A 229,793-nucleotide genomic window follows, 5' to 3' on the forward strand; every position below is an offset into this window, starting at 1 on the left:
GACTGGTACGGCTACTCCGACTCCCGTGGCCGCCGACCGGTCCGCGAGGCCGTGGCCGGATACGAGAACGCCCGCATGGAGGCCGCCGCCTACCGCGCCGAGAACGTGGCGATCACCATGGGCGGCACGTTCGCGGTCAGCTCGCTGGCGGACTTCATCCTGCACGGCGCACCGGCGACCGGCTCCCCCGCGCTGTGCGCGATCCCCAACTACCCGCCCCTGGTCGAGACCGTGGCCCGCCGCTCGCAGGTGCGCCTCGTCCCGCTGCCCTCGCGCGACGGGCAGACCTCGCTCCGGCCGCTCATCGACGCGCTGTCGCCGGACACCCCGATGGTCCTGCTGCAGACGGTGGGCAACCCGACCGGCGCGGCCGTGGTCGAGGCCGAGCTGGCCAAGCTCGTCCGGGCCGCCTCGCCCTCAACGATGATCGTGCTGGACGAGTGCCACGAATGGCTCGGCCCGCCGGCGCCCTGCTCGGCCGACCGGGCCGCACCGAACGTCATCCGCGTCTCCAGCCTGTCCAAGACCTGGTCGGCACCGGGCATGAAGGTCGGCTGGCTGCTGGCGGAGGAGCAGTTCGTCGCCGACTACTACGAATACGCCTCCACGACCTTCGGCGGGCCGCCGTCGTTCTTCTACACCCTGGTCGAGGTGCTGGCCCGGATGGAGCGCTGGCTGCTCACCGGGCTGGACGAGCCGACCGCCGCCGAGCTGGCCGAGTTCGAGCCGGCCTACGGACTGCGGCTGGACACGCTGAGCGCGGCCTACCGCTCGTACCGGGCCGAGCGGCTGGCGCGCGACACCGGGCTGCGGACTCTGCGCAGCACGGCCAGCCACGGGCTCGCCCAGGTTCCCGTGCGCGTGCTGGAGCCGCACTACTCCATCAACACCATGGTGGAGTTCACCGGCTGGGACGACTCCTATCGCTGCTTCCGCGACCTGTTGCACCATTGCGGTGTGTCGGTCTTCCCGGGGATCCTCACGTTCTGCTTCGCCGGAGGGATCGCCCGCATCACCAGTTCACGTCGCGAGCAGGATCTCCTGGCCGCCCTGGACCGGCTGGAGTCCGCGTTCGCGCTGACCCCGGACGGCTGAAGCCATGTCCAAGCAGATCATCGGTATGGTCCACCTCCAGCCTCTCCCCGGCACGCCCTACTACGAGGAGGGCAGCCTGGAGCGCATCCGCCGGACCGCGGTGGAGTCCGCCCTGGCCCTGTTCGAGGGCGGCGCCGACGGCTGCCTGGTGCAGACGGTCGAGCGCGTCTACCGGGTGGACGACGAGTCCGACGCCGCCCGGACCGCCGCCATGACCCTCATCGTGCACGAGATCGTCCGGGCCACCGGGCCGCGCTTCCAGGTCGGCGTGCAGCTGATGCGCAACGCGATCAGGGCCTCGCTCGCCGTCGCCACCGTCACCGGGGCCGCGTTCGTCAGGGCGGGGGCGCTGGTCGGCATGACGCTCACCGAGCACGGCATGGTGACGGCCGACCCGATGGGCGTCATGGAATACCGCCGCCGCATCGGGGCCGGGCACGTACGCATCCTCGCCGACATCGACTCCTCCCACTTCACCTGGTACGGCGGCGGCAAGCCGACGGCGGAGGTGGCCAGGGCGGCCAGGAAGGTGGGCGCCGACGCCGTGGTGCTGGGCCACGCCGACGAGGACCGGACCCGGCGCCTGATCGCCTCGGTACGCGCGAACGTGCCCGACGTGCCGATCATCCTGGCCGGTCACACCCACCACGGCAACGCGGCCCGGCTGCTGGCCCTGGCCGACGGCGCTTTCGTGGGCACCTGCCTGGAACGCGACGGCTGGGGCGGCAGCATCGACGTGGGCCTGGTCAGGGACTACGTGGCGATCGTCCGGGGGATCAAGTGAATCCCGAGGTCCTGATCCGGCAGGCGGCCCGGCTCGCCGACGACCTGCGGGAGTTCACCGGCGTCTTCGCCCGGCGGGCCGGCGACCTGCTGAGCGAGCCGGAGCGAACCTCGATCGGAAACGTCTACCTGGTGGGCGACGGCGACTCCTACCACGCCGGGTGCGCCACCGAGCCGGCCTTCGCGTCGATCGGCGAGGTGCCGTGCCGGGCGGCCGGCGCCTTCCGGTTCGCGGCCTACGACTCCCGCTGGGCTCTGCGGCCCGGGGCTAGGCGGGCGCTGGTGGTCGCGGTCACCGCGTCGGGCAGCACACCGGCCGTGCTGACCGCGCTCGAACGGGCCCGGGAGGCGGGGGCTCTCACCGTGGCCGTCACCGGCACGCCGGGCTCGCCCGTGACCGGGGCGGCCGAGCGGGTGCTGGCCGTGGACCTGCCCGATCCGGAGCCGTCGCCGGGCGTGCGTACGTACCAGGCGAGCCTGCTCGGCCTGCTGCTGATCGCGCTCCGGCTGGGCGGGGCCGAGGCCCTGCACGCCGAGCTCGCCTCGCTCGCCGATCCGGTGGCGGCCACGCACGAGGCCGCCGGCCCGCGCGCCCGCGCGGAGGCCGAGCACGTGGCGGCGTTTCCCGGCACGATCGTGCTGGGCAGCGGGCCGAACCATGGGACGGCCATGTTCGCGGCGGCGAAGCTGGCCGAGTCGGCGGGGCTGCTGGCCCTGGGTCAGGACCTGGAGGAGTGGGCGCACGTCGAGCGCTGGGCCCAGCCCGCCGACCTGCCGGTGTATGTGCTCGCCCCGCCCGGCCACGCGCACGGGCACGCCGGGGCGATCGCCGCCCGCGCCCGCGAGCTGGGGAGACGTGTCGTCGTGGTGGCCGAGCACGGCGACGCGGCGGCCACCCGGGCGGCGCACGCGACCTTCGAGGTGGCCGGCCGGGCGCGGGAGGAGTTCTCCCCGTTCCTCTACCACCTCTTCGCCGTCCACCTGGCTGCACGGGTGGCGCAGCGGCTGGGCAGGCACCCGTTCCAGTCGATCCTTCAGGAGAACCCTTGAGCCCGACACTTTCCGCCCTCTTCGGGGAGCAGGCCGCGCGAACTCCGACGCTCCCGCGATCCACCACCCGGACGCGGGCGTGGAGCTCAGCTACCGCGAGCTGTCCCGCGAGGCCGACCAAGCGCGTGATCGCCTAGAGGTCGGGGGGTCTGAGCCGGTCGGCGATGTCCAGCCAGGTGGTGACGTCGGACGCGGTGAAGTGCCGGATGGCCCAGTCCACCATGCGCAGGCTCATGTGCGCCCACGAGACCAGCAGCACCGGGCTCGGGACGATGGCGTGCAGGTCAGGAGCCAGGTGGGGAGCGCGGTGAGCCAGGTCGAACCCGAGCGTGAAGAGGTCGAAGCCGGCGTCGCCACGGGTGGCGCCGTCCCAGTCGATCACGCCGGTGACCGTTCCCTCGGCGTCGATCAGCACGTTCTCCGGATGGAAGTCGGTGTGTACGAGGTCGTCGCCCTCCAGCGTGTCCGGGAACGCCCGGCCGACCTCCTCCACCTGGTCGAGCAGCCGCCGGGTGCGGCCGTCGTAGGCGCGCAGCGGGCCGTGCAGGCAGAAGCCGGGGCCGTCCGCGCGCAGGTGGAGCCGGAGCCCCGGCAGGTCCGGGCGGCCAGCGAGCACCCCGCGGCAGCGTCGGTTGACCTCGACCATGGACCGGATGGTGGCGGCCGTGGGCGTGCGCGGGGTGGTGCCGGGGAGCAGCTCCTGGACCACGACCGGCGGATGCACCAGCTCGTATCTCGGCGCCGGGACGCCCGCCGCCCGTGCCGGCGCCAGCAACTCGCTCACGTCGGGACCAAGAGTGAGCACCGATCGGTGGCCGTCGGGCCAGCGTACGTACGCGGCGCCGACCTGGCCGCCCGGGCAGGGGCCTTCGTATTCGAGGGGCACGGGCAGCTCGCCCAGGTAGCGGTGGACGTCGAGCCGGGGCACTCGCGGGAACGTCATGGCGGCGGCCTCAGCGCGGCAGGCGGGTCAGGGCGGCGGCGGTGCCGTCGATGAGCGTTCGCAGGCCGTGCTCGAAGGCGGCCTCGCCCATCGAGCCACCGGCGCGCAGAGCCACGAGCAGCGGGGCCGAAGTGCCGCCGTCGAGCAGGTCGGCCATGTTGTCCACGGGCCTGTCGGGCAGGCGTTCGTTCTGCTCCTGGAGGACGAACCCGATCACGTAGCGGCTGATGGCGGCGATCGTGTCCAGCGCGAGAAGCGGGGTGAACCCGCGCTCCACCATGGCGGCCAGCTCCTGGTCGAGCGCCTTGATCGTGGCCGCGCCCAGCGACTGGCCGGTGGCGACCAGGCGGGCGCCGTCGCGGTGCGCGAGCACGGCCCGCCGGTAGGAACGGGCCCGCCGGGCGAGCCAGTCCTGCCAGGACTCGCCCTCGTGGGGCGGGCCCATCCCGGCGGCCCGGATGATCGTGTCGGCCATGCCGTCGAGCAGATCCTGCTTGGTACGGATGTGCCAGTAAAGCGAGGGCGACTTGACGCCCAGCTCGGCGGCGAGCCTGCGCACCGTCAGCCCGTCCAGCCCGACCTCGTCGAGCAGTCTCAGGGCCGTCTCGATCATGGTCTGGCGGGTCAGCCCGGCCCGTGTGTCATCGCGCACGTTGACAGCCTAGCGTTGCTAGGGATACCGTTCCCCCTAGCAACGCTAGGGAGGGTCTCATGCTCAATGTGATCTCCGCCGACGGCACCGACGTCCGCGCCCACGACGAGGGCCGCGGCCCGGTCATCGTCCTGCTCCATCCCGGGCTGGACGACGGCACCGGGCTCAAGGAGGTGGCCGCGATCCTGGCCGGGCGGTTCAGGGTCATCCGCCCGCATCGCCGCCAATACCGGCTCGACCTCAAGGCCGATCCCCGGCTCGGCGGCTCACCGTGCTCGGTGGCCGAGGAGGTCGACGACGTGCTCGCGGTCGTACGAGCCGTCGAGGTGCCGGTCGTGCTCTACGGCCATTCGGACGGCGCGGTGACGGCGCTGGAGACGCTGGCGGCGGCGCCGGACCTGTTCGCGGGCGCGGTGATCTACGAGCCGCCGGCGGTGATCGGGCCACCGCTGGGCGGAGCGGACGGGGAGGTGCTCGCCCGGGCCCGGGCGGCGCTCGCGGCCGGCAAGACCGGCAAGGCCATGGAGATCTTCCTGCGTGACACCGTACGGATCGCCGCCTGGCAGGCCTGGCCGGCGGGGAAGGCCACCGCGCTCGTCCCGAGGTTCCGCAGGCTCGCGCCGTGCCAGCTCGACTCCGTCGAGGCGCTGGACCGGCTCGGCGTCCGCCTGGACACCTACGCCCGGATCACCGTGCCGACCGTCCTCCTCAGCGGCGACCGCAGCCCGGCGCACCTCTCCGAGCGCCTGGACGCCATCGGGTGGGTCATGCCGAACGCCGAGCGCGTGAGGTGGCCCGGCCGCGACCACAACGCCCACCTGAAGCACCCGAAGCAGGTGGCCCAGCTCATCCAGTCCCAGGCCCGCAAGGTGCTGCACCTGCCCGGCTAGGAGAGTGCCCGGTCAGGGGATCAGGCCGCGCAGGGCCTCCAGGTGCTCGGGGACGAGGGCGTACCATGCCCACTTGCCGCGCTTCTCGCGGGTCAGCAGCCCGGCCTCCACGAGGATCTTGAGGTGGTGGCTGACGGTGGGCTGGGTCAGGCCCAGCGGGGCGGTGAGGTCGCAGACGCAGGCCTCACCGGACGCACTCCGGCTGATCATGGTGAGCAGCTGGAGCCGGGTGGGGTCCGCGACCGTCTTCAGCGCACAGGCGAGCCGCTCGGCCTCCGACCGGGAAAGAGGTTCGGTGGCGCTGCGGCTGGGCTCGTCGGGATCGGTGCGCTGGGCTGCGGCGTGCTGCACCAGGCCAGTCTAGGGACCGGCCGACGATCATGACCTCCCGCCCGTCGCCGTCCCGCGACTACACCGGGTAAGGCTGCTCCGACCGGCGTCTTATGCCGGACAGCAGGTGCCGGAGCAGGACCACATGACCGCCCGTGCCGATGACGAGGAGCCGGTAGAGGCCGCCGGACCAGCCGGGGAAGGCCGCCCGGCTCTCCGCGATCAGGCGGGACCGCCCAGGGGCGAGGCGTTCGAGGCGGAAGATCAGGGCGTAGGAGGAGAAGCGGTGGCGGCCTTCGAGCGCCAGCTCCGCCCCCGGTACGGCGGCGGCCACCCGGAATCCGGCCAGTGTCGACCCTTCGGCCAGCGGCCGGGGTCCGGACTCGGCGTGGTCGGCGCATCCGATGGCACGGGCGTAGAGGGTCGTGGCGGCCCCGGAGAAGGCCCGGCCGACGGCCTCGACCAGGACCGGCCAGACGTCGTGGACGTCGGCCGCGATCGTCGTCGCGTGCTCGTCCAGATACGGTAACTGGGAAATCTGCACCGAAACCTCCGTGAGGTACGTCGCCCGGCCCGCTCACCGCCCGGTCCCCGGATCGACCGGCGAGACGTCGCCCCGTGCCCGCCGGTCGAGCAGTGACAAGGTATAAACAGCATAAGATCGTGACGAATCACGTCGCGGTCAGACCCCCCGGAGGCCGACTGACGTGAGATCGCCCGAGTCCCCCGACCGCCCGGCCACCGTACGAGCCCTCGGCACCGCCGTACCGTCCGCCCAGGATGCGGCCGCGTCGCCACCGGGTGGTTCCGAGCCCGTCGTGCTCAAGACCACCCAGGAGACCGCGATCTGGGGACACTTCCCCACCGATCGCGCGCCGGTGCTGACCGTGGACTCCGGCACGGTCGTCAGGATCGACGCCGTGAACCAGTGCGGCGCGGCGGCCCCCGAAGGGCCGGTCGCGTACTTCGAGGCCCTGGGGGTGCCCGCCGACCAGGTGCTGCCGGAGCTGGCGGAGGTCGCGAAGAACCCGCGCCCGGCCGGCGCCACCGGCCACGTCCTCACCGGCCCGATCCACGTCAGGGGCGCCGAGCCCGGGGACGTCCTGGAGATCCGCGTCCTGGGCGTCACGCCGCGCGTCCCGTACGGCGTGAACAGCACCGGCCCCGGCGCGGGAGTCTGCGGCGACCTGCTGGACACGGCCTCGAACCGGCTGCTGTGGCTGGACGACTCGGGCAGCCACTACTCGTTCGGGCACGGCATCAAGGTCCCGTTCAAGCCGTTCGCGGGGATCATGGGGGTCGCGCCGCCCACGTCGGCCGGTTTCGTCTCCGCCAACCCGCCGGACCGGTGGGGCGGCAACCTGGACTTCCGCGACCTCGTCGCCGGTACGACGCTGTACCTGCCGGTGTTCCAGCCGGGGGCCATGTTCTACACCGGCGACACGCACGGGGCCCAGGGCCACGGCGAGGTCGACCAGACCGCCGTCGAGCACTCGATGGCGCTCACCGCCCAGTTCATCGTCCGCAAGGGCGCGAACCTGGAATGGCCGCGCGCCGAGAGCGACGAGTATTTCTGGTGCATGGGGATCGACGCCGACCTCGATGTCGCGCTGGAGATCGCCGTGAAGGAGGCGGTCGGCCATCTCGTCGAGGTCAGCCAGGGAGCGTTGACGACCGCCGACGCGTACGCGCTGTGCAGCATCGCGATCGACTTCGTCGTCGCCGAGGCGGTGGACGGCAACAAGGTCATCGTGGCCTACATCCCCAAGTCCCTGCTGCCCTGGCACTGACCGGCCCGTCCGCCCTCCGGGGACCCCTCACCCGCCGCCGTGCGGGAGGGGGTGTCCGGACATCGGGTTGAGACGCCACAATGCGGTCACCCCCTCGCGCCGCACGGTACGTGACGCCGGCAGCCGATCGCACGATCCCCGACGGCCAGGTTTGTGACTCCTGACACGCCGGGTGCATGCCCGGCTTCCGGCGTTCGACCGGGCCAGGGGCTAGGGCAGTTCGCGCACGAGACGCGAGGTCCACGGGCACCAGTGGTAGCCGGGCAGGAACGCCCCGCCGGCCTCGTCCAGGTGATCCTCGACGTACGGGATGGTCGCGTCACAGACCTCGATCGCGACGTTGAAGAAGCCGATCGTGTCGGGGTTCAGGTGGTAGCTCCAGCGGGGGTTGTAGGGGGCCGGGCGCGGGGTGATCCGCCCGATGATGTGGGGTCTGTCCGTGGTGACGCCGCTGAGCAGGTCGCGGGCATGCTGGATGCTGGCGGGATCGGTGAGCTGGACGACGAATCGCTCTCCGGTGATGTCGGTGAACTCGAAGCGGACCGGGGCCGCCGCCTGGACGGGCGCCGGGGTGGTCAGGGTGAGCAGCGCGAACGCCGAAAGGGCGGCTGCGACCTTGGCGGGGATCATGCGCATGGGGGATGCACCTCCGGTGACGATGGGCCGTGCTCCACGGCCGACTGGTCACACACTGTAATACTTGATTACTTAGAGTGACAGTCCCAAACGTCAGGGCTCGGCCACCACCGCGACGGGGCAGGGCGCGTGCTGGAGGAGGAAGCCGGCCGCGCCGAACCGGGTGCCCTGCCGGCGCCCGGTGACCATGAGGGTCGCGGGTTCGTCCCCCGGCCCGATCCGTACGCCCGGATAGAGCTCCGCCCACCCGGCCAGGTCGGCGGACGTGGTGAGCCGGACCTGGCGCAGCGCCGCCTCACCGAAGGCGAACTCCAGCACGGCAGGGCCGGGCGCCCTGTCGGCCACGACGATCGGCCCGGTCCGCGCCGGGCCCGGCCCCGGGCCGCGGACCACGATGACCGGGCAGTCGGCGTGGGCGGCGACGTACCCGGCCACCGAGCCGACGACGGCCCTGGGCAGCGCGCTCAGGCCGCGGGAGCCGACCACGACGAGCGCCGCGCCGCCGGAGAGTCCGACCAGTCGCCGGGCGGCGGAGCCCTCGTACAGGTCGGTGTCGACGCGTACGCCTGAGCTGCTCGCACGGGCGCACTCGGCCCCGTGCGACAGCACGTGCTCGGCCGCCTTGCGCAGGTGGCCCTTGGCCTCCTCTATGGCCTGGCCGTAGGGCCACTGCCAGGCGTGGGCCAGGAGCAGCGGCAGCCTCCTCAGCTCGGCCTCCTCGATCGCCCACTCCAGGGCCCGCACCGAGAAGTCCGAGCCGTCGTAGCCGAGCACGATGTGGCTCATATCCCCGGGCTCCTCCAGGCGCTGACCGCTTCACCGGGCAGCGGACCGGCCACCACGAACACCGGGCTCCCTCAGGTACGGACCACCGCGACCGGACAGTGGGCGTGGTGCAGAACACCCCGGCTGACCGAGCCGAGCAGCAGCGAGCCCACGGCGCCGCGGCCGTGCGAGCCCACGACCACCAGGTCCGCCTTGTCGCAGGTGGCGGTGAGCGCGTCCACCGGGTGCCCGGACTGTACGTCCTCCACCACGTTCACCTGCGGATACTTCTCGGCGAAGGCCGCCAGCCGGTCGTGGACGACCCGGTGCTGCGCCTCGCGTACCTCGTCCATGTCGTACACGACCTCCGGCGCGAAGGCGTGCACCGGGAGCTGCCAGGCGTACAGCACGCGCAACGTGCTGCCGCGCAGGCTCGCCTGCTCGAAGGCGTAGGCCAGTGCGGGCTCGCACTCCGGCGAGTCGTCCACGCCGACCACGATCTCGCCCTGTACCGGTCGCCGCTCGCCCCGCACCACCACGACCGGGCAGTGGGCGTGACCGGCCACGTGCGTGCTGACCGACCCCAGCAACGCGCCGGTGAACCCGCCCAGCCCGCGGCTGCCGAGCACGATCTCGTTGGCGTCCTTCGCCTGCTCGCGCAGGACCGCCGCGGTCGCGCCCTCCTCGATCTGCGTCGAGATCTCGACCTCGGGCTGGCGCTCCCGAGCCAGCTCCTCCGCCTCGCGCAGGACCTTCGTACCCTCGTCGAGCAGCGTGTCGGGCAGGTCGACGCTGGGATACCGACCGATCTGGTACGGCGAGCGGTCCACGACGTGCACGATCCGCAGCGGCACCCGCATCCGGAGGGCGTCGTTGGCCGCCCATTCCACAGCGGCCCGCGAAGCCACGGAGCCGTCCACTCCTACGATGATCATGATGGGCCTCCTTCCCCACAGTTCCAGGAGACCTCGCCGGCGCCGGGCCAGGGCAGGGCCGGAGGTCTGTCATGCCAGGGCCGAAGGACTCTGTCCGGAGGTCAGAGCCGGGCGAGGATCTTCTGCAGTCGCGCCACCTCGGCCTGCTGCGTGCTCTCGATCGACTTGGCCAGCTCCCTGGCCTGCGGGTTCGAGCCGTCGGCCTGCTCGTGGCGGGCCATCTCGATCGCTCCCTTGTGGTGGGCGATCATCCGCTGGGTGAACAGCTTGTCGAAGCGCGGCCCCTTGGCGGCGGCGAGCTGCTTCATGTCCTTCTCCGAAACCATGCCCGGCATCTCGTGTCCCATCCCGCCCGAGGGCACGGGCTTGCCCCACTGGGCCAGCCAGCCCTTCATGGTCTGGATCTCCTGCCCCTGAGACGCCTTGATCTTCGCGGCGAGCTCCTTGATCTCCGGATCGTGCGCGCGGGAGGGCGCCAGGTCGGCCATCTGGGCCGCCTGCTCGTGGTGCGGGATCATCATCTGCGCGAACCTGACGTCCGCGTCGTTGAAGGCCGGGGTCGCCGGGGCGCTGGTGGTGGCGGTCGCGTTGCCGCCGCTCATCCCCTGCTGCTCGGTCGTGGCGCCGCCGCACGCGGTGAGCAGGGCGAGCGCGCCCGCGGCGACGGTGGTGGACATCTTGCGGTTGGTAGGCATGGTGCTGGGTCCCTCGATCGTGGTGGAACCGCCGGCCTGGTCACGGACGGCCTCGGAGCCCGTCCGCCGTGATCACCGGTTGCGCACTGTCGAGAGACTTGCCGGCATGTGAGCTGCCCGCCTGTCGAGCCTCTAACCCCCTCGGCCCGGGACCCCCGTCTCCGACGGCTGAACACCCTGCCGCCGTCCCGCGTATCTCCCCATGAACGGTACGTACGACCCAGGACGAGGAGGCTTCGTGGTGCCGACGAGGCTTGGGCGGGCAACCTTGACCGTGGCGCTGGCGTTGACGGCGTCGCTCGCCGACTCCGGCCCTGCCCTCGCGGACCCGTCACCCGCCCAGGCCAGGGCCCGGCTGGTGAAGCTGAACGAGCAGGCCGACCAGGTGGTCGAGCGCTACAACCAGGCCACGGAGACCTACAAGAAGGCGAAGAAGAAGTACGACGTCCTCAACGGCGAGCTCGGCCGCCAGGGCGCGGTGGCCGACGGCCTGCGCAAGGACCTGGCCGAGGTGGCGGTCAACGAGTACCAGGCCAACGCGTACACCGGCTGGCAGCGGTTCGCCTTCCATGGCGATCCCGAGGCGGCCCTGAGCAGCCTGGCCACCTTGGAGCAGCTCGCCGAGGCCAGGGCCGCGAAGGTACGTGCCTTCGAGGCGACCACCAAGGGCCTGCGCGACCGACGCGACAACGCCAAGCGGGTGCTGGCGGAGGCCGACGGCGCGCGGGACAAGATCCGCGGCGAGAAGACGGAGATCGACAAGCTGATCAAGGAGCAGACCAAGCTGGCGCGCCGGTTGGGCGTGTTCCGGACCGGCGACCCCGACAGTCCGGGCATCGAGTACAACGGCCCGGCCTCCGGGAACGCGCGCACGGCGCTGGAGTTCGCCTTCGCCCAGGTCGGCAAGCCCTACCGGTTCGGGGGCACCGGGCCCGGCTCCTTCGACTGCTCCGGCCTGACCCAGGCCGCCTGGCGCGCGGCGGGCGTCTCGCTCCCCCGTACGACCTGGACCCAGTGGAGCTGGGGCGCGAGCCGCCGGGTCCCGCTCGACGCCATCGAGCCCGGGGATCTGCTCTTCAGCAAGGGCCTGGGGCACATGGGCATCTACGCCGGCGACGGCAAGATGGTGCACGCGCCGCAGACCGGCGATGTCATCAAGGTCGTGAACCTCGACGACTACTGGCGCAACCGCCTGGTCGGCGCGATCCGCCCCTGAAAGGCTCCCAGGCCCATGACGACCCTCACGCCCCTGACGCCCCTCACGCCCGTAACGGCCTTCGCCCCCGCGACGGACCCGTAACGCCCCTCACGCCCGCCGGCCGGCCGCGACGAAGAGCGGCAGCGCCAGGAACATCCGCCCCGCCCGGGCCCGCTCCTCCTGGTCGGCGACCCAGGCCGCGGCCTCCTCCCCGGTGATCGCGCCCGCGCCCCGCGCCGCCTCCGCCAGCCCCGACAGCATGGGCAGCATCATCGCGTCGGTGAACACGGCGGTCCGCACCTCCACGGTGACGTCCCGGAAACCCGCGTCCAGCAGGAGGTTGCGATACTGGCGGGCGGCCCTCGGCGTCCGGACGAGGTCGGCCCGCGCGTGCACGATCGTCCTGGTGAGCCCCGGCCGGCTGGAGTCGATCACGAGCGTGTCCCAGTCCTGGCCGGCCAGGACGGCCCGCCCGCCGGTGGCCAGCACCCGCCGCGCCTCGCGCAGGGCCCGCGCCGGGTCGCCGAGCTCGTGGTAGACCTTGTCGGCGCGGTATCCGGCGAGCTCGCCGTCCTCGAAGGGCAGGTCACAGGCGTCGGCCAGGCGGAAGTCGCGGCCGGGCCAGCGCCGGGCGGCCAAGGCCACGGTCTCCTCGTGGAGGTCCACGCCGACCGCCCGCGCACCCCGCTCGGCCAGCTCGGCCACCGCCCGCCCGGCTCCGCACCCCACATCGACGACGCCGGCCCCTGCGGGGAGGTCCAGCAGCTCGTACGTGCGCGCCCGCAGCTCCGCGGCACCGGGCAGCGTCTCGGTGGCGTCCAGCAACGCGATCATGGTGGCGACGTCCGGCTCATCGGCGATGTTGTTCGGCATGTCGACAAGAATGCGACTTGATGTCGACATGAAGTCAACCCCGCCGTGGCGCCCCGCCGTATGGCCTCCGGGGCGACCGCCCAAGCGGTCCTTCCCCCGTGGCAAAAAGTTCGTGCTGACGTCGGCGACACGCCGGGGCCAAATCCGTCTTTGCTGGCATTAGCGGGCACGTCTCTACTTAGCTCGACATAAGACACGGTTGTCAGGTTCGGGCTTCAGGCATAGGGCCAAGCCCGAGGAGGGACATGTACCGGCAACTCGGTGCCGTCGTCACCGTCACCCTGACCGCGCTGGCCGTCATGACGACGACCGCCTCGGCCTCGCCGGAGGTCGAGAACATCGCCCATCGCGGCGGTGCCGCCTTCGCGCCCGAGAACACCATCGCGGCCTGTGCCATGGCCCAGGTGCAGGGCGCCGACACGTGCGAGTTCGACATCCAGCAGACCAAGGACCGCCAGCTCGTACTGATCCACGACCAGACGCTGGGCCGCACCACCAACGTCGAGGACGTCTTCCCCGGGCGGTCCCCGTGGCGGGTCTCCGACTTCACGCTGCCGGAGATCAAGCGGCTGGACGCCGGCTCCTGGTTCTCCCCGCGCTATCGCGGCGAGCGGGTGCCCACGCTCGAACAGGCCCTGCGGGCGACCGGCAACAGCAGGATCGGGCTGTTGCTGGAGATCAAGCACTCCCCCGGCAACCGGGACATCGACCGGCTGGTGGCGGACAAGCTCGAGGACACCCGGTCCTGGTGGAGCAACAAGCGGCTGGCGGTGCAGGCGTTCGACTGGCAGTCGATGCGCACCTTCCACACCCTCATGCCGAGCATCCCGATCGCGCTGCTCGGCAAGCCGTCCACCGACCGGCTCCCCGAGCTGGCCCAGTACGCCAGGGGCATCAACCTGCCGCACAGCGACCTCACCCCCGAGTACGTGGACGAGGTGCACAAGCAGGGCATGCACATCTACTCTGGAACCGCCAACCGGCCGACCGTGCTGCGCCGCCTGATCTCGTACGGCGTGGACGGCATCATGACGAACCGGCCCGACCATCTGGACGCCGTCAAGCGGGAGGCACGGTAACCCGGGCCGTTACCATCGAACCGTGATCGCAGAGAAGCGCCGACCGCAGCTCTGGGCAGTCAGCGACCTGCACGTCGCCTACCCGGAGAACCGCGAGATCGTCAAGAGCCTCCGCCCGGAGTCGGACGACGACTGGCTGCTGGTCGCCGGCGACACCGGGGAGCGGCCGGCGGACATCGAATGGGCGCTGACGGTGCTCAAGGAGCGCTTCGCCGTCGTCGTGTGGACGCCGGGCAACCACGACCTGTGGACCCGGCCCGACGACACCACGGGTTTACGCGGCGAGGCCCGCTATCAGCACCTGGTGGAGATGTGCCGCCGCATCGGCGTGCTGACCCCGGAGGACCCGTACCCCATCTGGACCGGGGCGGGCGGCCCCGCCACCATCGCGCCGCTCTTCCTGCTGTACGACTACACGTTCCGCCCGGCCGAGATGTCGCGAGAGGAGGCGCGGGCGTGGGCCGAGGAGAGCGGCGTGGTCTGCACCGACGAGTTCCTCCTGCACCCCGACCCCTACCCGAGCAGGCAGGACTGGTGCGTGGCCCGGGTGCGGGAGACCGAGCGGCGGCTGGCGGCCCGCGATCCCGAGCTGCCGACCGTGCTGATCAACCACTGGCCGCTGACCCGCGAGCCGACCCTGGTGCTGCGCTATCCGCAGTTCGCCCAGTGGTGCGGCACCGAGCTGACGCATGACTGGCACCGCCGCTTCGACGCCACGGTCGTGGTCTACGGCCATCTGCACATCCCGCGGACCATGTGGGCCGACGGGGTGCGGTTCGAGGAGGTCTCCCTCGGCTACCCGCGCGAATGGCGCGGCCGGCCCCATCCTCCCGTCCTGCCCAAGCCGGTCTTCCCGGACGCGACCTGATCGAAGAGGCCCACTGACCGGAGCGGACGTCAAGGAAACATGGCGATCGGCGGTCCCGCCGTAGGGATCGTGTAGGGATGGCGCCGACCGGCTGTCCGGGTGCCGCAGGCTGGAGAGGCAGCACTCAGGAGGAGCCATGGTCGTTCACGTTCCGCAACCCAGCATCCCGTCCGAGATCCGGGACGGGGTGGGCTGGGGCATGGAGCAGTTCCACCACCCCAGGCCCGTCCGCTGCGGCGGCGCGATGACCCCGCAGCGGCACCAGCTCATGGAGGGCCTGTCCGGACGGGTGCTGGAGCTCGGTGCGGGCGACGGCGTCAAGCTGACCTGCTACCCGGCCACCTGCGAGGAGATCGTCCTGGTGGAGCCCGACCCCTTCCTGCGCGCCGCGGCCCGGCTGGTGGCCGAGGACGTGCCCGTCCCGGTGCGCGTCCTCGACGGTGACGTCTCGCGGCTGCCCGTCGAGAGCGGCTCGTGCGACACCGTGATCAGCTCGCTCGCGCTGTGCTGCGCGCCGCACCTGGACGAGGCCCTCCGCCAGGTACGCCGGGCGCTGCGGCCGGGCGGCGAGCTGCGCTTCCACGAGCACCCGCGCTCGGCCCACCCGGTCCTGGCGCTGGCCGAGGAGATGGTGACCCCGGTGTGGGCCCGCGTGTGCGGCGGCTGCCACCCGGCCCGCGACCTGGTCACTGCCCTGGAGTCGGCCGGATTCACCATCGACCGCCTCGACCGCTTCACCCGCTGGCACGTCTCCCACGTCATCGGCAGGGCCCACGCCGCCGCGGCGTAGGAGACCGATTCTCTCCCGGTGCGCACTTTGGGCGGGGAAGGGGCATGCCGCACGCCTCTCCCTGCTCGCCGGATCCGCGCGGTGGATCCGGCTCTCGGTCTCGGGAGACCTCAACCACGGTGGAAGCTCAGTGGAAAGCTCAGCGGAAAGCTCATGGGAAAGGGAGTCGATCCATCATGCGTGCCGGCACCACGACCAACTCGGACACGGCCAGGAAGGAGACCTTCCTGCTCGTCGCCCGCGCGCTGGCCGACGTCGAGGCCCGGACCCCCACCGACAGGTTCGCCGACCTGGTCGAGCGGCTGGCGCGCGCCGACGACCCCTGGCTGACCAGGTTGCTGCCCTGGATGGCCCGCCACCAGCCGCTCGCCCGCCTGCGGCTGGCGGCCACCGCCGAGCTGGTCCACGCTCGGCTGGAGGCCGGCAGGACAGGCACCCGCCGCGTCGTCGACCGGGCCCTGCTGCGGGCCGACGAGCCGGGTGAGCTGCTGCACTACTGGCTGACCCAGTTCGGCCGGGCCCTGCCCCAGCCGGTCAAGCGCGGCGTGGCGGACGCGGTCGTGCGGCTCTACGACGAGCGGGCGCTGGCCACGTACGACAGCCCGGCGGCCGTCCTGCGCTTCGCCGACGTGCTCGCGCTCACCCACCCGATCACCCACGACCCCGTGCAGGCGGACGTCTTCCGGCACGCCGTGGCGCGCAGGCGCGGCACCGTGCGCGGCATCCCCGAGTCGCTGGTGCTGCTGCGGGCCCGCCGCTCGATGTACTGGGTGCCCGCCGAACGCCGCAGCCTCCTGCTCGAACGCCCGGACGCCGCCGAGCGCCTGGCCCGGGCCGCCATGCCGTGGCCCACGGTCGAGCGCTGGCTGCTCGGCCGGATGACCGGGGCCGCCTGGGCCGCTGTGCTGCCGTCGATGTCCTACCGGGACCGGCTCGCCCACCTGGCCGACTTCGAGCGCGACCGGCTGCCCGACGAGGTCGCGCGGCAGGTGGCGCGGGAACTGGCCGACCCGTCGTCGGTGATCGGGTCGGGGGTCAGCCCGCTGGAGGTCTTCGCCGCCCTGCGGGCGGTGCCGGACTCGCGCTGGTCGCGGGCGCTGCGCGCGGCGGTGGAGCTGTCGGCCGTCAACGTGCCCGCGCTGCCCGGCCGCACGCTCGTGCTGGTCGATCGCACCGACCTGATGGCTGGGCCCGCCGAGTGCGCCCCGCTGACGCGCGCCGAGGCCGCCGCCGTCTTCGGCGCGGCGCTCGCCGCCCGGGGCGCCTCGGTGGATCTGGTCGAGTTCGGTACGGACCAGCGGCGCGTCCCCGCCGGCCCCGTCCGCGAGACGGTGGACCGGTTCGGCCCCGTGGGCGGTCGGGCCGACGCGGCGGCGGCGGTGCGGCGGTGGCTGGACGGTCACGACCGGATCGTGGTGCTCACCCATCCGGACGCGGCGGCCCAGGCGGCCCAGGCCGTCACGGTTCCCGGCCACGAACACGTCATCACCGAGCCGTCCAGCGGCTGGTTCACCGCGATCCCGCACGTGGAGATGGCCCGCACGGCGGCCTGGCCGTTCTGACCGCCCCGGTTTCGGGCGGGGCCGTTACTTTCCGGTGGCCGCCCGTTCCCTGAGCACGTTTTTCTGGATCTTGCCAGTCGAGGTCTTCGGCAGCTCGCAGAAGAACACCGCCTTGGGCGCCTTGAAGTGCGCCAGCCGCTCCCTGACGTGCTCGATCAGCTCGGCCTCGCCGGCCGGCACCCCGGCGGCGAGGCTCACGTAGGCCACCGGCACCTCGCCCCAGTACGGATCGGGCCGGGCCACGACCGCGGCCTCCTCCACGGCGGGATGGCTCACCAGCGCGTTCTCCACCTCCAGCGAGGCGACGTTCTCCCCGCCGGAGATGATCACGTCCTTGGCCCGGTCCACGACCTGCGCGTAACCGTCGGGATGCGACACCGCGAGGTCCCCGGTGCGGAACCACCCGTCGGGCGCGGCCTTCTCGGTCGCCGCCGGATCGCGGTGGTAGCCGAGCATGACGTCGTTGCCGCGGACCGCGATCTCGCCCACAACCGTGGCATCGGCGGGCACGTCGTCGCCGTTGTCGTCGACGACCCGGACTCGCTGGGCGATCACGTTGCCGACCCCCTGCCGGGCGGTGACCGCGGCAAGCTCCTCGACGCCCAGGTCGGCCCACTCGGGCTGCGGCTGGCAGATCACCGCGGGGCCGAAGGTCTCGGTGAGCCCGTACAGGTGGATCACGTCGATCCCCGCCTGCAGCGCCCGCCCCAGCAGCGCGGGGCTGGGCGGCGCGCCGCCCACCAGGGCGAGCAGCCGCGGGTCCAGGGCGCCGGTGGGCGCGGCGTCATGGGCCAGTAGCGACGTGAGCACCGTGGGGGCGCCGCACAGGTGGGTGACGCGGTACGCCCGGATCAGCCGCCACGCCTCGCCGGGCTCCACCTTGGGCAGGCACACGTGCCGGCCGCCGGCCAGCGTCACCGCCCAGGGGAAGCACCATCCGTGACAGTGGAACATCGGCAGGGTCCACAGGTAGGTACTGGCCGCGTCGAGCCTGGCGTGCAGCGCCATGGCCAGCGACTGGAGGTAGGCGCCCCGGTGGTGGTAGACGACGCCCTTCGGCCGCCCGGTCGTCCCGCTGGTGTAGTTGATCGACAGCGGTGACGTCTCGTCGTCCACCGGGACCAGCAGCGGTTCGCCGTCCGCCACTAAGGCCTCGTACTCGTCCGCGATCACCAGCCGCGGGCGCGACCCGCTGCCCGCGGCGGCGGCCCGGGCGTTCTCCGCGAGCCCGGCGTCGTGCAGGAGCACCGACACCTCGGCGTGGTCGAGGATGTAGGCCAGCTCGCCGGGCGAGAGCCGGATGTTCAACGGCACCATGACCGCGCCGGCCGCCGGCACCCCGAAGGTCGACTCCAGCAGCAGGTGGCCGTTGGCGGCGAGCACCGCCACCCAGTCCCCGGGCCGCACCCCCGCCCGGGCCAGCCCGCCCGCCAGCCGCCGGACCCGCTCCCACAGCTCGGCGTAGGTGAGCGACAGCTCGCCGTCCACGACCGCCGGACGCGCCGCGAACACGGTCGCCGCACGTTCGAGGAAGCTCGTCGGGGTCAAGGGCTCGAACGACAGACCGGACATTACCCCTCCATGCGATGAAAACTGCGATGGGGCCGCCGAACTGATCGTCGCACACGAACCCCGGCCACGGGCGTTCAGCGCTCGGCGCGGCCGGGGTGGCAGGCCAGGGGGACGGCCCGGATCTCGCCTGACAGAACCTCCGGCGGCAGCGCGACATAGACGTCGGCTGGCACGCCGCCGCCCGGGGCTCGGTGGTTCAGGTTCTCACCTCCTCTGTCGTACGGGCGAGATCCGGGTCGTGGTCCGAGCCGTCGTCGTCGTGGGGGTCGAGCTGGGGGATGCGTAGGACGAATCGGGCGCCCTTGGGCGAGTCCTCGATGGTGAGGGTGCCGCGGTGGCTCGCGGCGATGTCGCGGGTGATGGCCAGGCCCAGGCCGCTGCCGCCGCTGTCGAGGCGGCGGCCGTCGTCGAGCCGGGTGTAGCGCTCGAAGACGCGCTGCCGGTCGCCGGGCGCGATGCCGGGGCCGTCGTCGGTGATGGAGACGACGGCCTGGCCGCCGGCGGTGCTGAGAGCGACCTCCACGCCGCTGGAGGCGTGGCGGCGGGCGTTGCCGACCAGGTTGGCCAGGGCGCGGATGAGCTGGATCCGCGATCCGCAGACCCACACGTCGCCCTCCGCCCGGAACCGCACCGGCACGCCCGGCCGGCTGCCGTCGTGCCCATGGCTGCCGTCGTGGGTGTGGCTGTCGTTGGTCCTGCTGGTCTCCTGGGCGATGAGCTCGTTGAGGTTGACGAGCTCATGAGGGCTGTCGGCGCTCAGGCGGGCCTGGGCGAGCAGGTCGCCGATGATCGCGTTGAGGCGGTCGGTGGTGTTCAGGGCCGTACGCAGGGTCTGGCGGGGGTCGTTGTCCTCGGGGTGGTCGAGGGCGTCCTCCAGTTGGGCACGCAGCCCGGCGATGGGGTTGCGCAGCTCGTGGGAGGTGGTGGCGGCGAAGCGGCGCTGCCGGGCGACGGCCTCGTCGAGCCGGGCGAGGGTGTGGTTGGCGGTACGGACGAGGTCGGCGATCTCGTCCTCCCCGGGCGGGATGGGCAGCCGGCGGCTGAGGTCGTTCAGGGTGATCTGCGCCATGTGGACGCGGACGGCCTCGACGGGCCGCAGCGCGCGGCCGATGGCGGCCCAGGTGATGGCGCCGGCGCAGGCGGTCAGGAGGAGGGTCAGGGCGCCCAGGAGGTATTCCAGGTTGTGGCCGCGCAGCAGGGCCGGGACGGCGAGGCCGGCCAGTACGACGGGAGCGTCGGGGGCGGGGCCCGAGCGGATCGCGACGATCATGTGCCGCCCGTCGGACACGCGCCGCACGGGGTCTTGGGGGGCGGGGCGGACGCGGCTGAGCGCGGGCAGTCCGTGGGCGTCGGGGCTGGCGGCGAGGACGGCGCCGCCGGGGCCGACGATCTGGACGAGGTTGATCTCGGCGGAGACGGGGAGCGGGTTGCGCAGCGCGCCGGGCGAGGTCGTACGGGCCACGGTGGTCCACTCGCCCGCTTCGTGCTCGGCCTGGGCGTACACGTGTTCGCCGAGGGTGTAGCGGATGGCCAGGCAGCCGGTGACGGCGAGCACCGCCAGGATGGCCAGTGCCAGCAGCGACGTGGCGATGGTGGAGCGCCCACGAATGGATCGGGGGTAGCGGATCACTGTGGTGGTTTCCTTTCCACGTCGGCAGCCGGGTCATCGGACAGCCGACTACAGTCCATTTAGTCACCGTATGTCGGGAAATGTTTGACAAGGTGGCCGCAGAACTCCTAGGAACCCCGCTTCCCCGCTGTGGCCTTGACTAGAGAACTTGACTAGGAGTGTCAGGGCCACCCTGGCTCTAAAAATCGGACATATGTTGTGGTAATGGACGAGAACAAGCTCCTGGGGGAGTTCCTCCGCGCCCGGCGGGAAGCCACCTCGCCCACACAGGCCGGACTCCTCGACGTGGGTCCGCGCCGCACCCCCGGGCTGCGGCGTGAGGAAGTCGCCATGCTGGCCCACGTCAGCACCGACTACTACATCCGCCTGGAGCAGGGCAGGGAACGCCACCCCTCCGAGCGGGTGCTGGAGGCGCTTGCCCAGGTTCTCGACCTCAGCCCCGAGGCCGCCGCGCACATGTACCGGCTCGCCCATCCGATGCTGCGGCCCCGCCGTACGTCGGCCCGGCGGGAGCGCATCAGCCCCGACCTGCTCCGGTTGATCGAGAGCTGGCCCGACACCCCGGCCCTGTTGTGCGACCGGCTGATGAACGTCCTGGCCGTCAACTCCATGGCCGACGCCCTGTACGACGGGCTCAAGCACCGCGACAACCTGCTCCGGATGATCTTCCTCGATCCGGCCGCCCGCGACTTCTACCCGGAGTGGGAGCGCTCGGCCCGCTCGAAGGTCGCCAACCTGCGCGCGGCCATGGGAGCCGACCTCGACGACCCCTCCCTGACCGAGCTCGTCGGGGAGTTGTCCGTCAAGAGCGCGGACTTCCGCCGGTTGTGGGCCCGCCACGACGTCTCCAGCAAGGCGCGGGAGGTCAAGCGGATGCGCCACCCGGCCGTCGGCGACCTCACCATGAACGTCGAGACCTTCTCCGTGAACAGCTCGCCGGGCCTGCAGCTCATCACCTTGCTGCCGCGGGCGGGCAGCCCTTCCGAGGAGGCGCTGCGGCTGCTCGGCAGCATCGCCGCCTCCCGTTCCGGCGCGACCGCGAACGCCGATCTGGACGCCGCCGTGGATGTCGCCGTGGACGCCGCTGTGGACGCCGCCAAGAGCTCGCCGCGTCCCACGGGCCGCCGCTGACGGCGGCGCGGCGCCCGAGGTTTGGAGTCCCCGGCTTTCGGTACCAACCGGGATATCGGAATCCGTGGGACGGCTTTCATGAAACCAGCACAATTCGACTATCTGGCGCCCGACTCCCTGGATGAGGCGGTAGCCGTGCTGGCCGAGCGGGGGCCGGAGAGCCGCGTACTGGCCGGGGGCCAGAGCCTGCTCATCGAGTTGCGCTACCGGACCTCGCGCCCGGCCCTGCTGGTCGACCTGAACCGCGTCCCCGGACTGTCCGAGATCGTGCTCTCCGACAACTCCGTGCACCTCGGCGCGCTCGTACGGCACGCGCAGCTGGAACGGGCCCCCTTCGACGACCCGCTGGCCGACCTCTTCCGCCAGGTCGCCCCCTACGTCGGCCACCCGCCCATCCGCGCCAGGGGCACCTTCGCCGGCAGCCTCGCCTGGGCGCACCCGGCGGCCGAGTGGTGCGCGCTGGCCATGGCGACGGGGGCGGAGATCGAGCTGCGCGGCCCGGCCGGGAGGCGGGCGGTGCCCGCCGACGCCTGGTTTCGAGGGGCCTTCGCCACCGCGTGCGGGCCGGACGAGCTGGTCACCGGTGTCCGGCTGCCCCGCCCGCCGGCCGGGTCGCGGGTCGCGTTCGCCGAGCACCGCCGTACCCATGCGAGTTTCGCCCTCGCCGCCGCCATGGTCGTCCTGCGCCTGACCGGGGGGCGGGTGGGATGGGTCCGCATCGGGCTGGTGAACGCCGCCGACGTCCCGCTGCGTGCCGTCGAGGCCGAGCGGGTGCTCACCGGCGAGCTGCCGAGCCCGGAGCTGCTGGCCGAGGCCGCCGCGCGGGCGGCCGCCGAGGCGGATCCGGCGGACGAGCCGCACGCGCCGGCCGCCTACCGCCGCCACGCCCTGGGCGTCCTGGTACGGCGCTGCCTCGCCCGGGCCGTCGGCGACGGAACTCACGACCCCGCGGGGGACTCATGAACGTCGAGCTGACCGTCAACGGCGAGGCTCACAGCCTCGACGTCGAACCGCGTACCAGCCTGGCCGACGCGCTGCGCGACGAGCTCGGCCTGACCGGCACCACGCTCGGGTGCGAGCACGGCGTGTGCGGCTCGTGCACGGTGCTGGTCGGCGGCACCGCCGTACGCTCCTGCCTGATGCTGGCCGTGCAGGCGCAGGGGGAGGAGGTACGGACCGTCGAGGGCCTCGCCGACGGCGACAGGCCGCATCCGCTGCAGGAGGCGTTCGCCGCCGAGCACGCCCTGCAGTGCGGGTTCTGCACGCCGGGATTCCTCATGCTGCTCGCCGGCGCCCTGGCCGCCGATCCGGAGCTGGGTGGCGACGAACGGCGGCTGGACGCGCTGCTCGCCTCCAACCTGTGCCGCTGCACCGGTTACGCCGGCATCCGCCGCGCCGCGCAGCGGGTCGCCCGATCTGACAGATCAGCTGACAGTAAAGATATGCGTGCCCCTCATATCCAGGCATGACCGAATATCCTCCCCAAGTCGGATGTCTGCTTTGTGCATTCAGTCCATGATCGGGATTTCCCGATGATTGGATGCAGATGCGAAGATCGGCGTTATTCCTCCCTCTTCTCCTCGCCCTCATCTCCCCTTTGACCGCCGTGGCCCCGGCCGAAGCGGCGAGTACGCGTGACATCTCCTGGACGCCGTGCCCCGAGGAGCCCGCGGCCGAGTGCGGCACGCTGACCGTGCCGCTCGACTGGGACAGGCCCCGCGGGCAGACCATCGAGCTGGCGGTCGCCCGGCGCCCGGCCACCGACCCCGCGGCCAGGATCGGCGCGCTGGTGATCAACCCTGGCGGGCCGGGCGGGTCCGGCGTGTCCGCCATCATCGATCCCGTGGTGGAACGGCGTATGACGTTCTCGCCGGAGATCACCAGCCGCTTCGACATCGTCGGGTTCGACCCGCGCGGCGTCGCGCGTAGCCACCCGATCCAGTGCTCGCTGGAGCTGGCTCTGCAGGTGCCCGACCCGTTGTCGATCAAGGACCAGGCCGGCTTCGACGCGCTTCTCGCCCACAACGAGCGTTACCGGCAGGACTGCCGCAACCGTACCGGGCCGCTGTTCGACCACGTGGACACCGGCAGCGTCGTACGCGATCTCGACGCCCTGCGCGCCGCGCTGGGCGAGCGGAAACTCACCTACTACGGCGTCTCGTACGGCACGCTCATCGGCCAGCTGTACGCCGAGCGTTTCCCGAACCGGGTCCGCGCCCTGGCGCTCGACAGCAACATGGACCACAGCCTCGGCACGAAGGCGTTCCTGGACACCGAGGCCGAGACGGTCCAGGACTCCTTCGACGAGTTCGTCTCCTGGTGCGAGACCACGGCCTCGTGCGTGCTGCACGGCAGGGACGTCCGCGCGTTCTGGCGGGACCTGCTGGCCCGGGCCGAGCGCGGCGAGCTGCCCCTGCCCGGCTACCCGGACTACAAGCTGACCAAGCTCGACGTCCTCGGGCAGGCGTTCGGCGCGTTCTATTCCCCCGCCTACCGGGAGCTGGCCGACCTCCTGGTGGCGCTGGACAGCGGGGCGTCGACCGCGCGGGCGATCCTGACGCCGGCGGCCGAGCCGGTGATCAACGATCCCACCCAGGTCTTCTGCCAGGACTACCGGCTGCCCATCCGCGACTACCGCGAATACGCGCAGCACCTGCGCAGGGCGGCGGCGATCGCGCCGGACATGCTGATCAGCCCGCTGGCCCACTCGATCACCGCCGCCTGCCTGGGCTCCCCCGCCTCGATCCCCAACCCGCAGCACCGCCTGCGCGTGGCGGGCACGCCCACGCTGCTGATGGGCAACGCCCTGCACGACCCCGCCACCCCCTACTCGTGGGCCGTCAGCACGGCGCGCCAGATCGGGCACGAGGCCAGGCTGCTCACCTATGAGGGCGCGGGGCACGGGATCTACGGCCGTGGCGAGTGCCCGACGGCCGCCTTCGACGCGTACCTGACGTCGCTGACGGTGCCCGCCAAGGGCGCGAGGTGCCCGGCCGTGCCACCGGCCGAGCTGAGCACGCTGCGCGCCCAACCGCGTCCGGGACCGTTCCCCGTCCTTCCCGGCCTTCCGGGCTGGACCCGCACACCCCGCTGATCCACCCGCCCGGCCGGGCACTCCGGTGATCCGGTTACCCGGTCGGGCGCTTGCGGCCGGGCTCGGGGGGTGGTTGCCGGTCGTACCGGGAGAGGGAAATCGCGGCGGGCCCGGCCACGAAGGCGGACGACAGCGTGCCCGTCACGATCCCCACCACCAGCGCCATGGCGAAGTCGCGCAGGGAGTCACCGCCGAAGGCCATCAGCGCGACCAGGATGAAGAGCGCGCCGAGCCCGGTGCTGACCGTACGCGGCAGGGTCTGCAGGATCGCGCCGTTCACGGCGTCAGGGAACGGCCGGCGTGCCGCCCACAGCTCCCGTACGCGGTCGAACACCACGACCTTGTCGTTGACCGAGTAGCCGACGATGGTCAGCATCGCGGCCAGGAAGACGCCGTCCACCGGCTTGCCCAGCCACGCGAACATCCCCGCCACCACCATGACGTCCACCAGCAACGCCAGCACCATCGCCGCCCCGAACGTCCACCTGAACCGGACCGCCAGATAGAGCAGTTGCAGCGCCACGGCCACGCCGAGCGCGACGAGGGCGTTGCGGCGCAGCTCATCGCCCAGGCTGGGACCGATGAACTCCTCGCGCCGCTTGCTCGCCTCGCCCGCCACCTGTTCGAGGGCCCGCTCGATCCCGGTCACCGCGTCGGCACCGAGCCGCGCGGCGCGTACGGAGACGCCCTCGCCGCTCGCCTGCACCACCGCCGAGGGGAACCCGGCCCGCGCGACCGCCTGCCCCGCCACGTCGGCCGGAACGGGCCTGGCGGTGGCGAACTCCACCAGCCGCCCGCCGGTGAACTCGACGCCGAAGTTCAGCCCGCGGGCCACCAGCCCGGCGACGGCGAGCGCCACCAGCCCGGCCGCGACGCCCAGCCACACCTTGCCGGCCCGCATGAGCCGCGGGTCCCTGCCGGTCAGCCAGGTCCTGACGGCACCGGCCGAGGCCAGCCCGGAAAGGCGCGGCCCGGCCCGGCCGATGACGAACTGGGTGAGCACGCGGGTGATCAGCATGGCGGACACCAGCGAGGCCAGCACGCCCACCGCCAGCGTCACGCCGAACCCCTTGACCGGGCCGGACGCCAGCCAGAACAGCAGGCCCGCGGCGATCAGGGTGGTGACGTTGGAGTCGGCGATGGCGCTCCACGCGTTCCTGAACCCCCGTTCGAGCGCCGCCCGCAGCCCGCGCCGGGGCGCCTGGCCGTACTCCTCCCTGGCGCGTTCGAACACCAGCACGTTGGCGTCGATGGCCATGCCGATCGCCAGGACGAACCCGGCCAGCCCCGGCAGCGTTAACGTCGCCCCCATCGCCACCAGCGCCGCGTAGGAGATCACGCCGTAGCAGGCCAGCGCCACGGCCGACAGCAGCCCGGCCAGCCGGTAGACCGCGACGATGAAGACCGCCGTCAGGGCCAGCCCGGTGACCGCCGCCTCGGCGCTCGCCTCGATGGCCGCCGCGCCGAGCGTCGGGCCGACCGTACGCTGCTCGACCAGGCTGAGCGGCACCGGCAACGCGCCGCCCTTGATCAGCACCGCCAGGTCCCGGGCCTCCTCGTACGTGAACGACCCCGTGATGTCGGCGGTCCCGCCGGGGATGCCGGACCCGCAGGGCACCGAGGGATCGACCGGCGGGGAGGAGATGACCTCCTTGTCGAGCACGATGGCGATGCGGCGTCTGGCGTCGTTCGCGGGCGCGCAGGCCGCCGTGCCGGTGAGCTCCCGCCAGGCCGCCTCGTCGCGGAAGTCGATGCTCACCCACCAGCCGGGGCCGCGCTGGGGGTCGTTCTGCTCGACGGCGTCGGTCACGCCGTCGCCGGTCAGGGCGGCGGGCCCGAGTTCGAGCCGGCCGCCGTTCTCGTCCGGGGTCCCGGTCCGGTCACCCAGCACGGGATGGAACGCGAGCTGCGCGGTACGGCCGATGACCTCGGCCGCCTGCCGCGGGTCGAGCACGCCGGGCAGCTCGACGATGATCCGCCGCTCGCCGGAGCGGACCAGGGTGGGATCGACCACGCCGAGCGCGTCCGCCCGCTGGCGGAGCACGTTCAGGGCGCGGTCGGTGGCCGCGGCGTCGGCCTTGACGGACGGCGAGTCCCTCGTCTCGAAGACGAGCCGGGTTCCGCCGCGTAAGTCGAGGCCCAGGCGCGGCGCGGTGGTGAGGGCCAGGACGATGGAGATCGCGATGACGGCGAGCGCCGCCACCGCACGCCAGATCGGCGCACGGGACATGGAAGCCTCCACAGGCTCGGACGTGCGGGAAAAGGGGTCTCAGAACCTTGTGGAGGGAGGCGCCCTGGCAGGCGTGGCCAGGGTGTGACGGGTGGCGGGGTCGCGGGGGGCCGGGCGGGAGACGGTGACGGCCCAGGCCGCCCCCTGGTGTGAGGGCCGGGACGCGAGGACGGCCGGTCCCACCAGGCCGGGCACGCCGTGCGCGGCCTTGATCGTGGCGTCGCGGAGGGGCTGCCGGCCCAGGCCCGGGCCCGGGTTCTCGTGTGCCCGCCAGGCCGCCGCCTGCACGGCCGCGACCTGCTGGGGCCAGCCGCGAGCGGCGGTCCCGGCCGGGCCGGGGACGGGGGCGGTCGCGGGCAGGAACCAGGACAGCAGGAGGAGCAGTGCGGCGACCGGCCTCCCGCGCATGCCCCCTCCTCCCTGCCCGAGGCCCCAACCCTAACCACGCCGGCGGCCCCCGGGAAAGGCACACGACACCGAACCTGCGGCCCCCGTGGACGTGCGGGCCGTCAAGGGGTGACCGGGCCTGCGGCCCCCATGGTCGTGCGAGGCCCTCAGGGCGTCTCGGGGTGGAGGCGGCTCAGGGCGTCTCGGGGTGGAGGCGGCTCAGGGCGCTCGGGGGTGGAGGCGACGACGTCGGCGAGGGTGATCTCGCTCAGCAGGGCGTCCTCGTGGCGGCGCAGCTGGGCCCAGATCGCGGCCAGCGGCGCGGCGGCCTTCGGGAAGGGCCTGGTGGCCTGCTCGACGCCCTCGGTGACGCGGATCACGTCGGCGAGCGCGATCTCCTGTGCCGGGCGGGCCAGCCAGTAACCGCCGTCGTGGCCACGCTGGCTGCGGATGAGACCGGCCCTGCGGAGCTGGAGCAGGATGTTGTCGCAGAAGCGGCGGGGAATCTGCTGGGAGTCGGCGATCCAGCCGGCCTGCACGGGGCCGCCGGCCTCGGCGAGGGCGAGCATGGCGCCCAGGGCGTACTGGGTGCGGGCAGAGATTCTCATAGGCATCTCGACGCGGCGGGCCCGGCTCGCGCTGGAGAGCCGGGCCCGGTGCCGCGGGCCTCAGGCCGAGGCCGTCTCCTCCTCCTGCGCGGTCCGGCTGCGCACTTCCGTCTCCACTGCTTCGACCGACTCGTTGGCCTTGTCACGCCGGTATTCGCGCACCGAGTACGCGATGGCGGCCGCCCAGATGACGAAGATGACCACGTACGCGGTCGTCTGCACGCCGTCCGAGGCGTCGATCCAGTCGCTGCGCAGCAGGGTGCGTACGTTGGTCAGCACGATGAGGCCGCCCACCGCCGAGCCCAGGATGCGCGGCGGGATGTGCCGGACGAGCCAGGCGGCGATCGGCGCGGCGATGACGCCGCCGAGCAGCAGCACGCCGACCCAGGCGAAGTTGATGTTCTCCGAGCCGATGCCGACGAAGAAGCCGATGCTGGCGGCGATGGCGACGAGGAACTCGCTCGCGTCGATGGAGCCGATCACCTTGCGCGGCGCCATCCGGCCGCTGGCCAGGATGGCGGGCGTGCCGACCGGACCCCAGCCGCCGCCACCGGTCGCGTCCACGAAGCCGGCCACCAGGCCGAGCGGCGCCAGGAAACGCCTGCGCAGCGGCTTGCCCAGGTTACCGCGCGGCAGGCCGTAGGCGGTGAAGCGAACCAGGATGTACACGCCCAGAGCGAGCAGGATGATCGACATGACCGGGGCGGCGACCTCGGTCGAGAGGCTGGACAGGAACGTCGCCCCGGCGAAGGCTCCGACCGCCCCCGGGATTCCGATCTTTGCGACGACCTTCCAGTCCACGTTGCCGAAGCGCCAGTGGGAGATGCCAGAGGCGAGCGTGGTGCCGATCTCGGCCAGGTGCACCGTGGCGGAGGCGGCCGCCGCGTTGGTGCCGATGGCGAGCAGAAGCGTGGTCGAGGTGACGCCGTAGGCCATGCCCAGGCTGCCGTCGACGAGCTGGGCCGCGAGTCCGACCAGCCCGAGCAGTATCAATGCTCGCACGACATCCCCTTTCCTATCATTCCTACTATACAAGTAGGAATAGAATCTATCGATTCCAAGATCGAGTCAAGGGGAGATGGTCGGCTTTTTACCGGGAGCATACGGAAGGGGCGACCGGCGACCGGTCGCCCCTTCGTTCACAGGTCGAGGATCAGCCCCCCGAGCAGGCTCGATCCCCGCTCAGCGGGGTCGTTTGACCGACAGCAGCGCCCGGTAGGCGGGCTTGGGGGCCAGGTTCTCGTCGAGCAGGCAGGCGGCGCCCTCCCCGTCGAACCAGCCGGGCACCCACGAGTGGCGGTCGGTGAAGCCCCAGACGGTCAGCTCGCGGCACGCCTCCACGCTGAGGCAGTCGGTGAGCGCGCGACGGTAGTAGTCGGCCTGGGTGGCGAGCTTCTCCTCGGTCACCGGCAGCACCATGCGGACGTCGAGCTCCGTGACCGCGATCTCCAGGCCCAGGTCGGCGAAGCGGCGCATGACGTTCGCCCAGTCGCCCGGGTAGTCGTACTGGATGCCGAGGTGCCCCTGGAAGCCGATGCCGTGGATCGGCACGCCGCGCGCCTGGAGGTCCTTGACGATGGAGAGCGTGGTCTCGATCTTGGGTGCGTTCCACTCCAGGTTGTAGTCGTTGATGAAGAGCTTGGCCTGCGGGTCGGCGCGGTGGGCCCAGCGGAAGGCGTCGGCGATGTAGCCGGGGCCGAGATGGGTGAGCCAGAGGCTCTGCCGCAGCGTGCCGTCCTCCTCCACCACCTCGTTGACCACGTCCCAGGCCCTGATCTTGCCCTTGTAGCGGCGGACCTGGGTGGTGATGTGGTCGCGCAGGATGTCCCTGAGCTCGCGGTCGTCGATCTTGCCCTCGGCGACGCCGGTGGTCAGCCAGGCGGGCAACTGGTTGTGCCAGACCAGGGTGTGGCCGCGTACGCGTTGCCGGTTGCGGCGCGCGTTCTCGACCAGGGCGTCGGCGTCGCGCCAGATGAATACGCCGCGCTCCGGCTCGACGGACTCCCACTTCATCGCGTTCTCGGCGGTGACGTGGGTGAACTCGCGGTTGAGCACCGTGCGGTAGTCGGCCTCGCCGCGCAGGGCGGCGAGATCGACGGCGGTGCCGATCCTGATGCCCTGCTGGTGCGCCAGCTCCCGCAGGTCACGAGGCGTACGCGGGTGCGCGTACGCGGGGAGCGGGGCGGCCAGGATGAGCGCCAGGGCGATGATGAGGGGCTTCACCGGTGAACCTCCTCCGAAAGTTTCGGAGCCATGACGATATTTTCACGGGTCGCCGGAAACGTAAGCGCTACAGACCTTGCGGTCAACCCGCTTACCGCCTGTCACTTTCCGCAACGATTCCCACACAGTTCGTATGCACTCCCGCTTGACCGGGAATGCCACACAGGACTCATGAGTGACGGGGGTGGCCGTGGCCGAGCGTCTCAACCGGATGGGACTGGCCGGCGAGCTGATCGCGGAGTTCGTCGGCACGATGGTGCTCGTCCTGTTCGGCGCGGGGGTGGTCGCCCAGGTGGTCGCGGCCGGGCTGGGCGACCACGACAGCATCGCGTGGGCGTGGGGCATCGGCGTGGCGCTCGGCATCTACGTCGCCGGGCGGACCACGGGCGCGCACCTCAATCCGGCGGTGACGCTGGGGTTCGCCGCCTTCCGCGGGTTCGCCTGGCGCAAGGTGGTCCCGTACTCGCTGGCGCAGACCGCCGGGGCCTTCGTCGCGGCGCTGCTGGTGCGCTGGAACTACACCGAGGTGCTGGCGATGGCCGACCCCGGGCACACCGTCAAGACCCAGATCGTCTTCTCCACCCTGCCGGGCAACGGCACGCTGCCGGTGGGCCTGTGGGGCGGGCTGCGCGACCAGATTCTCGGCACCGCCATCCTGCTCTTCGTGATCTTCGCGCTGTCCGACACGCGCAACATGGCGCCGAGCGCCAACCTGGGCCCGGTCGTCATCGGCCTGCTCATCGTGGGCATCGGCATGTCCTTCGGCGCCGACGCCGGATACGCGATCAACCCGGCGCGCGACTTCGGGCCGCGCCTGGCGAGCTTCCTCACCGGCTACGGCGGCGCCTGGCGGGACCAGTACGGCGACCTGTACTTCTGGGTGCCCATCGTGGGCCCGGTCATCGGCGGGCTCATCGGGGCGGGCCTGTATCAAGCGTGCATCGCCCGGTTCCTGCCGCCGGGCGAGGACCGCGACTCCGTGAAGCCGTCGGACGCCTGAACCCACAGAGGAGAGCGACATGTCCGACTTCGTGGGAGCGGTCGACCAGGGCACCACGAGCACCCGCTTCATGATCTTCGATCACGAGGGCACCGAGATCGGCAAGTACCAGCTCGAACACCGGCAGATCCTCCCCCGGGCGGGCTGGGTGGAGCACGACCCGGCCGAGCTCTGGGCCAAGACCGGGGCCGCGATCCAGACCACGCTGCGGCTGGCCGGGCTGACCGACCGCGACCTGGCCGCCCTGGGCCTCACCAACCAGCGGGAGACGACGGTCGTGTGGAACCGGCGCACCGGCCGCCCCTACTACAACGCGATCGTCTGGCAGGACACCAGGACCGACAGGATCGCCGCCGCGCTGGAGCGGGACGGCCGGGGCGAGGTGATCCGGCGGAAGACGGGCCTGCGGCCGGAGGCGTACTTCTCCGGCGGCAAGATCCAGTGGATCCTGGAGAACGTGCCGGGCGTCCGGGAGGCGGCCGAGCGGGGCGAGGCGGTCTTCGGCAACACCGACACCTGGATCCTGTGGAACCTCACCGGCGGCGCCGACGGCGGCGTGCACGTCACCGACGTCACCAACGCCAGCCGCACCATGCTGATGGACCTGGAGACGCTCGACTGGGACGACGAGCTGCTGTCCTTCTTCGGCGTCCCGCGCCCCATGCTGCCGCGGATCCGGCCGTCCTCTGACCCCGCCGGATACGGAGCCACGGTCGCGGACGGGCCCCTCGGCGGCGAGGTCCCGATCAACGGCATCCTCGGCGACCAGCAGGCCGCCACCGTCGGCCAGGTCTGCTTCGCACCCGGCGAGGCCAAGAACACCTACGGCACCGGCAACTTCATGCTGCTCAACACCGGCACCGACCTCGTACGCTCGGGCAGCGGCCTGCTCACCACCGTCGCCTACCGGTTCGGTGAGCAGCCTCCGGTGTTCGCGCTGGAGGGCTCGATCGCCGTGACGGGCTCGGCGGTGCAGTGGCTGCGCGACCAACTCCACCTGATCAGCTCCGCCCCGCAGAGCGAGGCGCTGGCCCGGCAGGTGAGCGACTCCGGGGGCGTGTACTTCGTGCCGGCGTTCTCCGGGCTGTTCGCCCCGTACTGGCGGGGGGACGCCCGTGGCGCGATCGTCGGCCTGTCCCGCTTCCACACCGACGCCCACCTCGCCAGGGCCACCCTGGAGGCGATCTGCTACCAGAGCAGGGACGTGGTGGAGGCGATGCAGGCAGACTCAGGGGTGGTGCTCGACGAGCTGAAGGTGGACGGCGGCGTCACCGCCAACGACCTGTGCATGCAACTCCAGGCCGACATCCTGGGCGTGCCGGTCAGCCGCCCGGTGGTCGCCGAGACCACGGCCCTCGGCGCCGCCTACGCGGCCGGGCTGGCGGTGGGCTTCTGGCGGGACGTCGAGGAGCTGCGCGCCCACTGGGCGGAGGACCGCCGCTGGGAGCCGACGTGGAGCGAGGAGCGGCGCGAGGAGGGGTACGCGGGCTGGAAAAAGGCCGTCACCAGGACCTTCGACTGGGCCACGACCGACTGACCCGCTCCGGACGACCTCAGACTTTGACCGCCCGTCGGTGCCCGCCGCCCGACGATCGCCACGCCTTGCCATCGGCGAGGGATTCCGCCCCGTCGGGTGATGGTCGCTAGCGCCAGATGAAGTAGTTCGCGTGGTCGCTCTGCAGGTACGACAGGTAGCGAGGGGCCTGCGACTTGCCCGTGTTGTCCGCGGTGACGACCGTGTAGATCACGTATTTCCCCATCGCCGCCGCAGCGTACTTGCCGAAGGCATAGGTGCTGTGCGTCTTGTCCTTGCGCCACTTCACGGCGTCGGAGGAGAGGCTCGTGAGCCGGGTGGCCGTCGCGCTGGCATCTTCCTTCGTGGGGAAGGCCATGATGACCTGGACGGCCTTGACGTGCCCGCTCCTCGCGGAGTAGGCGAGCTCGATGGCCTGCTCGCAGTCGTTCTTGGCCAGCACGCCTCCCTTGCCGTCCACCGGGTCGCAGTCGTCGTACGTCCAGCCGCCCACCTTCTGGGCCTGTAGCGCCACGTCACCGAGCTTGAAGTCCCAGTCCTTGAACTCCGTGTCCGAGAGCGGCGAGTCGGCGCCTGCCGAGGGTGAATCGGACTCGGTGGGGGTGGCGCTCGGCTCGGTGGGCTCGTCGGTGACGGGCGGGTTCGACGGCGAATCCGACGTATCTTCGGAGGGCTCAGGGATGGTCGTGATCTTGGGCATGGTGACGGTGGTCAAGGGGTCGGGGGCGTTGAGGTAGAGGAACGCGCCCACCGCGCCACCGCCCAGCACCAACACGACCAGGCCGACGACCAGACCGATGACCAGGGCGTTGTTACCGCCGCTCGCGGGAGGTTGGGAGCCGTACTGCACCGGGGGCAGCTGAACCTGCGGGTTGTCCGCCCCGTACTGACCCTGTCCGTACTGACCTTGCCCGTACTGACCGGGTCCCTGCGGGTACTGACCGGGTCCCTGCGGGTAGTGGCCCTGCCCGTACTGGCCCTGCTGCCCCTGCCCGTTCGGACCTTGACCGTATTGACCTTGCCCGTACTGGCCCTGGCCGTACTGACCGGGGCCCTGGTCCCACTGGCCGGGGCCCTGCCCGTACTGGCCGGGAGGCTGGCCCTGGGGCCCTTGTCCGTACGGGCCGGGACCCTGTGCGGGTGGTGGGCCGTAGCCCTGTGGCGGGAAGCCCTGCCCAGGTGGCGGGCCGTAGGGACCCTGGCCGGGCGGAGGGCCGTAACCGGGCTGAGCGGCGCCCTGGCCGGGCGGAGGGCCGTAACCGGGCTGAGGGGCGCCCTGTCCGGGTGGCGTGCCGTATCCCTGCGACGCCCCCTGCTCCGGTGCGCCCCACGGATCCTGCGGGTGGGGTTGAGGTTGCGGAGGCTGCGGAGGGTATGCCATATCACCATTGTGGTGTAGAGGGTTACCTTCTGCCCCAAGTACCCCAGAAAGGGCCGAGGGCGTCAGGTCAGCAGGCCGAGCCGGCGGGCCGCCGCGGCGGCCTGGGTGCGGGTGGAGACCTCCAGCTTGCCCAGGATGTTGGAGACGTGCACGCTCACCGTCTTCTGCGCGATGAACAGCCGCTGCGCGATCTCCCGGTTGGTCATGCCCTCCGCGACCAGCCCCAGCACCTCGACCTCGCGAGCCGTCAGCCCGCCGTCGCCGGCCCTGTCACCGGCCCTGTCGCCGGCCCCGTCGCTCCCGCCCCCGAAGCGCGCCCGCCGCCCGAACTCCAGCAGCGCCCTTTCCAGCGGGACGGCCCGCAGCTTCCCCGCCACCTTCCTGGCCAGCTCCCACTCCGCCTGCGCCGCCACCCGGTCGCCGGACGCCAGCAGCGCCTCGGCCAGCCGCCACCGGGCGCGGGCGGCCTCGTAGACGAACCCGTAGTCGAAGGCCGCCACGACGTTACGCCACAGCTCCACGTCGAGCCGTCCGTGCACCCGGTGCCACTCCGCCTCGGCCCGCGCCGCCCAGGCGAGCCCCTCGGGCCCGAGGTGCCCGCGCTGGCCGAGAGGCCCGGAGTCGACGGCGAAGCGGGCCCGGGACAGCAGCTCGTCGGCGCCCTCGGTGGTGCCGAGCTCGGCCAGCGCCCACAGGCCGATGGCGGCCAGCCGCAGGGTGCCCGAGTCGCCCTCTATCAGCGGCGCCATGGCCGCGTGCACGTGCTCCAGCGCGGCGGCCGGATCGCCGTGCCACAGGGCGTGCTCGGCCGCCAGCCCCCTGGACATGTAGACGGCCAGCGCGTCGGACCAGAACGGCGCCAGCCAGCTCAGCCGGCTCTCCACCGCCGGAAGGTCGCGCCCCACCTCGACGAAGAGCGCGAACGACGACAGGATCGCCTCCGGCTGCGTGCCCACCCGCACGGGGAAGCCGGCCGCGACCCCCTCGGCCTCATCCCACTCGCCGGTGGCGTAGTGGATCAGGAAACGCAGGAAGCGCAGGTCGGTCCCGTAGGTGCTCCACTTGAGCCCGGTTTCGAGCGCCAGCTGGATGCCGTCGTCGGCCACCTCGGCGGCGAAGGACATCATGCCCTGGTCGTAGTGGATGCGGGCGTGGTGGAAGCGGGCGCGCAGATCCATCGCCAGGTCGCCGGTGTGCCCGGCGGAAGCGGTCTCGACCAGCTGGTGGGCCCTTTCCACGTCGCCCTGGTGCTCGACGTGGATGGCCAGCGTGAGCAGCGCGCCCACCTCGGCGTCCTTGGCCCCGGCCGCGCGAGCGGTCTCCAGCGCGCGGGTGGTGAGCGCCTCCACCTCCTGGTGCCGGCTGCTCCACAGCAGCGTGCGGGCCTGGGTGGCCAGCGCCCGGGACAGCGCAACCTGGTCCTTGGCCTCCTCGACGGCCCGTTCGGCCGCCTCGATCGCGCCCGCGGGGTCGTCGATCTCATAGAGGTAGTAGGCGAGGCGCTCGTTGACCTCGGACGTCGGCGGCAGGGCCCGCAGCCGCACGATCGCCCGGTGGTTGTCACCGCTGTCGGCCGCCGTGACGGCGCTGCGGAAGGCCAGCTCTTCCCGGCTCTCCCCGGCCAGCTCGGCGGCGCCCTCGACCCGGTCCCACAGGGCGAGCGCCTGGTCGTAGTGGCTGTGCGCCTCGGCCGGGGCGCCCAGCCGCTCGGCCAGGCGCCCCGCCTCGGCGGAGGCCGCCAGCGCGCCCGCCAGGTCGTGGCCGGCGAGGTGGTGGTGCGCCAGCTCGGCCGGGGCGGTGAGCAGCCGGGCGAAGGCGGCATGCAGCCGCGTGCGCTCGCCGGGCAGCAGATCGGTGTAGACCGCCTCCTGCAGCAGGGCGTGCCGGAAGGCGTAGCCATAACCGTCGACCCGCAGCAACCCCCGCGAGACGATCTCCCTGACCGCCTGCTCGAACTCGGCCAGCGGCAGCCCCGACACCTCCCGCAGCAGCTCGTCCTCCACCCGCCGCCCCGCCACGGCGGCGGCGCGCAGCACCCGCTGCCCCGCCTCGGACAGCACCTCGACCCTGGTCATCAGCAGGCTGGCCAGCCCGTCGGGCATGCTGTCGCCCTCGGTCATGGCCGCGAACAGCTCCTCCGCGTAGAACGGGTTGCCGTCGGCGCGGGACACGATCAGGCCGAGCGCCTGGGCGTTGACCTCACCCAAAGTGGCGACATAGTCGAACATGTCGCCGGACTTCAGCGGCCCCAGCTCCACGCTCGTCACCGTGGGCAGGCGCTTCAGCTCGGCCAGCACCGAGCGCAGCGGGTGGCGCCGGTGGAGGTCGTCGGTGCGGTAGGTGCCGACCACGCAGACCTGCTCGGCCTGCACCATGCGGCTGAGGAAGACCAGCAGGTCGCGGGTGGACCGGTCGGCCCAGTGGAGGTCCTCGATCACGAACAGCACCGGCTGCACGTCGGCCAGCAGCCCGAGGAGCGAGCCGAACAGCCGCTGCTGGGTCAGGCCGGCCGCGGGCGCGCTCTCCGTGCCGGGCAGGAGCTGCCCGAGCAGCGGGCGGGTGGCGGCGGCCGCGCTCACGGCAGGGGCGGCGCCGCGCAGCGCGTCGGCCAGTGGCAGGTAGGGCAGCGCGTCGCCGAGCTCGGCGCACTGGCCGACCAGCACGTTGAAGCCACGCTCGCGCGCCTGATCGACCAGCTCGGTGACCAGCCGGGTCTTGCCGATCCCCGCGTCCCCGCCGACGAGCGCCACTCCGGCGATCCCCTCGGCGGCGGATTCGAGCATCCGCAACAGCCTGGCCAGCTCAGCGGAGCGCCCGACGAGAAGACCGTTCACGCCAGAAACTATGCCACGGCGCACCGACACTTCATTGGTCCAGGATTCTGACGCGATATTGGCCTTCGTTGACATACCAAAGACAGTTTACGCTGCCGTTTCGTGATATCTCCAACGACTTTTGCCCTGTTCGTGACCGCGTCGCTGGCCCTGGTGCTCATCCCCGGCCCGAACCACTTCTACATCATCGCCAGGGGGCTCGCGCAGGGCCGGACGGCGGGGCTGGCGAGCGCCTTCGGCGTGGAGGTCGGCACGCTCGCGCACATCGCGGCCGCCGCCCTGGGCCTGTCGTACGTGATCTCGCAGTCCGCGACGCTGTTCGCGGTGGTCAAGTGGGCAGGCGTGGCCTACCTCGCCTACCTGGGCCTGCGTGCCTTCACCGGCGGGCAGGAGCAGGGCGGCACGCCGGCCCCGCAGCCGCTGGGCAAGGTGTTCCTCGAAGGCGTGCTGGTCAACGTGCTCAACCCCAAGGTGGCGCTGTTCTTCCTGGCGTTCCTGCCGCAGTTCGTGGACCCCGGCGCGGGCTCGCCCGCGCCGCAGGTGGTGCTGTTCGGCCTGACGCTGCTGCTCCTGGGACTGATCTCGGACCTCGTGTACGCCTGCGCCGCCGGCGCCCTCGGCCACCGCCTCACCAGGCGGGCCCGCACCCTCCGGTACGTCAGCGGCGTCGTCTACCTCGGCATGGGACTGGCCGCCGCGTTCACCGGCAGGAAGTGAGCGGCCGCCCCCACCGGCGCCACGCACCGCGACCCCGTCACTGGACCTCGGCCAGCGCGGCAGGGATGCGGTCGAGCACCGGGTGCGGCACCAGCCCGTAGGCGTAGAAGTCCACCGCCAGCGCCCCCGCCGCCTTGGCCGCCCGCGCCTTGGCCACCAGCCGGTCGGCGGAGTCGCTGTCGGGATGGCCGGGCCGCAGCACCGCCCGCACCTCGCGGTCCTTGCCCACCGACCGCAGGTAGGCGCCCACGTCGTCGGCCACCCGGGCGGCGTCCCTGGCGTAGGCCAGCACGCCGAAGGCGGGGACGAGATCGCCCAGCGCCACCAGGTCGACCCCGAGCTGCCAGGCGTCGTGCGCCGCCAGCCCCGGCGTGGGCAGCCCGTGCTGGTAGCCCTTGACCGCACCCGTCGAGTCCACGAACACCAGCCTGGACCCCTCCTCGGCCACCGCGGAGGCCACCTCGGACACCAGCGTGGTCACGGTCTCGGACCTGGCGCGGGCGTAGGCCACGACCTCGGGCCCGGCGTAGGCGGTCAGCGCGGCCCTGGTCACCTCGCCCTGCGCGGGCGGGTCGCCGTCGAACACCCCGCCCACGATCCTGGCGCACTCGTCCCGCGCCACCTCGGCGTTCACCCCCAGGTCGGTGGCCCGCCGCATGCAGTAGTCGCAGAAGCAGAGCCCGAGCAGGTAGGCGTCCATCGGGCCGAGCGGCACGAACGAGCGCTGCGGTTTGAGCGGCCTGAAGTGCAGCGCCTCGGCCACCACGCTGTCGACCCCCAGCCTGGCCACCGACCTGGCCAGCGCCACGGCGTATTCGCGCACGTCGGGATGGGCGGGGCAGAGGGCGGTGAGCGAGCCGCGGTCGCCGAAGCAGTCGCGTACGGTCACGTCCGGATGCTCGGTGCCGAGCGTGGCGTTACGTAGGAAAACCGTCCATCCATGGAGCTTCAGCGACCGCTTCGCACACGCTTCGCGAAGCCCGTCGAAGGCATTCAGAAAGCCCGGCACGGGAGACAGCCGGAGCCCGGCGAACAACTCGGGCGGCGCGGGGAAGTGCGCCCCGTCGTGCCGGAGGGTGAGCCTGGACAGCCCGTGCGGGGTGACGTCGTAGGCGGCGTGGTGCACGGCGCCGACGGTGATGCCCGTGACGCCGTATCCGCTGATCCTGTCGAGCACCCGTTCGACGCCCTCGCCGCGCAGGTCCTCGACGAAGGCGTACACCGAACTGTCCACAACCAGCCCCTAAGCGCTCTTGTGCGCGACGAAGTCGATCTCCACCAGGATGTCCAGCAGCTCGGACCCCACGGTCGTGCGCACGGGGTAGGGCCGGCTGAAGTACGACTCGTACACCTCGTTGTACGCGCGGAAGTCGCGCTTGAGGTGCTGCAGGTGGACCGTGGCCTTGACCACGTCGTCGAACCCGAGGCCGTGGGCGGCCAGGATGGCGCCGAGGTTACGCATGACCTGGTGCGTCTGGGTGGCCACGTCGTCGCCGACGAGCTCGCCGGTGTGCGGGTCGAGCGGGCCCATGCCGGAGGTGTAGACGAAGTCGCCGACGACGAGACCCTGCGAGTATGCGCCGATCGGGGCAGCGCCCTCGGTAGTCCTGAGCTCCTTTTTCACGGTATCTCCCTAGAAATTGGTGCTTATCGTGCCAACGACACGGTAGTCCGGGTCCACCAGCGGCAGCATCCGCCACTTGTCGAACGCGGTGCACGGATGGGAGATGCCGAAGGCCAGCAGCTCACCGGGCACGAGCCCGTGGGCGCGTACGTAGGCGTGCTGGTCCTGCATCCTGAGCACGGTCACGCCGTCCCGCCGCGCGATGGGCAGCCCGTCGTCGTAGGGCGCGTCCCGCTTGCCCATGCCCACGATCGCCAGCCCCGGCTCGGGCGTGGACAGGACGTGCGCCCACACCTCCAGCGCCGGCCGCAGCTCCCCCTCCATACGGTTGAACGGGGTGTGCTCCCGATAGAAGCCGTCGTCGTGGGTGACGTAGGCGCCGCTGCGCAGCAGGATCGTGGCCTGGGTGGCGACGAGCTCGCGCCCGATCACGTCGAACCACTCGCTGCCGCCCACGCTCAGGATGTGGTTGCGGACGCGGACGTATTCGACGGCCTCCTGCAACGCGCCCAGATATTTCCGGACTTCCTGGGCGGTCCGCAGGCCGCCCTCATATCCGGCCACCCCGGCCAGCTCGACCCCGGGCGCCTGCTGCGCGTAGGCGGCCACCCGCACCAGCTCGTCCAGCGTCCGGCACCCGGCCCGCCCGCCCTCGCGCCCCAGCTCCACCAGCACCCGGAACGGCCGGTCCCCGGCGAACCTGGCGAGGACGTCCACCCCGGCCTCGGAGTCGACGAAGCTCAGGAACTCGAACGCGGGATCCCGCGCCAGCTCACCGGCCGCCCACGCGAGCCCCGCCGGATCGACGACCTGGTTGGCCACCATGAGCCGGTCGACCCCGAACCCCCGGACCACCCGGGCCTGCCGGGGCGTCGCGACGGTGAGCCCCCACGCCCCCGCGGCGAGCTGCCGCGCGGCGATCTCGGCCGACATGTGCGTCTTGGCGTGCGGGGCCAGCTCCATCCCGTGGTCGCGGACGAAGGCGGCCATCGTCGCGACGTTGTGCTCCAACGCGTCCCGATGCACCACCATGAGGGGGAACTCGAGTCCCCCGTCGAAGACCGACTGCCCGAGAATCGCCTGCACAACACCCTCTTTCATCCGGGTCCGACCTTATCCCAACGCACTCGCTGTCAAGATCGGAGCGCCCGCCCGGGGCTGGCCCCGGTGAGCTCTCCCCCGGCCAGCACCGGCACCCCCGACACGATCACGTCGTCCACGCCGACCGCGAGCGTACGCGGCGCCGCGTACGTCGCCCGGTCGGCCACCACGTCCGGGTCGAACACCACCACATCCGCCGCGAACCCGCTCCTCACCAGCCCCCGGTCCCCCAGCCCGAACCGGCGGGCCGGATGCGAGGCCAGGTGCACCACGGCCTGCTCCCAGGTCCAGTCGCCCAGCTCCCTGACGTGCCGGCCGAGGAACCTGGCGAACGCGCCGAAACCCCTCGGATGCGGATGGCCGCCCACGTAGATGCCGTCGGAGCCGCCGGTGTGCGACGGGTGGCGCAGCATCGTCCGTACGGACTGCTCGCCCTCGGGGCCCTCGTCGGGACGAGCGGACACGACCCCGGCCGTCAGCCGCGTCTCCGTCAGGAGGCGGCGGCAGAACTCGGCGGGCGTCACCCCGGCCCGCTCGGCCGCCGCCACGATGGTCAGGCCCTCGGCCCACTCCAGGCCGGGCGCGTGCGAGACGGTCAGCCGCGGCCAGGTGTCGGCGAGCGTCGGCCACCAGTCGTCCAGCTCCGGCGAGGCGATCATCTCCAGCGCGCGGTCGGGCTCGGCGCCCGGCACGGACGGGGGCAGCACCACCATCGCGAGGATCGTATTGCCCCGCAGGTAGGGGTAGGTGTCGTAGGTCAGGTCCACGCCCTCGCCGAGCGCCCGCGCCACCAGCGGCGCCAGCACGGAGGCGGGGCCGTGCAGGTGGGAGACGTGCACGGCGGCGCCGGACCGCTCGGCGATCTCCATCACCTCCGCCATCCCCGTCTCGGCCCGGGCGCCGTAGGCCCGCATGTGGGTGACGTACGGGAGCCCGCCGAGCGGCCGGCACAGCGCGGCCAGCTCCTCCGCGGAGGCGTAGCGGCCGGGCAGGTATTCCAGCCCGCTCGACAGCCCGCGGGCCCCGTCCGACAGGCCCCGCTCGACGCGCCGCACCATCGCCGCCAGGTCGCCGGCCGTGGCCGGATCGGGCGACGGCCCCATGACGTCGTAGCGGATGGTGCCGTGCGGGAGCAGGTAGACGGTGTTGAGCGGCACCGCCCGGTCGTAGCCGGCGAGCAGCTCCGCCACGGTGAGCGGCCCGTCGGCCGGCACGCGGGCGCCGGGCGGCGTCCCATCGCCCGGGTGAACCCGCGCGCCCGAACCGGGCGGCGGGCCGTTGACGGCGGCGAAGTATCGGGCGGCGTAGGCGACGGCAGCGGCGGACCCCGGCGCGTAGGACAAACCATCCTGTCCCAGGACGAACGTGGTCACCCCCTGCCGGAGCGCCGCCTGCTGCACGACCGGGTCGAAGACCGCCGAGTCGCCGTGCACGTGGCAGTCCACGAAACCAGGCGCGACGAACCGTCCCGTCGCGTCGATCATGGTCCGCGCCCGCACGCCGTCCAACCTGCCGACCGCCGCGATCCGGTCACCGCCGATCGCCACGTCCGCCCGGTATGGAGGGGCGCCCGTGCCGTCGAGCACCCGGCCACCGCTGATGACTACGTCGAAGGTCACCCCAAGATTCAACCAGAGCGGCCCCCGGACGGCCCGCCGCAGCTCACCGGCCTGTGGAGGGGCCGCGCCGCCAGCAGATCGCGGGCCTGGGAGCGGGCCAGGTTCCAGCCGTTCCAGGGGTCGGGGCGGTCCAGGCCGCCCGCCGCGACCACGTCGGCGAGCACGCAACTGCGCAGCGGCTCCGGCAGCCGGTCCAGCGCCGGGACCGCGTCCGCGCCGAGGTCGCCGAGGTAGTCGGAGTCCAGCTTGGTGACCCCGCGCACCTCCACCTGCGTGTACGCGACCCGCAGGTCAGGGTTCACGATCGCGAACGCGGCCAGCCCGAGCCCGGTGACCAGGACGATCGTGCGCGGCAGCCAGCCCGAGCCACGACCGGCGAGCCGGGCCGCCCCCGCGAGCAGCACGAGGGTGAACAGCGCGCCCAGCCACCAGACCGTCGCCTGCACCGACAGCCGCAGCCGGGACAGGCCGTAGGCATCGGTGTAGAGGTTCATCCGGTGCAGGGCCGAGGCCAGCACCACCATGGTGAGCCCGCACAGCACACCGAGCAGCCCGGCCAGCAGCCAGCGCTCGCGCCGCTCGACCTTGAGCAGCCCGGCCGCCACCGCCACGATCCCCAGTACGAACACGCTGACCACCACGAGCTGGAAGAACCCCTGCCTGGCATATTCGGCGTAGGTCAGCCCGGCCGTCCTGAGCACCCAGGTGTTCCCCCCGAACAGCGCCGTGATCTGCACCGCCACGAACGACGCGAACAGCAGGTTCACCGCCGTCAACGGCAGGACCCAGATGCTCCTGCTCACGCCGAACTTGGCCATCGGGCCCACCGGATCGGCCACCGGCCTGAGAGCGACCAGCACCACGGCCGCCAGCAACACGGCGACCAGTACGAACAGGAAGAGCCGCAACGGCACCGACTCGGCCCAGTCCGGCGCGGCGGTCACCCGCTCCAGGTAAGAGGCGAACACCGCGTCCGCCGAGGCGAACAGCAGCCCGAACACCGCCAGCAGCACCGCCGTGATACCCAGCGCGACCAGCATCGGCACGAACCGCCGCCGGGACGTCACCCGCTTCAGCGGCTTGGCCAGGAACCAGGGCACCGGCCCCAGCGCGAGCAGCACCGACACGCCGCCCCTGATCACGCCCGGCCAGCCGGCCCCGGCTCCGGAGACGGCCAGCGCGCCCAGCCCGGCCCCCGCCACGAGCAGGACCGCGACCAGCCAGTCGGCGTCGCGTACCGCCGCCATGGAGATCAGCACGTACGCCGTCACCCCGAAGGCCACCGTCCACGGCGTCATCCGCCGCAGCACCGCGGGGAGCGCCGCCGCGCCCAGCACCATGGCGACCAGCACGACCCCCAGCCCCACCCGCGCGTCGGGCAGCGCCACGGTGGCGAACACCCCGGCCCCGGCCGCCGCCGGCAGCAGCCAGGGGGGCGGCTCGGGCAGCTCCGGCCTGGGGAAGAGCGGCGGCGGGACGTACGGCGGCGGCGGCCCGGCCTGCCCCCGGTACGGCGCCGTCGCCTGCCCCTGGTGGGCCGTGGTCGCCGCCCGGCTCCCGGAACCCGCCCCCAGCGCCGCGCCGACCGCCCCCAGGGTGGCGACGCACAGCAGGAACGTGAACAGGGCCATCCCGTCCCCGGCGACCACACTGACGATGACGGCGGCGAAGAGCCCGACGAGGAAGCCGGCCAGCACCCCGAGGACCCCGCCGCCGAGCACCCTGGCGAGCCCGCCACCCGCGGACGGCGGGCCCCCGCCCGCAGGCCCCGGCCCCCCGTATCCGGGCACCGGCCCCCCGTATCCGGGCCCCCCGTACCCGGGCACCGGCACGGGTGCGGCTCCACCGACCGGCCCCGCACCGGAGTCCGCCGACGTGACGCCCTCCGCCACCATGCCCTCGGTGGCACCGTCCCGCCCCGCCGCGCCCGGCCCCTCACTCCCGGCGCCCACCGCCTCGGCCCGCCCCGCCTGCCCCGGTCCCCCCGGCACCGCGACCACCTGCGCCGCGACCGCCCGCACGGGGACCCCCGACACCGCGACCGCCCGCACAGGGACCCCCGGCACCGGGGCCGCCTGCGCCGGGGCTCCCCGCGCCGGAGCGGGGTCCGCCGCCGGCGGCGGTGGAGCCGGTTGCTCCGCGCCCTTCTCGCCCTCCGACATCCGCTCGGTCTCCAGCGGCACGTCCGGCATCGTCGTCCTCCCTGGTAGATCCACGACCATGTGACAGCCCACGCGGTCGTCGATGCGAACCGAACCCCCGTGCAGCTCGACGATCTCCTTCACGATGGCCAGCCCCAGCCCGGCGCCCCCGGAGTCGGCCGCCCGCCCCGCGTCCAGCCGGGAGAAACGCTCGAACACCCGCCCCCTGGCCGACACCGGGATCCCCGGCCCCCGGTCGGCGACGACCAGCCGCACCCCGTCGCCCTCCGCCTCACCGGTGACGGTCACCACACCATCCGGCGGGCTGTGCCGTACCGCGTTGTCGAGGAGGTTCGCCAGGACCTGCGCGAGCAGGTCGGGGTCGGCGCGCATCACCAGGTCGGCGGGGACCGACGGCCGGATCGTGACGTCCTCGCGGGCCAGCCCCGCCTCCCGTACGGCCTGCTCGACCAGCGGCGCCAGCTCGATCGTGTCCGGCTCCATCAACCGCGTCCCGGAGTCCAGCCGCGACAGGTCGAGCAGCTGCGCCACGAGACGGCCGAGCCGCTCGGTCTGGGCGAGCGCGGTGCGCATGGTGACCGGGTCGGGCGCGGAGACGCCGTCCACGACGTTCTCCAGGACGGCGCGCAGGCCGGTGATGGGGGTGCGGAGCTCGTGGCTGACGTTCGCGATCAGCTCGCGCCGCTGCCGGTCCACCTCGCCGAGGTCGGCCGCCATCGCGTTGAACGCCCTGGCCAGCTCCCCCACCTCGTCCCTGGAGGTGGCGCTGACGCGCAGGGTGTAGCTGCCCTTGGCGATCGTCTGGGCGGCGCTGGCCATCTGGCGCAGCGGCTTGGTCATCCCCATGGCCAGCAGCTGGACCATGATCAACGCCAGGACCACCGCCACCGCGATGCGCACCTCGCGGGAGAGGCCGGAGGTGAGGCCGACCTCGTTCACCGCGAACGCCGTGCCGACGGCCAGCACGATGACGATGCCGAGCTTGACCTTGATCCGGCCCAGGAAGTCGAGCGGCCTCATCGGCGTACGAGGGCATAGCCGACGCCGTGCACCGTGCGTACCACGTCGGAGCCCAGCTTGCGGCGCAGCGCCCGGACGTGGCTGTCCACGGTCCTGGTCGCGGCGGCCTCGGAGAAGCCCCACACGTCCGACAACAGCCGGTCGCGCTCGAAGACCTGCCCCGGCCGTTCGGCCAGGCGCCGCAGCAGGTCGAACTCCGTCCTGGTGAGCTGCGCCTCGACCCCGCTCACGAACACCCTGCGGGCCGCCGTGTCGATCTCCACCTCACCCACCCTGATCACCGTGTCCTCCGCCGCGAGCTGGGCGGCCCGCTCGACCCTGCGTAAAAGCGCGTGGATCCTGGCCACCAGCTCGCGCATGCTGAACGGCTTGGCCAGGTAGTCGTCGGCCCCGACGCCGAGCCCGACGAGCACGTCGGTCTCCTCGCCGAGCGCGGTCAGCATGAGCACCGGAACCGGTCTGGCCGCCTGCATGCGGCGGCACACCTCCAGGCCGTCCAGGCCCGGCAGCAGCCGGTCGAGGATCACCAGGTCGGGCTCCGCCCTGCCGTACTGGACGAGGGCGTCCTGCCCGTCACCCGCGACCCTGACGTCGAACCCCTCGGCGGCCAGCCTGTTCCGCACGGCCAGGGCGATCGTCACGTCGTCCTCGACCACGAGGATGCGCCGTTGCTCTGCCACGTACGAAAGCCTAGAAGCGCCCCGTGCAGACGACACTCCTAAATCTGTGCACATACGGTGCAGACTTGGCTGGTGAACACCGCCGGATACCTCCGCCGTCTCGGCCTGCCCCACCTGCTCAACGAACCCGTCACCGCCGAGGGCCTGCGCGCGCTCCACGCGGCCCACGTCGAAAAAGTCCCCTACGAGGCATTGGAGATCTGGCTGGGCCGCCCCACCACCGTCGATCCAGCCGAGTCGGCCGCGCGCATCCTCCGCGGCCGCGGCGGTTACTGCTACCACCTCAACGGTGCCTTCTCCGAGTTGCTCAGGGCACTCGGCTACGACGTCACCCGGCACGTCGGCGGCGTGCAGAAGCGGGGCGGGGACCCCGGCGTCAACGCCAACCACCTGGTCCTCACCGTCCGTGGCCTGCCCTCGGCGGCCAACCCGGGCGGGGAGTGGCTGGTGGACGCCGGTCTCGGCGACGCGTTGCACGAGCCGCTCCCGCTGGTCGCGGGCACCTACCGGCAGGGCCCCTTCCAGTACGCGCTGCGCCCCTCGGAGGTCGCGCCCGGCGGCTGGCGGTTCGAGCATGACCCGAGCGGCTCGTTCGAGGGCATGGACTTCGACCCCGCCCCCACCGACATGTCGGCATTTATCGATATGCATCGCCATCTGACCACCTCGCCGACGTCCGGCTACGTCCAGATCGCCACGATCCAGCGGCGGGACGCGTCCGGCGTGGACAACCTGCGCGGGCTCACCCTGTCCCGCCTCGGCACCGGCGTGCACACGGTCACCCTGGACACCGCCGTCGACTACTACGCGGCGCTGGCGGACGTGTTCCTGCTCCCGCTGGACGACGCGAGCGCCGAGGAGAAGGACAAGCTGTGGCGCAGGCTGTACGACGCCCACGAGACCTGGCTGTCCGGCGGCATCGCATGATGGCCGCGCACGAGGGCGGGCGCTATCGTGCCCCTCGACATGGGTGAGACCAGGAAGCTCGGCGGGCGCTACCGGCTGCTCAACCCCCTGGGGACGGGCTCCGTCCGGCTGGCCTTCGACGAGCGGGAGCACCGTGACGTCGCGGTCAGGCGGCTGCGGGTGCCCGCCGAGTTGCACAACTCCGCGCTGGACGAGGCCCGCCGGGCCGCCCGGCTGCGGCATCCCCTGGTCGCGCGGGTGCTCGACGTGGTGGTCGAGGACGGGGCGCCATGGCTGGTCATGGAGTTCGTCTCGGGGGCGTCGCTGGAGCAGACCGTACGCTCGCACCACCCGCTGCCGGTCACGCAGGCCGCCAGGGTGGGCGTCTGCCTGCTGTCGGCCCTGACGACCGCGCACGAGGCCGGGATCGTGCACGGCCGGGTCGACCCGGGGAACGTGCTGCTCACCCCGACGGGCCGGGCCGTGCTCACCGGGTTCGGGTCCCCCAGTCTGAGCATGCTGCCCTCGGCCGACCTGTGGGCGCTGGCCGCCACGCTGCACTTCGCGGTCGAAGGCCGGCCGCCGGGCCAGGTGCCCGCCGCGGGCGCGGACCCGCTCAGATCGCTGATCAGGGCGATGCTGCACCCGGCGGGGCCGCCGCCGATCGAGGTGGTGCGCGAGACGCTCGAACACCTGGCCGTGGACCGGCCGCTCGACGTGGTCGTGGCGACGGCTGGACCGCTGCCGCCCGCCCAGGTCGCGGCGATCGGGCTGGCCGTGCTGGACCGGCTGCTGGCGGGCGGCGAGTTCCACGGCGGCGTCCAGCCGGGCAACGTGCTGCTCTCCCCCGACGGCCGGGCCCTGCTGACCCCGCTGCTGCGGGCCGGCACCTTCCCCGCCTTCACCGCCCCGGAGGGCGCCCAGACCCTGGCCGCCGACCTGTGGTCCCTGGGCGCCACCCTCTTCACCGCCGTACAGGGCTCGCCGCCGGCCCCCGGCGCGCCCCTGACCAGGGCGGGCGCGCTGGCCCCTGTCCTGCTCCGATTACTGTCCGGCAACCCCGCCGAACGGCCCACGCCTGACGAGCTCCGCCGCGACCTCCGGTCGGTCATCGACGCGCCACCTGATCCCGGCTGAGCAGCCCCCATGGTCTTTCCGCAGTTGGCCGAATGCACAACAATTGCGATACATCGCGAATGGAACCACAACGGTGCCCTCACACGTTGGACAGGCGACGCACAATGTGGGAGAGGCGGGGCGCGGGCTCCGCGTTCGGAGGAAGTTGGGGATGTCGCCCGTTCAGAAGTACGCCATCGGCGCCGGCGCCGCGGTTCTGCTCTCGCTGATCTTTTTCCAGTTCAGCTGGATCACGCTGCTGGTGATCCTCGGCGTGGTCGCCGCCCCGGTGGTCGGTTACCTGATGCTCGACCCGTCGCAGCGCGAGCGGCTCAAGAGGGCCCGCAGGCGCGGCATCGGCCACTGAGCCCGCCGGAACGGCGGGGGCCTGACCTCAGGCCTCCGCCGCCGCCGGCGTGTCCTGCACGCGCTGGGTCACCTTGCGCTCGACGTAGAACGACAGGAAGGGCACCGTGCCCCCGAGCATCACGCCGAGCATGTACGGCCAGCTCCAGCGCGCCTTCATGCCCAGGTTCATCACGGTGAGCAGGTAGATCATGTAGAGCCCGCCGTGAATGGGTGCCACGATCTTCGAGATCGACGCCTCGCCGAAGCCGTAACGCAGCACCATGGCCACGCAGAGCACCAGCAGCATGACGCCGACCACATATGCGAGCACCCGGAAGGGCTTCAGAGCCGATTCCACCGCTTAACCTTCCAGAACCATCTCGGGGGACTTGCCACGGTCTCGATCACTTCGTACGGCATCGCGGACGAAGTGGAACCACATAAAAACGGCGAATCCCGCAAAAATCCACCAATTGGCAGCGTACGCGAGATTACGCCAGGTCAGTGTCCCGCCCACCTGCGGGGGCTGGACGTCGACCGGGCTCAGCGTGCCGGACGGCGGCTGCGCCACGACATAACCCGTGCGCACCTTCTGCCCGCTCCACAGGTTGACCAGCTCGCCCGTGGACACCGTCTGCACCTGACCGGCGGGCAGCACCTCGGCCCGCCCCTGCACGCTGTCGGTGCCCTCCTGCGGACGCAGCCGCCCGGCCACCGTGACCCTGCCGGGCGGCACGGCCGCCACCGCCGGGTCGTCGGCCCTGTCCGTCCAGCCCCGCACCACCGGCACCAGCGTGCCGTCGTCGAGCCTGATCGGGGTGAGCACCCAGTAGCCGTGGTCGCGCGACACCCGGCCGCCGGGCGCGTCGACGTCGGGACGCCGGTCGACCACCAGGAGCTGGCGGCCGGCGTCGTAGACGCCCTCGGCCGAGACCCGGCGCCCCACCGCCTCGCCGTTGAGCTGGGCGCCCGTCGGGGCGAGCGTGGCGACCGCGACAGGCCCGGGGTCGGCGGAGGCGTGCGGCTTTCCCGAATCTTGGAAGACGCCGAGTTGCCAGCGCCCGAGCAGGATGAACGCGATCAGGACCCCGATCGTCAACAGGTGCAGCCCCACGATGCGGGGCGAGAGCAGGGTCCTGAGCATGGTTCAAAGTTATCCGCCGGGTGGGCCGGTCCCCTAATCAGGCCGTCCCCACGGCAAGCCGCGTTTCAGCGCGCCACCGCGGCGGCCAGGCGAAGCTCACTCGCTATAGATCCCGCCAAAGGCCGCAAAAGGCGCAAGCGCTCACGCTAGGCTGCTCACCATGGCTGACCAGCATATCGATCCGGCGGGCAACACCCAGGCGTTCCGCGCGTTCGCGAGCGCACGGGAGCAAGAAGCCACGGCCAAGCCCAAGAAGTCTCCGCTGCTGCCCATCATCGCGGTCGCCGTCGTGATCGTGATCATCGGCGTGGCCGCCTTCCTCCTGCTCCAGTAGTCACCGGCAGGACGATCCCCGCCGCGGAGGCCGTGGCGGGATCTCGTCGTCGCCATGTGACGGCCGTCACCCTGGACCCGGCCGGATTGCGCTCATTATATTGGATGGGGCGTCCAATAATCGGCCGGGGAGGTCCTATGGGTGATCCGGGATTGGTGATCATCGGCGCCGGGTTCGCCGGGATCGGCATGGCGATCAAGCTCAAGGAAGCCGGTTACCACGACTTCGTCATCCTGGAGAAGGCCGCCGAGCTGGGCGGCACCTGGCGCGACAACACCTATCCCGGCTGCGCGTGCGACATCCCGTCGCACATGTACTCCTACTCGTTCGAGCTCAACCCCGGCTGGTCCCGGATGTTCGCCCCGCAGCAGGAGATCTGGGACTACCTGCGCGCGTGCGCCGACAAGTACGGCATCACCCGCCACATCCGGTACGGCCGGCAGGTCACCGCCCTCGACTACGACGACGCCAGGCGGGGCTGGTCGGTCACCACGGACGACGGGACGACAATGCGGACGAACGCGATCGTCTCGGCCATCGGCGCCCTACATATCCCGAAATTTCCTGACATACCGGGGCGCGAGACCTTCCGCGGCCCCGCCTTCCACTCCGCCGAGTGGGACCACTCGGCCGACCTCACCGGCAAGCGCGTCGCCGTCATCGGCACCGGCGCCTCCGCCGTCCAGTTCGTCCCGCGGATCGCCCCGCTCGCCGGCCGCCTGACCGTCTTCCAGCGCACGCCCCCGTGGATCCACCCCAAACCGGACCTCCCCTTCTCCCCCGCCACGCGCCGGATCCTGCGGCTGCCCGGCCTGGCGAGGACCGTACGCGACGGCCTCTACTGGGCCCTGGAGGCCAGGGGCATGGGCTTCGCGGCCGACCCCCGCCTGATGAAGCCGCTCAGAAGGCTCGCGCTCGACCACCTGGGGGCCCAGGTCCCCGACCCGGACCTGCGCCGCCGGCTCACCCCCGGCTACCTGATCGGCTGCAAGCGCATCCTGTTCTCCAGCGACTTCTACCCGGCCCTGACCAGGGAGAATGTCGAGCTGGTCACCGAGGGCGTCACCGAGATCAGGCCACACTCGATCGTGGACGCGGCGGGCGCCGAGCACCCGGCCGACGTGATCGTCTACGGCACCGGCTTCAGGGTCGTGGACACGCTCGCCGACCAGCACATCGTCGGCCGGGACGGGCTGAAGATCCAGGACGCCTGGCGGGACGGCGTACAGGCCTACTACGGGATCGCCACCTCGGGCTTCCCGAACCTGTTCTTCCTGCTCGGCCCCAACACCGGCCTCGGGCACAACTCGGTGGTGTTCATGATCGAGTCGCAGGTCCGCTATGTCGTCAACTGCCTGCGCCTGTTGTCCAGGACCCGGGCCAGGGCCCTGGACGTCAGGCCGGGCGCGCAGCGGGCGTTCAACCGCCGCCTGCGCCGCCGGCTCGACCCTCTGGTGTGGAACGCGGGCTGCGACTCCTGGTACCTGGACGAGCACGGCGTCAACCGCACGATCTGGCCGGGCTTCACCTTCGAGTACTGGGCGCGTACGAGGAAGGTGCGGCCCGGCGCCTACGAGCTCATCTACTAGGGGACACCACCAGCGCGCTGCCGCCACCGCGCCTGACGGGCTCGGCGACCGCCTGGACCCGGCCTCGGCCGACGAACTCCAGCGCCGTGGCGGCGCCGAGCTCAGGGGTCTGGGCGAAGCTGTGCCCCAGGGCCTCCAGCTCGGGCCGGTACCTCGTCAGGAACGCCGGTTCGGCCTGCGTCTGCGGGGTGTTGCGCTGAGAGGCGCGCGGCGCGGCGAGCGCGTCCGGCAGGCTCATGCCGAAGTCGTAGCGGTTGACCAGGATCTGCAGCACGGTCGTGATGATGGTCGAGCCGCCCGGCGAACCGGCCGCGAGCACCGGCTTGCCGTGGTCGAACACGATCGTCGGCGCCATCGACGAGCGCGGGCGCTTGCCGGGGGCGGGCAGGTTCGGGTCGCCGGGGGCCGGGCCGAACGTGAAGTCGGTCAGCTCGTTGTTGAGCAGCACGCCGCGGCCCGGCACCACGATGCCGTTGCCGCCGGTGGACTCGATGGTCAGGTTGTAGGCGATCACGTTGCCCCAGCGGTCGGCGACCACCAGGTGGGTGGTCTCGGGGCCCTCCTGCGCGACCGGGGTGGCGCTGCCCTCAGGCTCGGCGCAGTCCTCGTAGGAGCCGTCAGGGTTGCCCGGCGCGGCCGGGTGGGCCATCGCCCTGTCGCCGATCAGGCAGGCCCGCTCCTTGGCGAAGCCGTCGGACAGCAGCTGCTTCAGCGGCACGCCGAGGATGTCGCCGACGTACTTGCCCCGGTCGGCGAAGGCGAGCCTGGAGGACTCCAGGTATTCGTGCAGGCCGACGCGGGGCAGGGCCTCCAGGATGTTGAGCGCCTCCCCGACGGTCGAGCCGCCGGAGGACGGGGGCGCCATGCCGTACACGTCCAGGCCCTTGTAGGAGACCTTGGTGGGCTCGCGCAGCAGGGCGCGGTAGGCGCGCAGGTCGGACAGCTCCATGAGGCCGGGCCGGACGTTGCGGGTGCTGCCGGGGGTGACCGGCGGGCGCTTGACGGTGGCCACGACCTCCTTGCCGAGCTGCCCGTCGTACAGCCAGCTCGGGCCGCGTCTGCCCAGCTCGCGGTAGGTGTCGGCGAGCTCGGGGTTCCTGAAGACGGAGCCGACGGGCGGCGGGGCGCCGTTCGGGAGGTAGAGCTTGGCCGTGGAGGTGATGTCGGCGAAGCGGGCGGCGTTGGCGGCGGTCTGGTCGTGGAAGGTCTGGTCCACGACGAAGCCCCTGTCGGCCACCTCGATCGCGGGCTTGAGCGCCTCCTTGAGGGAGATCGTGCCGAACTTCCGCAGGGCCAGATCCCAGTTCGCGACCGTGCCGGGCACGCCGGCCGACAGACCGCTGGTGACGCCCTCATCGAACGGGATGCCCTCTAACGTGGTCGCGTTCATGGCCCGGGGGGCGGTCTCCCGGCCGTCGATCGTGTAGACCTTACGCTTACCGGCGTCGTAGTAGACCATGAAGCCGCCGCCGGCCAGGCCCGACGAGTACGGCTCCGTCACGCCGAGCACCGCGCCGGCGGCGACCGCGGCGTCCACGGCGTTGCCACCCTTCCTGAGCACGGAGATGGCGGCCTTGCTGGCATCGAGGTCGACGGTGGCCACGGCGCCGCCGTACCCCTCCGCGACCGGTACCTTCTCCTGCCGCTCCGCCAGCACGGGAGCGGCAGGCACGAGCGAGACGAGGACTGCTGTTACGGGAACGATCACTCGGCGCATGGTCTCCACGATGGACCACGTACGCCCGTCGCGGTAGGGCCCCCTCAAACACAGGGATGATGCGCCGGTCAACGCGCTGACCTAGCGTAGGACCCGTGCGCGGCAAGCTCGGATTCCATCCCTATCTCGCCCTCATCGTGGCGGCCGCCCAGTTCGTCATCGGCAAGGGCGCGTCCTGGGGGCAGCGATACACCAGGGCGCCCCTCGACCCCTACGCCTACGGACTGCTGCTGGTCGGCCCGGTGGCGATCGTCCTGCACCGGCGTTTCCCGCTGCTGACCACCATCGCCGCGCTCGCCGCCTGCGACCTCTTCCTGATCGGCGGATACCCCTACGGTCCCAGCTTCGTCAGCCTGGCGGTCCTGCTGTTCCAGCTGGTCCTGCACGGCAGGAGGCTGATCGGCTGGAGCATGGCCGGGGCCACGGTGGTGTCCTTCATCGGCTACGGCTGGGCGATCGGCCAGCGCGACCTCTTCCACAGCGTGTGGATCTTCACCGCCGTGACCCTGCTCATGGTGGTGGCCGAGCTGGTCAGGACCGTCAGGGAACGCCGGGCCGAGCGCGAGCGCATCGCCGAGGAGGAGGCCCGGCGGCAGGCCAGCGAGGAGCGCCTGACCATGGCCCAGGAGCTCCACGACGTGCTGGCCCACAACATCTCGCTCATCCATGTCCAGGCCTCTACCGCGTTGCACCTCATTGACACCAACCCCGAGCAGGCCAGGACCGCCCTGGCCACCATCAAGACGGCCTCCAAGGAGGTGCTCGGCGAGATGCGCTCGGTCCTCAACGTCCTGCGCGAAGGCGCCCCGCGCTCCCCGACCGCCGGGCTCGACCGCCTGGACGAGCTGATCGAGCGCTCGGGGATGCGGGTGTCGATCGAACGGGTCGGCTGCCGGCCGCTGCCGCCGCAGGTCGAGCGGGCCGCCTACCGGATCGTGCAGGAGTCGCTGACCAACGCCGCCCGCCACGCACCCGGCTCCGAGGTGAGCGTGCGCCTCGAATACGGCCTGCGGGAGCTGGCCATCCAGGTGAACGACACGGGCGCGGCCACGGTCCCGGTGTTGTCGGAGTCGGGCAGCGGCAACGGCATCCCCGGCATGCGCGAGCGGGCCTCCGCGCTGGGCGGCACCCTCGTCGCCGGCCCGGCGGGCGCCGGTTTCCAGGTCCAGGCGCGGCTGCCACTACCCGAGGAGAGTCAATGATCAAGGTGCTGCTGGCCGACGACCAGGCGCTGGTCCGGGCGGGCTTCAAGGCGCTGCTCAACGCCCAGCCGGACATGACCGTCGTGGCCGAGGCCCCCGACGGCGCCGAGGCCGTACGGCTGGCGATCGAGCACCGGCCCGACGTGGTGCTGATGGACATCCGCATGCCCGGCACCGACGGCCTGACCGCCACCCGGCAGATGCCGCCGGGGCCGCGCATCATCATCCTGACCACGTTCGAGCTGGACGAGTACGTCTTCGAGGCGCTGCGCGGCGGGGCCAGCGGTTTCCTGGTCAAGGACACCGAGCCCGCCGAGCTGATCCAGGCGGTGCGCGTGGTCGCGGCGGGCGAGGCGCTGCTGTCGCCCAGCGTGACCCGCCGGCTGATCGCCGAATACGCCTTCCGCGCCAAGGAACCGGTCGCCGCCGACGGGCTCGACCAGCTCACCGAGCGCGAACGCGAGGTGCTTGCCCTGGTCGGCACCGGCATGACCAACGACGAGATCGCGGCCAAGCTGTTCATGTCGCCGGCCACCGCCAAGACTCACGTGAGCCGGGCCATGATGAAGCTGCACGCCAGGGACCGGGCGCAGCTCGTCGTGATCGCATACGAGTCGGGGCTGGTCAAACCCGGCTGGCTCTGACGAATCGGGCTGGTCAGCCCTCGACAGCCTCGTTTCGAACTTTTAGCCCTAGGGCCGCGGGTTCGCAGGAGGCGAGTCGCACCGGAGGAGCCGTGTTCATCCGGTGTGCCGGTCAAGCTCCGCCGGGTTCGGCCCGGGGCGTCCGTCCTTGGCGCGCAGCGCGTACAGGTTGCCGTTCGAGCTGCCGACGTAGACGAGGCCGCCGGCCACGACCGGCTGGGTCTGGAACCTGCCACCGGCCTGGAAGCGCCAGCGGGGCGCGCCGGTGGCCGCGTCCAGCGCGTGCAGCGTGCCGCCCTCATCTCGGGCGAAGACGGTGTCTTCGTGGACAGACACCTCGGCGGTGAGCGGCCTGCTCCACCGTTCCTGCCCGGTTTCGGGGTCCAGGGCGTGCAGGTGCCGGCCGCCGATGTAGACCTTCCCTCGCGACTCGGTGACGTTCCAGCGGCCGCTGTCGCCTGCGGTGGTGAGCCGCCATCGCTCCTTGCCGGAGGCGGTGTTCAACGCGTACGTGCGCCCGGCGAGGTCGCCGAGGTAAACGGTGCCGCCGATCACGACCGGGTCGTACCGGACGATGTGGCCGAAGCGGGCGCGCCATCGCGCCTTCCCGGTGGCGGGGTCGAGCGCGGACACCTTCGTGCCGGTGACCGCGAAGACGGCCTCGCCGGTCGCGGTGAGGTAACCGGCCGGGGTGAAGTCGGCGGCGCCCAGACGAGAGCGCCAGCGAAGGGCGCCTGTCGTGGCGTCGAGGGCGGACAGCAGGCCCTGCTGGTCGCCCACGTGACCTTTCCGGCTGCTCACGTAGACGGTGCCGGCGGCCACGGCCACGTTGCCCAGGTCGCCGGGGACGCGGAAGCGCCACCGCTGCTTGCCGGTGACGGCGTCCAGCGCGATGACGTGGGTGAAGCCGACGCCCGCGTATACGCCGCCGTCCTTGATGACGATGTCCCTGGCGTCGAAGTCGCGGTTCCACCGCATCCGGCCGCTGGCGGCGTCGATGGCCGCCACTCCGTCGCTCCTCACGCCGTAGAGCACGCCGTCCACCAGCATGGGCGCGGCGGGCCAGGACTTCCATCGTGCTCGGCCGTTGACGGCGTCCAGGGCGTACAGCCCGTCGTCGGCGCCGGCGTACACGACATCGCCGTCCACCACCGGGTCGGCACTGACGCTCCCGTCGGCGAGGTGGGTCCAGCCACCCGTCCGCTCCGGAGGACGGACGCGCTCGCCCGGCCGGTAGCGGGCCATCAGGTTGTCACGCACCCGGACCGCGGTCAGGCGCTGGAGCAGCCGGGACGACGACGTCAGGTGGACGATGACCGGCCCCACATTGACGAGCGTCCCGCCGAAGGTCCCGCCGGGGCCGTGCGCCGTGTAGGAGAAGATGCCCTCACCCTCGATCGTGGGGTCGAAGTCGAAGCTCTCGTGGCGCCTGGTCTGCTCGGCCGCGGCGGCGAAGAGGGCACCGGCGTTCGGGGACACCCAGCTCACGGCGAGCGAGATGACTTCGCCGTCGTCCTCGGGGGGTATCCAGTCGCAGGCCACGGGCCTGGGCAGCGTGAGGTCACCCAGGGACTTGCTGCCGGGCACGGGGCGGATGCCGTGACCGAGGTCGCGCGCGGTGAGCAGGGAGCATGCGTCCGGCCAGGCGTGCGGCGGGACGCCGCCGAGCGCGACGGGGCCGGTGGGACGCCCGTAGACCGGACGGAAGGCGGTGACCTGGGCGTCACTGTGGATGAAGGCCATGCGCGAGGTCGCTCCCACGAGATTGGTGGTGTGGGCGAGCGGCCTGTCGAGGGGGAACGCGCCGAGACGGCCGGTGTCCTGGTCGCGCGAGATGAGATAACCGGGCAGCGGCCATGCGCTGTTCAGGTCGAATCCCGGTGGGTCCCCGGCGTCGGGAAGATCGCCCACCTGCAGCGGCGGGCTCCAGCGTCCGTCGCCGCCGGACGGCCACCAGGCGGCGGCCCTGTCCAGGCCGGAGACGGGCAGCGGCGTGCCGTCCTGTGTGAAGAGGTACTCGTCGTCGTCCACCCCGGCGATGACGAAACCCTCCGACGCCCTCCTGAGCGAGAGCCGTACGTCGTCGTCAGCGGTGGTGTGCCTGGTGGCCACCGGACGTGTCCAGTTCCTCCGTAACGTACGCGGATCGAAGGAGTCGAGCCGCACGCGGCCCTGCCCGCAGTGGCTCAGGAGCAGCACGGCCCGCGATGTGGAGTCGGGCTGTCCCTCGCAACCCACCGTGTCGGCATTCCGGGCGTGGATGCCGCCGGTTCGCACGTCGAGCGAGAGCAGCCCGGACTCCCGCTGGAAGACGACGATGCCGTACTCGGACACCAGGATCCGCGGGAGATTGTCCGCCCGTGGCCCCGACGGGGGCAGCGCGTGCTGCCACAGCGGGCCGCCGGAGGCCAGGTCGTAGCCGTACAAGGTCCGGTCCGACGATCCCCTGGGACTCCCGGCCACGACGAGAGTGCCGGTCGTCGCCCACGCGTCACCAAGGGAAGGGGCGGAGGTGCGAATGGTACGCCGGATCGTGCCGGTACGGGCATCGCGCACGGTCACGGTCCCCTCCGACGCCGCCGTGATCAGGTTCTCGCCGGACAGGAAGGAGAGCGAGGCCATATCCTCGGCGGGGACCGACCACGCCGCCTTCCAGCCGACGAGTTCCAGCGGAGGTCGCCCGTCGTCGGCGACCGCGACCGCGGCGGCCACCGAGAGCGCCGTCAGGGCCCGGAGGCAACGGATGATCAGCATGTCTGGCGTCCCTCGCAGGAGACCGGCCGCCAGCCTCCCTGCGGCGTCTCCCGGTAGTAGGACCGGTAGCGGGCGGCCTCGCCGGTCAACCGGAACGGCCCTCCGTCCGGCCCTTTGATCACTACCTCTTCCGTACGGTCGTCCGCGAGCACCGTGACCAGGAGGTCGAACTCGTAGTACGCGTTCTTGCCGGTGAAGCTCAGGCTGAGCGTGACCCGCTCGTCCCGTTTCAGGTCGATCTGCTTCTTCCGGAAGTACGCGTCCCCGCCGGCCGTGAACCGGGGTGCGGGACGGTCGAGGTCGGCGGTCATCTCTACGGTGTCCGTCTCGCCGCTGCCGGTTCTGGCGATCAGGCGGGCGCCCTCCGACACCGGCATGCGGGCGAGGATCCGCGGCTCGATGTCCACGACGCGCAGGCTGGTGCGGTTCCCGGTCAGTACGACGGTGGCGTCCATGCGGTCGATCAGGGCCATCCGGTGGCGCGCCAGCACCGGGTCACGCCGCTTGCCCGCATGGCCGGCCAGCATGACCGCCCGGTCCTCGGGGTCGGTCACCGGTTCGCGCAGGACGGTATCGCGCTCGGAGTAGTCGACGGCCACGTGGCCGACGGTGATCGGGGCGGCGCCGCGTGCCCGCTCGACGGTGTCGGAGCCGTGCGCGTTGTACCACTCGGTGAACACGACGCCGAACGCGGCCAGGACCACCGCGCTGGCGATCCCCGCGAGCCACGCCAGCAGCCCTTTCGGCCGGGCGGTATCGGACGCCTCGTCGCCCTCCTGCTGCTGGGCCGCCGCGGCGCGGCCGGCCGATGTGCGCTTGTTCCGGCGCGCTCTGCCCATGGGGACGCGTTCCTCCACGACGGACGGTGGAGACCAGAGTAGGCATGATCTTGAGCGCGTAGGAGTGGTTTGCAGGTTATTCACGACTGTCGGCGAACGTGGCCGGAAGCCTGTCGTGGGAATACCGACAGCGGCGGCTGTAACGGACCTCCCGCCGCTGCCGGCCGGCTCACCCGCCGCCGGGACCTTCCTACAGGACCCAGCCGTTGCCGTGCCGTCAACGCGTCGATCGGCCCGCTCCGGATTCGACAGGACCTCCCGCAGTTCGGGGACCGCCCGCACGCGGCGCGACATTCGGCGAGTGCATCGTTCGCCGCCGCCAGGAGGCGGGTGGCGAGTGCGGGATGTGTCCGGGGGGCCTCGCTGGGGCCGGGAGGCGAGGGGCGTGCCCGGGTGAGCCGGTCAGGGGCCGGGCCGCCACCGCCTGGTGATCGCATCGTGCATCGGGTAGACGTCCACCGGCCCCAGTTCGGCGATGACCACGGGATCGGCCGCGACCAGTGCCCGGGCGTCCTGGAGGCCGTCCGCTTCCAGGATGGCGACGCCCCAGTCGCCCGCCGGGTCGGCGACCGGCCCGAACGCGATCGCGGTGCCCTGGTCGGCGAGTGCCCGCCAGTAGCTCACGTGTTCGCGCATGGTGGCCGCCTCGGTCTCGGTCATCGTTGTGCGGAAATCCGGCCGGGGGACGAACTTGTAGAGGAAATAGCTCATGGAAGGCTTCCTTTCGACGATTGACGGGCCTCCGCCGCTTCGGCGAAGCAGGCGAGGATCGTCGCCCAGCCCTTGCTGTAGGCCTCGCCCGTGTAACCGCCGGGAAGGGCGCAGTCCTCGGACAACTGCGCGTCGCTGAGCGCCTCCCAGCCCCGGTGTTCGACGGTGACCCTGGTCAGTGCCGGGCCGAGCGCCGTGAAGGCCAGTTCGATCTCGGTCGGCGCGGGCGTGCCGGTCCAGGTCATGGTGAACCCGTGGGGCGACCGCCAGGCCAGCAGTTCGCCCCACTGCACCGTGGTGCCGTCCTGCCAGGTCTCGTAGACCCGGCCGCCGGTGTGCTGTTCGAAGGTGACGTCGCGTACCGTCTCCTGGCCCGCCGAGAACGGCCGTACCGGCCACCACACGCCGATCGTGCGGACGAAGACGTCGAAGGTGTGGTCGATATCGCTGCGTACGAGGGTGGCCTGACGAACGGGCGGCCGCCGTAGCGGCACGACGGGGGGCCGGCTCTGCGCGGTCATGGTCGTCCTTCGGTGTGGGGATTTAATGCTTTGTGGGGCTATTGTCGCTTTTTCTGGGTGGATGGTGTGGTCAGCCGGTACGTTCGGCGTCCACGTCGTCCGACAGCCCGCGTTCGGCCTCGGCGAGTCGGCGGGCGGTGTCCAGCGCACCGGCCCACATCTCATCCAGGAACGCCCGTATCCCGGCGAGCCCCTCAGGGCGGGCCCGGTACAGCCGGCGGGTGCCGGCCCGCCGTTCGGTGAGCAGCCCCGCGTTCTTCAGCACGGTCACGTGCTGGCTGATCGCGGTGCGGCTCACCTCGAACGTCGCGGCGATCTCCCCGGCTGACATTTCGTCGTGGGCGACGAGCCGCAGGATGGTGCGCCGGCGCGGCTCGGCGAGCGCGCGCAGCACCTCGTCCGTCGGGTCCGGCTCGGTCAGGCCCACAGGCCCACCTGGTTGCCGTCCGGGTCGGCGAAGACCGCGAATCTGCCGAAGTCGCCGGGCAGGTCGGTCGGCGGGACCAGGCGCTCGCCGCCCAGCGCCTCGGCCCGGTCCAGGTAGGCGTCGAGGTCGTCCACCTGTACGTACACCTTCACGCCCGTGTCCCCGGGCTGCATGGACGGTCCGATGCCCCCGCCCACGGCCTGCTCGCCGGCCCCGGTGTCCACCAGGCCGTAGCCACCCATCTCCGGGTCGGCGGCGACCCGCCAGTCGAACAGGTCCCGGTAGAACGCCTGTGCCCGCTCGTGATCCGAGCTGACCACCTCGAAGAACGCGATCGGTCGTCCCATGTCTTCACCTTCCAGAGTGTCGAGTTCGGCTAACGTTAGCAGCCACTGACACTCTTTGCCTAGCAGCCGCTCCCACGATCAGTACATCGTCCATGCCTGTCAGGCTGGGTTGACACCATCAGCGCTGTCAAGCTAGCCTGACAACCGTGGATGTCACAGAGCTGACTGAGCGCATCAGGGCAAACGATCCGGACCTGGGTCTGCGCGCGGTGGGGGCGCTGCACCGCCTGGCCGAGCAGGTCGAGGCGGTGTCGGTGGCGCTGGCCAGGGAGCAGGGCTGGACCTGGGAGCAGATCGGCGACGCACTCGGCATGTCCCGGCAGTCGGTGCACGCCAAATACGGGAAGTGAGGGGGCAGACGAATGTTCGGCATGGAGAAGAGCCGGTTCGCCGTGATCGTGAAGGCCGCGTTCCAGGAGGCCAGGCAGCGCGGCGACCGCCGGGTGGGCACCGAGCACCTGCTGCTCGGCACCCTGCACGACGCGGACTCCGCGCGGGCGCTCGGCGTGGACCTGGCAGGCGCGCGGGCCGCACTCGACGAGCTCGACCGGGCGGCGCTGCGCCTGCTCGGCCTGGAGGTGGGCGACCTGCCGCAGGCGCCGCGCAAGCACCCGGCGGTCCCCGACACGGCGCTCACGTCGAGCGCCCGCGCGGTCATCAATCAGTCCATCCGGGCCACGACGCTGAAGACCAGATCCAAGGAGGCGCCCCGGCAGCTCGTGCTCGCCCTGCTGGAGCGCGGGCGGCCCGACCCGGTGGCACGGCTCGTCGAGCAGCTCGGCATCGACCACGCGGCCGTACGCAGCCGTATCGCATGACGAAATTTGGTTGAACGTCCGGGCGGGCCGCTGCCAAGGTCGAAGCATGGGGGTCACGTTTGACGATCTCGTCCAGGAGGCGGCCGGCGCGTCCGTGGACGGCTGGGACTTCTCCTGGCTCGACGGCCGGGCCACCGAGGAGCGGCCGTCGTGGGGCTACGCCCGGCTGCTCGGCGAGCGGATGGCCGCGGCGCGGGCCGCACTCGACATCCAGACCGGCGGCGGCGAGGTCCTGGCCGGCCTGGCGAAGCTGCCGCCGGTGACCGTGGCCACCGAGTCGTGGCCGCCCAACCTCGCGCTGGCCGCCGCCCGGCTGCGACCGCGCGGGGCCCGGGTGGTCGCCGACGACGAGGAGCCGCGGCTGCCGTTCCGGAGCGCGACCTTCGACCTGGTGACCAGCCGTCACCCCGTCCGGACCTGGTGGCAGGAGATCGCCCGCGTGCTGCGGCCCGGCGGGACCTACTTCTCCCAGCAGGTGGGGCCGAGGAGCGTCTTCGAGGTGACCGAATTCTTCCTGGGGCCGCAGGACGGCTCGGCCCGCGACCCGGGAAAGGCCGGGGCGGCGGCGGAGGCGGCCGGGCTGGAGGTCGTCGACCTGCGGTCCGAGCGGTTGCGGATGGAGTTCCGCGACGTCGGAGCGATGATCTACTTCCTGCGGAAGGTGATCTGGATCGTGCCGGGGTTCTCGGTCGAGCGCCATCGCGACCGGCTGCGCGACATGCACGAGCTGATCGAGGCCGAGGGGCCGTTCGTCGCTCATTCCAGCAGGTTCCTGATCGAGGCGAGGCGGCCCGATGGCCAGGTTGCATGACGTGGTGGTGGATTGCCGGCATCCGGCCGCGCTGGCCCGGTTCTGGGCCGCGGCGCTCGACGGCTACGCCGTGGCGCCCTACGACGAGGCCGAGCTCGAACGCCTGCGCGGCGAGGGCGTCGACGACCCCGAGGACGATCCGACGGTGCTGGTCGAGGGCGGGCCGCCACGGCTGTGGTTCCAGCGCGTGCCGGAGCGCAAGGTCGTGAAGAACCGCCTCCACCTCGACCTGCGCGCCGACGACCTGGACGCCGAGCTCGACCGGCTGATCGCGCTGGGCGCCCGGCTGCTGGCCACCCACAACGGCTGGGCGGTGCTGGCCGACCCGGAGGGCAACGAATTCTGCCTGGTATAGAAACGCGCCCGAAACCGGGGCCCAAAAAGATCGCACCGGGAAACTCCATCCATAAACTGCGGTAAATTCCGCCCGTTATTCCGGGCGCGGCCTACACCCCCGGGCGTACGCGCGCCCGCCCCCGAGCACTCCCCCGGGCGGACGGCCGATCGAGCCCTGCGTGCGATTCGACGAGCGACCCGTTCACCGATCCTTGAGGCACACACCAAGGAGGAGAAATGAACACGATCGCACTCTGGGCCCCGCACTGGGGCGGCGGCACCGGCTTCTGGCCGATCATCCCGGCCTTCTGGGCCCTGATCTGGATCGCCCTGGTCGCACTCGCCGTCACGGCCTGGCGCAGGGGCTGGTGGGGGCCGCACCGCGCCAGGAGCGCCGGGCCCGCGGACCAGTCCACCTCGCCCATCGCCTCCGCCGAGCGGATCCTCGCCGAGCGGTACGCCCGCGGCGAGATGACCGACGACGAGTATTTCGAAAAGGTGTCCGTCCTCAAGGGCGGCAACTCATAAACCTCACTATGGGTGATTCAACTGTTACTGGCCGGACCCATAACGCCGCGTTATCTTTCGTACACGGCAAATAGAGAGTGGGGACAGGAATGCGGTCCATCGCGAGATTCTGCGGCCAGTGCAGCTGCGGTTGCCCGGAGCTGTTCTTCGATCACACGGCACCCGAGGAGCGCCAGGTGGTCATCACCGACGACTTCGGGCAGCGCGTGGAGATGAGCCTCGACCAGTTCGGCTCCATCGTGGAGGCCGCCAAGAACGGAAGTCTGGACAACCTGGCGCTCGTCCACTGAGCGCGACGGGAGCCCGCCCGGCGCGGCGAGCAGAGGACAGACCCGGCGTGGTGAGCGAGCCATGAGCACGACCACGACCCTGCTCGCGGGCGGGCTCGTCGCCGGGCTCCTGGCGGGCACCGCCTCGTGCACCGCGGCCCAGGGCGGGCTGCTGATCGGGCTGGTCGACCACGGCTGCCGGGGGCGCGACCCCGTACTGGTGGGCTGGTTCCTGGCCGGGCGGCTGGTCTCCTACACCGCCGCCGGCGCCCTTCTCGGGCTGCTCGGTTCGGCCGTCGAGCTCCCGCCGGGGGCGCGGGCGGTGCTGCTCGTCGCGGCCGGTGTCACGGTCGTCGTCTTCGCGATCCGGCTCATGAGGCGCGGGCGCGCCGGGTGCGCGCCGGCCGCGGACCGGGCGCCCTCGGCGTACAAGGCGCCGCTGCTGGGCGCGGCCACCATCCTCGTGCCCTGCGGGGTGACGCTCGGCGTGGAGATGGTCGCCGTCTCCAGCGGTTCCCCACTGGCGGGAGCGGCGGCCATGGCGGGGTTCGTGGCCGGCTCCGCGCCGGCCTTCGCGCTGCTGGGATACGTGTTGCGGCGCGTCTCCCGCACCCGGCTGGCCAGGGCGGCCGGGATGGTGGCGATCGCGGCCGGGCTCTGGACCGCCGGCGCCGGGGTGAGCCTGGGCGGCTGGCTGCCGAGCGCCGCGCCCGCCGCGTCCGAGCCGGGGGCGCGGTCGGTCACCGTGTGGGCGACCCGCGACGGCTACCGGCCGGCGATCGTGACGGCCCGCGCGGGCGTACCGGTCGAGGTGGTCTTCAAGCTGGCGGACCGGGGCTGCACCGGCACGGTGGCGATCGGCGGGCGGGACGTGGCGCTGCCGGCCACCGTGCGCCTGCCGCCACAGCGGCCAGGCTCCCTCCGGTACGTCTGCGGCATGGGCATGTACGCCGGGTTCATCAACTTCTCGTAGGGCGTTGTCGGCGATTACCGTTCGCGATCGTGCGATCACGTGCCACGCTGTCGCCATGGCCTGGCAAGGAGAGGTGGCGGTGCCCGCGCCGCGCCTGGGAGACGAACCCGAGCTGCTGGCCGCCGCGCAGGCGGGTGACTCGCGGGCCGCGCACCGGCTCGGCAAGCTCTACGCCCAGCACGGCGACCGGGTGGCCGCGCGGCAGTGGTGGGAGCGGGCCGCCGCGGGCGGCAACGTCGACAGCGCCTACAACCTGGGCATCTGGCACGAGAAGCACGGCAGCCTGGAGCAGGCCGTCTTCTGGTACGAGATCGCCGCCGGCACCGGCGACACCGAGGCCGCGACCAACCTGGCCACACTCCTGCTGGAGCAGCGGGGCGACGCGGAGCAGGCCAGGACCTGGTTCGAGAGCGCGGCCAGGGCCGGGTCCTGCGCGGCCGCCCGCCGGGTGGCGCTGATGTGCGAGGACGCGGGCGAACTGGCGGCGGCCCGCGAGTGGCACCGCCAGGCGGCCGACGACGGCGATCTGGCCTCGGCGCACGACCTCGGCTTCCTGGCCTACTCCTCGGGCGAGGACGCGGAGACCCTGCGCTGGTGGGAATACGCGGCCCGGGGCGGCCACGCCGACTCCGCCTACTGCATGGGCCTCTACCTGCATGCCAGCCGCGACCCTGAGGGCGCGGAGACCTACTACCGGCTGGCCGCCAAGAGCGAGCACCCCGGCGCCGCCTCCCGGCTCGGCGGGGTCGCGCTGTCCAGGGGCGACCTGCGCACGGCCCGTGCCTGGTTCGAGCGGGCGGCCGCCGCCGGACGGGTGGAGGATCAGCGCATGGCCGGGTTCGTCTGCGTGGAGCTGGGCGACAGCACGGCGGCCGGCCACTGGTTCGGCCGGGCGGCGGCCGGCGGCGACGCCGAGTCGGCCTACGACTACGGCCTGCTGCTCATCGCCGAGTTCGGAGACCTGGCCGCGGGGCAGCACTGGTTCCGGCAGGCGGCGCGGGCCGGGCACCGCGGGGCCGCCGTGGAGCTGGGCGGGCTGCTGTCGGTGGCGGGAGAGCACGGCGAGGCGCGGGAGTGGCTGGCCGACCCGCCGCCGCCCGCGTGGGGCAGGCCCGCCGAGCCCGAGCTGACCGCCCGTGCCGAGCTGGCCTCGGCCGCCACCGGCCGCAGGGGCGGCGTGCCGCTGTCCGTGGCCGACCTGACGGAGGTGCTGGGCACGTGGGACGTGGTGACCAGGCCGTTGCACGACCATTCGGACGTGATCGGCTGGCTGGTGGAGCGCAGCGGGGTGCACGCGAGCGCGATCGAGTACCTGGCGTCGGTGCGTGGCACGCTGCTGCGCCCGGGCAGCGCGCCATGGCCGGGCGACGGCGAGATCCAGCACGTCCTGGCCACGGCCCGCGACCTGCGGCGCCGGCTGGGCGTGCAGTGAAGGGCACGGCCGTCCGTGCCCTTCGAGGGCGGCCGGTCAGACCAGCTGTGACACCGGCGTGTAGGCCAGCCCGAGCGCCTCGGCGACCGGCCGGTTGGTCAGCAGGCCGTCATGCGTGTTCAGCCCCCCGGCGAGCGCCGGGTCGGTCCGCAGCGCCTCGTGCCAGCCCTGGTTGGCCAGCTTGACCGCGTACGGCAGGGTCGCGTTGGTCAGGGCGTAGGTGGAGGTGTTGGCCACCGAGCCCGGCATGTTGGCCACGCAGTAGAAGACCGACCCGTGCACCGTGTACGTCGGGTCGTCGTGCGTGGTCGGGCGCGAGTCCTCGAAGCAGCCGCCCTGGTCGATGGCGATGTCCACGAGCACGGAGCCCTGCTTCATGCGCGAGACCAGGTCGTTGGAGACCAGGGTCGGGGCCTTGGCGCCGGGGATCAGCACCGCGCCGATCACCAGATCGGCCTGCAGCACCTCCTGCTCGATCGCGTACGACGTCGAGACCAGCGTCTTGAGCCGGCCCTGGTAGATCGCGTCGATGAAGCGCAAGCGGTCGACGTTCGTGTCGAGCACGGTCACGTCCGCGCCCATGCCGACGGCGATCTGGGCGGCGTTCAGGCCGGAGACGCCGCCGCCGATCACGACCACCCTGGCCGGGGCCACGCCGGGCACGCCGCCCGGCAGGACGCCGCGGCCGCCGTTGAACCGCATCAGGTTGTACGCGCCGACCTGCGGCGCCAGCCGCCCGGCGACCTCGGACATCGGGGCGAGCAGCGGCAGAGCCTTGTCCACCTGCACGGTCTCGTAGGCGATGCCGGTCGTCTTCGCGCCGAGCAGCGCGTCCGTGCACGCGCGGGAGGCGGCCAGGTGCAGATACGTGAAGAGCACCAGGCCCTCGCGCAGCCGGTGGTACTCCTCGGCGATCGGCTCCTTCACCTTGAGCACCATGTCCGCCTGATTCCAGACGGCGTCGGCACTGTCGAGGATCTTCGCGCCGGCCGACAGATATTCCTCGTCCGTGATGTGCGAGCCCAGGCCCGCCCCGCGCTGGACGATGACGTCGTGGCCGTGGCGCACCAACTCGTGCACGCCCGCCGGAGTGGCGGCGACACGATATTCGTGGTTCTTCACCTCGGCTGGAACGCCGATCTTCATGGTGGTGGTCCTTTCAGCGAACCGGCACTTCGTCGTACCGGACTGCGGTCTTACGGTGGGCGTCCCGCCGCGGACGGCGGGTCCGCCGCTACAAGCGCGCCCACGCCTCGGTGAGCACGTTTCGAAGGATGGAGCCGATCTCGTCGAACTCCTCGGGGCCCGCAACCAGCGGAGGCGAGAGCTGGATGACGGGGTCGCCCCGGTCGTCGGCGCGGCAGTAGAGGCCCGCGTCGAACAGTGCCTTCGACAGGAATCCGCGCAGCAGCCGCTCGGACTCCTCGGCGTTGAAGGTTTCCTTGGTGGACTTGTCCTTGACCAACTCGATGCCCCAGAAATAGCCGGAGCCACGCACATCACCGACGATCGGGAGGTCGCGTAGCGCGTCGAGGGTCTGCTTGAACAGCGGCTCATTCTTGGTCACATGGCCGAGCAGGTCCTCGCGCTCGAAGATGTCGAGGTTGGCCAGGGCCACTGCGGCAGAGACCGGGTGGCCGCCGAAAGTATAGCCGTGCGCGAACATGGTATCGTCGCCCTTGAACGGCTCGAACAGGCGTTCGTGCGCGATCATGGCGCCGATGGGCGAATAGCCGCTGGTCATTCCCTTGGCGCAGGTGATGATGTCCGGCACGTAGTCGAACTTCTGGCCGCCGAACATGGTGCCGAGCCGGCCGAAGGCGCAGATGACCTCGTCGGAGACGAGCAGCACGTCGTACTCGTCGCAGATCTCGCGCAGGCGCTGGAAGTAGCCGGGCGGGGGCGGGAAACAGCCACCGGCGTTCTGTACGGGCTCGGCGAAGACGGCGGCCACGGTGTCGGGGCCCTCCATCTCGATGGCGCGGGCCACCCGGTCGGCCGCCCACCGGCCATACTCCTCGGGGGTCATGCCCTTGACGCCGCTGATCTCGTCGGCGCGGTAGTGGTTGGTGTTGGGCACGCGGACCGAGCCGGGCACGAGGGGCTCGAACATCTGCTTGAACGCGGGGATGCCGGTGATCGACAGTGCGCCCTGCGGGGTGCCGTGGTAGGCGATCTGGCGGCTGATGACCTTGTGCTTGAGCGGCTTGCCGACGAGCTTGTAATACTGCTTGGCCAGCTTCCACGCGGTCTCCACCGCCTCGCCGCCGCCGGTGGTGAAGAAGACGCGGTTCAGCTCGCCGGGGGTGTGGGCCGCCAGGCGCTGGGCCAGCTCGGCCGCCTTGGGGTGGGCGTAGGACCAGAGCGGGAAGAAGGCCAGCTCCTGGGCCTGCTTGGCGGCGGCCTCGGCCAGCTCCTGCCGCCCGTGGCCGACCTGGACCACGAAAAGCCCGGCCAGACCGTCCAGATAGCGCTTTCCGTGGATGTCGTAGACGTACGATCCCTCACCGCGCACGATGGTCGGGATCTCGGACTGCTGGTAGGCGCTGTGCCTGGTGAAGTGCAACCACAGGTGGTCCTGAGCGGCCTTCAGGACGTCGTTTTCCGGCTGCGTCATGGTTATCTTCCCTTGTGTCTGAACTCCCCACAGTCTGCATGTTCACCTGAGCTTTGCCAAGCGAATCGGTAGCAACACTATGCAAGATAATCGAGATCCGCAGAACCGCTCTGTAACGGCGACGAAATCCGCACGCGGGTCGGTCGGTCTACGCGCGCCGGGAACCGGTGTGGTGCAATGAGGAGCAAATTGCCGAGAACTGGAGCTCCACGGTGCAGACCTGTGGAGAGCCGCTGAGAACAACCCCCGGGGGACCTTCCCGTGACTCCTGACCAGATCGAGAGCGCTGTCGCCGCCGCGATGCCTCAGGCCGTCGAAGAGCTCAAGCGCCTGGCCGCCATCCCTTCCGTGGCCTTTCCCGGACATCCGGAGGAGCCGGTCTTCGCCGCCGCCGCGATGACCGAGGAGCTGCTGCGCTCCGTCGGCCTGCCGCACGTCCAGCAGGTCGCGGTGGAGGGCAGCTTCCCCGCCGTCTACGGCGAGGCCCCCGCCCCGCCCGGCGCGCCCACGGTCCTGCTCTACGCGCACTACGACGTGCAGCCGCCCGGCGACCTGTCCGCGTGGCGCACGCCGCCGTTCGAGCCGACCCTGATCGACGGCCGGCTGTACGGCCGGGGCTGCGCCGACGACAAGTCCGGCGTCATCTCGCACATCACCGCCCTGCGCGCCTTCCAGGGACGTTTCCCGGTAGGCATCAAGGTCATCATCGAGGGCCAGGAGGAATACGCGGGCGAGCGCCTGGAGGCGTTCGTCGAGCGCAACCCCGAGCTGCTGCGGGCCGACGCCATCGTGGTGGCCGACACCGGCAACCCGCGCGTCGGCGACCCGGCGGTCACCACGTCGCTGCGCGGCATGGCCGGGTTCACCGTCGAGGTCCGCACGCTGCGCGAGGCCGTGCACAGCGGCTCGTTCGGCGGGGCCGCCCCCGACGCGCTGGCGGCGCTGATGCGCATGCTGACCGCGCTGCACGACGACAACGGCGACGTGCGCGTGCCGGGGCTGCCGCGGGGCAGCTTCCTCGGGCACGGGCCGTCGGAGGACGACTTCAGGCAGACGGCGGGCGTGCTCGGCGAGGTGTCGCTGGTCGGCTCCGGGGCGCTGGCGGATCGCCTCTGGTCGTCCTATGCGATCACGGTGACGGGCCTGGACGTCCCCTCGGTGTCGGGGGCCGTCAACGCGGTCCAGCCGGTGGCGCGGGCCCGGGTGACGGTGCGGGTGCCGCCGGCCGGGGACCCGAAGACGACGGTCAACGCGGTGGTGGAGTTCCTGCGGCAGGTGACGCCGTGGGGGGCGCAGGTCTCGTTCGGGGACTTCACGGTGGGCGCGGGCTTCCAGGCCGACTCGGGCGGCAAGGCCCGCGCGGCGCTGAACCGGGCGATGGAGCGCGCCTTCGGCCGGCCGCCGCGCGACGTGGGCGCCGGCGGGTCGATCCCGCTGGTGAGCACGCTGCTGAAGCAGTTCCCCGCCGCGGAGATCCTGCTGTTCGGGGCGGAGGACGAGGAGGCGGCCATCCACGCGCCGAATGAGCGCGTGGACCTGGAGGAGCTGCGCCGGGTGGCCACCACGGAGGCCCTGTTCCTCCAGGAGATCAGCCTGCCCTCGGCCCTGGGCGCCTGACGACGGCGGCACCGGCCGCGCGATGGCCGACCGGCGGGCTTATCTGACGGGCAGCTCGTAGACGCGGCGTACGCTGCTGCCCAGCCTGCTCACGTCCGTCCCGTAGACGTGCAGCGACACCCCGACCTCGGCGCTGGTGTTGTGCACCATGTGGATGTCCCCGGGCGGCGCGAAGCCGCTGACCTCGCCCGGCCGGTTGCAGGCATGCCCGATCTTGACGAGATGGTCGCCCATGTCGCGGTAGAGGGTCTCGTACTCGATCCCGCTGAGGATGCCGAACGTGCACCAGGCCACGTGGTCGTGGATCACCGTGCGCTGGCCGGGACGCCACACGACGGCCACGATGGAGAAGTCGTCCTGCGCGTGCAGCACGTGGGACACGTACCCGTCGGGGGAGCCCGCTCGCTCGCTCGGGGTGAGGATGTCCAGGCCGGGCAGCCGGTCGCGGAGCAGGTCGGCGACGGCGTACGCGGTTTCGCGGGGCGCCGGCCGCCGGCCGACGATTCCGGAGATGCCGGCCACGAGCTGGCCGAGGCCGGGCCTGGCGGTGATGACGGTGGCCCTGTTCATGGCATCCCCTAGGAAAACGACTTGTTGTCTTCCCTCCCTACGGTGCTACAAGCTGCACCGATAGGTCCAACAGAAGTTTTATGGGCCATCGATAGATATGATTGATGAATGCTGGACGTCACCCGCCTCCGCGTCCTCGTCGCGGTGGCCCGTAAGGGCTCGCTGACCGCGGCCGCCCAGGAGCTGCACTACTCCCAGCCCTCCATCAGCCACCACCTGGCCCGGCTGGAGGCGGAGACCGGGGCCCGGCTCGTCCAGCGGGTGGGGCGGGGCATCAGGCTCACCGACGCGGGCCGGCTGCTGGCCGAGCGGGCCGCGGAGATCATCGGGCGGCTCGACGCCACGGCCGAGGAGCTCGCCGCGCACGTGGGGCTGCGTAGCGGCCGTGTCCGGCTGGCCGCCTTCCCCTCGGCGCTGGGCACGTTCATCCCCAAGGCCGCCGGGCTGCTGTCCGGCGCCCATCCCGGGCTGCGCCTGCAGCTCACCGAGACTGAGCCGCCGGAGGCGCTCAGGCTGCTGCGTGCCGGGCGGGTGGACGTGGCGGTGATCTTCCGCTACGACGACACCGCCCCCGAGGACGGCGGCCTGCACCTGGTCCACCTCCTCGACGATCCCAGCTACCTCGTGTCGAGCGGCCCGGCCGGCACGCCGGCCGACCACGCCGGGTCCCCCTGGATCGCGGGCTGCGACCGGTGCCGCAGCCATCTGCTGGACATCTGCGAGAAGGCGGGGTTCGAGCCGCAGATCTCGTTCACCAGCGACGACATCGTGGCCGTGCAGGCGCTGGTGGCGGCCGGCCTGGGGCTGACCCTGCTGCCGGGGCTCGCGCTCAGCGCCCACCGCCACCCGGACGTGGAGGTGGCGGAGGTGCCGGGGTCGACCAGGCACGTCTACGCGGCCGTCTACGGCGAGCCGCCCCATCCCCCGGCCACGGAGGCACTGCTGAAGGCGCTCCAAGAAAGCCTTTGACGCCGCCTCTACCATGGCCGCATGCCAGACATCTCAACCATTGCCGTCTTTTGCGTGGCGACCCTGGGGCTGCTGGTGGTGCCCGGGCCCGCCGTTCTCTACGTCGTCACCAGGAGCGTCACGCAGGGCCGGGCGGCGGGCCTGCTCTCCGTGCTCGGCGTGCACACGGGCTCGCTCGTGCACATCGGGGCGGCGGCGCTGGGCATCAGCGCGCTGCTGGCGGCCTCGGCCACGGCGTTCACCGTCGTGAAGTACGTGGGTGTGGCCTACCTGCTCTGGCTCGGCGTCCGCAAGCTGATGCGGCGGGGCGAGGGCGAGGAGGCCGTCGAGATGACCGTGCAGTCGAAGCGGCGGCTGTTCTGGCAGGGGTTCGTGGTCAACACGCTCAACCCGAAGACGGCGATCTTCTTCCTGGCGTTCCTGCCGCAGTTCTGTGACCCGGCCGCCGGGCCCGTCGGGCCGCAGATCCTGCTGCTCGGCGCGTTCTGGCTGGTGCTCGGGGTGATCAGCGACGGCGCGTACGCGATGCTCTCCTCGGCCCTGGCCGGCCGGGTGCGCGGGTCGGCACGGGCCCGGCGCCGCCTCGACGTGGGCAGCGGCGTGGTGTACCTGGGGCTGGCGGCGTGGCTCACAACCGCCAAGGCATGACAAGCCGGGAATTTTGCGTTTCATAGTGCGATAGTGAGATCTGATTACGAGGGACGGCAGACCAGGAAGTACGTCATAGGCGGACCCCATGGACACGCCACCACACCACCTCGGGCTCGAACGGGTCGTCGAGGTCTACTCGGGTCACGACGACCTTGTCGGGGTGACCGGATCTGGATATGTGATCGGTGCCGATCTGGTGCTGTCCTCCGGGCACGTCGTGGATCCCGGTGCGCCCTGCCAGGTACGCCTGCCGTCCTCGGCCCGGTGGACGGCGGCCGAGGAGGTGTGGCGGGGTCGCGGCGAGGCGGGCGCGGTGCTGCTACGGGTGGCCGACGCCCCGTGGGGTGACGTGCCGGGCATCGAACACGTCCGCTGGGCCAGGGTGTCCGGCGTGGGTTACCGGCTGCGCTGCGTGGCCAGGGGATTCCCGATGGCGGGGCGGCGGACCGGGGCCAGGGCCGCGCAGACGGTCGTCGGGCTGGTGGAGGCCCCCTCGGGCGCGGTGTCGAAGGCACTGACCGTCAACGTGCTCACCCCTGAACCGGCCACCACGCCGGTCGCGCTCTGGCAGGGCCTGTCGGGCGCCGTCCTGCTCGCCGAACCCGCCGGACAACTCATCGGCGTGATCACCCAAGGCCACCACCGGGACACCGGAGACTTTCGAGACTCAGGTGACTCACAGGGCTTAGGAGACCTTGGGGACCGCCGGGACGGAGAAGACGACGCCGGGGACTCCCGGAGCCAGCGGGACAGTAGTGGGTGGGAGTTGCGGAGCGACCGGGACGAGCGGGGCGCGGGGTGGCGCTTGGACGTCGTGCCCGTGACCGCGTTGCTGGGCGACGAGCGGTTCCGGGCGCTGGCCGGGGTCGCACCCGGACGGCTGGAGACGGTCGCGGAGGGCGACCCCGTGGTGATGCTGCCCGGCCTACTGTCCCCCGCCCATATCGGGCTCCCGCCGGACCGCCCGGACTGGACGCTGCTGATGGCGCGGCACGCGGTGGTGCCGTTCCTGGGCCGGGACGAGGAACTGGCCGCCCTGCGCGCCTGGATCGCCGAACCGGCCGCGCTGTCGATCGCCGTGATGACCGGCCGCAGCGGCACCGGCAAGACCCGGCTGGCCGCCGAGCTGTGCGCGGAGCTCGCGCAGGCGGGCTGGGACACCGGCACCCTCCCGTTGTCCTCCGTCACGGGCCCCCTGACCAGCCGCCCTGACGCGCCCAACCGCCCGATGACGCGGGTCACGCGCTTGGACGCCCGCCGCCCGGCCCTGCTCGTCGTGGATCACCCGGAGCCGTCCGCGCCGCTGGTCGGCGAGCTGATCCGGCGGCTGGCCAAGCACGACCGCAATCCCCCCGTCCGGCTCCTCCTGGTGGCCCGCGAGCCCGGGGATCCGGAGTGGTGGCGACGCCTCGACACGGCCTCGGGAGGCTGGCTGAGGCGCCTCAACAGCACGACCGTCCACCTCAACGCCCACCCGCTGACGCTGGCGGAGCGGAACAGGCACGCGTTCGCCGCCATGAAGGCCTTCGCCCCCAGCCGGGCCGTCCTGCCTCCGCCACCCCGCCTCGACGACCCCGAGTACGGCCTGCCGGTCCGCGTCCACCTGGCCGCCCTGCTACGCCTGCGCGACGGCACCGAAGGGGATGGTGAAGGCCCGGAGAACGACCACGAGCTCCCCCCGAGCCATGCGGCCCCCTCCAGCCCGGCAAGCGGTGACGCGGGGAGACATGCGGACGAGGACGAGGACGAGGCGAACACGGAACCGTTGCCGCGCCTCGGCGGTGGGGCCGATGTGGGCGACGGGCTGCTCAGCCGGTTCCTCGCCCGGGAACGCCGGCAATGGGCCCGGGTGTGGCCGGACGGGCACGACCGGGTGGACGACATGACGGCACTGCAGGCCGTGGCCGTCCTCACACTCACCGCCCCCACCCCCGCCGAACTCCCCGGCCTGCTGACAACCGTGCCGGGGGTGCGCGACCTCGGTACGCCCGTGCCGGGGGTCCGCGACCTCGGCACGGGCGAACTGCCGGACCACGCCCTCAGCACGGGCGGGCTGCCGGACCGCGCCCTGCGGCTGGCGGCCTGGCTGGGGCGGATCTTTCCCGGCGGCGAGCGGCTGGTGCCGCTCGGCCCGGACCTCATCGCCGAGCAGCTCTTGGACGAGACCGACGGCCTGGAAGCGCTCGTGCTCGCGCTGCACGACCATGAGGGGCGCACGGTCGAGCACCTCATCCGCATGCTCGACGTCCTGCGGCTGTCGGCGGGCCGGGCGCGGGTGCGGGCGGCACTGCGATCGCTGGTGGCGGCACGGATCGGACGGCTGGTCGCGGAGAGCGCGGCGGCGCCCGCCACCAGACTCGGCGACGTGCTGAACGCCGCCCTCGGCCTGTTCCCCGCCGACCGGGAGCTCGCCGAGGCCGTGTCCGCCCGGCTGGAACGGGATGCGCGCCCGCTCGACGAGCCGGGATCACCGACACGCAATCTGAGCCTGGACATGCTCGATGCGAACCCAGAGGTGCTGGATCCGAATCGTGAGGTGCTGGATCCGAGCCTGGAGATGCTGGATCCGACCCCGGAGGTGCTCGACCCGAACCCAGGGGTGCTCAATCCGGACCTGGGGGTGCTGGACCCCGCAGCTGGTGAGTTGGGGTTGCGGGCGCTTGGGGTGACGCTGGGTGAGTCGGTCGTGCGGCGTCGTCGGGCCGCCGGGGCGGGAGCGGGGCTGGCGCGGGCCCTTGCGGTGCTCGCCGGGCGGCTGGCGGCCGTGGGCCGGGTGGTCGAGGCCGTCGTGGTGGCCAAGGAGGCCGTCGAGATCCTCGCCGCCGCTCCCCCGTACGAGGAGGCGGCGGGACGGGCGGAGGCGCTGTTCCAGCTGGCCGGGTGTCTGCTGCTGGCAGGTGAGCCCGCCGCCGCGCTCAAACCCGCGCAGGAGGCCGCGGCCCGATACCGCATCCTGGCCGAGGACGGCCCCGGGCACGCCGGGGAGGTCGCGCGGGCGCACTACAACCTGGCGTGCGCGCTGCTGGAGGTCGACCGCCTGGACGAGGCCGTGGCGGCGTTCGAGCTGGCGGGCGGCGACCCCGAACTCGCGGCGAACCTGACAGGCGCCCTGTCCGTCCTGCCTCCCCCGGCCACCCCGACCGGCCCGCCCGAGGCGAACCGGAGCCCGTCCCACACCGCCTACGAACCACCACTCGGCACCGCCTACGAACGATCACCGGAGAAGCGGAGCGGCGCCGCCGCGGGTGGGTGGTTCGCTGAAGGGGCCACCGACGCCGGCCCGGAGTCGCCGGCGGTGCCTCCCGAGGTGTCCGTGTGGCCCGCGCCCGAGCCGCTGCCGCTGTATGCCGAGGTGAACGCGGACGTGCTGGCCGAGCTGGGGGCGGGTCTGGCCGTCGCCGTCACGACCGCCGTCAAGGACGCCGCCCCGACCAGCAGGGACGTGGCCCTGCGCCTGCACCTCCTGGCCGCCTGGCTGCACGGGCGGGAGCGGGCGGCCGACGCCCTGGTTCCCGCCGTCGAGGCGGTCGGGCGGTTGCGCGGGCTGGCGGATGCCGAGCCGGAGCTGCGGTATCTGCTCGCCACCGCCGCCGGGCTGCGGTCCAGGATCCACGCCGGGTTGGACGACCTGGACGCCGCCGTACGCTCCGCCGGTGAGGCCGCGCGGAACCTGCGTGCGCTGGTCACCCTCGAACCCGGCACCTACCGGCCCCTCCTGGCCGGGCAACTGCTGGACCTGGGCGAGCTGCTGCTGATCGACGACCGGGCGGAGGATGCGCTCCATCCACTGCAGGAGGCCATGGGCGTGGTGGCTGAGGGGCACGTCGCCACGCAGGCCAGGGCCAGGTGGCTGCTCGGCCTGTGCCTGGACGAGATCGGCCGCCCCATGGACGCTCTGGCCCAGCTGGAGATCGCAGCCGAGCTGTACGACCTGCCGGGCGCGGAAGGGGACGACCACCCGCGCCGCCGCTCCGAGGTACGGGCCAGGCTGAGTCGCCTGCGGTCGGCCCTGGACGCCGACATCCGCGCTTACGGAGTGCCGGGAACGCGCGAATCCCCATTCCCCGCACCCGAGCCGACGCGAGCCGGAGAGCCCCCGCTCGCCGCACCCGAGCCGGCAAGGACGGGCGGGATGCGGCCCTTCGTGTCCGGAGCGGCGGGGGCGGTGCGGGCGGCGGGGGTGCGGCCGTGGATGTTGGCGCTGGTCAGTGAGCGGCCGGCGGAGGAGGGGGTGAGGCGGGCCGAGCGGTTGCTGGCCGAGCGGCGGAGGATCGTCGAGAGCGCGGGCACCCCGGAGGCCGAGGAGGTCCACGCGCACCTGTCCGCCCAGGCCACGCTGGCACGGGCGTGGGCGGACGCCGGGCGGGCGGCCGACGGGTTCGTCCTCGCCATGCAGGCCGCCGAGTCGCTGCGGCACACCGCCGTACCCGACCGGCCGCACGCCATCGCCGTGGGCATGGTCGCGGCGGCACTCGGGCGGACGCTGGTGGCCCTCGGCCGGTACAAAGAGGCCATCCCGCACCTGCTCACCGCCATCGAGGCCTACGAGCCGCAGACCGGCACCAGCCCGGCGTTCCGGAGGGAGCTGGCCGAGCTGATGGTGCTGGAGACGGTCGCGCTGTCCCACGCCACCTGCCCGTCGGACGCCGAGTCGGCCGCCGAACGGCTGGTGGAGCTGTACGGCGGGCTCGTGGCCGACCGCCTGCAGCCTCCGGTGGCCCTCGCGGGGGCGCTGCGGCTGCTGGCCGGGATCCGCTACGGCAGGCGGAACGTGGAAGGCGCGCTGGAGTCCGTGACCAGGGCGCTCGACGTCATTCCCGCCGAGCCCGACGGCCACCCTCCCGCCGGGGAGGTCCAGGTGCTCACCGCCACCTGCCTGGAGCTCGCCGGGCTCTGCCTGGCCGAGCTGGACGACGGAGAGGCGGCCGGGGCCAAGCTGGCCGAGGGCACCGCGCTGCTGGAGCAGCATGGGCCCGTTCCGCCCGATCTCGTCACCGTGCACCTGCTGGCCCTGATCCGGCTGGCCCGGCTGCGGGTCGCGGGGGAAGGCCCCGCCGCGGGGGTCGCGCCGCACGCCCGGCTGCTGGGGATCCGGCCGCTGCCCGAGGCCGACGTACTGCATGTCCTCATCGAGGAGTTGTCCGGCGGCCTGGGCGACATGTCGGGCGCGGATCCGGCCGGGCTGGTGCCGTCGCTCACCTCGTTCACCGACGCGCTGGAACGGCAGGCGCCGCCGAGTAGCGAGCCCGGGCTGCACGACAAGTACGCCCGGTGCCTGGCCCGGTTCGGCGACGCCGCGGCCAGGGCGGGTGACCGGGCAAGTGCCGTACAGGTCGCTGAGCTGGCCGTCCGCGTCTACCGGGGACTCGTCGCCGTCTCCGGCAGGTATCGAGAGCGGCTCGGGACGGCGCTCGCCACGCTCGCCCGGCTGCGGGAAACTCCGCCGCTCCCCGCGCTGGAGCAGGCCATCGACCTGCTGGGCAGCATAGAGGGGGCGTCGCCGGCGGGTGGGGCGTTGGTGGAGATGTTGCTCAGCTACGCCGGCCGGCTGCACGAGCAGGGGCGTCATGTGGAGGCTCTGGCGCACTGTGAGCGGGCCGCCGATCTCTGCGACGAACTCGACGACCCGGCCGTGGCCGCTCTCACCTACGCGCGGCTGGGCGAGGTCCTGGCCGCGCTCGACCGGCCGCGGGCCGCGCTGGAGGCGATCACCTGGTCGCTGGCCGAGTTGGAACGGGCCGAGCAGGCGGGCCGGGAGTTGCCGCACGTGCGGGCGCGGGCCGTCCAGGTGCGCGGGCGGGTGCTGCGGGCGTCCGGCAGGGAGCAGGAGGCGCTGGCGCACCTCGTGGAGGCCGTGGGGCTGTTCACCCGGCTGCCGGATCCGCGGGCGGCGGCCGAGACCGCCGCCCTGGTGGCCGACGACCTGCTCGCCGGGGGCCGGCCCGAGGAGGCCGCCGAGTACGCCAGGCTCGCCGCGACCGGCCACCCTCCGGACACCGTCAAGCACGCGCTGGCCACGCAGCGGCTGGCCAGGTGCCACATGATGCTCGGCGCGCTCGCCGAGGCCCACGCCCTCGTGGAGGACCTGATCCCGCGGGCCAGGCGGCGGCCGGACGATCTCACGTACCGGGCGATCCTGGCCGACTCGCTGGCGCAGAGCTCCGAGCTGCTGCCGGCGCTGCGGCCGGACGGCGCGGCGGAGGCGGAGGCGCGGGCCAGGGAGGCCATCGCGATCTACGACGAGCTGCTGACCACGGGCATGAACGCGCAGGCCCTGCACACCAGCCGGGCCGGCGCCTGCCTGACCCTGGCCGCCGCGCTGCGGATGCGGGACCAGGCCGCGGAGGCCGTCCAGCCGCTGCGGGAGGCGGTCGCGGCGCTGGAGCGGTTCGCCTCAGGCAACCGGCTGCAGGCGGGACTGCTGTCCAGGGCGATGCTCATGCTGGGCGACGCGCTCATGGAGGCGGGCCGGGCGCTGGAGGCCGGGTTCGTCTTCCATCGCGGTACGCAGGTGACGCGGGACGAGGTGTCCAGGGCCGTGGCGCACGCCCGGCTCGGCTTCTGCCAGCAGGAGCTGGGCAGGGACGACGCCGCGGACGCCGCCCTGCGCGTGTCGGCCGACCTGCTGCGCGGCCTGGCACCACGAGAGACGGAGCTGACCGGGCTGCTGCAGGACGTGTTGCGCGGCAGGCTGCGGCTGCTGGAGAAGGCGGGCGGGGACGGCGCGGCGAAGGCGGCGGTGGAACAGGAACTCCGCCGCCTCACCAGCCACCGCTGACCGAGCCTCAACAGCCAGCCGACAGCCCGGACTCACGGGCCGGCGGCCTCCACCGTCTCCCTGGCCCAGCGGTAGTCCGCCTTGCCGGCGGGCGAGCGCACCATCTGCGCCACGAACGCGTACGTACGCGGCACCTTGTAGCCCGACAGCAGCTTCCGGCAGTGCTCGTCCAGCTCGGCGACCGTCACCTCGATCCCCTGGCGCGGCTCCACCACGGCGGCCACCCGGTTCCCCCACCGCTCGTCCGGCACCCCGGTCACCACCGCGTCGAACACCGCCGGATGCCCCTTGAGCACCGCCTCCACCTCCTCGGGGAACACCTTCTCCCCGCCGGTGTTGATGCACTGCGATCCCCGGCCGAACACGTTCACGGTCCCGTCGTGATCGACCGTCGCCAGGTCGCCGGTGAGCAGCCACCGCGTGCCCGCCTCGTCCGTGACGAAGGTACGGGCGGTCTTCTCCGGGTCGTTGTAGTAGCCGAACGCCACCCGCCCCGACCTCGCGACCGTGCCGAGCTGCCCGGAACCGGGCTCGACCGGCCGGTTCGAATCGTCCAGCACGGCCAGTTTGACCACGGAGTTCGGCTGGTAGCGCAGCCCCTTCTCGGGGGACGACCCGGCCACGCCGGAGGCCGTGTAGCCGGACTCGGTGGAGCCGAAGTTGTCCAGGATCATGACGTTCGGTAACAGCTCCTGGAGGCGGTCGCGGACGGCGCCGGACAGGATCGCCCCGGTCGAGCTGACCACGAACAGCGAGGAGACGTCGTAGCCGCCGCCCGCCAGCTCCTCGGCCAGCGGCCGGGCCATGGCGTCGCCGGTGATGTTCATGGTGAACACCCGCTCCCGCTCGACCGCCCGCCACACCTCGGCGGGGTCGAACTTGCGTACGTACACGATGGCCGAGCCCATCCACCACGCGATGAACGTGGCCATCTGCGCGGCCCCGTGCATCAGGGGCGGGGCGGCCATCATGACCATCGGGTCGGCCTTGACCGCCTCGTCGATCACCTCCTGCGGCGTGGCGCGCGGCTCGCCGTACGGGTTGCCGCCGCCGAAGCCCATGAACAGGTCCTCGACGTGCCACATCGCGCCCTTGGGCAGGCCGGTGGTGCCGCCGGTGTAGATGATGTACACGTCCTGGCCCGAGCGCGGCGGGAAGTCCCGTTCCGGCCGGCCCCGCTCCAGGGCCGTCGCGTACGGCACCGCCGAGCGGATCACCGACGGCCCGCCCACCGAGATCAGGTGATCGAGGAGCGGCGACTCGACGGCCGCGGCGGCCACCCGGGCGTCGAACTCCACGTCGTAGATCAGCGCCCTGATGTCGGAGTCCCGGTAGAGGTAGAGCAGCTCGGCGGCGACGTACCGGTAGTTGACGTTGATCGGCACGGCCCTGATCTTCAGGGTGGCCAGCAACCCGGCGACGTACTCGACGCCGTTGTAGAGGTGCAGCCCGACGTGCTGGCCGGGCTGGACGCCGAGGTCCATGAGGTAGTGGGCGAGCCGGTTGGACTCGGCCTCCAGCTCGGCGTAGGTGCGCCGGTCGGGGCCGCAGACGACGGCCGTCCTGTCCCCGATCGTGTCCGCGAGCCCTTCGAACAGGTCAGCGTGGTTGAACTCCATCTAGAGTCTCTCCCGTCCGACGATCCACATCGCGAAGAACTGGGATCCCCCGCCATAGGCGTGACCGAGCGCCGTACGGGCGCCGTCCACCTGGTGCTCGCCCGCCATCCCGCGCACCTGCTGCGCGGCCTCGGCGAACCTGATCAGCCCCGAGGCTCCGATCGGGTTGCTGGACAGCACCCCGCCGGAGGCGTTCCACGGTATGTCGCCGTCCAGTGCCGTGGCCCCGGACTCGGTGAGCTTCCACCCCTCCCCTTCCGCCGCGAATCCCAGGTTCTCCAGCCACATCGGCTCGTACCAGGAGAACGGCACGTACACCTCGGCCACGTCGATCTGCCGCCGCGGGTCGGTGATCCCGGCCTGCCGGTAGACGTCGGCGGCGCAGTCCTTGCCCGCCTGCGGGCTGACCGTGTCACGGTCGGCCCGGGTGATCGGCTCCGAGCGCATGGCCGTGCCGTGCACCCAGGCGGGCGTTCCAGTGACGGCGGACTCCGAGGCCAGCACCATCGCGCAGGCGCCGTCACTGGACGGGCACGTCTCCAGGTAGCGGATCGGCTCCCACAACATCGGCGTGGACTCCACCATCCGCCGGTCGATGCCGGGGATCTTGAGGTGCGCGTAGGGGTTCTTCAGGGCGTTCAGCCGGTCCTTGACGGCGACGAGCGTTCCAACGTGGCCGGGGGCGCCGGATCTGCGCATGTACTCGCGGATGTGCGGCGCGAAGTAGCCGCCCGCGCCCACCACCAGCGACGCGCTGAACGGCAGGTGGGTGGACAGCGCCCAGGTGGCGTTGGACTCCGACTGCTTCTCGAAGGCCACCACCAGCACCCGGTCGTGCACCCCGCCCTGCACCAGCGAGGCGCCGACCAGCGCCGTGGAGCCGCCGACGCTGCCGGCCGTGTGCACCCGCATCATCGGCTTGCCCGCCGCGCCGAGCGCGTCCGCCAGGTACGACTCCGGCATCATCACGCCCTCGAACAGGTCGGGCGCCTTGCCGACCACCACGGCGTCGATGTCCTTGAACGTCAGCCCCGCGTCCGCCAGCGCCCGCAGCGCCGCCTCGCGCACCAGCCCGGCGATGGACACGTCCCGGCGGCTGGTCCTGTAGTGCGTCTGCCCCACCCCGATCACCGCACAAGGGTTTCCCATGTCACGCCTCCAGGACTGTCACGAGGTTGTGCTGCAGGCAGGGGCCGCCGGCGGCGTGCGCGACCGTGCGCCGGGCGTCGCCGTCATGGATGCGCCGCGCCGCCTCGCCGATCCGGATGAGGCCCGTGGCCATGACCGGATTGGCCGCCAGCGGGCCGCCGGAGGGGTTGATCACGGTGTCGCCGGGCAGTTCGAGCGCCGCGCGCAGGATGATCTCCTCGTGCGGGAACTGGGCGTGCAGTTCTGCCACCTCGACGGGACTCTTGCCGACCCCCGCGGCCCGGGCGGCGTCGGCCGCGGAGGGCGACCGGGTCAGGTCGCGCATGCCCAGGTAGTGCGGCTCGATGCGGTGCGCGATGCCCCTGATGTAGGCGGGCCGGGCATGGATGCGGCCGGCCAGGTCGCCGGCCGCGAGCACGATCGCCGCCGCGCCGTCCGTGATCGGCGGCACCTCGCCGCGCGACAGCGGCCGCACCGCGAAGGGTTCCTCACCGTCCTCCGGGTCGGGCAGGTCCAGCGCGTACGGGTTACGCCGGCCGTCCGCCCGGCTGCGCCTGACGATCTCGGTCAGCTCCTTCCTGTCGGCTCCCACGGCGTTCGCCTGGAGCGCGGCGCAGGAGAGCCGGTCGAGCCCGAGCGGCGCCAGATAGTACGGGTCGAGCTGGAGCGTCATGATCCGGTCCAGGTCACCGAGCGACGACTTGCCGAAGCCGTAGACCAGGGCCGAGTCGATGTCGCCGTGCTGGAGGCGCACCCAGGCCTCGTACAGCGCCCAGGCCCCGTCCATCTCCACGTGGCTCTCCGAGATGGGCGGCCAGGCGCCCAGCGCGTCCAGGGCCGACACGAACGAGAACGGGGCGCCCGCCAGGTAGTCGCAGCTCCCCGAGCAGGTGAAGCCGAACCGTTTCAGCCCGCTGCGCTCCTTGGCCTCCTCGATCACCGGCTGGATCAGCTCGGACTCGGTCAGCCCGGTGTCCTGGCCGGTGTGCCGGGTCTGGGCGAACGCGACGACCGCGACGTCTCTCATGTCAGCTCCACATCTGGCTCGCCGGTGGGGGCGAACCAGCGGATGTTCGCCATGGACGCCGTGCGCTCGCTCTCCGGGACCCAGACCGCCCTGACCCGCATGCCCTGGCGCACCTGATGTGCGGGTACATCCCCGACCAGGGCGATGATGGGGATGTCAGCGTTGTCGAGCAAGATGTACGCCGACACGAACGGCACCTCCGGGGCCCGCGGATCCGGCAGGTTGTTGATGGCGAACGTGGTGACCGTCCCGGTGTCGGGCAGTTCGAGCGTCTCCGTGATGCCGGTGCCGCATTGGGGGCACGACAGCCGGTAGGGCACGTACACCTTGGCGCAGCTCCCGCACCGGCCGCCGAGGAAGACACCGCGCTCGATGCCCTCCAGGAAGACGCGCAGCGCGCCGCCCGCCTGGAGGCGGTACTCGGCGCGCACGTTGGACACGATCCGCGTGACCTCGGGCACGAAGTGCGCGAGGTCGGTGATGTCGCCGGTGGGCCGGTCCCGCCAGACAGGCCAGACCCGGGCGCCCGCGCGCAGCGTCTTGGGGTCGGCGCCGTCCACGGCGTGCGCCAGCGCGGTGTCCGCGCCGTCGAGCTTGATGAGCGCCCACGCGAACGGCCGGTCGAGCGGGTGGCCGTCGAGCGGGTGGTCCACCCAGGCCCACGCGGTGACCGTGCCCGCCGGGCCGACCTCGACGTACTCGCCGGTGACCGGCTCGCCGGTCGCGGGGTCGTACTCCAGGGGCGGCACCAGCACCTTGCCCTCCGCCGTACGGACTCCGACGATGCGGCGGGCGCGCAACTCGCTCAGGAACCGCCCGATCACCGGCCCGGTGGTACGGGTGTAACCGCCGGGGAACTCCAGGACGTGCTGGGCGACCAGCGGATCAGATGGCACGGTCGTGTCCCTCCCAGTACGGGTCGCGCAGTTTGCGTTTGAGCAGCTTGCCGTTGGGCTCGCGGGGCATCTCCGCGATGAAGTCGATGCTCTTCGGCCACTTCATCCGGGCCAGCCGGCCCTCCAGGGACGCCAGCAGCTCCGCGGCCAGTTCGGGCGAGGGCTCGACCCCGGCCGCGGGCTCGACCACGGCCTTGATCTGCTCGCCCCACTCCTCGTCCGGGATCCCGAACACGGCCACATCCGCCACCTTCGGGTGGACCACGAGCTCGTTCTCGATCTCGGCCGGGTAGATGTTGGCGCCGCCGGAGATGATCAGGTCGGCCTTGCGGTCGCAGAGGTAGAGGAAGCCGTCCTTGTCCAGGTATCCGATGTCCCCGACGGTGAAGTAGTCCTTGAGGCGGTTCGCGGCGGTCTTCTCCGGGTCGCCCTTGTACTCGAACGGGACGCCCAGCATCTTCATGTAGATGGTCCCGGGGGTGCCGGTCGGTACGGGTTCGCCGGACTCGTCCACGATGAGCAGCTCGCTGAACGGCCAGGCCGTGCCGACCGTGCCGGGGTGCGACTTCCAGCCCTCGGGCGTGGCCAGGGTGCCACCGCCCTCGGTGGCCGCGTAGTACTCGTACACGCAGTCGCCCCACCACTCGAACATCGCCCATTTGACCGGGACGGGACAGGGGGCCGCGGCGTGGATCATCCAGGCCAGCGAGGACAGGTCGTACCGGCCGCGGGTCTGCTCCGGCAGCGCCAGCAGGCGCTTGAAGTGGGTCGGGACCATGTGGGAGTTGGTGACCCGGTGGCGCTCGCAGAGCCGGAGCATCTCCTCGGCGTCCCACCTGTCCATGTAGACGAGCGTGTGGCCCAGGTGCAGGGCGCTGCCGCCGAACTGCGTCACGGCGGTGTGGTAGCTCGGGGAGGTGACCAGGTGGGTGTTCGGCCGTCCCGGCGTGATGCCGAACAGGCGGAGCAGGCCCGTCATCAGCTCGGCGGACTCGTCCGGGTCCAGGCCGTTCAGGCGGCGTCTGACCCCTTTGGGGCGGCCGGTGGTGCCCGAGGTGTAGTGCATGGCGGCCCCGGCGGTACGGTCGGCGGGAGCGGTGTCCGGCTGCCCGTCGGTCAGGTCGCTCACCGGCCGGAACCCCGGCACCGCGTCCTGCCCGCCGGGCAGCAGGAAGCGCCGGTGCGGCTCGATGGCCTCGGCGCCCCGCGCGCCCTCCACGGCGTGTCGGGGGTGCACGAAGAACGCCTTGGCCTCGCTGTCGGAGACGATGTAGGCGATCTCGGGGCCGGTCAGGTGCCAGTTGACCGGGGTGTAGTACCAGCCGGCCTGCAGTGCGGCCAGGTAGAGGACCAGGCCGTCGGCGCCGTTAGGGACCAGGCCGCAGATGCCGTCGCCGGGCCGCAGCCCGAGCTCGCGCAGGCCGTGCACGAGGCGGTTCGAGCGGGCCAGCAGGTCGCCCGCGCGGTGCTCGGTGCCGTCGGGATCCACGGCCGCGATCCACTCGGGATCCGCCTGCGCGAGCCTCCAGAAACCGAGTGTGCCCATCCGAACTCCTCCGGCGCGAGCAAACAGGAACCTGTTCTCGTTTGATGCTGGGAGCGTATCCTGGGGCCGAAGTGTGGAGCAAGCGCTTGATTAAGCCACGTCGGAGGCATCCGTGGAACTCCTGCCGATCAGCACCCCCCACTGCCGGGTCGAGCGCGACGACCACGTCCTGATCGTCACCATGAACCGGCCGGAGGCCCGCAACGCGCTCTCCTCGGACATGCTGGTCGGCCTGGCCTCGGCGTGGGCGTACGCGTCCGAGGAGCCCGGGATCCGGGTGGCGATCCTGACCGGCGCGGCCGGCACGTTCTGCTCGGGCGCGGACCTGAAGGCCATGGGACAGCCCTCTACGGACCCGGAGGTGCAGGCCAGGGCCGCGAGGATCGCCAACATGCACTGGAAGGGCCTGCTGCGCGAGGACCCGCCGACCAAGCCGATCATCTGCGCGGTCGAGGGCTACGCGGTGGCCGGCGGTACGGAGCTACTGGTGGGGACCGATCTGCGGGTGGTGGCCGAGTCGGCGACGCTGGGCCTGTTCGAGGCCAAGCGCGCGCTGTTCCCGATGGGCGGCAGCGCCGTGCGCCTGCCCCGCCAGATCCCCTACTGCCACGCCATGGACCTGCTCCTCACCGGCCGCGCGATCACGGCGGCGGAGGCGCTCCGGATGGGCCTGGTCAACCGGGTCGTCCCGGACGGGCAGGCGCTGGCGTCGGCCAGGGAACTGGCCGGCGACGTCGCGGCGTCGGGGCCGCTGGCGGTGCAGGCGATCCTGCGCACCTACCGCGACACGCTGGGCCTGCCGGAGCCGGCGGCGCTGAAGGTGTCGGACGAGCTCGGCTGGCCGGTGATCGGCTCCGAGGACGCCAAGGAGGGCACCCGGGCCTTCCGCGAGAAGCGCCCGCCGACCTATCTCGGCCACTGACATGTCAGTCGCGGGTGAGGCGGCCCAGCCGGTCGAGGGCCTCGCCGAACTCCTCCACCAGGCCGAACACCACGTCCTTGGTCGAGCGGACCTGGTTGGTGATCCCGATGATCTGCCCGGCGGGGAACGTGGCCAGCTCCGAGGCGTCCGAACGGCCGATCCGCCGCAGCGCGCCCGACACCAGCATGAACTGCAGCGGCATCGGCAGCGTCCCCGGCGACTCCTCCGACTCCCAGGCATCCGTCCACTCGTTCCTGAGCAGCCGGGCGGGCTTGCCCGTCCAGCTCCGCGAGCGCACGGTGTCCCGGGAGGTGGCCTCCAGGATGCGGCGCCTGGCCATCTCGGGGGTGTCGGCCTCCTCGACGGTGAGCCAGAGGGAGCCGGTCCAGACGCCCTCCGCGCCGAGGGCCATGCCCGCGGCCATCTGCCGGCCGTTGCCGATGCCGCCCGCGGCCAGCACCGGCACGTCCACGGCATCCACCACCTGCGGGATCAGGACCATGGTCGAGATCTCCCCGGTGTGGCCGCCCGCCTCCGTGCCCTGCGCGACCACCACGTCCACGCCCACCTCCACCTGCTTGAGCGCGTGGCGCGGGGTGGAGGCCAGGGCCGCCACCTTGACCCCCCGCTCGTGGGCGAGCTTCACCACGTCGGCGGGCGGCGGGCCGAGGGCGTTGGCCAGCAGGGCGATGGGGTGCCGCAGCGCGACCTCCACCTGCGGCCGGGCCGTGGCGTCCGTCCAGCCGAGCAGCACCCGGCCGGGCTCGGCATCCGCGGTGAGCTCCGGCACCCCGTGCCGGGCCAGCAGGTCGTCGACGAACGCGCGGTGCCCCTCGGGGATCATCGTCTGCAGGCGGCCGACCAACTCCTCCGGCGCGAAGTCCGCTCCCTCGTACGAGGCCGGCATGACGACGTCCACCCCGTACGGCCGGCCGTCCACGTGCTCGTCGATCCACTTGAGCTCCATCTCGAGCTCTTCCGGTGTGAAGTAGAGCGCCCCGAGCACCCCCATGCCGCCCGCGCGGCTGACGGCGGCCACCACGTCGCGGCAGTGGCTGAACGCGAAGATCGGGAGCTCGATTCCGAACATGTCAGTGACACGTGTCCGCATGGCCCGACAATACGTCCGCGGAACACCGAACTGCAACGCGTTCTAGACTAGAACCTTTCGTCGGTTCCGGGACTTGATAACTCGTTCTAGTCAGGTCTCCCGACGTCATAAAGAAAGGCCCGCGGAATTCGCGGGCCCTTGTATGCGGAGGACCACTCCCGGCGGAATGCCGGTGGGCTACCTGACCGGGCGGCGCCGGCCCAGCACGATCCCGGCGAGCACGAGGACGACGCCCACGGCGACCAGCGCCAGCGGGATGGTGTTGCGCAGCAGGTTGATCTGGTTCTTGCCGTCCTCCGCCTTCGCCACCAGCTCGTTGACGGTCTGCTCGGTCATCTTGGCGGTGCCGACGAAGGCCGCCGAGCGCTCGACGCCGTCCTGGGTCTTCAGCACCTCGTGGCGCTGCACCTCCTGCCGCACCGGGGAGCCGGTGACGGGCTCCACCCAGAACGTCGTCTTGCCGTCGTACCAGCGGTCCACCTGCACGTCACCGGTGGTGCCGGTGATGCCCAGCACGTTGGCGGGCGCGGTGCGGGTGTCGGTCTTGGTCGGCGGCACGTCCTGCTCGAAGACGTAGACGGGCAGGCCGTTGACGGTGTCCTCGCGGACGAACGTGGCGTCGAACGCCTTGTGCGCCGTGGCGTTGAACACCTTGTACGTCTTCTTCTCCACGTCGAACGGGAACTTGTAGATCTGCCCCTCCAGCGTGACCGGCGCCTTCTGGATGCTGGCGCCGCAGCAGTTGACGCCGAGGCCCGAGTACCGGTTGAAGGCGCTGCGCCGCTCGGTGACGTCGACCAGCGGGCGCGAGTTCGTCACGTCGTTGACCACGGTGGCCTCGTCCCAGACCACCCGGTCGGCGCTGGCCTCCTTCACGTCGCCGCGCGTGGTGACGATGATGTCGAGGTCACCGGTGAGGACCTTCAGGTCCTGGAGGGAGAAGTATTGAGCGCCCTTGGCCTCCAGCCGCGAGATGCCGAACTGGTTGGCGGGAGCGGAGACGATCTGCCCGGCGGCCCAGAATTTCAGCAGGGGGGCCAGGGCGACGAAGAAAGCACCGAACCCGATGAGGACCAGCGTCGAGATGCGACCCATCGAGGCCTCCGCATTTGTGAAACGTGTTGTCGCCGGTGCCGACGTCGGGCACCAAAGTATGACAGGGGGTCAGGCCCGTCATCCGCCGCCCTCGCACCGCAACCAAATCGATAGAAACAAGTTCTATCGTAGTTCCGGCCCAGCGTCGGAAGCGGGGAAAGCGAAAGTGGAAGCAGGCATGAGGAGCAGGGACGCCGCCCTCGACGGCATCCGCGCCTTCGCCGCTCTCGGCGTCTGGCTGCTGCACGTCGGGAGCAATACAGGTGTCATGTATCGGGAGGGCATGTACGCCTGGATGATGAGCCGCCTCGGCATCGCCGTACCGGTCTTCTTCGTCCTGTCGGGCCTGCTGCTCTACCGCCCCTGGGCGCGTGCGGTCCTCGAAGGCGGGCCACGCCCGCGGCCCCTGGGTTACCTGTGGCGCAGGGTGCTGCGGGTGATGCCGGCCTACTGGCTCGTGACCGGGCTGGCGCTGTGGGCGTGGAGCCCGTTCGACTGGACCGGGTGGGCCAAGTGGATGCTGCTGGCCCAGAACTACTTCCCGGACGACCCGCCACCGGACGGGCTCTACCAGATGTGGACGTTGCCGGTCGAGATGTCCTTCTACGTGCTGCTGCCGGTGCTCGCCTGGGCGCTGCACCGGTGGGCGCGGGCGGGCTCCGGCGGCGGCCGGCCGCTCCGGCTGCTGGCGGGGATCGCGGTGCTGCCGGTGGTCTCGGTGGCCACCGTCGTCGTGGCGCGGGTCCTCGGCCTGCCGCAGCTCGCGCTCTGGCTGCCGTACCATCTGGTGTTCTTCGCCTGTGGCATGGCGATGGCGGTGCTGTCGGTGTGGCTCGGGCACAGCCGGGTGATCGACGCGCTGGCGCCGCAGCTGCTGGTGCTGGCCCTGCTGCTCTACGCGGTGCTGAGCACCGGCTGGGCCGGGCCGCGCACGCTGGAGTTGCCGACCCTGTCGCAGTCGTTGCTGCGCGTCAGCCTGGAGGCGGCGGTCGCGGTGCTGGTGGTGGCGCCGTTCGCGCTGGCGGCGCGGCCGGACTCGCTCAGGCACCGGGTGGTCGGCAACCCGGTGACCGCCTACCTGGGGCGGATCTCCTACAGCTTCTTCCTGTGGCACGCGCCGGTGATCACCTTGCAGCTCAAGCTCACCGGCGCCCAGCCGTTCGCCGGGGACTTCACCAGCGTGGCGGTGGTGTCGCTCGTGGTGACGACCCTGCTGAGCGTGGGCACCCACCACCTGATCGAGCTGCCTGCGCTCAGGCTCAGCGCACACCGGTCAGCACCTGCTCCGCCGCCGGCAGCTCCGGCGCCCGCGCCGGTCGCGGCTGCGCCGTGACGAGCTGGCCGAACAGCACGCCCACGGCCGCGCAGGCGGCCAGCTGCGGCGCCTGGTCCATGAGCGGCGCCAGGCCGAGCCCGTAGTTCCGCAGCTCCGTGCCCGCCGCCAGGCACAGCGTGGCCACGGCGAACGCGGCGGCAGCGAGCCAGTGCGCGGGCAGCCCGCGGGCCCGGAACAGCAGGGTCACCAGTACGGCGGCGAGCACGGCGAGCATGCCCGGCCAGCTCGCCACCCAGCCGCCGAACGCCAGCCCGAGCACCACGGCGTACGGCGCCCGCCAGCGGGACATCCGCGTGGCCGAGGCGGCCGCGGTCTCGCGCACGTGCTCCGGCCGCGGGCCGCGCAGGACCACGGCGATCAGGGCGAGCAGCGCGATCCCGGCCAGCCCCAGCACGAGCGCCAGCCAGTAGGCGCGGTCGGGCACGTATTCCAGCCGCACGGTCCCCGAGGTGCCCGCGGGCAGCTCCCAGCCCTGCTTCCAGCCGTCGATCCGCACCGGCCGCAGCGTCTTGCCCTCGGCGCGGGCCCGCCAGCCGGCGTTGTAGTTCTCGTTGACCACGAGGAAGGCGTCCTTCGGCGCGCTCACCCTGACCTCGCGCACCGACTGCGTCCAGGCGGCCTGCACCACCCCGCCCGCGACGCCGGGCGGCTCGTCGGGCAGCGACCCGACCACCAGGTCCTCGATCCCGTACGCGTCCCAGCCCGCCACCCGCACCCGGTTGTCCCCCACGGCGAGCCGCACCCGCGAGCAGCCGGTGATCCGCACCGGCCGCTGTTCCAGCAGGTCGGCATGGGTGCCGGTGACCTTGGTCGGGATCACCCTGCCGTTCACCTCGATCCTCGGCCCGAGCCCGCAGCCGAGCCGCAGCGGCACGTCGGCGGGCCGGCCGACCGGGTCGAGTCCCGGCACCACCAGCTCGGTCACCTGCAACCGCCGCGAGAACGGCGAGAAGCGCAGCTTGAGGGTGGACGTGGTGAGCGCCTTGAAGGTCAGCGTCCCGGTGGGCGAGACCCGGCCCGCCCGCACCGCGCCGCCGTCGCCGGTCAGCACCACGTCGAGCGGCTGCTTGTCGCCGCCGGGCCGGCCGAGCTGGAGGCGGGAGATCGTGCGTTTGCCCTTCCAGCCGAGCGTGAGCGTGGGCTGGGCGTCCTCGGGATCGGGGATCCAGGTGGTGCCGGCGTCCCCGTCGAAGGCCGACCTGGGCGACACCACCGCGTCCTCGGTGATCTGGGACGACCCCGTCACGCTGGTCAGGTCCGTACGGATGCGGGTGAAGCGGTCGATCAGCTCGGGATCCCGCAGCACGGCCGACCCTCGTACGTCCACGGTCGCGGGCGACTCCACGCTGAAGGTCCGGTCGAACCCGGTCTCCTCGCCCCGCTCGGCCAGGACCGGCTCGTTGCAGACCCACCGGGTCATATTGCGCATGCAGGCGGGCCGCCCGTCCTGCCCCCGGTCCATGACGAACACGTCGCCGCCCGTGCCGGGCAGCCGGATCGTACGGCCGGGCAGCACTCCGGGGACGGCCAGCTCCACGATGCCGACCCGCTGCCCGTAGCTCCACGCCTCCGACGTGGTCGCGACCACCTTGATCCGCACCCAGCCGGTGGGCCCGGCGGGCACCCGCAACCGCTGCGCCTGCGTGGTCCGCCGGACGTCCTGGACCAGGCTGCCCGCCTCGGTCTCCACCGCCACCGTCCTGACCGCCTGGCCGAGCAGCAGGTCGGGGGCGAACATGACATCCAGCCCCGGGACCCGCATCGGCCGCGGCAGGTCCACCCGCAGCCACTCGCCGCGCGGCGGCCGGGCGCCGCCGCTTTCCCACCCGGTCTCGACGTTGCCGTCCATGGCCGCCCACGGGCCGCGCCCCGGGCTGCTGATCCCGGCGATCGCGTACGGGTCCGCGGCCGAGGAGGAGGCGCTGATCCCGGCGATGCCGTGGTACTCGGCGGTGGCGGTGTCGTCCAGCCAGCCCTCCTCCAGCAGGTCCAATTCGCCGACTCCGGCGAAGTCCGCCTTCCTGTCGGCCGTCAACGTGGGCGACCGGTTCGACCTGATCTCGCCGAACGAGCGCTCGCGCAACCGCAGCGCGTCGCTGACCACGGTCGGCACCTCGCGCGTGCCCGCGTCGCCGTTCACCAGGACCGGCCCGTCGCCGAGCAGGCCGAGGTCGCCCATCGCGAGCAACGAGTCGGGCCCGCCGCGCACGGCCAGCGCGTCGGCCACCGGCCGCACGGAGATGAGGTCCTCGCTGCCGCCCACCTCGTAGAGGTCGAGCGCGGGGAACGGCGCGTCCACCGAGTCCACCGCGTCGTCGGTCTCCCTGTCCCCCACGGGCTCGCCGAACGAGCGGACCTTCGTGACGCCCGGCGACTCGCGCAGGGCCTCGTAGATCCGCGACGGCCAGGCGCCCTGGAGGTTCTGCCTGATGAGGTCGTTCCTGACGAGCAGGTAGCGCACGCCCATCCGGCGCAGCACGGCCGTCACCCCGGCCGAGCCGCGGCCCGAGGTCAGCCGCTGGTCGATGGCGTCCAGCAGCCTGCTCAGGCCGACCGAGCCCGGCGGCGTGATCTGCCTGGTGGTCCAGCGGGCGGTGGTCAGCGCCTGCAGCGGCTCATCCATGGGGCGGCCCCAGACGTACTCGCCGAACTTGGCGCCCGGCACGACCAGCACGCCGTCGTCGCCGGCGTTGCGGTCCAGCCAGGCCGCCGCCTCCCGCCAGTGGGCCGGCACCTGCCTGAAGTCGCCGGGCGCGGCCAGGCCCTGGTTGAACACCGGCAGCACCAGCGCCGCGAACGCCACGGCCGACACGGTACGCAGCGGCAGCCGGGCCCGGGCGGGCAGGCCGGCCAGCAGGTGGGCCAGGCCGAAGACGAGCGCGAGGCGTACCAGGGGGTCGAATTTGCGCAGGTTGCGCAGCGGTGCGAGCGGGCCGTCGAGCAGCAGGCGCACCGGCTCGGCCACGATCGGCTCCAGCGCGCTCGCGTGCCCGGCGACCAGCGCAGCCACGCCGACCAGGAACAGCGCCACCACGAACCCCCTGGCGGGCAGGTCGCGCCGGGCCAGCCCGGCCAGGCCGAGCGCGGCGAGCCCGCCGGTGACCACGATCATGGTCGCCGAGGTCGCGATCGTGAACCCGGGCGGCTGCTCGAAGACCCCGTTGAGCGGCAGGTAGCGCACCCAGTCGGAGGCGCCGCGCAGCACGTTCGTGAGCGAGGTGACCTGGGTGGTGGTCCCGGCGGTCTCGGTGTACGGCAGGAACGAGAACGCGTAGCGGCCCACGAGCAGCAGCGGCAGCCACCAGAACAGGGTGGCGACCGAGACGGCGGCCGACCACCAGGCGAGCAGGCGCCAGCGCGGCACCGGGCGCGGCCTGGTGAGGATGTAGAGCACGGGGGCGACGAGCACGGCCAGCACGGCGACCGCGTTGACGCCGCCGCACAGCGCCACCGCCAGGGCCGACCTGACGGCCGCGCGGGCCCGCTGGCCGGTCTCCGAGGCGGTGAGCAGCGGGATCAGGATCCACGGCAGCATCGCGGCGGGCAGCCACTCGATGGAGATCTCGCCCAGGATGGACAGCGTGCGCGGAGCCAGCGCGTACGCCAGCGCCGCCACGAGCCTGGTCCCCGGCGTGCCGATGCGCAGTTGCCCGCCCAGCCGCTCCACGCCGAGGAAGGCCACGCACATCAGCAGTGTCAGCCAGAGCCGCTGCGTCACCCACGGCTCGACGCCGGCCAGGTCTCCCAGGACGAAGAACGGGCCCATCGGGAAGACGTAGCCGGCGACCTGGTTCTGCAGCTGGCCGAAGTGTTGCAGGTCCCACAGGTGGGCGGCGCGCTCCAGCCAGCCGACGGGGTTGAGCGCGAGGTCCATCTTGGTGTCGGAGATGAGGTTGCCCGGCCTGGTGGTGAACGCCAGCACGGCGAAGCCGAGGCAGCAGATCAACAGCCACGACCACCGCCCGGCCCGTTCCCCCACCCGGGATCGCGGGGGCTCCTCTCCCTTGAGAGGAGTGGGCTCCGTCCCGGGCCGCAAGGACTGCGGCTCTCCGGGGGGCGCGGGCTGTGGCTCGTCGTGGAGGGGCCGGCCGGCGACCAGGCGGTCGTGCGGCGGGATGCGGGTCACAGGGTCTCCCGGCCGGACTCGACGGGATGGCCGAGCATCAGGGCGGTCAGGCGTTCAGCGCTGCGGTCCCAGGAGAAACGCTCCGCCCATTCCCGACATTTCACGGTATAGGAATGATCCACTTCGTCGAGCGCGGTGGCGATTCCCTTGGCCAGGTCCGTGCCCTCGGCCAGCAACCAGCCCGTCTCGCCGTGCCGTACCGCGTCCCGGAGCCCGTCCACGTCGTACGCCACCGTCGGCACCCCCAGCGCGGCCGCCTCCAGCACGCTCAGCCCCCAGCCCTCCCCCTGCGAGGTGCTCACGTGCACCCACGCCCGGCCCACCAGCCGGGCCTTGTCCTCCTCCGGCAGGTAGCCGTGCAGGGTGACCCCCTCGGGCAGCCGGGCCCGCAGGGCGGCCTCCTCCGGCCCCCGCCCGATGACGTCCACGGTCAGCCCCGGCCAGCGCCGCCGCAGCTCGGGCACGGCCTCCAGAAGCAGGTGCACCCGCTTGTGCGCGACGAGCCGGCCCACGCAGACCAGCCGCGGCTCCCGGCTTCGCGCGATGCCGGCAGGCCGGACGACGCTCACCCCGTTGTGTACGACGTGCACCGGCCCCCGCCAGCCCAGCCGCTCCCGCATGGCCCGTGCCGTGGACGGCGAGACGGCCACGCTCTCGTGCCGCCGGTAGCTCCACCGGGAAACCGGCCCCTCCAGGAACCGCCCGACCGCCGCCAGCCACCCCGGCATGTGCACGCCGAACTGCCGGTCGTGCACGTGGTGCACGACGCAGAACACCCTGGTACGCCGCCGCACCACCCAGGGGGTGAAGAACGGGATCCCGTTCTGGCAGTCGAGCACCACGTCGAAGCGCCCGCGCCGGCCCAGCAGCCAGCCCAGGACGAGGGGATAGACGGTGAACACGCCGCCCATCCGCGCCAGGCGTACCCCCTCGACGGTCTCGCGCCGGCGTTGCCCCGGCGCCCGCGCGGTGACGAACCACACCTGGTGGCCCGACCGCGCGAAGCGGCGGGCCAGCTCCCAGGCGAACGTCTCCGCGCCACCCGCCCGCGGATGCCAGGGGTCACGCCAGTTGACGACAGCGATCTTCACGGATATCCGACGGGGTCGAGCGGCGGTTCCCAGGCCGGGCGCGCTGCGGCCCGCGGCTGGGCGCGCAGCCGTACCCAGATCCGGCCCAGCTCCAGCACGATGCCGAGCGTGTGCCGGGCCGGGGAGAAACGGGAGCCGGGCATGTCGCGCCAGCGCACGGGGATCTCGCGCACCGCCGAGCCCCGCTCGACGCAGCGCGCGAGCAGTTCGACGTCGAAGGCAAAGCCGGGGGTGCGCAGCAGGACGGCGACCTCGCGGGCGAGCACCCCGTCGAAGAACTTGAAGCCGCACTGGGTGTCACTGACCCCGTGCACGAGCGCGCCGGCGAGCGCGCGGAACCCGTAGGCGCCCAGCTCGCGGACCTTGCTGTGGCGGTTCTGCACGTGGGATCCGGTGTGCGCCCTGGAGCCGATCACCACCCGCTCGCCGGACAGCAGCAGCCCCAGCGCCAGGTCCACGGCGTCGAGGTCGGTGGCCATGTCGGCGTCGCAGAAGCCGACGAAGGGCGCGCTGGTGCCGAGCAGCCCGGCGCGTACGGCGGCGCCCTTCCCGGGAGTCTCACAGGGGACGAGGCGGACCGGTACGGGGCCGCGCGGCCAGGCCCTGACGATCTCGGCCGTGCGGTCGGTGCTGTTGTTGTCGACGACGATGACCGCCGTCGGGAACGGCATGCGGGCAAGCTTCGCGCACAACTCCAGGAGCCCCCCGGGAAGCCGTCCCTCCTCGTTGCGAGCGGGGACGACTATCTCAAGCAGTGGTGGCCGGCTCGTCCCCCCGTCGCCTTGCGGAGAGGGCGGCATGGCGCTTCGGGTTACCGCTCGCCGTAGTTGTAGAGCGGCTGGTTGACCGGCGTGGCGGTGGCGCCGGTGAGGGAGACCGTGGTGACCGTGGCCACGAGGGCCGCCACGGCGACACCGATGAGCGCTGCTAAGAGGATCTTGAACACGGGGGGTTCCTCCTTGAGCGGGCAATGTCCGGGGCGACCCCAACCTAGAACCAATTTCTGCTACTCGGAAGTAGCTCGCCGAAATTCCTCCCAAACCCGCTGATCAGCGGGCCTGCTCGGCCGGGACCGGCGCGACCGGCCCGTCAAATCGGTACAACCGCAGGTCATCCGCGTCGACCAGGACCTTCGCCCGGCCGAGCCAGCCACCGAACCTCTGCCGTTCCTCGGCTGTCCCCGCGTCCACCAACACGTAGCGAAATCCCGCGGCGGGCAGGTCGGGTGAAGATCCTTCTAGTACGCGTTCTACCGCTTGGGCGCGCGGGTCCTCGCTCGCCACCACCAGGTTCCCGACCCGTACGACGTCGTTGGAGACCACCCGCCGCCCCGGCACGGCGAAGAAGCGCTGCGCGGGGTCCAGCACCGCGCGCCCGCCGTTCCACGCGAACTGCCGGTAGGACTCGAACGGCAGCACCAGCACGTCCCCCGGGGCCCGATCCGCCCTGATGACCTCGCGGGCGGCCGTCCAGCTCGCGGGATAGGGCACGGCCCCGAGCCTGCCGAACGCGCCCCAGGCCAGGGTCGGCAGCACGGCCACGGGCACCAGCGCCAGCGCGCCCACCCAGACCCGGTCATGGGCGACCCGCTCGGCCAGCAGCCCCAGCCCCAGCGCCACCACCAGCGCCAGCGGCGCGACGAACTGCTGGGCGTCCCGGAACACCGCGAACCCGCCCCACACCTCCACCGCCCCCCGGAACGCCTGCCTGCCGGGCTCGCTCACCCCCACGCACGCGACCCCCACCCCGACGGCCGCCGCCACCCCCAGCCCTCGCCTGTACGGCAACCCGCCCCGCAGGAAGAAGCCGGCCCCGACGAGCGTCAGCACGAGACGGGCCACGGCCCCTGCCACGGTCTCGTACCCCGTGGGGACCGCGTGCGCGTTCCAGATCCCGCCCAGCGACAGCAGGCTCCCCACCGCCCCGAACGGCGTGTCGGCACGGGCGGCGAACGCGTCCACCCCGACGGGGTCGCCCGCGATGCCCCGAGGCCGCAGCGCGGTCACCACCAGCCAGGGCAGGCTGAACCCCACCAGCACCGCCACCACCCGCACCGCAAAACGTCGGCGCGCCGCCACCACCGGCAGCGCCGTGATCGCGGTCACCGTCATCGCCGCGAACCCGCTCACCGCCGCGGGCAGCACCGCCGCCGCCACCCGCCGCCCGGACCACACGGCCCGCACCACCCAGGGCAGTCCCGCGTACCCGAGCAGCAGCGCCCACTGCCCCATCAGCAGCCGCTCGGCCACGTACGGATTCCACACATAGAACGCCCCCGCCACCAGCCGCGGCCCCATCGACCGCGACGGCAGCAGCAGAGCGGCCCCCGTGCACCCCAGCACGAAGATCGCCAGCAGGATCAGCTTCTGCACCAGCTCGGCGGGCAGCACCTGCGCCAGCGCGGTCACCACGGCGTCGCTGGGCACGACCCGCGCGGCCCCGCCCGCCAGCCCGAACGTGAACCGTGAGAAGGCCGGATCCGGCACGAAGACCATGTCCTGCAGCAGCGTGAACCCCGGCCCCAGAGCCGGCCCGAGGGCCAGGCAGCCGAGCGCGAGACCGAGGAGGGCGGCGGCGAGCCGGGCCCTCGTGTCCGCATTCGGGGCCGTGTTCTGGGCGGTGTGCGGCATCCCGGCTGGTTCGGCCGTGTTCGGGGCCGTGGGCGGCATCCCGCTATGACATCACAACCGGGGCACGGCCATTCCCCCGCAAAACGTTCATGGTTAGTCTCGCGCCGGGAGGCACGGGGTGATGGTGACAGCAGCGGCGATCCGTCAGCGGTTACGCGCGGGCGACGCGGTGCTCGCCGCGGGCCTGGCGATGGTGGCCGTGCAACTGGTCTGGAAGTACGAGCTGGTCAGGCAGACGTACTTCCGCCAGGACGACTTCCACTACCTCATCCGCGGCCTGCGGAGCGGCTTCACCTGGGACTACCTCATGTGGGTGGACGTCGGGCACCTGCTGCCCGGCGGGTTCGGCATCTCGTGGGCGATGGCCCGGCTCGGCGGCTACAACGAGGCGCTCGCCCACACGCTGACGATCGCGCTCCAGGCGGGGGCGAGCCTGGCGCTGCTGCGGCTGCTCTGGCTGCTGTTCGGGGCGCGGCCGGCGATCCTGGTGCCGCTGGGCCTCTACCTGGTGACGCCCATGACGATCCCGTCCCTGTCGTGGTGGGCGGCGGTGCTGGAGACGCTGCCGCTGCAGCTCGCCCTGCCGATGGCGCTGTCGTCCCACGTGCTGTACGCCCGCGACGGGCGAGTCCGTCACCTGCTCGCCGCGTGCGGGTGGATCGGGTTCGGGCTGCTGTTCTTCGTCAAGGCGGCGTTCGTCCCCGTGCTGCTGTTCGTGATCACAGTCGGCTGGCTCAGGCCGGCACGGCGGCGGCTGTGGCCGGCGTGGGCGCTCTACGCGGGCATTCTGGCCGCGTACTCGTGGGTGTTCTTCACCGGGCTCTACGGCTCGGTGCAGCTCAACGACTCGACGCAGACGCCGCGGCTGCCCTCGGCCGGGGTGGCGGGCGAGTTCGCCTGGATCCTGGCCACGCGGGCGCTCGTCCCTACCGCGCTCGGAGGGCCGTGGGAGTGGCGGCCGATCGGGGACGACTACGCCATGGCCGCCACGCCGGAGCCGGCGGCCTGGATCGCCCTCGGCGTGGCGGCGGTCGTGGTGGGGGTCTCGGTGCTCTACCGGCGGCGGGCCTGGCTGGCGTGGCTGGTGCTGCTCGGCTATTTCCTGCTCGCGGACGTGGTGCCGGTGCTGCTGGGGCGGATCGAGCTGCTCGGACCGGGCGTGCTCGGGTACGAGCTGCGCTACCTCGCGGCCACGGCCATGGTGCTGGCCGTGGTGGTCGGCCTGGCGTTCATCCCGCTGGACGGGGAGGAACGGCCCTGGTCCCGACGGTCCCGGCCGCCGGCCCGGCTGCGGTGGGCCTGGGTGCCGCTGGCGGCCGTGGTCACGGCGGGCTCGGTCTGGTCGGTGGCCGCCTACGCGGACCGGCCGCTCGGCCGGACCGCCAGGAGCTACGTCCTGACCGCCGAACGGGCGCTCGCCCAGGTGCCCGAGGGCACGGTGGTGCTCGACACGTACGTGCCGCCCGCGGTCGCCGCCCCCGCCTTCTTCCACGAGTACGCCCTGCACTCCAGCGTCCTGAGCGTGCCCGCGCCGCGCCCGGTCACGTGGGTCTGGCGGCTCGCGGGGCCGGTGCGGGACCCGCTGACGTTCGACGAGCGGGGCCGCCTGCGCCCGGTGGCGCTGCGCGGCCTGACGATCCCGCAGGGCGCCTCCTGCGTGCCCGTCGGCGGGAACGAGGTCCGCTTCCCGCTGCCGGCCCCGCTCCGGGGCGGCGACTGGACGGTGCAGATCTCCTACCTGAACGCGGCCGAGACCACCCTGTCGGTACGCCTTGGCCTCGGCCGCGCGGAGGTGACGGCCGGCCGGGACCTGGGCCGGACGTTCGCCACGATCGGCGGCGAGGGCGACCACCTGGCCATCAGCGCGGCCGGCCCCGGCGCGTGCGTCGGCGAGGTCAGGATCGGCGTGCCCGTCCCCGACGACACGGGCGCCGCCGTCCCCCCACAGCCCGTGGAGGGATAGGCGGCTCCGGTCACTTGCCCGGTTCGGGGTCCCTGGGCAGGCCCAGCATGCGCTCGCCGATGATGTTGAGCTGGACCTCGGTGGTGCCGCCGTAGATCGTCATGGCCCGGGTGGCGAGCACCGCCCGGTTCCAGTAGCCCGCGTCGCCGAGCTTCATGTCGGCGGCCACCACCGCCGCCGGGCCGAGCAGGTCCACGGCGGTCTCCGAGACGTGCTGGGCGTGGGAGGTGGACAGCAGCTTGCGTACGGAGGCGTCCGCGCCCGGCTCGGACCCGGCGAGCTGCTTGAGCGTGACCCGCAGCGACAGCGCGTTGATCGAGTGGCCCTCGCACACGACCCGGGCGACGTGCTCGGCTTCGGCCGGCGTGAGCTCCCGCCCCAGCCGGCCGATCAGGCCGAGCAGGTCGGTCACGGAGGCGCCGGTGCCGCCCGAGCCGGACGACAGCGAGACGCGCTCGTTGGACAGTGTGTTGCGGGCCACCTTCCAGCCCGCGCCGACCTCCCCCACGACCAGGTCGTCGGGGACGAAGACGTCGTCGAGGAAGACCTCGTTGAACAGGTTCTCGCCGGTCATCTCGGTCAGCGGCCGGACCGTGACGCCCGGGGCCTTCATGTCGACCAGGAAGTAGGTGATGCCCTCGTGCTTGGAGCCCTCGCTGGAGTTGCGGGCGATGCAGATGCCCCACTCGGCGACGTGGGCGACGGAGGTCCAGATCTTCTGGCCGTTGAGCTTCCAGCCGCCCTCGACCCGCTCCGCCTTCATCTGCAGCGAGGCCAGGTCGGATCCGGCGCCGGGCTCGGAGAAGAGCTGGCACCAGATCAGCTCGCCGCTCAGCGTCCTGGGCAGGAAACGCTCCTGCTGCTCGGGGGTGCCGTAGGCGGCGACGGACGGCACCACCCAGGCGCCGATGATCATCGCGGGCAGGCGTACCTTGGCGGCCTTGAGCTCCTGGGCGATCAGCACCTGCTCCAGCGGCCTGGCGTCGCGGCCCCACGGCCTCGGCAGGTGCGGCATGACGAAGCCGCGCTCGGCCAGCGCCCGCTTCTGCTCCTGGCCCTCCAGCCGGGCGATCTCCGCGATCTCGGCGCGGATGGACTCGCGCAGCTCCTCGGCGTCCTCCGGCAGGTCGATCTCCATCGAGCGGGACACGCCCCGCAGGGCCAGCTCCGTCACCTCGGCCGCCCAACCGGTCGCCGAGCCGAGCAGGGCGCGCAGGGTGAGGGCGCGGCGGTAGTAGAGGTGCACGTCGTGCTCGAAGGTGTAGCCGATGCCGCCGAACGTCTGGATGGCGTCCTTCGCGCACTGGACCGCGGCATCGGGGGCCATCACCCCGGCGATGGCCGCGGCGAACGCCGGCTCCTGTGCCGCGTTCCCGCCGACCGGCTCCCCGGTCGCCGGGTCAGGCCCTGATCGCCGCTCCGCGGCCCTGATGGCGTCCCACACCGTGGCCCTGGCCTGCTCCAGGGCGACGAGCATGCGGGAGAGCTTGTGCTTGATGCCCTGGAACTGGCCGATCGGGCGGCCGAACTGGACGCGTACCTTGGCGTAGTCGGCGGCGGCGGTGACGCACCACGAGGCCAGGCCCACCGCCTCGGCGCCGAGCACGATCGCGGCCAGCTGGCGCACGTCGGCGCTCTCCACGCCGTCCAGCACCCGCTCGGCGGGCACGGTGACCTCGGCCAGCTCGACCTTGGCCACCGGCCTGGTCAGGTCGAGAGACCTGACGTGCGTGACCGTGGCGGCGGAGGCGTCGAGCGCGATCCACTCCTCGCCCTCGGCCGTGGTCACGGGCAGCACCAGCACGTCGGCCTGCGAACCGCCGAGCACCGGCTCGACCGTGCCGGAGACGACCAGGGAGCCGTCGTCGGCGCGGGTGCCGGTCAACGTGCCGGTCAGGGCGCCGGGCAGCGCGACGGCGCCGGTCAGCGTGCCGTCGGCGAGCCCTTCGAGCAGCTCGTGCCGCTTGGAGGCGTGGATCACCGCGCTGGCCAGCACGGTCGGCACGTACGGCCCCGGCGCCACCCGCTCGGCCAGCGCCTCGATGGCCACGGCGGTCTCCAGCAGGCCATAGCCCGACCCGCCGGAGTCCTCGGGCAGGTGCAGGCCGAGCAGCCCCTGCTCGGCGAGGCCCGGCCAGAACGGCGGGCGCCCCTCCACCTCGGCGCGCAGCAACTCGGCAGGAATGTTCCGCTCGGCCCAGCCACTCACCGAATCGCGGAGTGCCTCGTGCTCCTCGCTCAACCCGATCGCCATCTGCTCATCCTCCAGCCAGGTCTGAGTCCATGCCCAGAATCATATTCTAGAGGATACTTCTGACCCACCCCTAGAGCGGCCGAACCTGCTGCGCCAGGGTGTTCAGGTCGCGCCAGCGCGCCTTGTTCGCCTCAGGGATGGAGGCCAGCAGCATGGCCGGCTTGGTCTTGCCCACCTCGACGACCGACAGCATGGCCTGGGCGGTCTGCTTCTTGCCGTCCACGAGGTAGGTGACCTTGTAGCCGAGCGTCCAGCCCTTGCCCAGGGGGAGCTTCCGCGAGGCGGTCCAGGAGATCGTGGCGCCCTTGGGGTACTGGGTGCTGATCGTCCAGCGCACGGCCTCGGTGGCGATCTTCCGGTAGTCGGCGTCGGAGGAGGGCTTCTTGGCGGGCGACTCCCCGGGGTACATCGCCGAGCCGATCACCGTGAACGGCATCTTCACCTCGCCGATGCGCTGCGCGATCGTGAACGGCGGGTACGACCTGGCCTTCCACGGCGCGGCCAGCCGGGGGTAGCTGATCCCGTTCGTCTTGTCGGTGATCAGGCCGGTGACGGCGGACGCCGTGCCGGACAGGGTGGCGTACGCCTTGCTCGCGGGCACCGGCGGCAGCACGATCGGGGTCTCGGTGACCGTCGGCGTGGGCGAGGCCGTGGGGACGGCGCTCGTCGGCACGGGGGCGACCGGGACGACCGGCTCGGCCTGCCTGTTGGTGGGCACGTCGCCGGAGAACAGGATGAAGATCAGCGCCACCGCCGCGACGGTGCCGATGATGGCGCCGACCAGGTAGACGACCCTGATCGGAATGTCACCGATGCCCCGCGGCGGCTTGGGCGGCAACGACTCCGGCAGCCGCTCGGCGGGCCGCCCCGGATACTGCACCGGAGGCGGGCCCAGGTGCTGAACGGGCGGCTGACCCGGGTGCTGACCGGGCGGCTGACCGGGGTGCTGGCCCGGGAGCTGACCGGGGTGCTGGCCCGGGAGCTGAGCAGGCGGCTGACCGGGATGCTGAGCAGGCGGCTGAGCGGGCGGCTGGCCCATAGGCCGAGCGGGAGGCTGGCTCGCCTGCTGAGCGGGCGGCTGGCCCCCCTGCTGAGCCGGCGACTGACTCGGGTGCTGAGCGGGCGACTGGCTGGGGTGCTGAGCGGGCGGCGGGGGAAGCTGCGGCGGCTGCACCGTGGGCTGGGTAGCGGCCTGCGCCGCAGGAGCCGGACCCGGAGCCTGTGACGACTCCTGCGGCGACTCCTGCTCCACCTTCGGCTGCGGCTTGGGCTGCGCGGCCTCGGTCGGGGTCTTCTGCGGCTTGGGCTGCGGGGCCTTGGCCGGAGCCTGCTGCGGCTTGGGTTGTGGAGTCGGGCTCGGGGCCTGCTCCGGGGGGCGTATCGGCATGGACGGCCCCGGGGCGGGGGGCTTGGAGATCTTTATGGTCTCCTCGGCGGGCAGAACAACCTTCGGGAACGGGGTGGTGGCTGATGCATCAAAGGAAGGTTTCTGGTCGCCGACGTCCGCCATGGCCTTGAGGTTACGTCACCTGAGCGGCGGATAATTCCGCTATTCCCCCTGCAGAATCTAATTCTGTAAGGTCTCCGAACATGAGGGGTTTCTACGAGATCGCGGCCGACGACCCGGAACGCCCTGCCCTCCTCGGCGCCGAGGGCACGACCTACGGCGCGTTGCTGGCCCGCGTCAACCAGGCCTCCAACGGCCTGACCTCGCGCGGGGTGCGTCCCGGCGACTGCGTGGTCACCGTGCTGAAGAACGGGCTCGACGCGCTGACCATGATGCTCGCCACGTACCAGATCGGGTCCTACCTGGTCCCCGTCAACTGGCACTTCACGGCCGACGAGATCGACTACATCGTGACCGACTGCGGAGCCGAGGTGGTGGTCTCGCCCGATGCGCTGACGGTCGGCGAGCTGGTCTCGGGACGATCCACGGACGCGCCCGAGCTCCGGCGGGCCGGGTCGATGATGCTCTACACCTCGGGCACCACGGGCCGCCCCAAGGGGGTGCGGCGCCGACTGCTGGACCTGACGCCCGAGGAGCTGTACCCGATCCTGATGCGCAAGAGCTGGCGGCACTTCGGGTTGCCGCAGGGCGGGGTGCACCTGGTGTGCTCGCAGCTCTACCACTCGGCGCCGTACGGGCAGGCCATGATGGCGCTGCAGCTCGGGCACTCGATCGTGGCGCCCGAGCGGTTCGAGCCCGCCGAGACGCTGCGGTTGATCGAGCGGCACCGGGTGACGAACGCGTTCATGGTGCCCACGATGTTCCACCGGCTGCTGGCGGTGCCGGATCGGGAGTCGTACGACCTGTCGTCCCTGACCCACCTCTACCACGGGGCCGCGCCGTGCCCGCCGGCCACCAAGCAGGCGATGATCGACTGGCTGGGCCCGGTGTTGTGGGAGTACTACGGCTCCACGGAGGCGGCCGTGGCGACCATGGTGTCCTCCAAGGAGTGGCTGGCCAGGCCGGGCACGGTCGGGCGGGCGCTGGACGGGATGAGGTTCACGATCGTCGGGGAGGACGGCACGGAGGTGGGGCCGGGCTCGCCGGGGCTCGTCTACATCAGCGGGATCAACCGGTTCGAGTACCACGGCGACCCGGACAAGACGGCGGCGACCATGCGCGAGGGCGCGTACACCCCTGGCGACATCGGCTGCCTGGACGCGGAGGGCTACCTGTTCCTGCTGGACCGGCGGACGGACCTGATCATCTCGGGCGGCGTCAACATCTATCCCGCCGAGATCGAGGCGGCCCTGCTCGAACACCCGGCGGTGGCGGACGTGGCGGTCATCGGCGTACCGGATCCGGAGTGGGGCCACCAGGTCGTCGCCCTCGTCCAGCCCGCCACCGGGGTCGAGGCGGGCCCGGATCTGACGGCGGAGCTGCTGCGCCACTGCGCGCCCCGGCTGGCCAGGCTCAAGCATCCGCGGGTGATCGAGTACCGCGAGGCCCTCCCGCGTACGCCGACGGGCAAGCTGAGCAGGCGCAATGTCAGGGAAACGTATCTTTCGGGATGATTTGGGCAGTCGTCTCCCATGAGGGAGATCGTCGCAGGCATCGCCGCCGCCGTACTGGTTCTCGGCTGCGGTGCTCCCACGGCCACCCGGACGCCGTCCCCCACCACCACGGCGTCCGTCACGCCCACCCCCACGCCGTCCCCCACCGCGCACCCGCTGGAGGCGGCCTACGAGCAGGTCATCAAGGACGTCCTGCCGTCCATCGTGCAGATCACCACCAAGGTCGGGCTCGGCTCCGGCATCGTGTACGACACCGCGGGGCACATCGTCACCAACGCCCACGTGGTGGGTGAGGCCAACGAGCTGAACGTCACCACCGCGGGCGGCACCGCGCTCAAGGCCAGGCTGGTCAAGTCGTTCGGCGCCGGTGACCTGGCGGTCATCAAGGTGGACAAGCCGAACGGACTGCGGCCCGCGAGGTTCGGCGACTCGTCGAAGCTGCGGGTCGGCCAGATCGTCCTGGCCATGGGCAACCCCCTGGGCCTGTCGGGCAGCGTGACGAACGGCATCGTCTCGGCCCTCGGCCGTACGGTCAGCGAGCCGCAGAACCCCGGCTCGCCCGGCGCCACGATCGCGGGCGCGATCCAGACCTCGGCCGCGATCAACCCGGGCAACAGCGGCGGCGCGCTGGTGGACCTGTCAGGTCAGGTCATCGGCATCCCGACGCTCGCCGCCATCGACCCCGACCTCGGCGGCAGCGCCGCACCGGGCATCGGGTTCGCGATCCCGAGCAACACCGTCACGGACATCGCCTCGCAGATCGTCAAGCAGGGCAAGGTCACCAACAGCCACCGGGCCGCGCTGGGCATCCGGGCCAGTACGGTGATCGGCGAGAACGGCGATCCCGGCGGCGTGGGCGTGGTCAGCGCGGAGCCCGGCGGCGGCGCGGCCAAGGCGGGGATCCGGCCCGGGGACGTGATCGTCTCGATCAACGGCAAGGACACGCTGACCATGGCACAGCTCTCGGAGGTCCTCACCACCCTCAAGCCCGGCGACCGGGCCCGGGTCGGAGTGGTCCACCCGAGCGGGAAGACGGCGACCGTCACCGTCACGCTGGGCCAGCTACCGGGCGACTGACCCCCCGCCACACGCCGGGCCGGCTCCCTGGCCGGCCCAGGGTGGATGGTCTTGAGAGCGACCAGCGTCCCCGTGGGAGCCGCCGCCAGATGCACCTCGTCCATGCCGCCCTGGCCCAGCAGGCGCCGCAGCACGTATCCGCCAATGACCCGGTCGCCGTCCATCGCTGACAGAGTAGCCAGAAAGCGCCGCATGACCGGCGATGGACAAGAAATCTTCCCGAATCACCCTCCTGCTGACGTCTGCGTCAGCCGGTAGTGCGACGGCGGGATCCCGTACCGGTCGATGAAGGCCTGCCGTAACGTCTCCGCCGACCCGAATCCGCACCGCGCCGCCACCGCCGCCATCGGCAGCGAGGTGGAGGCCAGCAGGTGCGCGGCGGCCTCGGTGCGGGCCTGCCTGACGTAGCGGCCCGGGGCCAGCCCCAGGTGCTTGAGGAACAGCCGGGTCAGGTGGCGCTCGCTCACGCCCGCCTCGGCCGCCAGCATCGGCGTGGTCAGGTCGTCGCGCAGGTGCCCGCCGATGTAGTCGACGACCTTTCTGACCAGGCCGTCGGCGGGCGCGGGAGCTTCGACGAACATGCTCATCTGCGCCTGGTTGCCGGGCCGCTGCAGGTAGGTGACGAGGTCCCTGGCCGTGCTGCGGGCCACCTCGGCGCCGTTGTCCTCCTCGACGAAGGCCAGCGTGAGGTCGAGCGCGGCGGTGACCCCCGCGGAGGTGGCGACGTTCCCGTCCCTGATGAAGATCGGGTCGGCGTCGACCAGGACCTCGGGGTGGCGCTCAGCCAGCGTGCGCGCCACCTGCCAGTGGGTAGTGGCGCGCCTGCCGTCCAGCAGCCCGGCGGCGGCCAGGACGTAGGCTCCCGTGCAGACGGAGGCGACCCGGCGGCTCTCCCGGGCCAGCCTGCGCACGTGGCCGACGATCAGCGCGTTGGCGGCGGCGTCCTCGTGGCCGATGCCGCCGGAGACCAGGAGGGTGTCGAGGGGTCCGGTGACCCGCTCCAGGACCAGCTGCGGCTGGAGGGTCAGGGCGGTGCCGGTGTTGATGGTGTGACCGCCGGGCGTGGCCAGACGGGGCTCGTAATACGGTTGGGCGCCGTACCAGTTGGCGGTCTCCAGCGCGGACACCACGCAGGCGATGTCGAGCAGTGCGGCGGCTTCGTAGCCCACGACGACGAACCGGCGTTTCTCCATGGCCCCGACCCTAGGTCCGTAGGACGAAGGTCCCAAATTTCCGGACCTTCCGGGTCGCTCTCCTTGGCGGGCGGCCTCCGCCCCGACACATTCGGTGCATGACCACGACACGCACGCGCACCGGCCGCCGCTGGGGCAAGTTCGCTCTCCACTACGTTGAGATGATCGTCGCGATGTTCGCCGGGATGTTCGCGCTCGGCATGTTGCAGGACGCCGTCGGGCTCGGTGTCTCCCATGACCGGCAACCGGAGCTCGCCTATCTGGTGATGGCGTTCAACATGTCCGTCGGCATGGCCGTCTGGATGCGGATCCGCGGGCACCGCTGGGCGCCGACGCTGGAGATGTGCGCCGTGATGTTCGCCCCGGTGGTGCCGCTGTTCCCGTTGCTGTGGCTGGGGGTCATCGACGCCGGCGGGCTGATGATGGTCTCGCACGTGGCGATGTTCCCGCTCATGCTGGTGGCGATGGTGCGCCGGCTGGACGAGTACGCCGGCTGCGCCCACTGAGCCGCTCGGCCCGCGCCTTGCGGTAACCGTCCAGGACGTCCTGCCGTAGCAGGTGCCCGAATCCGGCCCGCTCCAGCCGCAGCCCGAGCGCGGCCGGGCCGGTCCCCAGGGCGGCGGCGGTGGCCGGCAGGCTCCAGTCGTGCTCGGCCAGCGTGCTCAGCAGGTGCCCGCGGCGGCTCTGCGCCTCCGACAGCCGGAACGTCTTCAGGTAGGCCAGCTGCCCCTCCTCATCGATGATCGTCTCGCCGATGTGGTTCTCGCTCTTCCGCTCGAACGCGGGCAGGAAACGGCTCAGGGTGAACCGGCCCAGCCGCTCGATCTCCTCCACCTTGTCGGGGGCGCGGATCAGCCCGCCGGCCATGACGGAGTCGTGGAACCGCGCCCACTCCCGCTCCTGGCGCAGGGCCTCGGCCCGCAGGTCCGCCAGCGAGGAGACCGCGTCCTCGTCGATCGTCGCGCGGAAGTCCCTGGCCGGGTAGAACAGCGCGTAGTCGTAGACCAGCTCGCCGTACAGGTCCAGGACGAGCGTGGGATGCAGCGCGCGATAGTCCTCCGGGTGCGGCACGACGAAGGCGGCTGCCAGCGTGTCACCGGTGTACAGCAGCAGCCCGCACTGCTCCGGGTGGATCTCGAAGACCTTGAGCGCGTCCTCCAGCCCGCGAATCTCCATGCCGAGGTAGGCGTCCTCGGCCCGGGGCGACAGGCCGTGCGCGACCGCCTGCCGCGACCACTCCTCCCACACGATCACCGGGCCGCCGAAGTGCAGCGCCAGGAAGCCCTCGACGGCCAGGTGCAGCGGCAGGAACCTGAGCCGGCTCTTGTCCCCGTGCCGGGCCATCCTGCGCCGGGTCCAGACGGGCATGTGCCGCCGGGGCCGCCCGAGCTGGGTGCCGTACGCCGCCACGGGGGTGCCGTCGTCGCTCCAGGTGGCGACGAAGGCGTGCGGCACGTAGGTGGTGCAGCCGGTCGCGTCCGACAGGACCGTGGTGGCCGGGTCGTCGTCGTACAGGCCGGCGTGCAGCCGCAGGTCCTCGATGGGCTCGCGGCGTACGAGCGGCACCAGCCGCATCGCGCCCCAGGTCTGCGCGGGCCGCGTGTCGAGCCCGGAGAGGTCGAGCCGGACGGGACCGGAGTGCCCGAGTCCGGTGGGGCCGTTCATCGCGCCGCCCGGTCGGCCAGGTAGGCCCGCAGCTCCGCGAGCCCCGTCCGCCCCTCCGCGAACCTGGCCAGCTCCACCAGCGCCGGCAGGTCCTCGGCGTCGCGGATCCCGGCCGTGGGCACCATGGGCGACAACCGCCGCACGTCGAACGTGTCGGCGTCGTAGACCGGGTTCATGTGCACGATGCCCACCTCACCTCCGGGGTCGAGTTTGCGCCGCCAGACGCGCAGCACCTCGGCCGCCAGCCCGGGCGGCGCGTTGTCCCAGCCGTCGGAGACGATGACGAGCATGCCGGGCCTCGTGTCCAGCGCGTCCAGGATCCGCTGACCGAGCGGCGTGTGCCCGGAGGCCCGCGCCTGGAGCGGATCGGTCCTGCGCGACACCCACAGGCCGCGGTAGGCGCCGGCCAGCGCCTCCAGCAGGTAGTTGCAGGCCAGCGCGACCGCCAGCGGGCGCCGCCGCTTCACCGGCGAGCCGAACGAGGAGAAGCTGTCGTCCAGCACCGCCGCCACGCTCCCCCAGGTGCCCGCCCGCGCCCCCGCCGCCCTGGCCGCCGACGCCCGCAGCGCGCCCACCAGCTCGGCGCGGCGCCGCGTGCGCACGTCCGCGGCCAGCGACAGGACGTAGGAGGCCAGCCTGACCAGCGGCATCGCGGCCAGGTCGGCCCCGGTCGCCACCCCCGCCGCGCCGGCGGACTCCGCCAGCCGCAGCCGCTCCAGGCCGGTCAGCCGGGGCGCGACGCGTTCGAGGAAGATCGGCCTGCTGATCCCGTGGCGGGCCGCGAAGCCTTCGGCGACGGTGTACGGCAGGTCGTACAGGGCGCTCTTGTCGTAGTGCGCGCGCCGCCACGCCTCCAGGACGGGCGTGTCGTAGCGGGTACGGCTGAACGGCGCGAACAGGAAGTCGCCCAGCTCGCCCGTCAGCGTCAGGTGCGCGTGCCGCACCGCCGACTTGACCGCCGAGCGGTATTTCACCGCGTCGAAGGCCAGGTCAGGGCGGCCGGCGAGCCAGTCGCGGATGATGGCCCTGGTGCGCCGGTTGTTCACGCCCGCCCGGCGCAGCTCCCGGAACAGCCGGTAGACCCTGGGCGGGCTCATCCTGGCCAGCCGCCACGCGATCAGCCGCCCGTCACCCGTGCCCGGCTGCTTGAGCAGGTTGGCGATGATGAGGGCGGCGTTGTGGTCGTTGATGTCGAGTGCCAGGGTGGCGGCGTACAGGTCGGGGTAGTTGCCCTGGATGTAGCGGTGCAGGAAGTCGAGCGAGAGCCGCTGCTCACCGGCCGAGCCGTGAAACTCGCGCTGGCCGGTCGAGGTGATCGCCGCGTTGGCGAAGAGCAGCACGTCCTCGCATTCGATCAGGTCTGCGTAGGTGTCCATGCGGCTCCCGGGGTCCGGGACTGGCCGGGGAATGGAAGCACGAGCAGCGAAGCATCGCTGTAGAGGCGGGTTCCGGAAGTCGTACCGAAGTCCCGCGGCCAGTCTGATCTCGGACCCTACTCGGCGTCACGGACATACGCGACCAATATTCGGACCGGCCTGGTCAGGGGCCGGCCCGCTCGAATCGCTCCGGTCAGGCCGCGGCCCGCTCGGTGTCGTACCGCCTCAGGAACTCCCGCAGCCCGTCCAGGTCGTCGGTGTTGATGTGGTCCACGTCCGCCGCCACGAGCTCCCGCCAGATCGCGTCCCTGGCCGGCCCGGCCACGTCGGGGGTGGCCCAGAACCGCACCCGCTGCCCGTCGCGGTGCGCGGTCGCCACGATCTCGCGCAGCTTGGCCCGCTCGGCGGCCGGCATGTCGCCGGTGCCGTTCCAGGTGAAGTGGTTGGTCCAGTTGTCGCTGATCAGCGGGATCAGCGACGCGCCGCCCTGCCCCAGGTCGCTCATCCGCCCGTCGTAGAAGGCGTAGCGCCGCTCCTGCGCCGCCATGAGGTCGCGCGGCCGGTCACCGCTGACGACCACGGTCACCGCGCCGTCCTTGACCCTGCCCTTGGCGTAGGTGGTGAGCATCTTCCGGTACGCCTTGAGCACCCGGTCGAGCTCGGTGTACGTGGCGGCGCCGTTGTTCTTGATGTCCACCAGGAGCTGGAGCGGCCGGCGGTCACGCGGGTAGACGTGCCCGTGCCCCTGCTTGACCCGCCGCGCCAGCGGGTCGAGGTAGAGCGACTGGAGGGTGCGGCCCGGCTGCAGGTCCTCGGGGTCGTGGCCGACCCGCAGCTCGCCCTCCACCAGGTAGATGTCGGCCTCGACGCTGGTGAAACCGCGGTCGAGGGCGTCCAGGAGCGGGCGCTCGTGCTCGTAGTCGTTGTGGGCGTGGGCACGGGGCAGCGGTTCGGCACGGTCGGCGGCCAGCGCGGGAGCGGCCGTCAGCAGCAGGGCTCCGGCCGCGGCCAGGATTCCCAGGGCTCGACGCAACATCGCAACTCCTTAGTCAGGGATGCGGGTCACGTTATTTGCGCGAGATGTGACAGGAGTGAAGTTCAGCCCAACTGTCGGAGATCAAGCCTTGGTCCTCTCGGCCCGGCGGCGCGGCGATCCGTCCGCCGACCGGGCCCTGATCTCGCCGAGCGTGGCGTGGCTGTCCCGGATCACGGAGATCAGCACGTACGCGACCAGTAGCAGCCCGAGGCACAGGGCGTCGGCCGCCCACCACGGGATCTCGGCGAGCAGCAGGTAGCCGTCGCTGTCGCTCAACCACCTGATCACCACTGTGACCACCGCCACCACCAGCGTGACCAGCAGCCAGCTCCCCAAACGCGGCAGGCTCCCCTGCTTCCACAACCGGATCCGCCAGCCCATGAACACCGCCAGCACGCCGAGCAGCGCACAGAACCCGATCAGCCACCACGGCAGGGCGAAGGCGGTCTGGTCGGCGATCTGCTCCCGCGTGTCGCGCAGCTCCGTCTCGGCCTCGCGCTGGGCCCGCACGGCGGCGTCCAGCTCCCGCTCAAGTTGCGCCACGCTCTTCTCCTGGCGCGGGGGCGGCGCGGCGTTCTCCGTCGGCAGCATCCGCGCCACGACGGTCAGCATGATGGCGACGAAGGCCAGCGCCAGCACGATGGACATGAACAGGTCGATGAAGCGCAGGTCGACCGGCGGCGCGATCGACCGGACAGGCCGTCGCCTCACTGCTCCCTCACCAGCGTGTAGCGCTGCGGCCGGCTCTCGACCGCGCTCAGCCGCTCCACCGCGGTACGCAGCGCGTCCAGGCCCTTGACCAGCTCCTCCGTCCTGCCTCTGGACTGGGCCAGCTCCTGGGTGAGCCCGTGCATGGCGGGCGCGGCCTGCTTCGCGGGCAGGCGCGCGATGTAGATCAGGAAGACCTCGTCCGCGGCCACCACGCCGGCCCGCTCAGCCCGTTCCACCAGAGCCATCGCCCCGAACGCCAGCACGCTCAGGAACAGCGCGATCAGGGTGACGCCGAACGCGGAGGCCAGCTCGGGCAGCACGTGCTGCTTGAGCGCGCTGATCAGCACGCTGGGGTCCCCCTGGCTGTCCAGGGCGTCGGAGAACGAGCTGACCATCGCGGCCATGGTCAGCGCGGTGCCGATGAACCCGAACACCGGCAGCGCCCAGATGAGCGCGTGGTCGATATGGTGCTTGTTGGCCAGCTCGCTCTCGTCCAGCGCCGAGCGCGCGCTCAGCACCGCCTCGCAGTCGTTGCCCGCCTCGGCCGCCTCCCTGAACAGCACGAGCCGCCGCGCCACCAGCGTGTCCTCGTTCGGCTTCACCGCCTGGACGTTCGTCACGGCCCGGGCCGTCGCGGCGCTCTCCCGCCGGATGTCCGGCACGGCCCTGGCGATCCTCAGAACGGTGGTCACGAACACCGCGATGATCAGTGTGACCACGAGCTGGGCCGCCGCCGGAGCCGTCGTCGAGCCCACGGACTGCAGCAGCGCCGCCACCGCCCCGGCCGCCATGAGCAGACCCGCCACCACGAGGCCCACCAGGGGTGCGAACCCCGAATGCCGCCAATCGTACCTTGACACCCTGTAACCCCATTACGCCACGCGAATTGTCAAAGCAATACCTAACCACATGTAAAGCACTCATCGCGCGCAGTCAGCACGATCGGCCGCGGACACCCACCCGCCGGCACCGGCGAAACCGCTCCTGAACAGCGAAAAGGCCCGGTCCCCATAAAGGGAACCGAGCCTTTTCGGACTGGTGGAGGTGCCGGGAATCGAACCCGGGTCCTTCAACCCCAAGTCAGGGCTTCTCCGGGCGCAGCCTGCTGTGCTTTTCTCGGCCCCGGCGATCACGCAGGCGAGTCGCCGACGGGCCCAGCCACTGTTTGGTTTCCCGCTCTCCCCCGTGGCCGGGTCGAGCGGTTGAGCCTTCTAGCGATGCCAGACACCGGGCCGAAGGCACTCCCGGGCTGACAGTGGTTTCGCTGCTTAGGCAGCGAGGGCCAGGGAGTCCCTGGCCGCCACAGTGCTCTTGGAATTGGCACTTGTAGTTTGCGGTCACAGGATTAACGAGGTTATGTCCGCAGTCCTCGGCCCGCTTCACCTGGCTTGCAAAGTCGAAGTCGAAGCCAGTCACCCCCTGTGCAGTTGTCAACACACCCCCGTGGAGGTGAGCAACATGAATGTACATGGGTCAACGCCCTCAACGCCAACTTAATTCCGGATGCCGAACCCCCGAAGGCGTGGCACAGCAGCTCGCGCCTCCGGGGGCCGACCGGCAGGGTCGAGCCGGTCCGGACGGCAGGACTTCCCCCGAGATGAAGTCCTGATCTCATCACGGCGACTGGGACCGCAACCCCCCGAGCGGGCCCAGTCACTCAATAAGACGCAGCCGCGCCACGCAAGGGTTGCTCGCCGTCACGACAATTTCACGGGGAGTTGGGCAGGCCCGCGAAGAAGCTGCCCGCGACCGCCCCGGCGTTGTGGTTTTTCGCCAGCACCGCGATCGCCACGTCGCCCTGCCAGCCCACGAACCACGTCATCTGGTCGCCCGCCGTCGCCGTCACGCCGTAGACCCTGCCCCGGCCCGCCTGGGCGGGCGTGCCGACCGCGCCGGCCCGCATCATCGTCGTCAGCGTCTTGCGGACGGCGGCGTCGACGGGCACCGGATCCGGCTGGACGATCGGCTCGACCTCGGCCGCCGGGTCGGGCGCCTTGGGGTCGGTCACCAGCACGGGGGGCCGCCAGGTGCCCGAGCCCACCGCCGCGGCCACCAGCGCCATGCCCAGCGGGCTCACCTCGACGTTCTGGCCCGCGATGGCCTTGGCCTTGTCGGCGTCGCTGGACAGCTGCGGCAGCGAGCCGCTGAACGACTTGAGCGGCAACCGCCACGGCTGGCCCACCCCGAACGCCTTGGCGCTGTTGGCCAGCTCGTCCGCCGTCACCCGGCGGGCCAGCGAGGCCAGCGCCGTGACGCACCCCTTGGCGAAGTTCTCCTGGAACGTGCCCGACGGCGTCACCGCGGTGGCCTGCTCGGGGTGCACGAACCTGGCGCCGCCCACCGTGCGCTCCGGCGGGCAGGACAGCCGCTGCTTGGGGCTCACCTCGGCCTTGAGCAACGCGTCCGCGGCCACGATCGAGAACGCCGTCCCCGCCGGGAACCTGCCGGAGAGCGCGTCCGTCTCCTGGTTCATGCCCTTGGTCGCGACCGCGAGGACCTCACCGGTGTCGCGCTGCACCGCCACCAGCGAGCTCGTCACCGTGTCGGCCACCGCCCGCTCGGCCGCCTGCTGGACGCCGCGGTCGATCGTGGTCTTGACCGCGGCGTTCTGCCGCCCCCGCCACTCCTCGAGCTGGGCGACCTGCTTGCCGGTCTTGAGATCCAGGGTGATCACCTTGGTCTGCGTGGAGCCGGTCAGGTAGTCCTGGTAGGCCGCCTGCAGGCCGCTCCTGCCGACCGAGTCGCCGGCCCGCTGCGGCCCGCCGAGCTTCTGCTCGGTCTCCGGCGTGAGCGCGCTGACGGTGCCGATGATCTGCTTGGGCGGGTCGGGGTCGACGGGCTGCTCCTGCCGCTCGACCCTGATCCCGGGGATGGCCTCCAGCTTGGACTGCATCGACTGGTAGCGCGCCCGACCGAAGGTGACGAGCTGCACGAACTTCTCCGGCGGTGACGACCTGATCCGGCTGAGCAGCCGGTCCTGGGCATATCCGGTGATGTCGGACAGCCGGGCCACGACGTCCTCGGCCTGGTCGCCCAGCTGAGCCGGATAGACGCCGGCGACGTAGAGGTAGGTGTCGCTCTGCAGCGGATCGCCGGCCCGGTCGACCACCGGCCGGCGCGGCTGCGGGTCGGTGTCGACCGCGAACCGCTGCCCCTCCTTGAGCTGGGGATGCAGCACCGAGGGCGACCAGCGCACCTTCCATCTGCCGTCCACCAGGTGCAGCGGCAGCACGCCGTCGTATCCCCAGAGCGGGTTGTTCTCGCCCAGGTCGACCTCGGCGCGGAAGTCCGCCTGAGAGTCCTCGCCGTTGATGGTGATGCGCTGGATCTTGAAACGGAACGAGGCCGCGTCGAGCTCCAGCTTGGCGTCGGACAACGCCTGGCGCACGATGGCCCGGTCACCGTCGGTGCGGCCCGCGGCCAGGTCGTAGTCCTCGGACTGCCAGCCCACGAGGAAGTCGCGCACCGCGTCATGCGGGGACGGCTCCTCGAAGCAGCCGGTCAGCGTGCTGCACGCGAGCGCCAGGGTGACGGTCGCGGCGAGATTGCGGCGGGCTCGTCTCATGCCGCTCTCATCGGTTGCGGTGACGCAGGGCCCGGGCCATCTCGCGCTTGGCCTGCTGCTCCGCCAGCGACTGCCGCTTGTCCCAGTCTTTCTTGCCGCGCGCCAGGGCGATCTCGACCTTGGCGCGGCCGTCCTTGAAGTAGAGCGACAGCGGCACGATCGTGAGACCGCCCTCCTTGGTCTTGGCCGCGAGCTTGTCGATCTCCTTGCGGTGCAGCAGCAGCTTGCGCTTGCGGCGAGCCGCGTGATTGGTCCACGTCCCCTGGGCGTATTCGGGGATGTGCACGTTGAGCAGCCACGCTTCGTCGCCGTCGATGCTGGCGTAACCGTCGACGAGCGAGGCGCGGCCCTCGCGGAGCGACTTCACCTCCGTGCCCTGCAGCACGAGACCCGCCTCGAAGGTGTCCTCGACGTGGTAGTCGTGCCGGGCCCGCTTGTTCTGGGCGATGACCTTCCGCCCGGTCTCACGTGGCATGGTTCGACTTTACCGGCGACCGGAACCGGAGAGAGCGAGCCGGCGACCGACGGCGGCGATCTTCAGCACCCCGCTAGACCCTGAGGTACCGGCGGAGCGTCACGAACGACGCCAGCACACAGATGATCACACCGATGGCCATGGTGATCGTGATCGTCGAGGCCACCGCGTCCCAGCCCAGCTGAGCCGTGGACTGCGCGACGAAGAACCCTGTCAGCTCGTCGAACAGCAGGACCTTGGTCACGATCAGGATGACCGCCGCGAACACGCCGCCGATGAGGCCGGCGATGACGCCCTCCATGACGAACGGCAACTGGATGTACAGGTTGGACGCGCCCACCAGTCGCATGATGCCGGTCTCCCGGCGCCGGTTGAACGCCGACAGCCGCACCGTGTTGCCGATCAGCAGTGCCGCCGCCAGCACCAGCACGATCGCGAGCGCGAGGGCGGAGAAGGACAGCTTGTCGAGCATGTTGAAGAACGGGGCGATCAGCTCCTGCTGGTCGACCACCTGCGCGACACCTGGCTGGCCCTCCATCGCCTGGATGACGGACTGGTAGTTGTCCGGATCGGCGATCTTGATCCGGAACGACTGCGGCATGTCCTCGACCTTGGTGGCGTCCACGAGCGCCTTGTTGGACGCGAACGACTCCGCGAAGTTCTTGTACGCGGTCGTCTGGTCCTCGAAGAGCACATCCTTGACGCCCTGGGTGCCCCTGATGTGGGCATCGAGGGCCTTGAGCTGCGTGGGGGTGATCGCCTTGCCGTTGCACGCCTCGATGGCGGTGCCCCGGTTACAGACGAAGACCGAGACCTCGACCTCGTCGTCCCAGTAGCCCTTCATCATGCCGACCTGGGCGTTGATCATCAAGCCGACGCCCAGCATCGCCATGCCTACCGCCACGGTGATGACCACCGCGATCGTCATGGTCAGGTTGCGACGGAGGCCGATCCAGACCTCGGAGAAGATGAAATTCGCCCGCATGTTCTGTCTACAGCTCCCTGTCAGTACGCCTGGCCGTAAACGCCACGCGACTGGTCACGGACGATCTTGCCGTCCTCCAGCTCCACGACACGCTTGCGCATGGAGTCGACGATGGCCGCGTCGTGAGTGGCCATGACGACCGTGGTGCCAGTCCTGTTGATGCGGTCGAGCACCTTCATGATGCCGATGCTCGTCGCGGGGTCGATGTTGCCCGTGGGCTCGTCGGCCAGCAAGATCATCGGCCGGTTGACGAACGCGCGGGCCATGGCGACGCGCTGCTGCTCGCCGCCGGACAGCTCGTCGGGCATCCGGTGGGCCTTGCCTTCCAGGCCGACCAGCTCGATGACCTCGGGCACCACCTTGCGGATGAACCGCCGGGGCTTGCCGATGACCTCGAGGGCGAACGCCACGTTCTCGTAGACGTTCTTGTTCGGGAGCAGCCTGAAGTCCTGGAACACGCAGCCGATGCGGCGGCGCAGGTGAGGCACCTTGAAGTTGGAGAGGCGGGCCAGGTCCTTCCCGGCGACGTGGATCGCACCGGAGTTGGGCCGCTCTTCCTTCAGGATCAGGCGCAGGAACGTGGACTTGCCTGATCCCGAGGGACCGACGAGGAACACGAACTCGCCCTTGTCCACGTCAACGGAGACGTGGTCCAGGGCGGCACGGTTCTGGTTCGCGTAGACCTTGGTGACATTATCGAAATGGATCACGAGAGCATCACGGCATGCCAGTCTAGGGGTCAGGACGGAAGCGAGGGTGGCACATACCCACTTCCCGCCACCGACCGATCGGCGGCGTCTTCTTTACCAATGATCGACGTTCCGATTGGCCAGACGACAGTCTAGAGGGAAGACTGGCATGGAACGTCCATAACGGAAACAAAACGATTGTGCGGCTAGACTTGGGGCTGACATGAGTTGCGAACACCTCGTATGCGCGCACTGCGCCCACCCCGTGATCGAGGGCCGCTGCGCAATATGCCGCGCCAACCGCGAGCGGATGCACAACCACGGCTTCGCCGGGTTGTCACCCGCCCTGATCGCCCTGCTACTGATCGTCCTGCTCTTCGTTACCCTGCTGGTCGAGCGGCTAAGCGGGGTCTGAGTCCTGCCGCCGCATCCAGCGGATCTCCGACTCGATGAACTCGTCGAGGTCGCCGTCGAGCACGGCGGTCGGGTTGCCGGCCTCCGTGCCCGTACGCAGGTCCTTGACGATCTGGTAGGGGTGCAGGACGTAGTTGCGGATCTGCGTGCCCCACGACGTGGTGGTGGCGCCGCGCAGCTCCGACATCTTCTCCGCCTCCTCCTGCCGCTTGACCTCCAGCAGCTTGGCCTGCAGGACGTTCATCGCCGAGGCCCGGTTTTGCAGCTGGGAGCGCTCGTTCTGGCAGGAGACCACGATGCCGGTCGGAAGGTGCGTGATGCGCACCGCCGAGTCGGTGGTGTTGACGCCCTGGCCGCCGGGACCCGACGAGCGGTAGACGTCCACGCGCAGGTCGTCCTCGTTGATGTCGATGTGGTCGGTCTGCTCCACGACCGGCACGATGTCCACGCCGGCGAACGAGGTCTGGCGGCGGCCCTGGTTGTCGAACGGGCTGATGCGGACCAGCCGGTGGGTGCCGTGCTCGCCGCGTAGCGTGCCGTAGGCGTAGGGCGCCTTGATCGTGAACGTGGCCGACTTGATGCCGGCCTCCTCGGCGTAGGAGGTGTCGTAGACCTCGGTCGGGTAGCCCTTGCGCTCGGCCCACCGCAGATACATGCGCAGCAGCATCTCGGCCCAGTCGGCGGCGTCGACGCCGCCCGCCTGGGAGTTGATCGTGACCAGCGCCTCCCGGGCGTCGTATTCGCCCGAGAGCAGGGTGCGCACCTCCATGGCGCCGATGTCGGACTTGAGCGTCTCAAGCTCCTTGTCGGCCTCGGCGCGCGTGTCGTCGTCGCTCTCCTCGGCCGCGAGCTCATAGAGGACCCTCAGGTCGTCGAGGCGGCGCGCGACGCCCTCCACGCGGTTGAGCTCGCCCTGCAGATGCGAGAGCTTGCTGGTGACCTTCTGGGCCTGCTCCGGGTCGTCCCAGAGGTCGGGCGCGGCGACCTGCTGCTCCAGCCCCTCGATCTGCTTGCGCATAGCGTCGAGGTCGAGCACGTCCTGGATGCTGCGGAGCGTGCCCGCTAGCTCGTTGATCTCTTCTGCCGGATCGATGCCTGCCACGTCTCCCAAGGGTACGCGACCCTCGCCCACCCGAATAACATGGCGAGGTGCGTGCATACGGTCGGCGGAAAGCGCTGGCGCTCGCCGTCGGCGTACTGGCCGCGGTGACCGCCTGCTCCGGCGATGGCCGGCCCGCCGCCACGAAGTCGGCGATGGCGACCTCCCCGACCCCCTCGCCCACTCTGACGTCGCCGGCCGTCACCCGGTCCGAGGCGGCCCAGGTGTTCGACGAGATCACCCTCACCGACGACGCCCTGCGGGCGCGCAGCGGCGACGCGGCGGTGCGGACCGCCCTGGAGGGGCGCCTGCGGTTGGCCAAGGACCAGCTGATAGGCGGGCAGGCGCAGCTCACCGAGGCCGCCTACCTGTCGACCGGCTACGCGCCGCACCGCTACCGGTGGGGGGCGCCGACGCTGTTCGTGCCGAGGTTCCCCCAGGAGGAGAAGGCGCCCTGGTTCAGCGCGCTGGCGCCGCGCGACGGGCACCCGACGCTGCTGACGTTCGCCAAGTCCGACCGCTGGCGGCTCAGCTCCGCCGCCGAGCTCCAGCCCGGCCAGGAGCTGCCGCAGATCGAGCTGGACGCCGAGGGCTACGCCACGCCGGTGGCATCCGATGACAAAACCATTACGATCAGCCCGCAGTTCATGGGGCCGGTGCACGCCAGCGTGGCCGAGACGGGGTCCGCGGGGGTCACGGGGGGCCTGCTCGCCGCCGGGCCCAACACGACGGAGGTGGCCGAGCAGATCGCCGCGTTCCGGGAGAAGGCCAAGGCCGACGGGTTCAGCTATGACTCGATCTTCAGCGCCGACAACTTCCCCGTCTACGCGCTGCGCACCGCGAACGGCGGGGCGCTGATCCAGTATTCGCTGTCCAGGTCCACCACCACGACCACCAAGACGGCCGAGGACGACTTCATCCCGGTGCCCGACGAGGCCCGGTGGGCGATCAGCGACCGGGTGGTGCGGCGCTCGCTCAAACTGACCGAGACCCACCAGTTCGCCACCGCCGTCCCCCCGCTCACCGCCCCCGCGGCCGCCGTCGTGATCGCCCATGACGGCGCCCTGACGCGGGCCTCCGGCACGTAGCAACCCAGGTTGCCTGTTTCTGGATTAGTCAACTAGGGTTGCTTCATGTCGGCTGACGAGATTCCCGTTCCACAGGAGCCCGCCGACGCGCTGGCGGCCGTGGCGGCGTTGCGGCTCCTGGCCGACCGGCTGGAGGACGCCGCCGTCGAGCAGGCCATGCGCGCGGGCTGGAGCTGGCCCCAGGTCGCCGAGGCGCTCGGGGTCACCCGCCAGGCGGTGCACAAAAAGCACGCCAAGCGGCTCATCGCCGCCGGCGTCACGCTGAGGAGGCGGACGTGAGCGAGATCGACCACTATCTCAACGCCGTCCTCGAACAGGGCGGTGCCGAGGCCGCCGCGGACGGGGCGGCCTCCGTCGAGGCCCACCACCTGCTGCTGGCGATCTCGGCCCACGAGGGCAACACCGCTCACGAATCGGCACCGTGCCCCGCGCCCTCGCCCTGGCCGGCGTCGACAGGTCCGCTCTGGTCGAGCGCCTGACGACGGCCACGAGCTGGTAGCGCGGGGCTCCCGCGTCCCGCGCCTGTCACGCCTCCGTGTGCGGGAGGTTGCTGGTGGCCACCAGCGTACGGATGGCGCGCAGGGCGACCGAGAGGGTGGCCAGGTCGAAGTGGTCGCTCTCCCAGATCTCCGACAGCGTCTGCCGGGCCCGGGAGACGGCCGCCGAGTTCTGCTCCGACCACCGGGCCAGCCGCTCCTCCGGCGACAGGCCGGGCTTGCTGTGGGCCAGCACGTCCTGGGTCAGCGAGGCGTGCGCCGCGTAGAGGTCGTCGCGCAGGGCCGAGCGGGCCATCGAGTTCCAGCGGTTGTCCCGCGGCAGGGCGATGATCCGCTCCCGGAGCCGGGCGAGCTGCAGGCGGTCGGCGAGGTCGAAGTAGACCTCCGCCACCTCGTGCACCGGGCGCCCCGTCAGGGACGCGATCTCCACCAGGTCCAGCGTCGAGTAGGCGGGCACCATCCCGGCCACCCGCTCGGCCAGCTCCTGCGAGACCCCCCTGGCCAGGAACGAGTCGCGGCGCTCCTCGTAAGCGGTCAGGTCGGGCCCGGTCAGCAGCTTCGGGATGTGGGCGAGGAGCCCGTTGACGCCCTTGACGAAGAAGCCGACCGAACCGGCCAGGTCCAGCGGCGGGCGGCGGTTGACCAGGAGCCAGCGGGCGCCGCGCTCGGCGAGCTTACGGCCCTCCAGCAGCATGGCGATCTGGGTGGCGGTGTCGACCTTGTTGTCCAGGGACTCCACGGCCCGGTGGAAGCTGGCCAGGTCGAAGACCTCGCGCGCCACCAGGTAGGCCCGCACGACGTCGGGCGTCGAGGCGCCCGTCTCCTCCCCGAAGCGGTGCAGGAACGTGGTGCCCGCGGAGTTGACCAGCTCGTTCACCACGCACGTGGTGATGATCTCCCGCCGCAGCGGGTGGGCGTCCATGTACGGCCGGAACCGCTCCCGCAACGCCGACGGGAAGTACGACACCAGCCACGACGCCAGATACGGATCGTCCGGCAGATCGGACTTGAGCAGCTCGGCGTCGGCCACCAGCTTGGTGTAGGCCAGCAGGACCGAGAACTCCGGAGCGGACAGCCCCAGCTTGGCCTGGCGGCGTTCGGCCAGGATCTTGTCCGACGGCAGGAACTCCAGCTCCCGGTTGACCAGCCCGTCCCGTTCCAGCCGCCGCAGGTAGCGGGCGTGGATGTGGAGCATCTCCACGGCCTGGGTACGGGCGGCGGCCAGCACGACGTTCTGGGCGTAGTTGTCGCGCAGCACCAGCTTGGCCACCTCGTCGGTCATCGAGGTGAAGACCTGGTTGCGCTGCTTGTCGGTCAGCTCGCCGTCGCGGACCACCTGGTCCAGCAGGATCTTGATGTTCACCTCGTGGTCGGAGGTGTCCACGCCGGCCGAGTTGTCGATGAAGTCGGTGTTGACCAGGCCGCCGTTGAGCGCGAACTCGATCCGGGCGAGCTGCGTGAACCCCAGGTTGCCGCCCTCGCCGATGACCTTGCAGCGCAGCTCGTCGGCGTTGACCCGCAGCCCGTCGTTCGCCTTGTCGCCGACGTCGATGTTGGACTCGCTCGCGGCCTTAACGTAGGTGCCGATGCCGCCGTTCCACAGCAGGTCCACCGGGGCCCGCAGGATCATGCTGATCAGGTCGTTCGGGGCCATCGACACGATCCTGGCCGGGATGCCGAGCGCCTCGCGCATCTGGGGCGTGATCTGGATCGACTTGGCGGTGCGCGGGAATACGCCGCCGCCGGGGGAGATCAGCTTGGTGTCGTAGTCGGCCCAGGAGCTGCGCGGCAGCTCGAACAGCCGCTGCCGCTCGGCGAACGAGCGTTCGGCGTCGGGCGTGGGGTCGATGAAGATGTGCCGGTGGTCGAACGCGGCGACCAGCCGGATGTGCCGCGACAGCAGCATGCCGTTGCCGAACACGTCGCCGGACATGTCGCCGATGCCGGCCACCGTGAAGTCGGTGGTCTGCACGTCCACGCCCATGGTGCGGAAGTGGTATTTGACCGACTCCCAGGCCCCACGGGCGGTGATGCCCATGGCCTTGTGGTCGTAGCCGATCGAGCCGCCGGAGGCGAAGGCGTCGCCCAGCCAGAAGCCGTAGTCCTTGGCCACGCCGTTGGCGATGTCGGAGAAGGTCGCGGTGCCCTTGTCGGCGGCGACCACGAGGTAGGTGTCGTCGCCGTCGTGCCTGACCACGTCGGGCGGCGGCACGACCTTGCCGTCCACGAGGTTGTCGGTGAGGTCGAGCAGCCCGGAGATGAACGTCCGGTAGCACGCCACGCCCTCGGCCATCAGGTCCTCCCGCGTTCCGGACGCAGGCGGACGTTTCACGACAAATCCACCCTTAGACCCAGTAGGCACGATGACGGTGTTTTTCACCATCTGCGCCTTCACCAGGCCCAAAATCTCCGTACGGAAATCCTCCATCCGGTCAGACCACCGCAAACCACCTCGGGCAACCTTCCCGAAGCGCAGGTGCACGCCCTCCACCCTCGGCGAGTACACGAAGATCTCGTACTTCGGCCGCGGCAGCGGCAGCACGCTGATCGCCTCAGGGTCGAACTTGAGAGATATGTACGGCTTCCGCGCCCCGTCCTCGTCCCTCTGGAAATAGTTCGTACGCAACGTCGCCTGGATCATCTCCAGGTAGGCCCGCAGGATCCGGTCCTCGTCCAGCGAGGCCACCTCGTCCAGCGCTCCCAGGATCTCCTCATTGAGCGCCTCCACGAGATCGACCCGCACCTCTTCGGAGCGCCGCGGGTCCAGCCGCGCCTCGAACAGCCGGACCAGCAGCCGCGCCAGGCGTACGTTGCCCAGCAGCACCCGCTCCATGTAGAGCTGCGAGAACGTGCTCGCGGACTGGCGCAGGTATTTGGCGTAGACCCGCAGGATCTCGACCTGCTCCCAGGTCAGCCCGGCCCGCAGGATGAGGGCGTTGAAGTTGTCGGCCTGCACCCGGCCGTTCCACAACGCGTTGAGCCCGTCCTGGAACAGCTGTTTGAAGTCGTCCCTGTCCACGTCGCCGAACGGCGTGTAGCGCAGCCCGAAGTCGTAGATCCAGGCGTTCTTGGTGCTCGGGTCGTTGTCCCGGTCGACCTCGTAAGGCCGCTCGTCCACGACCTCGACCCCGAGCCGCTGGATCAGCGGCAGCGCGTGGGACAGCGAGATCGGCGAGCCGATCTTGTAGACCTTGAGCCGCCGCTCCCCGTCGGCCGCGTCGTAAGGCTCGTACAGGTTGATGCCCACCTGGTCGTCGTCACCGTTGGCGACGAGCTCCTCCAGCCGCCGCAGGTCCACCACGGCCACCTTGGGCGGGAAGTCCGCCTTGTAGCCCTCGGGAAAGGCCGAGGCGTACCGCCTGGTCAGCGCGGGCGCCTCCTCCTCCGAGGTCATCTCCGTCAGCGCGGTGGCCAGGTCGTCCTCCCAGGAGCGGGTGATCGCGGCCAGCCGCGCCTCCAGCTCCTCCACGTCCACGCTCGGCGGCGGAAGCTGCTTGCCCCGCTCGCCCCGCACCACCAGGTGCAGCCGGGCCAGCACCGACTCGCCGATCATCGCGCTGTAGTCGTAGGACGTGCCGCCCAGGGCCTTCAGCAGCACCTCCTGCATCTTCAGCCGCACCTTGGTGGTGTAGCGGTCGCGCGGCAGGTAGATCAGGCAGGAGATGTAGCGGCCGTAGTCGTCGCGCCGCAGGAACAGCTTGACCTGCTTGCGCTCGCGCAGGCGCAGCACGCCCATCGCGATCGGCAGGAGCTGGTCCACCGAGGTCTGGAACAGCTCGTCGCGCGGGAACGTCTCCAGGATCTCGATCAGGTCCTTGCCATCGTGGCTGTCGGGGGCCAGCCCGGCCCGCTCCAGCACGTCGGCCAGCTTGCGCCGGAGCACCGGGATCCGGGAGATCGACTCGTTGTAGGCCACGTGGGTGAACAGGCCCAGAAAACGCCGCTCGCCGATCACCTCGCCCTCGGCCGAGAACGTCTTGACCCCGATGTAGTCGAGGTAGTTGCCCCGGTGCACGGTGGCCCTGGAGTTGGCCTTGGTGATGATCAGGAGCTGCTTTTCCCGCGCCTTGGCACGCACCTCGGGGGGCAGGGCGGAGAAGCTGTCGGAGCCGACCTTGTCATCGCGCAGGATGCCCAGCGCCGCCCCCGGCAGGGCGCGCAGGGTCTCGCCCTCGTCGGTGTGCTCCAGCCGGTATTCGCGGTAGCCGAGGAAGGTGAAGTGCCCGTCGGCGAGCCAGCGCAGCAGGTCGAGGCTGTCCTCGACCTCCGCGGGCTCCAGCGGCGGCGGGTTCACGCTCAGGTCCTCGGCCGTCTGCACGGCCAGCGCCCGCATCTTCCTGAAGTCCTCGACGGCGTGGCGCACGTCGGTGAGCACCCGCTGCAGGTCGGCCTCGATCACCCTGAGCCGCTCCGGGTCGGCCTGCCGGTCGATCTCCAGGTGCATCCAGGACTCGACCAGCATCTGACCGGTGACGTCCTCCTGGCCGCGGCCGAGCATCCGGCCGGTCATGTCGCGGCGTACCCGCATCTGCGGGTGGACGACGAGGTGGATGCCGAGGCCGTGGCGGTCGAGCTCCATCGTCACCGAGTCGACCAGGAAGGGCATGTCGTCGGTGACCACCTCGACCACGGAGTGGCCGGGGTCCCAGCCGTTCTCGTCCAGCGAGGGGGTGTAGGCCCGGACGACGGCCCGGCCCTGGGGGCGGACCTCGGCAAGCTTCCGCTGTGACATCGCGGGGCCGTACACGTCAACGGGGTTGCGGTCGAGCAGGTCCTCCGGCGCCACGTGCCGGTAGTAGAACCGCAGGAAGGTCAGGGCCTCCTCGGTGCTCACATGTTCGCTGCCCGCAGCGCAACGCTCGGCGGCTCTTTGGAGCAGCTCATCCTTGGCCTCGTCGAGCGGCATTTCGCTCTCACTCCTTTGTGAGGGTTTGCCATGGCTGTTCATAGCCAGGCCCTTAGTTCCCACAGCAGCGGGAAGTAGTGCAGGCGCGTTCTCTCGCGCAGGTACGGGGCACCGGTCGAGCCGCCCGTGCCCGATTTGATGCCGATCTGGCGTTCGACCATCTGGACATGGCGCATCCGCCACAGCGCGGCGGTCTCGTCATGCGTCAGCAGGTCCTCGGCCAGTTGCCAGAGATCGTCGTAGGACCCGCGGTCCCTGGCCACGACCAGCAGCGTGCCCATGATCTCCGCGTCGGAGACCGGCAGGCCGCGCTGGGAAAGGGCGGCGAGGTAGGCGTCCCACAGGGTGGGCTCCGCCAGCCTGCGGCGCAGCCGGGCGAGCTCGGCGTCGGCGGCGTGCCGGAAAGTGCCGAGGTAGTGCTCGTCCTTGAGCCCCGACAGGAACTCCAGCTCCCTGAACTGCACCGACTGGAACCCGCTGGCGGGCGCCAGCTGCGAGCGGAACTCCAGGAAGTCCTGAGGCGTCATCGTCTCCAAGACCTCCACCTGCCCGATCAGCACCCTCTCCACCGCGTGCACCCGCCGGAACAGCTGCCGGGCACGCCAGAGCTCGCCCGCGAACATGGCCTCACGGGCGTTCTCCAGCTCGTGGAGCAGCAGCTTGAACCAGAGCTCGTAGACCTGGTGGATGGTGATGAAGAGCAGCTCGTCGGGGGCGTCCGACTGCGGTTGTTGCTGTGCGAGCAGCTCGGGCAGGCGGAGGTAGCCGCCGTAGGACAGCCGGCCGCCTTCCTCGCCGAACCGCCGATGCGGGGGAACGGGCGCATCACCATCGATGCCCACCGAACACCTCCCCCAACAGCCCGGCCCTGGTTCACCGGGCGTATGCCTCGCCGTACCGATACCACCCGAAAAGGGCATAGACGTCAACGTGACATCGACATCGGGGGGTCCTCGCCCGACGTGGCCGCGGGGGTGTTCTTGAGCTCGTCGAGCTGATCGGGCAGCTCGGCAAGCTCAATCAGCTCCGCCTGACATTGCTCGCACGTGTCGAGGTGGCGTTCGAACGCCTCGTGCTCCTCTTCGTCGAGGACACCGAGGACATAGGCGGCCACCCCGTCATGCATCAGCCGGCTACCCCCTTGTCCCGCAACTGTTCGCGGAGAGCCCGGATGCCGTAGTAGAGCCGGGACTTCACCGTGCCCGGCGGTATCCCCAGAATCTCCGCCGCCTCACTTATCGTACGGTCTCGAAGGTAGGTCTGCTCAATGACTTCGCGGTGTTCTTCGGACAGGCTGCGGAGCGCGTCGGCGACGACGATCGCCGAAAGAGCCCGCTCCGACCCGTCGGGCACCGCCATCATGTCGACTTCGGGCGGCTCGACCTCGTGAGGCCGGACGCTCTTCCGCCGACGTCCATCGATAACGATGCGGCGGGCCACCGTCAGTAGCCACGCCCATATAAGGCTTGGTTCCCATTGCAGTCTTGCCGAGTTACGCCAGGCTCGGACGAGCGTCTCCTGCACTACGTCCTCAGCCCATTGAAGGTCGTTACCTGTGGACTTGCGTACGTGGCGCAGCAGAGGGCCGCCGAACTCCTGGTAGAGCACCGCAATGCGGGCCTCCGCCTCGGCATCCGCACTCTCGAACCTGCCGTCGAGGTGACCTAGCACGGGGCACATCTTTACACCTTTGTTATCAGTCCGGTAGCCACTCCGATAACTCCAGTCATTTGTAACTATCTCCGGCCATGAGTGAACCCGAGGCGGAACCCCCGCGTACCTCCGACCATGCACAGGCTTTTGCGTGGCGAGGTGCTGATGCTCGGCGGGTTCGTCGCCGCGGCCGCGGTGACGATCGCGCTGGTCATGCCGCCGGCCATCGATCCCGCCGCCGCTCAATGGACGCAGACGTCGTCGGGCCCCCTTACGGCCGCCGATCGCGACCTGCTGGTCAAGGTACGGCAGGCCGGCCTCTGGGAGATGCCGGTCGGCGACTACGCGCAGACCCGCGCCGAGTCCCAGCGCGTCAAGGAAGTCGGCAAGCTGATCATGCAGGACCACCAGAAACTGGACCTGATGACCCGCCAGGTCGCCAAGCGGCTCGGCGTGGACCTGCCCGACGAGCCCAACGCCGACCAGCAGCGCTGGATGGCCCAGCTCGCCGCGGAGAGCGGCCCCGCCTTCGACAAGGACTTCGCGAACCTGTTGCGTGCCGCGCACGGCAAGGTCTTCACGGTCGTGGCGGCCGTACGGGCCGGGACGCGTAACTCCGAGGTCAGGAAGTTCGCCCAGGAGGGCGTGAACTTCGTCATGCGCCACATGACCCTGCTGGAGTCCACCGGGCTGGTCGACCACAACCAGCTGCCCGAACCCCCGACGCCCTCACCCGCTCCACCCGTCGCCATGGCGGTCGAAACGAGGAGACACACATGAGGAGATCCAGACGCATGGCCGCGGCCATGTCCGCTTTGGCCATGGCGGCTGGCGGGCTGGTGTCCGCGGCCGTCATCGGCGTCGGCCCCGTGAGCGCCGACATTTGCGACCCGGCGCAGGCCGGCGCCTCGCCGACGGGCCAGCAGCAGAACAACCAGCAGCGGAACAACCGGCGCAACAACGGCCAGCAGGACGACCAGCAGGGTCAGGATCAGAACCAGGAGGACCAGGGCCAGGACCAGCAGGCCCCGGAGCAGCAGGTTCCAGAACAGGAGAACGCGGGCCAGGACGGCACCGGCCAGAACGGCGCCGACCAAGGTGTCGCCGACCAGGGTGTCGCCGACCAGGGCGGTACTGACCAGGACGGCGCCGACCAGCAGGCGCCCCAGGGTGGCGGTGTCGCCGTGCGCGACCCGGCCCAGTCCCCCGAGGACGGGCAGGCAGACGAGGCAGGACAGGCAGACGAGAGCGCCTCGACGTTCTCCCGCCGCGGCCGGCCGACCAGGAGCGCCACCCCGAGCCCCAGCCAGACGCAGACGCAGGCCCCGGACGACGACCCCACAGCCGACCCCAGCGCCAACCCCAGCGCCAACCCGTCGCCGAGCGCGTCGCCGACGGGATCGCCCTCACCCTCGCCCTCCCCCACCGCGTCCGGCAACCCGGAATGTGCCGACATCGGCCCGTCCGCCGCGGACTTCGTCGACATCCGCCGGGTGGGCTCGCGTCAGCTCGACGCCCGGGCAGGCAGGAACGGCTCACGCGGCACCTTCGTCGCCCAGTGCGGGACGAACCGCAACGGCCACCACAACCCCGACAACTTCATCGTCGCCCCCGGCGTCAGCAACGGCGCCCACCACCTGCACGACTACGTGGGCAACCTGTCCACGGACGCGTTCTCCACCGACGAGAGCCTGGCCGCCGCCGACACCACGTGCCGGCAGGGCGACAAGTCCACGTACTTCTGGCCGGTGCTCCGCAACCGCAAGGTGGACGCCAACGCCAACGACCCGGACAACAACATCGGCCAGATCCTCGTCCCGCGCGCGGTGACGCTCCAGTTCCGCGGCAACGCCACCTCCAGGGTGGTCGCGATGCCGAGGTTCATCCGGATCATCACCGGTGACGCCAAGGCCGGCACGAACGGCGGCGCCAACGCCCGGGCCGGGTGGAGCTGCACGGGATTCCAAAATCGCATAAGTCCCGACAAATACACGCTTTGCCCGCGCGGCAGCCAGGTCCTCCGTATTCTGGACTTCCCGAGCTGCTGGGACGGCCAGAACACCGACAGCGCCAATCACCGCACACACGTGGTCTTCCCCGACCAAAGTGGTGCCTGTCCTCAGGGCACCAGGGCGATTCCGCAGTTGCGCATGACCCTCGCGTACACCGTGCCGCAGGGTCCTTCGTACGCCGTGGACGCCTTCCCTGAGCAGAAGCACAATCCGATCACGGACCATGGCGACTTCGCCAACGTGATGCCGGATCGGTTGATGCGGACCGTCGTCGATTGCATCAACCGAGGTCGCCGTTGCTGATCTGACGTGCCCTCACGGGCGCCCAGCCTTCCGAGTCGCACCCTCACCCGACCTTGGAGGGAAATAGATGCTCCACAGACGACACCCCCGGCACGCCCCCACCAAGCTGGACACCAGGAACGTCCGGCTGGGGGCGAGCGCCTCGATCGCCGCGGTCGTGCTGTCAGCCTTCGCGCTGACCCGCACGGAACGCGGGATCGCGATGCTCGGCCGAGGGGTCAGCTTCCTCGAGTTCTACGCCGGCGTGTTCAGCCTGGTACTGCTGACCGCGACAGTCGCGCTCGGCCTGCTCACGACCGAACGCGTCTTCCTGTCACCGGCCAACCGCGTCAGGGCGCAGCTCGCGCACCGGGCGACCGCGCTGATCGGGCTGGCCTTCCTGGTCACGCACATCACGCTCATGATCAGCCTCGGGCATGTGCCGCTCGGCGCGGCGGTCGTGCCCGTGGCCGGGATCTATGTGGGTCTCGGCGCGCTGGCCTTCGACCTGATGGTCGTGGCCGTGGCCACCGGAATGTTGAGGGGGCACTTCGCGGTACGGACCAGGCCGTGGATGTGGCGGATCATGCACTCCGCCGCGTACCTGGCCTGGCCCGTCGCGATCATGCACGGATTGACCGCCGGCCGTCCCGCGGCCGGCTGGGTGGCCTGGTCCTACGTGGCCTGCATGGCGGCGGTCGGCTCCGCGCTGGTCGTGCGCGTGCTGGCCACGTTGCGCCGGCCGCCGCTGCTGCCCGTACAGGTCGAAGGGTCCGTGGTGGCCTCGCCCGCCGCGGCCGGCGTACCCGTGGAAAGGCCGCAGAAGGCGGCCCCGGCGGCGGCTGTGGCCGCGGCCGCTCTGAAGGTCAACGCGCCGGTGAGTCTCGCGGACGCCCGGCGCAGGTTCAGGGAGGCCGGATGACCGCCTCCGGCCCGATCGAACCCGCCCTCGCCACCCCCCAGGAGAGAACGTGATCCCGGCCCGAGTGCCGCGGGTGCTGCGCATGGGTCCGGCCCGGCTGACAGCCGGGCTGGACCACTGCCGGCGCCTCGACTTACCCGCCCACCGCACGCTTCACGGCGCTCCCGAGCCGCGCGAGCTGGAGGAGCTCATCTCGCACGTCAATGAGGTGGACATGCGCGGGCGGGGCGGCGCGGCGTTCCCGTTCGCGCGCAAGCTTCGCGCCGTCGCCGACGCGGCCGGCTCCGGGGGCGAGAGCGTCGTCCTGGTCAACGGCGCGGAGGGCGAGCCCGCCAGCTCCAAGGACGCCATGCTGCTGACCCGCAACCCGCACCTGGTGCTGGACGGGGCGGTACTGGCGGCCGAGGCGCTGGGCGCCCGCGAGGTGGTCGTCGCCACGGCCGGTGGCGAGGTCGCCGAGGCGTCCGTCGCCGCCGCCGTGACCGAGCGCCGGGCGGCGAACATCTCGGGTGGCTCCGAGAGCCGGGTGCCCATCCGGGTGGTCGGGATCCAGGAAAGGTTCATCTCCGGCGAGGGCGGTGCGCTCGTCCGCGGCGTGAACGGCGAGGAGGCCATCCCGCCGGGCAGGAAGCGGCGGGCCGCGACGAGCGGCGTGGACGGGCTCCCGACCCTGCTGTCCAACACGGAGACCTTCGCCCAGTTCGCGCTGCTGGCCGAGCTCGGCCCGGAGCGGTACGCCGAGGTCGGCACCAGCAAGGAGCCCGGCACCATCCTGCTCACCGTCAGCGGCGGCGCGGCCAACGGCGCGGTCATCGAGGCGCCGACCGGCACCTACCTGGCCGACGTGCTCGCGCTGACCGAGGCCGAGGTCGGCGACGGGGTGCTCATCGGCGGCTACCACGGCGCGTGGCTGTCGGCCGAGGTCGCCCAGTCGGCCGTGATCTCGCGCGAGGGCATGAAGGCGGCCGGGGCCACCCTGGGCGCCGGGATCATCGTCCCGCTGGGCGAGTCGACCTGCTCGCTCGGCGAGGCCGCCCGGGTCGCGGCCTACCTGGCAGCCGAGTCGGCGGGCCAGTGCGGCCCCTGCCGCCTCGGCCTGCCGGACCTCGCCAGGGCCATGTACGCGCTGGTGGAGGGCACCGGATCGGTGGATGCGGTACGCCGGTGCGTACGCGGCGTCGAGCGGCGCGGTGCCTGCTTCCACCCCGACGGCACGGCCAAGTTCGTGCTGTCGGCACTGGACGCGTTCGAGAGCGAGATCGCGCTCCACCTGGAGCACGGCTCGTGCGGGCGCCCGGTACGCGGCGTGCTGCCCATGCCCGAGCGCGAGGCCGATCTCGAATACCGGCTGGAGGTCGACTGGTCGCGCTGCCAGGGCCATGGGCTGTGCGCGCACCTGCTGCCGGAGTTCGTGGACCTGGACGACTACGGCTTCCCGTCGTTCAGGAACGTCCCCGGCTGGATGGTCAAGGAGGCCCGGCGGGCGGTCGAGATGTGCCCGGCACTGGCCCTGCGGCTGGCCCAGACGACCGGGGACGGCCCCAAGCCGGCCGGGTCGCCGCTGCGGCTGGTCAAGGACGGAGTGCTCAAGAAGGCCGGGTCGAGCCTGCCCCGGCTGAGCCGGGTCGGCGGCGGCCCGAGCGTCTCAAGAGTGGGAGGAACGGCTGGGTGATCCAGAGGTGAGGCACATGTGACGAACCTGGCGGGATCCGTCAGGCGTCTCACCCATGTCCGGGACGATCACGACTCGGGGAGACGCCGCATGGACCGCCGGGATTTCCTGCATGTCACCGCGCTCGCCCCGCTGGCGCTCTCCGCGCCGCCGCCCCCCTGGGACCGGCTGCGCAGACGGCTGGCGGGCACGCTCGTGTTGCCGGGTGAGGCCGGATACGACAGCGCGCGCCGCCTGTACAACCCCGCCTACGACCGGATCAGGCCGGGCGGGGTCGCTTACTGCGCGGGCGCGGCCGACGTCTCGGCGTGCCTGGCGTTCGCGCGCACGTACGGCGTGGCGGTCGCCACCCGCTCGGGCGGCCACTCGTACGCGGGCTGGTCCACCGGCACCGGCCTGGTGATCGACGTGTCCAGGATGGCGTCGGTCACCTACGCGAACGGCCGGGCCACGGTCGGCGCGGGCGCCAAGCTGATCGACGTCTACGACCGGCTCTCCCGCCACGGCGTCAGCATCCCCGCCGGTTCCTGCCCCACGGTGGGGATCGGCGGCCTCACCCTGGGCGGCGGGATCGGGGTGGTGTCCAGGAAGTACGGGCTCACGTGCGACGTCCTGGAGTCCGTACGCGTCGTGACGGCCGACGGCCGGCTGCTGACCTGCGACGCCGAGCACCATGCCGGGCTCTACTGGGCCTGCAGGGGCGGGGGCGGCGGCAACTTCGGCGTGGCGGTGTCCTTCCGGTTCCGCACCCACGAGGCGCGCGACCTGACCGTGTTCTCCCTGAGCTGGCCGTGGGCCAGGGCGGCGGCCGCGGTCAGGGCGTGGCAGTCATGGGGACCCTCGGCGCCGGACGAGCTGTGGTCGTCCCTGCACCTGTCGCGGTCGGCGGGCGGGCTGGAGGTGCGGCTCATCGGCACGTACGTGGGCCGCGGGTCCGTGCTGGAGCGGCTGCTGGTGCCGCTGGTGGCCAGGATCGGGCGGCCGTCGTCCCGGTCGGTGCGGACGCCCGCCTACCTGGACGCCATGCGGATCATGGCGGGCTGCCCGTCGCTGTCGGTCGCCGAGTGCCGGCGGCTGCCGCGGGAGACGTTCGCCGCCAAGTCGCACCTCGCCTACCGGAAGCTGCCCGCCGAGGGGATCCGGGCGCTGGTGGCCGGGGTGGCCCGGCGCGGGCGGCACTCGGTGCTGATGGACGCGCTCGGCGGGGCGATCGGGCGGGTGGATCCCGCGGCGACGGCCTTCCCGCACCGGGCGGCGCTTTACAGCGTGCAGTATTACGCGGAAGGCACCGATCGCGGGTGGTTACGCGGAATCCACGGCCCAATGTCCCGATATTTCGGGGATCACGCCTATGTGAATTACATTGACCCCGATTTGGGTAATTGGCGGAGCGCTTACTACGGGGCCAATGCGAGGCGGCTGGCCGAGATGAAGGCGACGTACGACCCCAGTCGGTTGTTCAGAATATCCCAGGGGGTGTGACCTTTCCGCGTACGTGCACCGGGTGCCCGATGCCCACCAGCTGGTAGACGCGCTTGGAGGTCTCCACCGGCATGCGTACGCAGCCGTGCGAGGCGGGATGCAGCGGAAGCCGCGTGGCGCCGTGCAGGGCGATGCCGCCGACGAAGTACAGCGAGTTGAACATCGCGCCCAGGTCGCCCTTCGTCCACCCCGGCGCCCGCCTGGTCACCTTGAAGTCCCCCACCGGGGTTACCGCGTCGCCGCACCGCCCCTGGTGGCACCAGCGCACCTCGGCGCCCGTGGAGATGTGCGCGTAGAGCACCGGGCGGCGATCGCGGTAAAGAGTGAGGAGCTGGCGGGTCAGGTTGACCTCGACCCGGTCGGCGGCGCCGTTGGGGACCAGCGGGTGGACCTTCGGTTTCCTGTCCAGCGCCCGCCACACCTCGCTCCCGACCGCCCCCTTGGGCGTCAGCCGGTGGGCCTTCTGCACGGCGTACACCCCGAACTTGGTCTGCTCGTCATAGACGCCGCCGACCTTGCCGAAGTAGTAGCCGCCGTCGCGCATGCGCCGTTGCAGCATCTTGACGAGCTCGCCGCGGTCGCCCGGCTTGAGCACGACCGGCTTGGCCACGGTGGATGGCTCGTCCGGGCCGGTCAGCGCGTCGTCGCCGACCGTGGGCCGCTCCTCCCACCGGAGCGCGGGGTCCTCGTCCCGTGCGACGACCTCCTCCTCCCGGACCGGCGGGCTCTCCCCACGGCCGATCGGACCCGTCCCCCGCACCACCGGGGTCTCCCCACGGCCGGCCGGGCCCATCCCCCGGAACGGCGGCGTATCCGCCCGGCCGGCCGGGCCTGTGCCGCGCACCGAGGGGCTCGCTCCCCGGCGGTCCGGGCCCTCACCGTCGCCGGGAGTCGCTCGGCGGGAAACGGGAACGGCTTCCCGCCCAGAGGGCGCCTCCTCGGCGAGCGCGAGCGCGGGTACCGGCACCAGCAGCGGCAGCCCGCATCCGACGGCGAGAACGACAATTCCCGAAACCATTGTCCTCATAATTCGACGCCTACCCAGATAGCCGTAAATGCATCCCCTGCGGCGGCCTTCGACAGCAAAATTCGGGAGAATTAGCGAATCCCACCGAGACCGGCATTTCGCATTTATAGCGACCTATGGCAGAAAAAGGGTCGCGGTTCGGCCGGTACGGCTGGCAGGATGCGATGCCATGCGCAACTGGCCACTCTTCGACCTGTCCATCACGACTCCACGCCTCCAGCTGCGCCTGCCCTCGCTCACCGACCTCGACGAGTTGGGCGACCGGGCGGCGGAGGGCGTGCACGAGCCGGATTTCATGCCGTTCCTGGTTCCCTGGTCGGACGCCGAGCCGGAGCAGCGGGCCAGGAGCACGGTGCAGTACCACTTCCGCACGTGGAGCGAGTTCACCGCGGCGAGCTGGGCGATCGAGTTCGTGGTGGTCTTCGAGGGCCGGGTGGTCGGCACCCAGGGCATCATGGCCAAGGGTTTCCCGGTCACCCGCGAGGTCCGCACCGGTTCCTGGCTCGGGCGGCGCTTCCAGGGCCGGGGCATCGGCACGGAGATGCGCCAGGCCGTGCTGCACCTGGCATTCGCCGGGCTGGGGGCCGAACACGCCACGACGGAGGCGTTCGAGGACAACCACGCCTCCAAGGCGGTGACACGGAAGCTCGGCTACCGCGAGGACGGCATGTCGGTGCACGACCGCCAGGGCAAGCCCGTCAACCTCCTCCGCTTCCGCCTGGCCAGGCAGGACTGGACCGAGCCGCCCGGCTTCGAGCTCCACGGCCTCGCCGCCTGCCTGCCCCTCTTCGCCCTGGAGACCTGAGCCCTGTCGCGGGCGCACCTCCCCGGGTACGCCCGCGGGCATCACACAAGGTCAGAAGTCGAAATCGTCAATGTTGTCCTTGTCGAACACGGTCGGCTTCCCGAGCAGCACTTCCCCCTTGGCCCCGACGGTGTACTCGCCGAGCCTGCCCGCCTTGAACCTCTCCCCCTCCGCCCCGGTGATCTGCCCCGAGGCCAGCGCGGCGGCCGCGTACGAGGCCAGGTAGCCGAGGTCGGCGGGGTTCCACAGCTCGAACGCGTCGATGGTGCCGTCCTTGACGAACTTCCTGAGCTGGTTGGGCGTTCCCAGCCCGGTCAGCTTGACCTTCCCCTTGTACGGCGAGTCCGACAGGTAACGGGCGGCGGCCGCGATCCCCACGGTCGTCGGCGAGATGATGCCCGCCAGGTCCGGATAGGACCGCAGCAGTCCCTGGGTCTCGGTGAAGGACTTCTGGTCGTCGTCGTTGCCGTAGGCGACCTTGACCAGCTCCATGTCCTTGAACTCGGGCTTGGTCAGCTCGTCCTTCATGAACTCGATCCAGGCGTTCTGGTTGGTCGCGTTCGGGGTGGCGGAGAGCACGGCGATCTTGCCCTTGTGCCCGATCTGCTCGGCCAGCAGTTGCACCTCCGTACGCCCGAGGTCCTCGGCGCTCGCCTGGTTGACGAAGATCTGGCGGCCGTCGGCGGCGGTGTCGGAGTCGTAGCTCACCACCTTGATCCCGGCGGCCATGGCCTGCTTGAGCGCGGGCACCACGGCGTTCGGGTCGTTGGCGGAGATGACGATGGCGTCCTGCTTCTGCTGCGTCAGCGTGTTGATGTAGGACACCTGGGAGGACGCGCTGGCGTCGGACGGGCCGACCTCCTTGCCCTCGCCGCCGTACTCCGCGGCGGCCGAGATGCCGCCCTGGTTCGCGATCGTGAAGTACGGATTGTTGACCTGCTTCGGCAGGAACGCGACCTTCAGTCCCTGCTTGATGGGGGCGTTCGGGTCGGCCGCGGCCGACGAAGCGGCGCCGGCCGGGGCGGAGGACTGCTGCTGGGCCACGTCGCTCCTGGTGGTGCCGCCCCCGCAGGCGGCGGTCAGCAGGACGAGCCCGGTGAGGAGCGCCGCGGGGCGCCAAGGGGTGCGCGTTGTCATGAAACGGACTTCCCTTCCACTGATGGTGTTGTGCGCCGCCGCCTGACCGCCCCCAGGTTCGGCGCCAGCACGGACGCGACGAGCAGCAGGCCCGTCACGAAGTTGAGGACCTCGTTGGCCACGTCGGCGAGGATCAGCGCGTTGCGCACCACGCCGAGCAGCAGCACCGCCATGAGGACGCCGGGCAGCGAGCCCCGCCCGCCGAAGATCGACACCCCGCCGAGCAGTACGGCGGCCACCACGGCCAGCTCCAGCCCCATGCCGTTGTCCGCCCGGGCGCTGGCGTAGCGGAACGTGTAGACCAGGGACGCCAGCGAGGCCATCGTCCCGGAGGCCACGAACAGCCAGAACTTGATCCGCTTGACCCGGACGCCGGCGAAGAAGGCGGCCTCCACGTTCGAGCCGAGCGCGAAGATCGACCGGCCCAGCCCGGTCGCGTGCAGCACCACGGCCGCCACCCCCGCCAGCACCACGACCAGCAGGGAGGCCAGCGGGATCGGGCCCAGGGAGGCGGTGGCCAGGCCGGTGTAGGCGGGCGGCAGGTCGGCCACCGCCTGGTCGCCGAGCAGCACGTACGCCAGGCCGCGGAACAGCGCGTACGTGCCGATCGTCACCGCCAGGGAGGGCAGGCCGAGCCCGGTGACGAGCAGGCCGTTGAACGCGCCGCACACGGCGCCGACCAGCAGGCAGATCGGCATGATCGCCTCGATCGGCAGGCCCGCGTTCCAGAGCTGGCCGAGCACCGCGCAGGACAGGCCCAGCGTGGAGGCCACCGACAGGTCGATCTCGGCCGCCACGATCACCAGCGTCATGGTGAGCACCATCAGGGCGATCTCGGTGGTGTCCAGGAGCAGGAAGGAGACGTTGGAGCCGTTGGCGAAGCCGTCCACGCCGAGCGAGGCCCACAGGGCGACCCCGGCGAGCAGGGCCAGGATCAGTCCCTCCCAGCGGTAGGCCGCCCGGACCGGCCAACGGGACCCCACGGCCCCGGTGTGTTCAGCGGGCATCGCGGAACCTCCTGCGGCGCAGCGCGGCGGCGACCCGCAGCGCGAGCAGCCGGTCGAGGACGATGGCGGCGATCAGCAGCGCGCCGTTGATCGCGGTCTGGGCGAGCGCGTCCACCCGCAACACGGCCAGCGCGCTGGTGATGGTCGACAGGAGCAGCGCCCCGAGCGCGGCCCCGTACACCGTGCCGCTGCCGCCGAAGATCGCCACGCCGCCCACCACGACGGCCGCGATCACGTCCAGCTCCTTGCCGGTGGCCACGGTGGCGTCCACGGTGCCGAACCTGGCCGCCCACATGACCCCGGCCAGCCCGGCCAGCGCCCCGTTGGCGACGAACGCCGCGACGATCCTGCGGCGCACCCGGATCCCGGCCAGTACGGCGGCCTCGGGGTTGGAGCCGATGGCGTACAGCTCACGGCCGGCCCGCAGGTTGCCCAGCATCCAGCCGGCGACCAGCAGCACGGCCAGGGCGACCAGGGCGGGCAGCGGGACACCGAGCACCGAGCGGGTGCCCAGGGCCAGGAAGCCCTCGGGCATGTCGGCGGCGTTCACCTGGCGGCCGCCGGCCCAGGCGTAGTCGATGCCGCGGAAGGCGTACAGGGTGCCGAGGGTGGCCACCAGAGCGGGCACCTTGGCGACGCCGACGAGCAGGCCGTTGACCGCGCCGCAGGCGGCGCCGAGCACCACGCACCCGGCGATGACCAACGGGATCGGCACGCCCGGGTTGTCGGCCAGGACGAGCGCGCCGCCGAAGGCCGACAGACCGACCACGGAGCTGACCGACAGGTCCACGTTCCTGGTGATGACGACGAGCGTCTGGCCGACGGCGAGCAGGGCCACGATGGCGGAGTTCAGCAGGATGTCGCGCAGGCTGGCGTAGGTCAGGAAACCGGGGTTGGCCGCGCCGGTGACGCCGAACAGCACGCCGAGCGCGACCACGATGCCCAGCTCGCGCACCCGCGCGACCCGGTCGACGAGCCGCCGCCCGCCGTTGCGGCGCCCGGCCTCCGTCCTGGTGGCGGTGGCGGTCACTCGCCCTCCCTCCCCGGCAGGCGGGGCGTACGGTTCCGGATCACGCGGCGCTCCTTCCGGTGGCGGCGGCCATCACGCTCTCCTCCGTCGCGTCCGCCCGGTCGAGCTCGGCGACCAGCCGCCCCTCGTGCATGACCAGCACCCGGTCGGCCATGCCCAGCACCTCGGGCAGCTCCGAGGAGATCATCAGCACCGCCACGCCGCTCCCGGCCAGCTCCGACAGCAGCCGGTGCACCTCGGCCTTGGTGCCCACGTCGATCCCCCGGGTGGGCTCGTCCACGATCAGCACCGACGGCCTGCGCGCCAACCACTTGGCCAGTACGACCTTCTGCTGATTGCCGCCGGACAGGACGTTCACCGGATCCGTCAGCCGGACGAACTTCAGCCGCAGCCGTACCGCCCAGTCCCGGGCCAGCGCCCGCTCGGCCGGCCGGGAGACCAGCGGCCCCCGGCGTACGGCGGCCAGCCCGGCGAGTCCGATGTTGCGCTCGATCGACAGGTCCATGACCAGCCCCTGCTGCCGCCGGTCCTCGGGCACCAGCGCCAGCCCGGCCGCCATCGCCGCCGTGGGGCTGGCGGGCCGCAGCCGCCGGCCGTCCACCTCCACGCTGCCGGCGTCCCACCGGTCGATCCCGAACACGGCCCTGGCCACCTCGCTGCGCCCGGCCCCGACCAGCCCGGCCAGGGCGACGATCTCGCCCCGCCGCACGTCGAAGGACACGTCGGTGAACACGCCCTCGCGGGTGAGCCGGCGCACCTTCAGCGCGACCTCGCCGGCGTCCGTCTCCTGCTTGGGGAACAGGGCCTCCAGCTCCCTGCCGACCATGCGGCGTACCAGGTCGTCGGGGGTGATGCCGGCGATCTGGTCGACGGCGACGAGGGCGCCGTCGCGCAGGGTGGTCACCCGCTGGCACAGCTCGAACATCTCCTCCAGGCGGTGCGAGACGAACAGCAGCGCGCACCCCTGCTCCCGCAGCGCCTTGGCGACGCCGAAGAGCCGGGCGACCTCCTGGCCGGACAGGGCGGCGGTGGGCTCGTCCATGATGAGCACCCGCGCCTGCCGCGACAGCGCCTTGGCGATCTCCACGAGTTGCTGGTCGGCGATCGACAGGCCGCGGGCCGGCTGGTCGGGGTCGAGGTGCACGCCGAGCCTGGTGAACAGCTCGGCGGCGGCGGACCGCATGGCCCGCCGGTCGATGCCGAGGCGGGCGCGGGGCTGGCGGCCCATGAAGATGTTCTCCATGACCGACAGGTCGGGGAACAGGGTTGGCTCCTGGTAGATCACCGCGACCCCGGCCCGCTGCGCGTCGGCGGGCCCGCCGAACTCGACCGGCTCCCCGTCCAGCAGGATCCGCCCCGAGTCGGGCCGGTGCACGCCTGAAAGGATCTTCACGATCGTGGACTTGCCCGCGCCGTTCTCCCCGGCGAGCGCGTGCGCCTCGCCGGGGAAGAGCTCCAGAGAGACCTCGCGTACGGCGCGCACCGCACCGAACGCCTTGCTGACCTGTGAGAGGGACAGAACGGGAGTTTGATCCATGTGCCGCGCTCCCGGCGAAAATCGTTTTAAGCGGTGGGAGGACGGTAGATCAGCGAGTGGCCGGGCGTCAATGGTCGTTCAGGGCGAGAGTGCGGTGGGGCCCTCGTCCCGCGCGGCATGTGCAAATTGTTACGTTTTAAGAACTTCCTTGGCGGGAACCGGGCAGCCCTCGCGGCGATACCTGCCGGGCGCCATGCCGTGCTCCCGCTTGAAGGCGGTGGCGAAGGCGAACTCCGAGCCGTAGCCGACCCTGGCGGCGATCTCCCCCAGCGCCGCCTCCGACTGACGCAGCAACCGGGCGGCCGTGGCCAGGCGCCACCAGGTGACATAGGCCAGCGGCGACCGCCCGACCAGCGTGCTGAACCGGCGCGAGAAGGCCGCCCGGGACAGCCCCGCCAGCGCGCCCAGCTCCTGGACCGTCCACGGGTGGGCGGGGTCCCGGTGGACGGCGTCCAGCGCCGCGCTGACCCCCGGATCCGCCAGCGCCCGCGCCCACCCGCCGACCTCGCAGTGCCCGCGCTCCGCGTCGAACCAGGCCCGCAGGATGTAGAGCAGCAGCAGGTCCAGCAGGGACGACACGACCGTGTCCGCGCCCAGCCGGGGCCGCCGGATCTCCGCGCCCAGCAGCTCCACGGCGGTGCGCACCTCGGTGCGCAGGCCGAGCCGGGCCGGCAGGTAGATCATGTCGGGCAGATCGGCCAGGATCGGGTGGGCCAGGCCCGGGTCGAGCCGGTAGCCGCCGCACAGCAGCACCGTGGTCGGCGGGCCGTCCACGGAGGCCGAGGCGAACAGCGGCGCCGGATCCGCCGGGCCGTGGTCGCACTCCGCGATGGGCGTGTCCGGCGCGTCGGCCATCACGTAGCCGTGACCGTGGGGGAAGAACACCACGTCACCGGCCGACAGCATGATCGGCTCACCGCTCGGCGGCAGCAAGCGGCTCGACCCCTGCAGCACGACCTGGAACCCCGCCGACCCCGGAGCCGCCGGGAACCGCTGTCCCCAGGGCGCCCGCAGCTCGACCCGGGCTGAGCGCGGCTCCCCGGTGCGCATGATGGCGATCACGTCGCTGAGCACGTCCACAGCGGGAGTATAAGCGACTGTTTCCGCCACGAGACGATGGCGTATGAAATTCGCGTCGATGGCGCATTGGTCATCTCGTCCGGCGCCCCTACGGTTGCCTTCGTACATGACGGACGAGCAGGAACGGGGTACGCGATGAGCGTGGTTCTGGTCACCGGGGCGACCGGCACGGTCGGCAGGCAGGTGGCGGCGCAACTGACCGCGGCGGGGGTCGGGATCAAGCCCTTGAGCAGGGCGACGGGCGACCTGAGGGATCCCGGGTCGCTGCCGCTCGACGGGGTGGAGGCGGTGTTCCTGGTGTGGCCGTTCGCCTCGGCGGAGGGGGCGGCGCCGGTGGTCGGGGAGATCGCCCGGCGGGTCCGGCGCGTGGTCTACCTCTCCTCGGCCGCGGTACGCGAGCCGGAGCGCGAGATCGAGCGGCTGATCGAGGAGTCCGGGCCGGAGTGGACGTTCCTGCGCCCGCACGCCTTCGCGGCCAACACGCTGCGCTGGGCCCGGCAGGTCCGGGCCGGAGTGGTACGCGGCGCGTACGGGCAGGCCGCCATGCCCCTGGTGCACGAGCGGGACATCGCGGCCGTCGCCGTACGGGCTTTGCTGGACGACGGTCACCACGGGGCCGTCCACGCGCTGACGGGCCCGGAGTCGCTCACCCAGGCCGACCAGCTCCGCATCATCTCCGAAGTCCTGAAATTTCCGGCGCGCTGGGTGGAGGTCCCCCCGGACGAGGCCCGCGCCGACCTGCTCGCCACCGGCCTGCCCGCCGCGGTGGCGGACGACGTCCTGCGGGCCCAGGCGGCACTGGTGAGCCACCCGGCCCCCGTCACCCGGACGGTCGAGGAGGTCACGAAGGCCGCGCCGCGCACGTTCCGGCAGTGGGTGGCCGACCACGCGGCCGACTTCCGCGAGGTGCCCGCCCCCGCCACCACCATGCGGGCCGCCCGCCTGCATGAATACGGCGGCCCGATCCACCACGACCGGATCCCGACCCCGCGCCCCGGCCCGGGAGAGGTGCTGATCGAGGTCGCCGGAAACTCCTTCAACCCGTCGGAGCTCGGCCTGCGGGCCGGCCTGCTGCGCAATTTGTTCGAGCTGGACCTGCCGCACACGTTCGGCTGGGACGTCTCGGGCACGGTCGTGGAGACGGGCCCGGGCGTCACCGATCCGGCCCCGGGCGAGCGCGTGTTCGGCCTGGTGACCGGCTCAGCCGCCGATTACGTCGTCGCGCCCGCGAGCCTGCTGGCCCCCGCGCCGCGCAGCATCCCGCTGGCCGACGCCGCCGCCGTCCCGGTGGCCGGGCTCACCGCCTGGCAGGCCGTCCACGAGCAGGCCCCGCTCGCCCCGGGGCAGCGGGTGCTGATCAACGGCGCGGGCGGCGGCATCGGCCTGTTCGCCGTCCAGCTCGCCAGGCTGGCCGGCGCCACGGTGACGGCCACGGCCAGCCCGCGCAGCGCGGCGGCGGTCGCCCGGTACGGCGCCCACGAGGTCATCGACTACACCACCACGCCGCTGCCCGGCGGCATGGACGTGGTGCTCAACCTGGCCGGGATCCCCGCCGAGCAGGCCACCGTCCTGGCCGGGCTCGGCCGTACGGTGCTCACGGCCGCCACCCCGATCGAGGGCGGCACGCACTTCGTGATGCGCAACGACCCCGCCCAGCTCGCCGAGCTGGCCGCGCTGATCGACAAGGGCGAGCTGGCGGTCGAGGTCGTCGAGACTCACCCGCTGACGGAGCTGGCGGAGATCCACCGCAGGGCGGAGGCGGGCGACACCCGGGGCAAGATCATCCTGCTGCCGGCCTGAAGTGCCGCAGCACCTCGGGGTTGGCCATGGCGTCCGGGTTGGCGGCCTCCTCGACGGGCGTGCCGAGCAGGATCTTGCGCACCGGCACCTCCAGTTTCTTGCCGGAGAGCGTACGCGGGATGCCGGGCACGGCGTGGATCTCGTTGGGCACGTGCCGGGGTGACAGCTCCTCGCGCAGCGCGGTGCACAGGCTGCGTTCGAGCTGCTCGGTGAGCGTGGCGCCGGGGGCGAGCGTCACGTACAGGAGCAGTCGCCCCTCCTGCCCGAGTTGTCCCGTGTCGATCACCATGCTGTCGGCGATCTCGTCGAACCGCTCCACGACCCGGTAGAACTCGCTGGTGCCCATCCGGACGCCGCCCCGGTTGAGGGTCGAGTCGGAGCGCCCGTAGATCACGCAGCTCCCGTCCTTGTTGATCTTGATCCAGTCGCCGTGCCGCCACACGCCCGGGTAGACGTCGAAGTAGCTGTCGAAGTAGCGCCGCCCGTCGGGGTCGTTCCAGAACATCACCGGCATCGACGGCATCGGCTGCGTCAGCACCAGCTCGCCCACCTCGCCGACGACCGACCGGCCCGCCGGATCGTACGACTCCACCTTCGCCCCCAGCGACCGGCACGGGATGATCCCCGCCCTGATCGGATGGAGCACGGTGGCCCCGACGAACCCGGTGCACACGTCGGTGCCGCCGGAGAACGAGCCGACCGGCACCCCGGGCAGCTCGGCCGACACCCACGCGAACCCCTCGGGCGGCAGCGGCGACCCGGTCGAGCCGACGCCGCGCAGCCGTTCCAGCCCGTCGAGCCGGAGCCCGGACTTCAGCGAGGCCATGATGTACGGCGCCCCGACCCCGAAGTAGGTGACCTGCTCGGAGTCGGCGATCCGCCACAGGGCGGCCGGCGAGGGATAGGTGGCCGCGCCGTCGTAGAGCACCGGCGTGGCTCCCACCAGCAGGGCGCCGACGAGGTAGTTCCACATCATCCAGCCGGTGGTGGTGTACCAGAAGAACACATCGCCCTCGCCGAGGTCCTGGTGGAAGGCGAGCGACTTGAGATGCTCCAGCACCACGCCGCCGTGGCCGTGCACGATCGGCTTGGGCAGTCCGGTCGTGCCGCTGGAGTAGAGGATCCACAGCGGATGGTCGAACGGCACCCGCTCGAACTCCAGCGGCCCCTCCTCGGCCCGCAGCCCCTCCCAGCCGATCACCTCACCGTGCGGCGGCTCCTCGGTGGGACCTTCGGCGGGCCCCTCGGCGGGCAGGGCCTGCTGGGGCGGCCGGCCCTCCTCGGCGGCGGCCAGGTAGGGGATCCACACGGTCGCGCGCAGCGTGGGCAACGCGGCGGCGATCTCGTTGACGGCGGCCGAGCGGTCGTAGCTCTTGCCGTTGTAGCGGTAGCCGTCGACCGCGATGAGCACCTTGGGCTCGATCTGCTTGAACCTGTCGACCACGCTGGCCACGCCGAAGTCGGGCGAGCCCGCCGACCAGATCGCGCCCAGCGAGGCGGTGGCGAGGAAGGCGATGAGGGCCTGCGGGATGTTCGGCAGGTAGCCGGCCACGCGGTCGCCGCGTCCCACGCCCAGCCGGACCAGCCCGGCCCGGACGCGGGCGACCTCGTCGCGCAACTCGTCGCGGGTCAGCTCCTGGCGGGCGCCGTCCTCGGAGACGAACACCAGGGCGGTGCCCCCGGCGTGGCGCAGGGCGTTTTCCGCGTAGTTGATCGTGCCGCCGGCGAACCACCGGGCGGCGGGCATCTCCCCGGACACCACGGGCCCGTCGCCGCGCTCCCCGAGCACGTCGAAGTAGTCCCAGATCGAGGTCCAGAACTCCGCCGGCCGGTCCACCGACCACTGCCAGAGGTCCTCGTAAGGCCCGGACCTGCCCAGCCACTCCAGGTAGCGGGTCAGCCTGGCGGACGCGACGACCTCTTCGCTCGGCTCCCAGAGAAGCTCGCCCTCAGCAACCATGTGTCCCATCCTGTCGCCCGATCAACGGAAAGTCATACCTGACCTTCTACATAACTTGCTATCTCCGTAGGTGGTCCACCGCCATACGCGCGGCCGTGCCGATCACGGCGTCGGCGCGCGGCTGGTTGAGCGCGGCGCTGAAGGAACGGGTGAAGACGGCCACCGCGTAGCTCCTGCCGTCGGGGTATTCGACGACGCCCGACTCGCAGCGCAACGTGGGCATCGTGCCGGTCTTGCCGCCGACGGCCACGTCGTCGTAGGGGAAGCCGGAGGCCAGCCGGTGCGGCCAGACCTGCAGTTTGAACACGCTGCGCATCCAGGCGCACATGGCGGGCGAGGCCGCCTCGTCCCGCCAGATCAGCCGGAACAGCCGGGCCATCTCACGAGGGGTGCTCCGGTTGGTCCGCGCCGGGTCGAGCGCGCTCAGCCGCTCTATGTCGTCGGGATCCAGGTACGGCCACCCGTGCCCGGTGTCCGTCCGCATGCTGCGGTTCATCGTCTCGCAACTCTGCGTGACCCGCGTGACCTCCAGCCCGAGCGCGTCCAGCATGGCGTTGACCGCGTCGAACCCGATCCGGCCGAGCAGGGCGTCGGCCGAGCTGTTGTCACTCACCGCGATCATCAGGTACGCCAGGTCGCGCAGCGAGATCGTCACGTCGTCGAGCATCACCGCGATCCCCGTGGGCCCCGCCTCGCGGGCGCCGCCCGGCACGGTCACCCGGCAGGCCGGATCGAGCAGCCCGGCGTCGGCCTGCCGGCAGAACTCCACCAGCAGCGCCACCTTGAACATCGACGCCGTGGGCAGCGGCTCGTCGGCGCCGTGCCCGATCTCCCGTCCTGACTCGATGTCGGCGGCGTAGAGCCAGCCGGTCACGCCCGCCCTCCCGAACAGGACGTCGAAGTCGGGCGCGCTCATGCCAGCATCCCCGGCCTGCGGCTGACCCTCCGCGCGGGCCCGAAATCGTGCCCGGGGCCCTGCTCCGTCATCCCGGCGCTCTCCTTCAACGTCCGTACGGTCACGGCCGAGAAGTCGGCGATCAGTTCGTTCGTCGGCCCCGTGGCCCCGCGCCAGGCAGTGGAGACCCGGCTGATGATCGGCGAGCCTAGCAGTGGCCGCCAGGCCAGGCCCGGTTGCTCCCCTTTCGGCCCGAAGGCCACCGCCGCCCCCGCCAGCACCAGCCCGAGCCCGGCGCCCTCGTGCACCTGCGCGGGCACGTAGCCGTGGCGGCGGCACTCCGAGAGCGTCTCCGCGTGCAGCCCCGGCTCGCCCTCAAGCGGCGGCATCAGCAGATCGCGGCCCGCCAGGTCGGCCAGGTGCACCTCGCCCACGCCGGTCAATGGGTCATCGGCCGCCAGCAGCACGCCCTGGGCCTGCCCGAGCACCTGGCCGAAGCGCAGGCCGGGGGCGGAGAGCGGGTGGCGGACCAGGCCGACGTCTATCACGCCCTCCGCCAGGGCCGTGACCTGGTCGGCGGTCCAGATTTCCGCGGGCGCCAGGCGTACTCCGGGGTGGGTCTCGCGGAAACCCGCGACCAGGGCGGCGATCACGGCGGCGGCCAGGTCGGGCGGGACGCCGACCTTGAGCGCCTCGCCCTCGCCCTGCCTGGCGAGCTCGTGCAGCCGGTCCACCCGGGCCACGATCTCGCGGGCCTCGCCCAGCAGCAGCCGACCGGCGTCGGTGAGGCGGACCTGGCGGGCCGAGCGGTCGAACAGCCGCACGCCGAGCTCCTCCTCCAGGCGCTTGATGCGCTGGCTGAGCGGGGGCTGGGCCATGCCGAGCCGGATGGCGGCGTTGCCGAAGTGGAGTTCCTCCGCGACCACCGTGAAGTAGCGGAGGTGCCGGACCAGGTCCATGACCAGCAAATATATCCAGATTTATATCTGCATGGCCGTCATACCAGTATTGGACACGGTTAGCGGCGAACTGGTGTTATCTGCCGCATGGCACTACAAAGGGGGACAAGTTATGCATACCTTCAGCCGGAGACCCGGCCACGTCGGCGGCGCAGGTGGCCGTGGATCGTGGCCGTCCTCCTGGTCCCGATCATCGCCGCGGGGGGCGTGATCTGGGCGCTGCGCACGCAGGGCGCGCCTGAGGAGACGGCCGACCAATATCTCGCGGCCTGGTCCCGGCAGGACTACGCGGCGATGCGTGCGCTCGTCGCCGACCCGCCACCCGACTTCGAGAGTCTGCACCGGCGCTTCTTCGCCGACCTCAAGCTCACCCGGGCCGACTTCTCCCTGCCCAGGCCCAGCGGTGTCTTCGCCGGCCCGGTCGTGGACGACGAGGGGGTCGCCGCCTTCCACGCCCGGCTGATCGGGGCGCGGGACTGGGACTACGACGGCGAGCTCCGGCTGGTCGAGCGCGACCGCACCTGGAAGGTCGCCTGGGCGCCCGACACCATCCACCCGCTGCTCACCATCAGGGAACGCTCGCTGCGCCTGGTCAAGCAGCGGGAGGACCCGCTCAAGGTGCTGGCCGCCGACGGCACACCCATCAACACCCCGGACGCGCCCGGCTCGGTGCAGCAGCTCGTCGAGGGGATAAGGCAGACCTATCCCGACCGGTTCAAAGCCAAGAACGACGCCGATATCGGCCTCTACCAGGGAGACAAGCTCGTCAGGACCGTGGTGGAGCCCGGCGGGGTCCGGCCGCTGCAGACCACACTCGACCTCAGGGTGCACCGGGCGGGGGCCGCGGCGATGGAGGGCGTGTCGAAACCGGCCTCGCTGGTGGCGCTGCGGGCCTCCACCGGGGAGATTCTGGCCGTGGTCAACAAGCCGGGCGGGTTCAACCGGGCGCTGCTCGGCAAATATCCGCCGGGCTCCACGTTCAAGGTCGTGACGGCCTCCGCGCTGGTCGCGGGCGGTGTGGAGCCCGCTGAGAAGGTCACCTGCCCGGCCGAGAAGAACATCGGCGGCTTCCCCTTCCACAACGCGGGCTTCGAGGACTTCGGCACGCTGACCTTCCAGGAGGCGTTCGCGCATTCCTGCAACACCACGTTCGGCGAGATGAGCGTCGCCGACCTGGGCGGCGCCCGGCTCGCCGAGGTGGCCAGGAGCTTCGGCTTCGGCACGGCGATCAAGCCGGGCGTGCCGGCCGTGCGTGCCGAGTTCCCCGCCCCCAAGGACGACACCGACCTCGCCTCCGCCGCGATCGGCCAGGGCCGGGTGCTGGCCAGCCCGCTCAACATGGCCTCGGTGGCCGCGGCCATCGCCTCCGGCGCGTGGATCGCGCCCCGCGTGGTCAAGGACGCGCCGACCTCGCCGGACAACCCGCATCCGCTGGAACCGGCCGTGGCGTCCGCGCTGCGCAAGCTCATGCCCGCCGTGGTCACGGACGGCACGGCCGCGGCCGTGCACTTCCCGGCCGGCACGGCGGGCAAGACCGGGACGGCGGAGTACGGCTCGGGCGCGGAGCCTCCCGCGCACTCGTGGTTCATCGGGTACAGGGATGATCTGGCGTTCGCGGTGATCGTCGAGGGCGGCGGCGCCGGCTCGGCGGTCGCCGCCCCGATCGCGGCCCGCTTCCTCGACGCCCTCTCCTGACCACCTCCCGACGGCTCCACCCTCGCGCTCCGGGGGCGGAGCGAGCGGGAGCGGGGCGAGCAGGAGCGGGCGGACAGGGGCGGGGAGATCGGGGACGGGCGGGGGCGGGGTGATCTGGGGCGAGCGGGGGCGGGGTCAGCCGGCCTTGCGGTCCACCGGGGAGGTCAGGGCCGCGACCGCGGCCACCACCTCGGAGGCGTTGGACAGGTCGGGCAGCACGAGGTCGGCCCCCGCCTCGGTCAGCTCTCCGGCCGTCGAGCGCCCGGAGGCGACCCCGATCATCGCGGCCCCGCCGATCCTGGCGGCCTGCACGTCCCGCGTCGAGTCGCCGATCAGCACCGTGTTGGCCGCGGTGAACGGCGTGCCGAGGCGCTGCCTGGCCCGCCCCTGGGCGACCTGCAACAACGTCGCCCGGGGATAGACCTCCTCGCCGTAGCCGCCGAGCTCGAAGTCGACGAACTTGTCCAGGCCGAACGCCTTGAGCTTGTGCACGGCGTTGCCCTTGATCGTGCCGGTCAGCACGGTCTGCACCACGCCGTCGAGCCTGGACACCGACTTCAGCGCGTCCTTGGCCCCCGGCATCATCCGGCCCTCCTTGGCCAGCCGTCCGCGCCGGTCGGCGAAGGCCAGCGCGAGCGCCGACAGGAACTTGGGCAGGTGCTCGTCCTCGGCCTGCACGCCGTTGACGGCGAGCGTCTCGAAGACGATCTCGGAGTCCGGGCGGCCCAGCGGCGGGACGAGCTTGACCAGCGGGCGCCCGGTCACGGCGCGGAACGCCTCGGCGTAGGCGTCCCTGGTCACGATGGCGACGTCGACCAGGGTCAGGTCGATGTTCCAGAGCACAAGGCGGTTGATGGCGGCCTCCTGGGGGTCCATGCAAGGGTACGGCCGTCGCCACCCTCGTGGCCCCCCGCCCGCGCGATTTCAGTATGACCTCGCCGCGTGTCCCGCTCGGCGCGGCCCGGCGCTCGGCTACGCGTAACCGAGCGCGGCGGCGAGCGTGTCCACCACGGGCAGTCCGGTGGCCTCCAGCTCGGCCCGCGTCGACATCCCCCCGGTGTAGAGCACCGCCCTGGCCCCCGCGTGCCGGGCGGCGAGCCCGTCGTCCACGCTGTCGCCGATCACCAGGATCTCCTTGGCGTCCACGCCCATGGCCTCGATGTGCGCGATCATGTGCATGGCCTTCTCGCCGCCGGTGGACCCGACCAGCCCGTCCACCCTGGTGAAGTGGCGGGTGATGCCGAACGAGTCCACCTTCGGCACCAGGTGGGCGTGCGGCGCCATGGAGCAGAGCGACTGGCTGCCGGTCCAGGTGGTCAACGCGAGCTCGGCGTCCTCGGCCAGCCCGCAGGCGTCGGCCAGCCGGTAGTAGTGCTCGTGGAATCCCACGTCCAGCCGCTCCCACTCGCCCTCGGTCAGGGGACGGCCCAGCAGTCGCTCGTAGGCGACCCAGATCGGGCGGGTGTAGGCGGCACGGAATTGGTCGGCGGTCAGTTCGGGCAGCTCGTACGCTTTGAAGATCTCGTTGGTGGCCCCGACCACGGCATCGATGTCGTGGAAAAGGGTGCCGTTCCAATCCCAGATGATGTGCTTTGTCATATCAGGCCAAGCCTAGACCGGCGTGCACGATTTTCCGCGAACGTGGGCGCGTGCCACGGCCCCGGCAGGGCGCGTCCGTGAACCCCGCCGGTGGTGCCGATGTCCTAGGAATCGAGCAGATCGGGGATCTCCTGGGTCGCGAACCACATGAGCTCGTGGGCCTCCGCCCCGTCCACCGTGAACTTGGCGTCGTCGTCGCCCGCGTCGGCGGCCGGCAGCGCGGCGGCGGCGGCCGCGATGTCGGGGACGGCGTCGAGGTCGTCGATGTGCACCGCGGCCACCTTGGCCAGCGGGATCGGCTGCGCGAGGCGTACTCTCGCGCGTTCCTCCAGGTCGACGCCCGCCGAGACGGACCCCTCCGGCACTTCGGCCGCGACCACCACGCGCCGGGGCGTGGTCACCACGCCGCCGGCCCGGTCGGCGGCCAGCAGGCGCAGCGAGGCGCGGGCCGCCTCGGTGAGCGCGACGTATTCGAGCTCCTCGGTGTCGCCCGAGGCGTACCACTCGGTCAGCGCGGGGGTCACCGCGTAGCCGGTCAGGGGAGCCGGGCCCAGCTCTCCCGCCTCGACCGCGGTGGCCAGGACGAGAAGAGTGCACGGCAGATAGACGCGCATGACGAACCTTTCCAAGCTTGCGAGCGCTGAGCTATGCGGAACCTGCTTCAGCAGACCGACACCTTACCGATCGCACCTGGTCAAGACCTATGCGACTGCCGGCTCGGCCGCGTTACGCATAGATCATGCCCGCCGCAGGGTGAGGCTGAGGAGTGATTCGAGCTCCGCGATGGTGGTGTCCGGGTCCCGGTGGTGAATCCCGGCCATGCCGATCGCGCGGGCGGCCAGGATGTTGGCCTCGATGTCGTCAATGAACACGCACTCCTCGCCGGCCAGCCCGATCTGCCCGAGGGCGTGGTGGAAGATGCGCGGCTCGGGCTTGCGCATGCCGACCTCGCCGGAGATCACGACCGCGTCGAAGAGCTCGTCCCAGCCGTCCCTGGGGTACTCGTTGGACCAGGAGTTGGACAGCAGACACGTCTTCACGCCGTGCAGCCGTACGTCGCGGAGCATGTCGTACATGGCCTCGACCCGCTCGAACCCGGCGAACATGCGCTCCAGCAGCCCTTCGGCCACGGGCGGCACGCCGTCTACGGTGAGCAGGCGGGCGGCGAGGTCGCGTTCGAAGGCGGGCCCGGCGAGCTCGCCGCGTTCGAGCGCGTGGACGACGCTCTCCCCGTCGCCTTCGCCGTAGGCGTGGTCGATCAGCTCGCGCATCACCCGGCGGTACAGGTCGCCGTCGATCCGGTCGGCCGCGATCCACCGTGCGATGGAGTCCGAGAGGCTGGTCGTGAGCACCCCGCCCCAGTCGATGAGCACACCCGTCAGCATCGTTCTAGCGTAGAGCGTCACGGAAATGGCTTTTACCCCAGACACGCCCGTTATTTCTGGATAAAACCCCATAAATAGGGCGTCCGTTTTCGTGATTTAAGGTGATCGTCCCTGGTGTCGAGACACTACAGAAGGGACCGCCGTGCAAACGACGATCCTGATCACCTCCCCCGACCGATGGCAGCCCCCGGGACTCGAACTCTTCGACTTCGCACCCGTCTACCCCGGCGGGCCGGCCTGGCTCACCAAACCCGTACTCATCGTCCTGCTCAGCTCGGTCATCGTCATCGCCGTCTGCTGGGCCGCGTTCGCCAGGCCCGCCCTCGTCCCGCGGGGCTGGCAGAGCCTCGGCGAATACTGCTACACGTTCGTCCGCGAGCAGATCGCCCGGCCCAGCCTCGGCAAGGACTCCGACCGGTGGATGGGCCTGCTCCTCACGATCTTCCTGACCGTGCTCGTCTGGAATCTGATGGGCATCGTCCCGGTCGTCCAGTTCCCGGTGGCCGCGCACATCGCCTTCCCGCTGGTGCTGGCGCTGTCCGTGTACGTCATCAAGGTCTACCTCGGCGTCCGCCACCACGGCGTCCGCGGCTACCTCAGGGGCATCGTGTACCTGCCTGGCCTGCCCGGCTGGGCGTACGCGTTCTACGCCCCGCTGATCCTGGCCGAGGTGTTCATCAACTCGTTGTTCACCCACTTCGTCCGGCTGTTCGCGAACATGTTCGCCGGGCACCTCCTGCTGGCCTTCTTCAGCTCGGTGGGCTTCTGGTTCATCTTCGAGCGGCTCACCCCGCTGGGCGCGGGCCTGGGCGTGCTCGGCGTGCTGATGACGATCGCGCTCACCGCGCTGGAGATGTTCATCCAGTTCCTGCAGGCGTACCTGTTCGCCATGCTGGCCGCGATGTTCATCGCCAGCGGCCTGCACGGCTCCCACTGACGCGCTGCGCCCACCTTCCCGCCGGCGTGCTCATGCGCGCCTGCCCGTCAGCGCGCTTCGCGCGCGACCTTGGCGGCCAGCCTGCGGTGCTCGGCCGAGCGCAGCACGCGGGCCGCCTCGGTCGCCGAGGCGGCCCGCGCCTCGGTGAGCAGCCCCCGGTGCTGCTTGAGCGTGAGCAGCCGGGTGACCGACTGGTCGAGCCGCCGCTCGGAGATCCGGCCGGACTTCACCGCCGACAGCACCGCCTGGTAGGCCCTGGGCAGGTCGTTGGGCATCAGCAGCAGATCGGCCCCGGCCAGCACGGCCCGCACCGCGATCTCGCCGTCGTTGTACTTCTTGCGCACGCCGTCCATGTTGAGCGCGTCGGTGGAGATCACGCCGTCGAACCCGAGCCGCTCCCTGAGCAACCCGGTCAGGATGGGCTTGGACAGCGTCGCCGGGTCGCCCGACGAGTCGAGCTTGGGGAAGACGATGTGGGCGCTCATCACGGCGTCCACCCCGGCCTCGATCGCGGCCTTGAACGGCGGCGCGTCGATCTTCTCCCACTCCGCCTTGGTGTGCTTGATCACCGGCAGGCCGCTGTGGCTGTCCACGTCGGTGTCCCCGTGCCCGGGGAAGTGCTTGGCCGTGGCGCCCACCTTCGCCTCGCCGAACCCCTTGACCGCCGCCGCGACCATCGTGGCCACCCGCCGCGGGTCGGCGCCGAAGGCGCGCGGGCCGATGACCGGGTTCTTCGGGTTGACGTTCACGTCCGCGACGGGGGCGAAGTCGAGGTTGACGCCGAGGGCGCGCAGTTCCAGGCCGGTGGCCCTGGCCACGGCCCGCGACAGCTCGGGGTCCTTGGTCGCGCCGATCTCGGAGGCGCCGGGGAAGTCGGTCATGAGCGCGGCCATCCGGGACACCAGGCCGTTCTCCTGGTCGGTGCCGACCAGGAGCGGGACGTCCTCGGCCGCCCGCTGCAGGCCGTTGGTGAGGCCGACGACCTGTCCGATGGTCTTGATGTTGTGCGGGAAGAGGATCACGCCGCCCAGGTGGTATTTCGCGATCACCTTGGCCGGGGTCTGGGCGCCGTATCTGGCCTGGTTCTCGCCGGAGACCGTGTCGGCCGCGGTGCCGTACAGGACGGGCATGAAGAGCTGGCCGACCTTCTCCTGGACGCTCATCTTCGACAGCACCGCCTGCACCGCGCTCTGGGCGGGCGTTCGCGCCGCTGCCTGCGAGGGGGTCGGCTGCGGCGTGGTCCGCGCGGGGGGCGCTGCCTTGCCTCCCGTCGGGCTCGCGTTCGCCGGGCGGTCGCCGCCGCCGCAGGCGGTCAGCGCGATCATGAGCAGGCCGGCCGTACCCATCCTTCGAAGCATGCCTCCAAAGGTATCCAGGTCATGACTCGCTCGTGACCCGGCATTTACCGAAAACCGGCCCTACCACTATCCGAACGTGGCGAGTCCGGGCAACCGCGCCCGCGCCGCCGCCTGCGCTTCCGCCGCCGTCACCTGCGCCCGAGCGGCCTCGGCCGCCTCGTCGCACTGCTCCGTCGTGTGCGCGGCCAGCGCGGCCCGTACGGCGGGCAACGCGGCGGCCCCCATCGACAGCGTCGAGGCCCCGAGGCCGACGAGCACGCAGGCCAGCGCCGGGTCCGCGGCCGCCTCCCCGCAGATCCCGCACGGCCGGCCGGCCTCGGACGCGGCGGCCGCTGTCATGGCCACCAGGTCGAGCAGCGCGGGCTGCCACGGGTCGTTCAGGGCGCTCATCGAGGCGAGCTGGCGGTCGGCGGCGAAGGCGTACTGGGCGAGGTCGTTGGTCCCGACCGAGACGAAGTCCACCTGGGAGATCAGGTCCGCGGCCCTCAGCGCGGCCGACGGGATCTCGATCATCACGCCCACGTCCCGCAGGCCCCTGGAGCGGCACTCCTCGGCGAACCACCCGGCCTCCTCGGGCGTGGCCACCATCGGCGCCATCACCGCGAGCCGCTCGGACTCCATCGCCGCGAGCGCGCCCAGTTGCGCCTCCATGACCGCGGGGAACCTCCTGGCCCTGCGCAGTCCCCGTTCCCCCAGCGCCGGGTTCGGCTCGGCGGCGGGCCCGGGCAGGAACTCCAGCGGCTTGTCGGCCCCGCTGTCCAGCGTGCGCACGATCACCCGGCCGCCGGGGAAGGCGTCCAGCGCCGCCCGGTAGGCCCGGCGCTGCTCCTCGGCCGACGGGGGTTCGGCCCGGCCGAGGAAGAGGAACTCGGTCCGGTAGAGGCCGACGCCCTCAGCGCCCGCCCGGACGGCGTCGTCGAGCTCGCCGGGATTGCCGATGTTCGCCAGCAGCGGAATCGGACGGCCGTCAGCGGTCCTGCCGGGTCCCCTCGCCGCGAAGATCGTCGCCTGCCTGGCCGTGTGCGCGCCCACCGCGTCGGCCACGTCGACATCGGCCGGCTCCACGTGCACCAGTCCGGAGGTGCCGTCGGCCATCACCGGCACGCCCTGCGGGATGCCTGTCGCGCCAGGACAGGCCACGACGGCGGGCACGCCCATCGCCCTGGCGATGATCGCGGTGTGGCTGGTGGGGCCGCCCTCCTCGGTGACGAACCCGACCACCTGCTCCCGCGACAGCAACGCCGTGTCGGCGGGTGCGAGATCACGGGCGACCAGCACGTACGGCTCCGCGGGCGCGGTGGGCGCGGCCGGCAGCGCCATCCCGTAGAGCAGCGCGATCACCCGGTCCCTGATGTCGTCCAGGTCAGCGGCCCGTTCGCCCAGGTAGCCACCGGCTCCGGCAAGCACGTCCCGGTATTTCCCGAAAGCCTCATAAACCGCCCTGGGAGCGGCCAGGCCGCGGTCGATCAGCGATCTGACCTTCACGACGAGACCGGGGTCCTCGGCCATCAGCGCCTGGGCCTTGAGGATGTCCTCGGCCTCGCCGCCCGCCTGGTTGCCGCGGGCCTCCAGCTCGCCCGCGACCTGCGTGAGCGCGCTCATCGCGCGCTCCTTCTCCTGATCCGCCTCACCGGTGTAGGTGGCGCCCTCGGGGGGTTCGGGCACGGAGACGGCCAGTACGTAAGCGGGGCCGTGCCCGATGCCCGGGCTGACCCCCACCCCCCGCAGGTTCATGGCGCTCCGGCGATCGCGGCCAGCTCGTCGAGGATCGTTTCCGAACCCTCCCCCTCCGCGCTGATCACGACGGTCTCGCCCTGCCTGACGTCGAGTCCCATGATCGCGAGAATGCTCTTGCCGTTGACCGGGTCACCGCTGTACGGCCGCGCCACCGTGATGTCCATCGGGGCCTGTTTGGCCCGCTGCACGAACGTCGCCGCGGGCCGGGCGTGCAACCCCACCTCCGCCGCCACGGTGACCTTGCGCTCACCCATCTGCTCTGCCTCCTTGTGCGCCGGTCCAGACCAGCCGGACCTCCGTCGATGCAGCCAGCCGATTCCCGGTCAAATCGGCGGCCTGCCTATTGTGACGTGTTCCGCCGATATGGTGGGGCGACCGGCGCACCGTGCAAACCGATCAAAGCCTCTCCTATTCCCATCTGAAGAGCTCATCACCAACGTGCACCGCTCCCTCCGCCACTCCGGTCACGGCCCCGGCCAGGGCGTCGAGCGCGACCACCGGGCACACCGGCGAGCGCCCGCCCGCCTCGATCGCCGCCGGGTCCCAGGCCACCACCGGCTGGCCGGCGCTCACCCGGTCGCCCTCGGCCGCCAGCAGCTTGAACCCCTCGCCCTGGAGCTGGACCGTGTCGATGCCGAGGTGCACGAGCACGCCCTTGCCGTCGTCGCCGACGATCACGTACGCGTGCGGATGGAGCTTCATGATCTTCCCCGCGATGGGGGCGACGGCCTTGCCGGGGCCCCGCAGCGGATCGATCGCCGTGCCCGGCCCGACCATGCCCGCGGAGAACACCGGATCGGGCACGGCGGCCAGCCCCACGGCCGCCCCCTCCACCGGGGCGAGAACAGTCGTCATGGCCTCGCCCTCAGCCGATGATGTCCTCGATGTCGCTGGCTATCGTGTCGGCCTCCGGCCCGACGACGACCTGGACCACGTTTCCCGTGGCCATCACGCCGTGCGCGCCGGCCGCCTTGAGCGCGTCCTGGTCGACCTTGGACGCGTCGTACACCTCCGTGCGCAACCGGGTGATGCAGGGCTCGATCTCGATGATGTTCTCGGCCCCGCCGAGCCCGGCGATGATCGCGTACGCATCCGCCATCCGGTCCTCCCTAGCGCTCGCCTCCGACCAGGCTAGATCAGTCCGTCTGCGTCACCTTGTTCAAGCCACGCGGCGCGTCGGGGTCGATGCCGAGCCTGCGGGCCAGCGCCTCGGTGAGCAGCTGCGCGGGCACGATCAGGCCCATCGGCGCCACCCACTCGGGCAGCTCGGGGCCGTTGAGCGCGGCCGTGCCCGCCCGCGCGAGCGCGTCACCGCCGCCGATCGTGTACGCCGCCGCCCCCGCCGACACGACCCGCTCGGCCAGCGCGACGGTGCCGGCCAGCGTGGGACTGTTCTCAGCGGCGACCAGCAACGCCGGCGTGTCGGCGTCGACCACGGCGATCGGGCCGTGCAGCAGGTCGGCGTACGACAGTCCCATGGCGTGCAGGTAGCAGGCCTCCTTGAGCTTCAGCGCGGTCTCCAGCGCGGTCGAGAACGCCAGCCCGCGCCCCGAGACCACCACGCCGGGCTTGTCCAGCAGCCCCTCGACCACGGCCGCCACGTCACCCGGCTCGGCGATCAGCTTCTCCACCGCGTCGGGCACCCGCCGCAGCTCGTCCACGTCGACGTCGGCCCCCAGCCCCAGCGCGAGCACCGCCAGCGCCGCGAGCTGCGTCGTGTACGTCTTCGTCGCGGGGACGGCCTTCTCCTCGCCCGCCACCGTGCACAGAGCGACGTCGGCGGCCTGCGCCAGCGGGCTCCCCGCGCCGCCGTTGGTGATCCCGACAGTCCTGGCCCCGCAGTCCTTGGCCCAGGTCAGGGTCTCGACGATCTCCTCGGTCCGCCCCGACTGCGAGATCGCCACCGCCAGCACCCCGTCCAGGTCCAGCCGGCGCTTGTACGTCGTCGCGATCGACGGCGCGGCCAGCGCTGACAGGCGACCGGCGTGCGACTCGACCAGGTAGCGCCCGTATACTGCGGCGTTGTCCGAGGTGCCGCGGGCGATGAACAGCAGTTGGCGAGTCCGCTCGCCAATGGCCCTCACTTCGTCGACCTGGGACAGCAGGGAGTCCAGCGTGGCCCGCAGCGCGGCCGGCTGCTCCGCGATCTCGCTGCGCATCATGGTGGTCATCTTGGGCTCATCCTTAACTCATCACAGCACGGGCTTGACCGTCTTTCACGACATGTGGTCTAGTCCGGACTAGACCAGTACGAACCATAGCCCATCACCCAGGTCATCACGAGGGGAGGATCCGTGGCGCACATCGATCCGGACAGCCCGGTGCCCAAGTATTTCCAGCTTCGCGAGATCCTGCTGGACCTCATCGACAGTGACGAGCTCAGCATCGGCGCGGCGATCCCGTCCGAGCGCGAGTTGTGCCAGCGTTTCGGCCTGTCCAGAATGACGGTCCGGCAGGCCGTCGACCATCTCGTCTCCGAGGGCCGGCTGCACCGCGTGCCCGGCAAGGGGACGTTCGTCGCCCGACCCAAGATCGAGCTGGCGCTGCAGCTCACCTCGTTCACCGACGACATGAGGGCCCGCGGCATGATCCCGGGCTCGCGCGACGTCGACCGCCGCGTCGTGCGCGCCAGCGCCCACCTGGCCAAGGAACTGGGGATCCAGCCGGGCGAGGAGGTGCACTTCATTGAGCGCCTCCGTACGGCCGACGGGGAGCCGCTGTCCATCGAGCGGGCCCACATCCCGGTCAAGCTCGCCCCCGACCTCGCCGACCAAGACTTGTCCGACAAATCACTCTATGAGCTGCTGGAAAGCCGCTACGGCCTCGTCATGGACGCCGGCGAACTCACCATCGACGGCGGCATCGCCGACCCGAGCGACGCCGATCTGCTGAAGCTGCCGCGCGGCGGCGCCGTACTGCTGCTGCAGCGCAGATCCTTCGCGGGCGGCGTCTGCGCGGAGCTCGGCGTGTCCACCTACCGCGCGGACCGCTACCAGCTCCGCACCCTCCTGGAGATGCCCGCAAGACGCTCCTGAGCGCTGACCCCCTCGGCGGAGACACCCTCGCAACCGAGAAACCCCCACCCCGCCCCAGGCCCCGCACCCGGCGGAACCCCTGAACCCCCGACCTCGCTCCTCGCGTTCCCCTCCCGGGGTAGCCCTCATAGACGCCCGACCCCCCACCCAAAACCCGGCAAATCCCCCCAAATCCCCTCCACATACCCTGACTGATGAAACCTGACCCCCCGGAGTGCCTCGGCTCCCACCCGCCTCGGAGGAACGCCCGGTGAACGACACCACCGCCGCCGCGGCCGCTGCTCAGCCCTCGCCGTTCGCCCGCGTGATGACGGTGCTCCAGCGGCTGGGCCGTTCCCTGATGCTGCCCATCGCCGCGCTGCCCGCGGCCGCCCTGCTGTTGCGTTTCGGCCAGCCCGACATGCTCGGCTCGAACGGCGCGGAGCCCGGTGGGCTCGCGGACGTGGCCGGGTTCGCCTGGATGAACCAGGTGGCCGAGGTGCTTGCCGCCGCCGGGGCGGCATTGTTCGAGAACCTGCCGCTGCTGTTCGCCGTGGGGGTGGCGATCGGCTTCGCCCGCAAGTCCGACGGCAGCACGGCGCTCGCCGCCGTGGTCGGCTACCTGGTCTTCGACCGGGTGACGAAGGTGATGTTCTTCGGCTCGGACATCCGCGACACCGTACTCATCAGGGAGGTCCAGGACCAGGGCATCAAGGAGATCATCAACTACGGCATGCAGAACCCCACCAAGGTGCTCGGCGGCATCATGATGGGCCTGGTCACCGCGATCCTCTGGCAGCGTTTCCACCGCATCAAGCTGCCTTCCTGGCTGGCGTTCTTCGGCGGGCGCAGGTTCGTACCCATCATCACCTCGATCGTCGCCCTGCTCCTCGGGGTGGTCTTCGGCTGGCTCTGGCCGGTGCTCGGCGACTGGATCCGCCACGCCGGCGAGGCCCTGGCCGCGGCCGGCCCCATCGGCACCGGCATCTACGGCCTGATCAACCGCCTGCTCATCCCCCTGGGCCTGCACCACTTCGTCAACTCGGTCGTCTGGTACGTGGTGCCGCAGTGCGACGTGGGCGGCCAGGTGCTGGGCGGCGACTGGAACTGCTATTTCGGCGGGGCCCCGCACTCGGGCCAGTTCATGGCCGGCTTCTTTCCGATCATGATGTTCGCCCTCCCGGCCGCCGCGCTGGCCATGTGGCGCGCGGCCCCCGCACACCGCCGGGCCACGGTGGGCGGCATCATGCTCTCGGCGGCCCTGGCCTCCTTCGTCACTGGCATCACGGAGCCGATCGAGTTCGCCTTTATCTTCGTGGCACCCCTGCTGCTGGTCGTCCACGCGTTCCTGACGGGTGTCGCGATGGCCCTGACCACCCTGATAGGCGGCCAACTCGGCTTCGGCTTCTCCGCCGGCCTCCTGGACCTCCTCCTCAACGCCAGCAAATCCAACACCGAAAACCTCCCCGGCATCCTCCTCCTGGGCGTCGCCTACGGCGTCCTCTACTACGCCGTCTTCACCTTCCTGATCCACAAACTCAACATCCAGACCCCCGGCCGAGAACCCGAACCCGACGTCGACTCCGGAGAAACCTAACCCACCCCCACCCTGACCTCCCGGCACCCCCTGGCACGAAGTCTCACCGCCGCGACCTGGCTCTGTTGCTCCCCGACCACAAGCGCCGGTCCCGCCATCGAGAACGCCCCACCAACGCGGCGCAGAACGACCCGCAGCAGAGCGGCCCGCAGCAGAGGACGCCAACACCCAGGCACAACCCTGACGCCGACCACAACCGGGTCTCCCATCGGACGTCCCCTGCCGCAACGCAGGAGCGGCCCCCAGCGAAGAGCGCTGACGGACAGGAACAGCCGTGGCCCCGACCACCTGGAGATCTGACCCACCATGGCGGCGATGCCGTGGTGGGGCGGTGGCGCGGTGCCGAGGCCGCCGTGCCGAAGCCGCCGTGCCAAGGTCACCCTGCTGAGGCGCGGCGATCCCATGACGCGGCAGTCGCCCGGCAGTGAGGTCGCAACGCCGTCGCGCGGCGATCCCATGACGCGGCAGTGGCGCGGCTGGTGAGGTGGCGGTCCGGGCCGTGTGCGGCGGTCGGGCGGGGTGCCGAGGCCGCCGTGCCGAGGTCACCCTGCCGAGGCGCGGCGGTCCCATGACGCGGCAGTCGCCCGGCGGCGAGGTCGCGACGCCGTCACACGGCGATCCCACGACGCGGCAGTGGCGCGGTGCCGAAGCCGCCGTGCCAAAGCCGCCCTGCCAAGGCCGCCCTGCCGAGGCGCGGCGATCCCATGACGCGGCAGTCGCCCGGCGGCGAGGTCGCGACGCCGTCACACGGCGATCCCACGACGCGGCAGTGGCGCGGCGGGTGAGGTGGCGGTCCGGGCCGTGTGCCGTTCTTGGCCGTGTGCGGTTCTTGGTGGTGCAGTTCGGGGCGGTGTTGGGCAGCGGGAGTGCAACCTCACCTCCACCCCCAGAAAAGGGTGGGCACCATAACCACAAATCAACCCGACTTAAAAGGTTTGGGCTGGCCGTAAGTCAACCATCCATGCCCGAAACAAGCCGACACCCCTTAGGTGAGGGGATCCAACTTCCGAGAACTTTCTACACCTTAAACGGACAAGCCCGGCCGCCCATCCAAGAAGTTGGCGGCGAATGTATAAATACGCAGGGCCGAAAACTCGTTATACCGATTCTTCTTCCGCCCAGGAATTTGGAGGATACGTGTCAGCGACACCCCGCATCGGCCTGACCCCCGTCCCCGAGCCCCCCTACGACGACGAGCAACCCCGCCGCCTCGAAAGGCGCCAGACGCCCCAGGTCGACGGCTCCCTGGCCCTCGACCCCCACCCCTTGGTATGGGGCCCACCAGGCGCGATCCCCGACGAGCGCAAGCTGCGTTATCTCGGACAAGCCCTGGCGGAGGTCCTTTCCGGCCGGCGCCCGCCCGAGACGGTAGCCGACAAGCTGACGGAACGAGCCTACCGGGAACTGGTCCGGGCAGGCCAGATGATACACGCCGACCGGCCGCCGTTCGCGAAAAGCCTGCACGTGAAGGAGCCCCGGGACGGCGCCGTGGAAATGTGCGTCCTCGTCGCCTGCGGCGACCGTAATCACGTACTCGCCATACGCCTCGAACGGCGCGGCGTCCGATGGTTGTGCACCGATTTCGAAACGGCCTAGAGAACATGAGAAACCCCCACCTCCGCCCGGGGAGGTGGGGGCCTCGGTAAATCGGTCAGGCCGCGTGCTTCGGATCCCCGTGGCAGCGCTTGTACTTCTTGCCCGACCCGCACGGGCAGGGCGCGTTGCGCTCCACGTTGCCGTACGCCGCCCGCTGAGCCGCAGTGGTCCGCACCTTCGTGTGCTCGACCTCACCCTGCTCGCCGGGCGCCGTGTATTCGAGCTCGGCAGGCCGCTCAGGCCCGCGCAGCCCGCGCGCGATGATCGACCGCGTCTCCGCGATGACCGCGTCCTCCTCCTCGACGATCGGGTTTTCCTGCACCTCCACTTCGAGGTTGAACAGGAACCCGACCGAGTCCTCCTTGATGCCCTCCAGCATCGCGGCGAACATCTCGAAGCCCTCGCGGGCATATTCGATCTTCGGGTCCTTCTGCGCGTAGGCCCGCATGCCGATGCCCTCGCGCAGGTAGTCCATCTCGTAGAGGTGCTCGCGCCACTTGCGGTCGAGGACCGAGAGGATCACGCGGCGCTCCAGGTCGCGCGTGGTCTCGGCGCCGAACTCCGCCTCCCGCCGCGCGTACGCCTCCCGAGCGTCCGCCTTGACCTTCTCGCGGATCAGGTCGGCGGACAGCTCCTCGCGCCCACCGGCCTCCTCGATGACGTCCTCGTACCGCACCGAGATCGGGTACAGCTCCCCGAACGCCTTCCACAGCTTGTCGAGGTCCCACTCCTCGGCGAAGCCCTCGGAGGTGGCGCCCTGGACGTAGCCGTCGATAACCTCGTCGATGAAGCCGCGGACCTGATCGTGCAGGTCGGCGCCCTCCAGCACCCGGTGCCGCTCGGCGTAGATGACCTTGCGCTGGCGGTCCATCACCTCGTCGTACTTCAGAACATCCTTGCGGATCTCGAAGTTCTGCTGCTCGACCTGGTGCTGGGCGGAGGCGATGGCCTTGGAGACGATGCCGGACTCGATCGGCTGGTCGTCGGGGATGTTGAGCCTGGTCATGATGACCTCGACCCGGGCCGAGTTGAACAGGCGCATGAGGTCGTCGCCGAGCGACAGGTAGAACCGCGACTCGCCGGGGTCGCCCTGGCGGCCGGAACGACCGCGGAGCTGGTTGTCGATCCGGCGCGACTCGTGCCGCTCGGTGCCGAGGACGTAGAGGCCGCCGAGCGCGGTGACCTCGTCGTGCTCGGCCTTGACCGCCGCCCTGGCCTTCTCCAGCGCCTCGGCGTAGGCCTTCTCGTATTCCTCCGGCGTCTCGACCGGGTCGAGCCCGCGCTGGCGCAGCTCCAGGTCGGCGCGGAACTCGGAGTTGCCGCCGAGCATGATGTCGGTGCCTCGACCGGCCATGTTGGTGGCCACGGTGACGGCGCCCTTGCGACCCGCCTCGGCGATGATCGACGCCTCACGCGCGTGGTTCTTCGCGTTGAGCACCTCGTGCGGCACCCCGCGCCGCTTGAGCGCCTTGGACAGCCGCTCCGACTTCTCCACCGACGTGGTGCCGACGAGCACCGGCTGGCCGGCCTCGTAACGCTCCTTGATGTCCTCCACCACGGCGTTGAACTTGGCGTCCTCGGTCTTGTAGACCACATCGGCCTGGTCCTTGCGGATCATCGGCCGGTTGGTCGGGATCGGGACGACACCCAGCTTGTACGTCTGGTGGAACTCGTTGGCCTCGGTGGCCGCCGTACCGGTCATTCCGGCGAGCTTGCCGTAGAGGCGGAAGTAGTTTTGCAGGGTGACCGTGGCGAGAGTCTGGTTCTCGTCCTTGATCTTCACGCCCTCTTTGGCCTCGATGGCCTGGTGCATGCCCTCGTTGTAACGGCGGCCGTGCAGAATACGGCCGGTGAACTCGTCGACGATCAGGACCTCGCCGTCGGCGACGATGTAGTCCTTGTCCTTCTTGAACAGTTCTTTCGCCTTGAGCGCGTTGTTCAGGAAGCCGACCAGATGGGTGTGCTCGGGCTTGTAGAGGTTGTCGATGCCCAGCCAGTCCTCGACCTTCTCGACACCCGATTCCAGCACGCCGACGGTGCGCTTCTTCTCGTCGACGATGTAGTCGCCGGTGCTCTCCTCGCCGGGGTTCTTCGCCTCGATGCCCTTGCGGAGCCGCGGTACGATCTTCGCGAACTCGGTGTACCACTTGCCCGACTGCTCGCCCGGGCCGGAAATGATCAGCGGCGTCCTGGCCTCGTCGATGAGGATGGAGTCGACCTCGTCCACGATCGCGTAGTTGTGGCCACGCTGCACGCACTCCTCGAGCGACCAGGCCATGTTGTCGCGCAGGTAGTCGAAGCCGAACTCGTTGTTGGTGCCGTAGGTGATGTCGGCGAGATATTGCTTGCGGCGCTCGTCAGGCTGCTGGCCGGAGATGATGCAGCCGACCTCTAGTCCGAGGAAGCGGTGGATGCGCCCCATGGTCTCGGCGTCGCGCTTGGCCAGGTAGTCGTTGACCGTGACCACGTGGACGCCCTTGCCCGTCAGGGCGTTGAGGTAGGAGGGCAGCGTGCAGGTCAGCGTCTTGCCCTCACCGGTCTTCATCTCGGAGATGTTGCCCAGGTGAAGGTTGGCGCCGCCCATGATCTGCACGTCGTAGGGCCGCTGGCCGAGCACCCGGCGGGACGCCTCGCGCACGGTCGCGAACGCCTCCGGGAGCAGATCGTCCAGAGATTCGCCATCGGCGTAGCGCTGCTTGAATTCGCCCGTCAGGGCACGCAACTCCGCATCGGACAGGCTCGTGAAGTCGTCCTCGATGGAGTTGACCTGATCGGCGATCCGCTTGAGCTTGCGCAGGATCTTGCCTTCGCCGGCACGTAGGATCTTGTCGAGAATGGCTGCCACTTTATGTAAAGCTCCTCGCAGGTCTACCCCGGCGCCGCCGCCAGGAGGAGAGGCCGAGACAAACTTCCCCGTTGCCATCGTAGGCGGTTCTGCAACCAGACACAGCCACCGCGACGGCGAGGCCGCCACCCGCGTCTGGGAGAATGGTGCATGGCAGAGGGTATGCCGGTTGAGCGCCGGCTCGCACCATTAAGCGCGATATCCGGCAAAGGAAGGATTTTTCATGGTTGAGGGGAAGAAGTCGGAGCAAACGGAGAATCTCGGCAGCCACGCGGGGCGAGCGTCGTCGTGGCTGGCGGTGACGGTGATGCTGGTGGGCACGGTGGTGGCCGGCTTCGGACTCACGGCCAACAACTGGATGCTCGTCTGGATCGGCGCCGGGGTGTTCGTTGTCGGCGGCATCCTCGCCCTGGTCTTCGATATCTTCACCGACGTCGTGATCGACGCTCCTCGCGTGGGCATGCGCGCTGAAGATCACCGCTGACCCAAGCTCCAACGGCGGGCACCCGACCCCACGGGCTGCCCGCCGCTCCTTTTCCACCCCAAACCCCCCTCCCCAGGCCCCCACACTCCGCAACTTCACACGCGGTCGGTCGCTCTACGGTGCCCGGGCCGCGATGCCGGGATGCGACACCGGGATGCGACACCGAGCCGCGACGCCGAGCCGCGGCACCGGACCGCGGCACCGGACCGCAGCACCGGACCGCAGCACCGGGCTCACGCTCGGGGCACACCACACACGGCGAAACCGAGCCGGCGACCGCACCGCAAGGCACACAACTCGCGACACGCAACCGCCATCCACACTCGCACGCCAACCCTCATCCACACGCGCGACACGCCAACTCCCATCCACACGCGCGACACGCAACCCCGATGCATACGCGCGACACGCACGCCAATACGCAGCTCGCGGGCACCCACCCAATGGCTTGGCCTGTGGCGGCTGGCAGGCACAGCCCCAGCCCCACTGCACGCCCACTCCCCCGAGCGCAATCCCGCCAGGTCGTCCGCTATGTCGCCGGATCGCCCGCGACGTGACCCAGACAGCTCTGACGTGCCGCCGAACTCACACTCGACCCTCGATCCCCTGGTCGGCGTCCACCCCCGACGCCTGAGCGGGATCGGACCCCCATCTTCGGGTCGAATCCGGTCTCAACGCCCAGCGCGAGCATCCGGGCCGGTTTCTGTCGGTCTCCGCCGCTAGATTGCTCGCATGCATCCCCGTACCCACCCGCAGTCATGACCGATTTCACAGACCTGACCGCCGACGAGGCACGCCGGGTCATTCTGCGCTCCCAGGGCCTGATCGGCGCCGACGCGCGCAAGGGCGGGACGCACGCCATGCTGCGCAGGCTCGGCGCCGTACAACTCGACACCATCTCCGTCCTGGCCCGCTCCCATGAGCTGGTCGCGTACGCCCGCCTGGGCGCCGTGGGCAGAGCCGGGATCGAGCGGGCCTACTGGCACAACCCCGCCCAGAGCTTCGAATACTGGTGCCACGCCGCCTGCATCCTGCCCATCGAGCACTGGCCCCTCTATTCCTTCCGCCGCCGTGCCTACCGTGAGCGGCGCTACCGCTGGCACGAGGTCCCCGACAGCGTCGACAAGCTGCTCGACCAGGTGCGCGGGTCGGGTCCGGTGACGACCTCCGACGTGGGCGGCGCCAAGAACGGCGGCCCGTGGTGGGACTGGTCCGACTCCAAGATCGGCCTGGAGTGGCTGCTGGACATCGGCGAGCTGGTCTGCAGCCGTCGCGTCGGCTGGCGCCGCGTCTACGACCTGGCCGAGCGCGTGGTCCCCGCCGACCTCCTGGCCGAGGACCTCTCCGACGAGGAGTGCATCGTACGCCTCGCGCGTGTCGCGGGTCGCTCCCTGGGCGTGGCCAACCGGACCGACCTGATCGACTTCCTGCGCCTCAAGGGCAAGCACTCCGCGATCCTCGACGAGGCCCTGGTCAGTGGTGAGGCGGGCCTGACGCCCGTGTCGGTCGCCGGTTGGCCGGGCAAGAAGGGCCGCCCCAACGCCTGGGCGGACCCGGCGGCCCTGGAGTCCGAGCCGCGCGGCCGCCACCGCACCACGCTGCTGTCCCCGTTCGACTCGCTCATCTGGCACAGGGGCCGCACGGAGCGGGTGTTCGGCTTCGCCTACCAGCTGGAGCTCTACGTGCCCAAGCACAAGCGGGTGCACGGCTACTTCACGATGCCGCTGCTGGCGGGCGGTCGCCTGATCGGCCGCGTCGACCCGGCCCGCGTCGGCACCACACTCGTGGCCAGGCAGCTCAGCCTGGAGCCGGGCCTGTCGGCCGCCAAGTGGGCCCCCGCCGTGCGCGAGGCCCTGTGGTCGGCGGCCGAGTGGGTCGGCTGCGACACCGTTCGCGTCGAACGCGCCGACCCTCCGGAGCTGCTCCCCATACTGAACGCGCCCGAATAGCATCCCCCGCCGGCCCAGAACCCCGGACCGGCGGATCGCGGCGCATGCCCCTGCCCGTCGGAGGTCCACCGCTGTTCGCGCGGCCATGCCGTTCCCGGGGAACCCAGGTAAGGGACGCCTACGATCGGCTCGATACGCGGGTGGGACGAGCTCGGTGGACGCCTACGGTCGGCTCGATAGGCGGATGGGGCAAGGTCGGTGGACGCCTACGGTCGGCTGGTGCTGCGTAGCGGGACGGCTCGGCGCCCCCGCAGGGTGGGGCACGGCCCGGGCACCTGGATCGGCACGGCCGCCGGGACGGCCCGACCAGCGTGAAACGGCACCGCGGCCCATATCGAACCGACCGCATGCGTGCGCCGAACCGAGCCGAGCCCGCACGCGCAGCCCAACGAGCGCGTACGGGCGGGCGACCATGCGACCCAACAACCGCGTACGCATCGGCGACCGTACCGGTAGCAGGACGGGCGTGCGCATCGGCGACCGTGCCGGTCGCAGGGCGTGCGCCAGGAGATCGCACCTGATCAGGTGATCTCCAGCATGCGCTCCCGCACCGCGTAGACCACCGCTTCCATCCGTGAGTGCAACTGCAGCTTGTCGAGGATGTTGCGGACGTGGTTCTTCACCGTGTTCTCCGAGATGAACAACTGCTTGGCGATCTCGCGGTTGTTCATCCCCTTGGCGACCAGGCGCAGGACCTCCATCTCGCGGTCGGTCAGCCGGGGCACGGGGAGTTGCGGCGGGCGTTCGGCCTCCTTGCGGCTCATGTTCGCGAACTCGCTGATGAGCTTGGCGGCCATCGCCGGGTTGATTAACGACTGGCCCTCGTGGACGCCGCGCACCGCGGCCGGGACGTCGTTGATCTGGACGTCCTTGAGCAGGTAGCCGGTGGCTCCCGCCTTGATCGCCTCGAAGAGGTCTTCCTCCTCGTCGCTGACCGTCAGCATGATGATCCGGGTGCTCGGCACGGAGGCCTTGATGCCCTTCGTCGCCTCGATCCCGTCCTGCCGCGGCATGCGTACGTCCATGAGCGCGACATCAGGCATGAGGCGATCGGCCAGTTCGACCGCCTCCTGCCCATCGCTCGCCTCACCTACCACCTCGATGTCGGGCTCAGCTGCCAGCGCCAGCGCCAGACTCCGCCTGATCAGCTCGTGATCGTCCACGATGAGCACGCGGATCGGCTCGCTCTCCGCCGTGCGGACCTCACCAGGCTCGGTCACGAGGCCTCCTTGGTCCGCCTCGCGACTGCCGTTCGCTCGTTTCGCTCGCTCGTCCGAACCTGACTGAGCTCGCTCACGTCTCCTCCTCGTCGGGGGGCCAGAGCCGTTGAACCGCAATGATGGCACGGAACTGCGGTTCCGGGTGGTCGAGAAGATCTTTTAGCGCGCGATCAGGGCTCTACGAGCCGCAACACGCCGTAGTTGTACCCGCGTCTGTTGTAGACGACGCACGGCTGGCCGCTCTCCTTGTCACGGAACAGGTAGAAGTCGTGTCCGACCAGCTCCATTTCGAGAAGGGCCTGATCGATGGTCATAGGTTCAGCCCGGTGGAACTTCTCCCGCACGATGAGCGGCCCGTCACCGTCCATCTCGATCGGGACGATGTCGTCGTATTGCTGGTCGCTCCGCTGGAGCTCGTCCTCGTCGGGCTCGTCCTGCCGGGGGACGGTGGACTCCGTCCGGGGCGCCAGGTCCGCGACGTCAGGGAGCGTCGCGGTGATCTCCGCCACCGACGGCGGGCAGTGGTTACCGTGGTGAACCTTGCGCCGGTCGGCCAGTCGCCTGAGGCGGCCTTCCAGCTTGTCGAGGGCTATGTCGAGGGCTACGAATCGGTCGTCGGCCGAGGCTTCGGCGCGGATGGCCGGTCCTCGTGAGTGAATGGTGAGTTCGACGCGCTCTCGCTGAGCGGCGAGGCGTGGGTTGCGTTCTTTCGACACCTCCACATCGACGCGAATGAGTTTGTTGTCCAGACGTTCGATCCTGGCCAGCTTGGTCGTCACTTGGTCTCGGAACCGTTCACTCACTCCTGTGTGCCGGCCCTTGACGATGATGTCCATGCAACAGCCCCCTTCGTCTAACGACTGAGCAAGAGCGCCCGACTACCTGCGTATCGGGCGGGGTCTTCTGTCTGCCTTTCTCTCACCGTTACCCTCTTCCGACTCGGCGTTACCGGGAACTCACATGGCACCCGCCCGGCCGACCTGGTCTTCGACCCCACATCCGCCTGCTGAGGGTTTCGCAGCTCTGTTGCCACTACTGCCCTTCTCTTCTGACGGGGGACATCTGGACCCCCGGGAAGGCAGGACTTACCCCTAAGCCGCACCGTGATCGGTCGACAAAGAGTCGCCTTACGTGGACCGTTTTGCCTGCGGCTGGCATCGGCTAGCAGAGCCGGGGACCCCGACCCTGCGCAACCACGGACCCGAACGGGTGCCATGTCAGAACGCTATCCGCATCCAGGGCGAATGTCAGCCGGAGGGTGTGCCAAAGGATCACTTTCCGTGATTTTGGAGCGCGCCTCAACGTCGGTTAGGTGCCTGGTTTAACCCGCCGGCGGGCCGTTCGAGAGCGAAGCTCAGCATTCGCTGAGCTGCCGGGCCACCCTTCCCAGGGGAGTGACATGTGGCCTCCAGGTGAGGATGCCGATTTGGATCATTCTTTACGCACTGTCACCGTAATGTCTTGTGAGATCTTCGGCGTGTCGCGGCCACGGTCACGGCCAGCGAGACCGGCACCCCCGCGGCGCGCAGTGCCCTGGCGGCCTCGACCAGGGTGGCGCCGGTCGTGACGATGTCGTCCAGGAGCAGCGCACGGGCCACTGGAGGCCCTTTTACGGCCTCCGGCACCCAGAGTGACCCCACGAGGTTGGCGCCTCTCTCAGCGGAGCTCAGGCCCGCCTGATCCACCACCCGCCGCGCCTGGGCCAGCCCCGTCCACACGATCGCCTGCATCCCGGCCACCCGCAGCATGCGCGCCACCAGCACCGCCAGCCGCCCCACCGGATCGTGCCCCCTCGCCCGCAGCGTCCGCCGCGCGCTGGGCACGGGCACGACGGCGAACGCCCCGTCCGCCCGGAAGGCCCCGCCCCCGACCGCCGCCAGGACGGTGAACGCCATGGCCTGCGCCAGCACCCCCGCCAGCGCCACCGCGCCCCGCTCCTTGTACGCCACCACCGCCCTGCGCACGACGCCGTCGTAGACAGCCGCCGACCAGCAGTCGGGCAGCCCGGGTGGCGCCGGCTCAGGCAGGCGCCGGGCCGGGGCGGCGGTCAGCGCGGCCAGGCAGCCGGCGCAACAGCGCGCCCCGCGGGCTCCGCAGCCGGCGCAGGCGGAGGGAAGGACCAGATCCAGAACGGAGCTCAGCACGCGCCCCAGGATGCCCGGCCCCACCGACAGTTCTGGGGCGCACGAACGCCCACCCACCCACCTGTGCGCTGGAACGTCGGCGAGCCCTGTGTGCCGGAAGGTTCGGGAGAACGGAAGGGCAGCCGCCGGCCGGGGAAAGGCGGGAAGCGGCCCAAGGCCGGAGGCTGCGCCGAGGGGTGTGTTGTCAGCCGAGGGGGAAGAGGGGGGCGCCGCCGTCGGACTCGATCTTGGCGGTCCAGGTCTTCTGGTCCTGGTTGAGCTCGACGACCTTGGCCCCGTCATCCGTGGCCGCCAGCACCCGATCCCCCTGCGCCGCCAGCGACCCCAGCGCCTCCTTCAACGGCACCCCCACGGTCTCCCCGTCACCCACGTTGACCTGGTTGAGTATCTGTCCGGCCTTGTTCTCGATCAGCACCAGCAGGTGATCGGCATCCTCCCACGCCAGGTCCAGGATCTTCTCCCCGATCTCGGTCGTGGTCAGCATGTGGAAGTTCCCGGGCTGGGTCCCGCCGGCGCCCTCGATGAAGGCGCCGATCTGCACGGTGTTCTTCCCGGTCGTCACCGCCACCCGCACCCCGTCCCTGGCGATCCTGAATCGCGTGACGTCCAACCCCTTCAGCGGGAACGTCACCCGCTGGGCCCCGCCCCCGCCGGCCGGGTCGTACCGCAACAGGGCGGCGTTCTGGCGGTCGTATGTCCATAGGGACCCGTCCCGATGCCAGGTGGGCGCCGTCAGGTCCGCCCCCCGGATGACCTCCTGCCACCGACCTTCCTGCGTCAGCCCGGCCACGGAGATGCCGGTCGAGGTCCTGGCGGCGATGAGGCCGTCGCCCTCCCTGGACAGGGCGAAGCCCGAGTATCCCTCGCGCGGCTCCCCGGCGGGTCCCTGCACGGTGCCGGCCGGACCGTCCTTGCCCAGGTAGTGGACCGCGCCCCGGTTGACGTAGTAGGCGGTGTCGCTGCTGTCGTCCAGCCAGCGCTCGTCGGAGTTGGGCTGGTCCAGCCCGTACACCTCGCCGTCCACCTGCACCTCGATGGTGCGGCCCTTGGCGACCTCGTTCCTGTTGAGGCTGTATCTGATCTGGGCCAGCAGGGACTCGTCCCTGACCGGGTCGAGGCCGCCGGAGAGGTTGACCACGACGCGGTCATCGCCGTGCGTGATCGACTTGACCTGGGTCCCGGGCGGGAAGCTGGTGGTCACCGCGCCGCCCTGCAGCGCCGAGGTGGGCGGTTCGATCAGGCGCTCGAGGATGGTCTGCGCGAAGCTCTCCGTGGGCTTCAGCCGCAGCCACACGCGGTCCGCGACGAGCCGGGGGTCCTGAGGGTTGCGGCTGAGGTAATAGAGGTTCGTGGCCCGGTACGCGCGCGCCACGTCGGACGCCGTGAGCAGCAGCCCGCGGGGCAGGTCGTTGACGCGGTAGTTGTCCTCCGCGTCCTTCACCAGCTCGAAGGCGCCTCCGTCCCAGTCACCGATCGTGGGCACGTAGGAGTCGTCCTCGTTGATCTTGGCCACCCAGCGGGCCTTGAGCGAGACCTTCAGCACCGCGTCCGAGCCGTCGCGCGGGCCGGGCGGCAGGACCTCGAACCCGTCCTCGATCACGTTCACGGGACCGGAGGGGTCCCACTTGGCCAGGGCGTTGGGGGTCAGGTAAGAGGGCAGGATCTTCGGGTCGTCCGGGTAGGCCGCCATGGCGGCCTGCAGGCCCCGGATGAGCTGGGCGGGACTCCAGCCCTTCTGCGGCCTGATGGCGATCATGCGCTGGAACGGCTTGCTCAGCGGATCGCCGCCGCCCGCGTCCGCGACGGAGTGCGGGCCGGTCACGGGGATCACCGCGCAGCCGGTGCTCCCGACGGCCACGACGACCGTCACAGCCACGACGACGCCCAGCCATCTGGTCCTCGTCACCACGGCCCCGGCACCCAGCGATCCGGTCCGCGTCATCGCGACCCGCGTGCCCAGCCGCCTAGTCGTCGTCATGGTCCGCTCCGTCCCCGGTCGCCGGCAGCAGCACCGGCGTCATCGCCCCGCGCCAGGTGCGCCGCATCTCGATCTCGGGCGGCACCAGCGACAGCGGCGAGCCTCTCAGGTCCGACCCGGCGAGCCTGGGGAGCGTCAGCCTGAACTGCGACCCCTCGCCCGGCTGTCCCCACGCCTGCAGCCAGCCGCCGTGCAGGGTGGCGTCCTCGCGCGAGATCGCCAGCCCGAGCCCGGTGCCGCCGATGGTCCTGGCCCGCGACGGGTCGGCCCGCCAGAACCGGTCGAACACCATCGTGTCCTCGCCGGTCTTCAGGCCGATGCCATGATCGCGTACGGCGATGGCCACGGCGTCCCTGTCGGCCCCCACGGTGACCACGATGTCCCGGCCCTCGCCGTGCTCGATGGCGTTGAACAGCAGGTTGCGCAGGATCCGCTCCACCCTGCGGTTGTCGATCTCGGCCATGCACGGCTCGGCCGGCAGCCGCAGCTCGAAGCGGGTGCCGTGCCGCTCGGCCAGCGCCTCGGAGTCCTCGATCGCGCGCAGCACCACCTTGGTCACGTCGACCGAGTCGAGGTCGAGGGTGGCGGCGCCGGCGTCGTAGCGGCTGATCTCCAGCAGGTCGGCCAGCATCGACTCGAACCGTTCGAGCTGGGCCTGCATGAGCTCGGCCGAGCGGGCGGCCATCGGGTCGAAGTCCTCGCGGGCGTCGTAGAGCAGGTCGGCGGCCATCCGCACGGTCGTCAGCGGGGTGCGCAACTCGTGCGAGACGTCGGAGACGAACTGCCGCTGGACCTGCGACAGCTCCTCCAGCTGGTGGATCTTCAGCGCCAGGTTCGCGGCCATCTCGTTGAACGAGTTCGCCAGCCGGGCCAGGTCGTCCTCGCCGCGCACCTTGAGCCGTTCGTCCAGGTTGCCGGAGGCCAGGCGTTCGGCGGCCTGGCGCGCCAGCCGTACGGGAGAGACGACCTGGCGGGTGACCAGGTAGGCGATGGCGGCCAGCAGCAATACGAGCCCGAGGCCGACCACGACGATGGCCAGCCGGACGTTGGACAGGAGCTGCTCTTCCTCGTCGAACGGGAAGAAGTGGTAGACCTCGTAGTTCTGGCCGGTGGAGGGCACGTGGACGACGCTGCCCACCAGGTAGGTCAGCTCCGGCTGGCTGGCCCCGGTGAACTTGATCTTCTCGACGGACCCGACGGGCTTGTCGTACTCGAATCTGTCGATGTTGCGCCGCAGGCTCAACTGGAGGCCCAGCGGCACGTCGGCGGGCACCACGCTGCCGGAGGCGCGCGACTCTCCCGGGGTCGTCCGGTTGAGGATCAGCACGTCGTAGCGCTTCTTGGAGCCGTCCTCGCTGGTGCCCGTGACGGTGTCCATGACGTCGTCGAGCGGTTTGGAGCCCTTTTTACCGCTGTCGGCGGGTTTGGTCTGGTCCTCGGTCTCGGGGGCCAGCGCGTCGGCGATCTGCAGCCGGTCGGCGAACGCCTCGGTGGCGGCCGACTCCTGGCTGCTCGCCACGACCGACCGGTTGATCTGGTCGGACAGGAACGTGCCCAGCACGACCACCACGATCACGGAGATCACCAGCGTGCTGGTGACGACCTGGAGTTGCAGCGAGCGCCGCCACACACTGCGTGCCCTGCCCGCCGCGCGACGCACCCGCCGGCGAACGCCGCCGAGAATTCGGCGGAGTGTCCGTCGGCGAGATCTCTTCTTCTTCGTCGGGGGCATGACAGGGCAGGGCGAGGGTCAGGCTGGGCCGGCTTTGTAACCCACCCCGCGGACCGTCACCACGATCTCGGGGTGCTCGGGGTCTTTCTCGATCTTGGCTCTGAGCCGCTGGACGTGCACGTTGACCAGCCGCGTGTCGGCCGCGTGCCGGTAGCCCCACACCTGCTCCAGCAGGACCTCGCGGGTGAACACCTGGCGCGGCTTGCGGGCCAGCGCGACCAGCAGGTCGAACTCGAGGGGCGTGAGGTTGATCGTCTCCTCACCCCGCTTGACCGAGTGGCCGGCCACGTCGATGGTGATGTCGCCGATCTGGAGGATCTCGGGGGTCGGCTCGTCGGTACGGCGCAGCCGCGCCCGCACCCGCGCCACCAGTTCCTTCGGCTTGAACGGCTTGACGATGTAGTCGTCGGCACCGGACTCCAGCCCGAGGACGACGTCGATCGTGTCACTCTTCGCCGTGAGCATGACGATCGGCACCCCGGACTCGGCCCTGATCCTGCGTGCGACGTCGATGCCGTCCGCCCCCGGCAGCATCAGATCGAGCAGCACCAGGTCCGGGCGCGTGTCCCGGAAGGCGTCGAGGGCCTTGTCACCGTCGGAGACGAACGACGGCTCGAAGCCCTCCCCGCGCAACACGATCCCCAGCATCTCGGCGAGAGCGGCGTCGTCGTCGACGACCAGCACGCGACCTTTCATGGCCCCTCATTCGTTCTACGCATTGTGGGACATACCCGCACGATCGCTGAAGGTTACCCTTGGTCGGCCCATGAACGTGACATGAGCCCAACAAAAGGCGAATTTTAGGGTCCCCCCTGCGACCGCCATCTCAGTCTGCGGTAACAGAGTGACTTTCGGCCATCCCTGGACGCGAACCTCGTCCAGATTCGCCCGGGAATGCGGGCAAGATGAGGTGGCGAATCCTCTCTGTGACACCACGCCCCCGCGCCGCATGCCAGGATTGGGATATGTCAGACGGTCACGGTCCCCTGCCCGAGACGCCATCAGGCTGGTCGGCCGAGCAGCCCCCGCCCTACAGCGCCCCGCCGGCCTCCCCGTGGACCGCACCAGGCTCCTCGCCCCAGACGCCCTACGGCGAGCCGTACGGGCAGGCTCCCGGGCACCAGTTCCACGGGCCGGGGCCGCAAACACCCTATCCGCCCCATCCGCATCCCCAGGCCGGGCACGGCTTCGTGCCGCCCCCGCCGGCGCTGCGGCCGGGGATCATCCCGCTGCGCCCGCTGGGGTTCGGTGACATCCTCGACGGCACGATCAAGCTGATCCGGTCCAACCCGAAGGCCGTGCTGGGGCTGTCGGCCGTGGCCGCGCTCCTCGCCGCCGTGCCGCTGGCCGTGGGCCAGGCGGTCCTGCTCGACACCATGGGCGGCGTGATCGCCGATCCCACCAGCGCGCCCACCGCCTCCGACGACCTCACCACCCTGTACGGCTTCGCCTCGCAATACGGCGGCACCCTGATCTCCTACGCGGTGCAGTTCGTCGTGGTGACGATGCTGACCGGAGTGCTGACCCGCATCCTCGGCCGGGCGGTCTTCGGCGGCACCCTCAGCTCCGGCGAGGCCTGGCGGCTCGTCAAGGGCCGGATCCCCGCGTTGTTCGGGGTGGTGGGGCTCATGGCGGTCATCATGGTGGTGCCCCTGATCGTCTTCGTGATGCTCATCGTGGTGTTCTCGCTCAACGCCACCCGCGGCGACCTGGTCTGGATAGCCGGGTTGTCCATCCTGTTCCTCGGGCTTTACCTGCCCTTTTACCTGTTCATCAGGGCCCGCTTCGCGTTCGCGCCCTCGGCGGTGGTGCTGGAGGGCCGGGGCCCGCTCGACGCCATGCGGCGCTCGTGGGACCTGGTGACCGGCGACTTCTGGCGGGTGCTCGGCATCCTGTTCGTCACGTCCCTGCTGGTAGGGCTCGTGTCGGGGGTGCTGTCGGTGCCGTTCACGGTGGCGGGCACGCTGGTGGGCGCGTTCGGGGCGGGCTCGGCGGGCTCCATCGTCGCCGCGACGCTGCTGATCACCATCGGCGCCACCCTCGGCGCGATGTTCACCTACCCGTTCGAGGCCGGCGTCTCCGGCCTGCTCTACGCCGACCGCCGCATGCGCAGCGAGGCCTTCGACCTGGTGCTGCAGACGGCGGCCATCGAGCAGCAACGCCAGGGCTGGGTGCACGCCTCGGCCGACGAGTTGTGGCATCCGTCCAACTCGGCCAGGCCGTGACCGGCCCTGTCGAGAGGGAGGAGGCCGCGCGCCAGGCGGCGCAGGAGCTCCTCAAGCCCATTTACGACAAGGAGCCGCTCTTCGACCAGATCTATCGGCGGGTGACGCAGTTCCTGGGCGACCTGGTCGACACGGCCACGGGTGGCGGCACGGCCGGCGGGGTGATCGCGGCCGTGGTGATCGTACTGATCATCCTTGGGCTGGTCCTGCTGATCTCCTGGCAGCTCCGCAGGACCGCCCGCAAGAGAGGGCTCCCGACCGGCGGGCTGTTCGGGGAGCGGGCGATGAGCGCGGCCGAGCACCGCGCGGCCGCCGCCCGGCTGGCCGCCGAGTCCCGCTGGACCGAGGCCATCCAGGAACGCCTCCGGGCCATCGCCCGTGACCTGGAAGAACGCGCCCTGGTCGACGGCATGCCCGGCCGCACGGCCGACGAGCTGACCCGCGAGGCGGCCGTGGCGCTGCCCGGCTTCACGGCGGAGCTGGCTGCCGCGGCGCGCTCGTTCGACGACGTGACGTACGGCGGCACGCCCGGCACCAGGCAGGCATACGAGACGATGACCAGCCTGGACGAGCGGCTCCGCCAGGCCAGACCGGTCCCGCTCGGAGCGGCGACCCCACCGGGCGCCTGGATGCCGGTCGGAGCGAGCGCGGGGCTGTCAGGCGGAGCGAGCGCGGGGCTGCCGCCCGGGGCCGGGGCGTGGCCGGGCGCGGACCCGCGACGGCCGCCGGTGGACGGAGGGGCGTCATGAGCCTGGTCACGCCTCCCTCCGCTCCCCCCGCCTCCCGGCCGACCTCCCCCACCGTCCGCTCGACCTGGCGGGCGTGGCGGATGGTCGCCCTGATCGGCGTGGTCACCGTGCTGGTCTCGGTCATCGCACTCCTGGTCCGCCCCGGCGGCGGGCCGTCCCGGCCGCTCGACCCCGACGACACCACGCTGGCCGGCTCCAAGGCGCTGGCCGAGCTGCTGCGCGCCCGTGGCGTCACGGTGGACCGGGTCGACTCCGTGCAGGCCGCCGCGGACAAGGCCAGCACCGGCCACCGGCTGCTGCTGATCACCGACACCACGTACTTCAACGAGTTCCGCCTGTCCACGATCCCCGGTGACCGGCTCATCGTCGGCAACGTCTTCGGCCTGAGGGCGCTGGCCCCCGGCCTGCGGCGGGTGCCCGAGCCGGCGCGCACCCGCTTGCGCGACCCGGAGTGCGGGCTGCCCGCCGCCACGGCGGCCGGCAGCGCGTACATGGGCGGCATGGCCTTCCGCGGCCCGCCCGGCGCCACCGGCTGCTACCCGGCAGGCGACGGGCACACGCTGATCAGCTTCCCCAACGCGGGCGGCACCACCACGGTCGTCGGCGACGGAAGCTTCCTGACCAACCAGCGGCTGGCCGAGGACGGCAACGCGGCGCTGGCGATCAACCTGATCGGCACCGGCAGGCCCGTGACCTGGCTGGTGCGCCCGGACAACCCACCGCAGGGCGAGTCGGCGCTCGGGGAGAGCCGCCGCTCGATGTACGACCTGATGCCCGCGGGCATCGCCTGGGCGCTCTACATGTCGGTGATCGCCCTGGTCCTCACCGCGTTCTGGCGGGGCCGCAGGCTGGGGCCGGTGGTGACGGAGAAGCTGCCCGTCGTCGTACGGGCGGCCGAGACGGTCGAGGGGCGCGGCCGCCTCTACCGGGCCCGGCGCGCCAGGCAGCGGGCGGCCGACTCGCTGCGCGCGGGCACGATCGACCGGCTCACGCCCCGGCTCGGACTCGGCTCCGGCGCGGGGGCGCACGAGGTCGTCGCGGCGCTCGCCGCCCGTACGGGCCAGGACCCGCAGCAGGTCGGCGCGGCCCTGTACGGGGCGCCGCCGGTGGACGACGCCGGGCTGGTCGGGCTGGCCGGATACTTGGACTTCATCGAAAGGCAGGTCAGTGAACTCTGAGGAGATTTACCGCACGGCCGTTTCTGGCGACTCGGCCAGAGAGGCGCTCGGCGCGCTGCGCACCGAGGTGGCCAAGGCCGTGGTGGGCCAGGACGCGGTGGTGACGGGGCTGGTCATCGCGCTGCTGTGCCGGGGGCACGTACTGCTCGAAGGCGTGCCGGGCGTGGCCAAGACGCTGATGGTACGCACGCTGTCGGCGGCGCTGACCCTGGACTTCAAGCGGGTGCAGTTCACCCCGGATCTGATGCCTGGTGACGTGACGGGGTCGCTGATCTACGACGCAAAGACCGCGGAGTTCGAGTTTCGCGAAGGGCCGGTCTTCACGAACCTGCTGCTGGCCGACGAGATCAACCGTACCCCGCCGAAGACCCAGGCCGCGCTGCTGGAGGCGATGGAGGAGCGGCAGGTCAGCGTGGAGGGTGCCGCCCGCCGGCTGCCCGAGCCGTTCGTGGTGTGCGCCACTCAGAACCCCGTCGAATACGAGGGCACCTACCAGCTCCCCGAGGCCCAGCTCGACCGGTTCCTGCTCAAGCTGACCGTGCCGCTGCCGCCGCGTGACCAGGAGATCGCGGTGCTCGACCGGCACTCCCGCGGCTTCGACCCGCGCGACCTGTCGGAGATCAAGGCGGTCGCCTCCGCCGACGACCTGGCGGCGGGCCGGGAGGCGGTCGCCCAGGTGCACGTGGCGCCCGAGGTGCTCGGCTACATCGTGGACGTGGCCCGCGCCACCAGGAACTCCCCGTCGCTGCAGCTCGGCGTCTCGCCCCGGGGCGCCACGGCGCTGCTGGCGGCCGCGCGGGCATGGGCGTGGCTGTCCGGGCGGCACTACGTCACGCCTGATGACGTGAAGGCGCTGGCCAGGCCCGCGCTGCGGCACCGCATCCAGCTCAGGCCCGAGGCGGAGCTGGAGGGTGCGACCGCCGACGGCCTGCTCGACGGCATCCTGGCCTCCGTCCCGGTCCCGCGCTGATGGCTCTGACAGGGGACACCGGGATCGTGGTGACGGTTATGACCGCTGAGACCGGGGTCGTGGTGATGTGCCGATGGCTCTGACGGGGCGGGCCGGGCTGGTGGCGGCGATCGGGATCGTGGTGGTGCTGCTCGCGCCGCAGCCGGGGGCCGCGCTGGCCGGGGTGTGCCTGCTGCTGGCCGCCGCCATCCTGGTGGACCTGGTGTTCGCCGGGGCCGTGCGCCCGCTCAGGTTCCACCGTTCCGGCGACACGCTGATCCGCCTGGGCCAGCGGGCCACGGTCGAGCTGATCGTGGAGAACCCGGGCTCCAGGCGCGTCCGCGGCCGGCTCAGGGACGCCTGGCAGCCCTCTGCGGGCGCCGGCCCGCGGGTGGCCGAGCTGGACGTGCCCGGGGGCGAGCGCCGCAGGATCATCATGACGCTCGACCCCACCAGGCGCGGCGACCGCTCGTCCGTCGCGGTCACGGTCCGCTCGGTCGGTCCGCTCGGCCTGGCGGCCCGCCAGGGCGACCACCAGGCCCCGTGGTCCGTACGTGTGCTGCCGCCGTTCCTGTCTCGCAAGCACCTGCCGTCCAGGCTGGCCAGGCTCCGCGAGCTCGACGGGCAACATCCGGCGCTGGTGCGCGGTCAGGGCACCGAGTTCGACTCGCTGCGCGAATACGTGGTGGGCGACGACGTGCGCTCCATCGACTGGCGGGCCACCGCGCGCCGCCACGACGTGGTCGTACGCACCTGGCGCCCGGAACGCGACCGCCGCGTGCTGATCGTGCTCGACACCGGCCGTACCTCGGCGGGCCGGGTGGGCGACGCGCCGATCCCCATGGCCGGTGCCACCCCGGGCGGCGGCGGGCTGCTGGCCGGACCCGATTCGCGGCCGGCGCCCGGCTGGCCGCGGCTCGACTGGTCGATGGACGCCGCGTTGCTGCTGGCCGCGCTCGCCGCCCGGGCCGGTGACCAGGTGGACTTCCTGGCCTACGACCGGGCCGTACGCGCCTGGGTGGGCGGGGCGTCCCGCACCGAACTGCTGTCGTCGCTGGTCAACGTGATGGCGCCGATCGAGGCCGAGCTGATCGAGGCCGACTCGCAGGGCATGGTGGCGGCCATCCTGGCCCGGGCCAAGCGGCGCTGCCTGGTCGTGCTGCTCACCGACCTGAACCCGGCGGCCCTGGAGGAAGGACTCATGCCGGTGCTGCCCCAGCTCTCGTCGCGGCACCTGGTGCTGGTCGCCGGGGTGTCCGACCCGCGGGTTGCGGCCATGGCGGGCCGGCGGGGGTCGGCCGAGAAGGTCTATGACGCGGCGGCGGCCGAGCACGCCCAGCTAGGGCGCAGGCGGATCACCACCCGGCTGCGGCGGCACGGGGTGGAGGTCGTGGACGCGCCGCCCGAGGAGATCGCCCCCGCACTCGCCGACGCCTACCTGGCACTGAAGGCGGCGGGCCGACTCTGAAGGGGAGCGCTGAAGGGGTCGGACGGCTCTGCGTGGGGTCAGGCCGTGGGGGCGACGTCGGGGGCGCGTTCGAGGTCGCCGGTCTCGTTCTGTCTCAGGGCGCGGCGGCCGAAGACGATGACGTACGTCAGGAAGACCACCTCGGCGAGCACCCCGATGCCCACCCGCGCCCACGTGGGCAGCCCCGACGGGGTCACGAACGCCTCGATCAGCCCCGACACGAACAACACCACGACCAGCCCCAGCGCCACGCTCATCACGGCCCGCCCCTGCTCGGCCAGCACCTCCACCCGCCGGCGCGGCCCGGGATCGACGACCTTCCAGCCCAGCCGCATGCCCACCGCCCCCGCCAGGAACACGGCGGTCAGCTCGAGCAGCCCGTGCGGGGTGATCAGGCCGAAGAAGATGTCCAGCTTGCCCCTGGAGGCCATGAGCCCGGCGGAGACGGCGACGTTCGCGGCGTTGACGTAGAGCACGTACGGGATCGGCAGGCCCAGGGCGATCGAGTAAAGGATCATCTGCGCCGCGATCCAGGCATTGTTCACCCAGACGCCGCTGGCGAAGGAGGCGGCCGGGTGCTCCGAGTAGTAGTTGGCGAAGTCCTCGTTGACGAGCTGGTTGATCTGGTCGGGAGAGGCGATCGACGCCTGCACCTCCGGGTTGGCGGCGATCCATGCGCTCATCCCCCAGGCGACCGCCATGAACGCCGCCGCGCTGCCCAGCCACCACCACCGCGCCCGGTAGGCCACCACCGGGAAGGTCACCGTGCAGAACCTCACCAGCTCCCGCCAGGCGGGCGCGTGCGCGCCGGTCACCGCGGACCTGGCCCTGGCCACCAGCGCGGACAGCCGCCCGGTCAGCATGAGGTCGCTGGAGGAGGAGCGGACGATCGACAGATGCGTGGACACCCGCTGGTAGAGGTCCACCAACTCGTCCACCTCCGCGCCGGTCAGCGACGAGCGCTGGTTGACCAGGTGTTCGAGCCGGTGCCAGGTGGGCCGGTGTGCCGTGACGAACGCGTCGATGTCCACCCGACCATTGTGGCCGCTCGATCAGCGGCACATAGCCGTTAGGCTCCACATATGTCAGAGGTTGTGACCGGTGACGCCGTCGTCGTCGAGGTACGGGTGGCGCAGATGCCCTCCCGCGCGGTGGCGATCATCATCGACATGGCGGTTCAGCTGCCCCTGCTGATCGCCGCCTACATACTCCTGGGCACCTTCGCGGCCATCAGCGACCCCGCCATCTTCGGAGCCGTCATGATCGCGATGCTCGTGCTGGTGACGGTCGCCTATCCGGTGATCTTCGAGTCGATCAGCAGAGGGCGCAGCCTCGGCAAGCTGGTCATGGGGCTGCGGGTGGTCAGCGACGACGGCAGCCCGGAACGGTTCCGGCAGGCCCTGTTCCGCGGGCTGGCCGGGTTCCTGGAGCTCTGGTCGTTCTCCGGGGCGCCCGCGTTGATCTCCTCGCTGATTTCGCAGCGGGGCAAGCGGATCGGCGACATCTTCGCCGGCACCATCGTGATCTCGGAACGGGGGCCGCGTGACACCACGCAGCTCATCGTGATGCCGCCGCGGCTCGCGAGCTGGGCGACCACGCTGGAGCTCTCCCAGCTCCCGGAGGAGGTGACGCGGGCCGCCAGACAGTACCTGGTGCGCTGGCACGACCTGTCACCGCAGATCCGGCACGAGATGGGGATGCGCATCGCGACCCAGGCGGCGGCCTTCGTCTCACCGGCCGCGCCCGCCGGGGTGCCGCCGCATGCCTACCTGAGCGCCATCCTGGCCGAGCGCCGCCGCCGAGAGCAATTGCGTTTCGCGCGCCAGGCAGGCAACGGCCTGCCGCCCCAGGCCCGGCCGCAGACCCCGTACCCGCAGGTCCCGCAACCCCAGGCGTACCAGGCGGGCCCGTACCCGCAGCCGCAGGCGTACCAGCCTCCCGGCGCACCCGCGCCGGAGCCGCCGAGGGCGACTCCGGGCGGGTTCGCTCCGCCTCAGTGAGCGCGGTCAGCGGGCGGGGCGAGTTCAGTCATGTCCCCGGTTCCGGTACGACTCCTGCGTCTGCACGTTCAACCGGTCGGTACGAACGTTCTTGGCGCTGTCCGTCCGCCAGTCGTCGATCTTGATGATGTCGAGGCCCTCGTTGAAGTCGGCCCCGTAGATGTAGCCGTTGTAGTAGTACGCGGACCAGATGCCGCCGCCGCCACCGGCCGCGCGGGGACCGCGTTCGAAGAAGCCGATCTCCTTCGGGCGGGAGGCGTCGGTGAGGTCCCAGATGGACAACCCGCCCATGTACCAGGCCTGGACCATGATGTCGCGGCCCTTGACCGGGATCAGCGAGCCGTTGTGCGCCACGCAGTTCTCGCTGTCGTCCTGGTAGCGCGGGATCTTGAAGTAGCTCTTGAACCTGAGCTGCCCCCGCGAGAGCTCGTAGATCGCGTCCGCGCCGTGGTTCGGACCGACGGTCGCGTTGCAGGTGGCCTCGCCGCCGCCGCCGAGCTCGTCGGTGAAGATCACCTTCCGGGCGTCGTTGGTGAACGTGGCCGAGTGCCAGAACGCGAAGTTCTCGTCCGTGGTCCTGGCCGTGACCCTCGGGTTCAGCCGGTCGGAGATGTCGAACAGCACGCCGTCACCCATGCACGCGCCCGCCGCGATGTCCTTCTCCGCGTAGGCCGTGATGTCGTGGCAGCCGGTGGTCGGCACCAGCAGGTTCGGCTGGCTCTCGTTGCCGCCGTCGGGGAAGACGACCGGGGTGGCCGCGACCGCCGCGGCGGTCGGGTCGTTCAGCGGCACCTTGATGATCGAGATCTTGTCGTGCGGCGGCAGGCAGTCCGGGAAGTTGTCGGCCGGCAGGTAGGACGAGACGTAGAGGTAGACGTTGCGGTTCCGGTCGCGGCCCTTGCCGGGGACAAGGGTCAGGGTGTGGGAGCCGCAGTTGGTCTCGACCGACTTGATGTACCTCGGGTTCCGCTTGTCGGAGACGTCGAAGATCCGCACGCCCTCCCACGACTCCTTGATCGTGGCGGACTGGCCCGTGCTGGCGCACGAGTCGTTGTTGCGGGAGGAGTCGACGGCGGTGAACAGCAGGTTCCCGTACACCGCCACGTCCATCTGGGCCCCGGGGCACACGACGGAGCTGACGACGCTGGCCTTCTTCGGGTTCCTGATGTCGTAGATCGAGAAGCCGCCGTAGTTGCCGACGTAGGCGTAGTCACCCTGGAAGGCGATGTCGGTGTTGATGGTGCCGGCGATCGGGGTCGGCTTCGGGATGTTGCGGACGTGGGTCACGTTCGAGCTGGTGACCACGGTGTCGGGCGGCGGGATGTCATTGGCCTGTGCGGGCATCGCCGTCAGCGCTAACGCGACGGCCGCCCCGACCATGACGAGGGCACGGCGCGGACTGGACACTCGAGAGCCTCCTTGATCACGTATGTCCTAAAAAAGAACACAAGTGAACAAGATGGTGAGCCCCCGCCCTCGCTCCCGACCAGATGTCACCTTGTCAAGAAATTTCATGACTTGACGGGTTGAACGGCGATTGTCGCCGACATAGCATCTTTCGCCGTTCAACGCCCGCAGGCGGCGAGCACCCGGGGGTGCCCACCGCCTGACGGAGGTGAAATCAGTGGTCGTGGCCGCGACCGCGGTCGTTGTAGGACGGCTGCGACTGGACGTTCAGCGAGTCCATCTTCACCTTGTCAGCGCCCTTGGTACGCCGGTCGTTGATCTTCAGCACATCGAAGCCCAGGTTGAAGTCGGAGCCGTAGATGTAGCCGTTGTAGTAGTAGGCGGACCAGAAACCGCCGGAGAGCGCCGGAGCGGTGTTGTCCGGGCCGCGCTCGAAGTAGGCGATTTCCTGCGGGTTGGCGGTGTCGGTGAAGTCGACCACCGAGATGCCGCCCTGGTACCACGCCTGCACCATGATGTCGCGACCCTTGACCGGGATCAGCGAGCCGTTGTGCGCGACGCAGTTCTCGGTGTCGGCCTGGTGCCGCGGGATCTTGAAGTAACTCCTGAACTGGAGCTGACCCCTGACGATGTCGTAGTACGCGTTGGCGCCCCGGTTCGGGCCGATGGCCTCGTTGCAGGTGGCCCGGCCGCCGCCGCCGAGCTCGTCGGTGAAGATCACCTTCGTGCCGTCGTTGTTGAACGTGGCCGAGTGCCAGAACGCGAAGTTCGTCTCGTCACGGGCGGTGGCGGTGACCCTGGGCTGCTCGGGGTTGCGGATGTCCAACAGGACACCCTCACCCATGCAGGCGCCCGCCGCGATGCCCTTCTCCGGGTAGGCCGTGATGTCGTGGCAGCCCGCGGTGGCGGACTTGCCGTCGGGGTAGGAGCCCGGCACGCCGGGGAAGCCGCCGTCGGGGAACAGCACCGGCGTCGCGACGACCGAGGCCTCCGTCGGGTTCCTCAGCGGGATCTTGACGATCGAGATGAGGTCGTGCGGCGTCTTGCAGTCCGGGAACGCGTCGTTGGGACCGTACGACGAGATGTAGACGTAGACGTTCTTGCCCCGCTTGTCAGGCACGAGCGTGTGCGTGTGCGAGCCGCAGTTCGTCTCGACCGACTTGATGTACTTCGGGTTCCGCTTGTCGGAGACGTCGAAGATGCGGATGCCCTCCCACGACTCCTTCACGGAGGCGGGCTGGCTGGTGCTGCTGCAGGAGTCGTTGTTGCGCGAGGAGTCGACCGAGCCGATCAGCAGGTCACCGTAGACCGACAGGTCCATCTGGCTGCCGGGGCAGACGACGGAGCTGACGACGCTGGTCCGCTTCGGGTCCTTGATGTCGTAGATCGAGAACCCGGAGTAGTTGCCGACGTAGGCGTAGTTGCCCTGGAAGGCGATGTCCGTGTTGATGTCGGTCAGCGCTTCGGGCTTGGGCACGTTCGTGACGTGCTCGATGTTAGGGCTCATGACGATTTCGCCAGGGGCCGGGATGTCCGCAGCTTGGGCCGACACTGAGGTGCCGGTCATCGCGAGGACAGCCGCGAGGAGCACTACGGCTCTTCGGGGGGTGAACACTCGGGAACCTCCGATAAAGGGGGCATAAATCTAGGCAATCTTCGCGCCACCGAGCCCGGTAGGCCAGCGTGCAATCTGTCAAACTTTGTTCCGTTTCGACCCCTTCCCATTTGCCCCATGTACGCATAAAGTGCCCATTCTCGACTGCGTCAGTTAAGGGAGGCCGGGTGCGCGCCGCGCTCGTTGTCATGGTGGGCACCGTGGTTGCCCTTTCCGGCTGCAGCTCCAGCACCCCTCCGCAAGCGCCGCGAGCCGCCTCTACGGCCCCCGTGATCGCCCCAGGACGCCCCGGAGAGCAGGCGCAGACGTTGTCGCCCGCCGAGGCCGCCACCGCCGTGCCCTCACCCACCGCGAACGCCGCCGACGTCAAGTACGTCCAGGACATGATCGTCCACCACCAGCAGGCCCTGGACATGGTGCTCCTCGCCCCGAGCAGGGCCGAGTCCACGCAGCTCAAGGGCCTGGCCGACCGGATCAAGGCGGTCCAGGGCCCGGAGATCCAGTACATGACCACCTGGCTGCGCGAGCAGGAGCAGAAGGTGCCCGATCACCACGCGGCGCACGACGGCATGCCAGGGATGGCCACGCCCCAGCAGATGGAGGCGCTGAAGGCGGCCACCGGCAAGGAGTTCGACCGGCAGTTCCTGCAGCTCATGATCAACCACCACCTGGGCGCGATCAAGATGTCGGGGCAGGTGCTGACCAGCGGCTCGCACGTCAAGATCGAGGAGCTGGCCACCGAAGTCAGCGTGGAACAGACGGCCGAGATCCGCCGCATGCAGGAGATGCAGGCGACCCCGTGACCCCCGCGAACGGCGGAGCCACGGTCAGGACCCCACCCGCCAGGAGTGCAGGTAGGCCTCCTGCTCCAAGGTGAGCGTGTCGATGCCGATGCCGGTGGCGGCCAGCTTGAGCCTGGCCACCTCGTGGTCGATCTCCGCCGGCACGTCGTAGACGCCGGGCGCCATGTTCGCCCGCTCGCCGACCAGCCACTCCACGGCCAGGGCCTGCGCGGAGAAGGACATGTCCATGACGGCCGCCGGATGGCCCTCGGCGGCGGTGAGGTTGACCAGCCGCCCCTCGGCCAGCAGCAGCAGCCGGTTGCCGCCGGGCATGACGTACTCGTCGGTGTTGGGCCGCACGCCCCGGTGCACCTCGCGCGCCATCTCGTCCAGCGCCCGCACGTCGATCTCCACGTCGAAGTGCCCCGCGTTGGCCAGGATGGCGCCGTCCTTCATGACCGACAGGTGCTCGGCCCTGATCACGTCGCGGTTGCCGGTCACGGTGACGAACAGGTCGCCGAGCGTCGCCGCCTGGGCCATGGGCCGTACCTCGTAGCCCTGCAGGATGGCGTCGAGCGCCTTGACGGCGTCGATCTCGGTCACGATCACCCGCGCCCCGAACCCCTTGGCCCGCTCGGCCACCCCCCGCCCGCAGTAGCCGAACCCGGCCACGACCACGGTACGCCCCGCCAGCATGGTGTTGGTGGCCCGCATGATCCCGTCGAGCGTGGACTGCCCGGTGCCGTACCGGTTGTCGAACATGCGCTTGGTCCGCGTGTCGTTCACCGCCACGACGGGGAACCGCAGGGCGTTCTCGGCGGCCATCTGCCGCAGCCTGATGATCCCGGTCGTTGTCTCCTCGCACCCGCCGGAGACCCGTTCGAGCAGGTCCGTACGCTCGGTGTGCAGGATGTTCACCAGATCGCACCCGTCGTCGAGGACGAGGTCGGGTTCGACATCGAGCGCCTGGTGGATGTGCCGGTAGTAGGTGGCCCGGTCCACCCCCGCCCGCGCGTGCACCGCCATCCCGTAGGTCCGCAGGGACTCGGCCACGTCGTCCTGCGTGGACAGCGGGTTCGAGGCGGCCAGGGCGATCTGCGCGCCCCCCGCCATCAGGGCCCCCATCAGCACGGCCGTCTCGGCGGTGACATGCAGGCAGGCGGCGATCCGCACCCCGGCGAGCGGCTGTTCGAGCCCGAACCGCTCCCCGATCGCCGTCAGCACCGGCATCGAACGCGCGGCCCAGGAGATCTGCCGCTCACCGCTATCACTGAGATCCATGGCCAGCCTTTGAGCGAAGGGGACGGGAGCGCCCTGATAAGGGAAAGCTCCGGGAGGGCGCTAACCCCTCCCGGAGCGGTCTTCTACCGGAGCAGATCTAGTAGCGGTAGTGGTCGGACTTGTACGGCCCCTCGACGTGAACGCCGATGTAGGCGGCCTGCTCCTTGGTGAGCTCGGTGAGCTTGACGCCCAGCGCGTCCAGGTGCAGCCGGGCGACCTTCTCGTCCAGGTGCTTGGGCAGCGTGTAGACGCCGATCGGGTATTCGGCCGTCTTCGTGAACAGCTCGATCTGCGCGATCACCTGGTTGGTGAACGAGTTGGACATCACGAAGCTCGGGTGGCCGGTCGCGCAGCCGAGGTTCATCAGCCGGCCCTCGGCCAGCACGATGATCGAGTGCCCGTCCTCGAAGACCCACTCGTCGACCTGCGGCTTGATGTTGTTCCTCACCACGCCGGGCGTCTTGGCCAGGCCCGCCATGTCGATCTCGTTGTCGAAATGACCGATGTTCGAGACGATCGCCTGGTGCTTCATCCGCGCCATGTGAGCGGCGGTGATGATGTTGAAGTTGCCGGTGGCGGTGACGAAGATGTCCGCGATGCCGACGACCTCGTCGAGCGTGGTGACCTGGAAGCCGTCCATGGCCGCCTGCAGCGCGCAGATCGGGTCGATCTCGGTCACGATGACGCGGGCGCCCTGGCCGCGCAGCGCGTCGGCGCAGCCCTTGCCGACGTCGCCGTAGCCGCAGACCACGGCCACCTTGCCGCCGATCAGCACGTCGGTGGCGCGGTTGAGGCCGTCGATGACGGAGTGGCGGCAGCCGTACTTGTTGTCGAACTTGGACTTGGTGACCGAGTCGTTGACGTTGATCGCCGGGAAGAGGAGCTGGCCGTTCTTGTGCATCTCGTAGAGGCGGTGCACGCCGGTGGTGGTCTCCTCGGTGACGCCCTTGATGCTCTCGGCGATCCGGGTCCACGTCTTGTCCGCGCCGACCGTCCGGGTGAGCAGGTCGATGATGACGTGCCACTCCTCCGGGTCCTCGGCGGTGGCCGCGGGCACGGCGCCGGCCTTCTCGTATTCGGCGCCCTTGTGCACGAGCAGCGTGGCGTCGCCGCCGTCGTCCAGGATCATGTTGGGCGCGTCACCGCCCGGCCACGTCAGGGCCTGCTCGGTGCACCACCAGTATTCCTCCAGCGTCTCGCCCTTCCAGGCGAACACCGGCACGCCCTTCGGGTCGTCGACGGTGCCCTCGGGGCCGACGACCACGGCGGCGGCGGCGTGGTCCTGCGTGGAGAAGATGTTGCAGCTCACCCAGCGGACCTCGGCGCCGAGCGCCACCAGCGTCTCGATGAGGACGGCCGTCTGGATCGTCATGTGCAGGGAGCCCATGATCTTCGCGCCGCGAAGGGGCTGGGAAGCCGCGTATTCCTTGCGAACCGCCATGAGGCCGGGCATCTCGTGCTCGGCGAGCCGGATCTCCTTGCGACCGAAGTCGGCCAGTGAAAGGTCAGCGACCTTGAAGTCCATTGGGTGTCCCCTCGCGTCACGGATGTGTTCCGGTAGACGAGTTTAGGTGGCACGACGCCGCGGACGCACCTTCAGGATGCTGAAACTGACGTAAGAATGTAAGAATGCGCATCACGGAAGCTGCCAAGCGGCTCGGTATGTCCCCCCGAATGCTCCGATACCGGGAGGCGCTCGGTCTGCTACCACCGGTGCGGGAGCAGGGGGCGCACCGGCGCTTCGGGCCCGACGAGCTGGCCGCCGTGGCGCAGGGGGTGGAGTTGGAGAAGCGGTTCGACGTGTCGCCGGCGGAGCTGGCGTTCGCGCTGCGGGTGCTGAGCGAGCCCGCGGTGGCGGCGGCGGTGCGCGATCTGGGGGTGCGGATCGGGCGCATCCAGGTGCCGCGCAGGGCCCTGGACTTCGAGAAGGAGAAGGCCCTGCGACTGCTGCGCCCGCCCGGCAGGTGAGCCCGCCCTCCGGCCCGCCGCGGTCGGCCCGCTACGGGCGGACCCGCCGCGATCGGCCCGCCGCGGTCGGCCCGCTACGGGCGGGCCGTGGTGCTGGGCGCCCTGTCCAGGTCCGGCTCCAGGTAGATGACCCGGGCGATCGGCACGGCCTCGCGGATGCGGCGCTCGGCCTCGTCGATGCCCCGGGCCACCTCGCCCGCCGTGTCGTTGTGGGCGACCGCGATCTTGGCCCCCACCAGCAGCTCCTCCGGGCCCAGGTGCAGCGTGCGCATGTGGATGATCCGGTCCACCTCGGGCGCGCTCTCCAGCGCGGCGCGGATCTGCGCCTCCATCTCGGGGGTGGCGCCCTCGCCGACCAGCAGCGACTTGGTCTCCATGGCCAGCACAACCGCGATCACGGCCAGCAGCACGCCGATCATCAGGGTGCCGACGCCGTCCCAGACGCCGTTGTCCGTGATGACGGCCATCGTCACGCCGAACAACGCGAAGATCAGGCCGAGCAGCGCGCCCAGGTCCTCCAGCAGGATGACGGGCAGCTCGGGTGACTTGGAGCGGCGGACGAAGGCGACCCACGACTGCTTGCCGCGTACGGCGTTGGATTCCTTGATCGCCGTACGGAACGAGAACGACTCGGCGACGATCGCGAAGATCAGCACCGCGAACGCCCAGATCGGCGCCTCCACCCGATGCGGATCGGAAAGCTTGTGCACGCCCTCGTAGATCGAGAACGCCGCGCCGATGGTGAAAAGCACGACGGCCACCACGAAGGCGTAGAAGTAACGCTCGCGGCCGTAGCCGAACGGATGCTCCCTGGTGCTGGCCCGCGCCGCCCGCTTGCCGCCGACCAGCAGCAACACCTGGTTGCCCGAGTCGGCGACCGAGTGAATGCCCTCCGCCAGCATGGACGAGGACCCCGTGAAGGCCGCGGCCACGAACTTGGCCACGGCGATCGCCAGGTTGGCGGTCAACGCCGCAATGATCGCCTTCGTACCGCCACTCGCGCTCACCGATCTGCTCCACTCATATATTGCTCAAAGGCCCGAAAGGGGATCCTATTGTGAAATTCTGGCCTTCAGCTCAGCTATCGCCGAGACAGGCGTCGGGTCGATGCCGTATCCCAGCGCCAGATACGTGCTGGCGTAGTCGCCCAGCCCGACCAGCGTGGCGATCCGCTCCAGCGGGTGCTCGCCCTCGGCCGCGAGCTCGCTGACCGCCACGTCCCGGTCGCGCGCCAGGCGTACGGCCGCCTCGCGCCGCCGCGTCACCTGCGGGTGCTCCTCCACGTCGCGCAGCACCACGAGCCTGATCGCGGGGCCCGGCGCGTCGGCGAAGATGTCCCGCTCAGCCAGCGGCCCGTCGAAGGCGACCACCTGGTTGTGGCAGACCTCGGGCAGCTCGCCGTGGATGGCGGGATATTTCGCGTTGGTGTTGAGCTGGGAGGCCAGCCGGTAGGCCGCCACCCCCGCCGCCGGCGACGACCCCCAGATCATCGGCAGGTTGTCGGCGAGGTCCATGGCCAGCGACTTGCCGGGGTTGATGAACGACTCGCTGGACGGCCTGCACCGGTGTGCCATGTCCTCCAGTGAACTGGCCACCCGTTCGTAGAGGTCGGCGTCGGCCGGGACCAGCCGCAGCGCGGCCGCGGCCACGATCAGCGGGATCGTCAGCAGCCAGATGTTCGCCCTGGACTGGCCGGAGACGGGCACCGGCACGTAGACCGCCGAGGCCTGGGTGGCGATGGCCTCCAGCTGGGAGCCGGGGGCGCCCACGCCGAGCAGCGAGCAGCCCCGCCGCACGGCCTGCATGGCCACGGACACGGTCTCCTCGGCCTCGCCCGAGCTCGACACGACGACGACCAGGTCGGTCGCGCCGACCCAGCCGGGAAGCTGGTAGGAGCGCAGGGACACGACCGGCAGCGGCGCGCCGTTGCCCACCACGGCCGTGAGGATGTCACCCGGAATGCCCGAGCCGCCCATGCCCGCGACCACGATGGCACGCGGGCGCCCCTGGCTCGCCAGGCGGTCGACGCGGGACTCGACGGCGATGCGGTAGCCGGTGCGCACGTGAGCGGCGGAGGCGGCGACCGCGAGCAGCATGCCGCCCGGATCGCCCTCGGTGAGGTGCCGCTGGTCGTCGAGCCGCGCCGGCTCCCAGGTCACGGCTTCCTGGCCTCGTCGACGAGCAGGACGGGAATGTCATCCCGGACCGGGTAGATCAGGCCGCAACCCGTGCAGGCCAGCTCTTCGGCCTCGGTCTCCGCGCGCAGCCGGGCCTTGCACGCCGGACAGGCCAGGATCTCCAGCAGCCAGTCGTCGATCTTCACTCTGACACCTTTCCCACAATGGCGAGGACCTCGTCCCTGATCGCCGACATCATGCCAGCGTCAGCGGCCTCCGCGTTCAGCCTGAGCAGCGGCTCGGTGTTGGACGTCCGCAGATTGAACCACCAGCCGGACCCGGTCACGGTCAGCCCGTCGAGCTCGTCGAAGTCACCGCGCCCCGCGAACGCCTCGCGCACCCGCCGCAACGCCTCGCCCTGGTCGGAGACGGCGCTGTTGACCTCGCCCGAGGAGTGGTAGCGCGAGTAGGCGGCCACCATCTCGGACAACGGCCTGTCCTGCTCCCCCAGGGCGGCCAGTACGTGCATGGCCGCCAGCATCCCGGAGTCCGCGAACCAGAAGTCACGGAAATAGTAGTGAGCCGAGTGCTCGCCGCCGAAAACGGCGCCCGTGCGGGCCATCTCGGCCTTGATGAACGAGTGCCCCACGCGGGTGCGCACCGGGACGCCGCCGTGCTCGCGCACGATCTCGGGCACGCCGAGCGACGTGATCAGGTTGTGGATGATCGTCGCGCCCGGATATTTGGCCAGCTCCCGCACGGCGACCAGGGCCGTGATGGCCGACGGCGAGACCGACTCGCCGCGCTCGTCGATCACCCAGCACCGGTCGGCGTCACCGTCGAAGGCCAGCCCCAGGTCGGCACCGCTCTCGACCACCGTCCGCTGCAGGTCGACGAGGTTGTGCGGCTCCAGCGGGTTGGCCTCGTGATTCGGGAAGTCACCGTCCAGCTCGAAGTAGAGCGGGGTCAGCTCGATCGGCAGCCCCTCGAAGACCGCCGGCACCGTGTGCCCGCCCATGCCGTTGCCGGCGTCGACGACGACCTTGAGCGGCCTGATGCCGCGCAGCTCGACGAGCGTGCGCAGGTGCTCGGCGTAGCCGGGCAGCAGATCCTTCTCGATCACCGATCCGACCGGCGTGGCCGTGACCCCGACCAGCTCGGCGGCCCTGTCGCGGATCTCCGTCAGCCCCGTTTCGCCGCCGATCGGCACCGCGCCTGAGCGGCACATCTTCATCCCGTTGTAGCGGGCGGGGTTGTGGCTGGCGGTGAACATCACGCCCGGCAGCCCGAGGCTCCCGCTGGCGTAGTAGAGCAGGTCGGTGGATCCCAGCCCGGCGTGCACCACATCGGCGCGACGCGACAGCGCTCCGCGGATGAACGCCTCGGCCAGCGGCACGGACGACTCCCGCATGTCGTGCGCCACCACGACCGACTCGGCACCCATGATCTCCACGAAGGCCGCCCCCACGGCCTCGGCGGTCGGCTCGTCGAGCTCGTCGGGCACCACCCCGCGAACGTCATACGCTTTGAAGATCTTGGCGAGGTCGCCCACTCTCCAGCTCCGCCCTTAGGTCGTTCTCCTCCGTGTAAAACGAGCCTACCGGTCGCGATGCTGCTGGGCCGACCTCAGAACGCGCAGGTGCCCCCGGCGGCCGACCTCGACGCCCTGGCCGACGGGCTCACCGCTGCCGGACGGCGTGGGCCGCGCGGCCTCCCTGACCGCGTTGGCCAGCGCCTCCAGATCGTCGGAGCTGGGGGACGCGCCGTCCGTCGGCAGGCGTACGACCTCCCAGCCACGGGGAGCGGTCAGCCGCTCGGCGTGTTCGGCGCACAGGTCATAGCAGTGTGGCTCCGCGTACGTCGCCAGGGGGCCGAGGACAGCGGTCGAGTCGGCGTATACGTACGTGAGCGTGAAGACGGCAGGCTGGCTGCAGGCGGTGCGGGAACAGCGGCGGACGGGGCTCACGGAGGGACCGTATCCGGTAAGAGTGCCAGGCGCCACTATCTGAGCGCTCTTTACGAGCGTGTCGCCACAATTCGGACACCTGTCGCAGGCTTTCGACCCACATGCCCGATGCCATCGGGCTTCCCGGACACCGCTCGCCCGTCACGCAAGCCTCGGTACGCACCTCTAGGCACCCCTGCCTTTACCACCCGGGCACTCACTTCAAACCCCCGATTTCGCCTCCGCGCGACGGCGACGCCGCTCCCTGTGACCGCGCGGCCCGCCCCGTACACTTGCTGTCGTGAATCACAAGCGCGGTCCCAGACGGCGCGACCGCCACGGCCGCGGTCTCCGCGGCCCCCTCGCCCCCTCGCACGTGCCCCTGGCCAAGTCCCGCAGCGAGCGCTTCGACGACCTCGTCCTCGACGCCGTCGACCGGCTCCGTCCCCGCTGGGAGCGGCAGCTGTCGGTGGTGGAGTTCGCGGTCGAGGAGGTGCCGCCGCTGAGCGAGCTGGGCGACGGCCCGGGGCTGACCTCGGATCCGATCCCCTTCGGCCGCGCGGACACCGCGACCGGCCAGCGTCCGGCCGCGATCGTGATCTACCGGCGCCCGCTGGAGGCCAGGGCGAGGGACCGCGACACGCTGGGCGCCATGGTCCACGACACGGTGGTGGAGCAGGTCGCCACGTTGCTGGGCATCTCGCCGGAGACCGTGGACCCCGGCTACGACGACCGCCGCTGACCCGGGCCGCGCGAGCCCTTACGGCAGCACCACGCGCGGGGAGTCGTCGAGCGGTGGCAGCAGCGTCCACATCCGGGCCGGGGCCAGCGGCTGGGCCGTGATCAGCAGGCCCGTCTTCTGGTTCTCCTCCACCACCCGCCCGCCGTAGACCTTCCCCGACACGGGCGAGACCACCACCGCGAACTCCCCCTTGCCCTTCAGCGGCACGCTCCTGGTCCGCCCGGCCGGCACGGAGACCTCGAACGCCGGCTCCGCCGCCCCCTCGTCCGGGACCAGCTGCACCCGCACCTTCCCCGGCCCGCCGAGGGCGGTGAGCACCAGCCGCGAACCCGGAAGGTTGCCGGCCACCGCGCTGCCCAGCTCCAGCGACGCGGTCCCCGCCGTGAACGCCACGTCAGGGTGCCGCCCCGTGCCCGTGATCACCACCCCGGCCACGATCGGGACCGAGGACGTGAGCTCCAGGGCCGCGGACGAGGCGCCCAGCCCGGTGGTGACGTCCAGCGAGACCACCCCGCCCGCGGGCACGTCCAGGGACTCCCGGCCCCTCATCGCGTACTCGGCGTCCTCGCCCACCGCCTTGACCCGCACCACCGCGTCGGCCTGGCCGGGCGCGGCGACCAGGAGCTCGCGGCGGCCACCGCCGCCGGGGATCCCGGGCACGACGACCCGCGTGGCGGGCGGGGCGGCGGCGGGGAGCCAGTCGACGCCCCCGCTCTCCAGCGTCGTCCTGGCGGCGACGGCCACCCGGCCGAACACGGTGGTGACGCTCACCGCCATCACGTCAGCGGCGGGGGCGAGGGTCTTGAGGTCGATCTCCCTGTGCGTGCCTGGCGCCACCTCCAGCCCGATCCCCTGGTCGCCGGAGACCATGCCCTCGGCCGCGTAGACCAGCACATCGACCTGGGCGGGCGCCTTGTCGGCGTTGGTGAGGTGGAGGCGTAGGTCGGCGTTCGCGGGACCGGGGCCCACCAGCCACGTCGCGGCGGCGGGCTCGGTGCAGCGGACCCCGGCCAGGCCGCGGGCCGCCCCGGCGGTGGCCCGGGTCAGGTAGCCCGCCTCCAGGCCGGCGGGGCCGCTGGTGACGTACGGCTCGTCCGCCAGGTCCTCGTGCGACAGGGTGCCGGGCAGGTAGACGTCGACCTGCTCGCCCTTGCCGCCGGGGCAGACCGCGGTGACCGACGCGACCGGGACCTTGCGCGGGCCCGCCACGGGGTGGGTCTGGGGGGCGGCCGGCCTGGTGGCGTACGCGAGGCCGTACAGGCCCGTCAGGGCGGCGACGACCAGCACCAGCAGGCCGAGCCGATGCTCCACGAACGCCCTCATCACGCACCCGCCAGGGCCGGGGCCGGTGCTTCCGCTTCCTCGGGCGAACGCCGGCCGGGCGCCGCCAGCAGCGCCATCACCAGCACCAGCGCCCCCTGCGCCAACAGCCACGGCGTGTGCAGGACGCTCACCGGCTGGGCGGGCACCCGAGTGACCGGCTCGGTCAGCGCCCACACGCCGCCGCCCGTCTCCGACAGGCTCAGGCGCCGCAGCGACGGCTGCGAGTCCAGCGTCCTGGCCAGCCCGGCCGGGATGGGCGGGGCCACGGCCACCATCGCGATCCCGCTCTCGGCCAGCGCGGCCGCGTCGCCGCCGCGCCCGCCGATGAGCCCCTGCGCCGCCGCCCCGATCCGGGTGCGGGCCTCGGACGCGACGGGCAGCTCCGACTCCCCGAGCAGCGGGGTACGGCCGTGCAGCACCGTGAAGGACGACCCCTTGATCACCAGAGTGCGCTCGCCCTGCGTGGTACGCGCCGCCGCCAGCGCGGGCAGCACGTCGGGAGCGTCCCGCACGAGCGGCCCGCGCACGCCGTTGACCACCCAGAAGCCGGCGGCCAGCAGCGGCGTGCTGAACGCCACCGCCACCACCACGCCGGCCCCCAGCCGCCGGGGCCCGCCGCCGACACGCAACTCGCTCAGGCGATGCGCGGTCAGGCCCACCAGCACCACCAGCCCGGCGCCGGCGAAGGCCAGCGGCACCCCCGGCCAGACCCGGACCCCCGCGACGGTGACCCGGCTGACCAGGACGGCCGCCAGCATGCCGTACAGGGCGGTGCCCCAGCCGATGGCGACGATCACGCGCTGGCGGCGCATGAGGAGCGCGGCCAGCGCCGCGACCAGCAGGCCCGCCGTCACCCAGAACGGCGGCAGCCCAGGCCCGCCCGGACTGAGCGCCGGCAGCGACTCGGGGGCGGGCGAGGCGTCGACCAGCGTCGGGTCGTTGAGACCCGCTTCGAGCAGGAACCGGCCCGGGTCCGTCGCCAACTCCGCCAGCCACGGGAACAGCAGCGCGACCGGCACCGCGAGCGCGATGGCCATCGAGACGATCGCGTGGCGGAACGCCACCGCCGCCAGCACCCCCAGCACGGCGTAGAGCGGGTACACCAGCGGCACGAACGCCGTCCCCACGGCCAGCAGCAGCCCGAGGGCCCAGGCGGTACGGCGGGCGCGCCGCCGCTCGGCGGACACCAGGGTGGCGGTGAGCGAGGCGTAGGCCGGCACCAGCACGAACACCACCGCCGTGCCCAGCCGCCCCGCCGCCACGGCCCCGGTCGCGACGGGCAGCAGCGCGTACGTCCCCGCCGCCCACGCCCGCGCGGGCACCGCCGGGATGACGTGCCGGGTGGCCAGGTACGCCGTCGCGCCCGCCAGCGGCACCGAGCCCAGCAGCAGCACGGAGACCGCCAGCCACGTCTTGCCGAAGGCCAGCGTGGAGGCGATGGCGAGCACGGCCACGTACGGCGGCGCCCAGTCGGTCGAGCCGAGCCCGACGTCGTGGAACCCCTCGGTGTAGAAGGCCCACAGGTCGGCCGCGCCGCCCGTCACGGGGACGAGGGCACCGCCGCCGAGCCGTTCGCCGCCCAGCAGTGACCGCTCGGCGACCGCGGCGACCGCTGTCAGCGCGAGCATGAGGACGACGCCCGGCCGGCTGAGGAAGCGCTTGACGGCGCCGGTGTCCGCCGGGACGACGGCGTACTCGTCCTCGGCGGCCTGCTGCTGCTGGTGATGGCGGCCGGCCGAGTCGAGGGGCGCCTGGCCGGCGAGGAAGCTCTGCACCATGTCGGTGAGCCGCCGGTAGGCCGCCCCTCGCGGGGTCATCAACCGCTTTATGCGCCTATATCCCTTTTTGCGGCCGTGGTGGCGGGCCCGGCGCGCCCGCACCAGCCGGAACGGGTGCGCCAGGACCGAGCCCATGGCCACCACCTCGTCCAGCGCGTTCGCGGGCTGCTTGCTCACCACGAACAGCAGCGTGCGGAAGGCCGAGCCGACCACATTGCGCAGCAGGGCCCACCACATCGGCCAGAACGGCAGGTTGGCCAGCACCACGAAGATCGCGTTACGGCGGTCCAGCCGGCGCGGATGATCGCCGCTGACCGCGATGCGCCGCCGCCTGCGGGCCGCCGCCTCGGCGTGCCAGGCCACGGCGGAGGTCACGCTCAGGACCTTGTGCCCGGCGTTGCGCACCCGCCAGCACAGGTCGAGGTCGTCGCGGAACAGCGGGAAGAACGGGTCCAGCCCGCCCACCTGCTCCCATACGTCACGGCGGATCAGCATGCCCGCCGTGGACACCGACAGGACCTCCCGCGTCCCGTCGTGCTGTCCCTGGTCGAACTCGCGCGGCTCCAGCCCCGTGTCCCTGCGCCCGGTGCGCCCCACGGTCACGCCGAGCTCCAGCAGCCGCCGGCGGTCGAGCCAGTCGCGCAGCTTCGGGCCGAGCACGGCGGCCTTCGGATCATGCGCGGCGGCGGTGAGCAGCGCCTCCAGTGCCCGCCGGTCGGGGGCGCAGTCGTCGTGCAGCAGCCAGATCCACTCGTCGCGCCCGCCGGGCGACGGCACCGGCGGCAGCTTCTCCAGCGCCTGCGCGACGGCCTCGCCGAATCCGGTGGAACGGGGCAGGGAGATCAGGCTGCCGCTGCCGAGCGTCTGGGCGAGCAGGTCGGCCGAGCCGTCCCTGCTGCCGTGGTCGACGCCCGCCACGCGGTCGGGCCGGCGGCTCTGGCTCGCCAGCCCCCGCAGCGTCTCCCCGAGCCAGCGCGCGCCGTCGTGGGCGACGACGATCGCGGTGACGTACGGGCGGGACATGGGTGGACGACTCCTGGGGGGTTGATCAGCGCACTCACCGAAGAGGTCAAGCGGGCTCACCATACCGGTCAAAGGCCATCACGCATGCTAAAAGGGGCCACACGGCGGCCCGCGTGACCCCTTCGGCCATATACCTAAACGGCCTGGCGCTTGATTCGTCTGCGCTCCCGCTCGGACAGTCCACCCCAGATGCCGAACCGCTCATCGTGCTCGAGTGCGTATTCAAGACACTCGGCACGGACCTCGCACGATCGGCAAACCTTCTTGGCCTCTCGGGTGGAGCCGCCCTTTTCCGGGAAGAACGCCTCCGGATCAGTCTGCGCGCACAACGCACGCTCCTGCCAGCCGAGTTCTTCAGCGTCAAGCTGATCCTGTGCGATGACCGGATCGGTCACTGCACACCTCCCTGCCGCCCGCCCGCAATGGAGCCCCCCATGGACGCCTTCCTTAGTACCCACCCACAGGAAGGCGTAACAACATGGTTGTAATTACACGCGCGTGCCGTAGGTGACGTCAAGCGGCATGCAGGTATCCGGGGAAAGACCAGATCTCGCCCCGGTGTGCTTGGCATGTGATGTTCGCCCCCCGCCGCCGCCCGGCTGTGCTTGGCCTCGGCAGGAGTTGTTCAACGCTGTCAGCGGTCGGAACCGTACCAGGGCGGGATAGACGCCCGCCCCCGGCCCACCTTCTCTCTAGCCGTTCATTGCTGGTCCGTTACCTGCGTGGCTCATTGGGGGTGTATATGGCGGTCGGGTCGATCGGGTCGTCTCCCGGGCGGCGCTGGTCGCCGCCGAAGGGCGTGGCGGAGGCGTCGAGCCGCATCGTCGACTCGCCCTGGGGCTCGGGCCAGCCGGGCGGCTGGGGCGGCGCCTGGTGGGTGGGCTGGTACTGGCCCTGCTGGGGCTCGTACGCCGCCGGCTGCTGGGGGTGCTGCTGTGGGTGGCCGAAGGGGTCGTCGTACGACCTGCCGGCCTGGCTGGAGTAGTCGGGCACGCGCAGTTCGGGCTGGGTGCCGGCCGCGGTGGAGTGCTGGTAGGTCTCCGCCTGCTGATAGGCGTCCATGAGCTGCTGCGAGCGCGGGTCCACGGGCGGGTCGGGCTCCTGGTACGCGTTCGGCGTGGCGTACTCGTGCCCCGAGTACCCGCTGAACGGCTGGCCACCCGGCTGGGTCGCGGGCTGGTCGAAGGCGCTCTGGCCGAAGTACGAGCCCTGGTCGGCCTGGGGGTAGCGGACGTCAGGGGTCGTGTCGCCCGGCGGGAACGGCTGGTCGGCCTGGGGCGCGAAGGCGCTGGGCGCGGGCTCCGGCGGCGCGTACTGGCCGGGCTGCTGCTCCGGGGCCGGGGCGTAGGGGTTGGGCTGGTCGTTCCCGGCGGGCGCGTACGGGTTCGGGCTCGGCTGGCCGTAGACGTTCGGCTGGCTGTCGGCGGGGACGTACGGGGCGGGCTGGTAGTCCGCGGGCGGGGTGGCGTATTCCGGGGCCGAGGGAGCGGCTGGCGGGGTGGCGTAGTCCAGGGCCGAGGGGCCGGCGGGCAGGGCCGCCCTGACGGGCTGGTAGGGCTCGGGCTGCTGCTGACCGTAGGCGGCCTGGGGGTTGGGCTGCTGGTGGTCGGCCGGGGGTCCGTACGAGGGCGGCTCGGGCTGCCCGCCGAAGCTCGGCGGCTGCTGGCCGTAACCGGGCTGCTGGCCGGACGGGGGCTGCTGACCGTAGCCGGGCTGCTGGCCTGTCGGCGGTTGTTGACCGTAACCCGACTGCTGACCGGACGGGGGCTGCTGGCCGTAACCGGGCTGCTGACCGGACGGGGGCTGCTGGCCGTAACCGGGCTGCTGGCCCGAGGGGGGCTGCTGACCATAGTCGGGCTGCTGGCCGGAGGGGGGCTGCTGGCCGTAACCAGGCTGCTGCTGGCCCGACGGCGGCTGCTGACCATAGTCGGACGGCGGCGGCTGCTGGCCCGAGGGGGGCTGCTGGCCGTAGCCGGGCTGCTGGAAGGGGGCGGCCGCGGGGTCCTGCTGGCCGTAGGCGGCCGACGGGTCCTGCTGACCGTAACCCGGCTGCTGGCCCGAGGGGGGCTGGCCGTAGCCGGCGGGGGGCTGCTGGCCGTAGCCGGGGCCCTGCTGCTCGGGATGACCGAACTGCTGCTCGGGATGGCCGAACTGCTGCTGCGGCTGGCCGAAGTGGGGCGGCTGCTGGCCGAACTGGGGCTGGTAGACCTGCGCGACCGGCCGCTCGGGCAGGACCTGCGGCAGCAGGTAGACCAGCGCGATCGCGGTCAAGGCGAGCTGGGGCACACCCTGGAGCACGAACTCCAGCAGTGAACGGAAACCGCCGCCGGCGAACAGGCCGAGCAGGAACGAAATCACCCCGAACAGCGTCGCCAGCGACAATCCGGCCACCGCACCGTACGTGATCAGCTTCGCCTTGGGCGACGGGGTGCCGACCTTGGTAACGAGCAGCACGGAGCCCAGGAGCAGTGCCGTCACGACCGGGCTGACCAGCGCCGGCAGGTTCATCCTCGCGCTCTCGACGGTGGACACGCTGAAGCTCGGCGAGACCAGGATGTGGCCGATCAGCACCAGCACGTCCACCAGTCCGGCGACGAGCATGACCAAGGCGCCCGGCTCTCTCAGCCGAGCGACGTCGAATTTGCTCACAACTACCCCCATCAGACCCTTTGGCCCGAAGGGAGTTTGCCACATCCCCGGCGCACCTCGCGGGAGTCCCAGAAAGCTCATTGCTAACAAATCCACCAGCAGCAGGACGTAAACCCCTATCAGAAAGGAGAAAACCACTCCCGAAGCGGGGTTGTCAGAGCCCGGTGGAAGACTGGGCCGCATGCACATCGTGTCACTAGCCGGGGGCATCGGCGGCGCCCGTTTCCTGCGCGGCCTGCGCGCGGCCGACCCAGCGGCCACCATCACCGTCATCGGCAACACCGGCGACGACATCACACTCTTCGGCCTGCGGGTCTGCCCCGACCTCGACACCGTGATGTACACCCTGGGCGACGGCATCGACGAGGAGCAGGGCTGGGGCCGGGCCAAGGAGTCCCACGTGGTCAAGGAGGAGCTGGCCGCCTACGGCGTGGAGCCGCAGTGGTTCGGGCTCGGCGACCGCGACCTCGCCACCCACATCGTGCGCTCCCAGATGCTGGAGGCCGGCTACCCGCTCTCGCAGATCACCGAGGCACTAACGACGCGCTGGCAGCCGGGCGTGCGACTGCTGCCGATGAGCGACGACCGCTGCGAGACCCACGTCGTGATCGAGGACGAGCACGGCCGGAGGGCCGTCCACTTCCAGGAGTGGTGGGTGCGCCTGCGCGCCTCCGTCCCCGCGCAGTCGTTCGCGCTGGTGGGGGTCGACACCGCCAGGCCCGCGCCGGGCGTGCTGGAGGCCATCGAGGAGGCCGACGTCGTCATCCTGCCGCCGTCCAACCCGGTGGTCAGCATCGGTACGATCCTGCAGGTCCCCGGCATCCGCGACGCCCTGCTGCCCAAGACCGTGGTCGGGGTCTCGCCGATCATCGGCGGCGCGCCCGTCCGGGGCATGGCCGACGCCTGCCTGACGGCCATCGGGGTGAAGACCACCGCGCAGGCCGTGCTGGAGCTCTACGGCTCCGACCTGATCGACGGCTGGCTGGTGGCCGAGGAGGACGCGAGGGTCGCCCTCGACGGCGTCCGGGTGGTCGCCCGGCCGATCCTCATGCACGATGTGGCCGCCGCCGCCGACATCGCCCGTACGACCCTCGACCTCGCCCAGGAGCTCGCCCGATGACCATGCCACACCTGCCCGCCGGCCACCCCCAGGACGCCGCCGGGCCCCGGCGGCTGGAAGTGATCGCCGTGACCGGCATCGGCGAGGTCCGGCCGGGTGACGACGTGGCGGCCCTGCTCAAGGACGCCGACGTGCGCGACGGCGACATCGTGGTGGTCACCTCCAAGATCATAAGCAAGGCGGAGGGCCGCGTCCGGCAGGCGCCCGACCGCGCGGAGGCGATCGAGGAGGAGACCGTGCGCGTGGTCGCCAGGCGCGGCGACACCGTGATCTCCCAGACCCGGCACGGCTTCGTCATGGCCGCCGCCGGGGTCGACGCCTCCAACACCGAGCCGGGCACCGTGCTGCTGCTGCCCGCCGACTCCGACGCCTCGGCCCGGCGCATCAGGCAGGGCCTGGGCGTGCGGGCGGGCGTGATCGTCTCCGACACGTTCGGGCGGCCGTGGCGCCACGGGCTCACCGACGTGGCCATCGGGGTGGCGGGCGTGCGGCCGCTCGACGACTACCGCGGCACCTCCGACGGCTACGGCAACGCGCTGAGCGCCACCGTCACGGCGCTGGCCGACGAGATCGCGGGAGCGGCCGAGCTGGTCAAGGGCAAGCTCGCCGGGGTTCCGGTGGCGATCGTACGCGGGCTGGCCCACCTGGTCACCGAGGACGACGGGCCGGGGATCAGGCCGCTCATCCGCGGCGCCGACGACGACCTGTTCCGTCACGGCTCTCGGGACGTGGTGTTCGCCCGCCGGACGATCAGGGAGTTCGCCGACCTGCCCGTCGATCCGGCGGCCGTACGCAGGGCGGTGGCGGCGGGCATCGCCGCGCCCGCGCCGCACCACACGACCCCGTGGCGGTTCGTGCTGGTCGAGTCGCCGGAGACGCGGACCAAGCTGCTCGACGCCATGCGCGAGGCGTGGATCGCGGACCTGCGTGGCGACGGGTTCACCGAGCAGTCCATCGCCAAGCGGATCAGGCGCGGCGACGTGCTGCGCAACGCGCCCTACCTGGTCGTGCCGTGCCTGGTGATGGAGGGCTCCCACACTTATCGCGACGACCGGCGCAACGCCTCGGAGCGGGAGATGTTCGTGGTGGCGACGGGCGCCGGGGTGGAGAACTTCCTGATCCAGCTCGCCGTCGAAGGGCTCGGCTCGGCGTGGGTCTCCTCCACGATGTTCTGCCGGCCGGTCGTCCGTGAGGTGCTGGACCTGCCCGATTCGTGGGACCCGATGGGGTGCGTGGCCGTCGGCCACGCGGCCGCCCCGCCCCGCGACCGCGCCCCGCGCGACCCGGAGGACTTCATCCTCACCCGCTGACCCGGTTCCCGACCCCGCTGACCGCCCTTGTGTGAATCGGCCTCGCGCTCCCGTGCTGACCGGCCTCGGAACCCGTGGTCAGCGAGCCGTTTACCGTTAGGAAAGTTTCCTTTACATTTGGAGCATCCCCCCATGTAAAGGAGCCACTTCATGAGAAGGACTCTCACGTTGGCCGCCGCGGTGGTGATCGCCCTCGCCACCACGGTGTTCAACACGGCGCCGGCGTTAGCACACGGCTATGTGAACTCGCCCCCGAGCCGGCAGGCCAACTGCGCCCAGGGCAGGGTGCCCAACTGCGGCAACATCATCTACGAGCCGCAGAGCGTGGAGGGCCCCAAGGGCCTGCGTAACTGCCACGCCAACCTGGGACAGTTCGCCCAGCTCAGCGACGAGAGCAAGCCGTGGCCGGCCGCCTCGGTGGGCAGCACGGTGACCTTCACCTGGACGTTCACCGCCCGGCACGCCACCGCCAGCTACGAGTACTACATCGGCAACACCCGGGTGGCCACGTTCGCCGGAAACGGCCAGCAACCACCGCAGACGGTCTCGCACCAGGTCAACCTGTCCGGCTACTCGGGCCGGCAGAAGGTCCTGGCGATCTGGAACATCTCCGACACCACCAACGCCTTCTACTCCTGCATCGACCTGCAGATCGGCGGCGGCGGCAACCCGAACCCCACTCCCACCCCGACCCCGACCGCGACCCGCACGCCCACCCCGACGCCGACCGCGACCCCCACCACGCCTTCCGGCACGTGGCGGGCCGGCACGGCGTACGCGGCGGGTAACACGGTGACCTACAACGGCGCCACGTACCGGTGCATCCAGCCGCACACCGCCATCGCCGGCTGGGAACCGCCCAACGTCCCGGCCCTCTGGCAGCGGGTCTGACCCGAAAGGGGGCGCCGGGCGCCCCCTTTCCTTTCAGGTCGTCGGCTTGCAGGTGGGGTGGCACAGTCTGCGGGCCAGGGCCGCCAGGAAGACGTCGATGATCTCCCCCGCCTCCTGGGCCTCGTGCAGGGAGCCGTTGGTGGCGGCGGTGACCTGGGACAGGCTCGCCCGGTCCACCCCCTTGCCGAAGGCGATGACGATGATCTGCACGGGCCGGTCCGGGTTCCACTCGCGGCGCAGCTGGTCGAGCAGTCGTGGCAGCGTGGTGCCCTTGCCGTCGTCCCGGCCCGCCGTGATCACCAGCAGCGCGTTGTTCATCTCCGCCCTGTACTGGCCGCTGACGGCGCGGAAACCGCTGAGTATCGCGTCGTAGAGCGAGCTGTCCAGGCCGGGATGCGCGGTGATCGTGCCGGTCAGCTCGTCGAGGCGGCCGCGGCGGACCACCTGCCCGGTCTCCGGCTCGTTGATCGGCCCGAGCCCCACCCGCACCTGGTACCCCTTGATCCGGCCCAGCTGGTCGGCGAACTCCCACAGGCCCATGTGCGTCGAGTCCGGGAAGAGCTGCAGCCCGATCTTGGCCGCGTCCAGCGCCACCCTGACCCTGGTGCCGCCGTTCAGCTTCTCGGCCATGTGCTTGGAGGTGTCGGTCAGGACGAGGATGTTCGTCGGCGGGGCCAGCCTGCTCCAGGCGCTGAGCGCGTCGTCGATGTCCTGCGGCGACACCGACTGCCGGGTCCGCGGGGCGGCGACGGGGATCTGAGGTCCGGGCGGGATGGGCCCCCGGGCACCGTCACCCGACCTGAACCCCGCCCGCCGGATCACCTGCTCGGCCTGCGCGCCGGTCAGCCAGCCGGCGAAGACCGTGGACGCCTCGGCGATCGCCGGGTCGGTGGCGGTGACCACGTACGGGTAGTCGAGGTTGATCGTGCCCTCGCGGGGGTGCAGCGCCACGACCGGGTCGGGCGAGGGGCTCAGGTTGTGCCGCCACACCGACTGCTCGGGGACGATCACGACCGGGCGCTGCCAGAACGTGTGGTCGTCGATCGCCGCCAGCATGCTGCGGTAGTCGGGGGCGGAGCCGGCCTGCGCCCAGCGTACGAACGCGGTCAGCGCCTTGTCCGCCTCCGGGCCGGTGCCGACGACGTCCCTGGCGGCGGCCACGGTCGCGATGCCCGCGCCGGCCAGCGACGGGTCGGGGACGCGTACGACGTCGGGCTCGTTCGCGTTGGGCGTCAGCCGTCCGCGCACGGTCGGCGGGAAGACCATGCGCCAGTTCATCTCGGTGTTGCCCACGGAGAAGCGCCGGGCCAGCGACGAGCGGGTGGCGAACACCAGCGGCGAGGTCGCCACCACGCTCTCGCCCGCGGGCAGGGCGTTCGCGCCGCGCTGGCGGGCCAGCCTGATCCAGGCCGAGGAGTCCGCGATCCACCCGTCGGGCCGCTCGCTCAGCACGCCCGCCCGGTCGCCGATGAGCGTCCGCAGGACGGTGGCCGGCGGCTGCTCGGTCACCTGGACCAGCACGCACCGGCCGCCCACCGTGGTGTTCGTCTCGTTGAACCGGCCGGCGGCCTCCATGACCGCCGGGGCGACGTCCACCGCGGCGGCCACGCTGACCAGAACAGGCTCTCGTGTGGCGCACAGCGCCCCGGCCCCGCCGAAGAGCACGACCAGGGCGCCCGCCAGTACGGCCACCACCGTGAGCCCGGCCAGCGTCCCGCGCCGCAGTGCCTTCCTGCGCCGCTGCTCCGGGAGCAGGGCGGCACGGTGTCGACCCAACCGCACGGCGAACCTCTCTCCAAGGGAGTGATGATTCTCGCAGCGAGTCCCCTGGCGGGCGCAAGTGTCTAGAACATGTTATAGCTAGGCCAGCGGCAGCACCCGTCGCACGCTCCCACACACCCCGTCGCTCGCCTCGGCGGCCCGCAGCCGCTCGGGGGCCGGATCGCCGTACTCGGTGGTGCGCTGCCGCGCCGGCCGCCCGGTGACCGCCACCATCTCGCGGAGCTCGGTGATGGTCTTGTACGAGCCGTTCTCCGAGCCCGCCATCCTGCTGATGGTCTCCTCCATCAGGGTGCCGCCGAGGTCGTTCACGCCGCCCTGGAGCACCTGACGGCACAGGTCGTCACGGAGTTTCACCCAGGAGCACTGGATGTTCTTGATCGCGCCGTGCAGCAGGATCCTGGCCAGGGCGTGCACGGCCCTGTTCTCCTGCGCCGTGGGGCCGGGCCGGGCGATGCCCGCCAGGTAGATGGGCGCGCTGGTGTGCACGAACGGCAGCAGGACGAACTCGGAGAACCCGCCGGTCTCCTCCTGCAGGCGGCGGATCAGCTTGATGTGCCTGACCCAGTGCAGGTGGTTGTCGACGTGCCCGTACATCATGGTCGAGGTCGTGGGGATGCCCACCCGGTGGGCCGTCGTGATGACGTCGACCCACTCCTTGGCCGGCAGCTTGCCCTTGGTCAGCACCCACCGCACGTCGTCGTCGAGGATCTCCGCCGCCGTGCCGGGCAGCGAGTCCACTCCGGCGTCCTTGGCCGCCTCCAGCCAGTCCCGGACGGACATGTTCGTACGGGACGCGCCGTTGATGACCTCCATCGGGGAGAAGGCGTGTACGTGCATGTCCGGCGTCCTGGCCTTCACCGCCCTGGCGATCTCGAAGTACGCGGTGCCGGGCAGGTCCGGGTGGATGCCTCCCTGCATGCACACCTCGGTCGCCCCGGCCTCCCACGCCTCCTGTGCCCGGTCGGCCACCTGGTCCAGGCTCAGGGTGTAGGCGTCGGCGTCGGTCCTGCGCTGCGCGAACGCGCAGAACCGGCATCCGGTGTAGCAGACGTTGGTGAAGTTGATGTTCCTGTTGACGACGTAGGTGACCTCGTCGCCGACGGCCTGCCTGCGCAGGTCGTCGGCGATGGCGGCCAGCTCGTCCAGTGCCTCGCCCTCGGCGGACAGCAGCGCCACCGCCTCGGCGTCGGTCAGGCCGGTGGGATCGGCCTGGGCCCGCCGGAGCGCACCGCGTACCTCGCCCGGGGTCACGGCCCCGGCCCTCGCCCCTCCCACGGCACGGGAACCGCCTTCCTGCGCGCCGCCCACGGCATGGGAGCCGTCCGCGCCGGCCGGTGCGGCGGCATGGGAACCGTCCTCACCGGCCCTCGCCCCGCCCGCGGAGCTGAAGCCGCCGGCCGCTGCCCCCGTGGGATCCGGGGCCGCCGAGGTCGGGGCGCCGGCGTCGAGGCGGTCGCGCAGGGCCTGCCAGTCGCCGTAGACGTGGTCGAAGTCGTCCCGGCGGTCGTGCGTGCGGCCCGACGTGTCCACCTCCACGTGCAGGTCCACCCGCCCCGCGGCCACGAACCCGCCGTCCGGCTCCTGCCACGGCCGCCCCTCCAACACGGCGTCCTCCCTGGCCAGCCCCGTCTCGGGGTCCGCCAGGGCGGCCACGTGGCCGAACAGCCGGGGGTCCAGCCAGGGCTCGCCGGCCAGTACGTACTCGGGATAGATGGTCAGCCGCTCGCGCAGCCGGAACCCCGCCGCGCCGGTGCGGGCCGCCAGGTCGTCGATCTGCGGCCAGGGCCGTTCGGGGTTGACGTGGTCGGGGGTCAGCGGGGAGACGCCGCCCCAGTCGTCGATGCCGGCCCGGATCATGAGCGCGTACTCGTCGTCCACCAGGTTGGGCGGCGCCTGGATGCGGGCCCGGGGTCCGAGGACCAGGCGGGCGACGGCGATGGTGGCGGCCAGCTCCTGGAGGTCCGCGTCGGGCAGCCCGCGCATGGCCGTGTCCGGCTTGGCGCGGAAGTTCTGCACGATGACCTCCTGGATGCCGCCGTACTCCCGCGCCACCCGCCGGATCTCGAAGATCGACTCGGCCCGGTCCGCGACGGTCTCGCCGATGCCGATCAGAATTCCGGTGGTGAAGGGCACGTTCGTACGGCCGGCGTCCTCCAGGACGCGCACCCGCACGGCCGGGTCCTTGTCCGGCGACCCGTAGTGCGGCTGCCCCTTCTCCTCGAACAGCCGCCGCGACGTCGTCTCCAGCATCATCCCCATCGACGGCGCCACCGGTTTGAGCCGCTGCAGGTCACGCCAGGTCAGCACGCCCGGGTTGAGGTGCGGCAGCAGCCCGGTCTCCTCCAGCACCCTGATGGCCATCGCCCGCACATAGGACAAGGTGTCGTCATAGCCGTGCGCGTCGAGCCACTCGCGGGCCTGGTGCCAGCGGTCCTCCGGCCGGTCCCCCAGCGTGAACAGCGCCTCCTTGCACCCCATCGCCGCCCCCTGCCGGGCGATGTCCAGCACCTCGTCCGGGCTCAGGAACGGCGCGGGCAGCTTGTGCGGCGCGGTGGCGAACGTACAGTAACCACACCGATCCCGGCAGAGCCGGGTCAACGGGATGAAGACTTTCCTGCTGTATGTGATCACCCCTGCCCGGCCGACGGCCAGGAGCCCCGCGTCGCGTACGCGGGAGGCGTGGTCAAGGAGGGTATCGAGATGCTCGCCCCGGGCCTGCAACAGCACGGTCGCCTCGGTGACGTCGAGGGCCTTGCCGTCCCTGGCACGGGCGAGAGCACGGCGGAGCGCGGAATCAGAGCTCATAGAGGCACAGTACGTCGGGCTGAGTTCACGCCGCGCACCCAGGGACCGAAACTCAGAACGATCTGTAGTCCCGGACCGGCATCCGCGGCCCGCGCGCGGGCGGGCGCAGCCCCGTGAGCCACACGTAGACCGACGCGCGATGCCGGTGTCCCCGATAGGGCTCCAGCAGCCGCAACATCCCGGGATCGTCGGTCTTCTCCCCGGTCAGCGCGTAGCCGACGAGCTTGGCCAGGTGGAAGTCGCCCACGCTGACGGCGTCCGGGTCGCCGAGCGCCCGCTGGCGCACCTCGGCCGACGTCCACACCCCGATCCCTGGCAGGGCGCGCAGCAGCCGGTCGAGCTCCGCCGTACCGGCCGCCGCCTCGAGCTTGGCGGCGTGCCAGGCGGCGGTCGCGATCGTCCTGGCCCGTACGGCCTCGGCGCCCGCCCGGTGCCAGTGCCAGCTCGGGATCTGCCGCCACACCACGGCCTCGGGCACGACCCGCATGCCCTCGGGCGCGGGCCCCGGCGCGGGCTCGCCGTAGTGGTGGAGCAGCCACCGCCAGGCCCGCCACGCCTCCCGCCCGACGACCTTCTGCTCCAGCACGGCGGGAACGAGCGCCTCCATGACCCGCCCGGTCCGTCCGATCCGCAGGCCCGGATTTTTCCTGACAGCATCCGCCAGGACGTCGTGTCGCACGACAAATCCGGCATCGTCGTCGTACGCGCCCAGCAACCCCGGCAACGCCTCCAGCGCCCATCCGGCCCCGGGCCCCCACGCCTGCCCGAGCACCTCCCCGCCCTTGACGTTCACCCTGAGCGTGCTCGGCCCGTCGGGAGTCCTGGAAGTGCGCCACACGGCGCCGTCAGCGGTCTGACGCCAGGTGGGATCCCCGCTGCCCCGCTTGTGCGGCCCCAGGGTCAGCCCCACGTCCAGCGGCCCGCCGGGCATCCACCTGCGCTCTTCCACCCGTACAGTGTGCCGCGCCCGCGGGACCCCCGAGCCCCTGCCGACGGGCTGAAGTGGCCTCAGACGTCGCTGGAGTAGCGCAGCGCACGCTCGGGCAGCTGGATCCCCGGCCAGACGCGCACCCCGTGCTGCAGCTCGTTCCCCGGCCCCACGATCGCCCCGTCCCCGATCACCGCGTCGCGCACCACCGTGCCCGCGCACACCCGCGCCCCCGCGCCCACCACCGAGTCCGTCACGCAGGCCCCCGCCTCGATGACGCAGTCGTCGAGCAGCACGGAGCCCACCACCGAGGCCCCCGCCCCGATCACGGCCCGCGCGCCCACCGTGGTGCCCCCCTGAACCTTGGCCTCCGGCGAGAGCTTGGCCCCTTCGAGCGCCAGGTGCTCACCGGTCGGCCCGGGCAGCGCCGGCGAGTCCAGCCGCCCCAGCACCAGGTCCCGCGACCCCCGCACGAACGCGGCCGGCGTGCCCACGTCCAGCCAGTAGGTGCGGTCGGCGTAACCGAGCACCAGCTCCCCCGCCTCGATCATCCCGGGGAACGTCTCCCGCTCCACCGACACGACCTCTCCCCGCGGGATCTGGTCGATCACGGACCGGGTGAACACGTAGCACCCCGCGTTGATCCGGTTGGTCACCGGATTGGGGGTCTTCTCCAGGAACGCGGTCACCCGCCCGGTCTCGTCGGTGGGCACGCATCCGAACCGGGTGGGATCGTCCACTTCTGTCAAATGGAGCGTTACAGCCGCCTGCCGTGCGCAATGGAGGCGCAGTTGGTGGCCGATGTCGTGCCCGGAAAGGACGTCCCCGTTCAGAATGAGCACCGGGTCGGAGGGGCCCGACGTGAGCGCCTCCGCGGCGTTGCGGATCGCGCCCCCGGTGCCCAGCGGCGTCTCCTCCGTCATGTATTCGAGCGAGAGCCCGAACGCCTCCCCGTCGCCGAAGGCCGGCTCGAACATGGCCGCCTTGTACGAGGTCGCGAACACGATCCGGCGTACGCCGAAGGATCGAGCGCGGGCGAGTTGGTGGGCGAGGAACGGCACTCCGGCGGTCGGCAGCAGCGGCTTGGGCGTGCCCAGTGTCAGCGGACGCAGGCGCGTGCCCTGGCCCCCGACCAGGAGGATGGCCTCAAGGTCTGGCAAAGAGCTCTCCATCACTCCGTGAGGTTACCGAACTATTCGATGGCGCGTTGATAAGAGCTGAGATGCGCCTCGGCCGAGGCGTCCCACGTGAATTCGCCCGCCCTGGCCAACCCCGCCTGCCGCAGCTGCCCCCGCCGCTCGGGAGAGGACAGCAGCTGCCCGAGCGCCGAGGCGATGCTGTCGGCGTCCGGCTCAGTGTAGGCCACGGCATCCCCGCCGACCTCGGGCAACGACGTACGGTGAGTCGTCAGCACCGGCGCGCCGCAGGCCATGGCCTCCAGCACCGGCAGCCCGAACCCCTCGCCGCGCGAGGGGAAGGCCACCACGAGCGCCCCGCCGAGGAACCCCGGCAGGTCGGGCGCGCGCAGAAAGCCGGGCCGCACGACCCTGACGGTGGCCTCGACCTCGCGGCAGGCGGCGTCCACGTCGTCTTCGTGCACGCCACCGCCGAGCACCAGCGCGGGCGGCTGGTCCAGGGACTTGACGGCGGCGGCGAAGCCGCGGATGAGGTTGGGAACGTTCTTACGGGGGTCCAGCGCGCCCAGGAAGGCGACGTACGACTGACCGTGTAACCCGCATCGCGAGGCGGCCCTGCGGACCTCCTCCTCGCTCGGCGGGTGGAACTGCGCCAGGTCCACCCCGTGGTAGGCGACGTCGATGCGGGTCGGGTCGGCGGCCAGCACGCGGACGAGCTCGTCCCTGGTCGCCTTGGACGGCACGATCACCCGCCGGGCATGGCGGACGGCGGTGCGGGTGGCGGACCTGAAGAACGACGCCCGCGGGCTGTGGCGGTCGTCCTCGGTGAACCACGTGGCGTCGTGCACCGTCACGACGGTCGGCACGCCCGCGCGCAACGGGATGGAGTAGTAAGGAGCGTGGATCACGTCGGCGCCGACCTGGCGGGCGAGCAGCGGCAGCCCGGTCTGCTCCCAGGCGAGGCGGGCGGCCCTGTTGGTGATGGCGACGGGTCCTGTGAGGACGTGCGCGGAGGGCGCGAGCAGCCGATATCGTTCGGCATCGGCTCGTTGGCAGACCACCGCGAGGTCCGCTCCGGCCCGGTGGAGCGCGGCCACGAGCCCGTCCACATATCGGATCAACGCACCACGGTCCGCCGGGACCGCCGCCGCGTCGACAAGCACTCGAGGCATACGTAGATCTCTCCCCTCAAGATCGACGTGGGACCGGTCGTCCCCCTCTGAAGTTCAGCTTATGACCAGCCTCCCCTAAATCGTGGGCCAAATCACACGGAGTCGCGACGCGCAGCAATTCCCGCCAGACCGGCGCAGATCAGGTCTCCCAGAATGATGACGATGCGGGATGAAAGGGCCACCGCAATGGCGGAGCCGCGGTCCAGGTGGGGTGCCAGCACCACGACCATCACGGCTTCCCGCACGCCCGCGCCCGCCGGAACGACGAAGGTCATGATGCCCAGGCACCACGACAGCGCGAAGGCGCCGACCGCGAAGATCAGGCCGCCCTCGGGGGCGACGAAGTACAGGTGCACGCCGTAGGCCGCCCAGCCCGCCAGCGCCCAGCCGAGGGCGGTGAGCATGCCGCGCCGGGTGAGCGGGTGGTCCAGCGGCTCGCGCTTGAGCCGGCGCAGGACGTGGCCGATGAGGCCGTTGACGACCCTGGGTTCGAGCAGGACCAGGAGCGGCGGGATGAGCAGCAGCAACCAGCCGTAGCGGTCCCAGCCGAGCGTGACGAGCGTGACCAGCAGGCCGGTGGCCAGCTGGATGGGCATCATCAGGAAGAACGCCGCCGCGCTGCGCGGGCGCGGCACGCCGAGGTCGCGGCCCATCTCCATCTGGGCGAGCACGGGCCAGACGGCGCCCGGGATGTATTTGCCGAGCTGGCCCACGAAGAACACCTTGGCGGCGGGCCGGAGCGGCAGCGGCGAGCCGAGGTCGGCCAGCAGGGTACGCCAGGTGAGCATGGCGCCGAGCAGCGCGGCGATCACGGCGGCCAGAGACCCGGCCAGCGCGGCCCACGACAACCGGGCGAACCCGGCCACCACCGCGTCCCACTCCGAGGCCACGGCCCACCCGCCGAACCCGAGCGCGACCAGCAGAAACCCGAACCGCAGCACCTTACGCGCCACCGAACGCCGCGACACGCCGGCCTCCGCCCCGGGCGACACGGCGGGCTCCTCCCCGGACTCCTCCCCCGGCGACACGGCGGGCCCCTCCCCGGGCTCTCCGCCGCGCGACAGTGGGGGCTCCTCGGCGGGCGCGCGTCCGGGGCCGGTGGCGCTCACAGCGGCCGCACCCGCTCGGGCGGCTGCGGCAGCGCCGCGCCCACGGGACGCCTCGGGGTCTTGGTGGCCACCCACAGGTAGGTCGGCACCACCGGCAGCAGCAGCCTGAGCACCCCGCGCGGCATCCCGGCCAGCACCGTCCGCACCACCCGGCCCAGCGCCCCGGGGAACAGCTCACCCCCGGCGAACCGGGTCGGCGTGGCCAGCACGGGGAAGGTGTAGTCCCACACGTGGAAGGCCCGCAACATCCTGCGCAGCCCGCGCCGCGTCCTGAACCGCTCGTAGTAGTGGTCGGCCCGCCCGAAGGCGCGCACGTAGCGGTCGGCCAGCGCCGGCGGCAGGTAGGACAGGAAGGGCAGCTTGTAGTGCGGCTCCATGACCCCGAGCCGGTTGCCGAGCCCCAAATAGAGCACCCCGTCGTCGGACAGCACCCGGTGCATCTCGGCCACCACCGCGTCGGGGTCGACCACGTGCTCGTAGATGTGGTTGAACACCAGCACGTCCACCGAGCCGTCGGGGAACGGCAGCGCCGTGCCGTCACCGCACACGAACGCCACCCGCTCACCGAACCGGTCGGCCGCCTTGCGCAGCCCCGGCACGTCGATGTCGATGCCCAGTGTGTGCCCCGCCCCGGCCCGCGCCAGCTCGTCGGCGATGAACCCGGCCGAGCAGCCCACGTCGCCCACGGTCAGCCCGCCGAGCGGCCCGTGGAAGTGCTCAAGCACCGCGATGATCTTCGCGGCCTTGCGCCTGCGCTTCTCCTCGTCGAGCATGGCGGACTGGAACTCGCTGTATTCGAGCTGCGCGACGCGTTGCTTCCCCACGTCGCACAACAGTACCGACCGGTCCGGCACGCCGGGGACGATCGCCGTGTTCCCTGGTCTACCCGGCGGCCCCCGCGTAGCCTGAGCCAATGCTCCGCCGCTCGCTGCGCGTCGTCCTGGCCCTGGTCGCCCTCGGTTTCCTCGGCTACGGCCTGGCCCTCAACTGGGACGAGACCACCCGAGCCGTGGCCGCGATGTCACCCTGGGCGGTGCTGGGGGCGTTCGCCGCGGTGCTGCTCGGCCAGTTCTTCATGCTGGTGGCCTGGCGGGAGATCCTGGCGGGGCTGGGCACGCGGGTGCCGTTGCGGGTGGCCGGGCGGATCATGTTCGTGGGGCAGCTCGGGAAATACATCCCGGGGGCGGTCTGGGCGTACGCGGCGATGATGGACCTCGGGCGCGACCACGGCAGCCCGCCGCGGCGCACGTTCGCGACGATCTCGCTGGGCCTGGTGATCAACCTGGGGGTGGCCATCTCGATCGCCGCCGTGGCCCTGGGCTCGCAGGAGGTGGTACGGCAGGCGTGGTACCTGGTGCTGCTCGTGCCGGTGATCATCGTCTGCCTGCACCCCAAGGTGCTGACCTGGGGCCTCAACCTGGCGCTGCGCATCGCCCGCAAGGAACCGCTGGAGAGCGTGTTGCCCGGCCGGACCGTAGTGCTCGCGGTGGCGTGGACCACGCTCGGATGGCTCGTGTACGGCCTTCACACCTGGCTGCTCTCCGGCCGCCTGGACCTGTACTTCGGCGTCTACTTTTTGGCCACCGGGGCCTACGCCTTCGCCTGGGCCACCGGCATCCTCACCGTCGTCGTCCCGGCCGGGGTCGGGATCAGGGAGGGGGCGCTGGTGCTGGTGTTCGGCCCGATGATCGGCACCCCGGCGGCGCTCGCGGTGGCGATCGTGTCGCGGCTGGCGTTCACGTTGGGCGACGCGACGGCCGCGGGCGTCTCGTTCCTGCTCGGCCGTCAGGTCGCCAGCAAGGTGCCCGCGTACGCCGACCAGAACGGCTCCGGATCGACCGCCTTGACGCCCGACCGCAACCTCTCGGGCTCGCCCGAGGCGTAGAACCGCTCGATCGCCCGCCGCAGCTCCCCCACGTCGCCCGGCTCGACCAGCAGCCCGTCCACGCCGTCGGTGACGTGGTCGGCGAGCGCGCCGACCCGGGTGGCGATCACCGGCACGCCGTGCTCGTGACCGAGCCAGACGTTCTGGCTGGCGGTGGCGCTCCGATAAGGCAGCACGAGCGCGTCGGCCGCGGCGAACAGCCTCGGCACGTCCTCGGCGGCCACGTAACCGGGCCGCAGCTCCACCCGGTCACCGATGCCCAGCTCGGCGACCAGCGCCTTCGTCTCGTCGAGCCCGCCCCAGAACTCGCCCGCCACGGTCAGCCCGATCCCCTCGGGCAGGGCACGGAGCAGCAGGTCGAGCCCCTTGTACGGGCGCACGATCCCGAAGAACAGCAGCCGCCGGTGCACCTGGGTGGACTTCTCGGCGTTCGTCGAGGGCAGGTGCGGCGGCAGCCCCGCCACCCGGACCGGCCTGTCCGTGAGCCTCCTGGCCAGCTCGGCCTGCGGCTCGGAGTGGGCCAGCGCGCCGTCGACCCGCTTGAGCAGCGCCCGCATGAGCGGCTCGTCGTAGGGCTTGCGCTCGTGCGGCAACACGTTGTGGCAGAGGGCAACTGTCCTGACTTTTCGCCCTATCCCGTACAAAATCCCCAAATATGCGGGGACTTGGACCGGGCTCATCACCACGAGCACCACCAGGTCCGCCGTCCGCGACCGCCGCCCCGCCGCCACCCACCCGTCGGGCCGCCGCCAGTCCAGCCGCCGTTCGGTCCTCGGAAAGGGCGTTCCCTCCGGCGCCGAGATCGTCTGCTGCCCCGGATAGAGGAACGACGGATATTGCGCCCGCCACGACTCGATCAGCACGTCGTGCCCGAGGCCCGCGAGCCGGTGCGCCAGCTCGGTGGTGTGCTGCGCCCCGCCGCCCTTGTACGGGTAGGTCGGGCCGACGATCACGATCCGCAAGGGTCACTCTCCCCGCGAGCGCACGATCAGGTCGGCGAGCAACGCGACGGACCCGATCAGCAGCCCGGACAGGAAGATCATGACGGTGTTCGCGGGGAAGTAGAAGGGGTGCTGGATCATGTCCCAGACGCCCTTCACGAACCCGATGCCCACCAGCCACAACGCGGGCGGCATCAGCACCTTGAGCGGGTTGAAGTACATGATCATCCGCAACACCTGGAGGATGTAGCGGTAGGCGTCCGACACGAAGCTGAACTTCGACTTCCCGGCCCGCTTGGCGTAGTCGATCGGCACGTAGTGGACGTCGTGCTGGTTGGACAGGAACGACAGGGTGATCGTCGTCACACAGGAGAACCCGGGCGGCAGCAGCCGCAGATAGGGCCGGGCCACCGACTTGCGGAAGGCGCGCAACCCGGAGTTGAGGTCGGGGATCTTCTGCCCGGCCAGGATCTCGGCCACCTTGCGGATCACCCACTTGGCCGGCACCCGCAGGAGCTTGTGCGAGCCCTCCTCGCTGGTGCGCGCGCCGACCACCTGGTCGATCGCCGGGTCCTTGTCCAGGATCTGCACCAGCTCGGGGATGCGCTCGTTGGGGTAGGTCATGTCGGCGTCGGTCCACACGACGATCTCGCCCCTGGCCTCCTGGGTGCCGATCCGCCGCACGGTGCCGGAGCCGCCGTTGCGGTGGAACGCGCGGATGCGCAAGTTGGGGTAGTCGGGCGCGGCCTGCCTCAGCCTGGCCAGCGTCTCGTCGGTGGAGCAGTCGTCCACGGCAACGAGCTCATAGGTGTAGCCGCTGGAGTCCATCGCCTTGGTGATGCGCTCGACCTCGTCGATGACATGGTCCTGCTCGTTGTAGCAGGGCAGGACGATAGTGACGTAAGGGGCTTCATCCACGTCAGGTCCACTCTTGGAGGTCTCAAGCGTGCTCACGGGGGTCGAGGTTACTCTGCCCACCGTAACGCCAGGTCCACATCGCCGCAGCGGGAACTCCCACTTTCAAGATCATTCACTTTGCCACGGCCAGCCAGACGTTGATCCGCAGCGACCACGTGCCGTTCGGCGCGTCGATCAGCGAGCGCTCGTCCTGGCGCGTGACCAGGCCCATGACCTGCGTGGCCGGCCCGTACGGCGCGACCTGTCCGGCCTCGGCGGCCAGCACGACGGGCACGCGGCCGGCGGCGCGCACCCGGCCGATCAGGCGGCGCACCTCGGCCTCCGGCGCCGTCTCCGCGGTCCCGCGCTTCACCTTCGCCGCCGGCCGGCCGCACATCCCGCGTACGAGCTGGGTCAGGCGGTCGCCGGTGACCCGTTCCACGATCAGCACCGAGGCGTCGGCCGGGATGCGGGCGCACATGGCCTCGACCGCCGCCGCCTCGCCCCGCTCGACCGGCGTGAACGCGGTGCCGATCGAGGTCACGGCCGGCGGCACCAGGACGAGCAGCACGGCGGCCGCCACGCCCCACCGCCGCCGGCGCTCCGGCAGCCGGTCTCGCCACCGGTCCAGCGCCCAGGTGGCGAGCAGGATGAGCCCGGGGATCACGATCGGGACCAATCGGCGGGCGGCCCACGGGTGGTCGGGGGTGATCTCGGGCCGGATCAGCGTGGTGACCGTGGTCCAGCCGACCATCGCCAGGGGCAGCAGCCACTCGAAGGGGGTGCCGTCGCGCAGCAGCCGGCGCACCAGCAGGGCGGCCGCGATGGTGGCCAGCACCACCACCGGGAGGCCGACGTACCAGACCACCCAGTGCAGGGAGTTCTCGAAGTACAGGCGGGTGCCGTCGAGCGGCAGGCCGTTGGCCCGCTGGGTCTGCTCGATCATCTTGGCCGTGCGCCGGTCGTCCTCGTTCATCGGGTACCGGGTCACGAGCTGGAACCACGGGCGCGCGTACAGGGCCGCCATGAGGGCCACGACCGCCGCGGCGCCGGCCGTGGGCGTCCAGCGGGGCAACCGGAGCCGGGACAGGGCCGGGGCGGCGACCGTACCGGCGAGGGTGAGCACGAGGACGGCGCCGCAGATGAGCAGCAGCGGCCGAACCGATCCGGACAGATAACTCAGATAGGGGCGAGCCAATAGGTACGCCGCGAGCAGCCCCACACCGGTACCCACGACCAGGCCCGCCAGCAGCGGCGGCCCCAGCGCCGCCCGCGCCCTGGCAGAGCGGCGCATCGCGATCAGCAGCCCGGCGAAGGCCAGCACCGGCAGCACGTCACGCAGCCCGTCCACCCTGACCAGCACCGCCAGCCCGGACACCAGCCCCGCCAGCAGCGCGCGCGCCCGGCTCTGCCCGGCCAGCGCGTCGTACGCCAGCGCCAGCCCGCCGAACAGCAGGATCAGCGACGGGATCTCGCTGAACGTGGTGCGCGAGGTGTAGAGGATCGGCAGGCTCACCGCGAACGCGAGCGCCGCGGGCACCGCCCAGCGCGCCCCCGCCAGCCGCGCCACCACGCCCGCCAGCGTCAGCACGGCCAGCGCGCCCAGCAGCGGCGGCATCAGGAACGGCGCGCCCAGCCAGTCGCCGATCGCGAACAACATCGGCGGCCCCGGCATGAACTGCGGGGTCACCCCTCCGTCCGCCGGGTAGAACCCGACGCTGGCGAACTCCAGCCATCGATCGGCCCCGCCGAACGCCTGCGCCTGGGCGGGAACGGGCAGCGAGCCGTGGCCCGCGATCCAGGCGGCGTACTGGGCGTAGGTGGCGGGATCGCGCCTGACCAGCAGCTGCTCGGAGTGCATGACCAAGTTGAACGCCCCGGCCGCCACGGCCACCGCCACGACCCCCGCGACCTGCGAGGGAGTGGCCGCCGGCACCTTGCCGAGCCGCCGCGTGCCGGCCCAGCACAGCAGCCCGGCGGCGGGCAGCCCGAGCAGCACCAGCGGCACCGGCGCGAACCAGCCGAGCAGCAGCAGCGGCAGCCCCGCGAGCATCCAGCCCGCCACGGCCAGCGCGGGCACCACCGAGATCGCGGCCAGCACGCGGCCAGGTCGTTCGAGGTCCATCGGTGAGTGAGCGTATCCAACGCCGGCCCCCGGGACTGCCGGTGGCACGGGCTCCGCGCAAACGCGGGTAGCGTACGAGCGACCGCGGCTAGCGGGCATTTGCACTGACGACGTGCCGGAGGAGCGGGAGGACGTGCGGGTGATGGCGGAGGTGCCCGCGAGCACCGGCCGTGGCAGGCGTCGGCTCCCGCGCGAGCCCCATCGCCTGCTGCGACGGCTCTCGTTCGATTCCCGCGGCCCGTCGCGGCGGCGCGCGGACGATCGCGCGGGCGATCGTCGGGGCCTGGTGCGGCGGCACGGGTGGTTCGTCGCGGTGCTCGCCCTCGGCACCGTGCTGCGCGCCCTGGCGATGCTGGGCTACCGGCCCGCCCTATGGTTCCCCGACACCTACACCTACGTCGTCACCGTCTTCAGGCCCCGCCCCGACCTGGTGCGCCCGGCGGGCTACTCGATGTTCCTGAAGCTGCTGGAGCCGTTCCACTCCTTCGGCGTGGTGACGGCGGTGCAGCATCTGCTCGGCCTGGCCACCGGGGTGCTGATCTACACGGTGGCGCGCCGGGCGCCCGGGTGGGTGCGGACGCTGGCCACCGTGCCGGTGCTGCTCGACGCCTACCAGATCGAGCTGGAGCACCTGCTCGTCTCGGACACGTTGTTCATGTTCCTGGTCGTGGCCGCCGTGGCGCTGTGCATGACGGCGCGGCCGGCCACCGTCGCCGCCGTCGGGCTGCTGCTGGCCGCCGCCACGCTCACCAGGACCGTCGGCCAGCCGCTCGTCGTCGTGGCGGCGGCCTGGTTCGTGCTGCGCAGGCGGGTCGGCCTCGCCGGGGTGCTGGTGGCGGCCGCCCTGGTGCCGATCCTCGCCTACGGCGCCTGGTTCTACGGCACCTACCAGCGCGTCGGCCTCGTGGGCGCGAACGGCGCCTTCCTCTATGCCCGCACGATGTCGTTCGCGGACTGCGCCAGGATGGATCCGCCGCCCGACCTGAGGGTCCTGTGCGATCCGCGCCCGCCAGAGCGCCGCCCGCCATCCCAGGAGTACATCTGGGCCAAGGACTCCCCGCTGGTGCTGCGCCCGGGGATCACGTTCACGAAGGAGAACGACGACCTGGCGGCCAGGTTCGCGACGCTGGCGATCACCAGGCAACCGCTCGACTACGCCGCCTCGGTCCTGAGCGAGCTGGGCCGCACGTTCACCTGGGAACGCGCGATCTATCCGGATCCTGAGATCTACGGTTACTACCAGTTTCCGGCCACCCCACCGGGACCACCTGGCCGCTATCCCGCACAGGTCGGCGCCGAATATGCCAAGCTCTACGAGCAGGGTGCGATCGGCACGGAGATCGTCGAGCCTTACGCCGGATGGCTGCGGGCCTACCAGGGCATGGCGCGGCTGCCCGGTTCGGTGCTCCTGGCGGTCCTGCTGGTGCCCCCGGTGGCGGCCATCGCGCGCAGGCGTGACCGCCTGCCGGGCGACGGCACGGGCAGCAGGCGCCGCCCGGGCGTGCCGGCCTGGCTGGTGCCCTGGTCAGTGGCCGTCGTGCTGCTGGTCACACCGGCCGCCGCGGCGGAGTTCGACTATCGCTACGTGCTTCCCGCCGTACCCCTGGCCTGCTTGGCGGCGGCCCTGAGCATCAGGCCCGACGTGCTGGGACAGCCCGGAAGCAATTGAAAGAGTTTGGCGATGATATTCCACCCAATGTCCGGCTCTGAGTATGCTTTGCCGCGGAAACATCACGCCTGGGTCACGGCCGTTCCCCACGGTCAGGTTGCCAGGCACGCTGTACGTGACCCAGTCTCGTGGCGCGTAGCGACCAATAGTGCCGTCGCCCGGCAGGCGTTGCCGACGCGCCAGGCGCTCGAAGTGAGGCTAGGGGGCGTATGAGCGACCACCGGATCGCGCCACCAGTGGACCCCGCGTACGATCGCAGGGTCGCTCCCACCCAGCCGGGCAGCCGGATGGCGCGCAGGCAGGCGGCCGCCGCCGCGCCCCCGCCGCCCCCCTACGACAGGCCCCCGCGCAGCCACCGTGGCGGCGGCGGCAAGCCCGGCGGCCAGAACAAGATGCGCGTGCTGGCCTGGGTCAGCATCGGCCTCACCACCGTCATGGTCGCGGGCGCGCTGACCGGATACACCGTCTACCGGGACGCCTTCGGCAACATCAAGCAGAAGAGCGTCAAAGAGGACATCATCAACCCGCGCCCGCCGGACACCGGCGCGCTCAACGTCCTGCTCGTCGGCTCCGACACCCGCGCGGGCAAGGGCAACGCCCAGTACGGCCAGCAGCTGGCCAGGGAGGCCGACGCGGGCGGCAAGCGCACCGACACGATCATCCTGCTGCACATCTCGCCCAACCGGGACCAGGCGCGCCTGATCAGCTTCCCGCGCGACTCCATGGTGCAGATCCCCAAATGCCGGAACGAGACCACCAAGCAGGAGATGCCGCCCCGCCGCGACATGATCAACTCGGCGTACAACTCCGGCGGCATCGCCTGCACGATGTCCACGATCGAGACGCTCACCGGCATCCGGGTCAACCACTTCGTCGAGGTCGACTTCAGCGGCTTCAAGAACATCGTGGACGCGCTCGGCGGCATCGAGATCTGCCTGAAGTCCGGCGTCAACGACCGGGCCTCCAAGCTGGTCCTGCCCCCGGGCAAGAGCCTGCTGAACGGCGAGAAGGCGCTGGGCTACGTACGCCTGCGCCACTACGGCGACGGCAGCGACATCCAGCGCATCCGGCGCCAGCAGATCTTCCTGAGCAAGGTCGTCGCCAAGGCCACCAGCAGCGCCCTGCTGACCGACGTGGGCAAGCTCAGGGACTTCATCGCGGCCGCGGCCGGATCGGTCACCATGGACCCCGAACTGGCCAACGACACCGAGCAGCTCATCGAGATCGCCATGAGCGCCAGGGAGCTGACGGCCAGCGGCGTCAAGTTCACCACGATCCCGTGGGTCCCCGACCCGCTGGACAAGAACCGGGTGGTGTGGAAGGAACCGGACGCCCAGGAGCTGTTCACCGCGATCAGGACCGACACCGAGGTCACGAAGAACACCGCCCCGAGCCCCAGCGCGAGTGCCAGCGCCAAGCCCAAGGTCACCGTCAAGCCCGAGCAGGTCAAGGTCGAGGTGCTCAACGGCACCAAGACCGTGGGCAAGGCCCGCGAGGTCGCCGACCAGCTCGCCAAGGAGGGCTTCGCCGTCGTCAGCGTGGGCAACTACGAGGCCCCTGGCGGTGTCAGCCTGGCGAACAGCGAGATCCACTACGCCAAGACGGGGGCCACGGCGCCCGGCCAGGCCGACACGCTGGCCGGCTCGGTCCTGCCCAAGCCCGCTCCCGCGGCCGGCAAGGTCAAGGCCGTCAACCCGCAGCCGTACACGTGGACGCAGGCCGGGGTCGCGCCGAAGGGCGCGCCGGTGGTCCAGCTCCTCGTGGGCGAGGACTTCAAGTCGGTCAAGGTCACCAAGCTCCCCGACAGCGTCGAGAACAACAGCATCACCGCCTCTCAGCAGAAGAACGTCTGCACCTGAGCCTCAAAGTTCGCTGTGTATGCGGGCCTTCCGGCCCGGCTTCGAGAGACAGGAGCCCGCGAGCGGGATAATGTGTTGCGGGTCGGCGACGCAGTGCGACGCGGGCCGCGAGGTCATCCGCTGGGCGTGTCGCCGGCGTGTTCCCGGCCCTCTAACGAAGCTGAGCGACTCCCCTGTGTCTGACACCAGATCCTCCTCACCGGTCACGCCCCGACGGAGCGCCGAGGAGGGGGGCGGGCCTGCTCAGACAGGAGCCCGCTGGCCGCTGCCGGAAGAGGCCTTCTGGAGCGAGGCCGCCGATCCGCACGGGGTCGCGCCGGGTCAGCGGACCGATGAGTCGGCGGCCGAGCTGACCGCTCCCCAGCGGGCGATCCCGGCCGCGGGCCGGCCGGAGCGGCCCGAGGCCGACCCCGAGCCGGTGGCGGAGGCGGAGCCGCCCAAGCGCAAGCGCGACCCGTTCCTCGACAACGTCAAGTTCCTGCTGATCGCGCTGGTGCCGATGGGGCACTCCCTGGTGCCGACGCTCGCCGCGGACTCCTCCAGGGCTCTCTACGTCTTCATCTACACCTTCCACATGCCGCTGTTCGTGTTGATCAGTGGCTACCTGTCGCGCAATTTCTGGAACTCCAACGCGAAGACCAACAAGCTGGTCGACACGTTCCTCGTCCCGTACGTGATCGTCGAGGTCGGCTACGCCGTGCTCCGCTACGCGCTGGGCCAGAAGTGGAGCCTGACGATCATCGACCCGGCGTGGCTCAACTGGTACCTGCTGGCGCTGCTGTTCTGGCGCCTGTCCACGCCGGTGTGGAAGCGGATGAAATATCCGGTCCCGGTCTCCATCGCCATCTACCTGTTCGCCGGGCTCTCCGCGATCTCCGGTGACTTCAGCATGGACCGCTTCTTCGGGCTGATGCCGTTCTTCGTGATCGGCCTGGTCATGCAGCCCGAGCACTTCGAGCTGCTCAACCGGCGCTGGGTCAAGATCCTCGCGGTGTTCACGCTCGTGGCGGCGGCCGCGGTGGCGATCCTCGTCGCGCCCCACACCAAGCTCGCCCCCTTCTACTACAAGGCCAGCTACCACTCCATGGACCTGTCCTGGTACATGGGCATCGGCCTGCGCACCGGGCTGCTGATCTGCGGGCTGGCCATGTGCTTCGCCGTCCTGGCGCTGGTGCCCCGGCGCGACACGTGGTACACCGACCTCGGCACCCGTACGCTCTACTGCTACCTGCTGCACGGCATTCCGGTGCTGATCGCCAAGGACCAGGGCTGGCTGTCGTTGCCGTGGCTGTACGGGCCGCTCGGCGTGCTCGCGATCTGTGCCACGTGTTTCGCGCTGGCGATCGTCCTGTGCCTGCCGGTGACCCGAAACGTCTTCAAGTGGGTTCTGGAGCCCCGGCTGACCTGGCTCTATCGCCGCCCCTCCCGAAATTAAGCAGCCGTTCTGCCAGGATTAACGCCTTTGACCTGGTAAGCGCGGAGCATCGACACATGCGCGCATGTGTCGCCACGACCGTCCATCACCCTGAGGATGCCCGGATCATGCACCGGCAGATCAGGGCGCTGCTCGACGCGGGCCACGAGGTGACCTACGTCGCGCCGTTCACCTTCTACAACGTCACCCCCGTCATGGGGCTGACAGCCGTGGACGTGGCACACCACGCCCCCTTCGGCAGGGCCCGAGCGGCCCTGAGACGCGGTCTGCGGGACGCGGACCTGCTGATCGTGCATGACCACCGGCTGCTGCGGGCGCTGCCCTACCGGCGTCCTCCGGTCGTCTGGGACGTACGCGAGCAGGTGACGCCCCGCCGGCTCGCCCACGCGACGCGGCGCCACCGGCTGATCAGCCCGGCGGACGTCCCCGAGGCGACTCTAGTGTCGCCCAGCCCGCCTCCTCCCGGCGACACCAGGGTCGTGCACATCGGCCGGCTGTCGGCCGAGCGCGGCGTGACGGAGCTGATCGGCCTGGCCGAGCGCCTGGTCCCGCACGGCGTGCGGATGGACCTGATCGGCGCCGCCGCCCCCGACGTGCGCCCGCTGCTGCGCGACGCGCAGCGGGTCGGGCTGCTCGACTGGTTCGGGTACGTGCCCCTCCGGCACGCCCTGCGCATGGCCGAGGGCGCGCTGGCCGGCCTGTCGCTGGCCGCCGACACGGTCAGGACGGCACCGACGAAGATCATGGACTACATGGGCCGCGGGCTGCCGGTGATCACCACTCCGCAGGGCGCCGCGCTGGTGGAGCGCGCCGGGTGCGGGCTCGTGGTGCCCCAGGACGTGGACGCGGTGCTGAACGCCGTACTGGACCTGAAGGAGGACGCGGCACGGCGGGCCCAGCTGGGCGCGCTGGGCCACGCGGAGGCCCGCCTGCACCACCACTGGCCGGACCACGCGGCGGCCTTCGTCAGCCGCGCCGAGTCGTGGGCCGGGATCCCCGCCCACGCCCTGGCCGTGTAGGACTGCCGAGGCCGAGGGCCACGACGGAGGATGCCGCCGGTCCAGGGCGAGGCTCATACCTGGACGAAGCCGGGGCAGGAATGGTCACGCGGCTTGGAGGTTGATGTACTGGGGTTATGGCATCGCATCTGATCCAGGGCCGGACGCTGGGCATGCCGGTGCGGGTGAGGGACGCGGAGGTCTGCAGCGCCACCTTCCTCGTGCGTGCCGACGCCGCGCGGGCGGTGATCGCGTACTCCGGCCTCGACGTGACCGAGGCGTTTCCAGGCAAGGCCGTCTGCGTGCTGGTGTTCGCCGACTACCGCGACGGGGACCTCGACGCCTATCACGAGTTCGGCATGGCGTTCCTGGTGCGCCCGCCGGGCGTGCGGGGCTCCACGGGGCCGGCCGACCTGCGGCAGGCCGGGATGTTCGTGCACTGGTTGCCGGTGGACCGGCCCTTCACGCTGGAGGCGGGGCGGGCGTTGTGGGGGTTCCCCAAGGAGCTGGCGGACATCGAGTTGCGGCTCGCGTCGCCGTACAAACGGTGCATTCTCCGTAAGGACGGCAGGCTCGTGCTGGACCTGCTGATCAAGCCGGGCGCGCCCGTGCCGGGCCTCACCGCCCTGGCGCCACCGCCGGCCTACACCCACCAGGACGGGGTCACCCGGCGCATCGCCTGGTCCGCGCGTGCCCGCAAGGTCAGGGCGCGGCCCAGCGGCGCGCTGATCCGGCTCGGCAACCATCCCATCGCCAAGGAGCTGAGCGAGCTGGGGCTGCCCAGGCGGGCGGTCTTCAGCTCCACGATCGCGCACGCCGCCCTGACCATCGGCGAGGCCGAGCCGGTCTGAGGTCAGCCGATCGGGACCGCCGGAGCGGCCGAGCCGGACGATCGGACCGCCGGAGCGGGCCTGAGGTCAGACGATGGGCGGGCGGCCGAGCTTGACCATGCGCCAGGCCGTCCGCCAGGCCATCGGCCGGCGCTCGCCGGCCGGGGTGCGCAGGCCCTCGATGAAGCCGGAGAACCAGGCCCTGAGCGAGGCCCCGCCGCCGCGCTCGCGGGCCACCGTGAGCACCACCCAGTTGGTCAGGTAGAGGACCGCCAGCGGCCAGGGCAGGTTGCGGCGGGCCAGCCAGACCCGGTTGCGGGCGTTGAGCCGGTAGAACTCGGTGTGCCGGGTCGGCGGCACCTGCGGGTGATACATCACCGTGTCGGCGTCGTATTCGATCCGGTAGCCCTCGCCCAGCAGCCGCCAGGCCAGGTCGGTCTCCTCGTGCGCGTAGAAGAACCGCTCCGGCAGGCCGCCCACCTGGAGGAAGGCCGAGCGCCTGATCGCCGAGGCACCGCCCAGGAACGTCGTGACGGGCGAGGAGCGCTGCGGATCGCCCGCGCGCAGGCGGGGCACGTGACGGCGCTGGCCGATGCCGCCCTCGGGGTCCATCACCCGGAAGGAGATCACCGCCAGGTCCGGCTCGGTAGCGAAGCGCTCGCGGACGTGGGCGACGACCTTCTGGTTGCCGTACCAGCCGTCGTCGTCGAGGAACAGGACGACGTCTCCGGAGCACTCCTGCACGCCGCGGTTACGGCCTGCGGGGATGCCCGTGTTCTGGTCGAGCCGGATCGACTTCACGACCGCGGCCGACCCCTCGGGTGGCGTCGCCGAGAGCTCGGGCACGTCGGCGCCATTGCCCACGATCACGACCTCGACATCGCCGTCGATCTGGTTGAGGGCGGACTCGACTGCCCGGTTCAGCTCCGCGACCCGGTTGCCCATGGTGAGGATGACGCACGAGATCTTCAACGAATCATCGTCCTGACGCGTTGAGAGCACGGGCGGAGCATTCTTTCATGATCACCGAGTCTGCTGGTTTGCATCTTTTGATATTGGTGGAGCTAAGCGTATCGGAACTGGGGGTGAACCCCCACCGAACGGCGGACGTCCGATTTATACGACGGACAACGAGCCGCTCCGGTTCCGACATGAGATCACGCAAGGCGCCTCGATGCCACGATGCTTACCAAATGCAGAACCACCTGTAGACATGCCGCTACGAAGCAGGCCACGAGCAGCACCCTGGTGGCCGCGAGGTCGCCCCGCACCACATCGATCACCGCGGTCGCGAGCGCCAGCAGGGACAGCTCGATGGGCTGCACGATCCGGTGGAACTTCGTCGCCGACAGCACCCGCCGGCCCAGCCCCAGCAGCCCGGAGCGGAACTGCGTCCCGGACGACTCGGAGGCGGCCGGCAGGCCCCCCTTGGCCCGCGCCACGTCCACCAGGTCGGTCTCGGCCTTGATGAGGATCGCGCCGAGCGCGGCGGCGAACCCCAGCACGGTGTACCAGTCGGGCAGCGTGACCGACGCCCGCCAGCCCAGCCCGGCCAGCAGCGCGGCCTCGGTGAAGTAGGCGCCGACGCGGTCGAGGTAGACGCCGACCAGCGAGGTCTTGCCGGTCCAGCGGGCCAGCTCGCCGTCGGAGCAGTCGAGCAGGAGGTAGACCTGCACGAGCAGGGCGGCCACCACGACGGCCCAGAACCCCGGCAGGGCCAGCACGACCCCGGCGACGATCCCGGCCAGCGTCATCAGCCAGGTGAGCTGGTTGGGCGTGACGGACGTCTTGCTGAGCAGCCAGGTGACGTAGATGGACAGGCGGCGCATGTAGAGCACGCCCGCCCAGTGCTCGCCGTTCCTGCGCTCGAGGTGGCCCGCGGGCTGGGCCACCTCCCGCAGCTCAGCTACCGAAGGCCCGGACATAGTCCCTCACCCGATCGCGGATCTCGGAGTCCTGCATGCGCAGGTGCTCCAGAATCGTGTAACGGCCGGGACGGGTGGCCGGGGCCAGCGCCACGGCCTCGGCGAACTGCTCGGCGCTCAGCCCGATGTCGGCCGGGACGACGGGCAGCTCGTGCCTGCGCAGGCAGCCGACGACCTGCTCGACCCGGGCGTCGTCGTCCCTGAGGAAATAGCAGAAGGCGGCACCGATGCCGGCGAGCTCACCGTGGTTGGAGGTGCCGGGGAAGAGCTGATCCACGGCATGAAGGATCTCATGATCCCCACCGCTCGCGGGCCGGGAGGAGCCCGCGATGACCATCGACATCCCGGACAGGATGAGCGACTCGGCCAGGACGGTCAGGAACGCGTCGGACTCGATGGAGTCCGTACGCCCGATCAGCGCCTCGGCGGCCGTGCGAGACATCGAGCAGGCCAGCCCGTCGATGGGCTCCCCGCGCTCGATGTTGCCCAGCTGCCAGTCGTCGATGGCCGACAGGTTGCTCACCACGTCGCCCACGCCCGCCCTGACGAGCTGCTTCGGCGCGTTGTGCACGAAGTCGAGGTCGACCAGGATGGCCAGCGGCATCGGCACCCCGAAGGTGCCCTTGCCGCCCTCGTAGACCAGGGAGGCGGTGGGCGAGCAGATGCCGTCGTGGGACAGGTTGGTGGCGACCGCGACCATCGGGATGCCCGCCAGCGACGCGGCGTATTTGGTCGCGTCGATCGTCTTTCCGCCGCCGACGCCCACCACCACCTCGTAGGCGCCCTTGCGCAGGTCGGCGCCGAGCGAGACGGCCGCGTCCACCGAGCCGTCGGCCACCCTGAACACCTCCGCCTCGCCCAGCGTGGGCGCGATCAGGCTCTCGATGTGGTCACCCTGCCCCGGCCCGACGGCCACGGCGACCCTCCCGGAGGTCGCCACGCGGCTGTCGGCCAGCAGGGCGCCCAGCTGCGCCACCGCGCCGCGCCTGACCTCCATGGTCAGGGGTGCCGGCAGCATTCTCGCTAGAAGCGGCATCCGCGCCCCCTCAGTAGCGAACGGCTATGGCACGGGCCTTGGCCAGGTCGTCGTGGTTGTCCACCTCGACCCAGTCGACCTCGCCGATGGGCGCGGCGTGGATCAGCTCACCGCGCTCGACCATCTCCTGGTAGCCGTCCTCGTAGTAGAGCTGCGGGTCACGCTCGAACGTCGCCTTCAGCGCGTCGGCCAGCCGGTCGGCCGCGCCCGGCCGGATGAGGGTGGCGCCGATGTACTCGCCGTAGGCCTCGGCCGGGTCCATCAGCTTGGTGATGCGCCGCAGCGCGCCCTCGGGCGTGAGGGTGACCTTCATCTCCTCGTCGGCGAGCTTTTTCACGTTGTCGACGGCGAGCAGGACGTCGCTCGTCTCGGGGGCGGACAGCAGGGTCTTCTCAATCGAGACCGGGTGCACGGTGTCGCCGTTGACCAGCAGCACGCCCTGCGCGAAGTAGTCGCGGGCGCACCACAGGGAGTAGGCGTTGTTCCATTCCTCGGCCTTGTCGTTGTGCACAAGAGTGAGCTTGACGCCGTGCCGCTGCTCCAACTCGTCCTTGCGCTCGTGTACGGCCTGCGCCGCGTAACCGACGACGACCACGACCTCCCGCAGGTCCACCTCGGCGAGGTTGCGCAGCGAGATGTCCATGATCGTGGTTTCGCCGTCGACCGGCACGAGCGCCTTGGGCAGCGTGTCGGTGTACGGCCGCAGGCGTCGTCCGGCCCCAGCGGCCAGCACCATTCCCAGCAACGTGCACTCCTCAGTCGAGCATGACTCGTGACGCGTGGCGGACCCGCGGCACGCGGGCTCACCGTACGCACGGACTCCGTTACGTGAGGCAGGCCACCGAACGCGACCCACCGTTGGCCCAAAGAGTATTCGTCTTTGCGCCCTCCGCGGGTAATCCGGCGTTAGTCTTGCGTTCCCGTATCGGGGGGTTCCGCCCCGGAGCGGGGCGCGGCCAGCCAGCACGTGAGGCTCTCCCAGCCGAACAACGCCCACAGGTAGAGAGCGAGCAGCACGTAGCCGGCGGTGATCCAGCCGGTCAGGGCGACCAGCGAGACCATCATCATCCGCCCGTCCCAGCCGAGCCCGAACGTGGCCAGCCAGGCGGGCGGGTACACGCGCTGGCGCAGCCGGTAGACAAGATCATAATGGTGGAAGGCCAGCGCGCCGAGCAGCAGGAAGATCAGTACCGGTGGCAT

198 protein-coding genes, 1 other RNA gene and 1 pseudogene (2 of these 200 cut by a window edge) are annotated in these 229,793 nt (G+C 71.4%); 79 read left to right on the plus strand and 121 right to left on the minus strand.

Annotated elements, in window-relative coordinates; translation table 11 throughout:
* The 3 genes in view from BLS95_RS06600 to BLS95_RS06610 are tightly spaced (at most 4 nt apart) and all read left to right on the plus strand, a layout consistent with a single transcriptional unit that may run on beyond the window.
* Positions 1-1,095, plus strand: partial view of a pyridoxal phosphate-dependent aminotransferase gene (locus BLS95_RS06600; RefSeq protein ID WP_218135640.1) — the 3' portion only. Its footprint begins 465 nt before the window's first position; 1,095 of the gene's 1,560 nt are visible here — the last part of the coding sequence; the start codon falls outside the window, past its left edge; its stop codon occupies positions 1,093-1,095.
* Between the two features lie 4 nt (positions 1,096-1,099).
* Complete coding sequence (locus tag BLS95_RS06605) at positions 1,100-1,879, plus strand: BtpA/SgcQ family protein (protein ID WP_090929992.1); 780 nt, start codon at positions 1,100-1,102, stop codon at positions 1,877-1,879.
* The gene (locus tag BLS95_RS06610) at positions 1,876-2,928 is read left to right on the plus strand and encodes an SIS domain-containing protein (RefSeq protein WP_143043608.1); all 1,053 of its coding nucleotides are present in this window, start codon (positions 1,876-1,878) and stop codon (positions 2,926-2,928) included. Before BLS95_RS06605 ends, BLS95_RS06610 begins: the two co-directional genes overlap by 4 nt.
* A 133-nt stretch (positions 2,929-3,061) precedes the next feature.
* Here BLS95_RS06610 and BLS95_RS06615 read toward each other — a convergent pair whose 3' ends face one another.
* Together BLS95_RS06615 and BLS95_RS06620 are read right to left on the minus strand one after the other, a co-directional pair.
* The gene (locus tag BLS95_RS06615) at positions 3,062-3,871 is read right to left on the minus strand and encodes a phosphotransferase family protein (protein ID WP_090929994.1); all 810 of its coding nucleotides are present in this window, start codon (positions 3,869-3,871) and stop codon (positions 3,062-3,064) included.
* A gap of 10 nt (positions 3,872-3,881) precedes the next feature.
* Positions 3,882-4,523, minus strand: coding sequence for a TetR/AcrR family transcriptional regulator C-terminal domain-containing protein (locus BLS95_RS06620; protein ID WP_245764889.1), 642 nt, complete (start codon positions 4,521-4,523; stop codon positions 3,882-3,884).
* A gap of 59 nt (positions 4,524-4,582) precedes the next feature.
* Here BLS95_RS06620 and BLS95_RS06625 point away from each other — a divergent pair, with 59 nt between their 5' ends.
* Positions 4,583-5,413 (plus strand): alpha/beta fold hydrolase, encoded by an 831-nt coding sequence (locus BLS95_RS06625; RefSeq protein ID WP_090929995.1) that lies wholly within the window; start codon positions 4,583-4,585, stop codon positions 5,411-5,413.
* 12 nt (positions 5,414-5,425) lie between these two features.
* Here the strand turns inward: BLS95_RS06625 and BLS95_RS06630 are convergent, their stop codons facing one another.
* Both BLS95_RS06630 and BLS95_RS06635 read right to left on the minus strand, forming a co-directional pair.
* Positions 5,426-5,764: an ArsR/SmtB family transcription factor gene (locus tag BLS95_RS06630; protein WP_218135641.1), complete on the minus strand. Its 339-nt coding sequence runs from the start codon at positions 5,762-5,764 to the stop codon at positions 5,426-5,428.
* Between the two features lie 58 nt (positions 5,765-5,822).
* Complete coding sequence (locus tag BLS95_RS06635; protein ID WP_090929997.1) at positions 5,823-6,287, minus strand: hypothetical protein; 465 nt, start codon at positions 6,285-6,287, stop codon at positions 5,823-5,825.
* A 163-nt stretch (positions 6,288-6,450) separates the two neighbouring features.
* Between BLS95_RS06635 and BLS95_RS06640 the strand changes: the two genes are divergently transcribed.
* Complete coding sequence (locus BLS95_RS06640) at positions 6,451-7,533, plus strand: acetamidase/formamidase family protein (protein ID WP_090929998.1); 1,083 nt, start codon at positions 6,451-6,453, stop codon at positions 7,531-7,533.
* 210 nt (positions 7,534-7,743) lie between these two features.
* Here the strand turns inward: BLS95_RS06640 and BLS95_RS06645 are convergent, their stop codons facing one another.
* The 4 genes from BLS95_RS06645 to BLS95_RS06660 all read right to left on the minus strand — a co-directional run bounded on the left by BLS95_RS06645 (position 7,744) and on the right by BLS95_RS06660 (position 10,564).
* A complete protein-coding gene (locus tag BLS95_RS06645; protein WP_090929999.1) occupies positions 7,744-8,169 on the minus strand; it encodes a BP74-related protein in 426 nt (141 codons plus the stop codon).
* Between the two features lie 93 nt (positions 8,170-8,262).
* Positions 8,263-8,955, minus strand: coding sequence for a universal stress protein (locus BLS95_RS06650; protein ID WP_090930000.1), 693 nt, complete (start codon positions 8,953-8,955; stop codon positions 8,263-8,265).
* Positions 8,956-9,026: 71 nt separating this feature from the next.
* A complete protein-coding gene (locus BLS95_RS06655) occupies positions 9,027-9,869 on the minus strand; it encodes a universal stress protein (protein ID WP_090930001.1) in 843 nt (280 codons plus the stop codon).
* A 101-nt stretch (positions 9,870-9,970) separates the two neighbouring features.
* Entirely contained in the window at positions 9,971-10,564 is a 594-nt protein-coding gene (locus BLS95_RS06660) for a DUF305 domain-containing protein (protein ID WP_090930002.1), read from the minus strand.
* 241 nt (positions 10,565-10,805) lie between these two features.
* Here BLS95_RS06660 and BLS95_RS06665 point away from each other — a divergent pair, with 241 nt between their 5' ends.
* The gene (locus tag BLS95_RS06665; protein ID WP_245764890.1) at positions 10,806-11,780 is read left to right on the plus strand and encodes a C40 family peptidase; all 975 of its coding nucleotides are present in this window, start codon (positions 10,806-10,808) and stop codon (positions 11,778-11,780) included.
* Between the two features lie 90 nt (positions 11,781-11,870).
* Here BLS95_RS06665 and BLS95_RS06670 read toward each other — a convergent pair whose 3' ends face one another.
* Positions 11,871-12,635 (minus strand): methyltransferase domain-containing protein, encoded by a 765-nt coding sequence (locus BLS95_RS06670; RefSeq protein ID WP_218135642.1) that lies wholly within the window; start codon positions 12,633-12,635, stop codon positions 11,871-11,873.
* 245 nt (positions 12,636-12,880) lie between these two features.
* Here BLS95_RS06670 and BLS95_RS06675 point away from each other — a divergent pair, with 245 nt between their 5' ends.
* The 4 genes from BLS95_RS06675 (at position 12,881) to BLS95_RS06690 (ending at position 16,934) form a co-directional block, all read left to right on the plus strand.
* Entirely contained in the window at positions 12,881-13,714 is an 834-nt protein-coding gene (locus tag BLS95_RS06675) for a glycerophosphodiester phosphodiesterase (protein ID WP_090930004.1), read from the plus strand.
* 22 nt (positions 13,715-13,736) lie between these two features.
* On the plus strand, positions 13,737-14,582 hold the full coding sequence (locus BLS95_RS06680; RefSeq protein ID WP_176993057.1) for a metallophosphoesterase family protein: 846 nt from the start codon (positions 13,737-13,739) through the stop codon (positions 14,580-14,582).
* 136 nt (positions 14,583-14,718) lie between these two features.
* A complete protein-coding gene (locus tag BLS95_RS06685) occupies positions 14,719-15,372 on the plus strand; it encodes a class I SAM-dependent methyltransferase (RefSeq protein ID WP_090930005.1) in 654 nt (217 codons plus the stop codon).
* A gap of 176 nt (positions 15,373-15,548) precedes the next feature.
* Complete coding sequence (locus tag BLS95_RS06690; RefSeq protein ID WP_090930006.1) at positions 15,549-16,934, plus strand: hypothetical protein; 1,386 nt, start codon at positions 15,549-15,551, stop codon at positions 16,932-16,934.
* Positions 16,935-16,958: 24 nt separating this feature from the next.
* Here BLS95_RS06690 and BLS95_RS06695 read toward each other — a convergent pair whose 3' ends face one another.
* Together BLS95_RS06695 and BLS95_RS06700 are read right to left on the minus strand one after the other, a co-directional pair.
* Complete coding sequence (locus BLS95_RS06695) at positions 16,959-18,506, minus strand: AMP-binding protein (RefSeq protein ID WP_090930007.1); 1,548 nt, start codon at positions 18,504-18,506, stop codon at positions 16,959-16,961.
* 196 nt (positions 18,507-18,702) lie between these two features.
* Positions 18,703-20,136: a sensor histidine kinase gene (locus BLS95_RS06700; RefSeq protein WP_090930008.1), complete on the minus strand. Its 1,434-nt coding sequence runs from the start codon at positions 20,134-20,136 to the stop codon at positions 18,703-18,705.
* A 204-nt stretch (positions 20,137-20,340) separates the two neighbouring features.
* Between BLS95_RS06700 and BLS95_RS06705 the strand changes: the two genes are divergently transcribed.
* From BLS95_RS06705 to BLS95_RS06720, 4 genes are all read left to right on the plus strand, one after another.
* Entirely contained in the window at positions 20,341-21,267 is a 927-nt protein-coding gene (locus BLS95_RS06705; RefSeq protein WP_090930009.1) for a helix-turn-helix transcriptional regulator, read from the plus strand.
* 78 nt (positions 21,268-21,345) lie between these two features.
* Positions 21,346-22,230, plus strand: a complete 885-nt coding sequence (locus BLS95_RS06710) for an FAD binding domain-containing protein (protein WP_090930010.1) — start codon at positions 21,346-21,348, stop codon at positions 22,228-22,230.
* On the plus strand, positions 22,227-22,736 hold the full coding sequence (locus BLS95_RS06715) for a (2Fe-2S)-binding protein (protein ID WP_090930011.1): 510 nt from the start codon (positions 22,227-22,229) through the stop codon (positions 22,734-22,736). The genes BLS95_RS06710 and BLS95_RS06715 overlap by 4 nt, the downstream gene beginning before the upstream one ends.
* A gap of 137 nt (positions 22,737-22,873) precedes the next feature.
* Positions 22,874-24,361 carry an alpha/beta hydrolase gene (locus tag BLS95_RS06720; protein ID WP_245764937.1) on the plus strand — a complete coding sequence of 496 codons (1,488 nt, stop codon included), beginning with the start codon at positions 22,874-22,876 and terminating at the stop codon, positions 24,359-24,361.
* Between the two features lie 34 nt (positions 24,362-24,395).
* Here BLS95_RS06720 and secD read toward each other — a convergent pair whose 3' ends face one another.
* The 5 genes from secD to BLS95_RS06745 all read right to left on the minus strand — a co-directional run bounded on the left by secD (position 24,396) and on the right by BLS95_RS06745 (position 29,809).
* Positions 24,396-26,591 carry a protein translocase subunit SecD gene (gene secD / locus BLS95_RS06725; RefSeq protein WP_090930013.1) on the minus strand — a complete coding sequence of 732 codons (2,196 nt, stop codon included), beginning with the start codon at positions 26,589-26,591 and terminating at the stop codon, positions 24,396-24,398.
* Between the two features lie 39 nt (positions 26,592-26,630).
* Positions 26,631-26,999, minus strand: coding sequence for a hypothetical protein (locus BLS95_RS06730; protein ID WP_090930014.1), 369 nt, complete (start codon positions 26,997-26,999; stop codon positions 26,631-26,633).
* Between the two features lie 146 nt (positions 27,000-27,145).
* Positions 27,146-27,586, minus strand: coding sequence for an RrF2 family transcriptional regulator (locus BLS95_RS06735; protein WP_176993058.1), 441 nt, complete (start codon positions 27,584-27,586; stop codon positions 27,146-27,148).
* Positions 27,587-27,646: 60 nt separating this feature from the next.
* Positions 27,647-28,588 (minus strand): sulfite exporter TauE/SafE family protein, encoded by a 942-nt coding sequence (locus BLS95_RS06740; RefSeq protein ID WP_090930015.1) that lies wholly within the window; start codon positions 28,586-28,588, stop codon positions 27,647-27,649.
* Between the two features lie 180 nt (positions 28,589-28,768).
* Positions 28,769-29,809 carry an endo-1,4-beta-xylanase gene (locus BLS95_RS06745; RefSeq protein WP_090930016.1) on the minus strand — a complete coding sequence of 347 codons (1,041 nt, stop codon included), beginning with the start codon at positions 29,807-29,809 and terminating at the stop codon, positions 28,769-28,771.
* A gap of 175 nt (positions 29,810-29,984) precedes the next feature.
* On the opposite strand from BLS95_RS06745, the gene BLS95_RS06750 reads away from it, so the two are divergent.
* Positions 29,985-30,809 carry an MIP/aquaporin family protein gene (locus BLS95_RS06750; protein WP_245764891.1) on the plus strand — a complete coding sequence of 275 codons (825 nt, stop codon included), beginning with the start codon at positions 29,985-29,987 and terminating at the stop codon, positions 30,807-30,809.
* A 19-nt stretch (positions 30,810-30,828) separates the two neighbouring features.
* Entirely contained in the window at positions 30,829-32,346 is a 1,518-nt protein-coding gene (glpK, locus tag BLS95_RS06755; RefSeq protein WP_090930017.1) for a glycerol kinase GlpK, read from the plus strand.
* Positions 32,347-32,452: 106 nt separating this feature from the next.
* On the opposite strand, the gene BLS95_RS53945 is transcribed toward glpK, so the two are convergent.
* Positions 32,453-33,724, minus strand: coding sequence for a hypothetical protein (locus BLS95_RS53945; protein WP_143043609.1), 1,272 nt, complete (start codon positions 33,722-33,724; stop codon positions 32,453-32,455).
* Positions 33,725-33,786: 62 nt separating this feature from the next.
* Positions 33,787-36,633, minus strand: coding sequence for a helix-turn-helix transcriptional regulator (locus BLS95_RS58910; RefSeq protein ID WP_090930020.1), 2,847 nt, complete (start codon positions 36,631-36,633; stop codon positions 33,787-33,789).
* Between the two features lie 27 nt (positions 36,634-36,660).
* Here BLS95_RS58910 and BLS95_RS06775 point away from each other — a divergent pair, with 27 nt between their 5' ends.
* Positions 36,661-37,275 (plus strand): LysE family translocator, encoded by a 615-nt coding sequence (locus BLS95_RS06775; RefSeq protein WP_090930021.1) that lies wholly within the window; start codon positions 36,661-36,663, stop codon positions 37,273-37,275.
* Between the two features lie 37 nt (positions 37,276-37,312).
* On the opposite strand, the gene BLS95_RS06780 is transcribed toward BLS95_RS06775, so the two are convergent.
* Genes BLS95_RS06780 through BLS95_RS06805 form a run of 6 tightly spaced genes read right to left on the minus strand, consistent with a single transcriptional unit; the run spans position 37,313 to position 45,481 of the window.
* The gene (locus BLS95_RS06780; protein WP_090930022.1) at positions 37,313-38,509 is read right to left on the minus strand and encodes a hypothetical protein; all 1,197 of its coding nucleotides are present in this window, start codon (positions 38,507-38,509) and stop codon (positions 37,313-37,315) included.
* Between the two features lie 9 nt (positions 38,510-38,518).
* Positions 38,519-38,899, minus strand: coding sequence for a RidA family protein (locus BLS95_RS06785; protein WP_090930023.1), 381 nt, complete (start codon positions 38,897-38,899; stop codon positions 38,519-38,521).
* Between the two features lie 9 nt (positions 38,900-38,908).
* Positions 38,909-40,000: an alanine racemase gene (locus BLS95_RS06790; protein WP_090930024.1), complete on the minus strand. Its 1,092-nt coding sequence runs from the start codon at positions 39,998-40,000 to the stop codon at positions 38,909-38,911.
* A 32-nt stretch (positions 40,001-40,032) separates the two neighbouring features.
* Positions 40,033-41,619 (minus strand): N-acyl-D-amino-acid deacylase family protein, encoded by a 1,587-nt coding sequence (locus BLS95_RS06795; protein WP_090930025.1) that lies wholly within the window; start codon positions 41,617-41,619, stop codon positions 40,033-40,035.
* Positions 41,620-41,627: 8 nt separating this feature from the next.
* A complete protein-coding gene (locus BLS95_RS06800) occupies positions 41,628-44,801 on the minus strand; it encodes a DUF4153 domain-containing protein (RefSeq protein ID WP_090930026.1) in 3,174 nt (1,057 codons plus the stop codon).
* The gene (locus tag BLS95_RS06805; protein ID WP_245764892.1) at positions 44,798-45,481 is read right to left on the minus strand and encodes a response regulator transcription factor; all 684 of its coding nucleotides are present in this window, start codon (positions 45,479-45,481) and stop codon (positions 44,798-44,800) included. Before BLS95_RS06805 ends, BLS95_RS06800 begins: the two co-directional genes overlap by 4 nt.
* Positions 45,482-45,553: 72 nt before the next feature.
* Between BLS95_RS06805 and BLS95_RS06810 the strand changes: the two genes are divergently transcribed.
* The 3 genes from BLS95_RS06810 to BLS95_RS06820 all read left to right on the plus strand — a co-directional run bounded on the left by BLS95_RS06810 (position 45,554) and on the right by BLS95_RS06820 (position 47,870).
* Positions 45,554-46,408: an arylamine N-acetyltransferase family protein gene (locus BLS95_RS06810; protein WP_090930028.1), complete on the plus strand. Its 855-nt coding sequence runs from the start codon at positions 45,554-45,556 to the stop codon at positions 46,406-46,408.
* A gap of 39 nt (positions 46,409-46,447) precedes the next feature.
* Entirely contained in the window at positions 46,448-47,524 is a 1,077-nt protein-coding gene (locus BLS95_RS06815; RefSeq protein ID WP_143043610.1) for a protein kinase domain-containing protein, read from the plus strand.
* A 151-nt stretch (positions 47,525-47,675) separates the two neighbouring features.
* On the plus strand, positions 47,676-47,870 hold the full coding sequence (locus tag BLS95_RS06820; protein ID WP_090930030.1) for a hypothetical protein: 195 nt from the start codon (positions 47,676-47,678) through the stop codon (positions 47,868-47,870).
* A gap of 27 nt (positions 47,871-47,897) precedes the next feature.
* Here BLS95_RS06820 and BLS95_RS06825 read toward each other — a convergent pair whose 3' ends face one another.
* Positions 47,898-48,209, minus strand: coding sequence for a DUF3817 domain-containing protein (locus tag BLS95_RS06825; protein ID WP_090930031.1), 312 nt, complete (start codon positions 48,207-48,209; stop codon positions 47,898-47,900).
* A 3-nt stretch (positions 48,210-48,212) separates the two neighbouring features.
* A complete protein-coding gene (locus tag BLS95_RS06830) occupies positions 48,213-48,995 on the minus strand; it encodes an SURF1 family protein (protein ID WP_176993059.1) in 783 nt (260 codons plus the stop codon).
* 160 nt (positions 48,996-49,155) lie between these two features.
* On the opposite strand from BLS95_RS06830, the gene BLS95_RS55465 reads away from it, so the two are divergent.
* Positions 49,156-49,329: a hypothetical protein gene (locus BLS95_RS55465; protein ID WP_176993060.1), complete on the plus strand. Its 174-nt coding sequence runs from the start codon at positions 49,156-49,158 to the stop codon at positions 49,327-49,329.
* 137 nt (positions 49,330-49,466) lie between these two features.
* Complete coding sequence (locus tag BLS95_RS06835; RefSeq protein ID WP_090930032.1) at positions 49,467-50,918, plus strand: flavin-containing monooxygenase; 1,452 nt, start codon at positions 49,467-49,469, stop codon at positions 50,916-50,918.
* On the opposite strand, the gene ggt is transcribed toward BLS95_RS06835, so the two are convergent.
* On the minus strand, positions 50,908-52,635 hold the full coding sequence (gene ggt / locus BLS95_RS06840) for a gamma-glutamyltransferase (protein ID WP_090930475.1): 1,728 nt from the start codon (positions 52,633-52,635) through the stop codon (positions 50,908-50,910). The genes BLS95_RS06835 and ggt overlap by 11 nt on opposite strands.
* Before the next feature lie 95 nt (positions 52,636-52,730).
* Between ggt and BLS95_RS06845 the strand changes: the two genes are divergently transcribed.
* Both BLS95_RS06845 and BLS95_RS06850 read left to right on the plus strand, forming a co-directional pair.
* Complete coding sequence (locus BLS95_RS06845) at positions 52,731-53,837, plus strand: sensor histidine kinase (protein ID WP_090930033.1); 1,107 nt, start codon at positions 52,731-52,733, stop codon at positions 53,835-53,837.
* Entirely contained in the window at positions 53,834-54,481 is a 648-nt protein-coding gene (locus BLS95_RS06850) for a response regulator (protein ID WP_090930034.1), read from the plus strand. Before BLS95_RS06845 ends, BLS95_RS06850 begins: the two co-directional genes overlap by 4 nt.
* A 96-nt stretch (positions 54,482-54,577) precedes the next feature.
* Here BLS95_RS06850 and BLS95_RS06855 read toward each other — a convergent pair whose 3' ends face one another.
* The 6 genes from BLS95_RS06855 to BLS95_RS06880 all read right to left on the minus strand — a co-directional run bounded on the left by BLS95_RS06855 (position 54,578) and on the right by BLS95_RS06880 (position 60,080).
* Complete coding sequence (locus BLS95_RS06855) at positions 54,578-57,235, minus strand: outer membrane protein assembly factor BamB family protein (protein WP_090930035.1); 2,658 nt, start codon at positions 57,233-57,235, stop codon at positions 54,578-54,580.
* A complete protein-coding gene (locus BLS95_RS06860) occupies positions 57,229-58,074 on the minus strand; it encodes a hypothetical protein (RefSeq protein ID WP_090930036.1) in 846 nt (281 codons plus the stop codon). Before BLS95_RS06860 ends, BLS95_RS06855 begins: the two co-directional genes overlap by 7 nt.
* 402 nt (positions 58,075-58,476) lie before the next feature.
* A complete protein-coding gene (locus tag BLS95_RS06865) occupies positions 58,477-58,785 on the minus strand; it encodes a YciI family protein (protein ID WP_090930037.1) in 309 nt (102 codons plus the stop codon).
* Entirely contained in the window at positions 58,782-59,306 is a 525-nt protein-coding gene (locus tag BLS95_RS06870) for an SRPBCC family protein (RefSeq protein ID WP_090930038.1), read from the minus strand. The genes BLS95_RS06865 and BLS95_RS06870 overlap by 4 nt, the downstream gene beginning before the upstream one ends.
* Before the next feature lie 70 nt (positions 59,307-59,376).
* On the minus strand, positions 59,377-59,733 hold the full coding sequence (locus BLS95_RS06875; protein ID WP_245764893.1) for an ArsR/SmtB family transcription factor: 357 nt from the start codon (positions 59,731-59,733) through the stop codon (positions 59,377-59,379).
* Positions 59,724-60,080: a VOC family protein gene (locus BLS95_RS06880; RefSeq protein ID WP_090930039.1), complete on the minus strand. Its 357-nt coding sequence runs from the start codon at positions 60,078-60,080 to the stop codon at positions 59,724-59,726. The genes BLS95_RS06875 and BLS95_RS06880 overlap by 10 nt, the downstream gene beginning before the upstream one ends.
* A 146-nt stretch (positions 60,081-60,226) precedes the next feature.
* Between BLS95_RS06880 and BLS95_RS06885 the strand changes: the two genes are divergently transcribed.
* The 8 genes from BLS95_RS06885 to BLS95_RS06920 all read left to right on the plus strand — a co-directional run bounded on the left by BLS95_RS06885 (position 60,227) and on the right by BLS95_RS06920 (position 65,247).
* Entirely contained in the window at positions 60,227-60,430 is a 204-nt protein-coding gene (locus BLS95_RS06885) for a helix-turn-helix domain-containing protein (protein ID WP_090930040.1), read from the plus strand.
* A gap of 21 nt (positions 60,431-60,451) precedes the next feature.
* On the plus strand, positions 60,452-60,898 hold the full coding sequence (locus tag BLS95_RS06890; protein WP_245764894.1) for a Clp protease N-terminal domain-containing protein: 447 nt from the start codon (positions 60,452-60,454) through the stop codon (positions 60,896-60,898).
* A 46-nt stretch (positions 60,899-60,944) separates the two neighbouring features.
* Positions 60,945-61,709 carry a class I SAM-dependent methyltransferase gene (locus BLS95_RS06895; protein ID WP_090930042.1) on the plus strand — a complete coding sequence of 255 codons (765 nt, stop codon included), beginning with the start codon at positions 60,945-60,947 and terminating at the stop codon, positions 61,707-61,709.
* A complete protein-coding gene (locus BLS95_RS06900) occupies positions 61,693-62,064 on the plus strand; it encodes a VOC family protein (RefSeq protein WP_090930043.1) in 372 nt (123 codons plus the stop codon). Before BLS95_RS06895 ends, BLS95_RS06900 begins: the two co-directional genes overlap by 17 nt.
* 218 nt (positions 62,065-62,282) lie before the next feature.
* Positions 62,283-62,573, plus strand: coding sequence for an SHOCT domain-containing protein (locus tag BLS95_RS06905; protein WP_090930044.1), 291 nt, complete (start codon positions 62,283-62,285; stop codon positions 62,571-62,573).
* 89 nt (positions 62,574-62,662) lie between these two features.
* The gene (locus tag BLS95_RS06910; protein WP_090930045.1) at positions 62,663-62,863 is read left to right on the plus strand and encodes a hypothetical protein; all 201 of its coding nucleotides are present in this window, start codon (positions 62,663-62,665) and stop codon (positions 62,861-62,863) included.
* A 61-nt stretch (positions 62,864-62,924) separates the two neighbouring features.
* The gene (locus BLS95_RS06915; protein WP_090930046.1) at positions 62,925-63,815 is read left to right on the plus strand and encodes an urease accessory protein UreH domain-containing protein; all 891 of its coding nucleotides are present in this window, start codon (positions 62,925-62,927) and stop codon (positions 63,813-63,815) included.
* 55 nt (positions 63,816-63,870) lie between these two features.
* Positions 63,871-65,247, plus strand: a complete 1,377-nt coding sequence (locus tag BLS95_RS06920; RefSeq protein WP_143043611.1) for an SEL1-like repeat protein — start codon at positions 63,871-63,873, stop codon at positions 65,245-65,247.
* A gap of 36 nt (positions 65,248-65,283) precedes the next feature.
* On the opposite strand, the gene ald is transcribed toward BLS95_RS06920, so the two are convergent.
* Both ald and BLS95_RS06930 read right to left on the minus strand, forming a co-directional pair.
* On the minus strand, positions 65,284-66,393 hold the full coding sequence (ald, locus tag BLS95_RS06925) for an alanine dehydrogenase (RefSeq protein ID WP_090930047.1): 1,110 nt from the start codon (positions 66,391-66,393) through the stop codon (positions 65,284-65,286).
* Positions 66,394-66,481: 88 nt separating this feature from the next.
* Positions 66,482-67,864: an aspartate aminotransferase family protein gene (locus BLS95_RS06930; protein ID WP_090930048.1), complete on the minus strand. Its 1,383-nt coding sequence runs from the start codon at positions 67,862-67,864 to the stop codon at positions 66,482-66,484.
* Between the two features lie 261 nt (positions 67,865-68,125).
* Between BLS95_RS06930 and BLS95_RS06935 the strand changes: the two genes are divergently transcribed.
* On the plus strand, positions 68,126-69,481 hold the full coding sequence (locus BLS95_RS06935; RefSeq protein ID WP_090930049.1) for a dipeptidase: 1,356 nt from the start codon (positions 68,126-68,128) through the stop codon (positions 69,479-69,481).
* 39 nt (positions 69,482-69,520) lie between these two features.
* Here BLS95_RS06935 and BLS95_RS06940 read toward each other — a convergent pair whose 3' ends face one another.
* The gene (locus tag BLS95_RS06940) at positions 69,521-70,051 is read right to left on the minus strand and encodes a cysteine dioxygenase family protein (protein ID WP_090930050.1); all 531 of its coding nucleotides are present in this window, start codon (positions 70,049-70,051) and stop codon (positions 69,521-69,523) included.
* Between the two features lie 108 nt (positions 70,052-70,159).
* Between BLS95_RS06940 and BLS95_RS06945 the strand changes: the two genes are divergently transcribed.
* The 3 genes from BLS95_RS06945 (at position 70,160) to BLS95_RS06955 (ending at position 78,449) form a co-directional block, all read left to right on the plus strand.
* Complete coding sequence (locus tag BLS95_RS06945; protein ID WP_090930051.1) at positions 70,160-71,020, plus strand: LysR family transcriptional regulator; 861 nt, start codon at positions 70,160-70,162, stop codon at positions 71,018-71,020.
* Positions 71,021-71,041: 21 nt separating this feature from the next.
* On the plus strand, positions 71,042-71,668 hold the full coding sequence (locus tag BLS95_RS06950) for a LysE family translocator (protein ID WP_090930052.1): 627 nt from the start codon (positions 71,042-71,044) through the stop codon (positions 71,666-71,668).
* Between the two features lie 88 nt (positions 71,669-71,756).
* The gene (locus BLS95_RS06955; RefSeq protein WP_090930053.1) at positions 71,757-78,449 is read left to right on the plus strand and encodes a tetratricopeptide repeat protein; all 6,693 of its coding nucleotides are present in this window, start codon (positions 71,757-71,759) and stop codon (positions 78,447-78,449) included.
* 32 nt (positions 78,450-78,481) lie between these two features.
* Here the strand turns inward: BLS95_RS06955 and BLS95_RS06960 are convergent, their stop codons facing one another.
* Genes BLS95_RS06960 through BLS95_RS06980 form a run of 5 tightly spaced genes read right to left on the minus strand, consistent with a single transcriptional unit; the run spans position 78,482 to position 84,686 of the window.
* Positions 78,482-80,068 (minus strand): acyl-CoA synthetase, encoded by a 1,587-nt coding sequence (locus BLS95_RS06960; RefSeq protein WP_090930054.1) that lies wholly within the window; start codon positions 80,066-80,068, stop codon positions 78,482-78,484.
* Positions 80,069-81,217, minus strand: a complete 1,149-nt coding sequence (locus tag BLS95_RS06965) for a thiolase domain-containing protein (protein WP_090930055.1) — start codon at positions 81,215-81,217, stop codon at positions 80,069-80,071.
* 1 nt (position 81,218) lies between these two features.
* Positions 81,219-82,244 (minus strand): thiolase domain-containing protein, encoded by a 1,026-nt coding sequence (locus BLS95_RS06970; protein WP_090930056.1) that lies wholly within the window; start codon positions 82,242-82,244, stop codon positions 81,219-81,221.
* A complete protein-coding gene (locus tag BLS95_RS06975; protein ID WP_245764895.1) occupies positions 82,241-83,140 on the minus strand; it encodes a Zn-ribbon domain-containing OB-fold protein in 900 nt (299 codons plus the stop codon). The genes BLS95_RS06970 and BLS95_RS06975 overlap by 4 nt, the downstream gene beginning before the upstream one ends.
* Positions 83,130-84,686 (minus strand): acyl-CoA synthetase, encoded by a 1,557-nt coding sequence (locus BLS95_RS06980; RefSeq protein WP_090930057.1) that lies wholly within the window; start codon positions 84,684-84,686, stop codon positions 83,130-83,132. The genes BLS95_RS06975 and BLS95_RS06980 overlap by 11 nt, the downstream gene beginning before the upstream one ends.
* A gap of 112 nt (positions 84,687-84,798) precedes the next feature.
* On the opposite strand from BLS95_RS06980, the gene BLS95_RS06985 reads away from it, so the two are divergent.
* Positions 84,799-85,608, plus strand: a complete 810-nt coding sequence (locus tag BLS95_RS06985; RefSeq protein WP_090930058.1) for a crotonase/enoyl-CoA hydratase family protein — start codon at positions 84,799-84,801, stop codon at positions 85,606-85,608.
* Positions 85,609-85,612: 4 nt separating this feature from the next.
* Here BLS95_RS06985 and BLS95_RS06990 read toward each other — a convergent pair whose 3' ends face one another.
* Together BLS95_RS06990 and pgfA are read right to left on the minus strand one after the other, a co-directional pair.
* Positions 85,613-86,719 carry an NAD(P)H-dependent flavin oxidoreductase gene (locus tag BLS95_RS06990; RefSeq protein ID WP_090930059.1) on the minus strand — a complete coding sequence of 369 codons (1,107 nt, stop codon included), beginning with the start codon at positions 86,717-86,719 and terminating at the stop codon, positions 85,613-85,615.
* A 177-nt stretch (positions 86,720-86,896) separates the two neighbouring features.
* Positions 86,897-87,814, minus strand: coding sequence for a cell envelope lipid trafficking protein PgfA (gene pgfA / locus BLS95_RS06995; RefSeq protein ID WP_090930060.1), 918 nt, complete (start codon positions 87,812-87,814; stop codon positions 86,897-86,899).
* A 178-nt stretch (positions 87,815-87,992) separates the two neighbouring features.
* On the opposite strand from pgfA, the gene BLS95_RS07000 reads away from it, so the two are divergent.
* A complete protein-coding gene (locus tag BLS95_RS07000) occupies positions 87,993-89,147 on the plus strand; it encodes an acyltransferase family protein (protein ID WP_176993061.1) in 1,155 nt (384 codons plus the stop codon).
* On the opposite strand, the gene BLS95_RS07005 is transcribed toward BLS95_RS07000, so the two are convergent.
* The 5 genes from BLS95_RS07005 to BLS95_RS07020 form a co-directional block, all read right to left on the minus strand.
* Positions 89,074-93,276 carry an alpha-(1->3)-arabinofuranosyltransferase domain-containing protein gene (locus tag BLS95_RS07005; protein WP_090930062.1) on the minus strand — a complete coding sequence of 1,401 codons (4,203 nt, stop codon included), beginning with the start codon at positions 93,274-93,276 and terminating at the stop codon, positions 89,074-89,076. The two genes, BLS95_RS07000 and BLS95_RS07005, sit on opposite strands and share 74 nt — an antisense overlap.
* Positions 93,273-94,367, minus strand: coding sequence for a glycosyltransferase family 4 protein (locus BLS95_RS07010; protein WP_090930063.1), 1,095 nt, complete (start codon positions 94,365-94,367; stop codon positions 93,273-93,275). The genes BLS95_RS07005 and BLS95_RS07010 overlap by 4 nt, the downstream gene beginning before the upstream one ends.
* A complete protein-coding gene (locus tag BLS95_RS07015; protein WP_090930064.1) occupies positions 94,364-95,167 on the minus strand; it encodes a glycosyltransferase in 804 nt (267 codons plus the stop codon). Before BLS95_RS07015 ends, BLS95_RS07010 begins: the two co-directional genes overlap by 4 nt.
* Before the next feature lie 11 nt (positions 95,168-95,178).
* Positions 95,179-95,313: a hypothetical protein gene (locus BLS95_RS58915; RefSeq protein WP_281249956.1), complete on the minus strand. Its 135-nt coding sequence runs from the start codon at positions 95,311-95,313 to the stop codon at positions 95,179-95,181.
* Between the two features lie 103 nt (positions 95,314-95,416).
* Positions 95,417-97,036, minus strand: a complete 1,620-nt coding sequence (locus BLS95_RS07020; protein ID WP_090930065.1) for an MmpA family trehalose lipid delivery protein — start codon at positions 97,034-97,036, stop codon at positions 95,417-95,419.
* 79 nt (positions 97,037-97,115) lie between these two features.
* Between BLS95_RS07020 and BLS95_RS07025 the strand changes: the two genes are divergently transcribed.
* Positions 97,116-98,960, plus strand: a complete 1,845-nt coding sequence (locus BLS95_RS07025) for a thioesterase domain-containing protein (protein ID WP_143043612.1) — start codon at positions 97,116-97,118, stop codon at positions 98,958-98,960.
* 10 nt (positions 98,961-98,970) lie between these two features.
* On the opposite strand, the gene BLS95_RS07030 is transcribed toward BLS95_RS07025, so the two are convergent.
* Both BLS95_RS07030 and BLS95_RS07035 read right to left on the minus strand, forming a co-directional pair.
* The gene (locus BLS95_RS07030; protein ID WP_090930067.1) at positions 98,971-101,214 is read right to left on the minus strand and encodes an acyl-CoA dehydrogenase family protein; all 2,244 of its coding nucleotides are present in this window, start codon (positions 101,212-101,214) and stop codon (positions 98,971-98,973) included.
* Between the two features lie 70 nt (positions 101,215-101,284).
* Positions 101,285-102,094, minus strand: coding sequence for a hypothetical protein (locus BLS95_RS07035; protein ID WP_090930068.1), 810 nt, complete (start codon positions 102,092-102,094; stop codon positions 101,285-101,287).
* 15 nt (positions 102,095-102,109) lie between these two features.
* Here BLS95_RS07035 and BLS95_RS07040 point away from each other — a divergent pair, with 15 nt between their 5' ends.
* The 3 genes from BLS95_RS07040 to BLS95_RS07050 all read left to right on the plus strand — a co-directional run bounded on the left by BLS95_RS07040 (position 102,110) and on the right by BLS95_RS07050 (position 105,312).
* Positions 102,110-102,439, plus strand: a complete 330-nt coding sequence (locus BLS95_RS07040; protein ID WP_090930069.1) for a hypothetical protein — start codon at positions 102,110-102,112, stop codon at positions 102,437-102,439.
* A 365-nt stretch (positions 102,440-102,804) separates the two neighbouring features.
* Complete coding sequence (locus BLS95_RS07045; protein ID WP_090930070.1) at positions 102,805-104,235, plus strand: AMP-binding protein; 1,431 nt, start codon at positions 102,805-102,807, stop codon at positions 104,233-104,235.
* An 18-nt stretch (positions 104,236-104,253) separates the two neighbouring features.
* Positions 104,254-105,312: a S1C family serine protease gene (locus tag BLS95_RS07050; protein ID WP_090930071.1), complete on the plus strand. Its 1,059-nt coding sequence runs from the start codon at positions 104,254-104,256 to the stop codon at positions 105,310-105,312.
* A gap of 224 nt (positions 105,313-105,536) precedes the next feature.
* On the opposite strand, the gene BLS95_RS07055 is transcribed toward BLS95_RS07050, so the two are convergent.
* Positions 105,537-106,505 carry a GlxA family transcriptional regulator gene (locus tag BLS95_RS07055; protein WP_090930072.1) on the minus strand — a complete coding sequence of 323 codons (969 nt, stop codon included), beginning with the start codon at positions 106,503-106,505 and terminating at the stop codon, positions 105,537-105,539.
* A gap of 98 nt (positions 106,506-106,603) precedes the next feature.
* Between BLS95_RS07055 and BLS95_RS07060 the strand changes: the two genes are divergently transcribed.
* Positions 106,604-107,011 carry a hypothetical protein gene (locus tag BLS95_RS07060; RefSeq protein ID WP_090930073.1) on the plus strand — a complete coding sequence of 136 codons (408 nt, stop codon included), beginning with the start codon at positions 106,604-106,606 and terminating at the stop codon, positions 107,009-107,011.
* Here the strand turns inward: BLS95_RS07060 and BLS95_RS07065 are convergent.
* The 10 genes from BLS95_RS07065 to ftsE all read right to left on the minus strand — a co-directional run bounded on the left by BLS95_RS07065 (position 106,956) and on the right by ftsE (position 117,028).
* On the minus strand, positions 106,956-108,170 hold the full coding sequence (locus BLS95_RS07065; RefSeq protein ID WP_090930074.1) for an ARPP-2 domain-containing protein: 1,215 nt from the start codon (positions 108,168-108,170) through the stop codon (positions 106,956-106,958). The genes BLS95_RS07060 and BLS95_RS07065 overlap by 56 nt on opposite strands.
* Positions 108,167-109,546: a hypothetical protein gene (locus BLS95_RS07070; protein ID WP_090930075.1), complete on the minus strand. Its 1,380-nt coding sequence runs from the start codon at positions 109,544-109,546 to the stop codon at positions 108,167-108,169. The genes BLS95_RS07065 and BLS95_RS07070 overlap by 4 nt, the downstream gene beginning before the upstream one ends.
* Before the next feature lie 193 nt (positions 109,547-109,739).
* Positions 109,740-110,582 (minus strand): phosphatidylinositol-specific phospholipase C/glycerophosphodiester phosphodiesterase family protein, encoded by an 843-nt coding sequence (locus BLS95_RS07075; RefSeq protein ID WP_090930076.1) that lies wholly within the window; start codon positions 110,580-110,582, stop codon positions 109,740-109,742.
* Between the two features lie 81 nt (positions 110,583-110,663).
* The gene (locus tag BLS95_RS07080; RefSeq protein ID WP_090930077.1) at positions 110,664-111,293 is read right to left on the minus strand and encodes a hypothetical protein; all 630 of its coding nucleotides are present in this window, start codon (positions 111,291-111,293) and stop codon (positions 110,664-110,666) included.
* On the minus strand, positions 111,290-112,153 hold the full coding sequence (locus BLS95_RS07085) for a hypothetical protein (RefSeq protein ID WP_143043613.1): 864 nt from the start codon (positions 112,151-112,153) through the stop codon (positions 111,290-111,292). Before BLS95_RS07085 ends, BLS95_RS07080 begins: the two co-directional genes overlap by 4 nt.
* Positions 112,154-112,329: 176 nt before the next feature.
* Positions 112,330-112,713: a transfer-messenger RNA gene (ssrA, locus tag BLS95_RS07090) on the minus strand.
* Between the two features lie 288 nt (positions 112,714-113,001).
* Entirely contained in the window at positions 113,002-114,858 is a 1,857-nt protein-coding gene (locus BLS95_RS07095; protein WP_090930079.1) for a penicillin-binding transpeptidase domain-containing protein, read from the minus strand.
* Positions 114,859-114,865: 7 nt separating this feature from the next.
* Complete coding sequence (smpB, locus tag BLS95_RS07100; protein ID WP_090930080.1) at positions 114,866-115,333, minus strand: SsrA-binding protein SmpB; 468 nt, start codon at positions 115,331-115,333, stop codon at positions 114,866-114,868.
* Between the two features lie 73 nt (positions 115,334-115,406).
* A complete protein-coding gene (gene ftsX / locus BLS95_RS07105; RefSeq protein ID WP_090930081.1) occupies positions 115,407-116,318 on the minus strand; it encodes a permease-like cell division protein FtsX in 912 nt (303 codons plus the stop codon).
* A gap of 20 nt (positions 116,319-116,338) precedes the next feature.
* Positions 116,339-117,028: a cell division ATP-binding protein FtsE gene (ftsE, locus tag BLS95_RS07110; protein ID WP_090930082.1), complete on the minus strand. Its 690-nt coding sequence runs from the start codon at positions 117,026-117,028 to the stop codon at positions 116,339-116,341.
* Positions 117,029-117,230: 202 nt separating this feature from the next.
* Here ftsE and BLS95_RS07115 point away from each other — a divergent pair, with 202 nt between their 5' ends.
* Positions 117,231-117,422, plus strand: coding sequence for a hypothetical protein (locus tag BLS95_RS07115; protein WP_090930083.1), 192 nt, complete (start codon positions 117,231-117,233; stop codon positions 117,420-117,422).
* Here BLS95_RS07115 and prfB read toward each other — a convergent pair.
* On the minus strand, positions 117,408-118,523 hold the full coding sequence (gene prfB, locus BLS95_RS07120) for a peptide chain release factor 2 (protein ID WP_090930084.1): 1,116 nt from the start codon (positions 118,521-118,523) through the stop codon (positions 117,408-117,410). The two genes, BLS95_RS07115 and prfB, sit on opposite strands and share 15 nt — an antisense overlap.
* Positions 118,524-118,570: 47 nt before the next feature.
* Here prfB and BLS95_RS07125 point away from each other — a divergent pair, with 47 nt between their 5' ends.
* From BLS95_RS07125 to BLS95_RS07135, 3 genes are read left to right on the plus strand one after another with little or no spacing between them, the layout of a single operon-like run.
* Complete coding sequence (locus BLS95_RS07125; RefSeq protein WP_090930085.1) at positions 118,571-119,608, plus strand: DUF8094 domain-containing protein; 1,038 nt, start codon at positions 118,571-118,573, stop codon at positions 119,606-119,608.
* A 45-nt stretch (positions 119,609-119,653) separates the two neighbouring features.
* Positions 119,654-119,887 (plus strand): hypothetical protein, encoded by a 234-nt coding sequence (locus BLS95_RS07130; RefSeq protein ID WP_090930086.1) that lies wholly within the window; start codon positions 119,654-119,656, stop codon positions 119,885-119,887.
* Positions 119,884-120,087 (plus strand): hypothetical protein, encoded by a 204-nt coding sequence (locus BLS95_RS07135; protein ID WP_176993062.1) that lies wholly within the window; start codon positions 119,884-119,886, stop codon positions 120,085-120,087. Before BLS95_RS07130 ends, BLS95_RS07135 begins: the two co-directional genes overlap by 4 nt.
* A 46-nt stretch (positions 120,088-120,133) precedes the next feature.
* Here the strand turns inward: BLS95_RS07135 and BLS95_RS07140 are convergent, their stop codons facing one another.
* From BLS95_RS07140 to BLS95_RS07155, 4 genes are all read right to left on the minus strand, one after another.
* Positions 120,134-125,011: an NAD-glutamate dehydrogenase gene (locus BLS95_RS07140; RefSeq protein WP_090930087.1), complete on the minus strand. Its 4,878-nt coding sequence runs from the start codon at positions 125,009-125,011 to the stop codon at positions 120,134-120,136.
* Positions 125,012-125,049: 38 nt separating this feature from the next.
* Positions 125,050-125,853 carry a tryptophan 2,3-dioxygenase gene (locus tag BLS95_RS07145; protein ID WP_218135644.1) on the minus strand — a complete coding sequence of 268 codons (804 nt, stop codon included), beginning with the start codon at positions 125,851-125,853 and terminating at the stop codon, positions 125,050-125,052.
* 83 nt (positions 125,854-125,936) lie between these two features.
* Entirely contained in the window at positions 125,937-126,137 is a 201-nt protein-coding gene (locus BLS95_RS07150; RefSeq protein ID WP_090930089.1) for an anti-sigma factor family protein, read from the minus strand.
* On the minus strand, positions 126,137-126,682 hold the full coding sequence (locus tag BLS95_RS07155) for a sigma-70 family RNA polymerase sigma factor (protein ID WP_090930478.1): 546 nt from the start codon (positions 126,680-126,682) through the stop codon (positions 126,137-126,139). The genes BLS95_RS07150 and BLS95_RS07155 overlap by 1 nt, the downstream gene beginning before the upstream one ends.
* Positions 126,683-126,799: 117 nt before the next feature.
* Between BLS95_RS07155 and BLS95_RS07160 the strand changes: the two genes are divergently transcribed.
* From BLS95_RS07160 to BLS95_RS07180, 5 genes are all read left to right on the plus strand, one after another.
* Entirely contained in the window at positions 126,800-127,444 is a 645-nt protein-coding gene (locus BLS95_RS07160; protein ID WP_090930090.1) for a DUF4142 domain-containing protein, read from the plus strand.
* Positions 127,441-128,979 carry a DUF1996 domain-containing protein gene (locus tag BLS95_RS07165; protein ID WP_245764896.1) on the plus strand — a complete coding sequence of 513 codons (1,539 nt, stop codon included), beginning with the start codon at positions 127,441-127,443 and terminating at the stop codon, positions 128,977-128,979. Before BLS95_RS07160 ends, BLS95_RS07165 begins: the two co-directional genes overlap by 4 nt.
* Before the next feature lie 67 nt (positions 128,980-129,046).
* Entirely contained in the window at positions 129,047-129,880 is an 834-nt protein-coding gene (locus BLS95_RS07170; protein WP_090930091.1) for a hypothetical protein, read from the plus strand.
* A gap of 49 nt (positions 129,881-129,929) precedes the next feature.
* Positions 129,930-131,552: an NADH-quinone oxidoreductase subunit NuoF family protein gene (locus BLS95_RS07175; RefSeq protein ID WP_342742675.1), complete on the plus strand. Its 1,623-nt coding sequence runs from the start codon at positions 129,930-129,932 to the stop codon at positions 131,550-131,552.
* A gap of 90 nt (positions 131,553-131,642) precedes the next feature.
* Complete coding sequence (locus tag BLS95_RS07180) at positions 131,643-133,034, plus strand: FAD-binding oxidoreductase (protein ID WP_090930092.1); 1,392 nt, start codon at positions 131,643-131,645, stop codon at positions 133,032-133,034.
* Here BLS95_RS07180 and BLS95_RS07185 read toward each other — a convergent pair.
* Positions 133,012-134,052 carry a L,D-transpeptidase family protein gene (locus tag BLS95_RS07185; protein ID WP_143043614.1) on the minus strand — a complete coding sequence of 347 codons (1,041 nt, stop codon included), beginning with the start codon at positions 134,050-134,052 and terminating at the stop codon, positions 133,012-133,014. The two genes, BLS95_RS07180 and BLS95_RS07185, sit on opposite strands and share 23 nt — an antisense overlap.
* A gap of 178 nt (positions 134,053-134,230) precedes the next feature.
* Between BLS95_RS07185 and BLS95_RS07190 the strand changes: the two genes are divergently transcribed.
* On the plus strand, positions 134,231-134,866 hold the full coding sequence (locus BLS95_RS07190) for a GNAT family N-acetyltransferase (protein ID WP_090930094.1): 636 nt from the start codon (positions 134,231-134,233) through the stop codon (positions 134,864-134,866).
* 51 nt (positions 134,867-134,917) lie between these two features.
* Here the strand turns inward: BLS95_RS07190 and rhaS are convergent, their stop codons facing one another.
* The 5 genes from rhaS to BLS95_RS58920 form a co-directional block, all read right to left on the minus strand.
* Complete coding sequence (rhaS, locus tag BLS95_RS07195) at positions 134,918-136,003, minus strand: rhamnose ABC transporter substrate-binding protein (protein ID WP_090930095.1); 1,086 nt, start codon at positions 136,001-136,003, stop codon at positions 134,918-134,920.
* Positions 136,000-137,010, minus strand: a complete 1,011-nt coding sequence (locus BLS95_RS07200; protein ID WP_090930096.1) for an ABC transporter permease — start codon at positions 137,008-137,010, stop codon at positions 136,000-136,002. The genes rhaS and BLS95_RS07200 overlap by 4 nt, the downstream gene beginning before the upstream one ends.
* Positions 137,000-138,040 carry an ABC transporter permease gene (locus BLS95_RS07205; protein ID WP_090930097.1) on the minus strand — a complete coding sequence of 347 codons (1,041 nt, stop codon included), beginning with the start codon at positions 138,038-138,040 and terminating at the stop codon, positions 137,000-137,002. Before BLS95_RS07205 ends, BLS95_RS07200 begins: the two co-directional genes overlap by 11 nt.
* Before the next feature lie 40 nt (positions 138,041-138,080).
* Positions 138,081-139,577, minus strand: coding sequence for a sugar ABC transporter ATP-binding protein (locus tag BLS95_RS07210; RefSeq protein ID WP_090930098.1), 1,497 nt, complete (start codon positions 139,575-139,577; stop codon positions 138,081-138,083).
* A 129-nt stretch (positions 139,578-139,706) separates the two neighbouring features.
* Complete coding sequence (locus tag BLS95_RS58920) at positions 139,707-140,657, minus strand: AraC family transcriptional regulator (protein WP_090930099.1); 951 nt, start codon at positions 140,655-140,657, stop codon at positions 139,707-139,709.
* A gap of 135 nt (positions 140,658-140,792) precedes the next feature.
* On the opposite strand from BLS95_RS58920, the gene BLS95_RS57670 reads away from it, so the two are divergent.
* Positions 140,793-142,457, plus strand: a complete 1,665-nt coding sequence (locus tag BLS95_RS57670; RefSeq protein WP_245764897.1) for a zinc-binding dehydrogenase — start codon at positions 140,793-140,795, stop codon at positions 142,455-142,457.
* Here the strand turns inward: BLS95_RS57670 and BLS95_RS07230 are convergent.
* The 3 genes from BLS95_RS07230 to BLS95_RS07240 are packed head-to-tail and all read right to left on the minus strand — an operon-like array spanning position 142,438 to position 146,271.
* Positions 142,438-144,417: an acetoacetate--CoA ligase gene (locus tag BLS95_RS07230; RefSeq protein WP_090930100.1), complete on the minus strand. Its 1,980-nt coding sequence runs from the start codon at positions 144,415-144,417 to the stop codon at positions 142,438-142,440. The two genes, BLS95_RS57670 and BLS95_RS07230, sit on opposite strands and share 20 nt — an antisense overlap.
* A gap of 58 nt (positions 144,418-144,475) precedes the next feature.
* The gene (locus tag BLS95_RS07235) at positions 144,476-145,333 is read right to left on the minus strand and encodes a serine hydrolase (RefSeq protein ID WP_090930101.1); all 858 of its coding nucleotides are present in this window, start codon (positions 145,331-145,333) and stop codon (positions 144,476-144,478) included.
* Positions 145,330-146,271 carry a LysR family transcriptional regulator gene (locus BLS95_RS07240; RefSeq protein WP_090930482.1) on the minus strand — a complete coding sequence of 314 codons (942 nt, stop codon included), beginning with the start codon at positions 146,269-146,271 and terminating at the stop codon, positions 145,330-145,332. Before BLS95_RS07240 ends, BLS95_RS07235 begins: the two co-directional genes overlap by 4 nt.
* Before the next feature lie 168 nt (positions 146,272-146,439).
* Between BLS95_RS07240 and BLS95_RS07245 the strand changes: the two genes are divergently transcribed.
* Positions 146,440-147,966, plus strand: coding sequence for a penicillin-binding transpeptidase domain-containing protein (locus tag BLS95_RS07245; RefSeq protein ID WP_245764898.1), 1,527 nt, complete (start codon positions 146,440-146,442; stop codon positions 147,964-147,966).
* 135 nt (positions 147,967-148,101) lie between these two features.
* Here BLS95_RS07245 and BLS95_RS07250 read toward each other — a convergent pair whose 3' ends face one another.
* The 4 genes from BLS95_RS07250 to BLS95_RS07265 form a co-directional block, all read right to left on the minus strand.
* Positions 148,102-148,842, minus strand: coding sequence for an HAD family hydrolase (locus tag BLS95_RS07250; protein WP_090930103.1), 741 nt, complete (start codon positions 148,840-148,842; stop codon positions 148,102-148,104).
* A gap of 96 nt (positions 148,843-148,938) precedes the next feature.
* Positions 148,939-149,565, minus strand: coding sequence for an HAD family hydrolase (locus BLS95_RS07255; RefSeq protein WP_090930104.1), 627 nt, complete (start codon positions 149,563-149,565; stop codon positions 148,939-148,941).
* Positions 149,566-149,669: 104 nt separating this feature from the next.
* On the minus strand, positions 149,670-150,179 hold the full coding sequence (locus BLS95_RS07260) for a DUF6912 family protein (protein WP_090930105.1): 510 nt from the start codon (positions 150,177-150,179) through the stop codon (positions 149,670-149,672).
* A 123-nt stretch (positions 150,180-150,302) separates the two neighbouring features.
* Positions 150,303-150,950: an HAD family hydrolase gene (locus BLS95_RS07265; protein WP_090930106.1), complete on the minus strand. Its 648-nt coding sequence runs from the start codon at positions 150,948-150,950 to the stop codon at positions 150,303-150,305.
* A 142-nt stretch (positions 150,951-151,092) separates the two neighbouring features.
* On the opposite strand from BLS95_RS07265, the gene atpB reads away from it, so the two are divergent.
* Positions 151,093-151,887: a F0F1 ATP synthase subunit A gene (gene atpB / locus BLS95_RS07270; RefSeq protein WP_090930107.1), complete on the plus strand. Its 795-nt coding sequence runs from the start codon at positions 151,093-151,095 to the stop codon at positions 151,885-151,887.
* Positions 151,888-151,934: 47 nt separating this feature from the next.
* On the opposite strand, the gene nagZ is transcribed toward atpB, so the two are convergent.
* The 6 genes and pseudogenes from nagZ to BLS95_RS07300 all read right to left on the minus strand — a co-directional run bounded on the left by nagZ (position 151,935) and on the right by BLS95_RS07300 (position 157,153).
* Entirely contained in the window at positions 151,935-153,245 is a 1,311-nt protein-coding gene (nagZ, locus tag BLS95_RS07275; RefSeq protein WP_090930108.1) for a beta-N-acetylhexosaminidase, read from the minus strand.
* A gap of 66 nt (positions 153,246-153,311) precedes the next feature.
* A complete protein-coding gene (gene ptsP / locus BLS95_RS07280; protein WP_090930109.1) occupies positions 153,312-154,979 on the minus strand; it encodes a phosphoenolpyruvate--protein phosphotransferase in 1,668 nt (555 codons plus the stop codon).
* On the minus strand, positions 154,976-155,236 hold the full coding sequence (locus tag BLS95_RS07285; protein ID WP_090930110.1) for an HPr family phosphocarrier protein: 261 nt from the start codon (positions 155,234-155,236) through the stop codon (positions 154,976-154,978). The genes ptsP and BLS95_RS07285 overlap by 4 nt, the downstream gene beginning before the upstream one ends.
* A 154-nt stretch (positions 155,237-155,390) precedes the next feature.
* Positions 155,391-155,837 carry a PTS sugar transporter subunit IIA gene (locus BLS95_RS07290; RefSeq protein ID WP_090930111.1) on the minus strand — a complete coding sequence of 149 codons (447 nt, stop codon included), beginning with the start codon at positions 155,835-155,837 and terminating at the stop codon, positions 155,391-155,393.
* Positions 155,838-155,847: 10 nt separating this feature from the next.
* Positions 155,848-156,090: pseudogene (locus tag BLS95_RS07295) on the minus strand (PTS sugar transporter subunit IIB); the annotation flags it as partial.
* A gap of 28 nt (positions 156,091-156,118) precedes the next feature.
* Positions 156,119-157,153 (minus strand): SIS domain-containing protein, encoded by a 1,035-nt coding sequence (locus BLS95_RS07300; RefSeq protein WP_090930113.1) that lies wholly within the window; start codon positions 157,151-157,153, stop codon positions 156,119-156,121.
* A gap of 123 nt (positions 157,154-157,276) precedes the next feature.
* Here BLS95_RS07300 and BLS95_RS07305 point away from each other — a divergent pair, with 123 nt between their 5' ends.
* The 3 genes from BLS95_RS07305 (at position 157,277) to BLS95_RS07315 (ending at position 161,189) form a co-directional block, all read left to right on the plus strand.
* Positions 157,277-158,017, plus strand: a complete 741-nt coding sequence (locus BLS95_RS07305; RefSeq protein WP_090930114.1) for a GntR family transcriptional regulator — start codon at positions 157,277-157,279, stop codon at positions 158,015-158,017.
* A gap of 250 nt (positions 158,018-158,267) precedes the next feature.
* On the plus strand, positions 158,268-159,593 hold the full coding sequence (locus BLS95_RS07310) for a PTS transporter subunit EIIC (RefSeq protein ID WP_090930115.1): 1,326 nt from the start codon (positions 158,268-158,270) through the stop codon (positions 159,591-159,593).
* 1,137 nt (positions 159,594-160,730) lie between these two features.
* Positions 160,731-161,189, plus strand: a complete 459-nt coding sequence (locus tag BLS95_RS07315) for an Rv3235 family protein (protein ID WP_090930116.1) — start codon at positions 160,731-160,733, stop codon at positions 161,187-161,189.
* Positions 161,190-161,244: 55 nt separating this feature from the next.
* Here BLS95_RS07315 and secA read toward each other — a convergent pair whose 3' ends face one another.
* A complete protein-coding gene (secA, locus tag BLS95_RS07320) occupies positions 161,245-164,034 on the minus strand; it encodes a preprotein translocase subunit SecA (protein ID WP_090930117.1) in 2,790 nt (929 codons plus the stop codon).
* A gap of 223 nt (positions 164,035-164,257) precedes the next feature.
* Between secA and BLS95_RS07325 the strand changes: the two genes are divergently transcribed.
* Both BLS95_RS07325 and BLS95_RS07330 read left to right on the plus strand, forming a co-directional pair.
* Positions 164,258-164,518 (plus strand): HGxxPAAW family protein, encoded by a 261-nt coding sequence (locus BLS95_RS07325; protein ID WP_090930118.1) that lies wholly within the window; start codon positions 164,258-164,260, stop codon positions 164,516-164,518.
* Between the two features lie 758 nt (positions 164,519-165,276).
* The gene (locus tag BLS95_RS07330; protein WP_090930119.1) at positions 165,277-166,467 is read left to right on the plus strand and encodes a winged helix-turn-helix domain-containing protein; all 1,191 of its coding nucleotides are present in this window, start codon (positions 165,277-165,279) and stop codon (positions 166,465-166,467) included.
* Positions 166,468-166,988: 521 nt separating this feature from the next.
* Here the strand turns inward: BLS95_RS07330 and BLS95_RS07335 are convergent.
* The 6 genes from BLS95_RS07335 to mtrA all read right to left on the minus strand — a co-directional run bounded on the left by BLS95_RS07335 (position 166,989) and on the right by mtrA (position 174,237).
* Complete coding sequence (locus BLS95_RS07335; protein WP_090930120.1) at positions 166,989-167,687, minus strand: response regulator; 699 nt, start codon at positions 167,685-167,687, stop codon at positions 166,989-166,991.
* A gap of 170 nt (positions 167,688-167,857) precedes the next feature.
* Positions 167,858-168,523 (minus strand): ribosome hibernation-promoting factor, HPF/YfiA family, encoded by a 666-nt coding sequence (gene hpf, locus BLS95_RS07340; protein WP_090930121.1) that lies wholly within the window; start codon positions 168,521-168,523, stop codon positions 167,858-167,860.
* A gap of 612 nt (positions 168,524-169,135) precedes the next feature.
* Entirely contained in the window at positions 169,136-169,831 is a 696-nt protein-coding gene (locus tag BLS95_RS07345) for a ComF family protein (protein ID WP_090930483.1), read from the minus strand.
* A gap of 184 nt (positions 169,832-170,015) precedes the next feature.
* Positions 170,016-171,809 (minus strand): LpqB family beta-propeller domain-containing protein, encoded by a 1,794-nt coding sequence (locus BLS95_RS07350; protein ID WP_090930122.1) that lies wholly within the window; start codon positions 171,807-171,809, stop codon positions 170,016-170,018.
* Positions 171,796-173,541 (minus strand): MtrAB system histidine kinase MtrB, encoded by a 1,746-nt coding sequence (gene mtrB / locus BLS95_RS07355; RefSeq protein ID WP_090930123.1) that lies wholly within the window; start codon positions 173,539-173,541, stop codon positions 171,796-171,798. Before mtrB ends, BLS95_RS07350 begins: the two co-directional genes overlap by 14 nt.
* An 18-nt stretch (positions 173,542-173,559) precedes the next feature.
* Complete coding sequence (gene mtrA, locus BLS95_RS07360) at positions 173,560-174,237, minus strand: MtrAB system response regulator MtrA (protein WP_043620615.1); 678 nt, start codon at positions 174,235-174,237, stop codon at positions 173,560-173,562.
* Between the two features lie 269 nt (positions 174,238-174,506).
* On the opposite strand from mtrA, the gene BLS95_RS07365 reads away from it, so the two are divergent.
* The 5 genes from BLS95_RS07365 to BLS95_RS07385 all read left to right on the plus strand — a co-directional run bounded on the left by BLS95_RS07365 (position 174,507) and on the right by BLS95_RS07385 (position 180,110).
* A complete protein-coding gene (locus tag BLS95_RS07365) occupies positions 174,507-175,766 on the plus strand; it encodes a DUF7847 domain-containing protein (RefSeq protein WP_143043616.1) in 1,260 nt (419 codons plus the stop codon).
* The gene (locus BLS95_RS07370; protein WP_245764899.1) at positions 175,736-176,515 is read left to right on the plus strand and encodes a DUF4129 domain-containing protein; all 780 of its coding nucleotides are present in this window, start codon (positions 175,736-175,738) and stop codon (positions 176,513-176,515) included. Before BLS95_RS07365 ends, BLS95_RS07370 begins: the two co-directional genes overlap by 31 nt.
* The gene (locus BLS95_RS07375; RefSeq protein WP_090930485.1) at positions 176,512-177,693 is read left to right on the plus strand and encodes a DUF4350 domain-containing protein; all 1,182 of its coding nucleotides are present in this window, start codon (positions 176,512-176,514) and stop codon (positions 177,691-177,693) included. The genes BLS95_RS07370 and BLS95_RS07375 overlap by 4 nt, the downstream gene beginning before the upstream one ends.
* Positions 177,683-178,663: an AAA family ATPase gene (locus BLS95_RS07380; protein WP_090930124.1), complete on the plus strand. Its 981-nt coding sequence runs from the start codon at positions 177,683-177,685 to the stop codon at positions 178,661-178,663. Before BLS95_RS07375 ends, BLS95_RS07380 begins: the two co-directional genes overlap by 11 nt.
* 73 nt (positions 178,664-178,736) lie before the next feature.
* Positions 178,737-180,110 carry a DUF58 domain-containing protein gene (locus tag BLS95_RS07385; protein ID WP_090930125.1) on the plus strand — a complete coding sequence of 458 codons (1,374 nt, stop codon included), beginning with the start codon at positions 178,737-178,739 and terminating at the stop codon, positions 180,108-180,110.
* A gap of 38 nt (positions 180,111-180,148) precedes the next feature.
* Here BLS95_RS07385 and BLS95_RS07390 read toward each other — a convergent pair whose 3' ends face one another.
* Positions 180,149-181,141: a stage II sporulation protein M gene (locus tag BLS95_RS07390; protein WP_090930126.1), complete on the minus strand. Its 993-nt coding sequence runs from the start codon at positions 181,139-181,141 to the stop codon at positions 180,149-180,151.
* Between the two features lie 51 nt (positions 181,142-181,192).
* On the opposite strand from BLS95_RS07390, the gene BLS95_RS07395 reads away from it, so the two are divergent.
* The gene (locus tag BLS95_RS07395) at positions 181,193-182,110 is read left to right on the plus strand and encodes an RDD family protein (RefSeq protein WP_090930127.1); all 918 of its coding nucleotides are present in this window, start codon (positions 181,193-181,195) and stop codon (positions 182,108-182,110) included.
* Between the two features lie 24 nt (positions 182,111-182,134).
* On the opposite strand, the gene BLS95_RS07400 is transcribed toward BLS95_RS07395, so the two are convergent.
* A complete protein-coding gene (locus tag BLS95_RS07400) occupies positions 182,135-183,517 on the minus strand; it encodes an LVIVD repeat-containing protein (RefSeq protein WP_090930128.1) in 1,383 nt (460 codons plus the stop codon).
* Between the two features lie 214 nt (positions 183,518-183,731).
* Positions 183,732-185,132 carry an LVIVD repeat-containing protein gene (locus BLS95_RS07405; RefSeq protein WP_425434699.1) on the minus strand — a complete coding sequence of 467 codons (1,401 nt, stop codon included), beginning with the start codon at positions 185,130-185,132 and terminating at the stop codon, positions 183,732-183,734.
* 269 nt (positions 185,133-185,401) lie between these two features.
* On the opposite strand from BLS95_RS07405, the gene BLS95_RS07410 reads away from it, so the two are divergent.
* Positions 185,402-185,935, plus strand: coding sequence for a DUF305 domain-containing protein (locus BLS95_RS07410; RefSeq protein ID WP_245764901.1), 534 nt, complete (start codon positions 185,402-185,404; stop codon positions 185,933-185,935).
* A 24-nt stretch (positions 185,936-185,959) separates the two neighbouring features.
* On the opposite strand, the gene BLS95_RS07415 is transcribed toward BLS95_RS07410, so the two are convergent.
* Together BLS95_RS07415 and ahcY are read right to left on the minus strand one after the other, a co-directional pair.
* Positions 185,960-187,195, minus strand: coding sequence for an adenosylhomocysteinase (locus tag BLS95_RS07415; protein ID WP_090930130.1), 1,236 nt, complete (start codon positions 187,193-187,195; stop codon positions 185,960-185,962).
* A 97-nt stretch (positions 187,196-187,292) separates the two neighbouring features.
* Positions 187,293-188,720: an adenosylhomocysteinase gene (gene ahcY / locus BLS95_RS07420; protein ID WP_090930131.1), complete on the minus strand. Its 1,428-nt coding sequence runs from the start codon at positions 188,718-188,720 to the stop codon at positions 187,293-187,295.
* Positions 188,721-188,824: 104 nt separating this feature from the next.
* Here ahcY and BLS95_RS07425 point away from each other — a divergent pair, with 104 nt between their 5' ends.
* Positions 188,825-189,163, plus strand: a complete 339-nt coding sequence (locus BLS95_RS07425) for a MerR family transcriptional regulator (RefSeq protein ID WP_090930132.1) — start codon at positions 188,825-188,827, stop codon at positions 189,161-189,163.
* A gap of 74 nt (positions 189,164-189,237) precedes the next feature.
* Here BLS95_RS07425 and BLS95_RS07430 read toward each other — a convergent pair whose 3' ends face one another.
* Genes BLS95_RS07430 through BLS95_RS07450 form a run of 5 tightly spaced genes read right to left on the minus strand, consistent with a single transcriptional unit; the run spans position 189,238 to position 193,246 of the window.
* The gene (locus BLS95_RS07430; RefSeq protein WP_090930133.1) at positions 189,238-190,170 is read right to left on the minus strand and encodes a cation diffusion facilitator family transporter; all 933 of its coding nucleotides are present in this window, start codon (positions 190,168-190,170) and stop codon (positions 189,238-189,240) included.
* 45 nt (positions 190,171-190,215) lie between these two features.
* Positions 190,216-191,322 carry an SIS domain-containing protein gene (locus tag BLS95_RS07435; protein WP_090930134.1) on the minus strand — a complete coding sequence of 369 codons (1,107 nt, stop codon included), beginning with the start codon at positions 191,320-191,322 and terminating at the stop codon, positions 190,216-190,218.
* A complete protein-coding gene (locus BLS95_RS07440) occupies positions 191,319-191,486 on the minus strand; it encodes a Trm112 family protein (protein ID WP_090930135.1) in 168 nt (55 codons plus the stop codon). Before BLS95_RS07440 ends, BLS95_RS07435 begins: the two co-directional genes overlap by 4 nt.
* Positions 191,483-192,832, minus strand: a complete 1,350-nt coding sequence (locus BLS95_RS07445) for a phosphomannomutase/phosphoglucomutase (protein WP_090930136.1) — start codon at positions 192,830-192,832, stop codon at positions 191,483-191,485. Before BLS95_RS07445 ends, BLS95_RS07440 begins: the two co-directional genes overlap by 4 nt.
* A 45-nt stretch (positions 192,833-192,877) precedes the next feature.
* A complete protein-coding gene (locus tag BLS95_RS07450) occupies positions 192,878-193,246 on the minus strand; it encodes a DUF3499 domain-containing protein (RefSeq protein WP_090930137.1) in 369 nt (122 codons plus the stop codon).
* Between the two features lie 280 nt (positions 193,247-193,526).
* On the opposite strand from BLS95_RS07450, the gene BLS95_RS07455 reads away from it, so the two are divergent.
* The gene (locus tag BLS95_RS07455; RefSeq protein ID WP_090930138.1) at positions 193,527-193,967 is read left to right on the plus strand and encodes a metallopeptidase family protein; all 441 of its coding nucleotides are present in this window, start codon (positions 193,527-193,529) and stop codon (positions 193,965-193,967) included.
* An 18-nt stretch (positions 193,968-193,985) separates the two neighbouring features.
* Here BLS95_RS07455 and BLS95_RS07460 read toward each other — a convergent pair whose 3' ends face one another.
* The 4 genes from BLS95_RS07460 to BLS95_RS57675 all read right to left on the minus strand — a co-directional run bounded on the left by BLS95_RS07460 (position 193,986) and on the right by BLS95_RS57675 (position 200,740).
* Positions 193,986-195,290: a DUF5719 family protein gene (locus tag BLS95_RS07460; RefSeq protein ID WP_090930139.1), complete on the minus strand. Its 1,305-nt coding sequence runs from the start codon at positions 195,288-195,290 to the stop codon at positions 193,986-193,988.
* A complete protein-coding gene (locus BLS95_RS07465) occupies positions 195,290-198,091 on the minus strand; it encodes a glycosyltransferase family 2 protein (protein ID WP_090930140.1) in 2,802 nt (933 codons plus the stop codon). Before BLS95_RS07465 ends, BLS95_RS07460 begins: the two co-directional genes overlap by 1 nt.
* Before the next feature lie 134 nt (positions 198,092-198,225).
* The gene (locus tag BLS95_RS07470; RefSeq protein ID WP_020546325.1) at positions 198,226-198,486 is read right to left on the minus strand and encodes a WhiB family transcriptional regulator; all 261 of its coding nucleotides are present in this window, start codon (positions 198,484-198,486) and stop codon (positions 198,226-198,228) included.
* A 319-nt stretch (positions 198,487-198,805) separates the two neighbouring features.
* Positions 198,806-200,740, minus strand: coding sequence for a hypothetical protein (locus BLS95_RS57675; protein WP_245764948.1), 1,935 nt, complete (start codon positions 200,738-200,740; stop codon positions 198,806-198,808).
* Positions 200,741-200,921: 181 nt separating this feature from the next.
* Here BLS95_RS57675 and cofD point away from each other — a divergent pair, with 181 nt between their 5' ends.
* The 3 genes from cofD (at position 200,922) to BLS95_RS07490 (ending at position 204,061) form a co-directional block, all read left to right on the plus strand.
* On the plus strand, positions 200,922-201,860 hold the full coding sequence (gene cofD / locus BLS95_RS07480; protein WP_090930141.1) for a 2-phospho-L-lactate transferase: 939 nt from the start codon (positions 200,922-200,924) through the stop codon (positions 201,858-201,860).
* Positions 201,857-203,170 (plus strand): coenzyme F420-0:L-glutamate ligase, encoded by a 1,314-nt coding sequence (locus BLS95_RS07485; RefSeq protein WP_245764902.1) that lies wholly within the window; start codon positions 201,857-201,859, stop codon positions 203,168-203,170. The genes cofD and BLS95_RS07485 overlap by 4 nt, the downstream gene beginning before the upstream one ends.
* Positions 203,171-203,320: 150 nt before the next feature.
* Complete coding sequence (locus tag BLS95_RS07490) at positions 203,321-204,061, plus strand: lytic polysaccharide monooxygenase (protein WP_090930142.1); 741 nt, start codon at positions 203,321-203,323, stop codon at positions 204,059-204,061.
* A gap of 33 nt (positions 204,062-204,094) precedes the next feature.
* Here the strand turns inward: BLS95_RS07490 and BLS95_RS07495 are convergent, their stop codons facing one another.
* From BLS95_RS07495 to BLS95_RS07525, 7 genes are all read right to left on the minus strand, one after another.
* Positions 204,095-205,843 carry a substrate-binding domain-containing protein gene (locus BLS95_RS07495; protein WP_090930143.1) on the minus strand — a complete coding sequence of 583 codons (1,749 nt, stop codon included), beginning with the start codon at positions 205,841-205,843 and terminating at the stop codon, positions 204,095-204,097.
* A 78-nt stretch (positions 205,844-205,921) separates the two neighbouring features.
* Complete coding sequence (locus BLS95_RS07500) at positions 205,922-208,648, minus strand: bifunctional FO biosynthesis protein CofGH (RefSeq protein WP_090930144.1); 2,727 nt, start codon at positions 208,646-208,648, stop codon at positions 205,922-205,924.
* 52 nt (positions 208,649-208,700) lie between these two features.
* Positions 208,701-209,597 (minus strand): DNA-3-methyladenine glycosylase family protein, encoded by an 897-nt coding sequence (locus BLS95_RS07505; protein WP_245764903.1) that lies wholly within the window; start codon positions 209,595-209,597, stop codon positions 208,701-208,703.
* A gap of 59 nt (positions 209,598-209,656) precedes the next feature.
* Positions 209,657-210,736 carry a mannose-1-phosphate guanylyltransferase gene (manB, locus tag BLS95_RS07510; protein ID WP_245764904.1) on the minus strand — a complete coding sequence of 360 codons (1,080 nt, stop codon included), beginning with the start codon at positions 210,734-210,736 and terminating at the stop codon, positions 209,657-209,659.
* 32 nt (positions 210,737-210,768) lie between these two features.
* The gene (locus BLS95_RS07515) at positions 210,769-211,884 is read right to left on the minus strand and encodes a glycosyltransferase family 4 protein (protein WP_090930147.1); all 1,116 of its coding nucleotides are present in this window, start codon (positions 211,882-211,884) and stop codon (positions 210,769-210,771) included.
* A 92-nt stretch (positions 211,885-211,976) separates the two neighbouring features.
* Positions 211,977-212,993, minus strand: a complete 1,017-nt coding sequence (locus tag BLS95_RS07520; RefSeq protein WP_245764905.1) for a lysylphosphatidylglycerol synthase transmembrane domain-containing protein — start codon at positions 212,991-212,993, stop codon at positions 211,977-211,979.
* Positions 212,990-213,817: a class I SAM-dependent methyltransferase gene (locus BLS95_RS07525; RefSeq protein WP_090930489.1), complete on the minus strand. Its 828-nt coding sequence runs from the start codon at positions 213,815-213,817 to the stop codon at positions 212,990-212,992. The genes BLS95_RS07520 and BLS95_RS07525 overlap by 4 nt, the downstream gene beginning before the upstream one ends.
* 89 nt (positions 213,818-213,906) lie before the next feature.
* On the opposite strand from BLS95_RS07525, the gene BLS95_RS07530 reads away from it, so the two are divergent.
* A complete protein-coding gene (locus tag BLS95_RS07530) occupies positions 213,907-214,878 on the plus strand; it encodes a lysylphosphatidylglycerol synthase transmembrane domain-containing protein (protein ID WP_090930148.1) in 972 nt (323 codons plus the stop codon).
* On the opposite strand, the gene BLS95_RS07535 is transcribed toward BLS95_RS07530, so the two are convergent.
* From BLS95_RS07535 to BLS95_RS56750, 3 genes are all read right to left on the minus strand, one after another.
* Positions 214,779-215,840, minus strand: a complete 1,062-nt coding sequence (locus BLS95_RS07535) for a glycosyltransferase family 4 protein (protein ID WP_090930149.1) — start codon at positions 215,838-215,840, stop codon at positions 214,779-214,781. The genes BLS95_RS07530 and BLS95_RS07535 overlap by 100 nt on opposite strands.
* A 3-nt stretch (positions 215,841-215,843) precedes the next feature.
* Positions 215,844-216,773, minus strand: a complete 930-nt coding sequence (locus BLS95_RS07540; RefSeq protein ID WP_090930150.1) for a glycosyltransferase family 2 protein — start codon at positions 216,771-216,773, stop codon at positions 215,844-215,846.
* 76 nt (positions 216,774-216,849) lie between these two features.
* Positions 216,850-218,841, minus strand: coding sequence for a hypothetical protein (locus BLS95_RS56750; RefSeq protein WP_090930151.1), 1,992 nt, complete (start codon positions 218,839-218,841; stop codon positions 216,850-216,852).
* A 112-nt stretch (positions 218,842-218,953) separates the two neighbouring features.
* Between BLS95_RS56750 and BLS95_RS07550 the strand changes: the two genes are divergently transcribed.
* The 5 genes from BLS95_RS07550 to BLS95_RS07570 all read left to right on the plus strand — a co-directional run bounded on the left by BLS95_RS07550 (position 218,954) and on the right by BLS95_RS07570 (position 225,653).
* On the plus strand, positions 218,954-220,510 hold the full coding sequence (locus BLS95_RS07550; RefSeq protein ID WP_245764906.1) for a hypothetical protein: 1,557 nt from the start codon (positions 218,954-218,956) through the stop codon (positions 220,508-220,510).
* Positions 220,511-220,719: 209 nt separating this feature from the next.
* The gene (locus BLS95_RS07555) at positions 220,720-222,369 is read left to right on the plus strand and encodes an LCP family protein (RefSeq protein ID WP_090930152.1); all 1,650 of its coding nucleotides are present in this window, start codon (positions 220,720-220,722) and stop codon (positions 222,367-222,369) included.
* 175 nt (positions 222,370-222,544) lie between these two features.
* Entirely contained in the window at positions 222,545-223,804 is a 1,260-nt protein-coding gene (locus tag BLS95_RS07560) for an acyltransferase family protein (protein WP_176993063.1), read from the plus strand.
* 56 nt (positions 223,805-223,860) lie between these two features.
* Positions 223,861-224,823, plus strand: coding sequence for a glycosyltransferase (locus BLS95_RS07565; RefSeq protein ID WP_090930154.1), 963 nt, complete (start codon positions 223,861-223,863; stop codon positions 224,821-224,823).
* A gap of 116 nt (positions 224,824-224,939) precedes the next feature.
* Positions 224,940-225,653, plus strand: a complete 714-nt coding sequence (locus BLS95_RS07570) for an acetoacetate decarboxylase family protein (protein ID WP_090930155.1) — start codon at positions 224,940-224,942, stop codon at positions 225,651-225,653.
* A gap of 66 nt (positions 225,654-225,719) precedes the next feature.
* Here the strand turns inward: BLS95_RS07570 and BLS95_RS07575 are convergent, their stop codons facing one another.
* From BLS95_RS07575 to BLS95_RS58925, 5 genes are all read right to left on the minus strand, one after another.
* Positions 225,720-226,604, minus strand: a complete 885-nt coding sequence (locus tag BLS95_RS07575) for a glycosyltransferase (RefSeq protein WP_090930156.1) — start codon at positions 226,602-226,604, stop codon at positions 225,720-225,722.
* A 185-nt stretch (positions 226,605-226,789) separates the two neighbouring features.
* Positions 226,790-227,557, minus strand: a complete 768-nt coding sequence (locus tag BLS95_RS07580; RefSeq protein WP_090930157.1) for a CDP-alcohol phosphatidyltransferase family protein — start codon at positions 227,555-227,557, stop codon at positions 226,790-226,792.
* Complete coding sequence (locus BLS95_RS07585) at positions 227,535-228,575, minus strand: iron-containing alcohol dehydrogenase family protein (protein WP_176993097.1); 1,041 nt, start codon at positions 228,573-228,575, stop codon at positions 227,535-227,537. The genes BLS95_RS07580 and BLS95_RS07585 overlap by 23 nt, the downstream gene beginning before the upstream one ends.
* 28 nt (positions 228,576-228,603) lie before the next feature.
* The gene (locus BLS95_RS07590; protein WP_090930159.1) at positions 228,604-229,338 is read right to left on the minus strand and encodes a phosphocholine cytidylyltransferase family protein; all 735 of its coding nucleotides are present in this window, start codon (positions 229,336-229,338) and stop codon (positions 228,604-228,606) included.
* A 161-nt stretch (positions 229,339-229,499) separates the two neighbouring features.
* Positions 229,500-229,793: the 3' end of a DUF5941 domain-containing protein gene (locus tag BLS95_RS58925; protein WP_090930160.1), read on the minus strand. The gene runs 330 nt beyond the window's last position; the window shows 294 of its 624 coding nt (coding positions 331-624); its start codon lies beyond the right edge, outside the window; its stop codon occupies positions 229,500-229,502.

The organism is Nonomuraea jiangxiensis, from assembly GCF_900099965.1.
Lineage (GTDB): Bacteria > Actinomycetota > Actinomycetes > Streptosporangiales > Streptosporangiaceae > Nonomuraea > Nonomuraea jiangxiensis.

What these genes read in the sequence shown, in the direction of transcription:
- BLS95_RS06835 (WP_090930032.1), top strand. Translation starts at nt 49,467, where the DNA reads ATGGGTGATCCGGGATTGGTGATCATCGGCGCCGGGTTCGCCGGGATC.
- BLS95_RS07060 (WP_090930073.1), top strand. Translation starts at nt 106,604, where the DNA reads ATGACCACGACACGCACGCGCACCGGCCGCCGCTGGGGCAAGTTCGCT.
- BLS95_RS07235 (WP_090930101.1), bottom strand. Translation starts at nt 145,333, where the DNA reads ATGAGCGCGCCCGACTTCGACGTCCTGTTCGGGAGGGCGGGCGTGACC.
- BLS95_RS07570 (WP_090930155.1), top strand. Translation starts at nt 224,940, where the DNA reads ATGGCATCGCATCTGATCCAGGGCCGGACGCTGGGCATGCCGGTGCGG.
- BLS95_RS07095 (WP_090930079.1), bottom strand. Translation starts at nt 114,858, where the DNA reads ATGAGACGAGCCCGCCGCAATCTCGCCGCGACCGTCACCCTGGCGCTC.
- BLS95_RS06945 (WP_090930051.1), top strand. Translation starts at nt 70,160, where the DNA reads ATGCTGGACGTCACCCGCCTCCGCGTCCTCGTCGCGGTGGCCCGTAAG.
- hpf (WP_090930121.1), bottom strand. Translation starts at nt 168,523, where the DNA reads ATGGACATCATCGTCAAGGGCCGGCACACAGGAGTGAGTGAACGGTTC.
- glpK (WP_090930017.1), top strand. Translation starts at nt 30,829, where the DNA reads ATGTCCGACTTCGTGGGAGCGGTCGACCAGGGCACCACGAGCACCCGC.
- BLS95_RS06615 (WP_090929994.1), bottom strand. Translation starts at nt 3,871, where the DNA reads ATGACGTTCCCGCGAGTGCCCCGGCTCGACGTCCACCGCTACCTGGGC.
- BLS95_RS06650 (WP_090930000.1), bottom strand. Translation starts at nt 8,955, where the DNA reads ATGAGCCACATCGTGCTCGGCTACGACGGCTCGGACTTCTCGGTGCGG.
- BLS95_RS07365 (WP_143043616.1), top strand. Translation starts at nt 174,507, where the DNA reads ATGTCAGACGGTCACGGTCCCCTGCCCGAGACGCCATCAGGCTGGTCG.
- rhaS (WP_090930095.1), bottom strand. Translation starts at nt 136,003, where the DNA reads ATGACAACGCGCACCCCTTGGCGCCCCGCGGCGCTCCTCACCGGGCTC.
- BLS95_RS07115 (WP_090930083.1), top strand. Translation starts at nt 117,231, where the DNA reads ATGAGTTGCGAACACCTCGTATGCGCGCACTGCGCCCACCCCGTGATC.
- BLS95_RS06865 (WP_090930037.1), bottom strand. Translation starts at nt 58,785, where the DNA reads ATGAGCTATTTCCTCTACAAGTTCGTCCCCCGGCCGGATTTCCGCACA.
- ptsP (WP_090930109.1), bottom strand. Translation starts at nt 154,979, where the DNA reads ATGAACCTGCGGGGGGTGGGGGTCAGCCCGGGCATCGGGCACGGCCCC.
- BLS95_RS07530 (WP_090930148.1), top strand. Translation starts at nt 213,907, where the DNA reads ATGCTCCGCCGCTCGCTGCGCGTCGTCCTGGCCCTGGTCGCCCTCGGT.
- BLS95_RS06965 (WP_090930055.1), bottom strand. Translation starts at nt 81,217, where the DNA reads ATGGGAAACCCTTGTGCGGTGATCGGGGTGGGGCAGACGCACTACAGG.
- BLS95_RS07170 (WP_090930091.1), top strand. Translation starts at nt 129,047, where the DNA reads ATGCTCCACAGACGACACCCCCGGCACGCCCCCACCAAGCTGGACACC.
- BLS95_RS07300 (WP_090930113.1), bottom strand. Translation starts at nt 157,153, where the DNA reads ATGACCACCATGATGCGCAGCGAGATCGCGGAGCAGCCGGCCGCGCTG.
- BLS95_RS06730 (WP_090930014.1), bottom strand. Translation starts at nt 26,999, where the DNA reads ATGCGCGGGAGGCCGGTCGCCGCACTGCTCCTCCTGCTGTCCTGGTTC.
- BLS95_RS07055 (WP_090930072.1), bottom strand. Translation starts at nt 106,505, where the DNA reads ATGGAGAAACGCCGGTTCGTCGTCGTGGGCTACGAAGCCGCCGCACTG.
- BLS95_RS07515 (WP_090930147.1), bottom strand. Translation starts at nt 211,884, where the DNA reads ATGCCTCGAGTGCTTGTCGACGCGGCGGCGGTCCCGGCGGACCGTGGT.
- BLS95_RS07415 (WP_090930130.1), bottom strand. Translation starts at nt 187,195, where the DNA reads ATGGATCTCAGTGATAGCGGTGAGCGGCAGATCTCCTGGGCCGCGCGT.
- BLS95_RS06685 (WP_090930005.1), top strand. Translation starts at nt 14,719, where the DNA reads ATGGTCGTTCACGTTCCGCAACCCAGCATCCCGTCCGAGATCCGGGAC.
- BLS95_RS55465 (WP_176993060.1), top strand. Translation starts at nt 49,156, where the DNA reads ATGGCTGACCAGCATATCGATCCGGCGGGCAACACCCAGGCGTTCCGC.
- BLS95_RS07150 (WP_090930089.1), bottom strand. Translation starts at nt 126,137, where the DNA reads ATGCATGACGGGGTGGCCGCCTATGTCCTCGGTGTCCTCGACGAAGAG.
- BLS95_RS06930 (WP_090930048.1), bottom strand. Translation starts at nt 67,864, where the DNA reads ATGACGCAGCCGGAAAACGACGTCCTGAAGGCCGCTCAGGACCACCTG.
- BLS95_RS06705 (WP_090930009.1), top strand. Translation starts at nt 20,341, where the DNA reads ATGGACGAGAACAAGCTCCTGGGGGAGTTCCTCCGCGCCCGGCGGGAA.
- BLS95_RS58910 (WP_090930020.1), bottom strand. Translation starts at nt 36,633, where the DNA reads ATGTCAACGAAGGCCAATATCGCGTCAGAATCCTGGACCAATGAAGTG.
- BLS95_RS06850 (WP_090930034.1), top strand. Translation starts at nt 53,834, where the DNA reads ATGATCAAGGTGCTGCTGGCCGACGACCAGGCGCTGGTCCGGGCGGGC.
- BLS95_RS07000 (WP_176993061.1), top strand. Translation starts at nt 87,993, where the DNA reads ATGAGGAGCAGGGACGCCGCCCTCGACGGCATCCGCGCCTTCGCCGCT.
- BLS95_RS06690 (WP_090930006.1), top strand. Translation starts at nt 15,549, where the DNA reads ATGCGTGCCGGCACCACGACCAACTCGGACACGGCCAGGAAGGAGACC.
- BLS95_RS06915 (WP_090930046.1), top strand. Translation starts at nt 62,925, where the DNA reads ATGAGCACGACCACGACCCTGCTCGCGGGCGGGCTCGTCGCCGGGCTC.
- BLS95_RS07165 (WP_245764896.1), top strand. Translation starts at nt 127,441, where the DNA reads ATGAGGAGATCCAGACGCATGGCCGCGGCCATGTCCGCTTTGGCCATG.
- BLS95_RS06955 (WP_090930053.1), top strand. Translation starts at nt 71,757, where the DNA reads ATGGACACGCCACCACACCACCTCGGGCTCGAACGGGTCGTCGAGGTC.
- BLS95_RS07020 (WP_090930065.1), bottom strand. Translation starts at nt 97,036, where the DNA reads ATGCCGCCCACGGCCCCGAACACGGCCGAACCAGCCGGGATGCCGCAC.
- BLS95_RS06790 (WP_090930024.1), bottom strand. Translation starts at nt 40,000, where the DNA reads ATGAAAGAGGGTGTTGTGCAGGCGATTCTCGGGCAGTCGGTCTTCGAC.
- BLS95_RS07255 (WP_090930104.1), bottom strand. Translation starts at nt 149,565, where the DNA reads ATGACAAAGCACATCATCTGGGATTGGAACGGCACCCTTTTCCACGAC.
- BLS95_RS07250 (WP_090930103.1), bottom strand. Translation starts at nt 148,842, where the DNA reads ATGGACCCCCAGGAGGCCGCCATCAACCGCCTTGTGCTCTGGAACATC.
- BLS95_RS57670 (WP_245764897.1), top strand. Translation starts at nt 140,793, where the DNA reads ATGAGCGTGGTTCTGGTCACCGGGGCGACCGGCACGGTCGGCAGGCAG.
- BLS95_RS07375 (WP_090930485.1), top strand. Translation starts at nt 176,512, where the DNA reads ATGAGCCTGGTCACGCCTCCCTCCGCTCCCCCCGCCTCCCGGCCGACC.
- BLS95_RS07190 (WP_090930094.1), top strand. Translation starts at nt 134,231, where the DNA reads ATGCGCAACTGGCCACTCTTCGACCTGTCCATCACGACTCCACGCCTC.
- BLS95_RS06860 (WP_090930036.1), bottom strand. Translation starts at nt 58,074, where the DNA reads ATGGGCAGAGCGCGCCGGAACAAGCGCACATCGGCCGGCCGCGCCGCG.
- BLS95_RS06980 (WP_090930057.1), bottom strand. Translation starts at nt 84,686, where the DNA reads ATGGGCACACTCGGTTTCTGGAGGCTCGCGCAGGCGGATCCCGAGTGG.
- BLS95_RS06970 (WP_090930056.1), bottom strand. Translation starts at nt 82,244, where the DNA reads ATGAGAGACGTCGCGGTCGTCGCGTTCGCCCAGACCCGGCACACCGGC.
- BLS95_RS07385 (WP_090930125.1), top strand. Translation starts at nt 178,737, where the DNA reads ATGGCTCTGACGGGGCGGGCCGGGCTGGTGGCGGCGATCGGGATCGTG.
- BLS95_RS07050 (WP_090930071.1), top strand. Translation starts at nt 104,254, where the DNA reads ATGAGGGAGATCGTCGCAGGCATCGCCGCCGCCGTACTGGTTCTCGGC.
- BLS95_RS06735 (WP_176993058.1), bottom strand. Translation starts at nt 27,586, where the DNA reads ATGAGAATCTCTGCCCGCACCCAGTACGCCCTGGGCGCCATGCTCGCC.
- BLS95_RS07260 (WP_090930105.1), bottom strand. Translation starts at nt 150,179, where the DNA reads ATGCGCGTCTATCTGCCGTGCACTCTTCTCGTCCTGGCCACCGCGGTC.
- BLS95_RS07325 (WP_090930118.1), top strand. Translation starts at nt 164,258, where the DNA reads ATGGTTGAGGGGAAGAAGTCGGAGCAAACGGAGAATCTCGGCAGCCAC.
- BLS95_RS06660 (WP_090930002.1), bottom strand. Translation starts at nt 10,564, where the DNA reads ATGCCTACCAACCGCAAGATGTCCACCACCGTCGCCGCGGGCGCGCTC.
- BLS95_RS06940 (WP_090930050.1), bottom strand. Translation starts at nt 70,051, where the DNA reads ATGAACAGGGCCACCGTCATCACCGCCAGGCCCGGCCTCGGCCAGCTC.
- BLS95_RS07140 (WP_090930087.1), bottom strand. Translation starts at nt 125,011, where the DNA reads ATGCCGCTCGACGAGGCCAAGGATGAGCTGCTCCAAAGAGCCGCCGAG.
- BLS95_RS07350 (WP_090930122.1), bottom strand. Translation starts at nt 171,809, where the DNA reads ATGACGACGACTAGGCGGCTGGGCACGCGGGTCGCGATGACGCGGACC.
- BLS95_RS07500 (WP_090930144.1), bottom strand. Translation starts at nt 208,648, where the DNA reads ATGAGCTCTGATTCCGCGCTCCGCCGTGCTCTCGCCCGTGCCAGGGAC.
- BLS95_RS06960 (WP_090930054.1), bottom strand. Translation starts at nt 80,068, where the DNA reads ATGGAGTTCAACCACGCTGACCTGTTCGAAGGGCTCGCGGACACGATC.
- BLS95_RS06645 (WP_090929999.1), bottom strand. Translation starts at nt 8,169, where the DNA reads ATGCGCATGATCCCCGCCAAGGTCGCAGCCGCCCTTTCGGCGTTCGCG.
- BLS95_RS07065 (WP_090930074.1), bottom strand. Translation starts at nt 108,170, where the DNA reads ATGAACGGCCCCACCGGACTCGGGCACTCCGGTCCCGTCCGGCTCGAC.
- BLS95_RS06695 (WP_090930007.1), bottom strand. Translation starts at nt 18,506, where the DNA reads ATGTCCGGTCTGTCGTTCGAGCCCTTGACCCCGACGAGCTTCCTCGAA.
- ftsX (WP_090930081.1), bottom strand. Translation starts at nt 116,318, where the DNA reads ATGCGGGCGAATTTCATCTTCTCCGAGGTCTGGATCGGCCTCCGTCGC.
- BLS95_RS07030 (WP_090930067.1), bottom strand. Translation starts at nt 101,214, where the DNA reads ATGGCGATCGGGTTGAGCGAGGAGCACGAGGCACTCCGCGATTCGGTG.
- BLS95_RS07185 (WP_143043614.1), bottom strand. Translation starts at nt 134,052, where the DNA reads ATGGTTTCGGGAATTGTCGTTCTCGCCGTCGGATGCGGGCTGCCGCTG.
- BLS95_RS06900 (WP_090930043.1), top strand. Translation starts at nt 61,693, where the DNA reads ATGGCCAGGTTGCATGACGTGGTGGTGGATTGCCGGCATCCGGCCGCG.
- BLS95_RS06890 (WP_245764894.1), top strand. Translation starts at nt 60,452, where the DNA reads ATGGAGAAGAGCCGGTTCGCCGTGATCGTGAAGGCCGCGTTCCAGGAG.
- smpB (WP_090930080.1), bottom strand. Translation starts at nt 115,333, where the DNA reads ATGCCACGTGAGACCGGGCGGAAGGTCATCGCCCAGAACAAGCGGGCC.
- BLS95_RS06605 (WP_090929992.1), top strand. Translation starts at nt 1,100, where the DNA reads ATGTCCAAGCAGATCATCGGTATGGTCCACCTCCAGCCTCTCCCCGGC.
- BLS95_RS06800 (WP_090930026.1), bottom strand. Translation starts at nt 44,801, where the DNA reads ATGAGGCCGCTCGACTTCCTGGGCCGGATCAAGGTCAAGCTCGGCATC.
- BLS95_RS07230 (WP_090930100.1), bottom strand. Translation starts at nt 144,417, where the DNA reads ATGGTTGCTGAGGGCGAGCTTCTCTGGGAGCCGAGCGAAGAGGTCGTC.
- BLS95_RS07585 (WP_176993097.1), bottom strand. Translation starts at nt 228,575, where the DNA reads ATGCTGCCGGCACCCCTGACCATGGAGGTCAGGCGCGGCGCGGTGGCG.
- BLS95_RS07580 (WP_090930157.1), bottom strand. Translation starts at nt 227,557, where the DNA reads ATGTCCGGGCCTTCGGTAGCTGAGCTGCGGGAGGTGGCCCAGCCCGCG.
- BLS95_RS07285 (WP_090930110.1), bottom strand. Translation starts at nt 155,236, where the DNA reads ATGGGTGAGCGCAAGGTCACCGTGGCGGCGGAGGTGGGGTTGCACGCC.
- BLS95_RS07075 (WP_090930076.1), bottom strand. Translation starts at nt 110,582, where the DNA reads ATGTTGCGTCGAGCCCTGGGAATCCTGGCCGCGGCCGGAGCCCTGCTG.
- BLS95_RS06710 (WP_090930010.1), top strand. Translation starts at nt 21,346, where the DNA reads ATGAAACCAGCACAATTCGACTATCTGGCGCCCGACTCCCTGGATGAG.
- BLS95_RS06820 (WP_090930030.1), top strand. Translation starts at nt 47,676, where the DNA reads ATGTCGCCCGTTCAGAAGTACGCCATCGGCGCCGGCGCCGCGGTTCTG.
- BLS95_RS06950 (WP_090930052.1), top strand. Translation starts at nt 71,042, where the DNA reads ATGCCAGACATCTCAACCATTGCCGTCTTTTGCGTGGCGACCCTGGGG.
- BLS95_RS06920 (WP_143043611.1), top strand. Translation starts at nt 63,871, where the DNA reads ATGGCCTGGCAAGGAGAGGTGGCGGTGCCCGCGCCGCGCCTGGGAGAC.
- BLS95_RS07425 (WP_090930132.1), top strand. Translation starts at nt 188,825, where the DNA reads ATGCGCATCACGGAAGCTGCCAAGCGGCTCGGTATGTCCCCCCGAATG.
- BLS95_RS06815 (WP_143043610.1), top strand. Translation starts at nt 46,448, where the DNA reads ATGGGTGAGACCAGGAAGCTCGGCGGGCGCTACCGGCTGCTCAACCCC.
- BLS95_RS53945 (WP_143043609.1), bottom strand. Translation starts at nt 33,724, where the DNA reads ATGGCATACCCTCCGCAGCCTCCGCAACCTCAACCCCACCCGCAGGAT.
- BLS95_RS07200 (WP_090930096.1), bottom strand. Translation starts at nt 137,010, where the DNA reads ATGCCCGCTGAACACACCGGGGCCGTGGGGTCCCGTTGGCCGGTCCGG.
- BLS95_RS07210 (WP_090930098.1), bottom strand. Translation starts at nt 139,577, where the DNA reads ATGGATCAAACTCCCGTTCTGTCCCTCTCACAGGTCAGCAAGGCGTTC.
- BLS95_RS07290 (WP_090930111.1), bottom strand. Translation starts at nt 155,837, where the DNA reads ATGACGACTGTTCTCGCCCCGGTGGAGGGGGCGGCCGTGGGGCTGGCC.
- BLS95_RS06625 (WP_090929995.1), top strand. Translation starts at nt 4,583, where the DNA reads ATGCTCAATGTGATCTCCGCCGACGGCACCGACGTCCGCGCCCACGAC.
- BLS95_RS06990 (WP_090930059.1), bottom strand. Translation starts at nt 86,719, where the DNA reads ATGCGGACACGTGTCACTGACATGTTCGGAATCGAGCTCCCGATCTTC.
- BLS95_RS56750 (WP_090930151.1), bottom strand. Translation starts at nt 218,841, where the DNA reads ATGGACCTCGAACGACCTGGCCGCGTGCTGGCCGCGATCTCGGTGGTG.
- BLS95_RS06715 (WP_090930011.1), top strand. Translation starts at nt 22,227, where the DNA reads ATGAACGTCGAGCTGACCGTCAACGGCGAGGCTCACAGCCTCGACGTC.
- pgfA (WP_090930060.1), bottom strand. Translation starts at nt 87,814, where the DNA reads ATGGGTCGCATCTCGACGCTGGTCCTCATCGGGTTCGGTGCTTTCTTC.
- cofD (WP_090930141.1), top strand. Translation starts at nt 200,922, where the DNA reads ATGCACATCGTGTCACTAGCCGGGGGCATCGGCGGCGCCCGTTTCCTG.
- BLS95_RS06675 (WP_090930004.1), top strand. Translation starts at nt 12,881, where the DNA reads ATGTACCGGCAACTCGGTGCCGTCGTCACCGTCACCCTGACCGCGCTG.
- ggt (WP_090930475.1), bottom strand. Translation starts at nt 52,635, where the DNA reads ATGCGCCGAGTGATCGTTCCCGTAACAGCAGTCCTCGTCTCGCTCGTG.
- BLS95_RS06670 (WP_218135642.1), bottom strand. Translation starts at nt 12,635, where the DNA reads ATGCCGAACAACATCGCCGATGAGCCGGACGTCGCCACCATGATCGCG.
- BLS95_RS06870 (WP_090930038.1), bottom strand. Translation starts at nt 59,306, where the DNA reads ATGACCGCGCAGAGCCGGCCCCCCGTCGTGCCGCTACGGCGGCCGCCC.
- secD (WP_090930013.1), bottom strand. Translation starts at nt 26,591, where the DNA reads ATGTCCCGTGCGCCGATCTGGCGTGCGGTGGCGGCGCTCGCCGTCATC.
- BLS95_RS07015 (WP_090930064.1), bottom strand. Translation starts at nt 95,167, where the DNA reads ATGCCGCCCTCTCCGCAAGGCGACGGGGGGACGAGCCGGCCACCACTG.
- BLS95_RS07045 (WP_090930070.1), top strand. Translation starts at nt 102,805, where the DNA reads ATGAGGGGTTTCTACGAGATCGCGGCCGACGACCCGGAACGCCCTGCC.
- BLS95_RS06655 (WP_090930001.1), bottom strand. Translation starts at nt 9,869, where the DNA reads ATGATCATCGTAGGAGTGGACGGCTCCGTGGCTTCGCGGGCCGCTGTG.
- BLS95_RS07130 (WP_090930086.1), top strand. Translation starts at nt 119,654, where the DNA reads ATGTCGGCTGACGAGATTCCCGTTCCACAGGAGCCCGCCGACGCGCTG.
- BLS95_RS07240 (WP_090930482.1), bottom strand. Translation starts at nt 146,271, where the DNA reads ATGGACCTGGTCCGGCACCTCCGCTACTTCACGGTGGTCGCGGAGGAA.
- BLS95_RS06855 (WP_090930035.1), bottom strand. Translation starts at nt 57,235, where the DNA reads ATGCTGATCATCCGTTGCCTCCGGGCCCTGACGGCGCTCTCGGTGGCC.
- BLS95_RS07160 (WP_090930090.1), top strand. Translation starts at nt 126,800, where the DNA reads ATGCACAGGCTTTTGCGTGGCGAGGTGCTGATGCTCGGCGGGTTCGTC.
- BLS95_RS07460 (WP_090930139.1), bottom strand. Translation starts at nt 195,290, where the DNA reads ATGAGGGCGTTCGTGGAGCATCGGCTCGGCCTGCTGGTGCTGGTCGTC.
- ahcY (WP_090930131.1), bottom strand. Translation starts at nt 188,720, where the DNA reads ATGGACTTCAAGGTCGCTGACCTTTCACTGGCCGACTTCGGTCGCAAG.
- mtrB (WP_090930123.1), bottom strand. Translation starts at nt 173,541, where the DNA reads ATGCCCCCGACGAAGAAGAAGAGATCTCGCCGACGGACACTCCGCCGA.
- BLS95_RS07330 (WP_090930119.1), top strand. Translation starts at nt 165,277, where the DNA reads ATGACCGATTTCACAGACCTGACCGCCGACGAGGCACGCCGGGTCATT.
- mtrA (WP_043620615.1), bottom strand. Translation starts at nt 174,237, where the DNA reads ATGAAAGGTCGCGTGCTGGTCGTCGACGACGACGCCGCTCTCGCCGAG.
- BLS95_RS06905 (WP_090930044.1), top strand. Translation starts at nt 62,283, where the DNA reads ATGAACACGATCGCACTCTGGGCCCCGCACTGGGGCGGCGGCACCGGC.
- ald (WP_090930047.1), bottom strand. Translation starts at nt 66,393, where the DNA reads ATGAAGATCGGCGTTCCAGCCGAGGTGAAGAACCACGAATATCGTGTC.
- nagZ (WP_090930108.1), bottom strand. Translation starts at nt 153,245, where the DNA reads ATGCTTCGAAGGATGGGTACGGCCGGCCTGCTCATGATCGCGCTGACC.
- BLS95_RS07485 (WP_245764902.1), top strand. Translation starts at nt 201,857, where the DNA reads ATGACCATGCCACACCTGCCCGCCGGCCACCCCCAGGACGCCGCCGGG.
- BLS95_RS07490 (WP_090930142.1), top strand. Translation starts at nt 203,321, where the DNA reads ATGAGAAGGACTCTCACGTTGGCCGCCGCGGTGGTGATCGCCCTCGCC.
- BLS95_RS07180 (WP_090930092.1), top strand. Translation starts at nt 131,643, where the DNA reads ATGGACCGCCGGGATTTCCTGCATGTCACCGCGCTCGCCCCGCTGGCG.
- BLS95_RS07565 (WP_090930154.1), top strand. Translation starts at nt 223,861, where the DNA reads ATGCGCGCATGTGTCGCCACGACCGTCCATCACCCTGAGGATGCCCGG.
- BLS95_RS07555 (WP_090930152.1), top strand. Translation starts at nt 220,720, where the DNA reads ATGAGCGACCACCGGATCGCGCCACCAGTGGACCCCGCGTACGATCGC.
- BLS95_RS07465 (WP_090930140.1), bottom strand. Translation starts at nt 198,091, where the DNA reads ATGTCCCGCCCGTACGTCACCGCGATCGTCGTCGCCCACGACGGCGCG.
- BLS95_RS06880 (WP_090930039.1), bottom strand. Translation starts at nt 60,080, where the DNA reads ATGGGACGACCGATCGCGTTCTTCGAGGTGGTCAGCTCGGATCACGAG.
- BLS95_RS06895 (WP_090930042.1), top strand. Translation starts at nt 60,945, where the DNA reads ATGGGGGTCACGTTTGACGATCTCGTCCAGGAGGCGGCCGGCGCGTCC.
- BLS95_RS06910 (WP_090930045.1), top strand. Translation starts at nt 62,663, where the DNA reads ATGCGGTCCATCGCGAGATTCTGCGGCCAGTGCAGCTGCGGTTGCCCG.
- BLS95_RS06830 (WP_176993059.1), bottom strand. Translation starts at nt 48,995, where the DNA reads ATGCTCAGGACCCTGCTCTCGCCCCGCATCGTGGGGCTGCACCTGTTG.
- BLS95_RS07395 (WP_090930127.1), top strand. Translation starts at nt 181,193, where the DNA reads ATGTCAGAGGTTGTGACCGGTGACGCCGTCGTCGTCGAGGTACGGGTG.
- BLS95_RS07265 (WP_090930106.1), bottom strand. Translation starts at nt 150,950, where the DNA reads ATGCTGACGGGTGTGCTCATCGACTGGGGCGGGGTGCTCACGACCAGC.
- BLS95_RS07070 (WP_090930075.1), bottom strand. Translation starts at nt 109,546, where the DNA reads ATGGACACCTACGCAGACCTGATCGAATGCGAGGACGTGCTGCTCTTC.